Source organism: Novosphingobium oxfordense, assembly GCF_044029435.1.
In the GTDB taxonomy this organism is placed as follows: Bacteria; Pseudomonadota; Alphaproteobacteria; order Sphingomonadales; family Sphingomonadaceae; genus Novosphingobium.
Window position 1 is genome coordinate 1,559,815 of record NZ_CP147008.1, and the last position, 230,686, is coordinate 1,790,500.

The following is a 230,686-nucleotide window of genomic DNA, read 5'->3' on the forward strand; positions in this document are numbered from 1 at the left end:
TGGGAGTGCTGGCGCCCGATACCTGCCGGCCGTTCTCGCGCGACCGGCGCGGCATGGTGCTGGGGGAGGGGGCGGCGGTGCTCGTGCTGGAAAGCGAAACCCACGCCCGCGCCCGCCGCGCGCCGATCCTGGGCGAGCTGGCCGGCTATGGCACCTCCACCGATGCGGCGCATATGACGGCGCCGGATGTCGGCGGGATCAGCCGGGCGATTGGCGCTGCGCTGGCCGATGCGGGCGTTACAGACCACGCGCCGATGCTAATTTCCACGCACGGCACCGGTACGCCCCTCAATGACCCGGCCGAAACCGCCGCCTTGCGCGCCGTCTGCGGCAAGGGGCTGGACCGCCACCGCGCCATCGCCACAAAGTCCGCGCATGGCCACATGATCGGCGCGGCAGGCGCGATGGAGTTCGTGATCGGCATGGCGGCCCTGATCGAGAAGGAAGCGCCGCCGGTGCTGAACTTTCTCGGCGCCGATCCGGATTGCGACCTGCCGCTGGTTCTGGAAAGGGAGAAATTCGCGCCGGAGATCCTTCTCTCCAACAGTTTCGCGTTCGGCGGCCTCAACGCCGTGCTGGTGGGGCGGCGGGCATGACGGTGGCCGTTGCGCACATCAACCGGATCGGCGTGGCCAATCCTCCCTTCGAAGTGCACGACGCGTTCGTGCGCTATGTCGGCGGCGAATTGGCGGATCCGCGTTCGCGCCGGCTGTTCGAACGCATGGTCGCGCGGTCCGGCATTGCCCGGCGCTATTCGTTCCTGCAACCCGCCTTGCTGCCCGATGGCACGATCCGGGACGTGGAGGGATTCTATGACGGTGAAGTCTGGCCCTCCACCGGCCAGCGCATGGCCCGATACGAGCAGGACGCACCGCGACTGGCGCTTGCCGCGATCGAGGCGCTGGGCGTCGCGGCGGCCGAACGGGCAGGGATCACCCACCTGATCGTCGCTTCCTGCACCGGTTTCATGGCGCCGGGGCTGGATCAGGCGATCGTGTCACGAGCCGGGCTCGATCCCGGCGTGGAGCGGACCGTGGTCGGTTTCATGGGCTGCTATGCCGCGGTCAACTCGCTGCGGCTGGCGCATCACATTGTCCGGTCGGAGCCGCGCGCGCGGGTGCTGGTGGTCACGCTGGAACTCTGCACGATCCACTTCCAGCGCAGCCAAGACGTGCCCAGCCTGCTGGCAATGCTGCTGTTCGGCGACGGCGCGGCGGCCGCGCTGGTAACGGCGGAGCCGCAGGGCCTTGGCCTGCGCGATTTCCGTGCGGCGACGATCCCGGACAGCAGCGACGCGATCACCTGGAACATCCGCGATCAGGGGTTCGACATGTATCTGAGCGGCGAAGTGCCGGGCCGCATTGCAGATGCGCTGGCCGCCGATGCCCGGCGGACCGACGGGCGCGGGCTGCTGGGCGACATGACAGCCACGGACTTCGCGCTGTGGGCGGTCCACGCCGGCGGACGCACCGTGCTGGACGCGGTCGAGCACGGACTGGCCTTGCCGGAGGGGGCGTTGGCGCCCTCTCGCGCGGTTCTGCATGACCACGGCAACATGTCTTCGTCGACGTTGATGTTCATCCTTGCCCGCGTGCTTGCGGGCAAGGAGCGGGGCCCGGGTCTGGCGCTGGCGTTCGGCCCGGGCATGGCCGCTGAAAGCTTCCGCTTTACGCTGGATGGCTGATGTGGGCGATACGTTGGTCATAGGGGCGGGGCTCGCGGGAAGCGCGGCCGCCTGCCTGCTGGCACAGGCGGGCCGACTGGTACATCTGATCGACCGGGAGACCGGGCCGCATCACAAGGTCTGCGGGGAGTTCCTTTCGGAAGAAGCGCTGGCGCACCTCTCGCAACTGGGGCTGGAGCCGGAGGCGTTGGGGGGCGAGCCGATCGGCCGGGTCCGGCTGGTTTGCGGCGGCATGGTGGCCGAAACCGCCCTGCCGTTCCGCGCCATCGGCCTCAGCCGCCATGCGCTTGACGAAGCGCTGGTGGCCCGCGCGGCAGCGGCAGGGGCCCGCCTCGAGCGGGGCGTTCGCGTGCTGCGGCTGGATGGCGGCACCGCGCATACCAGTTGCGGTGCGATGACCGGCGATGCGGTCGTCCTGGCCACTGGCAAGCTGCCGGTTCGCGAAAGGGAAGGCGCTGCCGCGCATCGCGTGCATGACGGCTTCGTCGGCTTCAAGATGCACTACCGCCTTGCTCCCCAGGCATCGGCGCGCTTGCGCGGGACCATCCTGCTGGCCCTGCTGGACGGTGGCTATGCCGGTCTGCAGATGGTGGAGGACGGAAGGGCAAACCTCTGCCTGGTGATCCGCCGCTCCCGACTGGCCCGGCTTGGCGGGGGCTGGGAAGACCTGCCGGAATGGCTGGACGGCGCGCGCGAGCTGGCGGCGATGCTCCGCGATGCTGAGCCGCTGTTCGCCCGGCCGGCAACGATTGCCAACCTGGCCTACGGAATGCCGCCGGCGCCGGAGGAGGGGGATCCGCTGTTCCGGTTGGGCGATCGCTGGGCGATGACCGCCTCGCTGACGGGAGACGGTATGGCGATCGCGCTGCGCAGTGCGTTCGTGGCTGCGCGCTGCATAACCGCGGGCGAGGGCAGCAATGCCTATCGGCAGCGGATGGCGGCGCAGGCCGGCACCCAAGTTGCGCGCGCAATGACGGTGCAGAACGCCATGGCATTCCCCGGCGCGGGCATGGTGTTCTGCGGCGTGGCCGCGCTGTTCCCTGCCGGTTTGCGCTTCGCCGCGCAGGCAACGCGCATCCGTCGCTGGCAGTAAGGGTGAAAGCCGGCCGGTCCTGACGGGAACGGCGCGCGGCCACCCCCAGGTGCGCGGTCAGGGTGATTTTTTGGCCCGCGCGCGATTTTTCACGCTTTTTTCACGCCCGATCGAAGCCCGCGATCACGTCACCAGGCCCATGAACAGCCTGTCCGGTCGTTGTGCCGGACTTGCTTGGAGATGGGAAATGAGCTCGCACACACTGAATGCCGCCCGTGCCGCCTTCGTGCTGGTGGCGATCGCAGCAAATGGTATGCCCTCGCACGCATTCGCCGGGGAGGCGGTCCGTACCGAACGCGTCGTCTACACCGATCTCGATCTGAAGACGGAGGCCGGCGTGGCCACTCTCGATCGGCGATTGAGCCTGGCGATCCGCCGGGTTTGCTACAACCCGAATTCCCGTTCCACCTGGGACATGGCGGAAGAATCGCACTGCCGCGACCATGCCCGGGATGAAGTGCGCTCGCAGCGCGAGGTTGCCATCGCCAGCGCCCGAAGCGAATCCCGCTTCGCCAGCGCCGGCACGACTATGGGCAGCGGCGTGCAAGTCGCTGATCGCGCTGTAGAGATCCGTCCCGCCCGCTGAATTGCGCGGTTTCGGTTCCATCGGGGGGTGCTGCGATGCGGCACCCCCTGCTTGCCATGAGGCCCATATGGAGGCACTTTTCCATGACCGCACCGGGTGTCCACAATGCAATGGGGTGCAGCGCGAAGGGGCGCTGCATATCACGGGCCCGGGTGCGCTCCCAAGGAAAGGAGCCTTCGCGTGCCTGTTCCTGTGGAGAATGGCATTGGCGGCGCGCAGCCCGTCTGCGTCAGCCTGCTTGGCGCGTTCGCGATGCGACGCGATGGTTCCAGCTTGCCGCTGCCGGGCCGCAAGGCGCGCGGAATCCTTGCTTATCTGGCGCTTGCACCCGATCGCAGCGCCACGCGAGAGGGGCTGGCCTGCCTGTTGTGGACCGATCGCGGAACCTTGCAGGCGCGGGGCAGCCTGCGCCACGCGCTGAAGGAATTGCGCGCCGTTCCCGGCTTCGCCGATGCGCTGGCGATGACGCGCGACTGCGTCCGGCTGGACGACATGTGCGTCAGCACCGACATCGACCGGATCAGCGCGGCGGCGCGGGCGCAGGACCTGGACGCGCTGGCGGCGCTACTGGCCCATTCGCATGGCGATCTGCTGGAAGACTTCCGCGATATCTCGCCCGGATTCGACGAGTGGCTGGTGGCGGAGCGCTCGCGGCGGCGCGAGCAGGTGCTGGGCGAAGTGCTGGATGCGCTGCGCATTGCGGGCTTGGCTGACATGAAGAACACCCGCGACATCCTGCGCTCGCTCGATCGTCTGGAGCCTGCGAACGAGGCTGCTGCGCGGCTGGGTATGCGGCTGGATTCGGAAATCGGCGACGCCAGTTCGCTGCATCGCCGCTATCGCGAACTGTGCAGCCGGCTGGAGAGCGAATTCGGGGCCCGGCCCACCGCCCGGACGCGCGAGCTGTTCCATTCGCTTGCCGGCGATCTGGCGTCGGGCGATGCGGATCATGTCCTGGCGGAACGGCGCGGCTTCGGCACCAGCGGATCGCTTTGCGTGCGCGACATGGTTCCGCTGGTACTCGTCTCCCCCTTGCGCACGCATGGGCAGGATGGCGAGGTAAGGTCTTTCGGCGAAGCCTGTGCAGACGATATTCGTACGGCGGTGTGCCAGCTTCGGGGCCTTCAGGTGCTGTCGCTGGATGAAGCGGATATCGGCTCGGTAGTCGGCCAGGCCGACAATGCGCTGGCCATCTATTCGCTTTCCGGCAGCATGCGGCGTATCGGCGCGGAGTATCAGGCCAACCTGCAGCTTGCCAACGCGGCCAGCCATGTCGTCGTCTGGGCGCAGACGATCCGCCTTGCCGAACTGGAGATCGCGGCGATCGACGCCCTTGTAGAGAAGGCCAGCGGCGCGGTCGTGCCGGCGATCGACCGCGATCTGGAGCGGCAGCTTCGCCTGCCCGGGGCCGACCTTGCCGAACAGGGGGCCCGGTATACCCGCGCCCGGCTGCTCATCCGCCAGGCCGGCGATCTTGCCTCGGTGCGGGAGGCGGTGGACCTGCTGGAAGGCATCGTCGCGGCCGATCCGGGGCACATCGCCGCGCGGTTGGCGCTGATACGGATGTACAATACCGATTTCTGGCAGCAGGTCTGCGGCCACGACGTTCAGGCCTTTCGCGATGCCTCGGAAAAGCACCTGCAAGTCGCCGTCGGCCTGCAGCCCGGCCACTGCGAGGTGCGGTTGCGGCAGGCCTGGTGCGAACTGCGCAAGGGTGACGTCGCACAGGCGGAAAGGGACTTCCAGGCGGCGCTGGCGACCCTGCCGCACGATCCGGACGTGGTGAACATGTGCGCTTTCGGCCTGTGCCACCTTGGCCTCTACGAGGCGGCCGAGGACCTGATGCAGCGCGCCTTTCGCCTCAATCCCTTCCCGCCGAGCGACTATCACGCAGACTATGCGGTGATGGCCTCGCTGCGCGGCCTGCCCGAAGAGGCCGAGGGGCACTTTGCAGTTTCGGGCGAAGTGGGGATGCAATATGCCGCCGTGCGGATGGCCAATGCCACGGGGCTCGATCAGGGTTTCGGCCGGATGGAAGGCACGGCAAAGCGTTTCCGGTCGTCCTTCGTGCAGGCGTGGCAGGCATCGGTTCCGCCGGAACTGGACGATGTGATGCAGTGGGTGGACTATACTCTGCCGCTCTATCCGTTGGAAAAGCGCGATTTCGTCAAGACGGGCCTGCGGCAGATGCTTGCGCCGCGATGGTGAGCAGCGGTTCGTAATAGCATGTCCGCGCCGGTTCGGCGCAGGCTGGGCGAACGGTCGGGGGCGGCGTCAGCATGGCCTGCACCACGGCCTCCGCATCCTGCCGCTTGATCGAGGGAACGCGTTCGAGCGTCTCGGCCGAGAGCGGAAAATCGCGCCCGGTCCGACTGACGAACAGCGCAAGGCAACGCGGCCAGGTGCGATCGGTGTAATCGGTGGTCCGCACGATGCGTTGCATCGCCCGCCGGTCCCGCGCCGGGATGTCCACGCGTTCCAGCGCCTCTTCTGCATCGACGAGAGCCATGGTCAGCGGGGCGTAGGAGAGTTGCGCGGGGGCATGCAGAAACAGCACCGCGTCATCGCGCAGCAAGCGGTCCTCGCGATAAGCCTGGTAGATCCGGCCCACGCCTTCCATTCCGAAGCAGTCCAGTTCCGCCGCACGCAAAGCGCCCAGGCTGGCGCCGCCGACCACGCGGACGCCCGCCGCCAGCAGGCTGAGGATTTCCTTGTGCCACACCGTCCGGCACGTGCGGAAGACGCCGTCGATCAGGCCCACCGTTTCGGGAGGATCGGCAAGCAGGGCGGAAAGATCGCCGCAGGCGGCGGGCGGGCGCAGATCGATCGCAGGATCGATCGCAAGGCCATGGATGCTCGGCCCGGCAAACAGCACCGCGCGGCGGGGAGCCGGGCGAGCAGCGGATGCGATCCGGATCGGCACGGCAGCAACAGAGCGGGGCGGCTCTGCCCGCGCATTGTCCATCAGGCCGGGGGCCAGGCAATGCCACAGGCTCACCCCCTCGACCGGCAGGCGATGTTCGAACGCGACGACAGGCACTTCGGTCAGCGATTGGACGCTTCGCAGCAGGCATTCCCGTATCGCGGCGGTGCCGGCCAGTTCCTGCGTCGGAATATCGCTCCAGCCCAGGCTGCCCTTCCCGAAGCCCAGCGCGCGCAGCAGGAACACGAACTCCTGCTCCCGCCCATGAGTATAAGCGATGGGGGCAATATCGTCCCGCGCACCGGCGAAATGCGTGGCGTGGGACTGCACAGCTTCCAGAATGGCGCGCAGCAGCGCCACGCGCTTGTCGGGATGGCAACCACTTCCGGCCGAGGGAGTGAGATTGTCGCACTGCCGCCGCGTCTCGATCATCAGGCATAGGAAGGTCGCGATGCCGGTCTCGTCGCCGAGGCTCCATGCTCGCAACTGGAACCCGGCGGCATGAACGCGTCGGATCATCCGGACGAGCAAAGGATCGTCGATCGTCGAAAGCAGCACCTGACGGGTCAATTGTTCTTGCGGCGAAAGCATGTCGAACCGGGCGATCCCGTGGTGTTCCAGCAGTTCGGCGATCCCGGATGCCTGCGCTTCGGTGTCGGTATTGCCGCAGGCCAGCCCGTTGGACGTCGCGCCCGTTCCAAGGCGCGGGCGGGAGAAATCCAGCGAGAGCTGATCGAAAGGGATCATGCGGCGATCGCCGCTGGCCAGGTCCACGCCCGCCAGCCAATGGCGATCCCGCCCTGGGTCCAGCGTCAACGCCAGGGGATGACGGCTCCCGGACCACAGCGCCCGATCGCCGGGTAGCATATCTGCTAGGCGCATCTTGCGCGTCGGCGGCACCAGGGTTTCGGCGGCCCAGAACTCCACCGATTCCAGCAGCGCCCCCACCATGGCTGCAGAGGGGGTCAGGCCTTTGCCTTGCGATACCGTCAGCGACCGCGAAAACGGGCGGACTGCCTGATAGACCGGTATGCCGGGCACTGCGAAATGGGAGACTTCGCCCAGTCGCGTGACGCCCGCAATGTCCCCCGCTTTTCGGGCGAGGCGCAGGGTTTCGCCCGGGGGGCGGGCGCGTGGCTCCAGCGCCACTTAGTTGTTGGATTGCCCGCCGGATTGGCGGGACGCCGATTGCATGGACACCGGTAGCAGGCTTTTTGCCGGGCCGGTGAGGGCGGCGGCTCTCAACGCGTTGTTGTCGATAAGCGAGGCAATGCCGCCATGCGTCGCGTCGGACAGCGCCTCCTTCGCGAACGAATAGACGGGTTCGCAAACGACGTAGTGCGTTTTTCCATCCTTCTGCATCTCGACTATAAAATGATGGTTGATTTGTGAGTCGTCTGTTTCATCCGTCATGACGTCCTCCTTGTTCCCTGGCGGCAATAATAATAAATTTCGGATGAATATTGAAGTGTATTGATTTGGGCTATTATGGATATTTGGTTATTTTCCATTGTATGGGGGTTTTGTTAAAATACAGACGGATAAAGACACTCATAAGGGCGATCATGGATGGCTCCGGCGAACGTCTTTCGGATCGAACGGGCCGGATCAATCGGGCGTCCGGTGCGTCGAACTTGCAGGTCCGCGTTTATGTGGCGAGATCGAAAATTACGCTGAGTCGCTTGCGAATGCCGTGTCCGTTTCAAGGCAGGCGGTGCAAATCATCATCGCGGCGGGTTTCGCGCAATTGAGTTGACCTTGGTTGTGCAGGGTATAGATCGGTGGGATGGGTGGGTGTGCGTCCCTATAATTGGGTCGCGCTAACGAGATGATGGATATGGCCGCAGCACGCGAAGACAAAGGCGAAGTGGAAGTCAAAGGCACGCAGACGCTGATGCGTGCGCTCGACATCATGGACGAAGTGATCGACGGGCCGATCCGCGCCGCCGACCTCGCCCGCAAGCTGGGGATGAGCAAGACGACGGCGCACCGTCTGGCGCAGGCGCTGAAATCGCGCGGTTATCTCTCAGTGACGAGCGACGGTTTCGGCCTTGGCCCCAAGCTGCTGGAACTGGGCGTGATGGCCACGGAGCAGATCGATTTCGTGCGCGTGGCCCGGCCGTTCATGGAAAAGCTGTCTGACGAAACCGGCTTCTGCGTCTTCGTCGGCAAGCGAGAGGGCGACTGGTCGCGCCACCTGGACCGCGTGACCGGCCGCCAGCGCCTGCGCGTGGCGACCGCGCCTGGCGATCGCCGCCCCATCGCCGAGACCGGTCTTGGCAAGGCGCTGCTGCTCGACGAGCCGGAGGAAGTTTGGGAGGAACTCTACCGCCAGGCCAATGGCGGCAAGGTTCCGGTCAAGGCGATGAAGGAATACGTCGCCCTGATGCGCGACCACAAGGCGCGCGGCTATGTCCTGCATGACAGCGAACTGGGTGACGGCGTGCGTTCGTTGGCGGTGCCGATCCGCGATGCCCGCCGCCAGATCTGCATTGCCATCTCGATCGCCAGCGCTGCGCATTACCTGACCGATGACATCGTCGACGATCTGGTCGCGGCGATCGTGAAGACGGCCGGGCTGATCAGCGAAGCCGTGGGGTACCGCGCGCCGCGGGGGTGATGGGGCTGTGCCGTTGCGCTGGCCCACGCCGCTGCGGCTAGGTTTGCCTGCGGCTCACCAAGCCTTGCGGCCCTCCCGCTTGCGGGAGGGCGTAATCGCGCCACGTTGAAACGGGGCTCTGTCCTCCCCTCCCGCAAGCGGGAAGGGAGCGAGGCTTGGCAGCTTGCTGTCTAGCCGCAGCGGGGTGGGCCAGCGCAACGCCGATTTCGCACCCAATCCTGCTCAATTCCCCGCATTGACCGGCGGTCCAAGCTCGCCATTGCGCGCGTCCTGCTCCACCAGCGAATTACGGCCCCAAAGCTGGTCGTAGCGCCAGCCGGACAAGTCCTCGACCACCGTTTGCGCCTCCAGGCTGGTCGGCACGCGCGCGCCGGAGCGCAAATGCTCGATCTCGCGCATCAGCACCTCGTGCGTGCGGGGCGAGAGGCGGAAGCGGAGCGATATCACGATGCCAAACGCCAGCATGCCCACGGTGCCCAGACCCAGCAGCAGGGCGATGGTCAGGATCGCGCCGTGGGATTGCTGCGCTGCGCCGGAGACGAAGCCGCCCGCCTGCATCACGAAGCCCACGCCGGCCACGGCCGCGGCCTGCGTCGCCTTGCGTACGAAGGTCATGACGCCGGCGAAGGCGCCCTCTCGCCGGCGGCCGGTGACGATCTCGTCCACGTCGGCCATGTAGTTGTAGGTCGCCCAAGGGATGTAGTTCAGCGCGCCGCGGCCGAGGCCGGCCAGCACGATGGGCAGCCAGATCGTGTGGCTGGTGGCGGTAATGCCCACGGCCCAGAGGCCGATCAGCGTCAGCGCGCCGGCGCCGAAGCTGGCGGCGGCGATCTGGTAGGCGCGGCTGGGGGAGGCACGCAGGGCCATGTTGATGGCGATGATCACGGCCACGAACTGGACGATGTACATCGTGCCCAGCAGGCCGGAAGCGACCGCCGTGGTCCCCGCCAGCGCGAAGATCACGAAGAAAGTGAAGGCGGCGTTGAACACGTCCTGGCTGATATAGCCTCCCAGATACATGCCCAGATGCAGGCGGAAGGCGCGGATGCGCATTGTGGAGAACAAGTTGCGGTAGAGCGCCTTCAGCGCGTCCAGCGGTCCTGCGGAGTGGCGTTGTTCGCCGGGGAGTGGCACGCTGCCGGGCATGTGCCGCTCCCAACTGAACAGGTAGAGCATGGCTGCCGTCACCATGAACAGCGCGGCGAAGATCAGGCCCATGTAGAAGAAGGTGTCGGCGCTGTCGCGGCCCAGCGCCTCGATCAGCCAGAGCGGCAGGAAGCCCGCCAGGATCGCGGCGGCCTGCCCGAACAGGATGCGCGATCCGGCAAACTTGGCCTTGGTGCGATAGTCGCTCGACATCTCGGCGGCGAGCGTTTCGAACGGAATGATCTCCATGGCGTAGACCAGTTCGAACAGCACGTAGCTGACGAGGTAGTACCAAAAGCTCTGCCCCGGCAGCCACATCAGCGCGAAACTGGGCAGCAGGGGAATGGCGGCGAGGATGAAGAAGCGCCGCCGCCCGAACCGGCGGCCGAGCGCGGTGGTGCCGAAGTGGTCCGAGATATAGCCGATCATGGGTGAGGCGAAGGCGTCCAGCACGCGCGCGACGGCGAAGATCGTTGCGGCCTGACCCGCCGAAAGCCCGCAGAACTGGGTGTAGAAGATCAGCACCCAGCCGGAGATGACCGCCATCGATCCGGCCCCGAGCACGTCGTTGGAGCCATAGGCGAGGTAGTTTCTCAGGCGCACGGGGCGCACGGCCAGTGTCTGGCTTTCGGGCACTACAGGATCCTTCACCGTATTTGTTCTTGTGCGGGCCGCCTTCGGGGGAAGCCTCGTTGGGGCGATTATTATGTCGGAGTAATGGGCTTGTCAGCAGGCAAGAAGCGAATGGCCTCGATCATCACGGCGGGGTCGCCGGATTCGAGGGTGATCTGGTGGGTGCCAGCCGGGAACGCGCCGGAAACGGGCATGGAAATGCGGTTGTCCATCACGGCGAGGGCCCAGGCGTGGTCGCCGGTATGGCGCGGGATTTCCAGCGTCTGCGCCGCGCCATCGATGCGCAGGGTCAGACGCAGGGCATCGCCGTTGTCCGAGGGGTAGCTGGGCAGCATGTCGATCACCGCGCGCCAGTCACCGGCCGGCAGCGTGATCGTCGCACGCGCAGGGCCGGAGCCAGTTGCGCCGAGTACGGAGCCTTGGCGGCCGAGGCCGTCAACCAGCCGCCATCCCTTGAATTGGTCGGGACGGAGCAGGGGCAGCGCCGCAACCCGCACCGGCGCGGACGGAGCCGCAACGGGCCCGGCGGGCATGGAGGCCAGCGTCGGGATCACCGGCAGGCTCTGGCGGAAGCTGCGCCATTGGCCGTCGGCGGGCTCCACGGTCATGATGCCGCGCCATTTGCCGCCCGCGATCTCTCGGTTGAAGCGCCAGGTGAGCGTGCGGATGCGTTCGTCGGCCTCGGCGGCGATCTGGCCGCGCCGCCAGGTTTCGGCGGCGTCCCGGTCGCGCAAGACGTCATGCGCCTCGGCTGCGAAGAAGCGCCGGTTGGCGGCGGCGGATGCGGAGACGGGGTAGTCCACCAGTTCGAAGAAGGCATCGGCCCGGTCGGCAGGAATTTTCGGGCGCAGCGCGGCAAGGCGCGCCTCCATCCCTGCGAATTCGGCCAGGCGGGCATCGGCCTCCGCGATGGAAAGCGGGCTGGCGTGCGGCTTCTCGCCGGGCAGATACCACTGGAGATGTTCGGGGCGCCGCGCGAAGTTCAGGCGGTGAAAGTCCGCCATGACTGCGGCGACGCCTTTGCCGGTCCCCCGGCCCAGCGTCTCGTCCGCCCAGCGGCCCACCCAGGTATCGATCGGCGTGGTCCGCGTGCCCTCCACGTCCCACGCAAGGCTGAGGAAGTAATCGATGTCGATCTCGGCCGGCTTGATGTCGCCAGCATTGACGATCCACATCTGCCGCGCGCCCAGATCCCAGGCCCGCCCCATTTCCGCGCGGATCAGCGCCTGCGGCGTGGTCGAGAGCCAGAGGTAGGACAGCGGCGCGCCGAGGTAGGAGACGTGGTAGTAGACGCCGGCCCCGCCGCTGCGCCGCCGCTCTTCGGCATTGGGGAACTGGCGGATGTAGCCGAAGTTGTCGTCGGTCCACATCAGGGTCACATCGTCCGGCACTTTCAGCCCGGAACGATAGATGTCGAGCACTTCCTTGTAGGGCGTGAAGACTTGCGGCGCTCCCGAAATCCGCGCTTCGCGCAAGAGATCGCGCTGGTCGGCGAAGACCTGCTCGAGCACCGTGCGTCGCTCCGCATCGGTGGTGGGGCCGATCATCGCGCTGTCGTGGATGCCGCGCTGGCCCAGCGTCCAGATCGTCTCGTAACCGCGATTGGTCTGCACCCGCGCGCGCCAATAGTCGCGGATCGCGTCGCGGTTCGTCAGGTAGTTGAACTGCTCCGCCGTGCCCTGCCATTCGCCCACGTTGTTGCGCAGCATCGGCTCCGAATGGCTGGAGCCCATGACAATGCCATAGCGGTCCGCCAGCGCGGCATTGGCCGGGTTGGCGTTGAACGCACGGCTGACCTTGTGCATCGCCGGCCAGAGCATGTTGCTCTTCAGGCGCAGCAGCAGGTCGAAGACTTTGGCATAAGTCTTCGGGCCGGGCGCAGGCTCATCCGGCGCGTAAGTGCCCTGCGCCCAGGGGACGAGGCCCCAGTCCTCGTCATTCACATAGATCCCGCGATACTTGACCGAGGGCGGGCCGAAACGCCGCATTCCCGCAGAAACATAGAGCGCATCATGGTGTTCGGGCGGAACGTCCGCCCACCAGTGCCAGGGCGAGACGCCGATCCCGCGGGAGATCTCGTAGGCGCCATAGGCCGTGCCGCGCCGGTCGCTGCCCACGATCACCAGCGCCTGCTTCACGCCGGGCGCGGGGTTGTAGACCGGCACGATCAGGAAGCTTTCCCAAGCGCCGCGCAGTTTGGCGGCATCGATCCGTCCCGCCGCGACCAGCCGGTCTATCGCCGGATTGCGGCCCAGCGTGCCGATCCACACCTGCATGTCCGACGGTTGGTCCGCGCCCGCCACCGATGCGAGATCCGTCCGCAAGTCCTCGGCAGCGATACGGACCAGTTCGTGGTCCTCCGCCGCCGTGACGACCCGCGCGACGTGGCCGTCCTGCGCCAGCGCGAAGTCACCGCGCGCGGGCTGGAAATGCACCCAGTCTGCCGAAGCGGCCGCCTGCGCCGGATGGGCAAGGGCAAGCCCCGCCGCCATTGCAAGGCCCCCCCCTACTGTAAGGAAAGCCGCCCCGCGCATCGTCAGATGTAGGTCCGCAGGAATTCGGCCAGCGCGCATATGGCAAGGCTCTGCCCGTAAGGCATCGAGGTAAGCGCGATGTCCTTATAGAACTGGAGCGTGTCGCCCATTGCCGTGCCGAAGCTGACCTGCTGAAGTTCGCCCGCATCGTCGATATTGGCGAGCACGCCGCGCACGGCGCGGATGCCGACCTCTTCATATTCGCGCGGCAGATAGCCCTTCCGCACCGCCTTCAGGATGCCATAGGCGAAGCCCGCCGTGGCGGACGCCTCAAGGTAGCTGGTGGGATCGTCGATCAGCGTGTGCCACAGGCCGGTTTCGGCATCCTGCGTCGCCGCCAGCGTGCGGACTTGCGCTGCCAGCGTGTCGATCAGGAAAGTGCGGAAGGCATCGCCGGGCTCGAGGTCGAGCAGGTCGATGATCTCAGGGATAGCGATCGTCACCCAGCAATTGCCGCGTGCCCACAGCGCTTGGGCAAAGTTGTGGCGGCCGTTGAAATCCCAGCCGTGGAACCACAGGCCGGTCTTCTTGTCGGCCAGATACTTGATGTGCACCAGGAACTGGCGCTTGGCTTCCTCGATATACTGCGGGCGGTCCAGCAGCAGGCCGATCTTGGCCAGCGGCAGCACGCTCATCATCAGCGTGTCGTCCCACAGCTCACCCGGATTTTCGTCGTTGTAGACGATGTGCTGGAAGCCGCCTTCCTCGGTCTTGGGCAGGCCATCGGGCGCCATCAGCCATTCGGCCCAGGTGTCGAGATAGGGGATGTAGCTGGGATCGCCCTCCAGTTCGTAGAGGTAGGCCAGCGTAATGAAGGGCGCCATCGTGTTGATGTTCTTGGTGGGCGTGCCTTCGGCGAAGCGGTCCGCGAACCACTGGCGGATGATTTCCAGCGCCTTTTCGTCGCCGGTCTGCTCGAAATAGCGCCACATGCCGAACAGGCCGACGCCGTGGGTCCATTCCCAGCCGGCCCAGCCCTTGGTGTCGATCACGCGTCCGTCTTCCAGGTGCAGCAGGAATTCGCCGGTTTCGTCGGTAATGTTGACGAGGTTGTGCATGAGCAGGTCGATCGCCGCGGTGACCTGCTGGCGGGGGATGTCATGGGTAAGGGCGGCCACTCAAGTTCTCCTGTGGGCGATGCTGTGGCGGGGGGCACGGTGGGTCATTTCAGGACTCCGTAATCGCGCGCCATCCGGCGATAGAGGTGGAGGAAGGCGGGATCGGCATCGTACCGGCCGCCGTGGTTTTCGGGTTGTTTCGGGATGTCGGATGCCAATGTTGGCGTGGCGCCCGGCGCCTCGGCGGAGTTCAGGCCTTGCGAGAGCAAGTCGGGGCGCGGGCCTTCGCCAGCGGTCTTGCCGTCCTTCTGGAAGATCGCTTCCTGATGGCGGGTCGGTTCCCAGATGAAGCTGCCCCAGCCGTTCGGATGGGCACGGATCAGGTCGTTCAGGTAGCGCTTGCGCGACGAATACTCGATCGCGAAGAAGCCCTTGTCCGGGTAGCGGCGGCTGAATTGGGTGAACGTCCGCTCCCAGTCGCCCTGCGCTGCCTGCTGGTAGCAGGAGAAGCCAAGGGCATCGAAATCGACGTCGCGCGCAATCAGGCTGTCGGTCCAGTGCTGGACGATGGGCCAATGGCGGCCGAGGTGGTTGTGCAGCGCGATCGGCGTTCCGGGAAGCTGCGCGCGGGTGGCGGCGATCCCGGCCTTCAGCAACGCGGCGAACTTGTCGTAGCCGCCTGCATCCGAGACATGCATGTGCTCTTTGTCGGTCACCGGGTTGCCGGTGGGAATGGTCAGCGGCACGCGGCCATCGGGCCAGAGCATGCCGAAGGTCGTCTCGTTGCCGAGGATCGCCAGATCGGGCGCGACGCCTGCCGCCTTCATCGCCGCGAAAGTCTGGTCGGTATGGTGATGGACGGCGTCGACCAGCTTGGGAAACGGCAGGTTTGCCCAGGCAGCGGGCTTGTCCTGATGCTGGGGATCGGCCCAGGTGTCCGAATAGTGGAGGGTGAGAGACAGGTGGAAACCCGCCGCCTTGATCCGCTGCGCGAACGCGATGGTGCGGGGCAGGTCGCACCACGGGCCGCCGGGCTTGCCCTTGGAATAGCCGTTTGCCGGATCGACGAAGAGGCGCAGCTTGATCGCGTTGAAGCCGGCATCGCGGAAGATTGCGAGTGCGTCCTTGCGCTGGCCGTCCTCGTAATAGGTGGCGCCTGCGGCTTCGTCCTCCGGCACCCAGGAGATGTCCGCGCCGATCAGATAGGGCCACGGCCGCGCGCCTTTTTTGGGCGCGGCACGCACCGTACCGGGCAGGGCGGCAAGGCAGAGGGCGCCTGCTCCTGCAACGCCCAACTGGCGGCGAGTGAGTGCGCCCCTCACTTCAACTGATCCGGCCGGGTCGGCGCGGCGACCATCTGTACGGGAATGCCGCCGCGAACGTTGTGGAGGGTTACGAGCTTTACAGCCTCCAGCGCATCGCCGGGCGCGCCGTCGCTTGTCACCGCTAAGGCGACGTGGTTCGTGCCGTGGTGGTTGAGGATGCCCTCGGGGATCGGGAACACGCGCTGCGGGCCGATATGGGCGATGAACTGGCCCATGTTCCAGCCGTTGACGAAGATCAGCACACGGTACTTCGCGACCGAGCGCGGGCTTTCGGTGTCACCGAAGGCAAGCCCGATGGTGGCGTCCTGTCCCTTGGGCACGGCAAGGTCGAAGGCGGTACGGAACCATGTGGTGCCGGGCGCGGCGCTGGTTGCGGGGACTTGAGCAGCGGTCCATTGGCGGTCGTCAAAGGCGGGCAGGTGCCAGCCCATACGCTCGCCATAGAGGCCGCCGTTGTTGGCAGGGCCGCGCACGGGGTCGGCAAGGTCCTCGCCGCCGCGCTTGCCCTGGATCTTCCACGCGATCGGCACGGCGAAACTGCGTCCGCCGGGCTGCGAGATCGAGGCGGAGATCAGCCCGCGCGCTTCCTTGTGGAAGTCGTCGGAATCGAGGTCCCAGTTATGGCCGTTGTTGCGGACCATGACCGAGAGGACGTGACTACCGCCCGCCTGCGCCTCGGGCGGAAGGTCCAGCGTGACGGTGCCGGTGGTGATCGGGCGGGGGAGGCCGCTCGGCGTCTCGGCCTGACCGATGAACTTGCCGTCGAGCCAGGCTTGCACGAGGCCCGATCCGCCGGCGCCGTAGAACAGCGAGACGGTCCTGGCGCCCGCTGTCCCTTCGAAACGGCCGCGATACCAGACATCGCCCTCATGGAAGCCATAGGCGTCCATGGAAAGGTTCGGCTGGCCGTCGGGGCGCTGGGTAATGCTGGCGTTGGGGCGGTTGCCACCCATCATCTGCCACGCGCTGTCGTCGAAAGCGGGATCAGCCTCGGGCGAACCCTTGGCCATGCGCCAGTTGGTGAGCGCAGGGAGCGCGACCGGCGCGGGGCCGGGCAGGGGGCCGGTCGACGCAAGGCTGCCGATGGTGGTGGGCTTGGCCGCGATGCGCGCGCCGTTCCATGAGAGCGAGCGGAGGGTACCGGGCGCCCAGATTTCGATGGCGCCAGCCGCGTCGGTGTCGCCGGTCAGCGTGAGTGCGCCGGACCTCAGCGAAGCGTGACGGACCAACTGCGGACCGCGCACCAGAACGGGGCCGCTCGGCGTGTCCGCGCGGGTATATCGCGTGCCTTCGACCTCGTCGGCAAGGATCAGCAAGAGGTCGCCGCGCCCACCGCCGGTCACGCGCAGGATGGTGCGGCCCTTGTGCGTGTAGGTGACTTTAAGGTCACCTTTGGTGCCGACAAAGACGCTCTTCGCCGCGCCTTCCAAAACCTCGACTTTCGGCGCCGAGGCATAGCGCAATACGGTCTCGCCGGGCTCACCTGCGCGGCCGTAGAGTAGCAGCAGATCGGCGTTCCCGGCTTTGGACGTCGATTGCAGTTCGGAGGTCGAATAGACCAGCCGCTGCCCGCCCAGATTGACGCCCGCCACCAGCCACTTGGCATCGAAGCCATTGAGTCGCATCGGGAATGTATAGCGCCCATCCGGCAGCGCGGCGGTCAGGGAGAAGCTGTCGTCGGTCTGCCCGTTCGACGGTTTGTGCGCCACCAACAGGAAGCGCGCATCGGTCTCCAGGCTCTTGTTGTGGTAGACCTGGATATTGGGGGAGGAAATCTCCACCGGGCCAGCCGGGATCATGCCCGCAAGGTCCGGAACCGAGGCGACCAGACCGCCAAGCTGCTTCATCTCCAGCGCCTTTTCGCGCAGATTCCGCGCCTCGGAGATGGCTGCGCCGTAGTCGTAGCTGGTGAACACCACCGGGGCGGGCAGCCAGCCCCAGCTGGTGCCGCCGTAGGTCATGTAGAAGCTCTGGATACCGATACCGTTGGCCAGGTTGGTGCCGTAGAACACCCGTTGGAACCGCTTGCCGCGCTGGACGGCGTTGCACTCGTAGCCGCCGTTGGAGCCCCAGTAATCGAACCAGCCGCCGCCGAATTCGGCCAGGAATCCTGGCGTTTTCGGTGAAGCGGAAGCGCCGCCTTTCGCACCGCCGGGGCCGTAGAAGCCCCAGTCCGGCGCGGCCGCGCTGCGGGTCGGCTTGCCTTCCACGGTGCAGGTGCCGCCGGGATAGCCGTCGAAGGCATACATGTCGTTGGGGCCGTGGACGACTTTGTCGACCGCAGAGCTTTCCGGCACCCAATAGCCGTTGCGGCCCTGGTCGTTGTGGAAGATCGGCACGGTGATGCCGTCGGCGCGGGCCTTGGCGTAGAGGTGGTCCATATACCCGCGCTGGGCCGGGGTCGTCAGCGCCAGTTCGTTCTCGATCTGGTGGAGAATGACGGTGCCCTTGTGGCCCTTGCCGTCGCCGTTGATCTGGTGGCGGGCGATGATGGCGTTGACTTGGCTGAGCCATTCATCGGCGGCGGCCATGTATTCAGGATCGTCGGTGCGGGCGCGGGCCTTCTGGTTGACCAGCCAACCCGGGAAGCCGCCGCGCGTCAGTTCCGCGTTCACGTAGGGCCCGGCGCGGGTCATGACCCAGAGGCCTTCTTCCTCCGCCATGGTAAGCAGCCGATCGATATCGCGGATGCCGCTGAAATCGTAGACGCCCTGCTTGGGCGAATGGTAGCCCCAGTCGAAATAGAGCGCGACGGTGTTGAACCCGCTGGCCTTCATCTTCTGGAGCACGTCGCGCCAGAGATCCGGGCTGGGCAGGCGGAAGGGGTGGAATTCGCCCGACCAGATCACTTGGCGCTTGCCGTCGATCATCAGCGAGCGCGCATCGAACGAGACGCGGCCGAATGTCTGGACCGGGGCGGACAGATCGGCGGTGGGTTTCGCTTCCTGCGCCAGAACAGGCAGCGGAATGACGGAAAGCAGCAGGGCGGTGACGAACGCGCGCTTCATCGCGTCAATCCATGTGGAACAGCAGCGGGAGCGGCCATTCCAGCGGCCGGTTACCGGGCTCCACTTCCATCAGCGGCGCCATGTAGTCCCACCAGCGGCGCATCACCGGATGATCGGGCAGGGTTTCGCGGGTGTTGTCCGGCGTTACGCGCAGCACGGCGAAGAGGGACAGGGTGCCTTCGTCGAGGAAGATCGAATAATCGCGGATACCCGCATCGGTCAGCAGGACGGAGAGTTCCGGCCAGATCGCGTCGTGCCGGCGCCGGTATTCTTCGACCGTGCCGGGCTTCAACTGCATCCTGAAGGCGTGGATCGACCCCGTCCCACTATCCGGCACTCCCAATCTCCCGTATGTTCCATTATATGGATTTTGATACCGATATTTGGTAACCCGTCGATGGGCGGCCGTCAATCGCCATTCTGTCACTGTTTGAGAGAGGCACCTGCGGATAAGTCGGGAGGCAGCCGTTCCGCATGGCGGAACCGGAGAAGTCAGAGGTCCGCCTGTCTGCCATCGATGTCGATCGATCCCTAGGCCCGGAAATGCGGCCAGGGCCGACGCCGGATCGAAACATGTGTGGGCAAAGCTATGCCCGCGCAGTCGCTTACGACGGGTTGGCCCGAGCGGACCTAGACTGCCTTCATTGCTCCGGGGCGCCCGTTAACCGATACCCTGTGCAGTTGAACCTGTGCATCGGCCACCGCAAGATCCGCACTGCGCTGAAGAGCGATATCGAAATCGCTGAGAACGATGCCGGTTATTTCGGTTTGCCCAGGATTCGGCCGGACCTCACCGAAACTGCCAAATCGCCCCGTGATTCGATCGAGCGTCACATTCCGGACGATGGACTTCGGCGGCGTCTCGCCCTTCAGGTCCTTGTACTGGCTCCAGGGGCGGATCGTCAGAACCGTGCCGCCATCGCTGTCCAGCGTGATGTCTCGCAGATGGATGTCCTCGTAGACTTGCGGCGTGTCAGGACGCAGCTTCAGCATGAGGACATTGATCGCGCCGGTCACCCGGCAGTTTTCAATCGCGACGTCCCGCACGATGGTCGCCTCGCTACCACAGGAAAACGCCTGATGTCCGCGCTTGAACTCGCAATTGCGGATGCGGACATGCTCTACGGGCGGACTGTCGCGATCGTCCATTGCCCTGGGGCCTTTCGAACCTTTGGCGGCGATGCAATCGTCGGTAACCGAAAAGAAGCAGCCATCGACCAGCACGTCCCTGCAACTGTCGAGATCGATGCCGTCAGTGCTGGGCGCCCAGGCATAGTCGTCAGGCACAACGAAGCTGGTCCCTTGAATCGTCACATCTGCGCACTTGTACAGATGCAGGTTCCAGAACTGGGAGTCCTTGAAGGAGATACCTTCGATGTGAACGTCGCGAGAGTTTTGGATCAGCATCAGTCTTGCGCGATCGATTGCTATGTTGGGAAAGTTTTCCGGATCGGCCGAACCGTTACGCAACTTCCAGAACAGATCCCAAATCGTCCGGCCCGCGCCGTCCAGTGTGCCCTCTCCGCTGATCCGAAGGCCGTCGCAGCCATCGGCATTGATCAGCGCAGGCGTAAAATGCTCTTCGAAATGGCCTTCAATTCGAGTGCGCTGCCTCGGAAAATTCTCCATCGCGGTCGTACATTTGATGACGCCGCCTCGCTCAAGGTGGAGGTGCACCTTGGGCTTCAGGAACAGGGCGCCGCTCAAGAACGTCCCCCTGGGTATGACCACGGTGCCACCGCCCCTGCGCGCTAGTGAGTCGATTGCAGCCTGAATTGAGACGGTATTGAGCGTGATGCCATCGGGCTTGGCGCCGAATTGGGTGATGAGCGCGATATCGGTGGAGCCATCGGCGGCATGGGAGGCGGTTTCCCATAAGGCCATTGAAGTCAGGCCCGCGATGACATGGCGGCGCGTGGCAGCGCTTGCCGACAGGGGAGGTGGATCAGTGTCCGGCATCGTCATTTTCTCCCCAGCAGCTTCGCTATGTTTCTTTCGGCAATGGATCATAATATGAAGCATGAGTCCACATGGCAGGAGTAACGCTCATGTGGATCCCTCCGCAATCGGGCTGCGATTGTTCCGAGGAGGCTCGGCAGGAACCGCCGGGAGCCGTAGCAACAGAGCACGGCCGCTGCGAGATTGCCCTGCAGTCGCTCCAGAGCAACTTCGGTGCACCGATCATAGACAGTTGGTGAAAGAAGGGAGGCGCCTGTTTCTGCTGCTTTCCGTAGCAAACAGCCATGTCATACTGCCACAACAACGGTCTTTTATTCGTAACTCTAACTGGAGTCCGCGCGTCGAATGTCATACATTATTCGCGCGTTGGCCCTTAGTATGTTCTCCCAGGGGATGCTTGTATTGCGCGTAAGAAGCCTTGACGATGTCTGGACGGCATTCGCCGAAGTGACGATGGCTTGGGCGACGGTGGGGAGCACCGCATGAACAAGCCGCGGCAGGCCCTGATCCTTATCCACGGCATTGGCGAACAGCGGCCGATGGAAACGCTGCGCGGCTTTGTCGACGGGGTGCTCGACCAGCCCCCGTCGACCAGCCAGACCGAGGCTCGATATTACAGCAAGCCCGAGTTCCTGTCGGATAACTTCGAACTGCGGCGGCTGGTGAGCGCGGGCGGCCGGGACGACAGGACCGACTTCTACGAATTCTACTGGGCGCACCTGATGCCGACCGCCGCCTGGAACAAGCTGGCCGGCTGGTACTGGGTCTTGATGTTCCGCCGCCTCAGGGACGTACCGCGGCGCCTCGTTCCGGTATGGGGCATCAGTTGGGCGACAGCGCTGCTCGTCGTCGGGCTCGGCCTATGGTCGTCCGTGCAGTATCTGCTCGGCCACGCGGTCGTGCCCACTCCGGCGGCGAAGGCGCCGTGGTTCCTGCTGGCGGTTCTCGGCTTCCTGTCCGCGCTGGTGCGATCCTATGCCGGCGACGCAGCGGTCTACTTCAGCCCGGCGCCCGCAAACATCGAGGCTCGACAGAAAATCAGGGCAGCCGGGCTCGACCTTCTTGAGAACGTGATGTCGAGCGGGCGTTACGATCGGATCATTGTGGTGGGCCACAGCCTGGGCAGCGTGATCGGTTACGATGTTCTGAACCTTGCGTGGCAGAAGCATTTCGATGCGGTGCGGGACCAGCTCAGCGCGGCCTGGGCGCGAGGCGAACGCCCCAGGGTGGAGGACGCGGCGATCCGTGCGGCGGAGGCGGTGGCGAAGCGGCTACGCGACAACTCGGACACCAGTCCCGCCACGTTGGAGCGGTTGGCGGGCGAATGGCGGGTCGTCTCGCGCGCGGTGGCGGAGGAGCAGGCGCGGAACGGGTTCGCCTGGCCCGTGACCGACTTCGTGACGCTGGGTTCGCCTCTGACGTACGCGGACATGCTGCTCGCGCGGAACACGGTAGACTTTACGCGCCGGACGCAGGAGCGCGAACTGCCGCACTGCCCGCCGGCGCGCGAACTGACCGGACGGTTTTCATTCTCGCACAGAGATGTGGACGACAAGGGCGGCGAGCAACGCGCCACCGTGCTGCACAGCGCGGCGATGTTCGCCGTAACCGGATGGACCAACCTCTACTTCCGAAGCTTCGCCATCCTGTATGGCGACTTCGTCGGTGGGCGCGTTTCGCCGCTGTTCTGGGCGGGCGTGCGCGACGTGCGGGTGAAGACGCGCATATGGGGCGGGTTCCTGGCCCACACGCATTACTGGCAGCGCGACACGCGTGACGGCGATCCGGCTGTCGCGCCGCTGCCGCAACTGCGCAGTGCGCTGGACCTGAAGCGCAGGAAGGCGTGGCCGCCGGGTGCAACGGCGCCCGGCGACGGAGAAGCCGGACCGACAAATCGCGTTGAATGAACTCCGGGGGAGGGACGAGATGCCGGGTAGCCACAAAGTGAGGGGAACGAACGCCGCCGCCGGGTTCGAACTGGTGATTCATCGCGGCGAGGGGGCCGCGCTTATCGCGATGGATTGGAAGGCAGGTCCGCCGCCCGAAGATTTCATCGGCTTCGCGATCGAATACCGCGAGCCCGGCGGGACGAAGTTCTTCCCTCTGAAAAACCGGCTGAATTTCGAGGAAAGCGCCCGCGATATCTCGTCTGCTGCACGTTCGCAGAAGTTTTCAACCCTGGTCGCGCCGATCCAGAAGTTTCGCTGGGTCCATTTTCCGCGCAATGCGCAGCTTGAAGGCGAATACGAATACAAGGTGACGCCGATATTCATGGATGTGGCGGGCAAATTGCGTTCGGAGACCGAGCAGACCGCGTCCTTGGCGCTCGCGGACGAGACTTATCCCGGTGAACTCAACATCGCGTTCACGCGCGGATTCATATCCTCCCAGGCGTTCGTCGACAGGTACAAGGTCGTCGATCGCTATCTGCCGGCCTATTCCAAGGACGGGTTGACGTTCACGCCGCAGGCCAAGAATGCCGCCGAGGCCTATGCGTGGATGGGGTTTGAGGCCCGGCGGCTGGTGCTCAAGCTGCTTGACGATGCGATTGCCGACCAGGCCAATGGCAAGGTCGACGTGGGCGTCGTCGCCTATGACTTCGACTTGCCGGAGATTCTGGACCGGCTGATCAAGCTGAAGGGCAGTGTCCGCGCCATCATCGACAATTCCGAAGGTCACATCGGCCCCAAGCATGCCGAGGATGACGCCGCGATCGAACTGACGAACCACGGAATCCCGGTGATCCGCCAGAGCATGAAGTCGCTCCAGCACAACAAGACCATCTATGTCGATGGTCCGACCGTAAAGCGGGCCGTGGGCGGCTCCACCAATCTCAGCTGGCGCGGGCTCTACGTGCAGTCGAACAATGCGGTGCTGCTGGAGGGGCCGCGCGCCGTGGAGGTGTTCAAGGCGGCGTTCGAGGAATATTGGTCGGATGCGGACGGATTCACCGCGTCGGAGCCGACGGCATGGGCGAGCCTCGACTATCCTTCGGTCGATGCCAGCGTCTCGTTCTCGCCGCACCGGGCCGATTCCGCCCGGCTCGATGCGATCGCGGCGGATGTGAAGGGCGCAGGCTCATCGGTGTTCTACTCGCTCGCGTTTCTGTGGCAGACGCCGGGCAAGATCCGCGACGCCTTGCAGGATCGCGTCGACGCGGGCGGCGTCTACGTTGCCGGCATTTCGGAGAAGGCGACCGCGATCGACGTGTCAGGGTCCAGCACCAATGAGAAGCCTGTCGCCGTCGAACCGCTAGGGAAGAATGCGCCCTATCCGTTCAAGCCCGAACCGACGGGGCTGGTCGACGACAAGGTGGGGACCCGGATGCACCACAAGTTCATCGTGGTGGACTTCAACACGCCGCAGGCGCGGGTCTATACCGGCTCCTACAACATGTCCGTCGCCGCGGACACGAAGAACGGAGAGAACCTCCTGCTCATTCGCGACGGGCGGGTGGCCACCAGCTACATGGTGGAGGCGCTGCGGCTGATCGACCATTACGAATTCCGCGTGGCCCAGAAGAACGCGGATACGCAGCTGAAGGAATTGACGCTGCAGCGGCCGCCCGAGGATGGGGGCGAGCCGTGGTGGCGCAAGGATTGGACGGAGGCGCATCGGATCGCGGATCGAAAGCTGTTCACTGCCTAGAGCGTTTTCTAATCAGGTGGAGTCACCTGATGACTTGGAAACTGCTCTAGACTTGGCCGCCCGCAATCGATTCTGCGTTCTGCCGATTGCGGACGGTGAGGGAAGCTGTAAGAGCCCCGGAAAATCACTTCGGGAATTCGGGAAATGGCAGCGATGTTTCAACCAGCCGCGACGTTCAAAGACAATCTTCAGCAATTGCCGTCAATCGATGCCGTCGAACGTATCGACCTTGTGGACGAACGGGGCGCGGTGGTCGCCAGCATCGAAAACCAGCCGGGCAAGCAGGGTTCGCTAGCCGTCTACCAGTATCTGGAGCAGCGTTTCGGCAAGTTGGACGCGCAGGCGGCGGAGCTTGGCCTTGCCGTGTTTGCAGAGCACACGGCCGATGCGCGCAACCGTCCCGGCGCGCATCCGAATGTCGATCGTCTGCTGGAAATCGCGGCGGGGGCTCCTTCGCTGGGCATCAAGGTTTTCGCCGTCGGTAGCTGATCGGGGCCCGCTCCGCATCGCCGCTCAGTTGGATCGGATCGCGCCAGTTGGTTGCCGATCAACGGACGAGCGCGAAGCCGAACCGCAGGCGCGTGATCGAGCGGTTGTAATCCAGCAGGTTCTCGCCATAGCCGGCGAAGCCTTGCGCGAAGAGGTAGAGGTCGGGCCCGCCGCCCAGCAGGCGGGGCAGGGGATAGGACACTTCGGTGTTGATCGCGCCTTTCCCGGAAGAGAAATTGAAGCGCGTGTTGGTGGAAACGCGAATTCCGTCCGGATCGCCGACTTGCAGGAACAATCCGGCGTGGCCGCGATAGCGGACGATGTCCGGATTGTCCGACTTGTCCCCGATGTAGAAGGAAAGCTTGGGGGCCACCAGCACGCGCCAGTCACCCCGCAGCGGAATGGCGGCCATCGGGGCGACGTAGAGCGAGTTCACACTACGTGAATCGTCGCCGTCCCGGCCGTTGGATTCATGGCGCAGCCCGCCTTGCAGCGCGAGCGAGATGCCACCGTCGAACACCTTTGCCGGGCTGACGTAGATGATTTCGGGCTGGTAATCGATATTGCGGAACGGCATCGACTTGGCCCGCAGGTCCCAGAACATCCGCTGCGTGTAGGCCAGATGAAGGCCATCTCGCCAGGACATGGGCATGTCCGATGCGCTGCGCGATCCGAAGAGATGATATTCGAAACTGATCTGCAGGCGGGCCTCGGTATTCGTGCCGGGGCCATAGACGGCGTAGATCGGCTCATAAGGCGCGAGATTGCCGATAAAGGCATTTCCCACACTGCGATCCGCTGGCGGGCCGGAGCTTGGTGCGCTCGGTTCCGAGTGTGCAGGCGGCGGCGCCTCGGCCAGTTTGATGTCGGCCGGTTTGCTATCGGAAGGCACGTGCAGCGCGATCTCGGCCGTCTTCCACTGTGGGATGGATAGTGTAGCGTCGCCAGCCGCGAATCCCGGCGGCAGGCGATAGCGGACACGGGCAAAGCCTTGCGGGGCGACGATCACCGATCCGGGCACTTGCGCCGATCGATCGAGGTACACGGTTTCCTGCCTGTCCGGCCCGGCCAGCGTTGCGGCTATCCGCTCGGGCAGGGTGACGGTGGCGGGCGATGCGCCGGGATTGAGAAAGCGCAGGTCCACCGTAATCGTGCCATCCGCATCGGGCGCGGACAGGCCGGAGATGAGCGTTTCGATCGCTTCGTCCGCATGTGCCGGGCTCGATATCAGAAAAGCCAGGGCCGAAAGTCCGGGCGCAACCCGTCGAAAGAGGCCATGCGAGGGGCGTATCGCGGTGAGACGGTCGGTCATCGGTCAATCCCCTGTCGCGGCATTCCGGCGGCATTGCCGCCATGCGCAGGATATCTACGCATGGCGGCAATGCCAAATGTATTGAATTCAATCGTGTGGCCAAACGGCCGGTATACGGGGCCGTTCGACTTCTTGTTGCGTTTAGATGTCTCTCACGACGTAAAACCGGTCGAACGCGAAACGGCGTCCCAGGCGGTGAGTTCATCCTTCATCGCCTCCAGCTTCTGATCGACCAGCCCCAGCGCATCGTCGCCCAGGAACAAGCGGACGGGCGGATTCTCCGCCCCGATCAGGGCCAGCAGCGCCTGCGCGGCTTTTGCCGGATCGCCGGGTTGATTGCCGCTCTTGGCTTGGCGGGCAGTACGGAGCGGGTCCATCACCGCATCGTAATCGGCGATGCTGCGTGGCGTGCGATCCATCGAGCGGCCGGCCCAATCGGTGCGGAACTGGCCCGGTGCCAGCGCGGTCACCCGGATGCCGAAGCCCGCCACTTCCTTGCCCAGCGATTCTGAAATGCCTTCCAGTGCGAACTTGCTGCCGCAATAGAAGCTGATCCCCGGCATCGTGATGAAGCCGCCCATCGATGTAACGTTGACGATATGCCCGCGCCGCCGTTCGCGCATGCCGGGCAGGACTGCCTTTATCATGGCGACTGGCCCGAAGACATTGGCCGCGAACTGACGCTGCAGATCGTCCATGGAGGATTCCTCCATCACGCCCTCATGCCCATAGCCGGCATTGTTCACCAGCACGTCGACCGGACCGACGCGCCGCTCGGCATCCGCCACGGAGGCCGCGACGGCATCGTAGTCCGTGACGTCGAGCAGCAACGGGTGCGCGCGATCGGGCGCGAGTGCGGCAAAGGCTGCCGCATCGGCGGGGCGCCGGACGGTGCCGATCACATGATGGCCTGCAGCCAGTGCGCCCTGCGCAAATGCCTTGCCAAGGCCGGAACTGACCCCTGTGATCAGGAAGATTCTGGAAGCGGTGGTCATGTTCAAACTCCTGGGGACAGCGATTCTATATCATGATATAGATGCCGCCATGGCGCACAACAAGACCAAACCCGCTTCCCCCGCAGCACGCGGCGAACCGATCCGCCAGCGTGTCATCGATGCTGCCGAACATTTGCTGCGGCAGGACAAGGCTGATTTCTCGATGCGCGACCTCGCGGCCGAGGCCGGGGTCAGCTTCGCGACGCCGTTCAACCAGTTCGGCAGCAAGGCCGCGATCATGCAGGCGCTGTCCGCGCGGCGGATCGACGAGATGGAGTCGCGCTACCTCTCGATCCAACCATCCGGGGATGCCTGCAACCGCACGCTGGTCGCCGTCGATGTGGCGGTGGAGGTGATGCTGGAGGAAGCGGTGGTGAACCGATCGGTGATGGGCTGGCTTGGCACACCTGTCGCCGTCGCTGGAACCCTGCCGCGTTCGATGGCGCTGTGGGCGCTGGCGCTTGGGGAGGGCGATGGCCTTGCCGCCGATCGGCGGGCAGATGCGCTATCCCGGTTGCCGCGGCAGCTTGCGTTTACCTTCAGGGGCGTGCTGTCGTTCTGGACGGCCGGCGAACTGGCGGATGAAGATTTGTGCGCGGATGCGCGCGGGGCGGCTGCTGCACTGTTGGGCAGCTTCGCGGAATGGCGCGGCCGGTAGGCGAGCGATCTCGAAAGAGTGGGGCAAGCGTTGGCGGCAGCATGCTTGCCCCGCCTCGATCACTCTATCGAAGAGGTGGCCTCCAGCCCGCCTTGCCTGCGCAAGCGGATGATCTGAGCTGTCAGGCCGATGACGAGGACGACCAGGAGAGTGGTTTGCGCCCCCAGCAACAGCGGGGACTTCAGGTCTGTTACCAGCGGATGGCCGTCCGGAACGCGGCGCAGGATTTCGGTGACGGTCGGCAGCATCAGCAGGAACGCGGTAAGGCTGAGGAAGATCGTTTCGATATACCTGCCCACGCGTCCAAGCCTGGGAAGCAGCGCCGAGCCGTATCCGGCGAGTAGGAGGACAAGAGTGGCGGCACCGATGCCATAGCTGACGGTCTAGTTCTTTTGCGGAACCCATTGTCGGTGCGTGAAGCCTCAAGGACGGTGCGCGCAGCGGACTTGGCGTGGGCTTCAGCTGCCATCCGGCTTGTTTTCCTCCAGCGGGATGCTCGGCGCGATCGGCAGGGCGTCGGGCAGCGGCGGATGCGCGGGGTTGAAATCCTTCAGCATGACGTAGGGAGCCAGCTCCGGAATCTTGTCGTGCACCTGCCGCGCGATGGCGGCGGCGAAAAGCCAGGCGCCATAGTTGTTGTTGTGGGTCCGGTCCTTGCCGTTCTCGGCAAAGGCTCGCGGCGAAACGTCCGGCCCCAATGCCTCCATGATCGCAATGCTGTCGCGGTTGAGGTCGATCAGCGGCACGTCCTCTTCCGCTGCCACCTTGCGCACGGCGGCGGCATAGGCGCCCAGCGTATCCTTGATCTTCCCGCCTTCGTCGAAATTGCGCCGCTCTGGCGAGGTGACCAGCACCGGATGAACACCGCGCCGGCGGGCCTCTGCTATATAGCTGCGCAAGTAGGCGGGGTAAGTCAGTTCTGGATCGAGGTAGGTCATCGGCCATTCGGCCTTCTGGTCGTTATGGCCGAACTGAATGAACAGCCAGTCGCCCGCGCGCACTTGCGTCAGCACTTTCGAAAAGCGGAGTTGGGCGATGAAGGACTTCAAGGTCGCGCCGGACTTGGCGTGGTTGGCGACGACCACGTGGTCGCCCAGCATCGCGGGCAGCATCTGGCCCCAGCTGGTGAACGGCTCGGTATACTGGTCCGCGACGGTGGAATCGCCCGCCAGGAACAGGCGCGGGGCATCGGCCTGCTCGATATGGATCGCGGCAACGCGCGGCTGGCCCAGGAATTCCAGGGTCAGCTTGTCGTCCCAGCTGAAGCTCGCAAGGTCGCGCTCGTCCAGCAGCACGCTTTGCCCGAAGCGCGGTGCACCAGCCGGTTGGGCGGGCAGGTGGGCATTGCGCACGTCGACGAGGAAGCTGCGCGTCACCATCTGTCCACGCCGCGTGACAACGTCACGCAGGAACAGGCGGCGGCTTTCGGCTTTCACCGTGGTCTTTCCGGCGCTGCGCCGGTCACCCAGCGTCAGCGTCACGCGATAGATGCCTTCGGGCAGCGCCACCGAATAAAGGAACGCGCCAGAGGGATCGCGGCGCTCAACTCCGTTCCCGCCGGCATGGTAAGCCGGCATTTGCTGGGGAGTCTTGCTCCCGAGATCGATGTCGATCGCGGGAAGGCTGGTAGTGCTGGCGGTAAGTGCCAATGCGAGCGCCGTGCCCAGGGGCATATCGATCCTCTCCTGATCTTCGTTCGCTGCCGATCGGGGGTTAAGTCCCATAATACGGTTTACAATCGCATATATAGGGGGAGGTGAAAGTCAATCCGCATGATCGCCTCGCGCCGCAGGATGGCGCGGTTGGTGATGGAAATTGCAGCCAGTGGATCGTTTTGAAGCGATTTTGACTGGAAATGAGCGAAAACGTCATATATCGTAAAACACAATCCCACATAATGGGACCTATTAGAGAACGAAAATGGGAGTGAGATAATGGGAAGGGCGTCCTCTAAGTCCGCCATGCGCAACCGTGTTTCGGCACCTGCGCTGGCCATCGCCGTGCTGATGTCGGTTTCTGTTCCTGCTTTTGCACAGGATGCCGGCGCGCAGCAGGAATCCACTGGCGCGGGCAACTCCAGCAGTGCGGATAGGGCGCCCAGCACCGAAGACATCATCGTCACCGGCTTCCGCGCCTCGCTGAATGCGGCTCTGGCGGACAAGCGCGATCAGACTGCCGCGATCGACACCATCAAGGCGGAAGACCTGGGCAAGTTCCCTGATTCCAACCTGGCGGAATCGATGCAGCGCATCCCAGGCGTCGCGCTTCAGCGCGGTGACGGTGGTGAGGGCAAGAACATCTCCGTCCGCGGCCTGGGCGCCGATTTCACTCGCGTGCGCATCAACGGCATGGAAGCCGCCGCGCAGACGGGCGGCTCCGACATCTATGGCGCGGGCAACAACGGTCGCAGCTTCGATTTTAACGTCTTCCCGACCGAGATTTTCTCAGCCCTGACCGTGCGCAAGACGCCGTCCGCCGATGTGGAGGAAGGTTCGCTGGGCGCAACGGTAGACCTTACCGCGCCCAAGCCGTTCGATTCCGCAAAGGAATTCGTGTTTTCCGCGACCGGGCGCGGCGTATGGAACGCGCTTTCCAAGCAAGTCGATCCGCGCGCTTCGGCGCTGGTTTCCAAGCAGTTCGGCGATAGCGGCTTCGGTGTGCTGGGCTCGATCGCCTACCAGAAGCGCCATACCCGCGAGGTGGGCTATTCGGCGGTGGACATTCTCTCCGCCAACCAGAACGGCCTTGATCCCGACGGCAGCGGCCCTGCGCCCGTCATGCCGTTCTGCACCCCGATCGGCTATGCAATCCAGAGCCCGCCGACCAGCACGGTTACGGGCGCGGACGCCAACAACTGTTCGGCCGGCAATCCGCGCACCGGGACCAAGGCCGCTTACGACACGATCTTCAATGCCCGCCGTGACGACATGCCGAACACGCCCGGCAGCGGCGCATTTTTCCCCCGCATCCCGCGCTACATCAATTCGGAGCAGACGCAGGAGCGCATCGGCGGCACCTTGACACTGCAGTACAAGCCGGACGCCGATACCGACATCTCGCTCGACCTGCTTTACTCGCGTTTCAATGTCACGCGTGACGACAACTACATAGAAGCCATCTCGTTCGGTCGTTCCGCGTCGAACCAGGGCTATCCGATGATGTCGCTGAAGGACGTGCAGCTTTCCGACCTCGGCTCGGTCGAATATGCGCTGCTCGATGGCGTGGACGTGCGTTCGGAAGGCCTGCACTCCGAATATTCGACCACGTTCAAGCAGGCGAACCTGAACTTCATGCATCGCTTCAACGACCGGCTGACGGTTGACGGCAAAGTGGGTCTGAACAGCTCGGTCTGGAAAGACAAGATCCGCATGCAGTATTTCATGGATGCGCTGGATACGGACAACTTCTCCATCGATTACACCGGTGGGGGGCGCACACCGGTGCTGGGCTTCGGCTTCGACGTTTCCGATCCCGGTAACTTCCTCTATGGCCCGACGCCGGGCGCCGGGATCGTCACCGGCGGTTTCAGCCTTCAGGGCAAGCCGGCCAGCAACACAACCAAGGGTGTGCTGGGCGAGTGGAATGCCCATTACGAAGTATCGGATGCGTTCAAGCTCCACGCCGGCGCGCAATACCGGTCCAGCGACTTCAAGCAGCGCTTCACCACCTATTACACTGCCGATACACTGGTTCAGGCCCTGCCAGCTGGCACGTCGCTGTCGGACCTGACGACCCAGATCACCGGCGTCGACAAGCTTTGGGGTCACGGTGCCCCGTCCAGTTGGGCAAGCCTGGACTGGCAGAAGCTGGCGGACACCTACAACCTGTTCGATGCGCGCACCTGCACCGGCTGCGGGGAAACCAATCCGGGCGTGAAGGAACAGGAATCGAGCGCCTATCTGATGGGCACGTTCGATTTCTCCGATGCGGTGGGCTTCGGCCTGCGCGGCGACGTGGGCGTTCGCTACATCCACACCTGGCAGCGGTCGACCGGCTACATCAACCTGTCCGACGCCACTTCGCCCACCGGGCTGACCGGCCAGTTCCGTTCGGTTTCGCGCAGCTATGATGACTGGCTGCCTTCGGCCAACGTGGTGATCGAGCCGGTGCAGAACCTCCTCCTGCGCCTTTCCGCCGCAAAGGTCATGTCGCGCCCGGCGCTGACGCTGCTGGCGCCCACGGTGACGATCAACGCTACCACCCGCTCGGGCTCGCTGGGCAACCCGCTGCTCGAACCGATCCGGGCCAACACCTTCGACGCTGCTGTGGAATGGTACTTCCGTCCCGGATCGCTGCTGTCGGCCGCGTTCTTCTACAAGGACATCAAGACGTACGTGCAGAACGTGAACGCGCTGGTGCCCTTTAGCTCGCTGGGTCTGCCGAACGAACTGCTGATCGGTAGCAACACCACGCCGGACGAACTGTTCAACATCTCCACGCCCACCAACACGCCGGGTGGCCCGCTGAAGGGGATCGAGCTGAACGCGCAGATTCCGTTCAACTTCACCTCGGGCTTCCTCAGCCACTTCGGCGTGCTGGCGAACTACACGCACGTCATGTCGAAGATCACCTACTGCCTCACCAGTTCCAACGGAGTCTGCACGGTGACGGTGAAGGACGATCTGGTCGGCCTGTCGAAGGACACGGCATCCGGCACGCTCTATTGGGAGAACAACAAGTTCTCGATCCGCGGCACAATCAACTATCGTGGGCCGTTCATCCGCGGCATCCCGGCTTCGCCCGGCAGCGACCTTGTGGGCAACCACGCCACGACTTACGTTGATGCCTCCGCCTCGTACAACCTGACAGACAATGTGAAGCTGATCCTTGAGGGTACCAACCTCACCGATGAGCAGAACAGCCTCTACACCGACAGCCAGCGTCAGGACACGCTGTTCCAGACCCGCGTCGGCCGCACGATCTCGGCAGGTGTGAACGTGAAGTTCTGATTTTGCAGTTTCCGGCGGGGCCCTCCCGCGCCGGCACTGACGGCTCCCGGCTCCTCCAGCCGGGAGCCGTCTTTTCATGTTTCGCCATTCCCGTTTTCGAGGGCTGCCAGCAGCTTGCGGTCTATCCGCACCAGCGAACCTTGGCGCGCACCCTGCGGAGAGGCGGTCGGTGACATCCCGCCAGCTCACCATGTCGCGGGTCGATTTCGCGCCACAGCGTTCGTCGCTATGAGCGTCGTAATAGCAGACCAGCTCCTGGCCGATCCGTGCGGTTCTGCACTGCTAAGTGAGGCTCGCCAGGGCATCGACAACTTGATGATTTCTCAAAATTGGAAATCCGGATTTCCCAAAAGTCGATGGCTCGGATGAGCATTATCCGGCATCTGAACGCCTGAATTGGTTGATTTCGAGCTTGGATGTCTCACAAAACGGGATTTCTCGAACCATCTCAAGGGGACTCGGAATTCCGCACCGTTCGAGGCTGACATGTTTCGGTGAGCAACCGATGTTCGTCGGGTTTTGCAAATGAGGAAATGCGTTCGATGAAGACTTTGGCTGAGACACGCTACGTCTATCGCTTCGGCGGTGGCGCTGATGACGGCGGCAAGGGCGACAAGAACCTTTTGGGCGGCAAGGGCGCCAACCTCGACGGCATGGCAGCGATCGGCCTGCCGGTTCCCCCGGGCTTCACCATCACCACCGAGATGTGCACGCGCTACTATAGCGATGGCGCCACGTATCCCGAAAGCGTGAAGGCCGAAGTGGCCCAAGGCATCGCCCACATCGAGCAGGTGACTGGCAAGGCTTTCGGCGATATCGGGGACCCTCTGCTCGTTTCGGTTCGCTCGGGTGCGCGCATTTCGATGCCGGGCATGATGGACACCGTGCTCAACCTCGGCCTCAACGATGAGACGGTGGAAGGTCTGGCAAACACCTCTGGCGACGAACGTTTCGCTTGGGACAGCTATCGCCGGTTCATCCAGATGTATTCCGACGTCGTCCTCGAACTCGACCATGGAGCATTCGAGGAGGCGCTGGACATCGCCAAGGAAGATCGCGGCTACGACCTCGATACCGAGATGACCGCCGCCGACTGGAAGGTCCTGGTCGCGGAATACAAGGCGATCGTTGAAAAGCTCTGGAACAAGCCGTTCCCGCAGGACGTGAACGACCAGCTTTGGGGGGCAATCAGCGCCGTGTTCGGCAGCTGGCAGTCCGATCGCGCCAAGGTCTATCGCCGTCTGAACGGGATTCCCGGCGAATGGGGCACAGCCGTTAACGTGCAGGCCATGGTCTTCGGCAACATGGGCGAGACTTCGGCAACGGGCGTGGCGTTTACGCGCGATCCCGCGACCGGTGAGAACGCATATTATGGCGAGTACCTCATCAATGCGCAGGGCGAGGATGTCGTCGCCGGTATCCGAACCCCGCAGTACCTGACCAAGGCCGCGCGCGAGCGGGCCGGCGCCAAGGCCGCCTCGATGGAGGAGGCGATGCCGGAAACGTACGCGGAACTCGCCGGCGTGTTCGAGATCCTCGAGAAGCACTACCGCGACATGCAGGATATCGAATTCACGGTGCAGCAGGGGAAGCTCTGGATGCTCCAGACCCGTTCCGGCAAGCGTACTGCGAAGGCCGCATTGAAGATCGCCGTCGACATGGCGTGCGAGGGGCTGATCAGCGAGGAAGAGGCGGTTGCCCGCGTCGATCCGGCTGCCCTTGACCAGTTGCTCCATCCCACGCTCGATCCCGAAGCGCAGCGCGATGTCCTGACCAAGGGACTTCCCGCCTCTCCGGGTGCGGCCTCCGGCACGATCGTCCTTGACGCCGATACTGCCGAGAAGCTTGCCGAGCAGGGCAAGTCGGTGATCCTCGTCCGCGTCGAAACCAGCCCCGAGGATATCCACGGCATGCATGCGGCCCGCGGTATCTTGACCGCGCGTGGCGGCATGACCAGCCACGCTGCCGTCGTGGCGCGCGGTATGGGCCGGCCCTGCGTTTCCGGCGCAGGTAGCCTGCAGATCGACAATGTCGCCCGCACCATGCGCATCGATGGCCGAGTGCTGAAGGAAGGCGACACCGTCACTATCGACGGCGCCACCGGTGAAGTCATGGTCGGCGAAGTGGCCACCGTGCAGCCGGAACTGGCCGGGGACTTCGGCACCCTGATGGAATGGGCCGACAAGGTTCGCCGTCTCAAGGTCCGTGCCAATGCGGAAACGCCGCTGGACTGCCGAACCGCGCGTGAATTTGGCGCAGAGGGCGTGGGCCTCTGTCGTACCGAGCACATGTTCTTCGATGCAGCGCGCATCACCGCAGTTCGCGAGATGATCCTGGCGGAGAGCGAAGCCGAACGGCGTACTGCTCTCGACAAGCTGCTGCCCGAACAGCGTGACGATTTTGCGGAAATCTTCATGGTCATGGCGGGCCTGCCCGTCACGATCCGCCTGCTCGATCCACCCCTTCATGAGTTCCTGCCCCATGCCGAGGCTGAGTTCGAGGAAGTGGCGCGTGCAGCCGGCGTCCATGTCGAAGTGCTCAAGCGCCGCGCCGCCGAACTGCACGAGTTCAACCCGATGCTGGGGCATCGCGGATGCCGTCTCGGCGTGACTTACCCCGAAATCTACGAAATGCAGGCCCGCGCAATCTTCGAGGCGGCCCTGGCCGTCAAGGAGCGGACCGGAGAGGCACCGATTCCGGAAGTCATGATCCCGCTGGTCGCCACGGCTAAGGAACTGGAACTGATGAAAGCCGTGGTAGATCGCGTTGCCGCGGAAGTCTTCAGCGAGCGCGGGGCGACGGTCGATTACCTCGTCGGCACCATGATCGAATTGCCGCGCGCGGCGCTCAAGGCGGGTGAGATTGCCGAAACCGGCGAATTCTTCTCCTTCGGCACCAATGACCTGACCCAGACGACCATCGGCATCAGCCGGGACGATGCTGGCCGGTTCCTGACGCAGTACGTCGACAAGGGCATCTTTGCCCGCGATCCGTTCGTCAGCCTCGATGTCGACGGCGTCGGCGAGCTGATTGAGCTGGCGGTTGAGCGCGGCCGCAAGACCCGTCCGGACATCAAACTCGGCATCTGCGGCGAGCATGGCGGCGATCCTGCCTCGATCGCATTCTGCGAAAAGACCGGTCTGGATTACGTTTCGGCGTCTCCCTATCGCGTGCCTATCGCCCGTCTGGCAGCGGCGCAGGCAGCGCTTGCGAAGAAATGAGCCAAAAATCGCGTCGGTGAGGAGGAGCACCTGACCGCGAATGCGGATCGCCTGCTGCAGCATGCGATCCGCATTTTGCGTTCGAGCTGAGTTTTCAGGCGAGCGGTGTACGGTCCGTCAGGAAGTCTACCAGCAGCCGAGCGGGGCTGCTCAGGCTCGCGGCGTTCGCAGCCAGCAGCATCTGCCGCTCAGCCCATTCTTCCTCCAGTTCGACCAGCTTGAGGCCCATCGGTACGACGAAGTTCTTGGCAGCTTCCCGGGGCAGAACGCCGATGCCGAATCCCGCCTGGATCATCCGGCAGACAGCGTCGTAGCTTTCCACCGTTGCGCGAAGGCGGAACGCCCATCCTTGCTCTTCGGCGACGCGTGCAAGCAGCCGGGTGTTGGCAGTATCGAAGCCCATCTGCACGAATTCATAGTCGGCAAGGTCCTGGAAGCGCGCGGAATGGGTGCCGAACAGGACATGCGGAGGGGCAACGACTGCAAGCTTGTCTCGCCGATATTTCCAGGTATCCAGCCCGACCGATCCGGGCTCCTCGATGATAATGCCTATCTGCGCCTCGCCGGCGCGGATTCGACCGATGATGTCAGAGGAATATGCCTCCCGGATATTGAGGCGGATCTTGCTGTTGTCGTGGCCGAAAGCGGCCAGATCGCCTGGCAGGAACTGCGTGATAGCCGAGGTGCAGGCGAGGATGTCGACACTGCCTTTCAGCCCCTTCGCATAGTCCGACAGGTCCGTGACGGCGAGACTGACATCGCGCATGATGCGGTTGGCGTGGATCAGCAGTGCGTCCCCGGCCGCCGTCGGGATAACGCCCCGGCCATTGCGGACAAGCAACTGGACGCCCAGTTCCTGCTCCAACTGAGTCAGCCGCCGGCTGATCGCGCCGATAGCAAGATTAGCGTCGTCCGCCGCGCGCGAAAGGCTGCCCAATTCGGCAACACGGACAAATAGTCGCAGGGTTGTCAGGTTCAGCATCGAGAGGCGCCTATAGCAGGCATGAGTCCGGATCTGAATTCCGAATATAGGTCGCTCCCGACCCCTTTCGCGAACGCAAGCCCCTGGGTACGAGATATGTCCAGCGAGCCGGCATATGGATCCGACCAGGGTGCCGCCAGTCGCCGATCTTGCTAATTGTCCAGTCGGCGACGAACCCAGGATTGCGACCAATCCCAGGCATACCAACTTCTGATAGTGCGTGTTCGAAATAATTATAATATTAATTTTGTAGAATGACTTGTATAAAGTGCCGCTGATGAGTGGATAAATTTGAAATGGTGTCGCTGAATTGTTTCGGCAGAACCTCGTTTCAATGAGTTTAGCCTGATGAGGCGTGAGATTTTGAGTGCAGAAATGCTTCTACGCGGAAGGATTTCATGGCGCCAGCATGGTTCGGATCGCCGAAGCGGCGAGGATGAGCCCCGGTCACATCGCCGATATTTCGAAGGAAAGGACGCGATCATCATCGTCGTATGCGAACGGCGGTTCTCCGGTTTTGAGCACTTGCTGGCCGAACTCGACAAGGGCTTTCCTACAATCGACGACCGGATATCCCAGTTCTCATGGTGGATTGATCCGATCCCCGCTTTCGCGACATCATGAGGTGCAACCTGCTGTCGCTTGCCGGCCTCCCCTCTTCGGAACGGCTCGCTCCCCAGGGAAGCGAGCCGCACAATTTCTCAAGAGGGCTTGGATCGAAACGCCACAGCGAGTCCGATCATAATAAGGGCCAGTCCGCCCATCGCCCAGCGTGTCATGGGGTGCCCGAGTAGCACCCAGTCCATTGCAGCAGTGATGCCCGGTACGAGGTAGAATAGGCTGGTTACGTTGACGAGATTTCCACGCGCGATCAGCCGATAGAGCAGGAAAGTCGTGGCGACCGATATCACCAGGCCCAGCCAAACTCCGGACAACACGAATTGTGTGTCCCATGAGGCTTGAATGCCGGCAAACGGCGCGACGCCGCATGCGAGGAGCAGGCCTACGCTATATTGCATAGGCAGGACCACCCATGGCGCCTGTGTCTCCCGCTTCTGCGCCATCGATCCGAATGTAATGCCGAGCAAGGCCAGAAAGGCGAAGGCCAGCCCCAATGGTTCGAGGCGCATGGTGATCAGGCCATCTCCGACTACCGTCGCCAAGCCGCAAAGCGCCAGCAAGAGACCGAGCAAACGCAGGGCGCCGGCCTTTCGTTCAGTCATCAGGACGGTCAGGATCGGCTGAATGCCAAGGATGGTCGCAAGCGCCCCGGGCGTCACGCCGTGCTTCATCGCAAAAAGGTAGCAGACGGAATAGACGCCCGCGATCGAGAAGCCGATGAACGCCACTCGTCGCCGGCTGCCTGGTTCGGGCAGGAGCTTGCGGTTGTATATTGCGGCGGCCGTCAGAACTGCCAGGGCGAGACCGTAGCGAAGGATCAGCAGCGCCAATGCCGAGCCGTGGCGGAGGCCGATTTCCGATACGATGGCGCCGCTGCTCCACAGCAGAACGAACGCCGAGGTCGGCATAAGCGCCGACACATGTCGATTGAACATGAAAAATCACCTGAAATGAGGTCTGAGCGCCCGCAAGCGCATGGCCTGCAGGCGAACTTCAGCCTGTCATGACGACAGGCTCAGATGCTCGGAGGCGGCGGTGCCGTCTTGCGCCCGAACATCGTTCCAACAAAGTCAGGAGGTGCGATCGGAGGAGCCACGCTTAATGCGTCCGCGATCAAGCGGGGCATAGTCTTCGTGAAAGGCGTGGCGGTAGCCATGCGAGCTTCCTACCGATTACCTGGAAAAATTCAACTGCGATGAGCCTCTGATGCGACAGCGATCCTGCGTCAGAGTGGCAATTCGAAACCTTCTTTTACGGTTTGACTCGGGACGTCGGTCTTGACGTTTTGCACTCCGCGAATGCGACTGAGGTAGGTCGACTGAAAGCGGCGATAAGCGTCGATATCTGCGGCGACGATCCGCAACAAGGCGTCGCAATCCCCGAGCATGAGGTAACATTCAACCACCTGGGGGTGTTTGCGGACCTCCGCGACGAAATGCTCGATTGTGTCTTCATCCTGCTTTGTGAGCCAAATGCGGGCAAACAGTGTCATGCCCATTCCGAGTTTGGCAGGGTTGAGAACGGCAACGTAGCGATCGATGTATCCGGCTTCCTCCAGGAGGCGAACACGCCGCAGGCAGGGCGACGGCGACAAGCCGACCTCTCTGGCAAGGTCATTATTCTGAATGCGGCCGTCCCTCTGGAGAGCAGCGAGTATCCGGCGGTCGATAGCGTCGATCTTCATCGGCATATTATGCTGCAAAAATGGTAATTCTGCAAAGTGGATGCCAATTTGGCACCAATTTTGATCGCCTTCGCAACCATCTGCTGCACCAGTTCGGATATATCGTGCCGCAGAGGAACTTATGACGACTGCACACACGATCCCCTTAAATTCCGCATCCCAGACCTGGGCTGCCGAGGCGCGGCGAGCGTCCAAAGCTGGCATTCCCGTATTGATGGCGCTGATACCGCTGGCGATGGTTTTGGGTGCTCAGGCGCATCAAAAGGGCCTTAGCCTTGTTGAAGTGACTTTGATGACTGGCCTGAACTATGCTGGCGGCTCGGAGTTCGCGGCGATCGGCCTTTGGAACTCTCCACTGCCGGTCCTGCTCATCGTCGTGATGACCTTTCTGGTGAACAGCCGTCACCTGCTGATGGGGGCGGCGCTCGCTCCCTACATACGCCACCTTCCTCGGAAGGTCGTCTATCCGGCACTGTTCTTCATGGTCGACGAAAGCTGGGCATTCAGTCTTCTTGATGCTCGGTCGCGAGAAGCTCAGGGCGAGACTCCTGCCTTCAGCCTGCCATTTTACGCGACGCTGGGCGCCATGTTCTGGGTGAGTTGGTTCAGCTTTGCGACGCTGGGCGCCATCTTGGGTCCTATCATCGGGGATCTTGGACGGTGGGGGTTCGACATGGCGTTCCCGGCCGTGTTCCTCATGTTGATCCGGGGAATGTGGAACACTGCGCGCGCGGCTCGCCCATGGATGGTCAGTCTCGTGGCCGCTTCAGGCGTTCATCTGTGTGTGCCGGGCGCTTGGTATGTTCCTGCAGGCGCAGTCGCAGGGCTGATCGCAGCATGGTTTTGGGCAGGAGAAGAGCTGTGATCCACGTTACCAGCCTGCTGGCCATCTTGTTAATGGCTGCTGCGACCTATGCGACGCGAACCTTGGGTTACGCTGCATTGAGCAACCGTGAATTGAGCCCCCGAACGCGGGTGGTACTCGATGCCGCGCCGGGATGCGTGCTCATTTCGGTTATCGCGCCGGCATTCGTCTCGTCACGTCCTGCCGATTTGGTTGCACTGGCGATCACATTGGCCGCGGCGATCCGTTTGCCAATGATGGCGACCGTGGCAATTGCGATTGTTAGCGCAGCTTGCCTCCGCTTAGCTTTAGGATAAATCGTCTTCTAGCTGGATGGAGGCCAACGTTTCCGAGCCTTCTCATGAGCGGGGGGAATGTCCCAAGGCTAGTCGGAAGCGTCGGCTGCGTTTCCCTTAAAAATAATATCCGAATATCATCATGAACGCGGCCTTCCATCTGTTGTCGCCGCCCTGTGCGGCGCCCGAAACATACTGACCGGCGCCGACATAGGGGTCGTTGCGGCCCAGCAGAAATTCAGAGTAAATCTTGACGCGGCCTTTGTCCTTCGATGTCCAGACGGCGCCCAGGTCGAAACGTTCACTGTCCTTGAAGCCCGCCGCGTCCTTCATGAAACGGCCGTAATTGGCATAGATGTAGGCGTCGAACGGGAAGCTGCCGGTATTCACAGTGCGGCCGATTTCGCCGAAAGCATAAGTCCCCTTGGCGGCGATGTTGTAGCTGCCATCGAAACCGCTGACGGTGATCATGTCGTTCCGGCCGGGATTGCGCGGATCGATGTCCTGCCGCGCGACGAGTGCCTTGCTGCTCCATGGGCCGTGAGAGCCTGTGAGACTGAAAGCGAACAAATGCTTGCTGCCGTTCTTGCCGGTGTCGAAGTTGTAGATGCTCGAAATCCAGCCTGAGGCGGTGGCCTTCAGGGACGTCTTGCCGTCGTTGACCAGCGCGTATTGAACATTGCCAATCACCATGTTGCGCTCGTCATTCTGCGATCCGTCGGGCACGTAGCTGTCGGCTCTGGCGATATTGGTGGAGTAGCGGGCGCCATCACGGCTGATGCCCTTCACCGCAGGTCCGCTGCTGGGAAAGAGGCCGAGTTCGACGCGCAGGTTCGACGTCTGCCGCTTGTACTTGATGCCCAGGTTGTAGGTTTCCTCCATGCCATAGACGAAGCCCAGATCGTCGAGGATCGATCCGCCCCAGTAGCGGTCGTCGAAGGGAACGGGCTGAATGCCCAGGGTCACGCTATCGCTCTCGCTCAGCTTGGCGCCCGCGTAGGCGTACATCAGGTATTGGACTTCGCCGGGATAGCCCTTGTAGCCGGCATTCTTGCCGTAGATGAAGCTGCCGCCATAGAAGCGGTACTGGGCGGCGCCGAAGAACTTGTCCGAATCGTAATCCGCCGTGAGCGCGAGCGTGTCGAACGACAAGTGGCTGGAGGTGCGCTGTCCGCCGGAACTGTCGACGTCGTTGAAGCGGATGTCCGCTCTTCCGCGAACTGCGGCACCGAGCTTCAGCTTCGATTTGGGTTTTGGCGTGGGCGAGGGTTGTTCCGTGTGTTGGGTCTGCGCTTCATCGACAGACGCCGAAGCCAAGTCGGTCGCGTCTGTTCGATCGGATGCCAGGTGCGTGTCGGTTTCGCCTGATGGGCTGGCCCCCTGCTGAGTTTGGGGCGCAGTCATCGCGGATTGAGCCTGGGGCTGGATCGCAATCAATGCCGCAGGAACGAGAACGGGGAGCATAGAGTTCCTTTGCGGCAATGCGCCGCGTGAAATGACGGATTTTGGGTGCACGGGGTCCCGGGTACTGAGCACGGAGTACCGGGCGCGCGTCGTGCCGGATTCAGCGTGCGGGCTTGACGGCGCGTTCACCCTCGATCGAGAGACCGTAGCCGGCCAGTGCCACCGGCGTTCGGTGCGTGTTCGTCAGCAAGATCATCTTCTCGATCCCGAGATCGGTGAGGATCATCGCGCCCACGCCGTAATCACGCAGTTCGTCCATGTCCGCCGGCGAAAGCGTGCCCGCCTGGGCCTTCAAGGCCATGGTGAAACGGTCGTTACGCGCCCGGTTGATGGCGATCACCACACCGCAGCCTTCTTCGGCGATCGTCTGCATGGCCTGTTCCAGCACGCCCGATCCGCCGGTCTCTCCGGCGAAGATGTCGGTGAGCGTGGAAATGACGTGCATGCGAACGAGGGTCGGCTTGGCCGGGTCGATCCTGCCCTTTACGAGCGCGATCTGTTCCGTGTCCGTGGCGCGGTTGCGGTAAGTGATCGCCTGCCAGTCCCCGCCCCAGCGGCTTTGGAAGCTGGCCTGCGCGGTACGCTCCACCAGAGTGTCATGGCGACGACGGTAGGCGATGAGGTCGCGGATGGTGCCGACCTTGAGGCCATGCAACTGGGAAAAGGCGATGAGGTCGTCGAGCCGCGCCATCGTTCCGTCCTCTTTCATGATCTCGCAGATCACGCCTGAGGGGTTGAGGCCTGCCAATCTGGCCACGTCCACGGCCGCCTCGGTATGGCCTGCACGGACCAGCACGCCACCTTCGCGGGCGATTAGGGGAAAGACGTGGCCCGGCGTGACGATTTCGTCGCTGCCTTTGGTTCCGTCGATGGCGACGGCGATAGTGCGCGCGCGGTCCGCTGCCGAGATGCCGGTGGTAACGCCGACGCGGGCCTCGATAGAGGTGGTGAAGGCAGTGCCGTGCTTCGTGCCGTTGCGGGGGCTCATCAAGCCGATGCCGAGCTGGCTGACGCGGCTTTCGGTCATGGCCAGGCAGATCAGCCCCTTGCCGTAGCGGGCCATGAAGTTGATCTTCTCGGGCGTTGCCATCTGCGCGGGGATCACGAGGTCACCCTCGTTCTCACGATCCTCGTCGTCGACAAGGATGAACATGCGGCCGTTGCGGGCCTCGTCGATGATTTCCTCGGCAGTCGAGAGGAAGGTCTTGTTCTCGCGGTCCGTGGCTATCGTGGCCATGTCGCTCTCCCAGGTGTGCATGTTCATTCGGCTGGGCAGGGGGCGTCGGCGAAGTCCGCCTTCCGTCCCGCGCCAAGCGCCAGATAGACCGCCGTGGTAACGGCAGGTGCGATCAGCCAGCCCACGTCAACGCCGTTGAGGGCCTTGGCGAAGGGACCGGTGTAGATGCTGCTGGCGAGGAACGGCAGCTGGACTGCAATCCCCGCAGCATAGGCGGCGGCCGCACGCAGGTCGATCAGGCCGTAGATGCCGCCATCGGCGCGGAAGAATGAGTCGATGTCGTACCGGCCCTTACGGATGAAGTAGAAGTCGACAATGTTGATCGTGGCCCACGGCGCGAGCACGACCATTAGTCCGATGACGAAGCCGATGAAGCGGGGGACGAAGTTATCGGCGGAAGTAGTCGCGATCGCGAGGCAAACCGCCAGTACCAGCGTCGAGAGTACGACGCGTGCCTTGCGACCCGGCTGCCAGGAAGCGAAGAATGTCTGCGCCATGGTGATGAGCGACAGCACCGCACCATAGATGTTGAGCGCGTTGTGGCTGATGATGTTGAAGACGAAGAGAGCCATCAGCACTGGCGCCAGCGCGCCGGTGGCACCGCTGACAATGGCCATCGGATCGGCGCTCGCGGGGGCTCCGGCAACGGCGACGGCGCCCAGGATGAAGGATGCGCCCGCACCCAGTGCCGCGCCGGCGAAGCTGGCGAGGAAGGGCGCGCGAATGCCGACGCTGGGCGGCAGGTAGCGCGAATAGTCGGAGGTGTAGCAGGCGTAGGAAATGTGCCAGACTGCCGCCAGCGAGAACATCGCCAGCCACCCGATCATTGACCCTTGGCCCTGCGTCCAGAGTTCCGACGGCATGAGCGCGACAAGGTTCGCAAAGGCAAGGATCAACCCCGCGCCCATGAACCACATGCCCACGCGGTTAAGCAGATGGATGACGTTGTAGCCCAGGATGCCGATACCAGCCGCCGCCAGCGCGCAGATGGCCGCGCCTACGGGAAGGCTTACAGCGGGCTGGAGCGCATGGACGGATTTTGCGGCCAGGACGATGTTGGAAATGAAGAAGCCGACATAGAGCAGGGTGGCGAACGTCACCACCAGCAGCGCCCCATAGCGGCCGAACTGCCCACGGCTCTGGATCATCTGTGCCAGGCCCATTTGCGGCCCCTGCGCGGAGCAGGCGCCGAGCACCAGAGCACCGACGAGATGCCCCAGGATGATCGCCGAAATGCCCCAGGTCAGGGGCAGGTGATAGACTTGCACGGCCATGGCGCCGGTAACCACGGGCAAGGGGGCGATGTTGGTCGTGAACCAAAGAGTGAAGAGATCGCGCACTTTGCCGTGCCGCTCTGCCAGCGGCACGAATCCGATGCTGTTTTCCTCGATCACACCGGCCGAGGTATCGCCCGCTTTTGCCATGCTTCAGTTATCCTCTTGCACCGTCGTTATTGTGGTATACCATCGGACGGTATTCTTGCTTCGAGCGAGTCGCAAGAGAAATTTTAAGCCTCGCCCAGAGCGAGGCAGGGAAAAGGATGGACGATGAAGTTCTCGATCTTTCTGCACATGGAGCGGTACGACGCTTCGGTTTCGCACCCTAAGCTCTTCCAGGAATTGCTGGAATTGTGCGACATGGCGGAAGCCGGCGGCATGGACAAAGTCTGGATCGGCGAGCACCACGCGATGGAATACACCATCTCGCCGAACCCGATTCCGCTGCTGGCGGCGGTGGCAGGAAGAACTAGCCGCATCCGCCTTGGTGCCGGCACTTTCATCGCCCCGTTCTGGCATCCGATCCGCATGGCGGGCGAAGCTGCGTTGCTTGACGTGATCAGCAACGGCCGCGCCGAAGTAGGCCTGGCGCGCGGCGCCTACCAATTCGAATTCGACCGCATGCTCAACGGTGTGTCCGCCACCGACGGCGGCCGCTATCTGCGCGAGATGGTGCCGCTGCTTCAGCCGCTGTGGGAAGGCGATGTCGAACATGACGGCGAGATCTGGAAGTTCCCCACGTCCACTAGCGTGCCCAAGCCGGTCCAGGCCCGTCCCCCGCTGTGGATCGCCGCGCGCGACCCGGATTCGCACAAGTTCGCGGTCGCCAACGGCTGCAACGTGATGGTGACGCCGCTTGCCAAGGGCGATGCCGAAGTTGCCGATCTCATGAACAAGTTCGAAAACGCCATTGAGGCGGCGCCGCAGATCACCGAGCGACCGAAGATCATGGTGCTCCAGCATGCCCACGTCCACACGGGCGACGACGACTGGCAGGCTGCGGCCGAAGGCATCTCGTTCTTTTTCCGCTCGTTCGGCGCCTGGTTCGGCAACAAGACGCCGCCGGTCAATGGCTTCCAACAGGCCGTGCCGCCGATCAACCCGGAGAAGTTCCCCGAATACGTGCCCGAGACGCTCCGCAAGAACGTCATGATTGGCAAGCCCGATGAGTTGATCGAGCGCCTGAAGGGCTATGAGGCGCTGGGCGTGGACGAATACAGCATCTGGGTCGATAACAGCCTTTCGTTCGAGGAAAAGCGCGATTCCCTGCGCCTCTTCATCGATGAAGTGCTTCCGGCTTTCGCCTGATCGCACATGGCCAAAGCCTATTGGATCGCCCGGGTCAACGTGACCGATCCGGAAGCCTATGCCGGCTACATGGCGCTTGGACCCGCCGCCCTGATCGCGGGCGGCGGGACTTTGCTGTCGCGTGGCGGTCGTTCGTTGGCGCTTGAAGGGCCGGAGCCTAGTGAGCGCACCGTCGTGATCGAATTTCCGAGCATGGAGGCTGCCCTCGCTTGCCATGCGTCACCCGCATACAGTGCCGCCCGTGAGCAACGGAAGGGCGCCGCCGAGGTGGAAATCCTGATCGTGGAAGGGTTGGAACAAGATGACCGATAAGCCGCAGGACGAACAGTTCGAGCGTGGCCTCGCCACTCGCCGCGAAGTGCTGGGCGATGCCTATGTCGACAAGGCGCTGGATGGCGCGGATGAGTTCAGCTGGGCCATGCAGGAACTGACGACGAAGTACTGCTGGGACGAGATATGGAACCGCCCAGGCCTCGATCGCCGCAGCCGTTCGATCCTTAACCTGGGTATGATCGCGGCGCTTGGTCGGGCCCACGAATTCAAGGCGCATATTCGCGGCGCCTTGAACAACGGCCTGACGCGCGAGGAGATACGCGAGGTATTGCTGCAGATCGCCGTCTACGTCGGAATCCCGGCCGGCGTAGACAGCTTTCGCCTGGCCCGCGAAGTCTTTGCGGAAGTCGATGCAGGCGCGTGAGCCCGAATTGAGATCCTCCTTGTTACCTCGGGGAGGATAGAGCCGGCGTCCCCCCGTCGGCCAAAAAGAAAGCCCCGGCATCGTTTTGCGATGCCGGGGCTTTCGTCATTGCGACCCGGGGGCCCGTGGGAGGTTACAGTCCTCCCATCATCACGTATTTCAATTCAAGGTAGTCGCTGATGCCATGGCGTGAGCCCTCGCGGCCCATGCCGGATGCCTTGATCCCGCCGAACGGGGCAACTTCGGTGGAAATCGCCGCCTCGTTCAGCCCGACCATGCCGTATTCAAGCGCACCGGCGACGCGCATGGCGCGGCCGATGTCGCGGGTATAGGCATAGGCGGCGAGCCCGAATTCGGTATCGTTGGCAAGGCGGATGGCCTCTTCCTCGGTGCTGAAGCGGATTATCGCTGCGAGCGGCCCGAAGGTTTCCTCCGATGCCACCCGAGCATCGCGGGGCACGTCCGCAATCAGGGTCGGCTCGAAGAAAAGCCCCTCTCTGCGCGCGCCGCCAGCCAGGACGCGACCGCCGCGCGTGACAGCATCGTTGATATGTTGCTCGACCTTTTCGACCGCGCGTTCGTTGATGAGTGGTCCGATCGTCACACCGTCATCCGTACCGCGCCCGAGGACAAGGCCTTCGACCCGTTGCCGCAGCCGCTCGACGAAAGCGTCATGAATGCCGTCCTGCACCAGGAAACGGTTCACGCAAACACAGGTCTGCCCGGCATTACGATATTTGCCGAGCATCGCCCCTTCGACTGCGGCGTCAACATCGGCATCGTCGAAGACGAGGAAGGGCGCATTCCCGCCAAGCTCCAGCGACAGACGCTTCAGCGTTGGTGCCGACTGCTCGTACAGCTTGCGCCCGATGCCCGTCGATCCCGTGAAGGAGAGCTTGCGCACGACGGGACTGTTCATGAAAGCCTCACCGATTGCGACTGCCTCGCCCGTGATCACGCTGAGCAGCCCAGCGGGCAGTCCAGCCTCTTCGGCAAGCGCGGCAAGGGCAAGGGCGGTGAGCGGGGTTTCCGGCGCCGGCTTGACGATGATGGCGCAACCTGCCGCAAGCGCGGGAGCCACCTTGCGCGTCACCATTGCGGCCGGGAAATTCCACGGGGTGATGGCGGCAACGACGCCGACCGGCTCGCTCCAGACGAGGATGCGCTGGTTCGTACGGGGCGCGGGAATGACCTCACCCTCGATCCGCCGCGCCTCTTCCGCGAACCAGCGCACGAAACTGGCGGCGTAGAGGATTTCGCCCCTCGCCTCGGCAAGAGGCTTGCCCTGTTCCGCCGTCAGGATTGTGGCGAGCGCATCCTGATGTTCCAGCAGAAGGGCATGCCAGCGCAGCAGAAGGTCCGCACGGTCGCCGGCCGTCTGCTCCCGCCACTCGGCCTGCGCCTTGCGTGCAGCTTCAATTGCGGTGCGGGTTTCTGCGCCGCCAAGGTAGGGTACTTGCGCGATGACCTCGCCAGTTGCCGGATCAGTCACCGGCATCGTTTCGAGAGCTGCAGTCCAGACGCCGCCAACAAAGGCCCGGTCCCGGAAAGGATGGAGATCGCGGATCGTCATGCGGATACGACCTCGACTTCCGGGAGGGCGTGGTTGCTCATGCGGCCACGGTGGTAGAGCAGGACGCCGCTTTCGCAGCGATCGATGCGTAGCACTTCGCCGACGAGGATCGCGTGGTCGCCGCCTTCGTATTCACGCCAGAGGCTGCATTCCAGCACGCAGCTCGCGCCCTTCAGCAGTGGATTGCCGAGATCGCTGAGCGTCCAATCGAGTGCCGCTACCTTGTCCGCCCCCTTCGAGGCGAAGGCCATGGCAAGGTCCTGCTGATCGGCCGCGAGGATGTGGATGGCGAAACGTCCGCCACGCACAAGGTGCGGGTAAGTGGCGGAGCTCAGTGCCGGGCATACAAGGACCAGCGGCGGGTCCAGCGATAGCGAGCTGAAGGCGCTGGCGGTAAAACCCACTAGTCCGCCCTGCTCGTCGAGGGCCGTCACAACAGTGACGCCCGAAGGGAATTCGGCCATGGCCTTGCGGAACTCCGCCTGGAATTCGGCCGGAGCGATCGTGCTTGTGGTCATTTTGTTATCCTCTCACCGCATCACGAAGGGATCGCCCATCGGCTGTTCCGACAGGTTGACCCAGACGGTCTTCAGTTCGGTGTAGTCGAGCACGGCGTGGATACCGCCTTCACGCCCGTAGCCGCTTGCGCCGAAGCCGCCGATCGGCGCCATGGCGGAGACCGCGCGGTAGGTGTTCACCCAGACGATCCCGGCATGGATATCGCGCGCAAAGCGGTGCGCACGGCCGATGTCGCGCGTCCAGATGCCCGCTGCCAGCGCATATTCGGTGCCGTTCGCCAAGGCGAGCGCTTCGGCGTCGTCGTTGAAGCGCATGATTGCTGCGACCGGGCCGAAGACTTCGTTCTGCACCACGTCCAGTTTCTCGGACGTGCAGGCCAGCAAGGTCGGCTCGTAATACCAGCCCTCGTGGCCGGCAGGACGCTGGCCGCCCGCGAGTACGTCGGCACCTTCTTCCCGAGCGCGGCCGACCATGCTTTCGACGATCCCGAGCTGCTGCTCGGTCGCCATCGGGCCCATGTCCGAATTCGGGTCGAGCGGGTCGCCGATGCGGATGCGGGCCATGCGTGCGGTCAGGGCGGCGACGAACCGTTCGTAGATGCCGTCCTGCACCAGCAGGCGCGACCCGGCGACGCAGCTTTGGCCGGAGGCGGCATAAATGCCCGCGACGGCGCCGTTCACCGCGCTTTCAAGATCGGCGTCGTCGAAGACGATGTTAGCCGATTTGCCCCCTAGCTCCAGCGAGAGCTTGGCAAAGTTCTCGGCACTGGCCTTGATGACGTGACGGGCAGTGGATGGCCCGCCGGTGAAGGCGATCCGGCGCACCAACGGGTGCTTCGTCAGCGCCGCGCCCGCGCTCGGGCCAAGTCCGGTCACGACGTTTACAACACCGGCGGGGAAGCCGGCTTCCGCGACAAGCGCGGCGAAGCGGAGGATACTGGCGGAGGCATGCTCGGACGGCTTGATGACCAGCGTGTTCCCCGCCGCGAGGGCCGGCGCAAGCTTGATCGCGGTCAGATAAAGCGGGCTGTTCCACGGGATGATCGCGGCCACAACGCCAAGCGGCTCTGGCACGGTGAAGGCGAACATGTCGGCCTTGTCGATCGGCAGCGTGCTGCCTTCCAGCTTGTCGGCAAGGCCAGCGCTGTAATGGAAGAATTCGGGCAGATAGGCGAGTTGGCCGCGCGTCTCACGGATCAGCTTGCCGTTGTCCTGCGTTTCCAGTTCTGCGAGTTCGCTGGCATGCTCGGCGATCAGGTCGCCCAGGCGGCGCAGCAATTTGCCGCGCGTCGTGGCAGTAAGGCCGCGCCATGCCGGGCCGCGGAACGCGGCGTCGGCAGCGCGCACGGCGTGGTCGGCATCCGCCTCGTCGGCGTCGGGGAGGACCGACCAAACCCGGCCGGTTGCTGGATTGATCGATTCATAGGTCTTCCCCGATGCGGCGTCGATCCACGCGCCGTTCACCAGCATCTGGAATTTTCGTAAGGTCATGAAGCCTCTCCGGCAGTTATGGGCGCCTGGGTTATCGTATCGAGGTAGTTTAACAGCAGGGCATTGGTCTCTTCCGGCATTTCCACCGGCATCATGTGGCGTGCATGCGCAATGACCTGGGCTTGAGCGCCGGGAATGCGGGCGGCCAGTTCGCGGGTCATCTCCGGTGTGGAGCCGACATCGAATTCCCCGGTGGCGACCAGCGTGGGCACGGCGATCTCGCCCAGGCGGTCCGCGCCGAAGTTGTCCTGGCTGGCGAAGAGGCCGTAGGACGTCAGATAGCCGTGATGATCGTTGCCCGCCATATGGGCACGCAGATCGGCGATGTATCCGGGCTGGGCCGCACGGAACTCCGGGGTGAACCAGCGTTCGATCGCGGCGTCGGAATTGGCGGCGGGACCGGCATGACGCACTTCGTCCACGCGGGCAAGGATCGTGGCGCGCACGGCCTCCGAGCGGTTGAAGACGCCGTTGAGCAGGACCATTGCCGACAGGCGCTGGGGAAAACGAAGCGCGAAGGCCCGCGCCACCAGTGCGCCCATCGAGAAGCCGACCAGGATGGCCTTGTCGATGCCCAGATGGTCCATCAATTCGGCCACTTGGTCCGCGTAATCGTCCAGACCCGCATCGGCGGCCGGAGCCACGCTCGCGCCGTGCCCCAGCATGTCCAGCGTGATGACGCGATAGACGTGGCCAAGGGCAGCTTTCTGCGCCCCCCACATCGCCTGCGACAGTCCGACGCCGTGGATAAGGATCACGGGCGGATTGTCTCCGCCCCCATCCCTATATCCCACGTCCTCATACGCGGTGGGGAAAGTGTCCGCGCCCACGGTCAGCCCTGCTGCGCGGCCTTCTCCGCGGCAATGGCTTCCAGGTCGAGGTAGCGATTGCCGATGCGCGGGTGCACGCGGCCGCCATCGGCAGCGCCGAGCACGATGACGATTTCGTCGTCGAGCGGGGCATCGGAAATGGCGAATTCGGCGGTGATGTAGTGCGAGCGCTGGCCTTCGTCGTCCTTGTGCATCATCGGCACCTGGATCGAGGTGTTCTGCCCACCGCGCTTGTTGGTGAAGCTGAGGTAGGACTTGGCGTCCACCGCCTCGCGGAAGTGGTTGCCGAAACGCAGCGTGTGGATCAGCGCCGATGCGTGCTCGATTTCGCCCGCGCCGCCGACGACGGCGGCTTTGCCATAGGCCTCGATCTTGTCGGCGCCGCCGATGGTGGTCGTCAACTTCTCGACGATAAGCGCGCCGAGGTCCGAAGCATAGGCGCGGATTTCCGGCTGAAGATCCTCGACGAAGCCGCGGCCAGCCCAAGGGTTCTTTACCACCGCGGCCACAAGCACGGTCGTCACGGGACGTTCGGCATCCTTGCCCCCTTCGATCCGGACTTCTTCGACATAGGACACAAGCTTGCGAATCTTCAGGGCCATCGGGCAACCTCCTTGGAATGTTGTATGGTGGTATACCAGAAGACTAGACACATGCAACGGTTCTTGTCATGAGGGTGGCACGATTAACGAAACCCTTTGTGGAGGATGATTTGGAACGGATCGAAGCGCGGCCGCAGACCTTGAGGCTTATCGCGCTGGATCGGGTGCGCGACGCCATCATGCAGGGCCAGATCGCGCCCGGCGAACGGCTTGTGGAACGCAGCCTGGGGGAGCGCCTTGGCGTCAGTCGCTCGGTGATCCGCGAAGTCATCCGCAATCTGGAATCCGAAGGCCTGGTCGAGAGCACGCCATCCGGGCCGCGCCTTTCGACTATCTCTCCGGAGCAGGCCCAGCAGATCTATGAGATCCGCATGCAGCTCGAATCCTCGGCGGCGGCGGCTTGCGCAGAGCGCTCCTCGGACGAAACCGTCGCCAGCCTGCGCAGTGCACTGGAGGCGATCGAAGCCGCGCATCACGACAAGAACCCCGTTGCTGCGCTCAATGCCTCGACGCATTTCTATGAAGTGATCTTTACGACCGGCGGGCACGAAATCGCCTGGGAAATCGTGCAGCGGCTGAACAGCCGTATCAGTCAGATGCGTGCCATGACGCTCTCTGTCGTGGGCCGTCAGGCGGCCGGTCTGAAGCGACTTTCCAAGATCGTCGATGCCATTGCCAGCCGCAACGCGGAAGCGGCGGCCAAAGCGTGCCGCGAACATGTGCGCGAGGCGTCGCTAATCGCCATTGAGATGCTGAAGAACAAGTAATCCTTATCGAGCGGGATGGGAAAAGCAGCGACTGCTCCGTCTCGCCCGACCTGTTGCAAAAAAAAAAAGCCCGTCACAAGGACGGGCTGTAATAGGTTTTGGGAGAGGATGCCTGAAAGGCAGGCGCGATATGGGCCCCGAAGCATGGGCATTCAATTGCGCGATTTGCACCTGGGATTGCCTTTTTGCGACGTGGTAAGACGCGCTGGACACAATCGCGTTTGATGATTGGCGCACGCCGACGTCCGCTCTCCACCCACACAATCTAATTTTTCCCATCATTTCTTGACCAAACCATCATTTGTAGGCCGGATGACGGTATACCATCCCATAATAGGACTGCACTATCGGTCCTAAGCGGGATTTGCATGCAGTTGTTCCGGCCTGTCGGGGCGCCTTGGCCCAGCCATTCGCCCTCGCGTTCACGGATGCTTCCCCCCGTGCTGCAAGCCTCCCAAGAATTCCAGGAGCTGGAAAATGAGAGACATGTTCCACCGCATGCACATTGCGGGCAAGCTGATGACTGTCGCCGGATTGGCGATCGCCGTGCTGCTCCTGTTCGGTTTTACCGCTGTCGTTTTCGAAACTCGGTCCGCAGTGGGCGAATTGTCGGATCAGTCCGCGCTCGCCCAGGCCAATGCCGAGGGCAATCAGGTAAAGAGCGATATCGCCACTTTCGAGGCGACCGCACGCACGTTGGCTTCAACGATGAGCAATCTGCACGGAAAGGGCGCCCGCGACCGCAGCATCGCGACGGCCGTGCTCAAGACGGACTTGCTCAAGTCCAAGGTGGCGCTGGGCGCCTGGACCATGATCGCACCCGACCAATGGGATGGGCCGGACGTCGGCAAGGGCGGTCAGCCAGGCACCAGCAAGGATGGCAATTTTCGTCCCTATTGGGTCAAGAACAATGGGACAGTTGCGCAAATTCCGAACAATGCGGCTGAGGGCTACAACAAGCCCTTTTTCCGTAAGTCGTTCGAAAGCGGTGATGGCGCGATCCTCGATCCCTACATGTTCGACGCGGGCGGCCGCACAGTGCTGATGACCTCGATCACACAGCCCGTCCGTTCGGGTAACCGGGTTATTGGGGTGGCGGGCCTCGACATGGAGTTGAGCAGCATCTCCGAGCGCTTGTCGAAGCTCAAGCCGTTTGGCACCGGTCGTGTCACGCTGCTGTCTGCCAATGCAATATGGGTAGCCAATCCGGATGCAGCACGTCTTGGCAAACTCTACGCTGACCCCGGTCTGGATGATGTGAAGGCGGCGATCGCCAGCGGCGAAACGCGGGTCCTGACCGATATCGAAGTCGACGGCGTGCCGACACGCCGCGTCATTCGTCCCGTAGCATTTCAGGGGCTCAACACGACCTGGGCGGTTGTGTTGGACGTCCCGGAAGCCACCATCGCGTCGCCCGCGCACAGGATGGCATGGCAACTGGTGATCGGCGGTCTGGTGATCGTGGGAGCGGTCCTTGTCAGCCTGTTCTACGCCGCTGGCGGGATCATCGGCCGGCCCATGGGCAAGCTCAGCGAAGCGGTCGACCGGCTCGCCAAGGGTGAGGATGTGGCCATCCCTGAACTTGGCCGGCAAGACGAGATCGGCACGATGGCCCGCGCCGCCGATGTGTTCCGTCAGGCCGCCGCCGAGAAAGCCGATGCCGACCGACGCTTGGCCGAAGACCAGGAAATCGTCACCGGCGCGGTGGGAGAGGGGCTCAATGCGCTACGTCAGGGCGATCTCACACGCGAAATCACCGAGGCGTTCCCGTCGGGCTATCTGGCGCTGAAAGACAACTTCAACGCTGCCCTCGCCGAGCTTCGCCATATGATCGGCGCGGTCGCCAACAGCGCTAATGGCATCAAGACCGGTTCAGCGGAAATCGCTCAGGCATCGGAGGATCTTGCTCGCCGAACCGAGGCGAATGCCGCAAGTCTCGAAGAGACGTCCGCCGCGCTCGTTCAGATCGACCAGCGCCTTCGGGCTTCGGCCCACGCGGCATCACAGACAGTGCTGCGGGCCGATGAAGCGCTCTTGACAGTCTCGGGCGGCCGGGATGTCGCCGACGAGGCGGTGCAGGCCATGGGGCGCGTCAGTGACAGCGCCAGGGGCATCGATTCCGTGATCGAGGGGCTCGACAAGATCGCATTTCAGACGCGCGTTCTCGCCATGAACGCCGCTGTCGAGGCTGGGCGTGCGGGCGATGCCGGTCGCGGGTTTGCAGTTGTTGCCGATCTCGTGTCGGCGCTGGCCATGCGCTCCGAAGAAGAAGCCAAGCGGGCGCGCGAACAGTTGACCGCGACGCAAAGCGACATCGGTACGGCGGTAGAGGCGGTGCAGCGTGTTGACGGCGCGTTCGCGAACATTTCGGGCGGCGTTACCGAAGTGCACTCGTTGCTGGGGCAGATGGCGGCCGACAACCAGGCTCAGTCCGTCGCGATCACGCAGATCAGCGCGGCGGTCTCGACGATGGACCATTCAACGCAGCAGAACGCGGCGATGGTGGAGGAAACATCTGCTGCTGCCCGAAACCTCACGACCGAAGCTGCAACTCTCAACAATAACACTGCACGTTTCGATACCGGTGAACTGTAGAAATCTCGGGTTTCCCACCTTCGCTAGCATCGGGTGCGTCCATGGCCTCCAACTGTCTGTTGGGACGTGACTATCGATTTGACCGAACTAACCTGCATCGAGCGGCGGCAAAATGCGGCCGCCCGATGCAAGCTGCGTCGGCGGCCGTCCATTGTCGTGAACAATGATGCTCCAGTAGATATGCAGGCAATATTGTCCGATTTTGCAGCCGAAGGTGCCGTTCCGTGCGGTGCTTCGGAACGGCACCTTTGTCCCACGACCTTTCGGAATTTCCTGACCCATCTCGCGTCATTTAGGCGCTATTGAGCGCTTCCTTTGTGGCCGAAAGAAACAATCGACCGGACAACGCCGCGAGTTGGATCGAACCTTTGGCAGCTAACCCGCCGGATCAACGGCTGCCTCGCGTTCTTACCTCATCCTTACCGAAGCCCAGTTCCACGAAAGCCTCTGGAAATACTGCAAACGCTCGCGGTCAATTTCCATCACGGCTGTACAAGCTCGCTTGTCAGAGCGAGCTCAGTGCTCAATCGAGAGTTTCCGGGCCAACCCTTCGTCCGTTTTCTCGCGGTTAACGGAGAGCCCCAGCAGCGTTTCTACCCGGCGTTGCTGCAAAACGATATTGCGGATAAGTCGCAATAGCAGTAATAAGCTCGAAAATCGAGGGGGTGTCGATGAGAGCTTTTACCTTTGCCGGCCTGTCTGGTTCGATGCTGGCACTGAGTACTGCAGCACAAGCGCAGGAAGGGGAGATTGTTTCGCGCTCGGACATCGTTGTGACGGGCGCGCGTCTCGAGGACGCCGTTGTTGCGGGCAAGGCCGATATCCCGGTGATCGAGACGCCGCAGGCCATTTCCATCGTCTCGGCGCAAGACATCGAAGCACGCGGAGTAACTCGCCTTTCTGAGGCCTTGCGCACGGTGGCTGGGGTCTCTCGCAGCACGACCTATGGCTTCTATGACGCCTATACGATCCGTGGGTTCGATGCGGCCTATGGCAGCGTCTACCTGGATGGTTTGATCAATGAGGCCGGCGTCGGCTTCAACCAGGAATTGTCCGCTGTCGAGCAGGTTGAGGTTCTGAAAGGCCCGGCATCGATGCTGTTTGGCCAGGCGCCTCTCGGCGGCCTCATCAATCTGGTCAGCAAGCGCCCGAAGGACGACGCCTTCGTGAAGGTTACGGCGTCGACCGGGTCCTGGAATCTCATTGAGGGCACTGTAGATGCCAACGCTCCGCTCAACAGCGATCATACCTTGTTGGCGCGACTGAACCTCACCTACCGCGATGCCGACAGCTTCGTGCGGAATGCCGGGATCAACCGCATCTTCATCGCGCCGTCGATCACCTGGAAGCCCGGCCCCGATACCACGCTCACCGTGCTGGGCCGCTATCAGCGCGACCGTGATAACCCGATCTCTCCGGTTCCGGCCTATGGCACGGTCCTGCCGGGACTGGTGGAAATTCCCGAAGACTTTGCGGTCAATAACGCCGGTAGCCAGCGAGTCATCAACAATCGCAACCGGATTCAGATCGGCTACATCTTCGATCACCGCTTCAGCGATGCGATCAGCTTTTCGCAAACCCTGCGCTACACGCACCGTAAGGAATACTGGAACCGCTGGATGTTCGCCGCCGGGTTCATCGATGCCGACGGCAACTCTACGGATACGCCGACCGACACCATCGGCCGCTACTTCTATGGTCCCTATAATGCGACGGACAAGGACTTCGCGGTCGACAGCCGCCTGAAGGGCAAGTTCGCAACCGGCCAGATCGTGCACGAATGGCTAGCCGGGATCGATTACCGCCAGAACCGCGAAACCTACTTCAGCGGTGGCGACTACGATCCCACGCATTTCCCGCTGAACATCGCCAATCCGGACTACAACGCCGTTCTCGATACCTCGTTCGTTCAGGGGGCGCCGGGCGCCAGCAAGGCGCACCAGACCGGGATCTACCTTCAGGACCATCTGAAATTCGGCGATCTCGTCACCTTGACGGTGGGCGGAAGATACGACTGGGCCGACGCTTCGGGGCAGAAGGACGATGCGTTCAGCCCGCGTGTCGGCGCCACGCTGAAGCTTGCCACCGGCGTCAATGCCTATGCCAGCTGGTCCAGGTCGTTCCTGCCGCAGCTCTACAGCCAGCAGGTTGTTGGCTTCGATGTCGATGGGAATCCCATCGGCGGCCCGGTTCCGCCCGAGCGCGGCAAGAACATCGAGGCCGGCGTCAAGTTCGCGCCCGAAACCGTTCCGCTTAGCGGCAGCGTGGCCATATACCAGTTGACCCGCCAGAACGTCACCACGGCGGATCCGATCTACCTCGACTATTACGTCGTGACGGGTGAGCAACGGGCGCGCGGTGTCGAGGCGGAATTGCAGTGGCAGCCGCTGAAAGGACTGAGCATCAACCTGGCCTACACATACGTCGAGGCCAAGGTGACCAAGGACAATTTCTTCACGGTCGGAACGCCGCTGTCCAACGTGCCCAAGCACAACATCGGCGCTTTCGCGCAATACGAAGTGCCCGCCGGCCCACTCGCAGGGCTGGGTGGGACGCTGGGTATTTCCTACAACAGCAGGCGCAATGGCGACATCTATTCGACTCAGCCGGATGGCTCAGTCTTGCTCTGGCTGCCGGCTTATACGCTGGTCGATGCCGGTGTTTCCTATCGGCGAGATGGTTGGGGCGCCCAATTGACCGTCGCCAACCTGTTGGACAAGCGGTACTGGCCCGACACTGGCGGCATCGATCGCGTCACGCCTGGCAATCCACGCAACTGGCGCCTGACGTTGTCGCGCGAGTTCTGACGCCCGATGAGGCGGCCCGATCATAGCCAGCGGATGGACCGATGATGGACCCTACCGAGATTGCCACCGTTGCCGAACTGGAAGCGGTGATTGGCAAGACGCCGCCAGCCATGCATCTGAAAGTGATCGATCATCTGGACGCCGGCGCGCTGGGCTGGATCGCTCGATCGCCCCTCGCGTTTATTGGCTTCGGCAGCGGACATGGCCTGCAAGTCACGCTTGCCGGCGGAGCGGCGGGATTTGCCGGCGGCGACCAGCACGAACTGCGCCTGCCGCTTGCCACGCTGGACGATCCCCGCTTGGCGAAGCCCGGCGCTCCGGTGGGGGCGCTGTTCCTGCTGCCGGGCGTGGGCGAAACCTTGCGCGTGAATGGCCGCGTGACCGGTGTAGATCGCGAACTGGCCCACGTCGCTGTTGAAGAATGCTACGGCCATTGCGCCAAGGCCATGATCCGCTCGCAATTCTGGAGTGCCTCGCCCTGCGCCGCCCCGGATGATGTGGCGGCCTTCGTCGAACGGAGCCGGTTTCTGGCGCTTGCGACAGTCGGTGGGCAGAGTTGGGCGGATCTTAGCCCCAAGGGCGATCCCGCAGGTGGCATGGCAGAGTGGGAGGAGGGGGTGATCTGGTTCGCTGATCGTCCCGGCAATCGTCGTGCCGACAGCTTCCGCAATATCCTGGAACGTCCACATGTCGCGTTGGCCTTGCTGGTGCCGGGCAGCACCAAAGTCGCGATCGTTCGTGGCCGCGCCAGTCTGACAACCGACGTCTCGGTACGTTCGCGCTTCACGGTTCAGGACAAGCGCCCGTTACTGGCGGTTGGCGTCGCGATCGAGGCGTTGAGTTTGCGTGACAGCGGGGCGTTGATCCGCGCTGGACTGTGGCCGGTTACGCCGGAGGAGGGGATAGAGCCGACCAAGCTCTTCATCGAACACATCCGGCTCAACAAGACGCGCGGCCTTAGCGCCGCGCTTGCCCGAGCAAGCGTCTCAATTCCGGGCATGAAAGGCCTGATGAAGAAGGGCCTCGATAAGGATTACGAGGACAATCTTTACTGAGCTCTAGCGTCGCCAATCCCAGCAACCGGCGCATATGGCCGCCATCAATCCACGGAGTATACAATGACTATCAGATACCTGACGCCAATCTTCCTGGCACTCGCCGCGCCGGCTGCCCAGGCCCATGAAGTGTGGATCGAGCGCGATGGCGCGGGCCCCGCGCGCATCTATCTGGGGGAACCCGCCGAAATGCTGCCCCAAGGGGGCGATCCTGAGTTCGATCACCTGAAGGCGCCGAAGTTGCTGCCGGCCAGCAAGGCGCCGCTGGCCCGGAAAGCAGGATATCTTGAAGTCGCGGTCGCTCCCGGTGATGTGCGTGCGCACGACGACACGGTTTTCGAACCTTGGGGCCCGGCCGATAAGAAGGAAGGCGTTGCCTACTTCGCGCGAGCCGGCCGCGCGGAGCCGCGCGCTGCCATGCCGTTCGAGATCGCACCGGTGGCGGCAGGCGGCAATCGCTTTGTCCTGATCCGCGACGGCAAGCCGGTCGGCGATGCCAGCGTTACGGCGATCTCGCCCGAGAAATGGTCCAAATCGCTGAAGACCGATGCGCAAGGCATGTTCGATGTACCTGCGCGCGAAAAGGGCCGCTACATCCTTACAGCTTCGCACAAGGACGAAAATGGTGGCCAGACCAGCCTTGGCAAGGTGGCGGTGCTCCACAGCATCGCAACAACGACCTTCATTGTCGATTAGCGGGATCGCGGCAATTTAGCCAAGGACTATTGGGCGGCTCCGCTTGTGGATGCCGCCCACGGGAATCTTCGAGAACGGTGGTGGGCGCCTCACTGCGGGCGTAAAGCCCGGCGTGGTGTTAGGTGGAAGCACGCCAGTGAAAAGGTCTCGGGCAAAAAGGGGCATCGAGGCGTGAGCACATCGGGGACGACATCGCCAAACGCGACGGTGATGCTGTCTTTGTACCGATGGTAATTGATCGCGATCCAAGTCCATCTGAGGCGCTTGTTAACCGTAATATCAAACGTCGGGATTCGCTCCCATCCGTCACCGCCGGGCTGGGCTGCAAGAGCTACAATAATTTGGTCCTTGTCTGGCTCTACCGCTACCACAACAGTCGTGGTTCCGACGCAAATTCAACTGTATCCCATCGTTTATGATGGTGCGTTTAACCCGAGCACGTCGTTAACTTGTTCGCGCGCGACTTCGTCCCAATCGAACGGAAAAAACTATGCTCCGCCATGCAAAATGGTAGCGCGCTGCGCGTCCGCTTTTCACCCAATCACGGCTATTTGTTTGGTGGGTGACGCTGGAACTCCCGCCATTGCTACCAGCCCTGTTTGCGTGTGCTTCGAATCCTATCTCAAAACGGCAATCGCGAGTGGTTAGCGGACGTTACGTCCGGTACTTTGCCGAGATGCGATTACAACCCCGCTTCTCATTCATCTTGGCGCTGGTGGCATGCTTTCTAACCGCAGGAACAGTCAATGCCCATGCTGAGTGTTACGACGCGAAGGTTCTAGGAAGTATCGTGAGTCAAAGAGAGGGCAGCGTCCGTGAACGCAAGGGATACATGTATCTAACATTTCCCTACGCCCTCGAAGTTGAGGTCAATAAGGTCCTTGAGGGATCGGTAAAATCTTCCCGATTAACTGTTAGGTCTATGCAACACGCGTCGGAGCCGCGTGATGTGCGCACTTGGTGGCTTCGACGTAATTCGGCAGGTTCATATAATCGAGTTGAATACGAACGATTGAGTGAAGCTCGCCGATGTTCGATGAAGGCTCTTCCTGCTAAGCCTCTCCCCTCTGAATACCGTTGACCGCAATGGGGGGGCGAACGGCAGAAAACTTCGCTCTTTCAGCTCATCTTTGCCGATAGGGGTGTGCGATGTCCGGCTTTCGCTGCCGGAGGGTCGGTGAGTTCAAAAGAAAAACGACGCGCAACCCTGCGGTGCGCGCCGTCTTCTGTTGCTGTTGCGGCGGATCCGCTTACCAGGTGAAGCCGATCGTGCCCTGAACGGTGCGGCGGTTGCCGTACCAGCACCAGCCATAGGCGGCGTAGCAGCTGGTCAGATACTTCTTGTCGAAGATGTTCGCGGCATTCAGGCCCAGCGTCACGCGGTCGAGGCTCGGGATCGCCTTGCCCAGATCGTAGCGTACCAGTGCATCGAACACGGTGTAGCCGGGGGTGTAGATTGAATTGCCGGCATAAGTCTCGTCGACGTGACGAACCACGCCGCCGATCTTCAGGCCGTCAAGCGCGCCGGACTGTGCGGTCCAGTTGATGTTCGCGGAGACGCCGCCCTTGCCGACGACGGCCAGGCCCTTGCCCACAAGCGTTTCGTCCGTGTCCTTCACGACCTTCACGCTCTGGCGGCTGAATGCCAGGCGGAAGTCGAAACCGTAAGGCAGCGTGCCGGAAGCTTCTACTTCCACACCCTGCGAACGCACCTTGCCCGTCTGGAGCGAGTAATTTTTCAGCGGCACGGCATCGACCAGATTGCTCTGCTCGATGTGGAAGTAGGCCGCAGTCACCAGAATGTCGGTGCCGGGGATCTGGTACTTGGCACCGGCCTCGATCTGCTTGCCGGTGGTCGGCTTGGCGATGGCGAGGATGGGATTGCCATTGGCGTCGAACCCGGTGGCGACATAGCTGGCCGAAGGCTGGAACGAGGTCGAGTAGGTGACATAGGGCGAAAGGCCCAGGTCGGTCTTGTAGAGGGCAGCAACGCGGTACGTGAACTTCCCGTCGTTACGACCAATGCCATCGACGCGCGCACGCGCCCAGTCGTAACGGCCGCTGAGGAGGACCCGCAGGCCGCCCACCGAAATCTGGTCCTGCGCGTAGAGGCCCTGTTGGCGCTGCTGCGCTTTGGTCAGTGTGGGCGTGATGTAGGTGTTCGGATCGTATCCGGAATAAGTCAGCGGATCGACGTAGCCGGGCACGTGATAGGGATCGCTAGGCGTCGGCATCGTTCCGTAGACGGGGTCGTAGGGATTGATGTCGTTCGCGGTGCCGAATGCATAGAGTTCGCTGGAGTGCGCGACCTGGCGGTCCACGCCGAACAGCAGGCTGTGCTCGATGCCGCCGGTGTTCACCTTGCCGGTCAGCTGGTTGTCGTACGTGAACGTGTTCAGTTCTTCGTTGGTGGCGTAGGACGCGCGGGTATAGTCCGTGTCGCTGTTATAGCCGCCGCTGGTGTAGACGATGCCAAGCTGGCTCTTGACGTACTGATAGCGCGCCGAAGAGCGGAACTTCCAACCCGAACCGAAATCGTGGTTGAAGATGTAGGTCAGGCCAAACTGTTCGCGGCTGAAGAAGTCGTTCGGTTCGCCGCCGTAGAACGAGGTTGAAATCTTGCCCTGCGGATTGTCGTCAAGCGTGCCGTAAGCCGGGAATGCGCCGTAGTTGCCGTTGTACGGATCGTGCGAATAGGCGGCGAGCACCGTGAAATCGGTCGACGTGCCGGAACCCAGCGTGACTGCGCCCGATACCGTCTGCCGTTCGCGCTTGCCGATATCCTGTTGCGTATCGGCGCCGTTGGCGCTGCCGTAGAGGCGCCAGAGGACGCCGCTGCCGATCTTGCCGCCGATGTCGGCATCGATGCGATAAGCGTCATAGTTGCCGTAGGAGCCCGATACCGCGCCGTAGAAGGCGTTGTCGATCGGCAGCTTGCTCTGCATGTTGACAAGGCCGCCCGGGCTCGACGCACCGTAAAGCGCCGATGCCGCGCCCTTGACCACTTCGATACGATCGAGGCGGGACATGTCGACTTGCGGCGATGCATAGCCGGTAGCGCTGGCATATTGGCGCAGTCCGTCGAGATAGGTGTCGACGTCGAATCCGCGCAGCTTGAACTGGTCGTAGACTTCGGCGGACGAACCGCGCGTTTCCGGCGTGACGCCGGCCACGAAGCGCAGCGCCTGGTTCAGGTTCTGGACGCCCAGCTTGGAAATCGTCGCCGAATCGATGACGGTCAGTGACTGCGGGGTTTCGGCGATGGGCAGATCGCTCTTGGTGCCCGAGCTGGCGTCTGTCACGGCGCGCGTGCCGGTCACGACGATATCGTCACGGCCGCCCGTGGAATTGGCATCGGCCGCTTCCGCATGGGCCTGAGCCGGACCGACGAGCAGGGCCGCCAGGATTATGCCGGAAGCTGTGCTCACTAACAGGCGGCGCCGGGCGGTATTCATGGTCATTGGTAGCCTCTGATGCAAAGTGTCGTTCCTTGCCGGGGCCGCTAGCGCTAATGCGAGGCGCTCGCAAGATGGGTGTAGCGCATTCATTTGGGAGCGTGACTTTTCTGCCATGCTTTTGCTCGTCGGAGGGCGGTCCCCTTTCAAGATCGCCGTCCGCGTGTGACTGCTTCCGATACAGAACCGGACGATCATATGGACAGCCTCAAGCGGCAGGGAACCGTCCAGGCGTGTCGCGAGACGAGCCAATCCGGACACGCCGGCATTGCAGCAGTTCCAACAAACCGGCACTCACGGAGACATGGACGGCGAAATACAGAATGTCATTCGCATCGCTGCGGCGCTCATCGATGATGAGAGCGGAAGGTTGATGCTTGTTCGGAAAGCCGGCACGCCCAGCTTTATGCAGGCGGGCGGCAAGATCGAAGCCAACGAAGATCCGCAAGAGGCTCTCCGCCGGGAGCTGCTGGAGGAGATTGGGCTCGATCTATCGGACCACGAATGCCGATATCTGGGCTGCTTTTCTGCGCCAGCTGCGAACGAAACGGACCGTTTTGTCGAAGCTCAGCTATTCCATGTCAGGACAGAGCATGAGCCTTCAATTGCGTCGGAGATCGAAGAGGCGATCTGGGTGCATCCCGCCGAAGCCGTCAAGCTCATCTTGGCTCCGCTGACCCGGGACTGCGTGCTTCCCTTGGCTGCTGGTCTTCGCTAACCCGACCTTGCGGTCGAGAGTTTCCAGAACTTTGACCAGAAACGGCCAATCGTTCAGCGTTGATCGCCGCTGGACAGCTTTCCCCGATGAAGCCTCCGATGCGGCCCATGTCTGAAAATTCTAGGCGCGGGCCTTTCTCGCGTATCGATCAGTCGCCCGGATCAACTGGTCCAGAATGCCCGGTTCGGAATAGGCGTGCCCGGCGCCCTCGATCAGATGGAAGTCTGCCTCGGGCCACGCCTTGTGCAGCGCCCATGCGTAATGCGCGGGGCAGGGCATGTCGTAGCGGCCGTGGACGATCGTGCCCGGGATCGTTCGAAGCTTGTGCGCGTCGCGCAGCAGCTGGCCCGGCTCAAGCCAGCAGTCGTTGACGAAATAGTGGGTTTCCAGGCGAGCGAAGGCCAACGCGAAATGCCCGTCGTCATGCTGTTCCGACATGCCGGGATCCGGCAGCAGGGTAATCACTTCCCCTTCGTACAGGCTCCATGCGCGCGCTGCCGCGATTTGCGCTTCGATCGAACCCGTGGTCAGCCGGCGATGATACGCGTGAAGCATGTCGCCGCGCTCGCTTTCCGGGATCGGCGCGGTGAAGCGTTCGTACTTGTCCGGGAACATCTGCGACACGCCGAACTGGTAGAACCAGTCCAGTTCCGGGCGGGAGCACATGTAGATGCCGCGCAGGATCAGTTCGCTCACGCGCTCAGGATGCTTTTGCGCGTAGGCGAGGGCGAGCGTGGAACCCCAGGAACCGCCGAAAACCAGCCATTGGTCGACACCGGCTAGTTCGCGCAGCCGCTCGATATCCGCGACCAGATGCCAGGTGGTGTTGGCTTCCAGCGAGGCGTGCGGGGTGGATCTGCCGCAGCCGCGCTGGTCGAACAGCAGCACGTCGTACAGGTCGGGATCGAACAGACCGCGATGGGCAGGCGAAATGCCGCCGCCGGGGCCGCCATGCAGGAAAACCGCCGGTTTTGCGCCCGGCGTGCCGCATCGCTCGTAATAGACGCTATGGCCATCGCCCGTATCGAGCATTCCGGTCTCATAGGGTTCGACGATGGAGTAAGGTTGGCGCAGCATAGAACTCTTCTTGCCGATTTTTCCGGCGAAGGGAAGGGAGCGGCCGTCGCGGTGCGGCGGCTCCGTCGGCGAAAGTCAGTGTTCAATCATCGAGTGCTGCATAGCTGGGATCGATCTGCGCCGCGCGCTCAAATTCGGCGCGCGCGCGCCGTTCGTTGCCGCTCGCATGCAGCAAGCGTCCATAGGCGTAGTGGATGCGGGCCGAGTTGGGCGCCAGCCTTGCGGCAGTGGCGACATCGGTGAGAGCTTCGTTGGTGTCGCCTGCATCGGCGTGCGCCAAGGCACGGTTCAGCCATGCCATTGCGGATTTCGGCGAAAGAGCGATTGCCCGGTCGAACGCGGTCATCGCTATCTGCGCATCACCCTGCCATGCCTGCGTCAGTCCATCGGCGAGGTACGCGTCCGACTGACCCTTGGAGCCGGAAGCAGCTGGATTGATCTGGCTGCGGCAAGCCGCAAGGCTTTGGCGCGGATCGTGGATGGTGCAGGCATTCCAGTCTCCCGCCATGGAAAGGTAGCCCGCGCCGCTCTGTGTCCGCCGCCCCGTGACGATGATGGACCTATCTTCGGCTGCACCGGCTGAACCTGCGGCTCTTTCGGCGACGTAGCCGCTGACGGGCGCTCTTCCTCCGATTGCCGGCGCCGGCGCCGGCGCTGGCGGAGGCGGCGGTGGCGGAGGCGAAGGAGCCGGTGCAACGATCGGCGCGAAAGCGGGCGGGGCAGTGGGGGCCATGGCGAGCGGCGGCGATGGCTCCGTGCCGGACGCGCGCGGCGCTGCTGGGGCGGTGGGAGCCGCAGCATTGGGCGTCGCACTCGACGCCGTGCCGGGTGCCGCCGTCGCCTTTGATGCGTCGGTCCGAGCAACCGAAGCGCCACGAACGGGTACGTCGATGGAGGTTATGTAAGGCTTGGTCGCATGAGGAGCCAGCGCGCCGGGCACATTGCCGCTTTCCAGCGCGCGCCATGCCACTGGCACACCTATGAGCAGCACCAGCGATACCGTCATCAGGCCCGCCAGTTGCGGACCGCCGAGCAGCCAGTGCCGCGCCGGGCGCCGATCGGCCGTACCATTGCCCGAACGATTTCCTTTCGGCACCACCGCCTGCTCGTCACCGTCGAAGCGTTGCAAGGCCATGGCGATTGCCGCCTCGCGCCGCGCCGGCGCGGCGGGCGGTGGAGGCGGCAAAGCCTCCGCGATCTCGCGTTCGATGTCGTCGTCGCCTGCCATTCAACCCGTCCTCGCCGCGAGGTTCGCAGTACGTGCGCGCGGCTCGGCGTAGCCTGGACAGGCAATTGCGGGGACCGGTGCCCGGTTGAAGGTCGGTCCCCACATATTCACCGCTCCAGCGTCGCGAGCGCAGGTGCGCTCTTGGCCGTGCGGACCATCTGCACGAATTCAGCGCGATAGCCGAACGGATCGTCCCCACGCGCGCCATTGGCGATGCGGAGCACGTCGTCATAGGTCATGGTACCGCTATAGCGCCCGCCCTTCAGAAGCTCGGCAAAGCCTGCCACGCTGGTGGCGAAGCGGGCGTCGGCCGGCGCCGCATCGAAGCTGCGTGCTTCTGCCCGCTGGTCGATCGGTGCGGAGATCAGACGGCTGACATCCGACTTCGGCAGCTTGTAGCGGATCTTCACGAAGCCATATTCGCCGCTGCCGTTACCGGGGGCGACGATGGCCGCCTTGTGCCCATAACGCAGGTCCGGGATCGCGCGTGGACCGCCTGCCGGAACGATCTCGTAGAGCGCGGTTACCGTTTGCCCGGCACCGACATCGCCCGCATCTACCTTGTCGTTGTCGAAATCGTCACGGTTGAGCATTCGGGTCTCGTAGCCGATCAGGCGATATTCCGCGACCGTGGCGGGATTGAATTCGACCTGAATCTTCACATCCTTGGCAATCGGGAAAAGCGTGCCGCTTGCCTCGTCCACCAGTACCTTGCGCGCCTCTCCCAGGGTATCAATGTAGGACGCGGTTCCGTTGCCGTTCTGCGCCAGCGTCTGCATCAGCGCGTCGTTGTAATTGCCCATGCCGAAGCCCAGCACGGACAGGAAAACACCCTTGCCGCGCTCGCGCTCGATATAGCCCTTCAATTCGTTCTGGCTGGTGACGCCGACGTTGAAATCGCCGTCTGTCGCCAGGATCACGCGGTTCACGCCGGCGCTGTCGAAGCTCTGCTCCGCCAGCGCATAGGCCTGGCGCAGACCTTCGGCACCTGCTGTGCTGCCGCCCGCCTCAAGATTGTCCAGCACGGCACGGATACGCGCCTTGTCGCTGGCGGGGGTAGGGGCGAGCGCGACGCCGGCGTTCCCCGCGTACGTGACGATCGCCAGGCGGTCGCGCGCGTCCAGTTGATCGAGCAGCATGGACAGCGATTGCTTGACCAGTTGCAGCTTGTTGGGCGCCCGCATGGAACCGGACGTGTCGATCAGGAACACCAGGTTTGCCCGTGGGCGCGTCGCGCGGGGCAGGTCGTAGCCGCGAATGCCGATACGCACCAGTTTGCGCCCGGCCGTGAACGGACTGGGAAATACCGAGATCGCGCTGCCGAACGGCTGTTCCCGGTTCGGCGGCGGCGCATAGTCATAGCGGAAGTAATTGATCATCTCCTCGGTCCGCACCGCTGCCGGCTGAGGCAGGACATTGCGCATGAGCGATGAGCGCACGAAAGCGTACGAGGCCGTGTCGACATCGAGCGAGAAGGTCGAGACCGGCTCTTCACGCACGAGTTTGAACGGGTTCTCGGGCGGCGCGTCGAAACGATCGCGGCCCTGGTCCTGATACGGGGGACGCGGGAGAGCTTCGCGCGCAATCATTCCGCCTGCGATGGCTGGCGCAGCGGTCACCGTTGCGGGAAGTGGTGCTCGCGCGAAGCCTATAGACGGCGGGGGCGGCGGGGGCGCCGGAGGGGCGTAGGCGGGCGCCGCGTCGGCGCGAAGCATGATGTCACCGGCTTGTCGCTGCTCCACCCGCTGTCCGGTGACGATGATCGGCATGGCATCGATCGAAGTGTTTTGAGGCGGATGGCTCTTCTGTGCGCAGGATGCCAGAAGCAGTGTCGCCAGCCCGGTTCCGGCAAGGCCTGCGATGGTCAAACGAGTGGTTCGGGGCATGATCGTCTCCCTCAGGTCAGCGGCACCTGATTGTCCGCATGACCTTGAGACGCTCCGTCCCGGCAAATCCTTGGAAGGTATTGTCAGAAAAGTTTCGATGGGGCGGCCGTTCATCGCGCAGTGCCCCCCAAGGCCTTGCGGATCTCGTGCATGCGCCATGACACGGTCGCCTCGCTCACGCCCAGAATGGCGCCTGCCTCGGCGTGAGTCAGTTGTTGGCCGGCGACCAGCGCGGCGGTTTCGCGCAAGGCGGGCTTCATTCGCGCGATCGCACTCCTGAGCCAGATCGCGTCGTGCAGGTCGCGTCCGTCGGGCTGGCGGGAAAGGCCGGCGATCACCGCCAGTCGCTCCACCATCCCACCAAGCCGCCGCCGTTTGCGGATCAGGTCGCGGCTGGCATTGAGCACTACGCCGCAAAGCCAGGTGGTGAACTTGGCCTCTCCGCGGAAGCTTTCCAGGCGGAGGACCAGCGCGCAGCACACATCTTGCGCCACGTCATCGGCATCGCTGCGCGATCCGGTCAGGTGCCAGGCAAGTCCGTGAATGCGGTCATAGTGGCGGCGCAGCAAGGCCTCGAACGCCGTGCGATCACCCGCCTGCGCCGCGGCAACCAGTTCGCTGTCTGGTCGGTCCTCGAACTCGCCCCTGCCCACTGCCTGCGCGCACGCCCCCGTCAACGAGATTCCCAGGTCCCGCAACTCGAGTGCTTAGCAGATTGATGGGTTCTGGACAGGGGACATTCTTTAATCGCCGCATCGCTAATCCGCACTGAATACGCATTATTTGGTCCTTGGCGCGCTAACACAAGCTGAACCAGAGCCGAGCTATTCCCAATCCTCGCAGGGTCGTCTGGCCCAGCCTGTTGGCAGCGTCTTCAGTGCCCGGGGTTGGATAACGAGAGAGCCATACCGAACTTCAGTGATGGTCCTTTATGTGACCTCTTGTCCCAAAATGTGGTTGACGGGCGTAAATTCGGACATCATCACTACTCCGACAATTGAGGGGAGCTGAGATGGCGCATTCATGCGGGAGGCTGGCCAGCGGCCTCGCCTTGGTCCTGATCGCGGTAAGCGTGACGGGGCCGGCTAAGGCCGATGCCGGCATCGACGACACCCCGCTCCACTCGGATGCGACTGTTTCCGCGAGTGCTGACGGCCCAACTATTGATCCCAACATTTACGGCCAGTTCGTCGAACATCTCGGGCGAGGGGTTTACGAGGGTATCTGGGTAGGCCCGGATTCCGCCATCCCGAATGTGAGGGGCATCCGCTCCGACGTGGTTGCCGCGCTGCGCCGTATCAAGGTTCCGGTCATTCTCTGGCCTGGCGGATGCTTCGCAGATGGCTACCATTGGCGTGACGGCATTGGCTCCTCCGAGGGGAGGCCCCGCGGGCTTAATGCTGCCTGGAGCAAGTCTCCCGAAACCAATGCCTTCGGCACGCATGAATTCATGGACTTCCTGGATCAGATCGGTGCCAAGCCGTTTGTTTCGGTGAACGTAGGCAGCGGCAGCGTGCGAGAGGCCGACGACTGGCTTCGTTACATGACCGCGCCTCAAGACAGTGCGCCGGGTGAGGAGAGGGCGGCCAACGGTCGCGTTCAGCCCTGGGAAGTGCCGTTCATCGGTGTCGGCAACGAAAGCTGGGGTTGCGGTGGAAACATGACCGCGGATACTTATGCCGCGGCCTTCCGGCACTATGCGGCTTTCTTGCGGACTTATTCGGGCGAGCGTGCCAGGCTGATCGCGGTGGGCGCCGATACGGACGACTACGCGTGGACGGACCGCGTGATGGCGCTGGCGATGAACTGGCGGCCGCAGCCTACGCCGCTGGCGCTAACCAGCGATCGGCCGTTGATGTGGGGCCTGTCGCTGCACTTCTACACTTTCGCGGGCAACGATTGGCACGCAAAGGGCCGGAACGTCGATTTCGACGAGAATGGATGGACGGCCGCCCTGGCGCGTGCCGATCTGACCGACGAACTCATTCGTCGCCATTCGGAGATCATGGATAGGTACGATCCCGAAAAGCGCGTCGCGCTCGCAGTCGACGAATGGGGCGGCTGGTTCCAGAGCGAGAAGGATGCGCCTTCGCAGCTCTACTTGGAAAGTACTCTGCGCGACGCGCTGATTGCGGCAAAGAGCCTGAATATCTTCAACCGTCATGCCGACCGGGTGCGAATGGCGAACCTGGCGCAGATGGTGAACGTCATCCAGTCGCTGGTGCTGACGCGGGGCGCCGCAATGGTTGTGACGCCCACATACCATGTCTTCGATATGTACAAGCCTCATCAAGGTGCCAAGGCCTTGCCCGTCAGGGTTGAGACGCCGGACTACGTTCGTGGGAATGTTCGCTTGCCGAGCATCGACCTGTCGGCCTCCCGCGATGCGAGTGGCAAGGTGCATGTCACCATCGCCAATCTCGATCCGGCCCGGCCCAACCGGTTAAGCATACATCTGAATGGCGGCCGCTGGCGCCGTGCAACCGCGCAGACGCTCACGGCCGATCGTATCGATACCCGCATCACCTTCGACAAAGCAGACCCCTTCGTGCCGCGTCCATTGCCGGTGCGCCTGGCGGGCAGCGATGTGGAAATCGTCGTGCCTTCCAAGTCCGTGACAGTGCTCGAAGCCGAATGAAATGCCTTAAACTGCCTACCAAGCGGAGAGATAAAATGAAGGCGAAGGGTGTAGGCCTGGTTGTTGCCGGGCTTGCCGCATTCTGTGTTTCGGCCACGCCGGGCATCGCGCTGTCCGGTGAGGCGGGCTTGGAAAAGCAGCTTGAAATCGTGCCGAGCCTTGCGGGCCAGAAGGCGTTGCCGGTTCCAGCCGATCGCGCACTCACGGCCTATCTGCTGGTCTACTTTCGGGACGAGACCCACTCGCTTCATATCGCCGTTTCCCGGGATGGTTACACGTTCAGGGACGTGAATGGCGGCAAGCCGGTCCTGAAGGGGAGGGACATTGCCGAGCAAAAAGGTATCCGCGACCCTCATATCGTGCGTGGTCCCGATGGCGCTTTCTACCTCAGCATGACTGACCTTCACATCTACGCGCAGCGCGAAGGCTTGCGGGATACGGAGTGGGAGCGGCCAAAGGAGGGTTATGGCTGGGGAAACAATCGCTCCCTGATCTTCATGAAGTCGCGCGATCTCATTCACTGGACGCAGGCCATTGTGCATGTCGACCAGCTTTTTCCCGAGACCCGCAATCTGAGCGCAGCCTGGGCGCCGGAGACGATCTACGATCCGAAAGCGCGCAAGATGATGGTGTACTACACGACACGCGATGGCACCGGGACAGAACACATGGTCTATTCCTATGCTGATGATGCTTTCACGACGGTTACCCAGTCGCCGCTTCCGCTGTTCAAGTACCCGAAGGCTAACGTGGGCTCGATCGACGGCGATATCACGCGGATCGGAGACAAATTCCACTTGTTCTACGTTGCCCACGAGCGGCCGGGCCATCTTCGGCAGGCTGTCTCGAACAGGATAAACGGCGAATATGTGTTCAATCCCACGCCCGTAGATCCCGAGACGGTGGGGACCGAAGCACCTAATCTTTGGCGGCGGGCCGGAACGAAGACCTATGTGCTTATGTATGACGTATTCGGCGCCAAGCCCAATAATATGGGCTTTTCAGAGACGACGGATTTCAAGCACTTTCACAATCTGGGCCGATTTAACGACCCAGGATCTCCGATGAAGGCGACGAACTTCTCAGGGGCGAAGCACGGCGCGGTGATGCCGATTACTTCGGGTGAGGCTGATCGATTGGAGCAGTATTTTTCTAAACTTTGAAATGAGTTGCGCTTGGCCGATCGCACGGCAGCCGCCGTTGCCCGAAAAGTCACAAACAATTTCAACATGTTCTGATGCGTAGAATGACCTTTCGCGGAGAGTGCAATATGTCGAGTGATCGCCGCCAATTCCTGGGTTCGCTGAGCGCCCTGGCCGCGGTGCCTTTGCTGTCCGGTCGCGCTTTGGCGCAGGGTGGAGAGAGTGGGGCGTTCGAGCGCTTTCCGATCTGGCCCGGAACGCCGCCGGGGTTGCCGACGCAGGGCGTGAAGGAAGAGCGCGTGCTGCGTTCCAACAAGAACAACCCTGACGATTTTGCCTGGCCGCATGTGGCAACTCCGATGCTGACGGTCTGCCCGGCCGCCAAGCCTACCGGCGCGGCGGTGCTGATGTTCCCCGGCGGCGGCTATGCGCGGGTGGCCATGGGCACCAAGCCGTCGGCAATCTCGCGCTGGTTCGCCGGCCAGGGAGTGACGGCGTTCGAACTGCTCTACCGCCTTCCGCATGACGGCTGGATCGGCGGCCCGGACACGCCTCTGCAGGACGCCCAGCGCGCGTTGCGTGTGATCCGTGCCAATGCCGCGAAGTGGAGCATCGATCCCGCCAGCATTGCGACCATCGGGTTTTCGGCGGGGGGCCACTTGTGCGGCAGCATCGCCACGCGGTTTGCAGCGAAGGTCTACGATCCAGTCGACGCGATCGACGCACAGGACGCGCGACCTATGGTGGCAGGAATGTTCTTCCCAGTGGTCAGCATGGTGCCGCCGCTCGCCCACGCCCAGTCGCGCAGCGAACTGCTGGGGGCGAACCCGAGCGAGGAACTGTCACGGCGCTACTCGGTGAATCTCGACGTTCCCGCAACCACGCCGCCGATCCTGCTCGGCCATGCGGCGGATGATACGGTGGTCGATTGCGGCAACAGCATTGCGATGTTCGAAGGCTGCCGGGCGGCGAAAATTCCCAGCGAGCTCTACGTGATCGAGAAAGGCGGCCACGGCGCCCCGCTGTTCGAACCGGATGGGCGCGCGGGGCTGTGGCTCACCCGCTTCGCACGGTTTGCCGCGCGGCATGGGCTGCGGATTCCGTCCGACGGAGCGTGACCGGCCAAACCTCTGCCCATGCCACTCCGTCGTCCCCGCGCAGGCCCGCCTGCGCGGCGTGACGAGGGGGTAAGGAGATAGTGAGGTTGGGAAGAGCCATTTGCGGCCCCTCAGTGGCCAGTCCCAAGCGGCACGATCCGGAAATTGCGTATGCGCAGATGGCTCTTGGTCGTGCGCAGGGCGAACCAGCCTCGGGCGTAGGGAGTGGCATCGTTCATTGTGAAGAGCCGCTTGCCGTCATAGTCCACGGTGATCCGCCCGCCCTCGGCCGCAACGCGCACGGCAGTCCAGCGGTTGGCCACCAGCAAAGCGGCTGGATCGGACCGATCGTGCTCGGGCAACAGCGGGCGGTTGCCTGGCTCCCCCACATAACGGCGCATTCGGGTGGTGGTGTTGCGGTTGCCGCCGATCCCCACATAGTAGGTCTTCAACGTATCGTACCGTCCGAACGCGCCGCTGCGCGGATTGGAAAGAGGCGATCCGTCGGGCGCGGCGGGGTCAGTGGCCATCCAGAAGGCGTTGACGTCGCTCACCGCGTCGTTCGGCCCGCCTGCGGAAACGGCCATGACCTCGTACTCGATGGCGACCGGGCCGGTCAGTTCGCCGGTCCACCAGACCGAAATGCCTTTCGGCGCGTCGATGTCCATCACGCCGTCCTGCACCGTGACGCGTGAGCGGGCCTCCGCCTCGATCCGCCAATGCGAGAGGCCGTGGCGGAAGTCGTCCGTCGGCGGGTTCGCCGCCGCCGGCAGCAGCAAAAGTAGCAAGGCGGCGGCGAGACGCTTCATTCCAGCACGTCCCCGATCAGCGTCAGGTTCACGGTGGCGGCAATGCCCCACTGCGCGGCGTCGTTGGTGGAGACTTCGGCGATCTCGTCCACTGGCTTGAGCACGGCGGCGCCTGTCACCTTGTGCGCGCCGCGCGTCTGGTCACGGCCTTCCCGGTCGCCCGCGCCGAAGAATTCACCCCAGGCACGCTTGATGAGGTCCGGCTTGCGCAATTGCACCCCGGCATAGGCGGTGTAGCGGGAATGGGCCTGAGTCAGCGCGCGGCCCTTACCCGATGCGCCGGTGCGGGCGCGGAATTCGGCCTCCGGCGCGTTGTAGAGTTCGCAGTAGTCCAGCCAGACCTTGCGGAAAGCCGGTTCGTCGATCAGTTCGAGCAGTTCGGCAGTGATCTCGAACACGCCGAACACGCCGTTGAGGTGGCTCATGTTCACTTCGTCGCCCGGCCCCATGAAGCGCCCGGTGGCCAGATCGAAAGCCGCGCCGCCTGCCAGCCAGCCCTTGGGCAAGGCGGCAATGGAGCGCATTCCCGCGACGATGCGGTCGCGCCAGCGGATGTCGCGCGTACGCTCCCACTCGGTCAGCCAGGCGCCCAGCAGCGATCCCCAGACGGTGCCGAACTGCATGAAGATCTGGCCATCGGGCAGCGGCTGGTCGGCTACGACCGCGCCGGTGCCGGCGGGCGGCTTGCTGGCGTCCGCACGGTGCATGACCTTGCGGCCGATATCGACCGTCTTCAGTGCATGGTCGCTGTCTACCAGCGCGTGCATCAGGTCTCCGCAGCGCTCGTCGGTGGTGAGGTAGTAGTAGAAGCGGCGATAGGCGGCGTTGGAGATGCGCGGCTGCTTCGAACTGTCCGCCCAGTGCTGCACGCCGTGGCGAGTGCCGAGACCCTTGAACCGGCCGGAGTGATAGACATCGACCTCGCCGGTATGCCGCGTCATCGCCTCGGCCAGGCGGAACACGTCGGCGCGGCCGCTGCGCAGGAAGCCGTACCAGAGCCACATGTCGGTGGAGAGTTCGCTGTTGTCCCACGCGAACCCCCCAATGTCGTAGCGCCAGACGTGCCGGTCGTTGTCATAGCTGTGCATGACATCGCCGTAGTTCCAGAACCCGTACCAGCGGCGCTGATCGACCTGCCCGACGTAGAAATCGAGTTCCTGCTTCGCGCGCGCCTCGATCTTGCCGCGCAGCGGACCGCCTGAGGCGATCGGGCTCCACGGCCCGAACAATCCAGCCGAATGAACGCGGGCAACATTGGCGACCATGCGCGGCGGCGTGGCCAGCCCCGCGCCCATCGCGGCCAGTCGCTCGCGCGGGGGCGTGGCGGGCAGGGCCCAGATGCGGAATTCAGTGGTGCGCGCGATCCCGGAAGCATCGCCCCAGCCGGGCTCGTAGTCTTCGTAAGTCACGTCGAGGCCCAGATTCTGCGCCTCGAAACTCTCCATGCCCATGACGTCGTGATAGAAGCGCAGGTCCATCGCCGGGGCATCGGGGGCGTGATACCAGACCGTGAAGCGCGCGGTGTCGCTGGCGGCGTCGGCAACGTCGAGGCCGACCGGGCAGCGCTGCCAGAAGTCGTGCATGCCGAAGGCGACGCCGCCCGAAGGTCCACCGATATAGCCCAGACCCGGCGCGCGGCCTGCGGTATCGACGTCGATCCAGCCGAAGCCCGGCTTGGTGCGCTTGACGATCGAAAAACCGTCGGAATTGGGCTGGCGCAGGCGGAAGTCGCCCCAGGCGGGGATGTAGTCCAGATTCTGGCGCACGGCCGCGGCCATCTGATCGAGCGGCGGCGTCGCCGTACCCGCTACTTGCGCATCTCGGAAAGCCTTGCCGGGATCGCGGCGCAAGCCGGTCAGCGGGCGTACGGCCTCACCCCAGAGGCCCCCATTCCCATTGGCGTTCTCGCCCGCGAAGCGCACGTGGCGGTCGTGCAGTTTGTCGCGCATCGGCACCGCGCCTTCGAGGCCGAGGCCGCGAATGAAGCGCTTGGCCGGATCGCCGTCGAAGATCATCGAGTGGACCAGCCGCACACTGTCCGATCCGGCGTGGAAGTAGAGGCGGATGGAGAAGGGCATCCAGTCGCTCCCTCCTCTGTCCCCACTGCCGCGATGGCGGCCGTCGAGCTTGATGACGGCGCGGATCGGGCCGCTCTGTTCGACGCTGGCGCTTTCGATCGTGCCGGTCCAGCGAGCGAGATTTGGGCTGCCGTCCTCGTCATCGGCCCGGTCCTGTGCGCTGGCAAGGAGGCGCACCGATTGCAGCACTTCGGCATTGCCGACGCGCGCGGAGCGGATCAGCGCCTCGCCCGAGCGTCCGACGGTCCAGACCGTCTGGCCCACGGTGACAGTGATGGCATCGCCCGCCTCGCGGACGGAGAGGGTCTGCGCGGGGCTGGCGCTGCCGGGAACGACGCGCAAGCCGCCGGCGCGGGCGCCATTTGCCACGGTGGCGTGGCCGGTCCACTTGATCGAACCGTCGGGCCACCATGCCATCGGCCATGTCTGCACCGCTTCGCGCACTCCGCCGGCACTTTCGAGTACGTAGCCGCGCTTGTCGTACCGGGTGCCACGCGGCCAGGGTTGGCCCCAGGACTGGCCTTCATGGGCGGAGGGAGCGCCGCCGTCGAGCCAGACCACGTCGTCAGCCGATGCGATGCCGGAGCCGAGCGGTTCCCTTGCGGCGATTGGCGACGCCGCCGCATCCGCGCGTCCGGCCGTCAAAGCCATGGAACCGGCAACGGCGGATGTGGCCAGACTTTGGGCCAACATCTCGCGGCGGCTCCAGACCAGCTTGCTCATGCTCTCTCCCTTCCCGATCGGGTATCTTATGTGGGATGGTATTTCATCATGTGGGTTTAACCGTCAACTAGTCCGACAAGAAAAAGTGTGTCACAGCTTTGCGACAAGAGACGGCTTTCAAGGATTGCCAACCGGGACGCGCGCCGCCATTCCCCCCCGATGCCTCTTTCGCAAATTCAGGAGCCGGCGCCTGTGGCGGCCAGGCGCGGATTGGCCGCCTGGTTTCCCCTTTTCGCCTTGATCGTTCTGGGCTGCAACTTGCGCAGTCCGTTGACGGCGATCCAGCCGGTGCTCCCTGAAATCCGCGCCAGTCTCGGGCTTGGAAATGTGGGAGCAGGGCTGCTGACAAGCATTCCGGTGCTGTGCTTCGGCTTGCTGCCACCGCTGATATCGCCATGGATCGCCCGGATGGGCATAGATCGGACGATCCGCCTGGTACTCATCGGCGTGGCCCTGGCTACGGTGACCCGGCCCTATGCCGGTGCGGTCGGCATGTTCGCGGGCACGCTGGCGATCGGCGTCTGCATCGCGATGGGCAATATCGTTTCGCTGATGCTGATCGCGCGCGATTTCCGGCGCAATGTGAATGGCGTGACGGGGCTGTATACCGTTTCGCTCAATCTGGGCGCTATGCTGACTTTGGGCTTCACCGCGCCGATCGCGGCCTGGGGCGGCTGGCAGATGGCGCTTGCCGGATGGGTCTGGCTGACAGTGCTGGCACTGGCGTCGCGGTGGCTGATCGCGCGGCGCGGGCTGACGGCGGAGGACAGTGCATCGGCCACGTCTAGATCCGAGACCGAACCGGCGAGTGCGATGCCGGCGAGGGTGGTCTGGCTGATGACAGCGGCTTTCGCGATCCATATCTTCGCCTACTATGGCCTTACGGCCTGGTTGCCGACATTCCTGACTAAAGCGGGTGGGATGACCAGCACGCAGGCGGGCATCGTGGCGTCCTCGTTCCAGATACTGTCGCTTACCGGTTCACTGGGGATTCCGGTGCTGGCACGGCGCATTTCGCTGGGCCGGCTGCTGGTCCTGATGGGCATTGTCTGGACGGTTACGCCATTGTGGATCGTGGCGGCGCCGGGGCAGTGGATGCTGTGGTCTCCCATCGGCAGCATCGCGCATGGCGGCACTTTCGTGCTGATTTTCATGATGATCATGAAATTCGCCCGCACGGTGGATGAGAACCGGCGGATTTCGACGAAAGTGCAGAGCGCGGGCTATTGCTTTGCCGCTCTGGGGCCGGTGCTGATCGGATGGTTGCAGGGCCGGGCGGAGGGCTGGTGGTTGGCCTTTGGCCTGCTAGCGGCGCTGACATTGGTGCTGATTCCGATTGGGCTTGCGATCAGCGGCTACGAGCGGCGTGGGGCAGGAACCGGCGGTTAAGGCTGGTTCCCTCGCAACAGAACTTGACGTCATCCCCGAAAGGCGGGGATCCCGCTTGCTCGTCTGCATTCGCGCCTTCACGTGAGCGTAAAGAAAAAGCGGGGCCCCCGCCTTCGCGGGGGCGACGAGGTTTTTATTGGGAGGTTGCGAGTAGGTGCTTGAAGCGCCAGGCACCTGGCGCTTCAAGCACTCGCCTTACTGGCCCTTCGGTCGCGGCGCGCCGAGGTAGAATCCGGTATGCGGCGGCTGGTTGTAGGCGGTGTTTTGCCACGCTACTCCAGCGCGATAGACCGGGTCCTGCATCAGCGTGACGAAGCGGTGCGTGGTCGAATACGGCGTGGTGTAGATGCGCATTTCGCGGTTGTCGGCGCTGCGCCAGATAACTTCCTCGCGCCAGTCGCCGATCAGGTCCGCCTGGAGCGCGGGTGTCGCCTTGGTGCCGTTGTTCGAGGCGAGGCCCTCCGGCGGCGCCAGCAGCGGTGTGGCGACGCCGCGCTGCCAATCCCATTTCGAAATCGTGGTGCCATCCAACAGCTCGCGCAGCAGGTCTCCGTCCCACCAGATCGCGAAGTTCGTTTGCCGCGGACGCGGGCCGATGGGCTGGCCCTTGGTATCGAACAGACGGTCGGAATTGACCGCCCAGAACTCCTCGCCATAGTGACGCGGGTCGATATCGGCGGACAGGCCGCGCCCGGTGTCCTCCTCGGCGGGTTTCGACCACAGGACTTCGCCAGTGCGCGCATCGAGCAGGGCTGAGCCCAGGCCGCCGTTCTGGCGAATATCCTCGAACACGCCGAATTTTTCGAGGCCGGGCCGCGCTGGGTCCAGGTCGCCTACATGCATGGTGTCGCCGTGGAACAGCGGCCGGGTCCAAAGCCCCTTGCCGTTGTCGTCCACCGCCATCGATCCGTAGATAACCTCGTCCCGACCGTCTCCATCGACATCGGCAATGGAAAGCTGGTGGTTGCCGCGCCCGGCATAGTCGCCATTGTTGGCGGGCGACGTGTCGAACAGCCAGCGTTCGGTCAGTTTACCGTCGCGCCAGTCCCAAGCGGCAATCGCGGTGCGGGCATAATAGCCGCGTCCGAACACCATGCTGGGCAAATGCCCGTCGAGATAGGCAACACCGGCCAGGAAGCGGTCGGATCGGTTCGCGTAGCCATCGCCCCAGGCGGCGGCGAGTTGTTCCGGCGTCGGGTTTCCGCCGGGATAGCGCGGCGGATCGTAAGGCGCGGTGGCGAGCGCCCGGCCGGTCGCGCCTTCGAAAACGGTAACGTATTCGGGCCCTTTGACGATGCGTCCCTGCATCGGCGCCACTTTGGTTCCGTTGGGCAAGACCTTGGCGCCCGTGCGGTCCTTCTGCGGCACTTCGCCGCCGGTGCTGCGCCAGTCGGCTTTGTCGTCGCCGAGAACCTTGCCAGTGCCGTCGACGGTACCGTCGCCGGTCTTCATCGCCACTTCGGCGCGGCCGTCCCCGTCGAAATCGAAGACCAGGAATTGCGTGTAGTGCGCTCCGGCGCGGATGTTGCCGCCCAGATCGATGCGCCAGAGGCGCGTGCCGTCCAGTCGATAGGCGTCGAGGAAGACGTTGCCGGTATAGCCGGTGTGGGCATTGTCGTGGCTGTTGGTGGGATCCCACTTGAGCACGATCTCGAACTGCCCGTCGCCGTCGAGATCGCCCGCACTGGCGTCGTTGGCGGTGTAGGAATAGGCGTCTCCGGCGGGAGTCACGGCATCCGCAGGTGGGGTCAGCGGGATCGAGAGATAGCCCTTGTCCCACATCATGGCACGTTGCGGGCCGGCGCGATCGCCGATGCGTTCCACCGTGTAAGCGCTGGACGGCGTGCCTCGTGCGTCCACGAAAGTGGTGGCTTCGCCCGCTTTGGTAACGTGGACTTGCCGGCCGTCACGCAGCACACGGAAGCGCGCATTCGCCGGATCGCTAGCTAAAAGCCGCCAATTCACCAGGATTCCACCCTCCTTGGCGGGCACGACGACGGCCCCGCGGTCCAGCCGTTCGGGAGCGCTGCGCACGGGCGCGGCGGCTGCCAGCAATGGATTGGTGGAAAGCAGGCCCAGCATCACGGCCAGAGCGCGGAATTGTGCCGCCATTTGGAACATCCTCCTGATTTTGAACCATGTTGGTCCAAATTATAGCATTGCATCCCACATATCGGTTCAATAAGTGTCCGTCTAGAAACTGATTCGATCCGTCACCGGAAAACCGGAAATGCGAGGTCGTCAGGGGAATGAGGGGAAAGGCTATGCAGGCCCATAACGCTGAAGTTGCGTCAGATTTTCACACAAACCGCTGCGAATCGCGTATGCTTCGCAGTGCGTCGATACTGGCATTTGCCGCCGCTTTGACGGTTTCCATGCCCGCTATTGCTCAGACAAATTCGAGTGATAATGCGGCCGATCCCCAGCCTTCCGCTTCCGCCGCCGATCAGGCGCCCGACCAGAAGACCGTCGAACGGGCGATCGCCACCGCCAATGACATCGTCGTCGTCGGCACCCGCGCCTCGCTGCAATCCGCGATCAGCCGCAAGCGCGATGCCAAGACGGTGGTCGATTCCATCGTCGCGGACGACATTGCCAGCTTTCCCGACAAGAACATCGGCGATTCCCTTGCCCGCATCACCGGCGTCCAGCTCAGCCGCGACTTTGGCGAGGGCGTGAAGGTCTCGATCCGCGGCGTCGAGCCGGACCTCAACCGCGTGGAGATCAACGGCGTCAGCCAGGTCAGCGCGCTGGGTGACCGCTCGGGCGATTTCCGCGAATTGGCAACCGAACTCGTCAAGTCGATCGACGTCTACAAGGGTTATGCGGTCGACCTGACCGAAGGCGGGATCGGCGGTACCGTGCGCGTGGAAACGCGCAAGCCGCTGGACCTTCTGAAGCCGATCCTGTCCGCCACCGTTTCGGGCCAGCACCTGGATACCACCGAAACCTGGCGGCCGCGCGTGTCGTTCTTCGCCGGCACGCCGCACTTTCTGATCGACGGGCTGGGCGTGCTCTTTAACGGCACCTACAGTGACGTGAACACGCGGCAGGACTATGTCAGCAACACCAATTGGGCCCGTCTGGCGGACTTCGATCATTCGACCGAGAAGACCGTTGCCGATCCGCTCTATGCCGATTACGACACCTATGAAAGCTGCGCCGGCGTAGGCGGTGCGACCACCGCGAAGGCGACTGCCAATCGGCTGGCCTGCGAAACCCAGTTCTTCGACTGGGCGCCTAAGGCGCCGCGCTATCGCAACCTTGTGCGTAACGACAAGCGCATCTCCGGCGACCTTACCTTGCAATATCAGGTTGCGCCGAATTTCCGCGCCTATGCCAACGTGCAGATCAACAAGCGCAACCAGACGCTGCAGGACATCAACTACTCGGTCGACCTCGGCACGATCCAGCGCTTCAATCTTGACCCGCAGCTTGCTGCCGGCGCGGGCGGCGGCACGTCGCGTCCGCAAGTGGCGCTGGGCACCTCGACGGTGAACGCGAACCACGTCGTCACCAGCCTGACCACCGCGCTCAATGCCGTGAACCTGGGCACGGCGGCCGTTCCCAACTGGGGCGGCGCTGCCAACATAATCGGCGTGCAGCGGCGCGACTTCAGCTACGATCAGGATTCCAAATATTTCTCCGGCGGATTCCGCTGGGATCTCAATCGCCTGCATATCGACGTCATGGGATCGCACGCCAAGGCGCACACCGATTCCCAGACCAACCTGATCTCGCTGGGCACCAGCGTTGCCGGCATCACCATCGACCGCAACAATGCGCAGGGCGTTCCGGTTTTCCAGTTCCCGTCGGACTTCGACCCCGCCGATCCCAACGTCTATGCCGATGCCACGCGCACCGGCGCCAATGGGCAGGTTCTGCCGATCTACGGCCCGTCCATCCAGTATCGCCCGGCCGAATACAACAATACCGAAGACCAGCTGAAGTTCGATGCGGATTGGGAGATCGACCACCCGATCGTCCGCAAGATCGAGTTCGGCGCGCAGGCGCGCAAGCAGAAGTTCCTGAACTATCTGGGCGGCGGTTCGATGCTGATCGATCCGGCGACGCTGACCTACCAGTCCAGCGCCAACGTGTCCTACACCACGCAGATCCAGAACAATCCGGCGGTCGCCCGGAACGGCAACACCTATTACATCACGCCCGCGCAATATGCCTCGCTGATCTCGTCACTGGGCGGGGTGACGGGCGGCGCGCCGCTCTATTCCGGGTTGAAGAACGCGCCTTCCGGCATCCCGAGCCGACTGGCCTATCCCAACTTCAATTCCGAAATCCTGTCGCAGATCTACGACCTGTCCGGCTTCGACCACGACCTCGTCCGCTTTGCCGATGGCTATCCGCAGATTCCCAGCGCAAAGATCGACGAGACCGTGCTGGCCGGCTACGCGATGCTGGACATCGACACCCAGATCTTCGGCATGAACCTGACCGGTAACGCCGGCCTTCGCTGGACGCATACCAAGGATACCGGCCTCGGCACCAATACCAGCCGGGTCACCCGCTTCAATTCCACGGGCGGCACCGAAACGGTGGTGCTGGCGGCACAGCAAGCACAGATTTCCAACAGCTACACAGACTTCCTGCCGGCCTTCAACGCCAACCTGGAATTGCAGCGCAATCTCTATCTGCGCGCGAACTATGCCAAGAACCTGGCCCGTCCGAAGCCGACCGACCTGGTGCCGAACATCAACTGCGTGGACGATCAGACGATCTCCAGCGCCGATGATGTCTGCACCGCCGGTAATCCGGACCTGAAGCCCTATCGCGCGGACCAGTGGGAAGTGAACCTGGCCTGGTATCCCAATCCGGACACGATGCTGAGCCTGGGCTACTATAAGAAGTACGAATCCAGCTTCGTCATCGGCAACGTGGTGCGCAGCGGCGTGGACCTGTTCCACGACGGCATCACCTACACCGTCCGCCAGCCAGTGAACGGTCAGGGCGCATTGCTGGACGGCGTGGAAGCCAGCGCCCAGACCGCCTTCACGTTCCTGCCCAAGCCGCTGGACGGCTTCGGTGCCTCGGCCAACTTCACCTACGCCCGCGCTATCCGCACTAACCTGACCAATGGTGCGACGAACCAGGAGTTGAAGGAATATCCCGGTCTTTCAAGCTACACCTACAACGCCAGCGTCTTCTACGACAAAGGCTTCCTGAACGCGCGCCTCAGCTACAACTATCGGTCGAAGTGGCTGGACGTCGTCAGCGATGCCGCCAACGGCAACAACCCGATCTATCGCAAGGGTGAAGGCTACCTCGACGGCAAGATCACCCTGCGTTTCCCGCAGTATCACTTCGACGTCTTCTTCGAGATGCTGAACATCAACAAGGAATATTCGAAGACCTACATCAACAAGGACATGCCGCTGGAGCTGTACTACCCCGGCCAGCGCATCTTCGTGGGCATTCAGGCGAAGCTTTGAGCCAATGAAAAGGGCGCTCGCAGGTATCTGCGAGCGCCCTTTTCGTGCTTGTCGGGGGGATGGATCGAAAGCTCTATGCTTTCACGCCCGCGCTGTCTGGTACCGTCCACGGACGAACACTTTCCCAATATCAAATATTTTTGACCATCCTGACAGGGCGTTGTGTGTCCTGCTGTGTTCCGCCGCATGGACCAGAACCATTTGGGGGGATGACCACCCGAAGGTCTTCGTGATGGTCCGCCGCCCAGCAGCGCGATCTCGGCAGGTGTGAAGGTGAAGTTCTGATTTTGCAGTTTCCGGCAGGGCCCTCCCGCGCCGGCACTGACGGCGCCCGGCTCCTCCAGCCGGGAGCCGTCTTTTCATATTTCGCCATCCCCGTTTTCGAGGGCGGCCAGCAGCTTGCGGTCGATCCGCACCAGCGAACCGTGGCGCGCACCCTGCGGTATCGAGAGGCGGTCGCTGGCATCCTGCCAGGTCACCATGTCGCGGGTCGATTTCGCGCCCCAGCGCCCGTCGCGATAGACGTCGTAATAGCAGATCAGTTCCTGGCCGATCCGTGCGGTCATCGGACCTTCCACCCACGAGGGCGTAAAGGGATCGCCCAGCGGCGCGAACGGCCCCAGCGGAGAGCCTGCGGAAGCCGCGCGCAGCCACTTGCGCGGCGGGTTGACGGTCTCGTCCTTCACCACCAGCCAGAGGCCTCCGCCGGGCGCATGGGCGAAGGTGCCGTCGATCACGCTGAAGCCGGGATCGTAAAGCACTTGCGGCGGCGTGAAGTTCTCGAAATCGGCGGTGGTCGTATACCAGAGGCGGTGATTGTAGCCGCTCTCGGAAGTGCCTGCCGTCTCGGGGAAGCGCCCCTCCACGGTGCTGGACCAGAAGATCATCGTGCGGCGCGTAGCGGGATCGAAGATCGCCTCCGGTGCCCAGCAGTTGCGGGTGTGGGGGACAGAGGCCATGACCGGGATCGCGCGCTGCGGCGTCCAGTTCACGAAGTCGTACGTGGTGGCGTGGCCGATGGTCACGCCTTCCCACGCCGTGGTCCAGACGCAGTGCCACGGCGCGTCCGGGCCGTCGCCGCGCCACAGGAAAGGATCGCGCAGCAGCTTCTTCTCGCCCACTTGAGGCACGAGGAAAGGCTTGCCGGCGCCCAGCGTGCGGAAGGTGAAACCATCCTCGCTGACGGCCAGTTTCAGCCCGTCGGCCTCGCCCTTGCCGGTGCTGAAGTAGGCGAACAGCAGCGGGCCTTCGGGTTCGGCGGTGCCGAAGCGCGCGGTCGCGCAGCTGGCCAGCGCCGTTGCGCCGAGGCAAAGCGAGCGTCGATCGAGAGTGAAGCTCACCGCCGGGTCTCCTTCGGCGGCAGCAATTGTACATGAGCGGCGCTGTCGCGGTCCACGGCGATCACGCCGTCCTTCTCTGTTAACTCCGCGATCTGGAGCACGCTGCGGCGGTTCCAGTCGGGGTTGGACTTTGCCTCGTCCTCGCCGCCCTGATGCACGAAATAGACGATATAGGCCCGTTTCCCGGAGACGATCACGTCGGGATGCTGCCCCTTGGCGCGGTCGGTCGGCGCCTGTCCGGGCGTGGCGAGGATGTGGCCGGGCTGGGTGGTCCAATGCTCTCCATCATCGGAGCGCATGACGAGCAGGCCCTTCCATGCGTCTGAAACCAGCCACCAGCGGCCTTTCCAGCGGAAGGCCTTGGGGCCCTCGCCGGGCGTGGTGGTCAGGCGGTCTTTGACGGTCCAATGGAGGAGATCGGTGCTGTCCGCCGTGCGGATCGCCTTGCCCATGCGCTCGTCGTTGAAGAACAGGCGGTAGCCACCCTTGGGCAGCGCGACGACGCTGGCGTCGATCACCCGGTCGGAGCCGAGATCGAGCCGTTCGCCGCAAGTCCATTGCTTCAGGTCGCGGCTGGTGAGGTGGACGATGAAACGCGGCGCATTCCAGTCGCGAAACACGCCGGGCACCACCGTCAGCCACATGTGCCACTCGCCATTGAAGCGCTCGATATCGGGCGCCCAGAGCGTCGCGCCGGTGCAGTTATCCGGGATCGTCGCGGTACCATCATAGCGCCAGTGTACGCCGTCCTTCGAACGCGCCGTGCCGATTGCGGTGCCGTGGACCCAGCGGACGTCCTTCTCGTCCTCCATCGGCAGGTCGGCCCGGCGGTTCGTATAGAACATCACCCATTCGCGCGCGGAGGGATCGTAGACCGTGCTGGGATCGGCGGCGCCGTCATGCACCGGGTCGCGGAACAGCGGCTTGGGTGCCACATCGCCTGCGGAAGCCGCGGCGGCGGCGAGCAGAAGCAGCGAGGCGGCAATCATGCCAAGCCCTCACGATGCGGCGAAGTGCGAATGATTTCCAACATGTGCCGATGCATGGAATGACCTTTTCGGAGAGGTTGATCTGGGGAGATCGTCGAAGATGCTGTGTTCGCGCGCTTGGCCGACGGCGCCACGGAACCTGCGCTGGCGGACGTGGCGAGGCCTTGGGCCAATATCTCGCCAGGGCTCCAGCCCGGCTTGCACATGCACACTCCCTTCCCGTTGGACCTATATCTTATGTGGGATGACATTTCATTATATGGATTTTCCCGTCAACCGGGAAGGTGAGAAAATTCGGTCCACTCAAGGCCGCGTGTCGCGGGCCGAGGCGAGACGATTGTTGCGATAAATTCCGGCGTCCATCGCCCGCATGCCGCGCCCGATCCATTTCACCCGCGTGACGTCGAGTTCGGGATGCGGAAGCCCTATGGTCAGAGCATTGGTTCAGGGAGGGAAGAGGTCGGACCACGTACCCTGCTGTCGGACGGGGCGTTGCTCGGGGGGCGGCGCGACAGCAAGTCCGTGAGGTCTTGCACTAAAGCGTGCGTATCGGCGCCGCCAGATCTTGGTCCGACCTGGGACTTGCAGTGGGGGTGCTTATGGGCATGGAATTGACGTGGGAAGTGTTCCGGCCCTCTTCGACCGGATCGGTGGTCATTTCCACAAAGCGTCGCTGAAGAGCGTCCTCACGGCCTAGCGGACCGGCGGCTTGAATAGGGAAGGAAGGTCCAATGCCATGAACGGGGCGGCGGGGCAGATGCGTGCCGGACCTGCCATCGGACCTGCCATGTGCTCGGGCCGCCACCTGTGGCGGCCCGAGCGCCGGTTTCATTACTTGGCGGGGGCGTCGACGGGCGGCGTGCCGGCGCTCTCGGGGGTGGGGTCTGCAGCCGGCGCGCCCTCGGGTGCGAAACGGAGCTTCAGCTTGCCCTTCGGCTTGGCACCATCGCTTTGCGGCTTCGATTTGCGCGGGGTCGCCGCGGCAGCCTTACCCGTGGAAGGTGCGCCGTCAGTCTTCGCCGGAGCTTTGACTGTCGTTGCGGTGGCGGCTTTATTGCCCGACGTAGTGGAACCGGCCTTCTTCTTCGGCGAAGGTGCAGCAGATGCAGCCTTTTTGGCTTCGGTGGAGCCAGCGGTCTTGGCGGCCGCGGCCTTCTTCGCGCCCGGCTTGGGGGCTGCCGTCACCTTTGCTTTGGCCGTCTCGGCAGCCGGCGTTGCGGCAGGCATGCGGGCCATCCGGCGGGCCGGGGCTTTCGCTGCCGTCTTGGTGGGAGCGGGAGTGGGGGCGGCTGGGGGTGCCAGGGGAGCTTCCTTCGCTACCGGCGCTTCGCCAGCGGACTTTGCGACAGGCGCGGCTGATGCCTTGCCTGCGGCCTTGCGAGCGGGCTTGCTCTTGGCTGCAGCGGCCTTGGCCGGCGTCTTCGCCTTTCCGGCGGCAGGCTTTGCAGCTGGCGTGCGCCCCGTTCGGCGGCTTGCGGGTTTTGCTGCAACGGCCTTGGCTGGTGCGGTGGCGGGCGTGCTCGACGCTTCACTCGTCACAGCCGGCTCGGTTACGGCCTTCGTCGCCGGCGCGGTGCTTGCCTTCTTGGCTGCAGGCTTGGCTTTGGCCGCAACCGGCTTTGCCGGCCGCGCTGCGGGCGCCGGGGCTGCAACGCTCGTCTCCGGCTTCGAGGCGCGGCTGCCGCCAAGGCCGGAAGCCTTGGCGAAGGCGCGGCGCTGCTCCGAATAGCCCGGGGAAACCATCGGATAGTCCGCCGGCAGATTGTAGCGGGCGCGATATTCCTCAGGCGTCAGTCCATTGTTCGCCAGATGCCGCTTGAGCGCGCGATAGGGCTTGCCGTCGATCAGGCTGACGATGTGGTCGTGCGACGCGAGGCTTTCCTCGACCGATACGGCGGGGGTGTACGTCGCCTCGGCGCTCTCCGCTTCGGCTTTGCCGGCGAGGGCGGAGCGGGTCGCTTCGATAAGACTGGGAAGCGCGTCACTGGGGACCGTGTTGTTTGCGACATAGGCGCTCAGCAGTTCGACGGTCAGGCGTGCCAACTCTGGCTGTTCGGCTTCGGACATGGCGTTCCCTCTTCTGGGTACTTCTGGAAAGCCCTATTTTCGAACCAGATGCCTCTCAAGTAAAGCCCAATATTCATCGTGGCTCTACGTGATGAATGCTTTTCCAATTTTTTGCTCTTCCGGGTGCCGCGCGATGCAGGCCGTGGCGCCAATTCCGGCGACGCCCTACCCCGGTGGTGGAGACCCGCCGAAGAGGTTGCACGGTCCTTGAAATGTCGCGGGGGAACGCCACTTCCCTCGGGCAAAAGGAGGTATGAATGGCAGTTAGTCGGGATGATCATCTTCCCACGGAAGCGGAATTGGCCCGCCTTGTGCCGGCTTTCTATGCGCGGGTGCGAAGCGATCCGATGCTTGCTCCGGTTTTCAACGCAGCGGTCGATGACTGGGATCAACACCTTGAGCGCCTTGTCAGTTTCTGGTCTTCGGTGCTTCTGTCCTCGGGAAAGTACAAGGGTAACCCGGTGGCGATCCATGGCGCGCTGGAACCGAAGATCACGCCGGAAATGTTCGATCGCTGGCTGGAACTGTGGGACGAGACGACGGACGCCTTGCTGCCCAGACTGCACGCATGCGCTCTGCAGCGGAAAGCCCGGTTGATTGCCGAGAGCCTGAAGCTCTCGCTCTATTTCCGACTTCCCTAAGGGTAATCCCGTAGGTTCCCGTCCGCTGCGGTGCGGGTTTTCACGATCTGCTGTACCGATCGCATGCGGAGACGGGAATGAATGCTGCCTCGCCTTGACCGGTGTAGACTTCCTTTTTCAACCAGTCGCGTTCCGTGTCGTGTTCCGCATTGGGGATTTCCTTGGACCAGAACCGGAGGTTCGAATCCCATCGATATCCCTTCGCCTTGAGCAGATTCTTGGCCGCGAAAGGGGCGTCGACCGCGTTGACGCGGTACGTCTGCTGGCCGGAAGCGGAGGCCAGCTTGGCCAGGACTGTCTCGCCGTCCGACAGGTCATGGGCGAGCAGGTAGATCAGCGCGAGGATGTCGTTTTCGGCACGGTGTCCCTCGTAGAACCAGCCGCACTGCGAGACGAGATGGGCAAGCGCCTTTCCGTCGAAACCCAATTCGAGCCAGTCGAGTTCGGCCATCGAACAGGCCCAGGGTTTGCCGGCGATCGCGGGCAGCCGCCTGTCGACAAATGGCCGATCGAAACGGGCATTGTGCGCAATGATGAGATCGGCGGAGGACAGGATTTCGGTGGCGAGAGCATCGTCTATCGCCTGATCGGCAAGGCCCTCGTCGGTATGGCCAGTGAGTTTCGTGATCCTGGGATCGAGCGGCATGCCCGGATCCTCACGCCATACCCTGGGCAGGCCGACCTGGACGATGCGGCCGGCGTCGTCGAACCGGAAGCGCTGGAGGGCGATTTCGATGATCTTGTCCGTCTCGTGGTCAAGCCCTGTCGTCTCGACATCGACGGCGACGCCGATCCGGCTGGAGCCATTCGGTTCCGGTGCATGAAATCGCGTTACCGGCTGGAGGCGGCGCAGGATCCGATAGTCGGGGCTTTGCCGTAGGAATTCGGCAGCGCGGTTCAGGTCGGCGGAGGAGGGGGGCATGGAAATGGCTTAGCCGCCGGGCCCGGGCCGGGAAAGGCAGGGAGAGACCTTATCGTCGGCGCAAGTGGGCGGGGGCGATCCAGCCGCTTTTATAGCTCGCCGATTTCATGCAGGATTGCCTCATGGCCACGATGAAGATTCCCGGCCCGGCTTCCGCGGTCCGCAGCCTCCTTGTCCGGCAGGTCCGGGGAGTGTTCAACGATCGCGAGAAGGGAGAGGCACCGGTCGTCCCCTCAGACCAGGCCCTTTTCGAAATCGACAGTCCCATCCGCATGGTTCATGCCGACGTCGTCGCTATGATGGTTGGCGGCATTCGGGCGCTGTTGTTGCAGATGCTCCATCCGGTGGCCTTGCAGGGTGTGCTCGATCATTCGGATTTCCGGGAGGACGTGCAGGGGCGTTTGCGCAGAACGGCGCGTTTCATCGCGCAGACGACCTACGGCCATCGGGACGAGGCGGCCAAAGCCATCGGGCATGTCAACGCCATCCACGCCCGGATCACCGGCACCATGCCGGATGGGCGACCCTATTCGGCAACCGAGCCTCGGGTGCTCGCCTGGGTGCATCTTGCCGAAGCGACGAGCTTTCTTGAGGCTTATCTCGCCTATGGCGATCCCGGCATGTCGCTCGCCGCGCAGGACCGCTATTTCGATCAGAGCGCGGTGGTGGCGGAGATGCTGGGAGCATCGCCTGTTCCGCGCAACCGCGCCGATGCCGCCGCGCTCATGACCGAAATGCGCGGAGAACTCGAAGGCGGCGCCGCCGCGCGCGAGGTCGCCTCGTTCCTGTTGAACGGGGAGGAGGAACACAGGCCCGGCGCGGTGGCCAGGACGCTTGCCCTTGCGGCAGTGGATCTCCTGCCTCCTTTCGCGCGGGTCGCGCTGGGGCTGAAGCGCCCGGGTGCCTCGGCATTGCCGGTCATGGTCGGAACGCGGGCCATGGCAGGTGCCGTGCGCTGGGCTTTCGCGGGAACGCGGTGAACCGGCCAAGGGTGTGACAGGAGAATGCGTCGGCGAACGATGTCCTTTCCTCGACAGCCGGGATCTCTGATGCAGCCGCCCGGACCGATCCGCCCGAATCACGGGTCGCGTTGCCATGGTCAACGCTGTGTCCGGGGCGCAATAAGCGCTGGGCGAGGCCGCTGGTCCTGTGAAGTGCGCGCGTGGCATTCCTCCATCGGCGCGAAATTGTTTTTGGAACCAGCGCCGTTCGGAAGCCTTGGGCCGGGGTTTGGGGGCGGTCCCCGTTACTTCGTTCAATCTGCAGACGCGATACCCGCCTGGCATTGCATTTCGTGCATGGGTCGCATTGAGGTAGCATTCTTGCTGCTACAGTGCTGTCGGAAGATGGAAAATTATCCAGACTCGAAAATGGCGGATTTAGCGCGAAATTCGGCGCGCACGGCCGGCTTCGTCGCCGGCTTGGCCGTCACGGTGAAAGCAACCTATTAGGTATGGATATCATACCTAAATAGTATGGCGCATGCTTCATTTTGTGATTTCATCAACAGTAATAACGCGATAGGGCGCGCGCCATCGACGCACGGACAGGCCGTGACTGTGTGTCACGGTAGCGGGGGCGTATCGGAAATGTCGTTTTCAGAAACCAAGTGTCCATGGGAAACTGCAGCGAATGATCTGCAGGAGTGTGTCACTCTGCTGGACTACATGGACAACTATGAAGTGCCGTTCGCCACGGCGAGCGAAGAGGCGCTTTTCCTGCGCACCTTGCAGCTTTCGGTGGAACTTCTGGAATCGGCACGTTCCGATCAATTGGCCGAGGCCGGCATCGATCTGTCGCGGATATGCTGCAAACAGTTCGCCGAGATATTGGAGGATTGGGATACGGAGCATACCGACACGGCGTCTTCCTTCGAACGCGGCGTCCGTCCTCTGCGCGCGCAGCGCAGGAACAGTGCTGAAGGTCGCCCGGCAAGGCTTTCAAGCGACATCCATGTAAGCTGTTCGCTAAGGTATGTTTTTTCCTATAGATGATGGGAAAAGAAGAGGACGAAACCCCTGTTCGCCGTGCCATCCGGCTTGCTGCGGGTTCTATGCACAATGTCTACTATCAAAAGGCGCGCGAGCTTGTCGCGAAGCATGGTGCTGGCGTGAATCAACTTCTTGAACAACGGTTTCAGGAAATCAAGGAGCGGCACGAGTACGACAAGGTGCAGGAGTGGTTCTTTATATGCAATTACGTGGGCATGGTCCTGCGCGATGGCAACGCGACCATTCAATAGCTACGCCAGCTCCGTCGTTTTCATTGAACGGATGGCACCGCTACGCAGTGGGTCGCTCGGCGGCATCATGTTGCGCGCCCCTGCCTGATACGATGCCCAGATCGCGGCCGTCCGATTTCTCCCCTCCTCGACCGATGGCAGATAGAGCCGCGGGCGCCAGACCGGTTGCCGATCCGATTGCATCGGACCAACTGGTCTGAGCATCTGGTTTAACCCGCTTTCAGAGTCATCAGGCGAGGTAGAGCGCGTCTTTGCGTTTCTCCAGTCTCAGGCCGAACAGCGCGCCGATCAGTTCGAGTGACTGGCGCGGATTGTCGAGCCGGAAGCGGCCGCTGAAAGTGAGGCTGGCGAGTTTGGGATCGGCGATCCGCACCGGCGCAGCGCTGTAGCGGGCGAGGCGCTGGACAGCAAAGCCCAGCGGCATGGCGTCAGCATCCAACCAGTCGCTCTGCCAGTCGGGATGAGTGGTAGGATCGAACGAGCCGGTCGAAACGGTGGCTCCATGCACCAGCGCCCAGCGGTCGGCCGGTACCACTCTGGTTTCTTGATCGGCTACGTCGAGGCGTACGCGGCCGGAGAAGACGCGAAGCTCGCTTGCTTCGGCCAGATGATCGACGCTGAAGCTCGTGCCAAGCGCGACCATGCCGGCATGCGGCGTGCGTACCTTGAAAGGCCGGGCGGGATCATGGCGAACGTCGAAGCGTGCCGCACCCTGTTCCAGCAGGACATGGCGGCGACCTTCCGAGAAATCGACCGCCACGCGCGATGCGGCGTCGAGCAACAGGCCGGACCCATCGGGAAGCGTGAACCGCCGCCGCTCGCCCACACGGCTGGCGAAGCGCAAAGGCGGGGGGGAACCGGCCGTCTGCCCGCCTGCAAGCCAATAACCGGCGAACGGCAGCGCGAGGGCACCGGCAAGCCCCGCCGCGATCGCCTGACGGCGCCCCAGCATCGGCTTGCGCCGATCCGCGCGCGCAGGCCGGCTGCTGCCCGCGCGGAGTTCCGGCAGCGGCGCAAGCGGCTGCACCGGCGCGTCACCCTTATCGAACGCATCGATCAGCGCGGTGTCGCTCATCAGTCGGCGCATGCGGGCGAAAGCCGCGGCATTCTCCGGCGATTCCTCAAGCCAAAGCGCCAGCTGGCGACGCTCGTCGGTGGTCAGTTCCGCGAAACGGTCAGCCCAGTCCGCGGCCAGTTCGAGAGTGGAGGTCAGCGTGTCATCCATTGTTTTCTTGTCCCTCTCCGGCCGTGCCCAGATCGCTCTCCAGCGCTTGCGCCAGGTCGGCCATGGCGCGCACGAGGTGCTTCTTCACGGCCTCCAGGCTCAGCCCGAGTTCGGAGGCGATTTCCTGCCGGGATTTTCCATCGACATGGCGCAGTCGGAAGACCGTGCGCCGCATTGGCGTCAGCCGCGCGAGCGCGGCTTCGAAGCGGGCGAAGCGCTCCCGATAGTCCAGTACTTCGTCCGCCAGCGGCATGTCGCAGACGAGTTCGAGCGGATCGAGTTCGCCGGCCAGGCGGCGCGCTTGCCCGCCCTTGCGCACATCGGCCAGTATCACCGAATCCGCCACGCGGAAGGCATAGGCCAGCGGATGCTCGATTGCCTGCCGCTGCTCCTGTTCCATCACTCGGGCGAGGGTTTCCTGCACTACGTCCTCCACACCGTCAGGATCGCGCATGCGCTTGCGCACATAGCTTTTCAGCCGGCCCATTCCGGCCAGCAGCGGGCTGGTGGCATTGCTCATGAACATGCGCGGCATCCCGATCGAACGAAGCGCAACCTAAGCAAGCTGGCGCGCCTGAACGGTAGAGGCACCGGAGCGCCGAACGGGGACAGCGGCGGTCCGTTCATCATCAGAACGTGCAGCGCATGCCGAAGGAGAAGACCCGGCCGGACCGGGTGCGGGCCAGCAGGCGCTTCGCGACCCGGTCGGTGTACTGAGTGATCGGCGCATCGGTAAGGTTGCGTGCCTCAAACATGGCCTGAAGGGTTCTGGACAGCTTGGCATGGGCCGCGAAGTCGAGCGTCATGCCGCCCTTGATCCATTCGCCGATGTTGCCATTGTTGCCTATGTCGATGCGGTAAGTGCCGCGCCACGCCGCCGCCACCCGCGCGTCCCAGCCGCGACCGGTGTAGTAGAGTGTCGCATTGCCGGACCAGCGCGAGAGGTCGATCAGCGGAAGTTGGATCGCCGTACTGTCATAGATCACGTCGCTGTGGCCGGAGGCGAAAGTCACATTGGCCTGAACACCCAGCCGGTCGAGCGGGGCGGGCAGGAATCGCAAATCGCGCTGGACGGCGGCTTCGGCGCCGAGGATCGATGCGCCCTTGCCGTTCAGCGGCCGCACCACGTTGTAGAGCGCCGAGCCGTCCAGCCCGTCATAGAGGAAGGCCAAGGGCAGCCCGGTATCGCCATAGGCCATGACCGTGGTTTCGGACGTGATGAACGATTCCATCCGCTTGTAGAACAGGCCGAGCGAGGCATAGCCGTCATGCCCCATGTACCGTTCCAGCGAGAGGTCCAGCGCCGTCGCCGCGAAAGGCTTGAGCGCGGGATTGCCGGTCTCCACGGTGCCGCCGAAGGGCGTGGAATTGACCGATGCGGCGGCGCGCAGGTCGGCGACGTCCGGCTGGTTGAGATTGCGGCTGGCGGCCAGTCGCAGCCGCAGGTCGCGGGCGAGATCCATCCGGGCCTGGAACGAGGGGAGCCAGGCGGAATGGCGGCTGCGCTGGACGACGGCGACCAGGGTGGTGTCGTCGCTGGCCTCGCCCGATGAACTGGTGTCCATCCGCAAGTATTGCAGGCCGAGTTCGGCCTCGACCGGGACGGAACCCAATGCGAAGTCGAACTGGGCGAGGGCGAAGGCGGCATAGCCATTTTCCCGCACGCGGTAGGCGGTGCCGGGAAGGTCGGAAGTGGAGGTCAGGTCGCGCGATTGGCCGAGTGCCGCGAACGTGGCGTCAAGATCGGCGACGACGTAGCGGGCCAGCGAGCGCGGTTCGATCAGCGCGGTGACAGCCTGGCCGGCATCGCCTCGATAGTCGGTGGTGACGCGCCTTTCGTAGCCGTCGTTGCCGAAGAAGCGATAGCTGCCGCCCACGCGCAGTTCGATGTGCGGTCCGAAGCGTCGCACCAGTTCGATCCGCGCGCTGGCATTCTCGTTGACGATGGCATCCTCTCGCACGTCGGCGCGCATGAGGTTCCAGTTTGCGGCGTCGGCAATGTCGAAGCCATAAGTGTTTCGCGGATGTGCGCCGGTGGCCACATAGGCGAAGTCCTGCCCGGTGGATTCCAGGAACACCTTGTCGAACACCGGCTCCTCGAAGTCCGACCGGGCATAGCCGGCGCGCGCTTCGATCCGGGTGGAATCGCCGAGCGGGCGCTGCACCGAAAGCACCGCCTGATCGAAATCGGTGTGATCCTCGGTTACCTTGCGCTCGGTGCGCATGTCGATGCCGCTGAAGTCCGCCGCGACCATCGTGTCGCCGACGATCTTTACGGAATTCAGCACTTGCGTGCCGTCGATGGTGCCGGTGGTGAGGCCATTGGTGCCGGCGGCTGCCAGCGAATATTCGCCGCGGTGATTGGAAAGCCGCGCATGGATAACGTCGAGCGTCACGTGCAGTCCGTCGTCGCCCTCATGCTCCAGCGATCCGACGATGTTCAGGCGGTCGAACCGATTGGTCCAGGTGGAATAGGTCTGCCCGCGCGACATGTAGACGGGATCGCCATTACCCGTCAGCCGTGCGCGGTCTTCTGTGCTGATGCCGGGGCCGATATTGGCTTCTCCGAACGTCACCGGCACCCAGTCCCAGTTGCGATAGCCGTATTCGGTCACTTCGTTGCGGCTGTAGGAGACTGCGAAAAGCGCGCCCCAACTGTCGTTGCGGCGCGAGACTTCGGCTGTCACTTGCGGCGTGATCGCGCTGCCGTTGCCCGATGTGCGGCCCTGCACCGACAGCAGCGTCACATCGTTCGGCCGGTCGAACGGGCGCAGGGTGTGGAGCGCGACGGTGCCGCCGATGCCGCCGGCGTCGAGGTCGGCCGACCAGGTCTTGCGCACTTCCACCCCGGAAAACAGCCCGGCGTCGAACACCGAATAGTCGAAGCGGCGCTGGCGGCTGGCGGAGCCGCGATTGTCCATCCCCGATGCGGTCGTCGCCAGCGCCTCTATCCCGTTCAGCGTGGTGCGGGTGAACAGCGGGCCAAGCCCGCGAAGCGAAATCTGCCGCCCTTCGCCATTGTCACGGCTGATGGCGATGCCGGGCAGGCGTTGGAGGGCGTCGGCAGCGTTGTGGTCGGGGAAGGCGGCGATGTCCTCCGCCCGCGTCACTTCGAGGATGGAGCGGGAAGCGCGCTTCACGGTGACGGCCTGTCGCAGGCTCTCGCGATAGCCGGTGACGACGATGGGGTCGTCGTGGGCTTCCGGTGCCGCGGGCAGGCCTGCGCCCGGTAGCGGAAGGGTGGCCGCGACGCGCGGCTGGGCCGGCGTCACCAGATAGCCGCCGGGCACCTGCCGGATGGTGACGGGCAGGCCCTCGGTCACTTGCCGGATCGCCTCGTCCAAGCCGAAGCGGCCGCGCACGGGGCGTGTGGTCCGCAAATCGGCCGGAACCGAAGTGACGATCTGCATGCCCGACCGGCGCGAGATCTCCGCCAGCGCGTCGGCCAGCCGAAGCACCGGAATGTGGAGCGAGACCTGCGCCTCGCGCGCCTCCGCAGCCGCCGGAATGATGGCGAGCGCGGGGCATGCGGCGAGCACGAGGCCAGCGGCTGCAAGGCGGCGCGACCGGCCACCGGGGAGGAGCGAAGACACGGGGGAGCGCCCTTTCGAGGGCGCGCCTAGCCGGGCTGGATGACAGTCATGTGAAATGCATGTGACTGAAAGTTCGGAAAGAGATGTCCTACGAAAACCGGCCCGAACGTGGTGACGTTCGGGCCGGGAGCGGCAGGCAGGTCCGGGGGATGGGCCTGCCTGCGGCGTGGGTTCGCATGGAGGCAGATGCGATCAGAATTCGAAGCGCACGCCGCCCATGATCGTCGTGCCCGAACGGGTGTTGACGTAGAGACGCTTGGTGCTGTCCGAGTACTGCTTCTCGTGCTGGTTGGTCAGGTTGATGGCGTCGAGCGTCAGTTGCACGCCTTCCATCACCTTGTAATGGGCTGAGGCATCGACATAGATCGTCGCGGCATAGCCGGAGAGATCCTGGTCCAGACCCAGCGTGCTGGTGATCGGCGCCGCGCTGTAGACGTAGCTGCTGCGGTAGTTGGCCGATCCGCGAATGTCGAACTTCGCATCCTGATAGTAGAGCGTGATATTGCCGTTGTACTTGCTCAGCCCTTCCAGCGTGGTGTTGGCGCCGCCGGTGTACATCGTCGAGTAATCGTACTTCGAATTGACGTAGGTGAAGTTCACCGCTGTACCGAAGTGGTCGAACGGTGCGGGCAGGAAGGTAAAGTCCGTCTGCGCGGCCAGTTCCAGGCCCCAGAGATCGGTCTTGCCCAGGTTCACCGGGCGCGAGAACGAAGTGACGATGGTGCTGCCGGTCACGCCGGAAACGAGGTCGGTCGAAAGCCCGGTCTCGCTGTACGGTATGTCATTGACGGTCTGGGTGGTGATGAAGCCGTCCAGGGTCTTGTAGAACAGCGCGGCGCTGACCGAACCGACCTTGCCGAAGTAGTACTCGAGCGAAAGGTCAAGGTCGGTCGACTTGTAGGGCTTGAGCGCCGGATTGCCGACCGAAACGGAGAGTTCATTGTTGTCGCCCACGGATACGGTGCCGTTCACCGCCAGCGAGCCGAGCGAAGGCCGGTTGATGTTGCGCGCGGCGGAGGCGCGGACGACGAGGTTCTTCGATGCGTCGAAGATCAGGTTCATGGCCGGCAGGAAGCCCTGATAGCTCGATGAGACGGCGATCGGCGTATCGGCGCCGCCCACCGTGCCGATACCGGCCGAGAGGATGTCGGTGTGGTAGTAGCGGCCGCCGATATTGCCCCGGAACGGCAGGTTGCCCAGCATGTGGTTCCAGTCGTACTGGACATAGCCGGCGGCGGTGCGTTCCTCCACCGCGAAGACGCTGTTCTTGGTGGTCAGGTAATCGCTGCGGTCGATGCCCAGCACGTCCAGCGCCTTGTCGTAGTCGACGATTACCCAGTCCTGGCCCTTGTAGCCGGTGTAAACCTTGGAATAATCGCTGATATCGGCGCTGACGGTGCCGTTCTTGAACGCGGTCAGCAGCGCGTCGTTATAGGTGCGCTTGTAGCCCGAGTTCTTGAAGCGGCGCCATTCGCCGCCGACCGAGATCTTGTCGTCCGGCGTGATCTCATAGGCCAGCGCGCCCTTCACGTTGTCGAAGGCAGTGTCTTGGAAGCTCTGGTTCATGTCGATTTCGTGCGCGTGGTAGTTCGCCGCGTCGCTCGTGTCCCAACCATAGGTGTTGACGAGTGAGTAGCTGCCGCCGCGATAGTCCGAGATCACGTCGCCATAAGCTTCGGTATAGAAGTGGTCGTCCACCGGCATGTCGTAGCTGGAGCGTTCGATACCGCCGAGGAAGGTGGCTTTCAGGCCGGGGACGATTTCCGCATCGCCGCTCAGCACCAACTGCTTGAAGGTGTTGGTGGTCTTCTGGATACGCGTTTCGGTGGCGGTCTGCGCATTGGAAACGTCGAGGTAGGTCACCTCGTTCTGGTCGTTCCACTCGATCGCGTTGATCGTGGAGTTGGGGTACGTCACGCCCGCGAAGGTCTGGCCGCCGCCCAGCCAGGTGGAGCCGCCGCCGCCGCGCGAGGCGAGGTGGGTTTCGAAGCGATCGGCCTTGTACTTGCCGTAAAGACCGTCAAGCGTCAGGTGAACGGTATCGGCCGGGTTCCATTGCGCCGACGCGGTTACGCCAAGGCGGTCCTGCGTGCTGTCCCAGACCGACAGACGGTTGCCGCGGGCGAAGCGCAACTCGCCGGAGTTGATCTTGTCCTGCTCTTCCTGCGTCAGGTCGGAAATGTCGGAACCGTTGGCCTTGTTCAAGCGCCAGCGATAGGTGTCCACGCCGGTTTCGCGGGTCTGGCGGTGGCTGTAGGCGGCGGAAACGAGGATGCCGAAATTGCCCCAGTTCTTGGAAACGAGGCCGGTCAGGCGCGGCTGGAAGTCCTTGGTCAGCGTGTTGGTACCGCCCGAGGCCGAGAAGGCGACCTTGGTGCCCGAATAGTCGAACGGACGCGCGGTGTAGAGACCGACGGTACCGGCAAGGCCGCCTTCGGTCTGTTCGGCCGAGAACGACTTGCGCACGTCCACGCGGTTGAACAGTTCGGCGGCGAAGATGTTGAAGTCGAACGCGCGGTCGCGCGTGCCTTGGCCACGGCTGTCCTGCGGTGAATCGACGTTGCCCAGCACTTCCATGCCGTTGAGCTGGACGCGCGTGAAGTCCGGGCCCAGGCCGCGCAGACTGACGCGGCGGCCTTCGCCGGCCTCGCGATTGATGGCGACGCCGGGCAGGCGCTGCAGCGCTTCGGCAAGGTTGAGGTCGGGGAAGGCGGCAATGTCTTCGGCGACGATCGAGTCCTGAATGATCGTCGCCTGGCGCTTCACGTCGCGGGCGCCTTGAAGGCTGGCGCGAAAACCGGTGACGACGATGCTGTCATCGTCTTCGCCCGCAGCAGTCGCTCCCGCTTTGTCCTGCGCCAGCGCGGGCTGCGCCGCGAACGCTAGAGCCGTCGATACCAGCCAGAGGCTGCGCCTGTTCCACATTGTCGTATCCCTCATCTTCCGTTGATCGATGAAACGGCCCGGATCGGGTCCGTGATCGAGGGTGAAGAGAGGGATACGGCTCTGGCGGGGACAAAAGAATTTTATGAAAGTTCAGGGACTAAGTGTGACATTTTTATGAAATCGATATCGAATTCGATTTATGTGAGCGTAAATTGAGAGGGGCTTTGTTTTTTATTTCGTCGTATTCGAAGAACTATTTGCGCAGTGCGATTTATTTCGTCTCGATGTTGGTGCGATCTGCGGCATCCAATTCGAAATCGGGCTTCAGTTCTTGCGGACAGCGAGCCGGATTGCAGCGCGTCACCACGTCGCCCGGCAGAGCCACGCGATAGCCGGGCAGGCGCGGATCTTCCCAGAGATAGTCGGTGGAGATGTATTGCGCGCCGCTGGCCAATGCCGCGCGCAAGCGGGCGAGAGTGCCTGCACGGGCCTCGCGCGTGTCGGCATCGGCGCGGGTGCGCACCATGAATCCGGCCTTCACGTCGCGCGCGATGCGATCGCCTTCGGCGATGGGATCGTTGATGGTGAGATAGGCGGCGGCGGGGGAATTCTCATCCGTGTTCACGAAGAATACGCGTCCTTCCAGCGACTTGCGCTTGCCGCGATAGATCGAAATCGTCGGCTCATGTTCGTCCAGCGCAAAGAAGATCTTGCCCCGCGCCGCGTCCAGCTTGGGCCAGTTGCCCGCCAACACGGCGTCGCGCAGCGTCGGATAGCGGCCTTGCACGTCATCGGGCAGGATCAACTGCTTGCGCGGGATCACCGAGAGGATTTCGCGGTCCAGCGCGTCGAACGCCTTCTCGTCGAAGCGAAGCGCGGGCTTGCCGTGTTCAGGATCGGCGGTTTCCTTGGCGTTGAACATCAGCATGATCGGCGCGTGATCGGGATGCGCGGCCGACCAGTCGCGGATGATTGCAAGGCAGGTGGCCAGCCGCTCGCAACTGCTGCCCGCGTCGCTGAAAGCGATGTGCAGCACCTTGAAGCCCGGCTTCACCAGTTCGGCGTCGGACTTGTCCTTGGCATAGTAGCCGCCATCGGGATCGTAGTTCACGTCGATTTCCAACTGACGCGCGCCGTGGTCCAGTTGCTCGGCGAGCGGTCGGTGGCTGTAGTCCAGCGCTTCGGCGGCGGCCTCACTCTTCGCGGCGATCGCGCGGCGGACATCCTCGCTCATGGCCTGCTTGTAGCTGTTGTGCGTGCCCACGGCCTGTACGTCGTTCATGTGCAGGGCAGGCGCGGGGGCAAGGGATGAGGCGGCGGCAAGCGCCAGAGAAAGGAGGGGCATGGACGCTCCGGACAGGGGGAAGAAGTCGGGCGTCCTTAACCACAAGCATGACAGCAGTTTGGCGGTCCGTGCCACGCCATCGATGTCGCGCGAAATTCGGCCGGGTCGTTCCTGCCGCCGCCCTATTCCAGATCGATCGGGATCCGGCGGCTGTAGACCCGCACGACCAGACTATCGAGCAGCTTGACCACGTTGCCGATCGGATAGCCCTCCTCCTGGCGCAGCCACCAGGTCAGAATGTCGAAGATCGCATTCGTGACAAGTTCGGTAACGAGGTCCGGCGGAAGGTCGGGGTTCGTTCGCGGGCGTTCGTTCGATATCTCGTTTGCGATGCGCGAAAATTCGCCCCGCATTTCACCTTGCGCGCCGGCAGTCAGCAGCGTGGCCCAGAGCTTGCGATGTTCGGCAACGTAGTCGCAGAGGTCACGGAGAGAATTGGCGCCGCCGCGAGCGAAGGCCGGCTGGGATCGGTTGAGCAGGTTTCTCACCTGCTCGGTCGCCACATCCGCCAGCAGGTCTTCCTTCGTCGCGAATTGGCGGAAGAATACCGGATAGCTGACGCCGGCCAGTCGGGTGATTTCCCGTATGGTGATCTGATCGAGCGGCTTGGTGACGATCAGTTCGAGGAGCGCGCCGCGCAAGGCTTCTCGCGAGCGGGTGACCCTTATGTCGTGGGGCCTGCTAATGCGTTCCTTGGCTCGCTCTGGGATAGGCATCCGGGAAATCCTCTGGGCTGCACGGGTAAGGTCGGGCCACTGTCTTGGCAAGCCCGTGCCAAGGCTTCGCTACGCGTCATTTAACGCCCCGGCGCTGTCTGCCTCTATCAACATTGCGGCCTGCCCATTCGGATTATACGTTACACAGTGAAACGTAAATCGGGACGACGCCATTTGTCGGCGTGACAATCCTGCGTCAAATGGGAGCCATGGCATGAACATGATCGAGCGTGACTATTATACCGACCGCAGCGTCCTGCTCGATCCCTACGACTGGTTCGAGGAAATGCGGGCGAAGGGCCCCGTTTGCCGGATGGCCAATCGCGATCTGGTCCTGGTCACCGGCTTTGCGGAGGCGGTTGAGCTGCTCAACAACGCCAGCGACTGGTCCAATGCGATCAGCGTCAGTGGCCCGCTGCTGCCGCTACCGTTCGAGCCGGCGGGAAGTGACATCACTGACCTTATCGAGGCGCACCGTCCGGAAATTCCCCTGTCCGACCTGCTTGTAGCCAAGGATGGCACGCCGCATGTTCACTCACGCGCGCTGATCTCCGCCCTTTTCACGCCGTCGCGGCTGAAGGCCAATCAGGAATACGTCACGCAGCTGGCCGATCGCATGGTGCGCTGCGTGGTGGACAATCGCGGATGCGAACTGATTTCAGAGATCGCCAGCCCGTTCGTGACGTTCGTCGTCTCCGACATTCTGGGCGTGCCGGAAGTCGACCGCGACGAATTCCGCCGGATCATCGACCTCGCCCCGCCACCCGGAAACATGGAGGCCGCGCCGCCGCCCGGCAAGGAGGCCGAATGGGCGGCCAATCCGCCCACGATAGAGGGGACCAGTCCGCTCGAATTCATGGCGTCCTACTTCTATCGCTATATCAGCGAACGTCGTGCCAGCCCCCTGCAGGACGATGTCCTGTCGGAGTTCGCCCACGCCAGCTATCCCGATGGAAACCAGCCCGACATCGCCGAACTGATCCGGCTCTCCACCTTCCTGTTCGGTGCCGGTCAGGACACCAGCGCGAAGCTGATCGGCAACGCCATGCGCTATCTCGTCGACGTGCCGGGTCTCCAGGACCAGCTGAGGGCCGACAGGAGCCTCATCCCCGCCTTCATCGAGGAAGTCTTGCGGCTGGAGGGATCGACCAAGGTGGTCAAGCGCCTTGCCAAGCGTGCGCTGCGGGTCGGTGACATGGAGATTGCGCCGGGCACCAAGGTGGTCATCGCCATATCCGCTGCCAACCGCGATCCACGGCGCTGGGAGGATCCGGCGGAATTCAGGCTCAATCGGCCGGGCATCAAGCAGCACCTGGCCTTCGGGCGGGGTGCGCATACTTGCGCGGGCGCTCCACTGGCGCGCTACGAAGTGCGGATCGTCTTCGAGAAATTCCTCGAACACACGCGATCAATCGCGCTGTGCGAAGACCGCCACGGCACTGCCGGCAATCGCATCTTGGACTTCGAGCCGACTTACAGCATGCGCGGGCTGGCCAACCTATTCGTGAAATTCGAACCAGCTTGATCGCATAGAGATCGTTTTCGCCGCCCGAATGGCGATCAACACGCGGCGACGACCAGCCGTGGGACGCTTGAGGCCGTTTTCGACGGGCGAATGACGAAATGTTCAGGCTATTGAAAATGCAATAAATCCACGCGATGGCAGTTCATTGCCAGGTGGGGATTGCCGTTATTATGCAAGAATTGGGGGCGCTGCCAACGAAGGCGGGGGAGATGGATATCGTTACTGTCCGGAACGTGACCAAGACGTTTGGCGAAAAGATCGCCCTGGACGACGTCTCGTTCACGATTCCGGGCGGCCAGATCTGCGGATTGCTGGGGCCTAACGGCGCCGGCAAGACCACGCTGTTCCGCTTGCTGATGGGAATCCTCAAGGCCAGTTCGGGCATCCTGGAAGTGGCCGGGCTCGATGCCTTCGAAGAACGTGTCGCCGTAAAGCGCCTGATCGGATTCCTGCCGGACGAGCCGGTCTTCTATTCCTACATTTCAGGACGCGAACTGCTGGAACTGAGCGCCGGCATGCATGGCCTCGACCCGAACGAGGCGATGGACTGGATCGAGCCGATTGCCCGGCGCCTGCGGCTTCTCGACGATCTCGACGCCTATGCCGAAGACTATTCTCGTGGCATGAAAAAGAAGCTGGGCCTGCTGCTGGCCTTGCTGCACCAGCCGCGTCTGCTGGTGCTGGATGAGCCGACCAACGGGCTGGATGTCGAATCCACTCATCTGTTCTACGATCTTATCGAGGAATGCGCGGCAGCGGGAACGACCGTCCTGTTTTCGACCCACCTGATGGACCATGTTTCGCGGCTTTGCTCGCACGCGGTCATCGTCAATGAAGGCCGGTTGATTGCACAAGGGGCGCTTGAGGAACTGAAGCAGACCTATGAGGAGGAGAGCCTGGAGGCTCTGTTCCTGAAGCTGACGACCCGGGATCAACTGGCATGACGAGCCAGAGTGCTGCCATCGGTTTCTGGAAAACGGTGGTGTTGCTGTTGAAAGCGTCCAGGACGCGGGCGAACGGGCGTCAACGGCGCCAGCAGCAATTGTTGAACAACCGCGGCGCGAGCAACTGGTCGCCACTGGCGATGGTCTTTGCCGTGATAGTCATGGGGGTGCTGAACGGGGTCGCGGCATTTGCCGTGATCGGCGGTGTGGAGGCAGGGCAGCGGCTTGATATCGAGCGGCAAGGCAAGATCGTCGTGAGCAACGCGTTCCTTCGGCGCGTGCAGGTCGTCGAGAATATCACCACGCTGGGGCCCAATTACACCAGCATCGCGCTAGAGGACTACTTCGCCGAAGAGGCGAAACATATTGCCGAAAAGGACGGCGGACGCGAAGCCGATGTCGAAAACCGGCTTCGGGCCGCAGTGGCCGCATCGGGAAGCCGTGATCTGATTGCGTGGCGCGAGGCAGAGGCCGGGATCTCCGGGGGTGTGCCCGTGCGCTCGGCCGCAATGCTTGGCTCGCTGGGCCTGGTCTGGTGGTTTGCGATGCTGATCTGCCAGGGGGAGGGGATCGAGCTTGACCTCCAGCGCCGGCGGCATCCAATGTGGGAATGGCTCTTCAGCCATCCGGTGGGGGCCGGCGCGGTTTTCTTCGCCGAAATGCTCTCTCCGCTCGCCGCCAATCCGGTCTACTGGACCGTGCCGGTATTCGTCGCCGTACTTTACGGCTTTGCCCAGGGCCCACTCGTCGGGCTGTGGGCGGCCGCAGTTCTTGGTATCCCGCTTGCCATCGCGGCGGCCTGCGTTGGCAAGGCGCTGGAAATCGGAGCGATCCTGCGTTTGCCTGCCCGCAGCCGTGGAGCCGTGATCGGCATTCTCAGCTGGTTCGGCTTCGCCTCGATGATCGCGATGTTTTTCGCTTCCCGCTTCATAACGCCGATTGCACTGTTCTTTGGCGATTGGGTGGAGGCGGCGGCCAGATTGCCCTGGCCGCTCCTCAGACTATTCTTGGGGATGGCGCCGGATGGCACCTTCTCTTTCGCGCGCGGCATGGCTTTCTGCTGGAGCGTCAGCGCGCTGTTGATCGCGGTTTCGGTCGTCTTCTGCGCCCGATCGATCCGCAATGGGCTGAGCGGGGCTTTCGCATCCGACAACTTGGCGGTCCGTCACGGAACGACAGGCAAGTTCGGCAGCGATCCTCTCTTCCGCAAGGAATATCTGTGGTTCCTGCGCGATCGCAGTGCGATCGTCCAGACGATCCTCATTCCGGTGACGGTTGCCGGCTTCCAGCTCTTCAACTTCCGCGGCTTTTTCGAACACGCGGGCGATGCATGGAACTATCTGTGCGGCGTCGCGATCTTCTTCGGGACATATTTCCTTTGGGTTCTCGGTCCCAAGTCGCTGGCTTCGGAAGGAGCCGCACTCTGGATCGCGCTGACCTGGCCGCGCGGGCTTGAAAGCATGCTAAAGGCCAAGGCCCGGCTCTGGTCGCTGATCGCGACAGGACTGGTGATGATCATCCTGCTTTGGGCGTGCTGGTCGTTTCCGCAGCAGAGTTGGAAGATCCTGCTCGTTGCCGCAGGCTGGTACGCCTTTTCCCGCAGCATGGCAGAGAAGGCGGTGACTCTGGTCACGGTGACATCGGAATCGGGCGAAGCGCAGAAAGTGTCGTCAGGGCGGCGGTGGGCCGCGCAATTGGGCATGCTCACGTTCGCCATCGGCATCTGCACGGAGCAATGGCATCTGGCGATTGTCGGCGTCGTCTATTCCTGGATCACCGCGGCAGCCATGTGGGAAAATCTGCGCGCACGGCTGCCGTACCTCTACGATCCATGGTCGGAAGTGCTGCCCGCGCCACCGACGCTGATGCACGCGATGGTCGGGATCAGTGTGCTGGTGGAATGTGCTTCGGTAATGACCGCCCTGTTCTTGCAGTTCTTCGGCGCGGCCAGTCTGGCGATCGCCCAGAGCCTGGGTTACGCGATCTGCGCGGTGGGGGTATCGATCGGTGTTGCCCATTTCCTGCTGGGGCGCGGCGTTTCGCCTGCACAGGTCTGGAATTGGCGCGAGGAAGAGGGCGACCGTGAAGAGACCGGGGATTTCGTCCGCCAATATATCGCGGCCGATCGCGACGAGGCACGCTGGTTGCTGTTTGGCCTGGGTGGAGGCGCGTTGCTGGGTCTTTTCGCCCATCTCTACATGATGGCGATCCGGCTCATTCCCTCCATCGGGGGGATGATGGAGGCTTCGGAAAGAGATATGCACGGCATCCCCGGGATAGTTACGGCCTATGCCGTGATGGCCATCCTGTTCGCGCCGTTTGCTGAGGAATACCTGTTTCGCGGCCTGCTTTTCCGGGCGCTTGATCGGCATTGGGGAGGATGGAAGGCGGTGCTGGGCGCAGCCGCCTTCTTTGCGATCTATCACACGCCGCTGGCGTGGCTCCCCGTGGGGCTGCTCGGCGTCGCGAACTGCCTGCTCTTCAAAAAGTCCGGTCGCTTGGCCCCGGCCATCCTCTTGCACATGGCCTACAACACGGTCGTCACTTTATGGATATGACGCCGGCTGTGAGCGTGCGGTCACCGCTCGGTGCCTGCGCGCTCACGCCTTGTCGATGCGGGGCAGGAACGCTGTCAGCAGGCCGATCACCGGCAGGAAGGCGCAGACCTGATAGACCGTTTCGATGCTTGTGTGGTCGGCCAACCAGCCCAGTGCGGCGGCGCCAAGGCCGCCCATGCCGAATGAGAAGCCGAAGAACAGGCCGGAAATCATTCCGACCTTGCCGGGCACCAGTTCCTGCGCGAAGACGACGATGGCGGGAAATGCCGAAGCCAGGATCAGGCCGATCACCACCGTCAGCGGGCCGGTCCAGAACAGGTTGGCGTGCGGCAACAGCAAGGTGAAGGGCAGGGCGCCCAGGATCGAGAACCAGATCACGTACTTGCGCCCGAAGCGATCGCCCAGCGGGCCGCCCATGACCGTGCCGACCGCGACGGCTGCAAGGAAGGCGAACAGGTGCAACTGCGCGTTCTGCACCGAAAGCCCGAAACGGTGGATCAGGTAGAAGGTGAAGTAGCTCGTCAGGCTGGCGAGATAGACGTACTTCGAGAAGATCAGCGACAGCAGGATGGCGATGCCGCGCATCGCATGACCCTTCGGCAATGCGATCGACGCGGTCGCCTTGCGGCCGGCGGCAAGGCGCGCGAGGCCGTGGTTGCGATACCATGCGGCAACGTTCCACAGCACCGCGCCCGACAGAAGCGCGAGCAGGGCGAAGAAGGCCAGGCTGGACTGGCCCCACCGAACGACGACGAGCGCTGCGGCGAGCGGCCCCAGCGCCTGGCCGGCATTACCGCCGACCTGGAACAGCGATTGGGCAAGGCCGTGCCGGCTACCGGCCGCCATCCGCGCCACGCGTGAGGATTCGGGGTGGAAGACCGAGGAACCCACGCCCAGAAGCGAGGCACCGACCAAGACCAGCCAATAAGTGTGCGCGGCCGAAAGCACCGTCAGCCCGGCGAGCGAGAACAGTGTACCGCCCGGCAGCGCCAGCGGAGTCGGGCGCTTGTCCGCATAGAGGCCGACCAGGGGTTGCAGGATGGAAGCAGTGATCTGGTAGGCCAGCGTTACCAGCCCGATCTGGCCGAAGCTCAAGTGCAGATCGGCCTTCAGCGCCGGGTAGATCGCCGGAAGCAGAGACTGCATCATGTCATTGAGAAGGTGGCAGAAACTGATGGCGACGATCACGCCGAATACCGTTCCTGTTACTGCTTCGTTCCCCGGAGCGCTGGCTTTGGTCGCAGCCATCCTTGTCTCGTCCTTTTTTCCTGCTTCGTTGCTCTATCTTGTCTGGTTTGTGCCCTATCCCCTTTCAGAGCGTCCCGCTTCGGCGTATGGGTCAAACAATTATGCAAGTGGGACAGTCCATCCAGCGCCGTTCGGCTGACTTCGAAGACGTGCCGCGCCCCGTGGTCGGCATCGGCAACGATTATCCGCCGTCCTTCGAACTGGCCGAACACAGTCATCGGCGCGGCCAGTTCCTTTATGCGGCAAGCGGCGCGGTGGCGGTCAGCACGCCGGAAGGCGCGTGGGTGGCGCCGCCGGAGCGAGCGGTGTGGATTCCGGCGGGAACACCGCATGCCGTGAGGATGGTCGGCGCGGTCCAGACACGCAGCGTGCTGATCGACCAGACGGCGAGTGCCATGCTGGCAACGACCTGCCGCGTCGTCACGGTATCGCCGCTGCTGCGGCAACTGTTGGTCGCCGCATCGGAGGTGACCGCCGAATATGATCTTGAAGGGCGCGATGGACTGGTGATGGGCCTGCTGGTTGCCGAAATCGGCCGCGCGCCGGTGATCCCGATTGCCGTGCCCTTTCCGCGCCACGAAGCGCTGGCGCAGCGCTGCCACCGTTTCCTCGAACGACCGCAGGCCAACGAGACCATCGACCAGTGGTCGGATGCGTTGGCGATGAATCGCCGCCGCTTCACGCGCCTATTCCGGCGCGAGACTGGCATGAGTTTCGCCGAATGGCGCCAGCAGGCCTGCCTTTCGGCCGCGTTGCCCCGGCTGGCGGCCGGCGATGCTGTCACTGCGATCGCACTCGACCTGGGCTATGACGGACCGGGCAATTTCGCGACGATGTTCAAGCGCGTGCTGGGTGCGCCGCCGAGCCGCTATCGTCCGTGATCGCGCGTCCGGTTTGCCGGCATGCGATCAGGGATGATCCGCGCAGGGAAACTCGGCCAGCGTCTTCACGACCTGGCCTTTCGAGTTGACCAGGCCGATTCCAATTCCTTCCACTTTGCCGGTCGCCTGCGGCAGGTCCTTGCCCATGCTCGCTACGAATGTTGCCAGTGCCGGATTGGTTTCTTCGGCAAGCAGCGTCAGATGCGGCTCGAACTGCATGAAGACATTGGGGGAGCCATAGCGTTCGAAGGCGGGAAGCTTGGCTGGGTAGGCACTCATCCAACCGGGGGGCGAGACATCATGGTCGCGAAATGGCTCGGCCGCCAGGGTGACGAGATCCGCCAGCCTCTGCAGCGCGGCAGTGCGCTTGACCTGCAGGAACAGCCAGTTGGAAGGGGTGCGCTCGGTGCCCTCGACGAACAGGGGGAACGACTTGCAGTCCTTCGCGACATTGGCGACCGCGGCCTTCAGATGCGGCTCTGCATCCGCCGGATATCGCGTGAGGTAGAGCGTGACGTGGACGGCATGCCCCTGTGCGTGGAAGCTCGTCATCCCCAATTTCGCAAGATCGTCGCTGGCTTTCGCAACGGCATCCACCACCGGCTGCGACGGAATGGCGTAGATGTCGATGCTGACCGAATCTTCAGCCCGCGCGGGAGGCGCGACGCTCATGGTCGCGATGAGGGCGGGGACGAAAGCCCGGACGCATTGGCGGAGCATGATGATGGCCTTTCGGGCTGGCAAAGCGGAACGAGATGCAATCGGAAATTGCCGAGGGTGCGCATGCGGGCCTGCATAGCCTGAACATTGGCAACGGCAAACCCGGCCCCTGCCGGAGCGATCAGGCGGCGATGGCGTGCTGCGTCAGTACGCGGCGCAAAGTGAGCAGTGCCAGCAGGCCCTCGCGGGCATGGGCGGGGTCTGCGTGGAGGAGGGCCCGAACGGCGGCATCGATCGTCTCCGCCAACGCCGGGTCTGCGGTGCCATTCCGGCGCAGGCGCTGTCGATAGTGGCCGCAGACTGCTTGCGCCACGCCATTGAACGTGGACGGGATCGCGCCCGGCGCACCCTGGCTTGCATGGCGCAGGCGCAGGAGGGCTCCGCCGACGCGCAGGTCGTCGAGCGAGGCTAGCAGGGTCTTTCCATCGTCCCGTCCGCCGGCGGCAAGGCGCGGCGCCAGCAGGCCGATGCGATCGAGCCCAAGGCCCAGCCATGCTGCGAGCGAAGGCGCTGCCGGTCCGTGAAACCGCGCGATGTCCCGCCAGTTCGAACGGACCAGGCGCCGCGCCGCCTGTGCCGCGCCAACGGTCGAAAACAGGCGCAGCATGACCACGGCAAGCCCCGCGCCGAGCAGTTGCGCCAGCGCGCCATTGGCGAAGCTGCGGAAGTCCCCCACATAATGCTCGTTCAGGCCGACGAGATTGAGCAGGCCTAGCAACAGTCCCGTTGCCGGAAGTGCCATCTGCGGCCGGGCCAGCAGCGATCCGCACAGCAGCAGATAAGGCGCGAGAACGGCGATGAGCACCGCGAATTCGGACACGCGCGGAAGGACCGCGAAGGCGTAGAACGTCGCTACCAAGGTCGCCAGCGCCCAGCCGACCAGGAACCTGTTGAGGAGCGTCGCAGGCCGGTCGAATCCCGCGAAAAGAGAGCAGCAGATCGCCGCGATCATCACCGCGCCGTCGCCGCTGGGCCAGGAGGTGAAGCGCCAGACGGCGATGGCAAGGCAGACCGTGGCCATGGCGTTCAGCCCGGAGCGGAGGGCCAGCACGCGGTCGGCGTGAAGCGGCTGCGCGCTGGCGCGTTGCAGTAATCCGGGCACAGTATCCCCGACAGGGGCGCGGGAGGGCGAGCCAAGCTGGCGTCGAAGTGCGCGGCAATTCTCGTGCGCTTCGACGAGTTCGGCAAGTCGGGCGGCAAGGCCCAGTCGCTGCAGGGCCGGTTCGTCCATCCCGGGGCAGATGGCCGGTTCCAGCGCGGCGGCGCGGGCGCGCAAGGCGGCGGCCCTGCCTTGGGAATGGCGGTTTTCCGAGTCTTCAAGCCAGTCACGGGTCTCGCGGACCAGCCTTTCCATATCCGGATCTGCCCAACCACCCTCGCGCAAAGCCAGCAGGCGTTCTTCGACGGCGGCGGCAAGCGGAGCCAGCAGGGCAAGCTGCTGCTGGAGCGCGCGGACCACCGAAACGCGCAGGCGCCGCCGGCCCGTATCGAACGGGAGGTGGACCGAAAGCTGGTGCAGTTCGCCAATGTCGAAGGCCAGCTTGCGCCGATCGCGGTCAAGGCGTTCGCGGTCCGCTTCGTCCAGCGTGTCGATCGACCAGCACTCGGCATCGTGCACGATGGCATCCACGCGCGACAGCAGCCGGTCGGAAACGGCACCTGGCCAGACCAGCGAATGGACGAAACCGGCGCAGACGAAGCCCAATCCGATTTCCTGCACGCGTGCCACGGCGGTCATGAAAACCGCTGCCGGTTTGTCGATGATCGGAATGCCGACAAGGATCGCAGTGAAGCCGGCTAGCAAGAACATGTAGGCGCGCGGCGTGCGATCCAGCACCGCAAGGTAGATGCACAGCCCCAGCCATGCGGCCAGCGCGAATGTCAGCGCTTCGGGCGATGACCGCAGGTTCGGTAGCAGGATGACGGCGACCGCGCCGCCGATGGCCGTCCCGCAAAGCCGGAACACCGCCTTAGAATGGACTGCGCCGGAAAGCGGATTGGCGACGATATAGGCCGTCATCACCGCCCAGAATGGCTTCGGGAACTGGAAGATCAGCGCCAGATAATACGCCAATGCTGCCGCCAGCAGGCATTTGATGGAGAACAGCGCGGCCTTGAGATCGGTAGATGCCAGCCAAGTGCGGCGCGCCGCAGCGGCTATTGTCGCCATAGCCGCAACGCGGGGCCGGCCGACGACACCGGCAAATGGAAGCGGAAACGGGCGGGTTCGACAAGATACATCCCCGACGCGTTAGGGGGCGGGGCTGGGGCGTACTAGCTTGCGCTGGAGAGACAATCTGTTGCCGAGGCGGCGACAATGGCGGACGCGGGGATGGCTTGGCTATTACGCCTGTTCAACCGACAGGGCGAGACACGTGATCCTGAAATGCGCTCCCCGGGCCGACGGAAGAAGTTCCAGTTCGCCATTGTAGGCCTGCAGCAGCGAACGGGCGATCGGCAAGCCCAGCCCGGTGCCGCCATGTTGCCGTTTGCTGGTGAAGAATGGCGCGAATATGCGGGATCTGTCGGCTTCGGTGATGCCTGGGCCATCGTCCGCCAAATCGACGTGGAGGAGGTCCTTGTCGGCGCTCAGCCGGATATCCAGCCGTTCGGCCCCCGCCTGGCGGGCATTCTCCACCACCGTCGTCAATGCCGCTTCCAGGGCATTGCCGTCGATAGAGGCCGTGGGGCGCGTGTCAGGCAAGCGCACGTCGATCGTGAAGTGGTCGTCTGACAGGGCATCGGCCACGGCGCGGATGATCGCGTGCGGCTGCGTCGCGGCGTCGGGTTGGCCCACCAGAACGTCGGCTCGGGCCAGGTCCATCAGTCGGCCGACCAGCCGGGCAAGGCGTCTGGCGTCGGCGGCCATGTTCCCAAGGAAGCGCTCGCGCTCCGCCGATGCCATGTCCGCGCCGTGGTCCTGCAGCAGTTCGATGGCGCCGGAAATCCCGGCCAGCGGCGTCTTGAACTCGTGGCTGACCGAAGAGGCGAAGTCGCGCAGATAGCGGGAGCGTTTCTCGATCGCGTCGGCCATCTGCTCGAAATCTTCGTAGAGTGCGCGGATTTCCACCACTTGTAGCGTCGGCTGCCGAGCGGCGACACGTCGGCCCGACGTTAGTTCCCGCGTCGCACGGCTCAGCCCCTCGATCGGCCGGACGATCGCCCGCGAGAGAACCGCCGAGAGCACCAGCAACATCGCAAAGATCGCGATCACGCCCAGCGCGATCTTGCCCCTGTCCTCATAGACGCCAAGGAACAGCGCGCGCGGCGAACGCGACACCAGCAGCACGCCCACCACTTTCCCATCGATCACGATCGGGCGGGCGTAGTGCAGTCGGATGTCGACGGCGCGGCTCAACCAGTCGAGCGCGTGTTGGGGGGCATGGCCGTCGTTAGCACGCAGAACGGTCATCGGCGTGCCAGCCAGCGCGGCGTGAATTTCGGGAAGCGCTGCAAGACTTCCACCCGCCTCCCGCCCATTGAGCAGGATTCCCTGGCGATCCAGCATCAGGATCGAGGCAAGCGTCGTCACCTTGGTTTCCTGGAATGCCGGCATCATCCGCCAAGCCAGCGCCAGCGCAGCCGGATCGGGCCGAAGCCCGGTGGCAGCTGCCTGGGGGCGCGGCGGCAGGATGGGAGAGGAGCGCAAGTCCACCTCGGTCATCCGGTCGTGATAACGGTCCGGAACGGGCGGCGGGGTGGCGGGCAGCGGAATGCCCTTTCCGATCACCGCCGCCGCTGCGGCCAGCGCGGCGCCTTGCGCGACCAATTCGGCCTCGGTCCGCCGGACCAGCGCATTTTCGTAGACGCGCAGGAAGATCGCCCCGAACCCCGGCAGCGCCGCCACGAAGAGCAGGGTTGCCAGCAGGATCGTGCGCAAGTGCAGGACCGGCCAGCACCGGGCGATCACTGTCTTCAGCGCGCGGATCATTCGCGGGGCGCGGCTCCGGCGCAGTGCCCCAGTCGATAGCCGATCCCAGCGCGCGTTTCGACCACGTCACTGCCGCCGGCCTCGGCGAACTTCCGGCGCAGGTTGCGGACGTGGCTATCGATGGTCCGGTCGGTCAGCGCGAAGCCGGGGCCGCGCAAGCGGTCGATGATCTGGTCGCGTGAGAAGATACGCGTCGGGCTAGCAAGCAGGGTGCGCAGGATGGTGAATTCGGTCACCGTCAGGCCTACATCATGGCCGTGCCACTGCACTGTCCAGCTTTCGGGATCGAGGCTGAGGAGCCCATGGCGAAGCACGGCGATCGTCTCCACCTCCCCAATGGCGGATGCCTGCCGGGCACCGGTGCGCCGCAGGATCGCCATCGAACGAGCGACGACCTCTCGTGGGGAGAATGGCTTCACAACATAATCGTCGCCGCCCAGTTCGATGCCCAGGACACGATCGATCTCATCATCGCGCGAGGACAGGAAGAAGATTGGCACTTCGCTTTTCGCACGCAGCCGGCGGCAGACTTCCAGCCCGTCCATGCGCGGCATGTTGATGTCGAGAATTACCAGATCGGGGGTATGCCGCTCGACCTGCGCCAGCGCCTCCTCACCATCGGCGGCCTCGATCGTGTCGAGGCCGGCCTTGCCGAAAGCGAAGACAAGCAACTGGCGGATATGCGGATCGTCGTCGACGAGAAGGATGGTGCCGGGCATGGGCGACATGTTCATTTCCTCGACGCCGGTGTCAACGCGCGGGAACTGACAGGGATGGGGAGATGTGCTCGATCACCTCCCCTTTCGTCATGCCGCCAAGGAATAATCCATGGCCCGTAGGTCATTGAGCAGGTCCGGTCCGATCGGCTGCCAGCCGAGCAATTCGCGCGTGCGCACGCTAGACGCTGGCATGTCGAGGCTGGCGAACATCGCGAACCAACCAAAGTGCGCGGCGGCTTCCTCCCGCTTCAGCGAAATGAGGGGCAGGCTCAGCCCCGCTGCAACCGTTTCCGCTATGGCACGCGCGGAGATGCCTTCCTCCGCCACGGCGTGGTAGCGGGCCCCGGGGTCTCCCCGTTCCATGGCCGAGACGTAAAGCTTTGCCGTGTCCAGCACATGTGCCGCTGGCCAGCGGTTCGCGCCCTCTCCCACATAGGCGACGACGCCCTTTTGGCGGGCAATGCCGATGTAAGGGGAGATCAACCCCTGTCGCACAGTGTCATGGACCTGCGGCAGCCGCAGGACAGAGACGTTCACGCCGGTGTCGAGCAGGTCTTGCCCTGCCCGTTCCGATATCGTGCGGGGATTGGGATGTTCCAGATTGAGCACGTCCTCGCGTGCCAGGCCGCCCTCTGGCGGCGTGCCCATGCCGGTGCCGGACGTGATGACCAGCGGGCGGTTCGAGCCTTTGAGCACGGCGCCGAGCGCAGCGATCACGCGGCGATCCTTCTCGCAATTGGCCAGGAAATTGGAGAAATCGTGATCGAACGCGGTGTGGATCACCGCATCGGCATTGGCGGCGCCGGCGGCAAGCCGTTCCGGATCCTCCAGCGAGCCACGATGGACTTCGGCGCCGGCGGCCAGCAGGGCGGCGGCGCCTGTGTCGGACCGGGTAAGGCCGACAACTTCATGCCCGGCAGCCAGGAGTTCGGGCAGGATGCGAGAGCCGATGAAGCCCGTGGCACCAGTGAGGAATACGCGCATGAATGGAAACTCCAATTGGGGGAGTCGCTCTTTCGTACCGGGGATCTTCCTGTTAAAGTAGTGACCTTATCATGGTATAATCGCCAATAGGATCGCTCTTGCCGCAAAACTCCGCCCTCGACGACCAGAACGCGCTTGGTACTTTCCTTCGCGACCGCCGGATGCGGCTCGATCCGTCGACTTTTGGCTTTTCTGCCGAACGCCGCCGGACGCCGGGGCTGCGGCGAGAGGAAGTGGCGCAGCGTTCCAACATCAGCGCCACCTGGTACACTTGGCTGGAGCAAGGACGCGGCGGTGCGCCTTCTGCTGATGTGCTGGACCGTCTTGCTGCCGGTATGATGTTGACTGAGCCAGAGCGCGAACACCTCTATATCCTTGCCTTTGGCCACCCTCCCGAAGCGCGCTATCGCCAGGCGGAGGGGATTACGCCCCGCCTCCAACGCGTGCTCGACGCTTTCCCGTTCAGCCCGGCAATCATCCGGACTGCGACCTGGGACGTGCTGGCGTGGAACGTGGCGGCAGCAGCCGTGCTGACGGACTATTCCACACTCCCGCGCGAAGGGCGCAATATCCTGCGGTTGATGTTCTCCAACGAACGCATTCAGGCCGCGCAGGAAGACTGGCAGACGGTAGCGCGCTATGTCGTTGGTGCGTTCCGGGCCGACGCGGCGCGGGCAGGGGCTGGCGCAGAGATCGCGCAACTGGTGGAGGAGCTTTCGCGCCAGAGCCCCGAATTCGCTGCGCTCTGGCGGGATAATGAGGTTGTTGGGCACGGCGACGGCGTGAAGCGCCTCACCCATCCCGGGATCGGTCCGATTGAGCTGGAATTTTCGACTTTCGCAGTGGAGGGACGGCCCGATCTCACCATGATGGTCTACAATCCGGCGACGATCGCGGTTTCGGAACGGTTGAAGGGACTTATCGGGCAATTTGCTGAGCCTGCAGCAAGGCTCAACGTTTAAAAAGTCGAAGCTCCCTGCGTAAAGCAGGTTAGGATCAGTTGTCGCCTTGCGATCCTGCTGCCTGAATGTCGGGGCCGGCCAGATATGTCGGCGAGACCGGAATGGCAGTCATTGCATCAGCCCGCATTCGGCTTCCGGGTTCCAATCCCCTGCTGTCGGCCGTCATTTCCCGGTGATGATGCGCTCCGCCGCGCGCCAGGCCATGGCCATCGCCGGGCCATTCGTGTTGCCTCCCATCAGGGAGGGCATGATCGAAGTATCGACCACGCGCAGACCGCCGATCCCGCGTACGCGCGACTTTGGATCGACCACTGCATTCTCGTCGCTGCCCATCCGGCAAGTGCCCGAGACGTGAAAGCCTGTGGTTCCGTGGCGGAAGGTGGCTTCCAGCAGGTCCTCGTCCGATTGCACGTCCGGCCCCGGCACGATTTCTTCGACGATATGCGCGGCGAGTGGCGGCTGCGCGGCCAATCGCCGGATATAGCGCAGGATCGCGACCGCATTCTCCCGGTCGTATTCGGTCGCCATGTAGTTGGCATCGATGCGGGGCGGGACGGCGCCATCGGCCGAGACGATCCGCAGTTCGCCCCGGCTCTCCGGTCGCAGTGTATAGCCATAGAGGGTGATGGCGGGATAGTGGCTCGGGCCGGCGGGCCCGGAGGTAAAGGGGCCAAGCCCGATCTGGGCATCGGGAAGCGCCAGCGCGGGATCGGTCTTGATGAAGCCGCCGGCCACGAACGTGGATCGGGCCAGTGCACCTTTGCCCAGCAGCGCATACATGGCCAGCGATCGCGCGAGGCCGATCCCGCGCAGGCCAGCATTGCTGCCGCCTTTCCGGACCCGGTATTGAACCGGCAAGGTGCGGTGATCCATGAGGTTGCGGCCGACTTCGGGCATATCAAGCACGGGCGCGATGCCAAGCGTCTGAAGGTGATCCGCCGGGCCGATCCCGGACCGTTGGAGAAGTGCGGGCGAATTGATGCCCCCGGCGCTCAGGATCGTGTCGCGATGGGCGGAAATGACGCATTCTTGCCCGTTTCGCCGCAGCCTTACGCCTCTGGCCAGCCTGCCGGACAGTTCGATCGAAAGCACTTCGGCATCGGTCACCACGTCAAGATTGGGCCGATTGCGCGCGGGCCGCAGAAAGGCGCGAGAGGCGCTGAACCGGCGGCCCCGCTTGATGTTGCGGGGCTGGCGGCCGAACCCGCCCCCGGTTACCGCGTCGATCCCGTTGATATCGTCAACCAGCGGAACGCCCATGGCCTGCGCAGCGGCGATTGTGGCGCGGAACAGCATGTCGTCGGCGGGGGAGAGGCCGACGTGGAGCGGGCCGCCTCCGCCCCGCCAAGGTGCCGCGCCCAGTTCATGGCGCTCGATCTCGGCAAAGCAGCGGCCGATCTCGTCCCAGCCCCAACCGGGGCATCCCAGTTCCACCCAGCGGTCGTAGTCCTGCGGAGCACCCCGCGTGTAGACCATGCCATTGACCGAGCTGGAGCCGCCCAGCGTGCGCCCCTTCATCCACCATTCGTCCGGGCGGTTCTGCCCGGGGCAGACCTGATAGCGTGAGACGTATGGGCTGCCCGGGCCGAACAGCTTGCCTATGCCCATCGGCATCGTAATCAGCGCGGTCTTGTCAGTGGGGCCGGCCTCCACCAGCAGGACGGACCTGTTTGGATCCTCCGACAGTCGGTTCGCCAGCACGCAGCCGGCCGAACCGGCGCCGACGATCACATAATCGTAGGCGCCGCGCATCAGGCGATATCCAGCGCCGCGCGTATTGCCTTGCCGACCAGGCTGGCGCCGTCCGCCGTGCTCATGCGGTTATGGCAATAGGCGACGGAAAGCCCGGTGCGGGGATCCGCCCAGCCCAGCGATCCGCCGGCGCCGGGGCAGCCGATCGCGGTTTCCGATCCGAAGGCCAGCGTGAGCGGCGATTTCCCATCGTACATCCAATAGCCACCCTCGCTCAGCGGCATCGGCATTCCGAAGAAGACGGGATCGGGCAGGGCTTGCCCGCCGCGCATTTGCGAGATTGCCGAGATCCGTTCGCGGGAGATCAGACGCTTGCCATCCAGTTCGCCGCCATTGGCAATGATCGCCCAAAAGCGCGCAAGGCTGCGCGCGGTGAAGATCCCGCCCACCCCGGCGATTGGCGCGCGGCGCACGACCGGCAGTTCGAACACGTCAGGCGCGAGGCGCACTTCGAACGGCATTGCCTTCTGCAGAACCGAGCCTTCCGGCGGCGGCGGCATCTTCAGGTCATCCTGAAGCTTCGCGATGCGCGGCTCCTGCGCTTCGGGAATGCCGATCCAGAGGTCGTCGATGCCGAACGGCGCGCAGATCTCCTCCATCACGAACGTGCGGAAGTCGCGGCCGAGGGGGTCGGTACGGCGGACGATCTCCCCGATCACCCAACCGAACGACAAGGCCTGATAGGCAGGTTCGCCCACCGGAAAGATCGCTTCCAGCCCAGCGATGCCAGCCGCCATGCGGTCCCAGTCGGCCATCAACTCGGGCGTGGCGTGCTCGGGCATCTGCGGTGCGCCGGTGCGGTGCGACAGGGCATTGGCCACGGTGACCGCCGCCTTCCCGCCCGTGCCATACTCCGGCCAGTAGCGGCTGACCGGGGCGTCGTAGTCGACCAGCCCGCGCTCCGCCTGCACGTGCAGGGCCGTGGCGGCGATCCCCTTGGTGACGGAGAACACGTTGAACAGCGTCTGCCCGTCCACGGGCTTTTGAGTGTCGCCATCAGCCACTCCGGCCCAGGCATCGACGATCCGGGCGCCGTGAAGATAGGCCGCGACCTGGACACCGATCTCCACGCCGCTTTCGATCAACTGGTCGAGCACCGCCTGGACCGCTTGGTTCGCATTTTCGTTGATCGTCATTGCGCAGTTCCGATCCGTCTGGACGGGAATGGCGTCTCGCGCGTGCACACGATCAAGCGTGTCTTGCCGGACATACCCGGTTCTCTCCCATCGTTTTCGACGCCGAAGCGATTGTCGCGAAATCGGCGGTGGTATCGGGATAATACGCGTGTTAACGGTGAGTCAAACGTGCCGTACGGGGCATTACTTCGGAAAATCGGCTCAAATACTGCATTATTAGAGGTGTCATCGTGACAGCGAATTCGCAACCGCCAGAACCGGACCGATCAACCACCCGAAAGGCGGGGGCAGGCAGGAAAGGCTCGCGAGAGGGGAAGGACGGGCTTGTTCAGTCCACCGCTACCGCGCTCCGGGACATCATCCTCAGGCATGAGCCGGGCGCTTGGATCGGCGCGCTGCCGGACCTTGCGCAGGCGCTGCAAGTGGGTGTCGTCACCATCCAGCAGGCAGCGCGGGTGCTAGAATACGAAGGTTTTCTGAAGGTCCGGCGTGGAAACGGGGGCGGCTATTACGGCGCTCGGCCGGATGCACAGGCGATCAGCCGCGCGATGTCGACGCTGCTGATCATGCACCGCACGAACGAGGCGGAGCCGGTAGAGATTACCACGCTGCTCGATTGCGAACTGATGGCCGGCGCCGCGCGCTGCGTGGATGAGGGGCTGCGGCAGAAGCTGCGCGCGCTTGCCGGCACCATCGACGATTGCGATTGCTCCGAAAAGCGCGCGCATTTCGAGGAGGAGATGCAGGACATCCTCTACGCGATGGTCGATCGGCCGATCATGGAACTCTTCGCCCGCGCAACGATGCAGCACCAGACCCGTTCGACCCAACCGCCGATCTATGCGGGGGTGGAGGGGATGGAGGAATGGCAGCAGCAGCGACGGGACCTGATCAACGCGATCCTGCGCAAGGACCCCGAACTCGCTGAGTTCGAAGCAAGACGTCGCCGCGCCTACATGCTTAAAAGGTTGCGGCAGGTTCAGTGAAGAACAGAGTGGAGAAGGGGAGAGTAAATGGCCGAGAAGGAAACGAGCTACCGCATTGCGCATGAATTTCTGACGGCGGTGATGGCGGGCGACCTGCCCGATGTCATGCTCACGCCCGACATGACTGCCTGGATCACCACCGGTGGCTCCGTGTCGAAGCGGAGCTACCAACGCATGAACCGGATGATGAAGGTGATGTGCGCAACGGCGCTGGTCTTTACCGTGCAGGCCATGACCGCGGACGAGGATCGCGTGGTCATCGAGGCCACATCGGCGGCAACGCTCGTAAGTGGTGAAGACTATCGCCAGACGTATGTCTTCGTGCTGCGCCTGCGCGACGGGAAGATTGCGGCCGTGGCGGAGCACTACAATGCGCTGGTTGCCCAGGAAAAGCTGCTGCCATTGATGGCCGCCGCCAAGGCAACGGTCGAGGCTGGCTGAAGGTCCGATCGATCATTTTTGCAAATGACTTGCAAGAGCGGCTCCAAGAATCCATGAGAAGCGCCCCCGCGCCTCAAGCTTGGAATTCTGTTCGTGTTGAAAGTTCTGGATACCCTCCATCGTTGGACCGGAGGATTGATCGGTCTTGTCCTTGCGATGCTGGGGGGCACGGGCCTGCTGCTGATCCACGAGGATCTCTGGAACCGCCTGCCGCACGCGGGTGACGCGCAGGTTCAGGAAACCCGCCTGCTTGCCGAGACGACGCAGCGCATCATGGCGGATCCTGTGCGGCGTCCCCAATCGATTCTCTTCGCCAGTGCCGATTTCGGCTTGAATCGATTGACCTACGGCGGCGGCGCGGGGGCTTATGTCACGCAATCCGGAGAGCCTGTCATTGCATGGAGCGATCGCTGGCAGCGACCGGAAATCTGGCTTTTCGATCTGCACAAGAAGTTGCTGGCGGACGATCTTGGCGAGACCGTGATCGGGATCGCCGGGCTTTGCGGGGTGTTCTTCGTCGTTAGCGGTGTGGTGCTTTGGTGGCGCACGCGAAAGACGTTCGAATGGCGCCTTTGGCCGGCGCGGATGACCAGGCCGGCGATCGTGCGCCATCATCGCGACCTTGGGATCGTGGTTGCGCCGTTGCTGCTGCTATCATTCGTTACGGGTTCGGTACTCGTATTCCGGCCGCTTTCGGTGGTGCTATTCGGGCCGGGTGCGCCGCGAGAGATTTCCAAGGCTCTGGTGTCTCCGCCTGCACCGGACGTGCATTTGGGCGAGAATCTCGATTGGGGTGCTATGGTGCGGCAGGCGCGGGCGCGGTTTCCCGGTGCGGAATTGCGCATGTTATCGCTGCCGCGCAAGAACAGCGGCGTCATCACCCTGCGCCTGCGCGGCCCTCAGGAGTGGCTGCCGAACGGGCGCACCACGGTGTGGTTCGCCGCCGATACCGGGCGGATGATCGGCGCGCGTGACGCTGGCGAACTTCCGCGCGCGGCGCGTGGATACAACGTGCTCTATCCTCTTCACGCGGCGAAAGTCGGTGGTTTACCGTTCCGGCTGGTGATGTCGATTTCCGGACTGGCGCTGACCCTGCTCGGCACGTTTGCGGGCTGGGCGTTCTGGTTCAAGCGGCCAAAACCGAAACGCCGCTAAAGGGCGGGACCGTTCGGCATGCCGTTCCGCACGTCCCTTGGCGAAGGTTAATAATTCCCGCCAAAACAATGTGGCAACCCAGAACCTCGGATCTCTGGGAATATAAAGGCGCTGCTTTCAGCAACTATGCTCGGTTCGATTTGCGCGTTCTTATCGCGACCTTAGGGCCGACCATTCCTTCGTTGAACCGATAGAGTCTGTTCTCAGCAAAACTGCCGTTTGCCACGACCGCCTGGGATGAAGCAAAGCGCCCAACTCGGCGGATATGGCGTAAAATAACGGTCCGGCACACCGTCTGAGTGTGCCGGACATTTGCGCCGTGCTAGCGCCGGGCAATTACGGCACGATAACGAAGTCCGGGTTGGCGATTGCGAAGGCGGCTTCGCGATCGGCGGCGGGTGGGTAAATCCATACCCTGTTGATTTCCTGCTTGAGCTTCTTGCCCTCGGCCCGGGTCAGCTTGACCTGGCGGTCCCATCCTTCAGAATACATCGCGCCCCACGCGCCGAGGTCCAGGCAGGTGACGTACTTTGGCTGGCTATAGGGATGCAGGGGCCGTCCCACCAGTTCGGCGGCGGCGTTGTAGCCGGCGACACGGCCGAGACTGAGCGCGTGCTGGCAAGTCATCAGATTGAAATTGCCCGCGTCGTCAGTGGCAGCCTTGACGGTGTCGCCGGTGACGAAAATCCCCGGAGCGGTAGGAGCGCGCAGATAGCGATCAGAAACCACGCGCCCTGCACCGTCATGCTCGCCGGGAACTTCGGCGGCAAGCGGATGGGCGCGCACGCCAGCGGCCCAGACTACAGTGGCAGCCTCGATCCGGCTGCCATCGGACAATTGTACCCCATCCGCTTCGACCGCGCTGAGCAACACGCCGGGTCTTTGCTCGATGCCGATCTCAGTCAGCGCATCGCGCACCGTCTTGCCTGCTTCGGCCCCGAACTCGGCTCCGATTTCCTGTGCCGGATCGACGATCACGACGCGCAGCGCCTGTGAGACGAACATCGCGCTCAGGCGCTCGTGCAGTTCGGTGGCGGCTTCCAGCCCGGTAAAGCCGCCGCCGGCGACCACGACCGTGTGACGTGCCGGGGTTTCGGGCAGATTGGGGAGTGCATCTATATGCGCATCGAGACGATAGGCCTGATCAAGTTGGTCGACCGTAAAGGCGTGTTCGGCCAGCCCGGGAATCGGCGGCATGGCCACGCGGCTGCCGGTGGCGAGCACGAAGCGGTCCCAGCCGATGGTCTCGCGCGTGCCATCGTTACGCAGGATTGTCGCTTCGCGCGCCTCTGCGCCGATCGTTTCGACGATCCCGTCGACGAAGTGTGCGCCGACGACCGCAAGCAGTTCGGAAACGTCGGGTTGCATGTTCTCGAGAACCGCTTCGTAAAATCGCGGACGGATCGCCAGCTTGGGCTGCGGTGCAACCATGATCACGTCGATATGGTCTTCCTGGCCGGCCAGAGCGATGGCTCGCGCCGCCGCGAGCACCGCCCATACACCGGCGAAACCGGAGCCGGCGACGAGGATTGTCTGCTTGGTCATGGGTCTTGTCCTTGAGTTTGCCGGGCACAGATCGTCGCGCCGCGAAGCGCGGCAGTCGCGCGTAAGGCGGCTTTCCCGGCCGCGCCCGGTGGGCGACGGGAGAGAGGGGGAGGTCAAGGAAAGCACGGCGTCACGCTGGCGCGACGCCATGGTTTGGTGTTTAGCTGGGGCCTTCGCGCCGGGGGCGGCCTGTGCGCGCCGTGCGCCGGTCATGCCGATCGCCGAACCAGTCGCGCAGATCGGCCATATAGGTTTCTGGAGCCTTGCGGCCGAAACGTTCGGATACCGCGCCCAGCGTCTGCGTCGCCAGCACCTCGCGCATGGCTTTTTCGGCCTGGATCATAACGGCATGGATTGCACAGGTGCCGCTCGTCGCCCAAGGCGGAGGATTACCGCCGAATAGGGCGCAGCGGCCGCGTACTTCCTGGCAATCGAACAGCGGCTTGTCGCCTTCGACTGCGTCTATGACATCCAGGAAGGTGATCCCATCCGCCGCACGCGCGAGGCGATAGCCGCCGCGCACGCCTTCGCTGGCAGAAACGATTCCCGCTTTTTCCAGCCGAGGGAAGATCTTGGCAAGGAAGCTGGGCGAAATGCCCTGGATTTCGGCGATCTCCCGCGTGCTCAGCGGGTCATCGCTGTCGACCAGCCAAAGCAGGCTGTGCAGCGCATATTCGACGGAGGTGGTCAGATGGGCCATGAACTCGGATATACTGAGTCCGCGTTTTTGGGTCAAGATAATAACGAAGACTAATATAGTCCGCGTTAAAATGGTGTGCCAAGTCATTGCCGACGGCTTAAAATGCGAGCTGGGCAAGGTGCGGAAATTCCATCTGCATTCGGTTGCGAGATGAATCTGTGGCGGCTTGCGGCCGAGGGCATGGCCGATGGAAAACCCGGAAACTCGTAAGACCCCGTCCGTATTCGCTATGTCTTCAACATCCGCAGACGACCGAGTTCGGACGTCGTGAAAGAGCCAGCCTACTCCAGATTCCGCCATTCGCCGGTTGCGCAACTGCCGCAGGGTTTCGTGCGGTCAGGAGTTTTGTTTCGAAACAACGTTGACTGCGGATGCGGCGACGAGCAGGCGGGCCCCGCGCCCAACAATCGGGTGCAATCAACACTGCGGGTAGCTGAGTTGGCGCACCGCCAACCGCAGCGAATGCGGTCTAGTCGATTTCCGCCGATGAGAAGCGGGTACGAAGTTCGAGCAAGGTGGTCATGGGACAGGACGCATTGATGAGTGATAAGAAAGACCTGGGTGCAGCGGCAATGGGAAATGCCCAAGTTGGCACCAAGAAGCATTTCGTTATGCTTGATGGCCTTCGCGGTGTGGCATCACTACTGGTGGTTGCATTCCATTTGTTCGAGGCATTTGCCCAGGGCGATCCGCATCGCCAGATCATCAACCACGGTTATCTCGCCGTGGACTTCTTCTTTCTGCTATCCGGCTTCGTAATAGCCTATGCCTACGATGATCGCTGGGGCCGAATGAGCCAGTGGCAATTCTATCGTCGGCGTCTGATCCGTCTTCAACCGATGATAATAGCCGGCACTCTTTTCGGTGCGGCGCTCTTCGGATTTCAGAACTTTTCGATCTTTCCCAAGGTCGCGGATGCAACTCCGCTTCAGATCGCGATCGTCGCGGTGCTGGGTTGCCTGATGATTCCGCTTCCCAAGGCATTCGACATTCGCGGGTGGGACGAAACCTATCCGCTTAACGGTCCAGCCTGGTCCCTTTTCTACGAATACGTCGCCAATATATTCTATGCGACGGTTCTTCGTCGGCTTTCGAATTGGGGATTGGCAGTGCTACTGGCACTGGCTGCAGTGGCCCTTGTAGACCTTGCGGTGTTCGGCGGTCGTGGCGATCTGATCGGGGGCTGGGCGCTCGACGCAGACGGGTTGCGGATCGGCTTTACCCGTGTCGCCTATCCGTTTCTCGCGGGAATCCTGCTGATGCGATTGGGAAAGCGGGTACCTGTGAAGGGAGCGTTCGGCGTGTGCAGTGTGCTGCTCGTCGTTGCCCTTTCGGTCCCTCGCTTCGGCGGCACCGCCGCGCCTTGGCTTAATGGGCTTTACGAAGCCGTTTGCATAATGATGTTGTTCCCGCTGATCGTGGCGATCGGTGCGGGGCACCAGGATCCCCGCGGCCCGTCGTTGCGGATTGCCCGATTTTTCGGAGACCTGTCTTATCCGCTGTACATCACTCACTATCCGTTGATTTATATCTTCACCGGGTGGGTGGCGGACCGGAAGGTGCCCCCGGGGTTAGGCGCGATTGTCGGACTGGGCGTTTTTTTCCTGGCCATCGCAGCGGCCATCGCCTGGCTGAAACTGTTTGATGAGCCACTTCGTCGCTGGCTGACGGAGCGTGCACGGCGTGCGGACAAAGCAACCGGAGAATTGTACCGAGTTAGCCGTCAGCCGGGCCATTCCCTTTAGACGTAGGGGAGTGCGTGCGAGCAGGCTGCCGTAAGGCTGCGGCAGCCTGCTCATCTGCCGGCATTCGATGCGTGGCTGCCATTATACCCGGCTGTGATGTGATACCCGCAGAGCAATATCAACGAGAGGTTACTTGGTCGGGCTTAGGCAGACAGCTTGCGGTACTCTGGTCGCCATGGTCTTCGAGCAAAGGAGGATCGGGTCGGTGTCTATAAGCCGTAGCGATCGCACCATATTTGCTGTCAAAGCCTTGTACTTGAGGAAATGCGGCGATCGAACGTGGCTCTCGTAAGCGCTTTTGTTGGCATAGACTTCGAGCAGCCTGATCTTGGTTGGATCATCGGCGATAGAGACGGAATGGAGCATCAGTACGCCTGGCTCCAGGCGGACCGAGGTTGCCTGCTCCGCAGCCAGGATCGCCTTGTAGGCATCGAGCTGTGCCGGTTCGATTTCGAGTTCCGCCATGCGCACCATCGCCGGGCCTAGATCCAGGTTCCCCTGTTCCCGGGCCGTCGCGGAGGCAATGCAGATGGCGAGGGACAGTGCGGTGAGCGGTGCCAGTAGGAGCTTCATTGTTGCCTTCCAGTATGCGGTCGTCGTCTTCAGTCGCCGATTGGGTTCAGTTCCCGGATCAGGTCGATCAACAGCCGCAGCGGGACCGGCAATTGCCTGCGGCTGGGATAGTAGATGTGCAGCCCCGCATCGAGCGACGCCCAGTCGGCCAGAACCAGCTGCAGTTCCCCGCGTGCCACTTCTTCTGCTACGCTTTCTTCGGTGGCATAGATCAGCGCGGCGCCCTGCCGGGCGAGCGCCACAGCCGTCTCGCTGTCGTTCATGGAGATGCGGCCGGGCACTGCGATCGAAAGCGATTCCTCGCCCCGGTCGAATTCCCAGTTGTAGATCCGCTCGTCACCCAGCTTGATTTGCACGCAGCGATGGGTGAGCAGGTCGCTTGGATGCAGCGGAACCCCGAACCGTTTCAGATAGGCCGGCGATCCGGCCACCACCCACCGCAAGTCGCGGGTCAGGCGCTGGGCGATCATGTCCGCAGGCACGGTTCCGCCGAAACGGATCCCGGCGTCGAATCCCTCGTTTACGATGTCGACGATGCTGTTGTTGACGCAGAGGTCTATTTCGATTTCGGGATAGCGATCGAGGAAGGCCGGCATCACCGGCGCCAGCAGGTGGATAGCGGCTTGGTCAGGCACGTTCAGCCGGATGCGCCCGACTGGGGAGCCGCGAAAACGATTAAGCGTGTCCATTGCCCCATCGATACGCTCGAACGGTTCGGCGATCTCGGCCAGCAGCGCCTCACCGGCGGCTGTCAATGTGACGCTGCGGTTCGTTCGGTTGAGCAGTCGCACGTCGAGCCGCTCTTCAAGACCGCGTAGCGAGTGGCTGAGTGCCGAAGCGCTGACGCCGAGTTCGAGGGCAGCGCGTCGGAAGTTCCTGTGCCGGGCAATGGCCAGGAAGTAGCTGAGGTTGGCTATGTCTGATCGGCTGAAGCTCATCGCGGGATAGGATGCTCCTGTGGCTTTTCTGCTCATAGAAGTGCTTTCGCGCGATCCAAAGCGGGTTTGTACCATGGCTGCCGACAGGCGGCCTATCGCCGGTACTGGGTGGCGGTGACCGGTTCGAGCCACTCTACGTTCGTGCCATCGACCGTTTCCTGGATCGCGATATGGGTGACGCCCTGGTCGGGGGATGCCCCATGCCAGTGCTTTACCCCGGGCGGGCACCAGATCACGTCGCCGGGCCGCATTTCGACAACTGAGCCGCCTTCCACCTGCGTCCAGCCCCGACCAGCGGTGACGATGAGGTGCTGGCCCATCGGATGGCGATGCCAGTTCGATCGCGCGCCCGGCTGAAACGTCACTTCGCCAGCCGATACCGTGCTGGGCGGCGCGGCGGGAAACAGGGGACGCGCCGAAACGGAACCGGTGAAGTTTTTGGACGGTCCGGGCGTTGCGCTACGCTCTCCATCGCGGCTGATCCGAGTGTCTGCGGTTTGGGCTGCGACCGGAGTCGCTATGCAAACCGCAGCAATCGTCACTGCACCGGCAAGGCGTAAGGCCATGCCTCCTCTCATTTCGCGGCGCGCTGGGCGAAGACGTCCTTGGCCACCGCCAAGGCGGACATGGCGTTGGGCCAACCGACATAGAAGGCGAGGTGGGTGATCACCTCTGCCGCCTGTTCCTGCGTGAGACCAGCGTCCATCGCACGGCCAAGATGGTAGCCGACCTGCTCCGTCTGTCCGCCGGCGATCAGAGCCGCCACCGTCACCAGGCTGCGGTCACGCGGGGCGAGATCGGGGCGGAGCCAAAGGTCGCGAAACAGATAGTCGGTGGTGTAACCGACCAGACCGGGCGCAACGCTGCCGTACAACTCGCCCACCCTTTGCTTGCGCACGGCTTCGGCTGCCTCGTCTAGAGGGAGCGGCGGTGGCGTTTCGGCGGGAAGCTGATCGCTGCCGATCTCGCGCCGGGCAAAGACTTCGCCGACGGGGCCAACCGCCGCCATCGCACTGCCCCAACCCGAATAGTAAGCGAGGTGGGTGATCGTCTCGGAAATTTCGCGCGGTTTCACGCCGTTCTCGATCGCTTGATCGGTGTAGTAGGTCAGCGCGGATACCTGTCCGCGTGCGATCAGCGCGGCCACGGTGATGAGGCTGCGTTCCCGCCGGTTGAGGCCGGTTCGGTTCCACACTTCGCCATAGAGACGCTTTTGCGTGTACTTTTCGAGCGCGGGGGCCACGTTGCGGACCTGTTCGGGTGAAAGGCGGCGGGTTTCAACATTGGGCTGCTGAGCCTGTGCTGCGTTTGTCATGAGTATCAGTCCTGTCATGGCTGGAAGAAGGAGGCGCATGGGGATGGCGCCGATCATTGCGCGACGAAGCCGCCGTCGACAGGCAGCGCGACGCCAAGGACGAAGCTGGAACCGGGGCTGCACAGCCAGAGCACGGCCTGGGCCACTTCGTCCGCATGACCGAGGCGGCCAATCGGTTGCATCTTCAGGATTTCGGTCATGGCATCCGATTGACCGTCGAGCATTTCGGCGACCATCGGCGTGTCGATGGTGCCGGGGCAAACGGCGTTGATCCGGATGCCACGCGGCGCATATTCAACCGCTGCGCTTTTGGTGAGGCCGATCACGCCGTGCTTGGACGCGTGGTAGGCCGCGCGACTGGGCAGGCCGACAAGTCCGCCGAGCGAGGAGCAATTGACGATCGCGCCGGAACCCTGCGCCCGCATATGTCGAAGCTCATGCTTCATGGAGGCCCAGACCCCGCGCAAGTTGACGGCATTGACCCGATCGAAGTTTTCCGCAGGCTCGTCGGCGGCATCGCTGGGCGGCACCTGGATGCCGGCGTTGTTGAACGCCATGTCTAGGCGGCCGTACTCCGCCACCGCGCGGTCTACCGCGGCGGCTACTTGCGCCTCGTCGGCCACGTTGCACGCGACACCGATGGAGCGGTGTCCCGCGTGGCGAAGCTTGGCAGCCTCGGTTTCGGCAAGATCGCCGTCGATATCCGCTAGCAGGACGGCGGCGCCCGCACGGGCGAAGGCCTGCGCGGCGGCGAGGCCCATGCCTTTGCCCGCACCGGTGACGAAGGCGACTTGGCCGGAGAAGTCGTAATGCACCGCCATGTCAGCGCCCCACCATCGCGGCTTGTGCAGCCGAGTAACGGTCGCCGGCGATGCGAACTTGGCTGGATGCAGTCTCGAGCGCTTCCACATCGTCACCCGAAAGAGCGAGGGAGGCGGCTCCCAGGTTCTCGACGAGCCGCTCCAGCTTCGTGGTGCCGGGGATCGGCACAATGGAGGGATGCTTGGCCAGCAGCCAGGCCAGTGCCACTTGCGCGGGGGTTGCACCTCGCTCGGCGGCGAAGCGGCGGACGATGTCCACCAGCGCTTGGTTGGCCTTGATGTTCTCCGCCTGAAAGCGTGGGACTGTGCTGCGGAAATCATCGCTGCCGAATGCCGTGTCCGCGCCGAGCGTGCCCGTCAGGAAGCCCTTGCCCAGCGGGCTGAATGGCACGAGCGAGATGCCCAGTTCCAGCAGCGCGGGAATGACTTCATCCTCCGGTTCGCGCCACCACAGCGAATATTCGCTCTGCAATGCGGCCACCGGCTGCACGGCATGCGCGCGGCGTATGGTGCCGACGCCGGCTTCGGACAGGCCGAAATGCTTGACTTTGCCTTCCTCGATCAGCGTCCTCACCGCACCTGCGACATCCTCGATCGGCACATCGGGATCGACGCGGTGCTGATAATAAAGGTCGATCGCCTCGACCCGCAGGCGGGCGAGCGATTCCTCCACCACTTTGCGGATGTGCTCGGGCCGACTGTTTAACTTGCTCCAGCGATCCGTGTCGCCGGGCGCCGCTTCGAACCCGAACTTGGTGGCGATGAAGACTTGCCCCTTGAAGGGTTCGAGGGCCTCACCGACCAAATCCTCGTTGACGCGCGGCCCATAGACTTCGGCGGTGTCGAAGAAGGTCACGCCCCGTTCCACGGCCTCGCGGATGAGGGCGATCATCTCCCGTCGATCCTTGGGCGGGCCGTAGGACCAGCTCATGCCCATGCAGCCCAGGCCTATGGCCGATACTCTGGGACCGTTTTTGCCCAGTTCACGCTGTTGCATGTTGAAATTCCTCTGCTTGCGGGTCAGGCGCTGGGCGGGCCGGCGAGGTATTCCTCGTCGGTCACCTTCTCCATCCAGACGACGTTCTTGCCATCCAGCGCCTCCTGGATCGCGATGTGGGTCATCGCGGTTGTCGGGCTGGCCCCATGCCAGTGCTTGTGTCCCGGCGGGCACCAGATCACGTCGCCTGCGCGGATTTCGACGATCGGCTCGCCCTCACACTGCGTCCATCCGCAGCCGGCAGTGACGACCAGCGTCTGGCCCAGCGGGTGGGTGTGCCATGCGCTGCGTGCGCCGGGTTCGAAGGTGACCGCCGCGCAGCTATGCCGGGCCGGTTCCGGCGGCGCGTTCAGCGGATCGATCCGCACGGTGCCGGTGAAGAATTCTGCGGGGCCGACCTGAGAGGGCTGGCTGCCAGCGCGCTTGAGATACATTGCGGTTCCTTTCACGACCGGGCGGAAGCGGTGCTTCCTTGTCGGTAATAAGAACACGATCGGACCCATTGCGTGTCATGAGATCGCCGCCATGGAGCGATGAGATAATCTCATGATGCGTTCTGGCATAGGCGGTATTATTCTTGTGATCGTGTGGCGGGTAGAACCGCCCAGCAAGACGTTCGAATTACGGCGATTGCCGGTAAGATCGAAGGAATCAGCCATGATTTTCGAAGAGACATTCACCCTTTCGAACGGCGTGGAGATCCCCAAGCTGGGCCTCGGCACTTGGCGGATCGCGGATGAAGCCGTTGTCCCGATCGTGCGCGATGCGCTCGGCGTCGGCTATCGTCACATCGATACGGCGCAGGCTTATGCCAACGAACGCGGCGTGGGCGAAGGACTGCGCGCCAGCGGCATTGTGCGGGACGACGTGTTCCTAACCACCAAGTTGGCCGCCGAATCCAAGAGCTATGATGACGCCAGGCAGCGCATTGATGGATCACTCAAGGCATTGGGTGTCGACCATATTGACCTGATGTTGATCCACAGCCCGCAACCTTGGGCCGAATTTCGCGAGGACACCCGGTTCGACGAAGGCAATCTTGAGGCGTGGCGTGCGCTTGAGGAAGCCTATGCTGCCGGCAAACTTCGCGCGATCGGTGTGTCCAACTTCGAGCAAGCAGACCTCGACAACCTGATCGAGAACGGCACCGTTTCACCGATGGTCAACCAGGTTCTGGCCCACGTCGGCAACACGCCTTTCGACCTGATCGATTATAGCCGCAGCAAGGGCATGTTGGTCGAAGCCTACTCGCCCGTTGCTCATGGCGCAGTGCTGCATGACCCCCAACTTACGGCGCTAGCGGCGAAATACGATGTCGGCATTGCGCAATTGTGCATCCGCTATTGCCTGCAACTTGGGCTGCTGCCTCTGCCCAAGACGACCAGCGTCGATCACATGCGAAATAACGCCGCAGTGGATTTCGAGATTTCCGATGCGGACATGGAAACCCTGATGGGCGCTGCTGGCGACACCGATTATGGTAAGGCCAGCGCCTTTCCTGTGTTCGGCAAGAAAAGGCAGGTGGTTGGCGCAACCAACGTCAACTAAGGCGGCGAATTCACTTGTAATTGCTGCTGTGGGGTATCGGTCATGGCTTTTGGCGCAATGCTCATAGTCACTATGAATGCCGCTAGCCCCACAATTATCGCGGGGATTGATGCCTCGGGGCCGAACGCACCGCCTGTGATCAGACCCCAGGAATCCCGGCTTGGCAGGCTGACAAGAAAGCTGCCCTCTCCCATCATGCCCGATACGCGCGCGCCGAAGATGCCGCCGAGCGCCAGATTCCAGCCTGCGTGGATCCCCGCGGACATCCAAACACGCCCGGTCAGGAAGTAGAAGCTGGCAAAGAGAAGCCCGGCTTCGATCGCGATCGCAATTGCGGCGAGAGGGGAGGCATTCTGGTTCGCCAGATGTGCGGCGCCGAATGCGGCAGCGGAAACCAGAAAACCGGCGGGTAATCCAAAAGCGCGGGCGAGCAGGCGGAAGAGGATCAGGCGCGCCAGCAGTTCTTCTAGAAGACCGGTACCAATCGTCTCACGCAGGTCATGGGGCCAGTCCGACCAGTCGCCCCTGGAAACGTCGTACTGCCCCGCCAACCAGAGTGAGCCGACCACTATTGTTATGATTCCGCAACCGGCGAGAAAACCAGTCAGATATTCGCGCAGAAGCGGAGCAATAGCCAGCTCGGAAGGCCAGCGACCCTCGCCGAGGCGTACCATCGCAAAATAGGCTGCGTAGGCAAGCAGGGTACAAACGAAGGCCATGCCCAGCGTTATCGCATCGCCGGGAAACAGCGATTTCACGGCCGACTGAAGCGACAGGATGGCGACGCCACGACCAACATGGCTACCATCCACGCCAGACTTCGTGCCCAAGCGAGCCTGCCATCCCGGAGAATGCCTTTGTCTCCGAGGACAATTCTGCCCTGCCTGCCCCATGCGGTGCCACCAACGTCCGCCGTCATGATCCTGGAGTTCTCCATCAATTGTATCTGCTTCGCTGGCTTATACTTCTGCTCGACTGGCAGGGTGTGCGGGCTTCAGGAGATCAGGAGCACCACACCGGTCTTGCCTGGCCTTTCGACATGTGCGGCTGCATCGCGGGCGTCGACGAGGTCGTAACACGCCGCTACCGGAAATAGCTCGGGGTGGCGTAGGGCAAGGTCGATCGCGATCCGCAGGTCTTCCGCGCGCTGGGCTGCCGGCAATTGTGCCCAGGTGCCTACGGTCACGCCGAAGATGCGGACATTGCGCGTCGAGAAGGCCAGTGCGGGCACCGAGATCGGCTCGCCCGAAAGATCGCCATAGGAGATCAGCGAACCGCCGTTCGACAAGAGGTTTGCCAGTTCACTGGCCAACTGCCCGCCGACCGGATCGAGGACTGCCTTGATCGGACGTGTTCCAATGGCACTTTGAAGCTCGTCTCTCCATTGTGGATGCTCGGTTGCAATCACCTGCAGCCAGGGCAGTTGGTCACGCAGTAGTTCCGCGCCTTCCTCGCTGCGGACGAGGCCGACAACCGCAATCCCGGCAGCGGCAAGGGTTGTGATCGTCAAGCGCGCGACGGCCGATCCGGCGGCGGTGAGCACGACGACGTCCTGGCCCGCCACTACACCGGCTTGATCCACCGCACGCCGCAGCAGTGCGGTGGTGAGCGGATTTACGTGAAGCTGCGCACCGATATCGTCTGAAATGTCGTTAGGGATCGCCGTAACGTACTCAGCCGCGACAGTGGCGTATTCGCTCCAGGCGCCGCGACCGGGAAAGAATGCGACGCGGGTTCCTACATCGAACTCGACCCCATCCCCGACGGCTTCGATTTCACCCAGCCCTTCGAACCCGACCGGATTGCCCTCCGCAGGCACTGATCGGTCGGCGCCGCTGCGGTAGCGGCCGGCGATGCCAAGCAAGTCGCCATAGTGAACGGGCCGTACGTGCACGCGAACGACGACATGTCCGGGCGGGGGAGGCGGCGGCGCCGCGACCTCAACGGTTTCGAGCACTTCGGATGGGACGCCATGACGGCGATAAAGGACGGAACGCATGGGGCTTCTTTCGGCGAGAGGTTTGGCGTCGAGAGGTTTGGCGCCCGATCGCGGATCGGGGGGAGGAGCGATCGGGCGCCGGGCGGTTTGGTTCAGGATCAGACCTGCGCCTGTCCGCCATCAGCAAAGAGTTCGGCGCCGTTGACGAAGCTGGCATCGTCGCTCGCCAGGAAGAGGACGGCCTTGCCGATCTCTTCCGCCTCACCAACCCGTCCCAGGGGAATGCGCGAGGCGAGATAGTCGAGCAGCCCTTGCTGCGCCTGCTCATCCTCGCCCGCCAGTTCGACCAGGCCGGGCGTGCGGGTGGCGCCGGGACTGACGACGTTCACGCGAATACCGCTGTCCTTGAGATCGAGAGCCCAACTGCGCGCCAGGTTGCGCACGGCGGCTTTGGATGCGGAATAGACGCTGAACGCGGCGGTGCCCTCGGTCCCGGCGGTCGATCCTGTGAGAATGATCGATCCGCCCTTGCCCATCAGCGGCAGGGCCTTTTGCACGGTGAAGATCACGCCCTTGACGTTGCGGTCGAAGGTGTCGTCGACCTGTTCCTCAGTGATCTGGCCGAGGGGCAGCATGCTGCCGCCGCCGGCAGCGGTGTAGAGGACGTCAATCCGGCCCGCTTCGGCCTTCACTTGCGCGAAGAGAGTGTCCAGATCGGCCATGCTGGCAGAATCTGCACGGATTCCGGTCACATCACCGCCGATTTCGGCGACCGCCTTGTCGAGAACGTCCTGCCGGCGTCCGGTGATGTACACTTTGGCACCGGCGGCGACGAAGACCTTGGCGGTGGCGAGGCCGATGCCGCTGGTGGCGCCGGTGATGACGGCGATTTTTCCGCCGAGACGTTGGGACATGGGAAAGCCTTCTGGTTGGGGATGGTAGAGTGCTGGTGCGGTGTCGAAGATGGCTCAGGCGCGGCGCATCGTGCGGAAGGCCCGGCGCATCTCCTCGGAAAATAACTGCGGCTGCTCGAAGGCGGCGAAATGTCCTCCGCGGTCGACTTCGTTCCAATAGAACATGTTGGGCCATCGGGCCTGGGCCCAGGCTTTGGGCGCGCGGTAGATCTCCTTCGGAAAGATCGTCGCGGCCATCGGCAGTTCGATCGTGCCTGCATCGAAGCCGCCACCGTTGCGGGTGTTTTCCCAGTAGATCCTGGCGGACGATGCGGCGCTGTTGGTGAACCAGTAGAGCGAGATATCGTCGAGCATCTGGTCGATGCTCAGCGCATCCTCGGGATTGCCGTGATTGTCGGTCCAGGCCTGGAACTTCTCGTAGATCCAGGTCGCCTGACCGATCGGCGAATCCGCGAGTGAATAACCGATCGTCTGGGGCCGTGTGCCCTGTTCCTTGAAGTAGCCGAACTGGTCGTTCAGGAACGCGCCGATCGCGGTCAGGCAGGCCTGTTCCTCGCTCGTCAGCGTGGTGGGGGGCTGCGCGGGAATGACGAGCGGCCAGTTCACATGGGCCGCGACTAGGCCATCAGGGCGCACATGGCCCAACGCATGGGTAACGCCCGCGCCCCAGTCCCCGCCCTGTGCCACCCAGCGGGTGTAGCCGAGCCGCTTCATCAGCATGCCCCAGGCCTTGGCCGTGCGGACTACGTCCCAACCGGTAGCCGAAGGCTTGTCGGAGAACCCGAAACCGGGCTGCGAGGGGATCACGACGTCGAAGGCATCCTCGGCCTTGCCGCCATGGGCGGTCGGGTCGGTAAGCGGTCCGATGACATCGAGGAACTCCACAATGGAGCCGGGCCAGCCATGTGTGAGGATGATCGGGAGAGCCCCGGGGTGGCGCGAGCGGACATGAATGAAGTGAATGCCGAGCCCGTCGATCTCGGTGCGGAACTGCGGGTAGGCGTTGATGCGGCGCTCGAACCTGCGCCAGTCGTAGCGGTCGCGCCAGTAGGCGATCAGGGCCTGGGCTTTCGCCAGCGGTACGCCCTGCGACCAGTCGCTTGTCGTTTCGCGTTCGGGCAGGCGGGTCAGCCGCAGGCGCAGCTTGAGGTCGTCGATCGCGACCTGGGGCACTTCAACCCGAAAAGGCGTGATCGCGGAAGAAACCGGCGGAAGGCGGAGCCCCTGCGCCTCCGCCATTGCCGGGGCGACTGCCGCCGCAACGGCTGCGATTGCGGCGCCCTTGCCGAGTTCGGCGAAGGCCTGGCGGCGGGAATGCCCGGATGTCATGCTTTGCGTCCTTGTTCAGGGGGGGAGTGATCGTTGCTTCAGCTAGGCCATCGACGATGCCGCTGCGATCAGACGCAAAGGTTCCCGGTCGAACTCTTGGTTTCATGAACTCATACGCAGGTATGATCGGGTCGCTCGCAGGCACAATTGGGGTTGGAGCGGGGTATCCCTAGTTTGGATCATCACCCGTCCTTGGGGCGGCAATCCTCAGCAGTTTCGAAAGGAGGCCACGATGGCCGACCACGACAAGACGCTTTCCACCGAAGTCACTGTCAGCGCTTATTACCGGGTTCATCCCGAAGACCGGCAGGCTTTCATCGATGCGGTCGTCCCCGAGATGACGGCCGCGCAGAAAATGCCGGGCTGCGTATATTATGCCTTTGCGCAGGACCTGACGGACCCCAACACTTTCCACCTGCTCGAAGGCTGGGCCGACCAGGCTGCCTACGAGAACCACGAGGAAGCAGAGAGCTTCCTGGCGGCCTTGTCGACGGTCGTGAAGACGGTGCGGATACTTCACCGCGAAGGGGTGCGCTACGACGTTGCCCGCATGCATATCGACGATCCGCGCGGGAAGGTTTCGTGAGGAGGCGGGGGGCGAGGAGTGAGGGGCGAGGAGTGAGGGGCGAGGGGTGAGGGGCGGTCGGCCGCCCCTCGCCGACCTCTAAGCGTCACTTGCCCGGGGGGAAGACCAGTTCGATCTGCGAGCCCCACGGGCTGAGGAAATAGAACCAGCGTGACCCGTCGGACAGTGTCACGGGATCGTTCAGAACAGGCAGACCAATGGCTCTGACCGCCGCCAGCGCGCGGGCGGGATCGTGGGCCTTGAGCGCGATGTGGGTCGCACTCGCATCGTCCTCATGCGGCTGCTTGTGCGAGGCGATGGGCGATGCATATTCGAACAGCTCGATCTTCGAGCCATCCCTGGCCTCGATCATCATCAGGCGGTTCAGCCGCGCCCCGGCATGCCAGCGAAAGCGGCGCTTCCATTGCTTTTTGACCGGAGCGGGCCTCCAGTCGGACACCACGCGGGTGCCGATCAGGTCATGGAAGAATTGTGCGGACTTTCCGGCATCCGGCACGTTGATGCCGATATGATCGATGCCGCCGACGTCGAGCACTGCGTCCGAACCGTCAACAGGATGCGCGCCCTGCTGGGCGAATGCGGCAGTGGCACCGGCCACTGCCGCCAGCAAGAGCGCGCCGACGGCGATGCCGCCCTTCACCATAATGCGGGCGCGGCGCGGCGCAGTTCTTCCGTGAAGATCGCGGGCTGCTCGAACGCCGCGAAGTGTCCCCCGCGAGCCGCTTCGGACCAGTAGGTCAGCTTCGAATACATCCGTTCGCCCCAGACTTTCAGCGGGCGGAATATCTCGCCGGGAAACACACTGACCGCGACGGGAAGGTCGAGCTTCTGGGGGGTGAAGTCGGTAGCGAAGCTTTCTGCATAGAGCCTTGCCGAGGAGGCCGCGCTGTCCGTCAACCAGTAGAGCATGATGTTGTCCAACATGCGGTCCCGGCCGATTTCCTGTTCCGGATGATGAGCGGAATCGCTCCAGGCCGCCAGCTTTTCGTAGATCCACGCGGCCTGACCGGCCGGCGAGTCCGCGAGAGCGTAGCCGACTGTCTGTGGCCGCGTACCCTGCAGGATCGCATAACCGGACTCGCTCGTACCGTAAGCAACCAGCTGCGCGATCGAGGCCTGCTCTTCCGCAGTGGGTTGGCCCACAAGCGGCGGCGGAAACAGGATCGGCAGGTTGAGGTGCACACCGGCAAGGCCGGGGACATGCTGCTTTGCCATCCAGGTCGTGACACCCGCGCCCCAGTCCCCACCCTGGGCCAGATAACGGTCGTAGCCGAGGCGGTTCATCAGCGTGCCCCAGGCGCGGGCGATGCGTGGAAGCCCCCAACTCCGTTCCGTCGGCTTGTCCGAAAAGCCGAAGCCGGGGAGCGAGGGGATGACTACGTGGAATGCGTCTTCGGCCTTGCCGCCGTGGGCGGTGGGATCGGTCAATGGGCCAATCACGTCTAGGAATTCGACGACCGATCCGGGCCAGCCATGGGTCAGGACGATCGGACGTGCCTGAGGGTGGCGTGAGCGCACATGGATGAAGTGGATGCCCAGACCGTCGATCCGGGTGCGGAATTGGGGCAAGGCGTTGAGGCGCCTGGCCAGCCGCACTGGATCGTAGCCGGTTCGCCAGTAGTCCACCAGCGCACGGGTATCGTTCAAGGGGGCGCCTTGCGACCAGTCTCCAACGGTCTCCTTTTCCGGCCAGCGCGTCAGCGAAAGGCGCTGGCGCAACTGGACGAGCGCTGCTTCGTCGGTTTCGACGCGAAATGGCGCGATCGTTTCATCCGAAGCAGGGAGCAAGGGCTGAGAGCGGCCGCCCGCAGGGCGCGCTTGGGCCGCGCCTGCGAGAACCGTGGCGACGCCTGCAGTTGCAGCCGCGACGCCCATGAAATGACGGCGATCAACACCGGCTTGGCCGATGCCGGCTTCGCAGATGCCGGCTTCGCAGATGGAAGTGATAGGCATGACGGGATCCTTGCTGGGATGTCGGCTCAGAGTTGCAGTGCCGCTTCGAGATTTCCGAACACACCAAGCTGCGCGAGGAGGACGGTGGCCGCCGTGTAGCAGTGGAATGAGGCCACCTTGCCGTCGCGAAGTTGGAACACGTCGCAGCAGGGTGCGTGAATTTCGTTGCCGGTGGCCCTGATCGTTCCGGCGGGAAGCTTCAGGTCGCCGCGGTGCGTGCCGTTGAGGCTCAGTTCGACGATGACTACATCGCCGTCCACGTAGAACTTATCCAGCGCGCGATGCATGTCCGGAAAGGCTTCGGCATAGATGTCGACCGTGTCACCGATCTCTTCGCCGTAATACTTCTGGCCGGCGGCGACGTCCCAGAAATAGCCGTCCTCGGTGAACAGCGAAACGAACTGCGCGGTGTTCCTGCCTTCACCTTCGGCGCAGGCATAAAGCGAACGGATCACGTCTTCGTTGGTCGGCATCTCGATTGTCCTTTCCATGGGCTGGCCCGGTCGGCTTCGTCATCCGAAGATGCGGTGCGAGGCGGGACACTGCCGATGATAGGAAAGGAAGCAGGAGGATGCGTTCAGGCGCGCGTATCGGCGCCTGATACGCGCGCGCTAGAGCATAATACGCGGGTATGAGAGAGGGCGTCGGCGGGCACTGGGCACCACGTGCGCCGTGTCAGGCCAGGTCCTTGACGGCCTCTGCCATCTTCACGAAATCGGCAAGGTTTCGGGCGCCCATCTTCCGCATGGCATTGCCGCGATGGATCTTGATGGTGATTTCGCTGAGTTCGAGATCCCAGGCGATCTGCTTGTTCATCCGGCCTTGTGCGACGAAACCCATGACCTCCCGCTCCCGCGGAGACAGCAAGGCATAGCGCTCGCGCAGTTCTTGCGAACCTTGCCGCTCGGCGCGCTGCCTGGCATCGCGGCCAAGTGCCGTGGTCACGGCGTCCAGCATGTCCTGCTCTCGGAAGGGCTTGGGCAGGAAGTCCACTGCACCGGCTTTCATCCCGCGCACGCTCATGGGAATATCGCCGTGCCCCGTCATCAGGATGACCGGCATCCGCACCCCGGCCTCGGCGAGCTGCACTTGAAAATCCAGCCCGCTGACACCGGGCAGACGTACATCGAGGATCACGCAACCGGCCGCCGTGGCGCGTCCCGAAGCCATGAACTCGGACGCGCTGGCAAAGGTACGCACTGCATAGCCGACCGACCGAAATAGCCCGTCGAGCGCGACCCGGATCGAGGGATCGTCATCGACGACGTGAATCGTCTGGGCATCTTCTGTATGGCTCATGATGGGAAGCGTCTTGTCATGCTTGCGCCGTCCGCGTCCAGCGCAGCTTGATGCAGGGCCATGCCTGCGACGGTCCGGAGGCTGGCACCGTCATTCTCCTGCTTTGTCCAGAAAGACGATCAAGGTCGCGATCCGGCCATTTTTGGTGATCGCCACGTCCCACCCCGTGTATCGGGCAGGCTCGCCGGACGGCCCGGATCCCCAGGCAAGCCGGCCCGCATCGGGCTGCACCTGAGCCTCGTCGATCGGGGTATAGACGAAATCGGGATGCGCGGCGCGAAGCTGGCCTGCGAAGGCTGCGATCTCCTCTCGGCCCCGTATGACGCCCGGCGGCACATGAAGCGCGCAATCCTCGGTCCAGAGTTCGTTCAGTGCCGCGAGGCGCCGGTCCGGGTCGTTCTCGCCGAACACTTCGCGAAGGTTTCTCACGAGCAGCTCCCTGATGCGTTCCGACGAAGTCGGTGATGGGGCAGGGTGATCGACAGGCAGGTCCACGATTCCGATCCTCTTGGGGGCATAATGCCCATGGCACGTGGCAATGTGGCTCATCCTGCCGCTTGGCGAACCCCATACGCGCGTATGAGCGGACCGATACGCGATGGCCGGATCGCGCGCATCCCCCCGATCGGGGGGGGGAAGCCGCCCCCGAGGCGGAGCGATTGTTGCGATTGCAAGCGAGCAATATCCTGCCCCTGTTACCGCTCCCCGGCTATGCATCTGCAAGGTTTCGACGGCGGCGGCATCAAAGTTCGATGCGAGGCTTGCCGGAATGTCAGACACGCGATTAGGGGTTGGTATCGGCGACTACGGTGTTTCGACAGCCGATGCCGTTCCCGCGCTGATCTCGTTTTTCGATGCGGAGCATGTCTGCCGCTTTGCCAACGATCATCACATCCATTGGTACGGGCGGACGCCGGAGCAGCTCGTTGGCAAGCATATGCTCGATTTTTTGGGGGGAGCGCTCTATGCCGAGCGGCGCCCTTATCTGGAGAGGGTGGCTGCCGGTGAGACAGTCTCGTTCGAGGCTGAAGTCCCGCATTGCCGCGGCGGATTGCGCGAAGCGGCGATCCGTTATGTACCCAAATACGTGGAGGGCCGCTTCGAGGGCTTTCACATTCTCGTCTTCGATCTTTCGCGAGAACAACACCGGTTCCGCAGTGTCTTCGAGGGAACCGTCGTCGGCTTTGTCGAGATCGATCTTCGCGGAGCCCGGTGCGTCATGGCGGAACTGGAGAGAGAGGTAGGCGATATCGCCACTCACATCGCCGCTGACATAACGGTCGTCCGGCACGTGCTCGATAATACGCCGATCGTCGGCCTCAACGAAAAGGCATGCCAGATGCTCGGCGTGGTTCCGACCGAGGCCGTGGGCAGGCCGCTGGGCCTCTGGTGTCCGGACGAGACGATGGCGGTGTGGAACCGTGTCTTTCTGGATTACATCTCACTCAAGGTCAGCCACGAGGCGGAAACGGTAATCCGCTGCAAAGACGGATCCGACCTGGATGTCATCCTGAGCGCCGCCTATCCGAAACGGCCGGATGAGCAGGTCTTCGTCGTGGTCGGCCTCGTCGATATCAGCGAACGGATCGCCCGGGAAAAGGCGCTTGCCCGCGCGCAGCTCGATCTTGCCCATGCCGGACGCGTCTCGATCCTCGGAGAACTGGCTGCATCGATCACCCACGAAATCAATCAGCCGCTCAGCGCGATCATGGCCAACGGCAATGCCGCATTGCGCTGGCTGAACAGGCCGGTGGCCGACCTTGACGAAGCGCGCGCGGCGATCGGGCACATGATCCTTGAGGGAGAGCGCGCATCCAGGATTATCGCGCGTACCCGCGCCATGGCCATGAAAGGCAGCGGCGAGCACAGCGTCTTCGAACTGAAGCCGACGCTGGAGGAAGCGATCGAGATCACGCGGCGTCAGATCGGTCTCTTGGGCGCATCCTGCACGATGCATGGCTGCGATACCTCGGTCCGGATTCTTGGCGATCGGGTGCAACTGCAACAGGTCATCATCAACTTGATCGTCAACGCTGCGCAGGCCATGACCAGCGCCACCTGCGGGGACGGGAGGGTGGAAGTTCATTTCCGGGCCGAAGGCAGGCGCGCAATCGTTCGCGTGATCGATAGCGGGCCGGGGCTGGATGCCGCCAGCGCCGCCAGATTGTTCGAGGCGTTCTTCACCACCAAGACGGATGGCATGGGAATGGGCCTGTCCGTTTCCAAAGGGATCGTCGAGGCGCACGGCGGCACGATCGCCGCCTGCAATAATGCCGGTCCGGGATGCACGTTTACGGTAGATATCCCGATCGTTCTTGCAGATGAGCAAGACGTCGATGGAGGATCACCGGCGCTGCGGTTTGCATGATGCCACCAGGGCCCCTGTCAGGGCGAGCGTACTGCCGATCATCCAGGCTCTCCCCACTCCCGCGTGGTCGACGATCAACCCGCCGATGAGGGCGCCGAGCGCCACGGAAGACTGGAACACCGTGTTTGTGAGTGCCGAGCTTGCCTCAAAGCTTTGCGGTGCGGCGCGAAGTGTCCAGAGCTGGAGGCATAGTGGCAGCGCGCCAAAGGCGGCGCCCCAGGCCAGGATGGCGGCGCCCGACAAGACCGGATGCAGTCTGGCCAACAAGGCGATGGCGATGGCAAGGCCGATGACCAGAATGACTCCCGAAAGCGCCCAGCGCGGGCTTGCACTGCTCGCCCATGTTCCCAGCCAGACGCCGACCAGTCCGGCCAGGCCATAGCCTGCCAGCAGCCACGCCATGGCCGGTCCCGAAATCCCTCGTGCTGTCAGGAACGGCCCCAGATAGGCATAGGCGCTGAAGTGACCGGCAACGACGAATGCCGTAGCGAGAAAGCCGGTGCGGATGGCGGGGACGTGCAGCACCGCTGCCATGGCCTTCACATCCAGACGCTCACTGGCCTCCAGCGGCGGAATGATCGCGGCCTGTGCCGCAAATGCTATCAGGGCAAGAAGGCCCACGCAGTCGAAAGCGGCGCGCCAGCCCACGAGGTTGCCGGCTAGCGTGCCAAGCGGCACGCCGAGCACGGTGCCGATGGATATGCCGGCCACGATGATGGCGGCAGCGCGGTCGCCGTCGTGTTGCCGCACCAGTCTGCGGCCGATCGCCGCGGCGAAAGTCCACACGCCGCCCAAGGCCAAGCCCAGCAGCACGCGTCCGGCCAGAGCCATCCACAAGTAAGGGGAATGGGCGACCGCAAGATCTGAGAGCGCAATGCTCAAGGTCAGGCCCGACAGCACCATTCGCCGGTCCAGACGGCTGGCACAGATGGCAAAGGCAGGCGCGCTGATCGCCGCGACAAGGCCGGGGACTGATAACAGCAGCCCCGTCCGACCTTCCGAAGCGCCGAGGTCGCGCGCTATCGATCCGAGCAGGCCGACCGGCAGGAACTCGCTCGTCACCATCACGAAAGTGCCAAGAGCAATGGTGCATACAGCGGTCCAGCGGCTGGCTGGGGCTTCGGCAAGCGCAATGACAGAATTGGGCATGATCTTCCCGTTCCCGGGAACTCGGCTCCCTGGAATTCCAAGCGCGCCGGTGATCGGTGCGCATGGACCCGTAAAAGCGGATGATTCGTGGCCTGTCGATTATGCCCGGGTATGACCGACTAACCGCAAGCGATGCTCCTGCGATCCTGCAGGTCTCTTATTCCGAACCGTGATTAATCCGCGCGCGGCAAGGTGAAGTGGAAGCTGGCACCTCCTCCCGCCGCAAGATCCGCCCGGATGGAGCCGCCATGTCCCTCGACGATCGTGCGCGTTACCGAGAGCCCCATGCCCATCCCGTCGGGCTTGGTCGTGTAGAAGGCGTTGAAGATCTGCTGGCCCACGGTTTCCGGAATGCCGGGGCCGTTATCGTCGACCTGAACCCTGACGAATGCACCTTCCAGATGGGCGGAAATGCCGATGCGGCGCGGCGCGGCGATACCGACCATTGCCTGGGCGGCATTGACCAGCAGGTTGATGAGCACCTGCTGGATCTGCACCTTGTCGACCAAAATAGTGCCTACATCCGGGGCTACGGCCAGATCGACTTCCGCGCCGAGGCTTGCCAGCTGCCAGCGTGTTATCGCCAGGGCTTCGTCGACGATCGTCGCGAAGTCGTGAGGCGCGCGGTCGCCGTCTCCCTTCGTCGCCATGCGGCGGGTGCGGGCGAGTACTTCGCTGGCGCGGGTCCCGTCCTCGACGATGCGCGAGATGGCATCGATCGCTTCCTGCAGGTCCGGTGTCGGCCGCCTGAGCCAGCGCAGTGCCGCATTCCCATTGGCGACGAGCGCGGTCAGCGGCTGGTTGACTTCGTGGGCGATGGAAGCCGCCAGTTCGCCCAAAGTGGCGACGCGGGCTGCGCGGATCAGGTCGGTGTTGAGGCGGGCCAGTGCTTCCTCGCGCTCGATACGATCGCTGATGTCCATGATGGCGAACGTGCCGGCCGGCGGAGATACCGGTTCCTGGGGAAACGCCGTGCTGACATGGACGGGGAACAGCGAGCCGTCGGCACGGGCCATCAGCGCCTCGCCCTCGTAGCCCGGTTCGCCGCTGAGATAGGCCACCAGATTGTCGAGGAGCATCGCTTCCGCCTGCGGCGGGCACCAATGTCCGAATGGCGTCGCCAGCGCGGTGTCACGGTCGACGCCGAACAGCACCTGCGCCCGGGTGTTGAGATCGAGTACGCGGCAGCTGTCGATCGATTGGCGGATGAACGCGGGATTGGCCCGAACGTAATCGGCCGGCTTCAGTCCGCTCTCCCGGCATCTCTCGGCCAGCATGGCCTGCATGTCCGCCAGATCGATTTCCCAGAACGCGACGACCGTGGCTTCGAAGATACGGTGATAGCGGTGAGCCTGGGTACCGGGATCGGATTCTTGAACCTCGGGTACCGAATTCATTCTTCCGCCCTGGGTAGCGATGTAGAGACGGGTAGCGATGTCGAAACTTCCGGTACGTCCGGATCATCGGCACGCGCATATACTTCGGCGTCCGAGATTGCGCCATCGCTTTGCGGCGGTTCCGGTGCGCTGCGGGCAGTTCCAACCGTCATGCTGCGCAGCACGCCGTCCTTGCGGATCAGGCCGTGAAACAGCGCAGCGCAGAGATGGGCGAGGATCAGGGCGAAGAACATCACCGCGATCACCGTGTGGGCCTGCCGCAGCACTGCATAGAGCCGCAGATTGTGGGGCACGATGGGTGGAAGCGTCAGGCCGGAAATCACTTCCACCGGATAGCCACCGGCGGAGAGCATGGCCCATCCGATCAGCGGCATGGCCGCCATGCTCGCATAGAGCAACACGTGCGATCCCTTCGCCGCCAGCACTTGTGCGGGCGGCAGGTCCCGGGGCAGCGGCGGCGATCTCGTGGCAAGGCGCAGGGGGAGACGCAAAAGGACCAAAACCAGGATGGCGATGCCGACCGGCCGGTGAAGTTCCAGCAGGGTAAGATAGGCCGGCCCGGTGGTGGAGACCATGCCGACACCGATGAACAGCATGGTGAGGACCATGGCCGCCATAAGCCAGTGAACCCCGCGCAGCAGCGGGTGGAAGTCATGGGGAGGGCGGTTCATCGCGCAGGCTCCTTGCCAGCTAGATCGCTGCCGATCGCGCTTGGATGCGGTCCTTCCCCGGCGCGGCGCTGGAAGGAAGAGGAATAGACCTTCGATCGCGCCGCCAGCAGCGGGTCGTCGGACAGGCCGATGCCGGAGGGCAGGATCGTTGGATCAAAGTTGAGATCGCGGCAGGCGCCGACTTCCTCGGGCATGACCTTGTCCACCGTGAGAACGCCGGCGTCGATGCTGCGATGCGGGCCGGTCCAGGCGACGGTGGCGTTGTCGGTCTCATCGCCGGGGTTCGCGATCGTCAGGATCAGGTGCCAGCGTGAAGGCCCCTTGGCCGTCCGCGCGATCATCTCTTGGAACAGGGCATCACGCGGTAATTGGTCGAGATGAGCTTTGTCGAGCCCGGTGAGCGCTGCTTCCGGCTCGAACTGCCAGCGCACGAAGCGGGTCCGGCCCGCGCTGTCGGTCATGGTGAAAGCGTTGATCGAATAGTAGGTGGCATTGGCCAGGCTGCTGGGCAGCACCGCCTTGGCCAGATAGTCTTGAAAGGCCTTTACCGAAGGATATTCGGCGATCAGGGCCTTCATTTTGGCCGGATCGGGCTTGCCTGTCGCCGGGTCGGGCCGCGTGGCGTGTTGCAGGGCAATGAAACCTGCCGCGCTCGGAACGGGGAAGATGGGGGTGTGGTCCATCGCCATGCGCCATTGCTGCCCGTCGGGCGTCTTCAGGAGCAGCGCCATCGAATGGAACACGTTGCGGCCGTCCGTGGCGAGGGGATTGCCGCCCGCAACCGAGAAGCGGCCGATGACGGGATAGGTCCCGGGCTCGAAAGCCTTCGCGGTCGAAATCTCACTTCCCGCCCCGTTCGCGGCGAAATTGCCCGAAAGACAAATACCTTTGGCATGTGCGCGCCGAAATCCGGGCTGCTTCTTCCCTGTATTGTATTCGAGTGCGCGAGTCACGTCGCCGCCGTTGATGCGCTTGGGGCCAATCCATCCGGCCGCCCAGAGGAAGGCAAGCACGAGCAGCGCGGCGACTCCGCCGATGAAAAGGACTGGGCCGGGAGGAACCGGTTTCTTGGGGGACATGAAATCTCCGTGCCGCCGTTGGCGTTGGGCGTGGGATCGGACGGGCTTATGTCATCGCTTCGTGAAAAGCTTTTATACGCAGGGATGATCGAAAGCACCCTTGTGTGTGATCATCTTGGCGACGGTTCATTCCCCGTTACAAGCGCGAGGAAGTTCCAGCTCGATATCCATGCCCGCGTCAGTGCGGTCGCCGTTTACCCGGATGGAACCGCCATGAAACTGCGCGATAGCGCGGCAGAGCCCCATGCCGCCTGCCGAGAAGTGGGCAGGCTGCGGATCCGCCAATCCGGGCGCGGCACGATCGCAGCTGCCGCTGCCCGTGATGTTGAGCCGCACATAGGAGCCATCGGCAGACGTGGTGATGTTGATCGTCGTTTGGTCATCAAGTCCGGGAGAGGCACTCAGCGCGCCGCCGATCAGGCTGGCCACGAGCCGTTCCAGCAAATGGATTTCGCCTAACACGTAGCCGCCCTCAGCGGCCGTCTTTACGCCAAGCGAGGCGATCGGCTGCCGTGACTGGATCGCCTCGATCACCTGGCGGACAAGGGGATCGAAAGATACGAGCGACCGCTCCAGACGCCCCTGTTCCACCACGTCATGGACCTGCGCGATGACCTGAGCGGCCTCCTCGCCGGCGTGTTCGGCCTGCGCGATTACCTTGCGTGCCTCGGCCACATCCGGCGGGCGTCTGTCGAGCCATCGGCGCGCCGCGGCAAGATACGCGTTGATCGACGACAGGGGCTGGCTCACTTCGTGCGAGATCGACGTGGACAGGCCGCCGATGATCGCGCGGTGCAGTGCCTCGTCGCGCTCAAGCCGGGCGGCGTCGAGATTCTTTTCCATGCGCTTGCGTTCGGTGAGATCGAGTACGCTGCCACAGACGCGATCATACCCCCTTCCATCGGTCGGCAGACGCATCGCGATGAAGATGGGTATGAGGTCGCCCTGGGCAGTGCGGACCTGGCATTCGGTTTCGAATATTGCGCTACCCCGATTGAGGGCAAGCAGGCCTTCCACGAAACTGGAGTCCTCCTCGGGCAGGAAGTCGGACAGGCGCCGAAAGAATCTCGTCCCGTTGGTCATGCCCATAAGGCGCATGGCCGCGTCGTTGGCATGGGTGATCTTCACGAGACTGCACAAGTGGGCGACATAGAGCGGGTTGGCCCGGAGATGGGCTTCCAGGTCTTTCACGCCACTTGTCCTGAGGGCGGTCAATTCGGCCGCGACCTGCGTGAAATCATGTTCCCAGATGGCCAGAGCCAGTGAGTTGAAGATTGTTTCGTACCGGGCGTCGCTGGCCCGAACCTGCTCGCGCAAATGCCCGTTTCGAGTAAGGAGCAGGGCGGCGATGGTGACTGCGGCAAGGCTTGCCACAAGACGCAGCACCTCATCGGTGTCAGCCCGATCGCCGTGATTGATCAGAAAACTGATGACGGCGAGGGCGGCGCAGGGAAAGGCCCAGCGGGCAGGGCGGGAGCGTGACGTCCCATCGTCAGCGACGAGCAGTACCAGCGCATAGAGCACGGCGACCGCGCTCTGAAGGCGGGTGAACGTATCGATGACGAAAACGGCGGCTGCCGTCAGGGCTGCCAGTGAAACTCTCGTTCTGTCCGCGAAGGGCGTGACCATGGTTCGGTATTCCCGATTAAGCGCCCGCCGCGCTAGGCGGATGGGTTCCTGTCCCGGTATTCCAGCAGCCCTTCGATCATGGCTATGACGGCATCGGCATCGAGTGGCTTGGTGAGGAAGCGGTATGCGCCCCTTTCCTGGGCGCGCTGGCGCCATTCGGCATCGGGGAAGGCCGTCATCAGGGCTACCGGAACATCCGGAGTTGCGGCGTGGAGGCGGTCGAGCAGCTCAATTCCGGAGAGCCCCGGCATTTGAACATCGCTCAGAACAAGCACGAACCGGCCTACATCGCATTCGAGCAAGCTGGCGCCGTCTTCGAATAGCTGCGAACTTACGTCGATCGACCGTAGCAGTCCGGCGAGGGCGGTGCGGATGCATTCCTCGTCGTCGACGATCGCCACGCATGGCGGCTGTAGGGGTGGTGTACCGTTCATTGAAAGCCTTCCGATCGTGCTTCACTTAGAGAGAACGTTCGGGTGCCGGCAATTATACGCGGGTGTGAATAAGCCCGCGTCCGAGAGCAGCGGCGAATGGCTTCCGGTCTATAGGGGCGCACGGGTGCGCAAGGCGCGGCGCGATGCTAACGGAGATTGCGCCGTGCTGGATCGCTGTGCGGGGTAAGGAGAACCGGCAGGTGTTGAAGACGGTGCAAGGGCCGGAGGGAGCGGGTTCGCTCCGGTCCAGCGTGCGGGGACTTCTGCCTCGGCTTGTCCTTCTTTGCGTGCCCTGCCTTCTGTGCGGCACAAGCGGCATTTCAGCGGCTGGAACCGAGCCGACATCCACGCTTGAGATTCAAGGCTGGCAGCGCAATTTTTCGGGGCCAAGGCAGGGTGCTCCTTCCGGGGTTCGGGCCCTCGCGCAGACCCCCGACGGGATCGTGTGGATCGGAGCCAGCGATGGCCTCTATAGGTACGACGGCCGCAGTTTCACCCGCGTCGCACCTTCGAGCGCAAAACCTATCCAGGCCGATACGATCGCTGCTTTGCTGGCGACCAGGGATGGGGACCTTTGGGTGGGGCACGACTACGGCGGCCTGTCCCTTGTGCGCGCGGGACGGCACAGGCCGCTGACTGGGCTTAAGATGAGCACGGTCTGGGCCTTTCCGACAAATCGGGCAGGGGCGGAATGGGCCGTAGGTAGCGACAGCCGTCAGGTCTCCGTGGCACGTCTTATCGGTCGCAAATGGGTGCCGTGGACTGAATTCAAGTCGTATTTGTTCTACGGCAGCGCGGTCGATGGCGAGGGCACGCTGTGGCTGATCGTTGGGGACCAACTCATCGCGGTCTCAGCACAGAACCGGAATTGGCGCGTCGTCGCGAGCGGCATCGGATCGTCCAGTCTCACTGGCAGTCCGGACGGCCGTGTCTGGCTGGTTGGAAAGAACCGCCTGAGCGAGTTGTCGTCTCCCGGCGGGGCAGGCGCCGCGAAACCAGCGATCACCGGTTTCACTCGCAAGGGCGATGCCCCAGTCATCTTCGAGGATGCCACCCATTTCTGGATCGTTCAGGGCGACAACGTGCTGGAGCGTTATGCGATCCACGAGGCCGGGCACGCGGTTCGGATCGCCGCATGGCCCAGTGGCTATGCTCTGACTGCATCGGTATTGCCGCTGAGTGCGTTGCCCTCGATGGTCGATCGCGAGGGAGCGCTCTGGATCGGGACGAGCCAAGGGCTCGAACGCTTCAATCGTGGTTCTTTCGCCCCGGTCCTAGCGGGTGCCAACAATACGGTTGAGAACCGGTCTCCCGCATTCGCGACCGCCGATGGGCGCGGCCAGGTCTGGGCTTGGCGCCAGGATCGACTGTTTCGGGCAGAGGGGGGCACTGGCCTCACGTCCTGGCCCGGAAGGCGCCCGGATGGCGCGGCGCCGTGCGCTGCCCGATCGGGTGGCGTATGGATTTTCGACGGGGCAGACAGTTTTACCCGCCTTGGCGGAACTCAGCCAGCGTCGATGCGCCTGGGTCGGAAAGGCCAAAGCTTGGCGAAAGAGCTCGGCATCAACGGGTGCATCGAAGACGAGCGAGGGCGTCTGTGGGCGGCGGCGGATCGCGGATTGGCGCTCCTGGGGCCGGACGTGAAGGCTCCCGTGCCGCTTGGCGAGGATTCGGGCTATTCGATCGGAACCTATGCCACCTGGCGCGATGGTTGGGTCTTGGCCTATGTCGGCAACGGGAACTTGTGGCTTACTGATGGCGTCCAGTCCCGGATCGTGTGGCGCCAGGCCGATAACACGCTCGGTTTCATCGAAGCGCAGTACCGCAGCGGAAATGCGATCCTGCTGGGCGGTGACCGGGGCCTCGGCCGGTTCGATGGACAGTCGGTCAAGGTCATATCGAGCGTGCGGTTTCCCTGGCTCAACTTCGTAGCCGGTATCGTGCAGACCCCGCGCGGCGAGACATGGCTGCAGACGAGCAGCGGGATCGTGCGGTTGCGCACGGCCGATCTCGACCGTGCATTCATCGATGCGGATTTCCAGCCTGATGTGCGCATTTTCCGGGCTGCCGACGGCGTGCCTGGCCCGCCCACTTACGCGAACATGTCGGGTCTGTCGGCCGATCGCGGCGGACGGATATGGGCATCGACGAGCAACGGGATTGCGGTGTTCGATCCTGCGACCGCTCCAACCGATGGACCGCCGCCTCCGGTTCTCGTGACCGGCATTGAAGCCGATGAGCGTGAATTGCCGGTGGCGTCAAGGGTCCGGTTGCCACCCGGCGTTGCACGGCTGCGCATCCAGCTTGCGGTTATCGACTTCGACAACCCGATGGCCACCCGGCTGCGCTATCGGCTGAAAGGCATGGATACCGACTGGGTCGATGCCAGTGAGCAGCGCACTGCGATATTCACGTATCTGCCGCCGGGGCATTACCGGCTTGAGGTGATCGGGGCCAACTCGCACGGCGTCTGGAACCGCAAGGGCAACGCGATCGAAATCGATGTGGCACCGCAGTTTTGGCAGACTTGGTGGTTCAAGGCTGCGGCGGTGCTGGCCTTGTCGTTCGGCATCTGGATGACCTTGCGCTGGCGTGTCGCGCAAATCGCGCGGCGACTGCGCAGTCAGGCGGCCGAACGTGCGAACGAGCGCGAACGCATTGCGCGCGACATCCACGACACCCTGTTGCAGGGAATGCAGGGACTGGTGCTGCGCATTCAGTCGATCACGTCCCGGATGCAGAGTCCGGATCCCAACCGGCAGGCATTGGAAGAAAGCCTGGACAGGGCCGACGCACTCATAGCGGAAGGCAAGCTTCGTGTCCGCAACATGCATGTGGAAGACAGGCCGGAGGATCTGCGGAGCATGTTGCAACAGGTCCTGATGGAGATGCCGTTTGCATTCGATGTGCAACGCTCCGTCTCAGTCAATGGAAGTCCGCTTCCGGTCGAGGCCATGGTTGCGCGCGAGGTTCGGGAAATCGTGGCGGAGGCGCTGTTCAATGCGGCCCGCCACGCCAAGGCCCAGTGCGTGCTAGTTACGATCGAGTTCGGCGCCCGCGCGCTCGAGCTTGTTGTTGCCGACGACGGCTCGGGCTTCGAAAACGGCGACGATGGCGCATCCGGCTATGGGCTTATCGGAATGCGCAAGCGCGCCGAAAGCATTGGCGCAAAGCTGACGATCGAGCCCCGAGTTGGGAAGGGGACTCGGGTGCGAGTGCGGGTGCCGGGGCGTAGAGCCTATCTGGATCGCCCCGGTTTTCTGATCCGGCTTGCGGGATGGCTGCCTGGCCACTCAGATCGTCAGGATACCGCGTCGTAAGGCCTCCATGACCGCGTGTGTGCGATCCGAGACGTTCAGCTTCACAAAGGCATTCTTGAAGTAGTCCTTCACTGTTTCCTCGGAAATGCCGAGAATACGCGCAATCTCGCGATTGCTGTTGCCTCTGGCCGCTTCCGCGAGAACCTGGGTTTCGCGCGATGTCAGCGGCCGTTCGCCGATGTGGCTGGCGATTTCCGTGGCAACCTCAGCATCGATGTAGCGCTTGCCCGCGTGAACATCGCGGATCGCCTGGGCAATGACCTTGCGGACGTTGCTCTTCAGCATGTAGCCGGCGGCGCCAATCTTGAGTGCGCGCGTCGCCGATGCGTCGCCCGCATAAGTCGATAGCACGATGATCCTGGCCGAGGGCTCGTCCGCCAGAATCGTCGCGATCGCCTCGGCGCCACTCGCTCTGGGCATTTGCATGTCCATCAGCGTTACATCGGGGCGAAGCAAGGCGAACTGATGGATGGCTTCGACACCGTCGCCGGCTGTGCCGGCGATCGTGAGGTCCTCCTCGTTCTCGATGATAGCGCTCAGGCCTTCGCAAACGACGGGGTGATCGTCGACCACCAGTACTCGGATCATCGCTGCGTCTCTCGGGAGTTCAGGGTTGGCCAATGGCCCGACCTTAGACGTGCAAGGCCCAAAGGAACAGCGGCGAGTATCTGCTATTACCCCCGGCAAGCCGTTCGGCTCACCGGGGGTAAGGGTTCAGGCCTGCACGAAGGCGAGCAGGTCGGGATTGATGGTGTCTGCGTTCACGGTCAGCATGCCGTGGGAGAAGCCTTCGTAGATCTTCAGCGTGGCGTTCGGCAGGATTTCGGCCTGGAGCACGCCGGCGTTCTTGTAAGGGACGACTTGATCGTCATCGCCGTGGAGGACGAGGGTGGGGACGGTGATCGCCTTCAGATCGTCGGTCTGGTCGGTTTCCGAGAAGGCTTTGATGCCTTCGTAATGGGCCTTGGCGCTACCGGTCATGCCCTGGCGCCACCAGTTGTCGATCACGGCGGGCAGCACATTGGCGCCTTCGCGGTTGAAGCCGTAGAACGGTCCAGCGGCGACATCGCGGAAGAACTGCGAACGGTTGGCGGCAAGGCCGGCGCGCAGACCGTCGAACACTTCGATCGGCAGGCCGCCGGGATAGCGATCGGTCTTCAGCATGATCGGCGGCACGGCGCTGACCAGCACGGCCTTGGCAACGCGGCCCTGCGGGATGCCGTAGCGGGCGACATAGGCTGCCACTTCACCGCCGCCGGTCGAGTGGCCGATGTGGACGGCGTTCTTGAGGTCGAGGTGTTCCATCACCGCAGCGGCATCGGCGGCGTAGTGATCCATGTCATGACCCTCGCTCACTTGTTCGGAGCGACCGTGGCCACGGCGGTCATGGGCGACGACCCGGTAGCCCTTGGAGAGGAAGAACAGCATCTGCGCATCCCAGTCGTCCGACGAGAGCGGCCAGCCATGATGGAAGACGATCGGCTGGGCATCCTTCGAGCCCCAGTCCTTGTAGAAGATTTGGGTGCCGTCCTTGGTGGTTACGTAGGCCATGGGAAGTTCCTTCAGATTTCGGGGTAAGGCAATTGGGGCGGGGGGAAGTTTGTCGTCGCCTGCTGGGATGACTTCTGGTGAAAATCAGTCTTTCGGGAAAGCTGGATAAAATCGCATCATTATTTCGAAAAAATCGAATGAAATGATGGTCAATTGCCCGCCTCGGGCTTGCCGTTCGCTGGATTTCGCCGAAGTCCGCACGATCGGAAATCATCCCTGCGTATGCTTTGGGTAACATCTGAGGAGGATGGGGCGAGGTCCTGCGTCTCGTGCGGCCATAGCAGAGCCGCTTCGGACGCGACGCTCGCGCCTGCATTCAAGCCTCGTCGAGGCCATATCCGATCACTCGACGGCGTTCGCGCCTGTCCGCATGGGGTGCGAGGGGGAAGGCTAAAGGCACATCATACGCAGGAATGAGCGGGGTAGCCGCACGGACGAGGCTGCCGACCTTGCGTCTGGCATCGGCGATGATTGCACGGCGCTATTCCGGTCCCCTCAGGTGCCTTGGCACTTAAGCGGGGAACAACTTGAAATGATCCGGAACTTTGCATGGAGGATAGCCCTCATGGCTCTCTCGGCGTGCCCTCTGATGGTCGCTGACGAGACTCTGGCACGAACTGCCGACAAAGGCGTAGTGCTGGCGACATCTGATGAGGCGCTACTCGCGCGTCTGCCGGGATTTCGTCAGGGCTTCATCGACGTCGAGGGTGTGCGCCTCCACTACATTGAGGGCGGTAGGTCCGACAGCGAAAAGCCGCCGCTGATCCTCCTGCCGGGGTGGCCGCAGACCTGGTGGTCCTACCACAAGATCATGCCGCAACTTGCACGCAATCGGCGGGTGATCGCAGTCGATCTGCGGGGAATGGGCGCTTCGGGGAAGCCCATTGGAGGCTACGACAAAAAGACCATGGCAGCCGACATTGCTGGTCTGGTTCGCCAGCTTGGGCTGGGCCGGGTCGACATTGTCGGGCACGATATCGGTTCGATGGTCGCCTATAGTTTTGCGGCCAATCATCCTGATCTGACCGACAAGCTGGTGTTGCTCGACGTGGCCCCGCCAGACGCGGGCCTTGCAACATGGCCCATGCTGCCGGCGCCAGGAACTTTCGGCGACAAGGTGGGTGATGGCTCTCACGCCTATGTTTGGTGGTTTGCCTATCATCAGGTTCCGGAGTTGCACGAGAAGATGGCGGCCGATGGCCGCATCCGGATGGAACAGGACTGGTTTTTCCACTATTTGACCAGGGACGAGGCTTCGATCGACGCACTCGATCGCGATGTCTATGCCGCAGCGTACAGTTCACGCGATGCTATCCGAGCGGGCGATGGATGGTATCAGGCGTTTCCGCAGGACATCATCGACGACGACAGCAATGCGCCGCTCACCATGCCGGTGCTAGCGCTTGGCGGTCCCGGCTATGCTTGGTTGAAAGGCGTCCTTGCAACCAAAGCGCCTGGAGCCGTTGTAGTGAAAGTCGAGAGCGGTCACTTCATTCCTGACGAAATTCCAGAAACGCTGATCGAGCAGATCGAACACTTCACGGGCTAACCGTGTCACCGGGGGGCGAGGGCCATGCTGGCGCACTTGGAACGAAAGCTATGTCGCCGATTTCTGAGCTGTGGCAAGGCACTATCGGGATGGGGTGACCAAAATTCACCGCTGACCTTTGTGCAGATGCGGAAAACCCTTGCTTCTGCGGCTCGATCGACGGGGTGTTATTAATATTGCCGGATTTCCATAATAATGTTAGCCGAATTTCATGCGCAATTTACGCATAAATTTTCTTGGGCTCCGCTCAAATGCGTCCAGTATTAGGAATTTTACATAATATCGGTGCGATATTTATCATTGATTAACAAGTAATGGAGTGAAAGTACAAGTTCTATAGTAATTGGCGAGTGAGCGGTCAAAGATTGATTATTCCCAATGTTTAAATCACCTTGAGATCATGTTCCCCCGGCTAAGGCCGCTCGATCCGGCTGCTATTGCAAATGAACCGCAGTAGCGTATCTGGGCCGCGCGACTACACAGGGGGTTACATTGCAGAAGTTCAGGGCACCGCACGCAAGTTCCGTCATTGCCGCAGCGTCGCTTCTGGCACTTGCGGCGGGAGTGGTACCCACTTCCGCATTCGCCGAAAGCGCCAACGATCCCGCCAAGGCTGCGGCCGAGGATATCGTGGTCACGGCGGACCGGCGCGATTCCTTCAGTGCCGACTATGTGCAGGCAGGCACGTTCCGTGACGCGCGGCTGCGCGATACGCCGCTGACGATCGCGGTGATGACCAAGGACTTGCTGGAAGCACAGCAGGCGCGTTCGGTCATCGATGCCGTTCGCAACACGCCGGGCGTGACGCAGGCGCAGATCAACAGCGCGATCTACAGCAATCTGGCGATCCGGGGCATTACGCTCAACAACTTCACCAACGTGCGCTGGAACGGCGTGCTGCCGATCGTCAACCTGATCGAGCAGCCGATCGAGAGCAAGGATCGTGTGGAAGTGCTGAAGGGTGCGGCCGGCCTTTACTACGGCTTCGCCACCCCGTCCGGCATCATCAACCTCGTGACCGAGCGCCCCACCGAAAGCCCGATCAGCCGCGTCGATTTCCAGGGTGACAGCAACGGATCGATAGGCGCCAGCTTCGATGTCGGCCGCAGTTTCGGCAATGCCGGGCTGCGCGTGAACGCGGGCGCTTCCACCGTCGAAACCGGTATCGATCGGACGTATGGCGCGCGGCGCTTCATTTCCGGCGCATTCGACTGGCGGCCGCTCGATGGGCTGGAAGTGCTGCTGGACGCCGAATACAACGCCAAGAACGTAACCGAACCGACCGAGTTCAGCCTGCCTGCAGCGGTGAACGGCGTGATCGCACTGCCGCCGTTGCAGCCTTCGTCGAAGAACCTGGGCGCGGCGTGGATGCAGGGGCGTGGCCGCTCGACCAACCTGCTGGCGCGTGTGAACTACGATTTTGCCGCCAACTGGCGCCTCGCTCTCGCAGTGGGCCAATCCTATCTGACGCGCAGCCGGGACTATTCCTCGTTCAGTGGCTACGACCTTGTCACGGGTGACGGCAAGCTCACCGTCGCCATGACCGCTGGCAACGATTACAAGAACAACATCTATCGCGGCGATCTGTCGGGCTCTTTCATGACCGGCCCGGTCCAGCACAACCTGATGCTGGGCGTCTCGTACTATACGCGCGACAGCAATGTGCCGACCGCGGTGCGCTATACCTTCGCGCAAAACCTCTACGATCCGGTGCTCATTCCGCAGCAGCCCGTGCCGCCGCGCATCATCCCGAACCCGTCGCGAGTGGAGGATCTGGGCGTCTACATCTTCGATCGGGCGTCGCTGGGCGAGTGGCTTCAGGCGACGGTCGGCTACCGCAAGACCGATTACAAGGATGTCAGCCTGACGTCTTCGTACAAGATCAAGCCGGGCACATGGTCTTATGGAGTGATGGTGAAGCCGGTCGTTTGGGCGAACCTCTACGCCAATTACATCGAAGGGCTTGAGCCGGGCCCCATCGCACAGCAGATCGCCAATAACGCTGGGGAAATCCTGCCCGCCGCCGTCAGCAAGCAGAAAGAGGCGGGCGTGAAGATCGAGCCGCTGCGCGGCGTGCTGATCACGGCGGCCTATTTCCATATCAAGCGGCCTTCCGCCTACCTCAACAGCGCGAACTACTACGTGCAGGATGCGGAGGCGGTGTATCAGGGCGCGGAATTCAGCGTGGTTGGCGAAGTCCTTCCGCGCCTGTCCCTCTCGGCCAGCGCGATGACTCTGGATGCCAAACAGCAATCCGGTAATGCCACCGTGGTGGGCAAGCTGATCGAGAACGTGTCCAAGTTTTCCGGCTCGATCTTCGCCGAATATCGGGTGGCGGCGATCGAGGGACTGCGCGTTTCGGCCGGCATGTTCCACGTCGGACGGCGCGCGGTGAATGCGCTGAACCAGGCCTTCGTCCCCGGTTACGAGACGTTCGACCTAGGCGCCAGCTACGCTTTCGATCTGGCCGGTGCGAAAACCACGGTGCGCGTCTATGGCGAGAACGTCACCGGCAAGCGGTACTGGGCATCGACCGGATCGAGCCTGCTGGCACAGGGCCTGCCGGCCACGGTGAAGCTCAGCCTTTCGACCAGCTTCTGATCCCATGGAATGGACATGGTCGGCGGCATTCCACCGGCCATGTCTGCGTTGGGCTTTTTAATTCCCCCGACGATGGGGGCTACTGCGACGCGGTCATTTTTTCGCGCGGCAACTCTTGTGCCCCGCGCGGGCCCAGGCGATCGCGGCGTCGAACAGCTTGCGACCGGTATCGGTCATGCGGGTAAAGCTGTTGTTCTCCATGCCGATGAAGACGCGCCGGGCCGGGGCGAGATGGTCGTGGTCCATCGTCGCGCCGGCTTCGTAGCCGAACAGCGTGGCCTTGTCGGGCTCGCCGGGCCAGGTCATGATGATGTCGGCGCCAAGCCCCGGTTTGCCCCAGCCGGCAGGCGTCCGCGCTTCAGTCCAGGTGCCGAGACCGGCGGGCACCCCCGCCGCCATGGGATGCGGCGCGCGTACCAGCCAGATGTAGTGCCCGGTTTCCAACTCGCCGAAGTCGCTGTCGCGGCGCAGGCCGGTCATCCATAAATCGTCCAGCAGGTCGTTTTCCCAAGTGACGAGCGGCACGCCCATGTCGCGCAGCCGCGCAATGCTCGTCCGCTCGGCAGTGAACTGGTTGGACCGCACCGTGGATGACATGACCACCAGATCGAACCCGCACGGATCGGGCAGGGCGGTCAGCCCGTCACTGACTGTTACACCATATCCCAGTTGTTCAAGCCGCGCCTTTACTTGCGGATCGGCGGAGCCGCCCGGCGGGTCGGCCCGCATCAGGAAAAGGACGCGGCCGGTTTCCGCCGCCGGGGCGCTGGCGGGCATTGCTGCGCCCGCCAGCGCCAGCGCGGCCAGGATTGTCGCGCGCATGATCAGAAGTTCCCGCTCAGGCCGACAAGGAAGCTGCGCCCTTCCGCAGGCGTGATCTGAGAGCGCGATACCGTGGATTCGATATAGTACTCGTTGGTGATGTTCTTGACGTTGAGCGAGAGGCGCACCTTGTCCGCGATCTTGTACCACACGGTGCTGTCCAGACGCGTGTATCCGCCCACGGTGAAGCTGTTCTCCAGATCGCCCTGCCGATTGCTGGCGGCAAAGACACCGCCGCCAAGGCCGAAATTGCGCAGCGCGCCATCGGTGGGCTCCCAAGTAACCCACAGGCTGCCGCTCCATTTGGGCACGCCGATCAGATAGTTGCCCTTGGCGTAGTCGGTGGAGTCGCGGACCGTTGCATCGGTATAGGCGCCGCTGGCGATGATCTTGATCGCTGGGCTGATCGATCCGGAAACGTCCAGTTCCACGCCGCGCGACCGCTGCACACCAGCGTTGATGTTGTAGCCTACGTTGTTGGGGTCCTGCTGCGTCACGTTCGAACGGGTGAGCTGGTAGATGGCTGCCGTCGCCCCAAGACGCCCGCCGAACAGCTCTGCCTTCACGCCGGCTTCATACTGCTTGCCCTTTTCGGGATCGATCGGCTTGCCGTCGATAGTGGGTTCGGGTTTCGATTGGAACGAGCGGGTGTAGTCGGCGAATAGCGATACGTTCTGCGCCGGCTTGTAGACCACCCCGACGCGCGGCGACCAAGCCTTGTCGTCCGAAGCGTACTGGGTGGAACCGAAGTCGGATTGCTGCGCATGGTCGAACCGCACGCCGGCCAGAAGGTTGACGCTTTCGCCGATGTCGATCTGATCCTGCAGATAGGCTGACCAGGACTTGGCACGCACTTCACGGTCGGCGGCGGGAACCCAGGTCCCCGGCGTGGCGCCGTAGACCGGGTTGTCGATGTCGATGGCCTTCAGGCTGGCCCGTGCGAACGTGCGGAAGCGGTAGGACTTCACGTATTCGCCGCCGAAGACCAAGGTGTGGTCGATGCCGCCGGTGCCGAACCGGGCAACCATGTCGGCCTGGAAGTCCCAGTTGTGGTTGTTCTCGTCCTGCATGGTCGCCGTGCGCGTGATCGTGCGTGCGCCGGTCGTGGCATTGGTGATGACACTGGTACCGTTGTTGATGCCCAGAATATCCAGTTTGCCTTCATCGTAATGGCCGATCTGGCGCACGGTCAGCCAGTCGGTCAGGTCGCGCTCGATGCGATAGTTGAATTCGTAGCGTTCGGATTCCAGCGTCGCCCAGCGTTCGCCCAGGAAGCGGTCGCGAGGAAGGTTGACCACAAGCTTGCCGTCCGCATCCGGCGTCGCCACGATGCCGCGGTCGGACTGGCTTTGCTGGTGGGCGTAGGTGAGGCTGGCGATCACCCGCGTCCTGTCGTCCGGCTCCCAAAGCACGGAACCGGAAAGGAACTGGCGGCGGAACGGTTGGAAGATGTCACGGAAAGTGTCGCCGGTCTGGGCCGCTGCGATGAAACGCACCGCCAGAGTCTTGGCGGCGTCGACCGGACCGGTAACGTCGATCTGGCCGCGTGCGAAGTTGTTGCTGCCAGCCTGGACGGAGAAGTTCATGCCGCGCTCGAAACGCGGCTGCTTTGTGACGATGTTAATCAGCCCGCCCGGATCGCCGCGCCCATAGAGCACCGACGCGGGGCCTTTCAGCACTTCGATGCGTTCGATATTGGCCATGTCCCGATAGCCGTCGTTGGTCTCGATCGCGGGGCTCAGCATGATGCTGTCCACCGCGTAGTAGGATGAACGGAAACCGCGGATCGTGAAGCTTTCGGAACGATTGCCCGCATTTGTGGCGGCCTGAATGCCGCTGACATTACGCAGCGCGCTGGTGAGATCGAGGATCTGCTGATCGTCGATCACATCGCGCGGAACGAACTGGATCGACTGCGGCACGCTCATGATATCGGTTCCGGTGCGCGTGGCGGTGGTCAATTGCTCCACCTTGTAGTCCTCGCTGCGCTGTCCCAGCACGGTGATTTCGGAGGATTTAACCTCCTCCGGCGCGCCATCGGCGGTTTCGGCCTGTGCAGTGTGTGGAAATGCGACGCCAAGCGCCAGAAGACAGGCAAGCGTGATCGAAGGGGCGCGACGACCCCCGGAAAAGTCTGACATGTGAATCCCTGTTACAACCCTCGAGGCGGCGCATTAATGAAGTTGCGACGCATTTGCAATTCAAACGATTGCAGATTGTCCGCGCGACGATGGGGTGTTGGGAGGGTTCTTGTCCCTGTGCTCCTGTCGCTCGGGATCGGAAGCGATAGGGGCGAAACCCGCTTCCAAAGCATCAGGGTGTAAAGGCCAAGCCTTGCGGTTTATCCCGCGGAGTCCTTCTCCGGAAAACGGAAGTGTATCCGCAAGCCAGGATTGTTGTCCTCCAGCATGAGTTCCGCCGCATGCAAAGTCGCGATCGCATGCACCAGCGAAAGGCCGAGGCCGGAGCCGGGCGTGCTGCGGCTGGCATCGAGGCGGTAGAAACGGACCAGCACCTTTTCTCGCTCGTCTTTGGGAATGCCCGGCCCGTCGTCCGCCACCTCGGCAATAATCGCGCCGGACGATCGGAACACAGCCATTGTCAGGGTCGTTCCCCGGGGCGTGTGGATCAGGGCATTTTCCACCAGGTTGGTGAACATTTGCGCCAGCAGCTCGCCATCGCCGAGCACGTGCAGGCCGGGTTCGATCAGCACGCGCAGGCGCTTGCCGGCGTCTTCGACCACGGGTTCGTAGGCGGCGCTGACACGCTCGACGATCTCGCTGAGATCGACCGCAGTCAGACGGCCACGCCCCGCGCCGCTTTCGAGCGATCCGATGCGCAGCAGTGCCCTGAAGATCGCCAGGATTTCGTCGGTCTGTTCCAGCGCGGCGTCTATGCCCGCGTCGTAGGCATCGACGGTCTTTTGGCCGCGCAGCACCTCCAGTCGCTGGCGCAGGCGGGTGAGGGGCGTCCGAAGGTCATGGGCAATGTCTGTCGACACTTGTCGCAATCCTTCCATGAGGCCCTGCATACGATCCAACATGTGATTGAGATTGTGAGAGAGTTCGTTGAACTCCGGCCCCATGCCGATGGCCGGAAGCCGCTCGTCCAGCGCGCCGGACATGATGCGATTTACCGATGTGTTCACGCTGTGAAGCCGGCGTACAAACAGACTGCCAACGAAATAGCCGCCCACCAGCGCGAACAGCGTGATGCCCAGCCCGCAGGCCAGCGTGAAGGTGCGCAGCCGTTCCATCAGCGCGCGCACGTCGAAGGTATCGGTGCCGATGACGAGGTGGAGGTCTTGCGGCAGGGGCGTGCCCAGTGTCCTGAAAGTCTCCATCGCTTCGCCGCGCACGGCGACATCCACTTCGCGCACTTGCAGGGTGCCGAGACCGTCGAGCCTGACCGTCGGGGGCAGATCGCCCGCTATCAATCGGCCGGAGCCGTCGACTAATCGATAGCGGAATTGCGGGTCTTTGCCGGTATGGGAATGGCGGGCGATCGCATCGACAAGGCCGGTGATGCCCAGAGCATCGTATTCTGCGGCGAGAATCCTCGCTTCGTTTCGCAGACTGCCTTCGGTTGCGGCGGTCGCATAGCTCTCGATCTGCTGCTGCACGGTGATCAGCACCAACAATGAACCGACGGCAAAAATGGCGGCGAACAGCAGCGCGAAGCGGAACGTGCCGCTTTTCAGGACGCTGCGGCGCAGCGGTTCAGCCGCCATCGATGCGATATCCCGATCCCCGGACGGTCTGGATCAACTCGCGATCGAACCCGCGATCGACCTTGGTGCGAAGGCGGCTCATGTGGCTTTCGATGATGTTGCTGCGCGGATCGAAATGGAAAGACCAGACGTTTTCCAGCAGCATGGTGCGCGTCACCAGTTCGCCGGCATGGCGCACCAGGTATTCCAGCAACTTGAATTCCTGCGCCTGCAAGTCGATCCGCTGACCCGCACGCATGACCGTGCGGCGGATGAGGTCGATCTCCAGATCGGCGACTTTCAGCACCGGCGCCGCGTCCGGTATCGGCGGACGGCGCATCAATGCGTTGAGCCGGGCGAGCAGTTCGGTAACGGCGAAAGGCTTCACCAGATAGTCGTCTGCGCCCGCTTCCAGTCCTTCGACGCGATCTTCCACCCCGTCCATCGCCGTCAGCAGCAGGACCGGCGTGCGATTACCAGCAACGCGCAGCGCCTTCATCACGCTGAGCCCATCGACGCCGGGGACCATGCGATCCAGCACCAGCACGTCGTAGGGATTGCTCATCGCCAGGAACAGCGCGTCGGCACCGGTAGAGCAGCTGTCGATCACGTGGCCGGCCGCTTCCAGCGCCTTTTGGACATGCCGCCCAAGTTCTTCGTCATCCTCAAGGAAGAGGATCTTCATCAAATGCCATGTCCCTTGATAACGCGTTCTTCGCGCGTCTTATGACACATACTCCCTACCGCCTGACAAGTTGGGATTTCCTAATGTTGAGATCACCAAGGGCAAATCTTCCTTGCGATAAGGCCGTATCCATGAAGCGCCGAAACGGAACTGCCATGGCTGTACTGCGATCGAGAATATCGGCGAGGCTGCCGCGCTTTGGCGCGTCCTGCGCCGCGATCGCGGCGCTTGCCGGATGCGCGCACTATGCGACGCTGCCGTTGCGGCAATCGGCGGCGTTGGCTGGCAGTCCGCGCGAACTGACGGACGCCCCCGTATCGGCAAGCCCGCTCGGCGTGGAGGACGTTGTCGCTCTGGCGTTGGCCAACAATCCTGATCTCAAGGCGGCAAGGCTGGGCCGCGATGTCGCCGCCGGGCAGAGCAGGCAGGCAGGGATCCTACCGAACCCGTCGCTGACGGCCGCCTTCCTCCCCCTGATCTCCGGCGCCGGCACTGTGCCAGGCTGGAACTTTGGTCTGGCGCAGGATGTGAAGGCTCTGATCACCTACAAGTCCCGGCGCCGTTCCGCGCGCGACGCAGAGGGGCAGGTCGCCGCCGATGTCGTGTGGCAGGAATGGCAAGTCGCCGGAAAGGCGCGTCAACTGGCAGTAGACCTCATCATGAGTGCTCGCGCCCGTCCGTTGTATGTTACCTCCTTCGAACTGCTGCGGGACAGAAATGCGCGGCTTGAGAAGGCGCTTTTGGCGCGCACCGTCACTCTGTCGGACGTCGCGCCGGATCGCGTGGCGCTGCAGTCGGCGCGCAGCGCGCTCGATACGCAGGACCAGAACCAGCTTGCCTTGCGTCATCAGCTTAATGCGCTGCTCGGCCTCCAGCCCGATGCCATATTGCCGCTGGCTGACCGGGTGGAACTGCCAGCGTTTGATCCGGCCGGGATCAGGGCTGGGTTGGGTGACCTGCCACAGCGTCGGCCCGACCTGCTGGCGCTGCGTTTGGGCTACGCGGCTGCGGACGAAAATGTGCGGCAGGCGATTCTTGCCCAGTTCCCGGATCTGGTGCTGGGCGGCAGCGTCGCCAGCGACAATTCGAAAGTGATCAGCGGCGGGCCGGACGTCACGTTGGGGCTGCCGATTTTCGACCGCAATCAGGGCAATGTCGCCATCGCCAATGCCACCCGTGCGCAGCTCCACGCGGAATATACCGCGCGTCTCGCCGCGACCACTGGCGAAGTCGGTGCGATGCTTTCCGAGGCCGAACAGCTTTCGGCGCAACTGGAGATCGCACGGCGCGATCTGCCCGCCGTCCGCGCCGCGGCCGACAATGCCCGCTCGGCCTTCGCCGCATCCCATCTCGACGAGCGGGCCTATCTCGATCTCGTCTCGAACCGCTTTACCCGGGAACAGGAAGTCATGACGCTGGAGACAGCCTTGCTCGATCGCCAGATCGCCATTCAGACGCTGGTGGGCGCCGGTCTGCCCGTCGCGGGCTTGCCGGCCGAACCGGGAGCAAGCCATTGAGAAACGCGGCACTCCTCCTCGCGACGGCAACACTGATACTGGGCGCATGCGGCAGCGGTTCGTCCGATCCCGCGCCGACGCCCAGCGTTATGGTCACCGTGGCGAAACCGGTGCGCGGCGCGCTTCCCGCTACGATCACCGCCTATGGAACGGCCTCACCGTCGGAGGCGGGAACCGAGACCGTCAGTATGGCACAGCCGGGGCAATTGACCTCGCTTTCCGTTACGCAAGGCAGTGCGGTGCGGGCGGGGCAAGTCTTGGGAACCTTCACCGTCGCCCCTTCCGCGCGCAGTGCCTTTCTGCAGGCCGTCGCGGCGGTGACTGCGGCGGAAAAGCAGCGCCGCTCCACGGCCGACTTGCTTTCGCAGCACCTCGCCACCAGTGACCAGTTGGCGCAGGCGGACAAAGGTGTTTCCGATGCGCACACCGCCTTGGCGGCGCTGAAGGCGGAAGGCGCGGGCAATGCAGTGCAGAGCTTGGTGGCCCCGTTCGCAGGGGTGGTAACGGCGGTCAGCGCCGCACCGGGCGACCGCACGCAGCCGGGCGGCGCGATCATGACCTTGGCGCGCTCGGGCGGCATTCTGGTGACCGCGGGCATCGACCCGGCCGATCGGGACAAGGTAGTTCCCGGTCAGAAGGCCAGTATGAAGCGCCTTTCCGGCGGTGACAGCCTTGCCGGACAGGTCGTTCGTGTTGACCACATGCTTAATCCGAAGACGCGCATGGTCGATGTCGACCTCAGCTTTCCGGCCGGCGCGCTGCTGCCCGGTGAAGGCATGGAAGTGGCGATCCGTACCGGCGAAGTGGCCGGCTGGGTCGTCCCGCACGCCTCGGTGGTGACTGCCGGCGGTCCGGCGCGGGTGTTCCAGGACGTAGCTGGCAAGGCCAAGGCGGTGCCGGTGCAGATTCGCCTGTCCACGCCTGAGGGGGACGTAGTTGACGGCGCGGTCGATGCCAATCGGCCGATCATCGTAGAGGGCGCCTATCAGGTGAACGACGGTGATGCCGTGCGGCGGGGGCAATAATGATCGAACGCCTGCTGCGCTCGCAGTCGCGGGCCTTCATCCTTGTCGCACTGGCGATGGCGCTGGCCGGCCTGATCGCGGCTTATTCGCTGCCGATCGGGCTGTTTCCGCAAGTCTCGTTCCCGCGCGTTGTGGTGGATCTCGATGCTGGTAGCCGCCCGGCGGATCAGACCGCACTTACAGTGACGCGCCCGGTAGAGGAAGCCATCCGCGCGGTGCCCGGCGTGCAGGATGTCCGCTCCGAAACCAGTCGCGGTTCGGCGCAGATTTCCATCGATTTCGGCTGGGGTCGGGACATGGTTTCCAGCACGCTGATGGTCGATTCCGCCATCGCGCGCATCCTGCCGACACTGCCTACCGGCACGCAGTATGACGTGCGACGCATGGACCCGACAGTCTTTCCGATCATCTCCTACGCGCTGGTGTCGGATGGTTCCGATCCGGTCGCCCTACAGGACCTTGCGCGCTATCAGATCACGCCGCTGCTATCCTCGATATCCGGCCTTGCGCGCGTGGGCGTGCAGGGGGGCGAGACCGCTGAAGTGCAAGTTCTGGCGGATCCGCAGCGACTGGCCGATCACAACCTTGCCATGGCAGACCTTGCCGCCGCCATCCGGGGTGGCAACGTGCTGAGCGCAGTGGGGCAAGTGCAGGATCGCGGGCGGCTTTCGCTGGTGATAGCCGATCGCAGCGTGCCGAGCGCGGATCAGGTCGGCAATATCGTCGTCCAGTCCGATCCTGCCGGCGTGGTGCGCGTGCGCGATGTGGCGACGGTGCAGAACGGCACTGTCCCGCAATGGCAGCGCATCGTCGAAGATGGAAAACCGGCGGTGCTGTTCAACATCTATGAGCAGCCGGACGGCAATGCCGTGCAGATTTCGCAGCAGGTGCAGGAAAAGCTCAAGACCTTGAAGCTGCCGGCCGGCGTGCGGCTAGTGAACTGGTACGACCAGAGTGAATTGGTCACCCATTCGGTCGCCAGCGTGCGCGACGCCGTCCTGATCGGGCTGGTGCTGGCGGGACTGGTGCTGTTGTGGTTCCTGCGCAGCTGGCGCGTGACCTTGGTGGCGGCAATCGTGGTGCCGGCAACGCTGGCCGCGACGGTGCTGGTGCTGAGCGCGCTTGGCATGTCGTTCAATATCATGACTTTGGGCGGCATCGCGGCGGCCGTGGGTCTGCTGATCGACGACGTGATCGTCATGGTCGAGCATATCGCCCGCCGCGCGGGGGCTGTCGGGCAGGATGGAGCGGTTGTGGGCGAGGCGGCCGTGTTTCCCGCCGCGCGTGAATTCATGGCGCCGCTCACCGGATCGAGCCTTGCCACGCTGATCGTCTTCCTGCCGCTCTCGTTTCTGACCGGGGTGACCGGGGCGTTTTCCAAGGCGCTGTCGGTGACGATGGCTGCGGCGCTGGCCATATCCTGGGCGATGACGGCGTTCGTGGTGCCGGTGCTGGTGCGCTGGCTGGTCGATTTCGACAAGTGGCGCGATCCCGGAGCGGCGGGCGAGGGGCGGCTGGGCCGCACGCATGACCGAGCGCTCGATGCCTTGGGTAGCAAGCCGTGGCTGCTGGGCGCTATCCTCGTGCCGCTGCTGGTGGTCGGCTATATCGGCTATACCAACGTACCCACCGGCTTCATGCCCAAGGTCGACGAAGGCGGCTTCGTCATGGACTATTATACCGCGCCCGGCACTTCGCTGGATGAGAGCACGCGCCAGATCGCGCAAGTGGACCGCATCCTGCGTGACAACCCGGAAGTGCTGACGTTCTCCCGTCGTCTGGGCACCGGCCTTGGCGGCGATCTGGGCCAGAGCTACCACGGCGATTACTTCGTGCGTCTGAAGCCCGACCATGCCACGCCGACCGAAGACCTTGCTGCCGCCGTTGCCGACGAAGTGGCGGTGAAGGTTCCCGGCGTCGAGGTTGAAGTAGCGCAGCTTATGGAGGACCTGATCGGCGATCTTACCGCCGTTCCCCAGCCCATCGAGGTGAAGCTGTTCTCCTCCGATCCTTCCGTTCTGGAAGGGCAGGCGCAGAAGGTCGCCAAGGTCATCTCCGGGATCCCGGGCGTGGTCGAGGTGAAGGACGGCGTGCAACTGGCGGGTGACGCCATCGACGTGGCGGTCGATCCGGTGCGCGCTGGGCTGGAGGGCGTGGCGCCCGCCGATGTGGAGACGCAGCTTTCCGACGCACTCAGCGGCACTATCGCCACAACCCTGCCGCAAGCGAGCAAGAGCGTGGACGTCCGCGTGCGGCTGCCCAACGCCACGACCATGAGCGAGACCGAACTGGCGCGTCTGCCGATCCGGGCTAGCGACGGGCACTTGTTCCCCCTCTCGCGCGTCGCCACGCTGACGCCGGTTGCCGGCCAGCCGCAGATCGCGCGCGAGAACCTGGAGCCGATGGTGGCCGTCACCGGCCGTATCCAGGGGCGCGGGATCGGTGCGGCGGTTGCCGACGTGACCGCCGCGCTGGACAAGCCTGGTGCGTTGGCCCCCGGTGTGCGCTACGAAATGGGCGGGCTCTACCAGCAACAACAGATCGCCTTCGCCGGCCTGATGCGTGTGTTCGGCGCGGCGCTGATCGCGGAGTTCATCCTGCTGCTCGTGCTCTATCGCCGGATGTGGCTGCCGGTGATCATCATCGGCTGTTCGCTGCTTTCGACCACGGCGGTGTTTACCGCGCTGTGGCTGGCAGGCGTGGACTTGAATATCACCGCGCTGATGGGAATGACGATGATCATCGGCATCGGTACCGAGATGGCGATCTTCTATGTCTCCGAGTTCGAGGAAATGTCCCGCCACATGCCGCCCGCTCAGGCAACGCGCGAGGCGAGCCGCAACCGCGTGCGCCCGATCACGATGACGACGATGGCGGCGATCCTGACGTTGCTGCCGCTGGCGCTGGCGATCGGGCAGGGTTCGGGCATCCAGCAACCCTTGGCCATCGCCATCATCGCCGGGCTGCTGCTGCAATATCCGCTGGTGCTGCTCGCGATGCCCGTGCTCGTTCGCCTGACTTTGCCAAAGGAGCCGGTTGAGGTTTGAGGCGTGCCGCGCGCCAAGATTGGGAAGCTTTACAGTCGCTTCCGGCCGCGCCGACTGAAACGGCGGAGAAAGGCGTGGCGCACCTGATGACGTGGCGGGGCCGGGGCTATCCTCAGCCCGGATACTGTTCGCGTGCAGCGCGGATGTGATGCGCGGGGGAAGGTGGCGCGAAGGGCGCAAAGAGACCGTGGTGATCGGTAGCGAGGATCGAACCTGATCGCACAAGGGCCGCCCACAGCAAGCGAAGATTGATCACCTGAATAACCTCCAGCGCCTCGCCAGCTAATATCGGCGTAGCCGGGAAGACGCCGTCTCCTACAGAGCCCAGATGGCGGTCATTTGCTAAGCCGGCGGGGATAACAATAAACGCCGTGGCTCACGCGTTCCACGTAACCCAACTTACGCAGTGCGGACAGGTACTGGTAGGTTATCCCTGCGGCGAGGAAGTCGGCGGTCGTTGCTTCGCGGGCTGTACGCACGATTTGCAGCGCGCGATCTACCAGCGTTCCAGGAGCAGGTTCGCTGGAGCCATCCCACATGCGCCTGCGCCAGGAGTATGTTTTTCGGCCATTTCCCGATCCGGAACCTTCGTCTGCCGTCACGATCCGCAGGGAAGGGCTCGCAGACGCTTCGGGTTCAAGCAGCGCAGGTCGTGGCGGAAGCCTGCGGCCGTTTTCCGCCAAAAGATCTGCGCAGCGGCTCAACGCGCGCTGAAGATCGTTCGCGAGGATCCAGCGGCCGGATTGCGACGGTCTCTGCAAGGCCGAGAGGCGGTGGAGCAGGGTGTTCTCATCCTTGCTCAGAAAGGGCGATCGAGGAAGAAGTACCATGAGCTCATGTTTGACGGCTTCTCGCGCGACATCTGCGTAAGATTTCCGTAGCTCATCGGGCATGTTCGCGAAGATGTGTTCCTCGCCGACGCGGGGATTACTTTCAGGATGCGCTTCGATGCGTAGCAAGAGCAGCGCTCGGCGCTCGCTGAACGCCAGGGTATTGACCGGGATTACCGATGTCTGCGCAGCGCCCTGTCTGTTGCGCGCGCCTGTGTGCAACCGCCTCATCGAAACGTCTTTCCCAGCGCCGCCAGCGCACGTTCGCGGCAGGGCGGAAGGGATCGGTCTTGAGTATACGTCATCTGCCGATAGCTATCCGCTATTGACCTACCCAAGCTGAATTCGGTCGTTCAGATTGAGTTTATAATTCAGCAGATCGTGCGGCGGATTTCCGCTTTTCTTGAACGTTTTCCGTAAGATGTAACCCGGATGGTCGCAGCGCGCGCCTCGCTCGCCGGTAAGGTTGAGGGCACTTTGGATGCCTTCATTCGTCAACGTCTTGCGGTTTCGATGCCACCAGCTTGGTAACGGTTGAGGCGCGCTCCCGTTGGACTAAGCCGGCACAGCACGCTATCAGCCACTTGTTCGAAACGATCGGCAGATATGGCCGGTCGACGGCTGCTTGACTTATCGCGGATCGTGAACGGCCTGCCTTGACGGTATGGCGAACTTGGAGATTGCAATGCGAGTGCTGGTTGTGGAGGACGACGCTGGATTGGGAGAGGTCGTCGTCGAAACGCTGCGCAAGGAAAATTTTGCGGTCGACCTTGCCAAAAATGGAGAAGACGGCAGGCATCTTGGCTCGACGGAACAATACGATGCCGTCGTTCTCGATCTGGGTTTGCCCAAAGTCGATGGCGTGACTGTTCTCCAATCCTGGCGTGATGAGGAAAGGACTTTCCCCGTCCTAATTCTGACTGCACGTGATGCCTGGGCAGACAAGGTGGCGGGCTTCAAGGCTGGCGCGGATGATTATTTGACCAAGCCGTTCAGAGTGCAGGAGCTTGTAATGCGTCTTCGGGCGTTGATCCGGCGATCGAGTGGACAGGTCGCGGCCCGGATCGTTTGTGGGCCTCTTTCCTTCGATGCGCAGCTGGGGCAATTCGAACTCGATGGGCTTCCACTGCGTCTTACCGCTTTCGAGTGGCGCGTGCTGTCTGCATTGATGCTACGCAAAAACACCGTGGTCGAGCGTAGGGATCTCATCAACAGGGTCTATGAGTACGACGCCGACGCCGATTCCAATTCGCTGGAAGTTATAATCGGGCGTTTGCGGCGCAAGATCGGGTCGGACATGATCCAGACCGTGCGCGGCCGTGGCTATCAACTGGGGCGGGTGCCCGGCTAAATTCCCCACCTGGGCAAGTGAAGCGTCGCGCGCAGGCCGCCGCGCGCCGAGCGCGCAAGTTCCAGGGAACCGCCGTGAAGTTCTGCGAGTTCTCGGGCGATTGGCAAGCCGAAGCCGTGGCCTTCCACATTCTCATCGAGCCGGCCGCCGGGGAGCAGGGCCTGCGCAATGGCCGCCACGTCTAGTCCGGTTCCGTCATCTTCGATATCGATGCGCACTTGCCTGCCTTCGTCAGATACGGAAACGGCAATGTGCGACGCGGCCCACTTAGCGGCGTTGTCCAGCAGATTGCCCAGCATTTCCTGCAGATCCTGCGGATCGCAGCGGACCGTCAGCTCAGGCGGGGCGTCGATGCTGAACTCGACGCTGCGATCGATGTAGATCCGGCGTAGTCCGACGATCAGGTCCGCCAGCGTGTCCGCCACGTTGACCGGTTGACCTCCAGGTGCCCCTGGAGACGCCGATCGCGCGCGTCCGAGATGGTGTCTGATGGCGCGGTCGATCTGGGTTACGAGTTCCGCAAGATCGCCATTCGGATCGCGAGAATCGTCGGCCAGCTTCACGGAAAGGGTCGCCAGCGGCGTCTTCAGGCTGTGCGCGAGATTGGCAACGTGCCCGCGCGCGCGACTGAGCGCAACTTCGTTTGTATCAAGAAGATCGTTCATCTCTTCGACGAGAGGCCGCAGTTCCTGAGGTTGATCGGTTGGAACGCGCTGGATTTTGCCGGAGCGTATGTCTGCAAGGGTTTTCTTGATGCGGTCCAGCGGCTGCAGTCCGATGCGAAGCTGCAATATCGAGGCCAGCAGGAGTGCGGCGCTTAGGCCCACAGGTGTCGCTAGAACCGGCGTGATGGCACTATCGCGCAGCTTTCGATAGACCATGTGGGGGGCGGTTGCCGTGATCCGGACAATGCCCGAAGGCGTCTCTTTCTCAAGGATGCGCACGTACAGATCGCCCGCCCGGCCCGTCATCAGCGTCTCAGGAGGTCCCTTGAAGTGGCCTTCGCGGCCGCGATCGCCTTCCTCTTGGAAATCGAGAGCGCGTAGTTCCTTGCTGGACGTGTAGGTGTGCGTCGGCGTTTCGATCTTCCAGGCCCAGCCCCGGCGGTACTGCGTGTAGGGGCCAATTTCCTGAAGCATATTCACATCGACCTCACCGTCGCTTTTCACCGCGCGGATCAGGAGACTTATCTGGCCGTCGAGGCTTTGATTCAGGTTTCGCCGAACGAAACTGTCCATGATCGCATCAATGGCAAAGGTCGCTGCGATAAGCGCAGCCGCCGTTAGCACGATTCCGGTGAGCAGAAGGCGCCCTCGTATGGATTGTGGCAGCAGCTTCATGTGCGGACAGAGAGTTTCCTGAAGAGGGATTTGGCGGGTGCCTGATTTCGCCTGATCGGGTCCAGATTGCGAGTTGTCAAATCCGCATCGTCGCGGGAGGAACCTGCGATTTCCCCGTGTTCAGGTAGTTAAACGGAACCTGAATGAGATGATTCACCTTGTGTGTGGGTGCGACGCATTAGCATTTGCGTCATGTTCCATCCTCGTTTTTTGTCTGGCTTCCGGGAGCAGTCGACCCCGACCGTCGACGCACTTGAGTGCGTTTGCCTGCATTCGCGCAGAAAAATCAGCCGGCGTCGGAGACTCGGCAATTCCTAGCGCGAGCATCAGGCGAAAGCGTCCAGGTGCCCTCTATGGAAATGATTTGAAATTAATAAGTTACAAATAGATGTGGCGCACGGAATGTTGTTTGCACGAAATTCAGCGGTGTAGAGACAAGTTAAGAATTAAAAATCACGAGATTATTGTAAAAAGTCTGCGTCAGGCCTTCTGGGTTCTGGCGCTAATTTGGTTTGATCGCGCGTGATTCGTCGCCTTCGTGATTTTTATTGCAAATCATTCTAGTTTGCACTTGATAATATCGAGAATCATTCTCATTAGCTGCACGTAATCGCAATCGTGCGGCAACATGAGGGGTTCCAGTGACTATTTCCCGGTTTCGCAAGCAAGCTGCTGCGGCAGCTCCCGCCTATCTCGCTCTCTCTTGCGTAGGTTTCGCAGCGGCACCTGCCGCCGCGCAGGAAGCTAACGCAGAAGCGAAGGCGCCAAGCCTGGGCGGCATGACAGTTACCGACACCGCAATCGACGACGATGGCTACAAGGTAGAGACGCTCTCCAGCCCCAAGGCGACGGCGCCTCTGGTGGACACCCCCCGTTCCATCACCGTGATCTCCGGCAAGATGCTGGAGGACTCGCACTCAACCACTTTGGCTGAGGCGCTTCGCACCGTTCCCGGTATCACGATGGGCGCTGGCGAGGGCGGCAATCCGGTTGGCGACCGCCCGTTTATCCGTGGTACCGACTCGCAGGCTTCGACCTACCTTGACGGTGTGCGCGACATCGCTGCCCAGTCCCGCGAAACCTTTGCCGTGGAATCGATCGAAGTCGTAAAGGGCTCCGACAGCGTCATGAACGGGTCGGGCAACGGTGGTGGTTCGATCAACCTTGTCACCAAGCAGCCGCAGGCCGACCGCTTTGCGGCAGCGTCCGCTGGCTTTGGAAACGCATCCTACAAGCGGTTCACTGTCGATATCAACCAGCCGCTTTCCGATTTCATCGGCGTGCGCCTGAACGCGATGTACCATGATCAGGACATCGCCGGCCGTGATGCGGTTTGGCAAAAGCGCTGGGGTGTGGCGCCGTCGATCAAGTTCGGCCTGGCGGGACCGACCAGCCTGACGCTGGACTGGTATCACATGCATTCGAACGAGCTGCCCGACCAAGGCATCCCGTACATGTACATCATCGGTAACCAGCCCGCCATAAATTACCAGACGGCCCCGGCCGGCACCGATGTGCGTCCCCGCGACGCGTTCTACGGTCTGGTGGATCGCGATTTCCGCAAGACGACCACCGATGCCATGACCGCGCGGTTCGAGCACACCACCGATGGCGGCATCAAGCTTCGCAATACCATGCGGTACAACAATACGTCCCAGAACTACCTGTGGACGCAGCCCGACGATTCGAAGGGCAATGTCGCGGCCTATGGAACGGTGGGCCGCCGCGCCAATTCGCGTTACGCCTCGCAAACCGGCCTGGTCGATCAGGCAGACGTATCGGGCCAGTTCAGCACCGGCGTCCTGAAGCACAGCTTCGCTGCTTCGGCCGAGTACAGCTGGCAGAAGTCGGCCTATGGCAGCTATTTTGCCGGGTACAATCCAGCCACCGGCGCATACACTGCACTGCCGGGGTCAATCAGTTGTCCTACCGCCACTTCGGGCACGAACTACAACTGCACCAGTCTGGCAAATCCCAATCCGAACGATCCCTACGTTGGCACGATCATACGCGGGCCGGCCAATTCCAGGACGCTGGCAAACAGCACGACCTGGTCGGCTAGCCTGTTCGATACGATCAGCCTTGGCGAAGCCTGGAAGCTGAATCTCGGTGGGCGCTATGACCACTACCTCACGAACGCCAGTGCCGCCGTTGCTGCACCTTACACGGCAGCCCGTACCTGGCAGCGACGCACCGATAATATCTTCACTTATCAGGCCGGCCTGATTTTCAAGCCCGCCAAGAATGGGTCGCTCTACGTATCGACGTCGACCTCGGCGGTTCCTCCAGGCTCGTTCCTCGCGCAGGGAAGCGAGGACAACGCAGTCGCGTCTGCCACGATCGATCCCAACACGCTGAAGGTTCAGAAGACGACCTCGTATGAGGCGGGTACCAAGTGGAACCTCTTCAACGATGCCTTGTCGTTGACTGCCGACGTATTCCAGACCCGGACCACCAATGCACGCTACACCGATGCGAACGGCAATGTCGCCTTCATCGGCACGAAGCGCATTCGCGGTTTCGAACTGGGCTTCAACGGCAATGTAACGGCGGACTGGAGCATCTTCGGTGGTTACACCTACATGGACTCCAAGGTCCTCAACGCGGGATACACTGTGACCACGACCGTGGTCGGCACTGGTGCCAACGCTGTGACCTATGTCGGATCGGCTCCGGCTGCCGCAACGGGCCATCAGTTCCCGAATACCCCCAAGAACAGCTTCACGCTGTTCACCAACTACAAGGTTACGCCCAAGCTCTCGCTGGGCGGCGGGGCGATCTACATGGACAAGGTCTACGGCGGCTTTTCGGACTCCCGCACGGCGGGCCCGAACGGCGTCGTCACGATCGCGAAGACCCGCGCAACCTATGTGCCGAGCTACTGGCGCTTTGATGCCTCGGCAAGCTATGACATCACCGATCAGATTTCTGTGAAGGTGAATGCCTTGAACCTTTCGAACAAGCTGTACTACGATCAGGCCTATGCAACGCACTACGCGCATCAGGCGGCTGGGCGCACCGTGATCGGTACGCTGAGCGTAAAGTACTAAATCGAAAAAGAGCGGGGTGCGCCCCGCTCTTTTTTACCGTCCGGGGATATGAAGCGGAATTATTCTCAGGCGCGTCAGAGTTATCAAGATTTCGGGCGCGGGCGCGATTTCGCCGCAAAGAAGGTCACTGGGGAAAAACATTGGCTATTCCGTCAAGCGTTGAGTGCCTTTCCGACTACGAAATCGAATCGCGCGCTCTGTTGGGCGAAGAAATCTGGGGCCATATTCAGGAAGGAGCCGGCGCCGAACTCACGTTGCGCCAGAACACCAGGGCATTCGAACGACTGGGCTTTCTTCCGCGGGCCTTCCAGGACCTTCGCACAGGCAACACGGAGGCGACGCTTTTTGGTCATCGCCACCGGGCGCCGTTCCTGCTCGCGCCGATCGCCTATCAACGGTTAGCTCATGCCGAAGGTGAACTCGCAAGCGTTCGGGCTGCCGCGGCATTGGGCGCCGGATTTATTGCCAGCACACTTTCCAGCGTAACCATAGAAGAGATCGCCGTTGCCGCGCGGGATGCAAGTCAGGAGACTGGGCAGTCTTCAATGCCTCTGTGGTTCCAATTATATCTGCAGCCCGATCCCGAAGACAGCCTGACTCTGGTCAAGCGCGCGGAAGATGCCGGATATCAGGCCATCGTTCTCACGATCGATGCTGCGGTCAAACTGTCCGGAATCGCACTGCCTTCGGGTGTGGATGCGGTCAATCTCAAGGATATGGTTCGCCTGCGCCAGACGAGCGTTGCGAACGGGGCCATCCTGTTCAACACGCCGCTGGCGGATGCATCGCCGCGCTGGAGCGATCTCGCTGCGCTGCGCCGGGCAACGCGTCTGCCAATTCTCATAAAAGGTATGGTGCTAGGAGAGGACGCCCGGCGTGCCGTTGATGAAGGGACGGATGGGCTTATCCTTTCCAATCACGGCGGCCGCGTGCTGGACGGCCTTCCAAGCCCGCTCGATCTGCTCGCCGAAGTGATCGCAGCCGCCGGTAGTGAGTGCCCCGTGCTGATCGACGGAGGCATCAGGCGCGGTTCGGACGTCGTGAAAGCAGTGGCGATGGGCGCTGCGGCGGTACTGTTGGGCAGGCCCTATATTCATGGTCTTGCCGTCGCAGGCATGGTGGGTGTCGCCCATGTCATTCACATGCTGCGGTCGGAAATGGAAATCGCCATGGCGCAACTGGGTTGCCCAACGCTCGCGGACCTCACGCCCCAGCGGCTACGACCCCTGCCGTGACGGCTCTTCATCATCTCCATTTTGTGCCACAGATTCAGTCCAAATTCTCAACCAGACAAGCCTGGGTAAATGCCGCCAGAAGCGCGTCGTCCCTGTGGTGGCGCTGAGTTGCCGCGATTTTTCCGTGTGCTCGCGGTTCTTTCCAGTTCGTCGAAATTGCGCGCATATGCCGGTACAGAAATTCATTCGTCAGCTTGAGATTGGCGGGTGAGCCGAACAAATTGTGCACCCCCCATGTATGTCCATGGCGATGCGCGAGATCGGGCACGATCGCCCATTTGGGCGGGCACACTTCGTCCAATTCGGGATCTTGCAGAACAAAGTCTCGATGGCAGCGATCTTGCCAGGTTATGGGCGCGTGCGTTGCAGCGGATATCCATCGACCCGCAAATTTAATGAACCCGTCGCGCGTCGCTTCAGCCGCCTCGAAGACCGAGCGGGTTCCTGTGCCGATCACCATCTCGTCAATGTCGACATTAAGAACCGAACGCGCTGTCGTCAGGAAACGGAAGCGGGCATGCTGCAGCGAACCGACCTGACAGTAGTCGGAATCCCAGGGCAGCATCCGGCCGCTTTCGTCTATGCCGCCGCCCGGTCCGTATGGGAAATTCCAGGCGACGACGGCGATGGGGATATCTGGAAAGGCCGACTGCAACGTCCGACGTAATTCGTCCGTCGTATAGGCGGAGGACGCATTGTCATAGAACAGCACACCCTCCGCCCCATGGACTGCCACGTAGTAGCGAATCCAGTCGGCAATCCAGCGCAGGTCATTGTCTTTCGACAGAGTTGTGATGACGCGCCGGCCTGCGAACAGGGAGGAGAGATTGGGCTGCACGGCGATTTGATGCTGCCCCAGCGGTCCGTCCAGGACGATTACATCCTCTGTGGAACGCAGCCAGATTTCACCACGCTTATCGCGGGAAACGTGCCGGGCCTTGGCGAATGGCCAGCGGAATTTGCCGCGAAACGGCTTCTCCTGCTGAAGCAGCGGCAGCAGGTTGAATAGGGGAGGGCCTTGGAACACGATGTCCGGTCCGACCCGATAGACATCGTAGAACAGCGTGTGCCAGTCGAACCCTTCGTCATATCCGGGCTGCCGCTCTGCAATTGGACGCGGACTTTCACGGCTTGGACCGTCTGCGCGTGAAAGCGTCACGGTTGAAAGGGCGGCCACGTCGATCATCGCGAAGGCATTTCCGAAGAGGTGAAGAAGGATAGCTGCCTGACGATCGGCAGTGATCGCGCGACGCCGCTGATTTCCTCGAAAGTTGGATGGCGCACCACGCGTATCGCGATCAGCCAGGCAACACCGCCCAGCACGGTCCCCAGCAGCAGCGTCGGGAAGGTCAGCCGGTCGGCCCCAAGCCAAAGGCCTATCATGGCCGTGAGCGGCGCAACTGCCGCAAGCGTCACCGCGAAGCTCTTTGCGTAGACGCCAAACAGAGCCTTCATGGAAAATTCGACCGTCTGCCGCATGAAACCGACATGAATCAGGAACCACAGCACCGCATAGACGACGCGAGAAGCTGCCGCGCCCTCCACGCCCCAGTACAGGCTGCCCAACGCCAGCAGGATGATGGAAAGGGCGGTATCGCACAGGTTGTAGGCGATCAGCCTGTTCATCCGTCCCACCAGGATCGGCAACTCACTCACAAGCGGAAGCGCGTTCATGATGACCGAGGCGAGCGATACGTATGCCATCAAGGGCGCGACGCCCATCCATGCCTCCCCATAGAGCATGCGCACAATCGCTTCCGACGCGACAGCGAGAGCGATCATGCCGGGCCAGACTGTTACGCAATAGCCCGCCGTGACGCGCAGATAAGCTGGGCCGAGCGGTTCGCCTCGGTCGCGGATGCGGGCAAAGGCGGGGAAGAAGACGCTACCGACCGCTCCAGAGAGCAGTTGGCGGAACTGTTCGGACAGGCTGGTCGCGCGACTGTACAGGCCGACGGCGAACAGCGTCGTAAATTTCCCGACGATCAGGTCGGGCGTGCGCGAGCCCAGCGCACCGCTTAGATAGAGCACACTCGCCTTGCTGCCGAAGGAGAGGATCTTCCTCGCGCCGGCGATACGGGGAGGGAAAGGCAGGGCGGGGTTCAGCAGTTGCGCAATCAGTCCGCGTGCAAACCCGCCCGCCAGCGTGCCCCATGCGAGTGAAAAGGCAGAGTATCCCGCCGCCGCCAGCCCGAGCGATACGCCGCATGAGGCGATGGCGGCACCCACATTCACGGCGAAATGATGGCTGAATTGCATTCGCCGGCCCATCAGCGCCATCGGCACGATGGAGAAGGGCAGGAAGAGATAGCTCGCGCCGATGATCACCAGCAGTGGAACTATGCCCGCTTGCCCGTAGAACTGCGCCAGCGGCCAGGCGATCGCCATGATGATGCCGGCGACCGCGAAGGAAAAGATCGAGGCGATGGTGCTGCATCGCTGTGCTTCTTCCTTCGTTACGGCCGGCAGCGCGGCGATATAGCGGGACAGGCCGAAATCCTGGAAGGTTGCCACGAACAGCGCGGCGGCCATGGCAATCGAGAAGAGGCCTACTTCCGCCGGGCTCAGGAAGAAGCGCGAGATCAGGACGGAAGTGACGAACTGGATGATGAATCCGGTATATTGCCCTGCCATCGCCCATATGGCGGCACCGCGCACGCTCATCACCGCGGGTTCGCGGCCGGAACCATCGTCTTTGGTTTCATTCGCTCCAGAGGGAGCAGGCGAGGAGGCGGTGCTCATTTCAGCGTACCCTACCGGGCCCCCAGCAGCGATAGCGCAAGCCGGGATCCGCGGATCGGTGCGCGCCACTTGATCAGGCGCAGAACCGTCTGCCATCCCCCGGGCAGTGGGCCGCCGTTCTCTCGGAGATAGTCGGTCAGAAGCGAAAACTCTTTGCCCGTCATCACGTCGTGCGAATAGAGCAGGGCCGGGGCGACCTTTGCCCGCACGGCAGCGGCAATACCGGGACGACCGAAAAGCTCGTCGAGTTGGGCCACCCTCGGCAATCCCTCCAAATGTTCGGTCGGATCGGGCCGCCCGGCGAGCCGTTCCTCGTACGCTGTGTAGGCGATGGCGGCCCCGATAATCTGCTCGCCACTATGACGATTGCTGACTTGCGTGGCCGATCGTCGATACTTGAGCAAACGCTCGGGCAGGTTGGCGATCTGTGTCACGCTGGCAAGGCGCAGCCATAGGTCGTAATCCTCACAATGGCGGAATGCCTTGTGATAGCCCCCAACCGCCAGCACGACGTCGCGGCGCATCATCACCGCAGGATGGCATAGAAAGGGAAGCTTGCGTTCGACATTGCGAATGATCTCGGAATGATCGAGCGGATATCCCTCACAAAGCTGGGTCAGGGGATGACCTTCCGGGTCGATCAAATCTATGCGCGAGCCGATAATGCCGTGCTCGAGATGGGCGTCGAGGAAGGAGATCTGGCGTGCGAACCGTTCAGGCAGGCAGACATCGTCGGCGTCCATTCGGGCGATCAGCGGTGCGCGGGCCTCGTCGACCAGTTGATTGAGGCTGACGACCAGTCCGCGATTTTGGCGGATGATCGGGCGGATGCGGGCATCCTTGGCCGCGTAGGTTTCGATAATGGTCCTGCTGCCATCGCGCGAACCATCATCGAGGATCAGAAATTCGAAGTCCGTAAATGACTGGGCGAGAACGCTTTCGATCGCCTCTGCAAGGAAGCGCTCGCCATTGTAAACGCTCATGGCGACGGAAATGCGGGGGCCGGTCATAACGGGTCGATCTCGAATGGGCTGCCTGGAACCTGTGGCCGATCATGGCTACCGGGATGAAGTAAAGAAAGCTTTAGGCCAGCTGCGTGGACCATGCGGGCGGAGGCGATTTTAGGGTGATTTTCGGATGTGGCAGGATCAGCTGCCGACTTCGAGCAGCGGGCCGGTTCCGTTGAATTTGCCGGCCTGATAGTCGCGAATGGCTTGGTTGATCTCTTCGTGCGTATTCATCACGAACGGGCCATGGGCCACAACGGGTTCGCCGATCCGCTCGGCGTGTCCGAACAGCAGAACAGCGTCACTGTCGGCCCTGACCGATACGACGTCGCCATCGTCTGCGACTTCGACAAGGTGCCAGGCGTCGACGGGCGTTCCGCAGATCTCGACATTTCCACTGACCACGTAGAGAAACACGCTGCGGCCCGTGGGCGCTGGCAGAGCAACCTCGCTGGCGGCGGATAGGCGAACAGTGGACATGAATACGCCGGTGAGGGACGGGATCGGGCCGGTAACGCCGTTGAACTCGCCCGAAATGAGGTTGAGGGTGCCCTGTCCTTCGGCGATCGAAATCGCAGGTATGTCGCCCGCCTGTACACCCGTATAGCGAGGTGCGGTCATCTTCAGGCTCGACGGGAGGTTGACCCACAGCTGGAGGATTTCCAGCGGGCCGCCCGTCGCCTTGAAGCTCGGCGGTGAAACTTCGGCGTGGATCAGGCCCGATCCCGCCGTCATCCATTGCACGCCGCCCGCTTCGATGACGCTCTCATGTCCCCCGGTATCGTAATGCGCGAGGTTGCCCGCCAGAATGAAAGTCACCGTCTCGAATCCGCGATGCGGGTGCGGGCCGAACGGCAATCCGTTGTTACCCGGCCGATAGACCTGAGGGCCGTGGTGATTGAGGAACAGGAAGGGATCGACCTGATCGATGCCCGGGCCGGGCACCGGGCGCCGCGTGACCAGATCGGCGATGTCGTCTCGGTGGGCCGGGTACGTGGCGGCAACGGAGCGGCTGTTCATGGGATCACCTCTTGGGGAGCGTTGTTCGCCAGGGCCCTAACGCACAGAGGCAATCCTTGTCGAACAGGCATTGCTTCTCGCGGCGTTTGAGTAGCGGCCAGTTCCCTGCGGACAAGGTCGATCTCCCTGAAAAACGCCAGGCGCGCTTCTGCGGAAAATGGGTTTCTGCTCTCGATGGCGGACGAGACGCCGGCCGCATCATGACGGACCATCGAAACAGCCTCCCAAAGCAAGTCGAAGCTGCGGGTCGTAATGCGTCGCGGTTCTTCCAGCCGCAGCAGGATCTTCGCGATCAGGTGGGTGATGCCCTGGGTGACGGCAGCCTCCCGGTCATGCTCCTCGGGTGATGCGACGATGATCCGAAGGCCGAATTCCTTGCGGAGAAAGGCGGCGACTCGTCCCGCACGGTTCGTGCGCAGCGGGCACAGGACAAGCTTCAGGCCGCGCGTACCGGCACGTATGCTCTGGGGGCCAAACATGGGATGGCTGGCAAGCAGGTCGACATAGGGAGGCAGTGTCCCGGCCATGATCCGCGCGGGTTCGACTTTGACCGACCCTACGTCCATGACCAACGTTCCAGGCCGCAAAAGGGGGGCGATGTCGCTGCATAAGGCCTCAAGCTCGGAAACCGGCACTGCCAGGATTACGATATCGCAGGTACAAGCGCCTTCCAGATCGGTTACGGTGATCCCGTCCGCGGCCATGAGAGCCGGCGAAGTGTCGGCCACATGGATAGCGAACTGCGGACGCAGGTGGTTTGCGGTCAGTTGGCCGAAGGCACCGAAGCCAATGATCCCAAGCGTTGGCTTGGCTGGCGCAGGGCAAGAGGTCACGGATCAGCACTTTCTTGGAGAGCTGCTGGACCTGCATCGCTTTTTGAAAGTGGCAACCGCTGGTCAAGCAGCGGTTGAAGGACGACAAGAGACCCACCGCTGTTTAGCGGCGGTAATAGTTCCCGGCGGGGCGGAGGGTCGTTGTCATGCAGCCAGCGATAGGGCGTTGACAGGGGAAATGTCAACGGCGGCGGCTGTTCCATTATCGCGGATGGCCGCAGCCGGCATAGATATCGCGTCCTCCCAAACAGACGAACTTGTTGTGCCGCCGTTTTCGACCAGGTCTCCCATCACGGGGCATGACGCTCCGCCATATAGCGTGCGGGCGGAGTGCCCAGCGCTTTGCGGAACATGGTCACGAAGCTCGGCACGCTTTCATAACCGAGGTCTGCGGCTACCTGCTGGATCGAGAGCCCACCCGCCAACCACTTTACCGCCAGGACCACGCCCAGCTGCCGGCGCCATTGTCCGAAGCTCATTCCCGTTTCGCGATGAACCAACCGGAGCATCGTACGCTCGCTCAAACCCGCCCGCTTGGCCCAGGTCGCTAGCGACCCTCGATCGGATGGGGCCGCGATCATCGCGTCCATGATCCGACGAAGACGGGGATCGGCCGGCATCGGCAGGTGAAGGTCTTCCACGCGGGCGGAGGCAAGTTCGTCGAGAATGACCGATACGAGCCGGGAGTTTGCGCCACCCTCGTCATAGAAATAAGGGAGATGGGCGGCGCGCGCGAGCAATTCGCGCAGCAGCGGCGTCACTGCCACCGCGCAGCAATTCCGTGGCAGCGCCGTGCTGAATGCCGGATCGACGAAGGCGCAATAACCCGCCAACGCGCCGGTGATACGGAACGAATGAAGGGCTCCGCCGGGGATCCAGATCGCACTGCGAGGAGGCACGATCCACAGGCCGCCGTCGACCTCGCAACTGATCGCACCGCGCTCGACCAGCAGCATCTGCCCTTTCCTGTGCCGGTGGGGATCGAGTTCGAGCCCGGATTCATCCGTCATCGCGGCACCAAACGCAACGATCGGGCGCGGCACTTCGTCCGGCTCGACCCATTCTGCCGAGTCCGCTGCGGTCAGGACCGGCATCGGACCGCGTCCGGTATGGCAGGGGTATTGGCGGGATTGAATAACATTATGGCAACCCTTCGGAATGACGCCACCGGCTCGTCCCATTATCCCAAGCGCCACGCACCGTCGAGCCGCCTTCGATCCGGTGCATTTCGGAAGGAAAAGTCTTGAGCACTCTGGACACACCCCACGTTACTTCGTTGCTGAACAGGCTTCATGAAGCGGCCGAGGCATCGGATCGTGAGCATGTCGAAAAGCTGATGGCGACGCTCAATGCGCCCGGAGCGTCGATCGAAACGGTGGTCGCGGGGATCATCGCGGCCGAAAACCAGGATTACACGGCGATCTATCGGGATTACGCCGATAACTTCCTGGCGGTGTCTCCAGACTTCGGTCGCTTTCTCTATGCGATTGTCCGGGCGACCAAGGCGCGTCGGATCGTGGAATTCGGCACGTCGATGGGTATCTCGACCATATACCTTGCGGCAGCGCTGCGGGACAATGGCGGCGGGCTCGTCATCGGGACCGAGCTTGAGCCCACCAAAGTTGCAAAGGCTCGCGCCAATCTGGCCGAAGCAGGGTTGGACGACCTCGTGGAAATCCGGGCAGGCGATGCTCTGGAAACACTGGCGGGGATTGACGGCGAGATCGATTTCGCCCTGATCGATGGCGCAATCTCGTTATATCTGCCGGTGCTCAGGCTGATCGAACCGAGCCTGCGGCCGGGCGCAGCGATCGTCGGCGAGAACGCCTTCGATCCGGCCTATCAGGCTTATGTTCGTGATCCCGTGAACGGCTACATCTCGCAATCGCTCCCAATTTGCGAAGGGCGTGGCAATGAATTTACGGTGAGGATCGGGTGATGGCGCAGTCCGACAGTATCGCTGTAGCGGCGGATCAAAAGCCGGGACGCATCGGAAAAGCGCTGATCCGGCTTTTCATGAAACGGGCGGCCGTCACTGGCTGCGAGGCATTGGGCGACCGTTTGCGCCTCATAACGCTGGAAGGTCCCGCGTTGCAGGGTGTCGAATGGTTGCCCGGCCACAAGATTCAGATCGCCATGGGTTCCGCTTTCCTGGCCCGAACCTATACGCCGATCGAATGGGATGCGCTGATCGGGCGTACCCGCATTCTAGCCTTCGCCCACGGCACTGGGCCAGGTAGCGATTGGGTTCGGAGAGCCAATATCGGCGACGAATGCGACCTGTTCGGTCCGCGCGCCTCGCTGGATCTGCGGCAGTTGGAGGGGCCGATCGCTGTCTTTGGCGACGAAACCTCTCTCGGCCTTGCCCATGCAATGGCCCGGCATGATCCCTGCCGCGTGGTGTCGGGATATTTCGAGGTCTGCGGGGCAGCGGTAGGCGCCGCGATGGGCGATCGGCTGGGCCGGTTGGACGGAAGTTTCTTCGAAACAGCGGCGGACCAGTCCCATGTCGCCGCGATGGAAGCGAGGTTGCCTTCGCTGATCGCCGGAGGGAGCGCTTTCGTGCTGACGGGGAAGGCCGGAACGGTGCAGCGGCTGCGGCAGGCGTTGAAACTGCGAGGCGTACCGGCCGCGCGGATTAAGGCCAAGGCTTACTGGGCTCCCGGTAAAGTCGGAATGGATTAAGGTTCGGCCGGCAGGTTTTAGTCCGGCTGCGGCGAGAGCCTCTGTCACCTATCTCTGGGATTTCTTCCGCCCCGGATATCGGCATCGGTGCGCCAGTCCAGAAGTCGCATGTCATCCCAATGATTTCATGGAGCTTTTAGTGGCGGGGGTTCCGGCCCGACCGCCTTTGCCTCGTTTCCGGCCAACTTCGTCTGCCATCGTAAAACTGTCATGCACCTTGGCTAACGGCGTCGCTTTCTAGGCGCAGGGGGCAACCGGTGCTTGTTTCGATCAAGGAGCCGTCCGGCGCGAATGCGCATGCGGACGACGAGCGCGACTGGGATGCAATCCACGCGGCGATCCTGCGTTTCGTGCGCGGACGTGGTGCCCGGCCTGACATTGCCGAGGATATTGCGCAGGAAACGCTGGCCCGGCTCATCGATATCCTGCGGGCCGAACAGGTGGGCAGCATCTTCGCGCTGGGGTTCCGGATTGCCGACAATCTGTTGGTGGACGTCTACCGTCGTGACAGCCGGCTGTCCGAAGAAGTGGATGATGACTGGCAGAGCGAGGAACCCTCGCTCGATCGCGTGCTCGATTCCCGCCGGGCTGTCGACGTGTTCAACCGTTGTCTAGGGCGAATGCCGCCGCTGCGCCGCGAGGTGCTGATCCGGCGCCGACTGAACCAGGAAAGTTGCAGGGCCATCGGCGACGATCTCTCGATGAGCGCCAAGGCCGTTGAAAAGCATATTACCCGTGGAATGATCGACTTGCGCAAGGCCCTTGAGAAAGCCGGCATCGACCTCGGGGGAGAGGCATGATGGCGGGCGAACTGGATGTGATCGAGTATGAGGCGGCCCGCTGGGTCGACCGGATGAACAGCCCGGTGCTGGACAGCGCCGATGCCGCCGATTTCGACCGATGGATCCTTGCCGATCCGCGCCATTGCGACAGCTATGCCCGGCTGAGCGCGATATGGCAGTCCGGCGGCCTGTCCCAGGGCCTGTCCCGCCGACTGGCGGAGGGGGGCGAGGATGGCCATGCCCGGTTCGAAGTGGATGAAGCGCCTTCGGATGTAACTTGGGACTTGCCCAGCTATCCCAGGATGGCCGGGCTGCTGGCGGTTGCGGCTTGCGTGCTGCTGTTTTGCACTTTCATGCCGCCGCTGATCGTGCAGGAGGCCAGCTTTTCCTCGCCGCGCGGCGTCACGCGGGAAGTGGCGCTGGCGGACGGGTCGCGCGTGCGGTTGGATGGCGACACACGGATCGATGTGCGGATCACGCCATGGTCGCGCCGTGTGGATCTTGCGCGGGGGGAGGCGTTTTTCGACGTGGCGCATGAGCAATGGCGCAGCTTCACGGTGGAGATGGGTGCCGCGCGGGTTTCGGTGCTGGGCACCGCGTTCGATGTGGACCGCGTGGATGCGTCTACGCAGGTCATTCAGGTCTATCGCGGGCTGGTAAGCGTGGAGGCCGGCAAGGGGCGCGAGTGGCGTCTGCCTGCCGGCACGGGGCTGGAACTTGCCGGGCAGCGCGTGCGCAGCCTGCGCGATGTGGAGGGCAATCGCCCCGCCTGGACCGACGGCTGGTACGAAGCGAACGACACGCCGATCTTCCAACTTGTCCAGCACGTGAACCGCAATGCGTCACGCCCGATCGTGCTGGCCGATCCCGGCCTGGGCGAATTGCGGGTAACCGGACGTTTCCGAACCGCGCAACCCGAAGATGTGCTGGAGGCGATCAGCGCGTTGCATGACCTTCACTGGCAGAAGATGGCGGACCGCTATGTCGTGAGCCGTTAAAAGTCTGTTTGCAATCCGGTGGTGGCCGGATTTTGCGGTGCTGTTCCGAAATGCCCGCCGGGCATTCCGAAAAAGAACGTCCGCCACTGTCATTGATATTTCATCGCAAAGCCATGAAAATGTAAGAAAATTATTTTGTCGGGTTCTGTCTTCCTGATCCGTCTGCCGACTGAACAGGTTGCACTGACAGGGGTTTTTCTTCGATGATACGTTTCACTGGGCGCGCCGCCGGGGTGTCGGCGCTTGCCATGGCCATGGCTGGTCTATCCGGCGGGCTGGCCACGACGCCGCAAGCGCATGCCGCCGATTCTCATCGCTATGCTTTCGCCATACCGTCGCAGGATCTGGCGCGGGCCTTGCAGGAATTCTCACGCGTGACCGGAACGCCGGTGGCGGCTTCTCCGGACGCGCTGCGCGGGCGCCGCAGCCAGGCGGTTTCGGGCACGATGTCCGCCGAAGCGGCGCTGGCCCGCATGATCGACGGGGCCCATGTCGGCACTCAGCGCCGGGGCAGCACGATCATCGTCAAGCCGCTGCCGGTTACCGTCACGCCCGTTGCCATCGCATCGCCCGCGCCGCGCACGGTCGCGGCCCGGCCGGCCGAAACCCATCTCACGCCCGAGGAGACGGTCAGCCAGGACATCGTGGTCACCGGCTATATCGAGGCGGTTGAGCGGTCGCTGGAAACCAAGCGCAATAACAAGACGGTTTCCGACACGATCTCTGCGGACGACATGGGCAAGTTGCCCGCCAACAACGTGTCCGAGGCGCTTGCGCGCATGCCCGGCGTCAACGCCGTGCGCGATGCGACCACGGGTGAGGGCGACCGCATCACCGTGCGCGGCCTTTCCACCGAACTGAACAACTATTCCATCAACGGGGTGCGCCTTGGCGGCGCCGGTTCGCGCGACAACAACTTCTATCGCGGTGTCCGCCTCTCGGTCCTGCCGCCCGACGGCATCAAGCAGATCACCGTCTACAAGACGCTGACACCGGACCGCGACGGCGATGCGCTGGGCGGATCGGTGGACATTTCCACCCCGACGGCCTTCGATCAGGATCCGAAATACGTCCGCCTTTCGGCCGAAGGCGGCATGCTCGACAAGTATGACCACCGCAAGTACGGGCAGGTTTCCGGCGCCGTGGCGCGCCAGTTCAGCGACAATTTCGGCGTCTACCTCTCCGGCAGCTGGAGCCATCGCAAGTCGCAGTTCGAACAGAACGGCGTCGATGGCGATAACCAGCCCGATACCTGGTATTCGGACAGCGAGACGCTGGGCTGGGATCCCAACCGCTTCGTGATGCGCGGCATGGATCTGGGTTTCGGTGAGACCGACGTTCAGCGTTGGGGCGTCAATACCAGCATCGATTACCGGTCGGACCACCACGACTTTCACTTTCGCGGGCAGTACAACAAGTATCAGAAGAAGGAATTCCTGAACCGGTTGAATTTCCGCAACGACACCAGCAAGAACTCCACCCGGCTGGTGCAGGTGGACCCCAGCAACTCCAGCCTTGCCCAGCCCGACGACAACGTGGTCGGATATGACGACGATCTGGGCCGGATCTACGGTTATACCACCGCGCAGATCGTCGATCAGGATGGCGACGGCCTGATTACCGATGCCGATCGCAAGACCAAGTCGTTCTACAGCCTCTACGGCGGTTCGGGCACGTGGGATCCGCAGGGCTTCCGCCTGCGCCGGTTCTGGGAAGCGACCAATGAGAGCGGCAACCTTGCCACCGCCAACGTTGGCGGCGTCTCCCGCTTCGGCACGGTGACGATGGACTACGACGTTTCCTACTCGCAGTCGCAGGACAATCTGGACGACGGCTACACGCTGGAATTCCGTAGCGACAAGTACGGCTGGCTGGGCAATACCGGCGTGCTGTTCAGCAGTTCGGACGATGCCCGCTTTCCCAAGTGGCTGCTGAACGCGGCCGGGATGGAAGCGGTACAGGACCCGTCGCAGTACGCGTTCAGCAGTCTGGAAGGCGAAGTGGGCGGCAGCCGGGAAAAGCTGTGGCAGGCCCAGTTCAACCTGGAGTGGAAGCCGGATATTGCCTGGCTGGAATCGATCAAGGCGGGCGGCAAGTTCTACGATTCCCGCCGCCACACGTTCTCGGGCTCGTTCCTTGAACTGGAAGCGGACGGCACGCTGGCGGACTTCTCCGACTTTTACGGCAAGAACGTCACCAGCCTGTTCGGCGGGGCCTACAGCGGCCTCTATCGTCTGGGGACGACGATCGATAACTCCAAGATGCTTGCCGAACTCCAGCGCGCGGAAAAGGGTGAGAGCACGATCTTCGAAGGCTTTGCGGTCGATCCCGCCAACGCGCAGATTTCGGACGAGGACAGCTTCCGCTTCAACGAGCGTGTGATCGCCGGCTACGCCATGGCCACCGCGCGTTTCGGCCGTGCGCAAGTGATCGCCGGTCTGCGCGTCGAAGCCACGCGCAACAAGATCGAGGCCTACAACCTCGATCAGGTGCAGGGCGAGCGCTACACCACCGACAGTTCAAGCTTTTCTAACGTGCTGCCTTCGATCCATGTCAACTACGATCTGGACCGGCGCACCAAGCTGCGCGGTGCAGTCTGGACCAGCTTCGCGCGACCCGATATCGCCCGCATGAGTTCTGCGCGTGAATATGGCTACGACACCGATCCCGATGGCGACGGTGATGAGAACCCGATCTCCGAATGGATCCTGACCTCCATCTCGCAGGGCAATCCCAACCTGAAGCCGATGCGTTCGCTGAACCTCGACATGTCGCTGGAGCACTATGCCGGCAATACTGGCGCCTACTCGGTGGCGCTCTACTACAAGCACATCACCAACTTCCTGTTTCGCTCCTCCTCCAGCAACATCCGGGACGGAACGCTGGGCGAGAACGTGAATCCCGAAGGCGTGGCGATCTCCATGCCCAACAACGGCAAGTGGGCCGAAGTCTACGGCGTGGAATTCAGCGCGCAGCAGTTGCTGCACTGGCTGCCGGGCGTGCTCGGTTCGCTGGGCGTGGGCGGCAACCTGACGCTGCAACGGTCCAAAGCCGTGACCGGCCTTTCGTGGCATCCGGAAGGCTATACCCTGCCGCTGATGGAAACACCGAACACCATCGCCAACCTCCAGCTTTTCTGGGAACGCAAGGGCTGGGAAATCTACGGCGCGTGGAACTACCAGTCCAAGTTCATGGGCGGCATCCAGGACTTCGGCAACAATCCATACGAGCAGGCTTACAGCTTCGTGGACCTGACCTTCCGCAAGACTTTCCTGAAGAAGTCCTCGGTCCAGCTTCAGGTGCAGAACCTCTTCGACGCGCATACCTATTGGGAAACCGTCTCCTCCGGGACCGGGGCGAGCCGCGCCTACATCAAGAACGGGCGCACGATCTCGCTTGGCTTCAACCTGATCTTCTGAGGATTTCGTAATGACTATCCGCATTCTTGTCGGCGCCCTGGTCCTGAGCGCCGCCCTCCCGGCTATCGTGCAGGCGCAGGACGCGCCGGTGGCGCTCGCCCCCGCGACCGTTGCACCGGAGCGTATCGTGCTCAATCTCACTTCCGATCCAGCGACGGAGATGGCCGTCACCTGGCGCTCTGCACCGGGTACGGCGGGCCAAGTGCAATATGCCCGCGCTACCAACAGCCCGGACTATGTGAAATCGCCGATGACGCAGGCCGCGACGACCGACGATGCCACGCTGCCGGTGCGAGAGGATCCCGCCTTCCGCGCCGCCTATCACTCGGCGGTGCTGAAGGGCCTCGATCCCGATACCGTCTATGCCTATCGCGTGGGCGACGGCACGCGCTGGTCCGAATGGTTCCAGTTCCGCACCGCGAAGCAGGAAGCGGCGCCGTTCCGCTTCATCTACATGGGCGACATGCAGAACAACATCCTGTCGGAAGCTTCGCGCACCTTGCGCATGGCGTTCCGTCAGGCGGGAGACGCGGCTTTCGTGATCCATGCCGGGGATCTGGTGAACCGGCATGACAGCGATGCCGAATGGGGTGAATGGTTCGCCTCCGGCGGGTTCCTCTATGCCCAGACGCCGCAGATGCCGACGCCGGGCAACCACGAATACGTGAAGGATGAAAGCGCGCGCGCCGGCTCCTCGATCACCGGGCAATGGCGGCGCCAGTTCACGCTTCCCGACGATGGCCCGACCGATGTACCGGCTGGGCGAGAGACCAACTGGTACACGGACTATCAGGGCCTGCGCCTGATCTCGATCGATTCCATGCAGGTCGATCGCGATGAGAAGGCGCGCAAGGCGATCGTGAAGTGGCTGGACGGCCTGCTGGCCAACAACCCCAACCGCTGGACGGTGATGTTCCTGCACTTCCCGCTGTTCTCCAGCGAGCCGGGGCGTGACAATCCCAAGGTGCGGGCGGCACTGAAGCCGCTGATCGACAAGTATCATGTCGATCTGGTGCTGCAGGGACACGACCACGGCTATGCGCGCGGCGCCATCGGGCCTGACGGTCCCACCACCGACGATCAGGGGGCGACTTATGCCGTCTCGGTCGCCGGGCCGAAGATGTACGAGGTTGGCCCGCTATCCTGGGCGCGCAAGTCGGCTTCGCGCACGCAGGCATTTCAGGTGATCGACGTAACGCCTGATGAACTGACCTATCACGCCTATACGGCGACCGGCGAAAACCTGGATGCGGTGACCCTGCGCAAGCGCTGATCGCGGGGAGGGGCGGGCAGTGCTTGCGGTTCGAGAGGGCCGGACAGTATTGCTCGCCCGCAGGTTCCCTTCCACGGATCATGGCGATGGATACGGGCGAGACCGCCGCTAGCCGTTGGCGAATTCGCAGAGATACTCGCCTTTCAAGAAGGCAAATTAGCCGCCTTCGGGCTTGGGCGCAGTCAATTGTTGGCGCAGTGCTGGTGCAGAACATGTGCAGGAGGTAGGGCCTTCTTAGAAAAGCCGCTATTTCCAGATACCGCGCATGGTTCAATTGAAATGCAGGCGCCTGATCCACCATTCTGATGCTATTGTGCTGTGGCAATTGGCCTCGCTATTCCGTCTCCATAATGTAGTGGAGGACGCTCATGCGATTTGGCGCAGTCATGTACTTGCCCTTGATTTCGGGACTGATGCTGTCGGCTTGTGGGGGAGCCAAGCCCGCGGGCGATGCTGAATACGATAACGTCGCGGCTAACGCCGATAGTGGTGAGCGGTACGACGGGAAGGAGGTTAGCCCGATCCACCGAGTTGCGAGCGAGCCTGTCTCGACTTTCGCGGTAGATGTGGACACAGGGTCATACGCCAATGTGCGGCGCATGTTGATGGGCGGTCAGCCCGTGCCGGCGGATGCCGTGCGAACCGAGGAAATGATTAATTACTTTCGGTATGACTATGCGGCTCCGACGGATCGAAGCACGCCCTTCAGCGTCACCACCGATGTCTACGCCACGCCTTGGAATCCCCAGACCCGCCTCCTGCGCATTGGTCTGCGCGGATATGATGTCGCCCGGTCCGAGCGACCGGCGGCGAACCTTGTGTTCATGGTCGACGTGTCGGGCTCCATGGATGAGCCGGACAAGCTGCCGCTGGTCAAGCAGGCGCTGTCGGTCCTCGCAGATGGGCTGAGGGCGGACGATAGTATTTCCATCATCACCTACTCGGGGTCGGTGGAAACCTTGTTGGAGGGTAGCCACGACCCGGCCGAGATCAAGGCGGCGCTTTCCGGGCTCCAGGCCGGAGGTGGCACGGCGGGCGGTCCGGCCCTTTCGATGGCCTACGACCTGGCGCGCGCTCATCGCATTTCCGGCGGGATCAACCGGATCGTCATGGCGACGGATGGTGACTTCAACGTCGGCCTGTCGGATCAGAAAGGGCTTGAGGACATGGTCCGCCAGAACCGCGACGACGGCATCACGCTGACGACGCTGGGCTTCGGGCAGGGCAATTCCAACGATGCGATGATGGAAGCGGTGGCCGACCTGGGCAACGGCAACCACGCCTATATCGACAGCGCCATGGAGGCCCGCAAGGTACTGGATGACGAACTGTCCTCCACGCTGTTCACCATCGCCAAGGATGTGAAGGTGCAGGTCGAGTTCAACCCTGCGGTGGTGAGCGAATACCGCCTGATCGGCTACGAAAATCGCGCGCTGCGCGAGGAGGATTTCGCCGATGACAAGGTGGATGCCGGAGAGATCGGGGCCGGGCACCAGGTCACCGCGATCTACGAGATCGTGCCGGTCGGCCAGCAAGGATGGTTACCCGCGAGAAAGTACGCTGCCAACGCCGTTCCTGCTTCGCATGCTGTCGGCGAGGCCGCCGAAGCGGCAACGGTACGGTTACGCTACAAGCTTCCGGAAGGCACGGAAAGCCGGCTTATCGAAACGCCGGTCGCTGCCGGCCGCCTCGCTATGGCGCGGGCGCCTGTCGGCGACGCTGCCTTTGCCATCGCGGTCGCGGCGTTTGGGCAGAAGCTGCGATCCGATACCCGGCTGGGCAGTTTCGACTATGCCGATATCGCCCGCCTTGCCGGACCCCAACCCCAGGCCGACTACTGGCGGCAGGAATTCATCGCGTTGACCAATCTGGCTGCGCGCAATTCGACCGGATCGCTTGCTTCCGGAGTGCCCGAGTGAAGGGGGCGCGGGACTGGCAGTTTCGGAGTGCGGGAACGTCGGTCGATATATCAATCGATCATCGTCAATAGCCAATTGATCCCGCAGGCGTCAGCGCGCAAAAGGCTTGTGCATTCCTGGTTTGATCTGGAGGCGGACATGCGCAACGAAGAAGAAGCGAACGGCGCGGACGAGACGGTTTCGGGCGTTGCCTCCTACGACGGTCCTGCCGGCGGCTGGGGTGCGCTCAAAGCGGTGGCCGAGGCGATACGCGATCAGATGGGCAGTTCGTCCGACACCCGCGCGCTTCTGAAGATGAACCAGCCCACGGGGTTTGACTGCCCGGGCTGCGCCTGGCCTGATCCGAAAAAGACATCGTCCTTCGAGTTCTGCGAAAACGGTGCCAAGGCGGTAACCTGGGAAGCGACGACCAAGCGCGTCGATCTCGACTTCTTTGCCAATCACAGCGCGACGGAGCTTTGGGGGTGGAGCGATCATGCGCTGGAGGATGCGGGCCGGCTGACGCATCCGCTGCGATACGATGCGGAAACCGATCATTTCGTGCCGCTATCCTGGGACGAGGCATTCGCCCGGATCGGGGCAGGGCTACAGGCGCTGGACGATCCGAACCAGGCGGAATTCTACACATCCGGCAGGGCGTCGAATGAGGCCGCGTTTCTGTATCAGTTGTTGGCGCGGGCCTTCGGGACGAACAATTTCCCGGACTGTTCGAACATGTGCCATGAGGCAACCAGCGTCGGCCTGCCGCAGTCGATCGGGGTCGGCAAGGGCACCGTCACGCTTGAGGACTTCGAATTTGCAGATGCGATCTTCTGCATCGGCCACAATCCGGGCACCAATCACCCGCGCATGCTTTCCACACTGAGCACGGCGTCGCGCCGGGGCGTGCCGATAGTCGTCGCCAATCCGATGAAGGAGCGGGGGCTGGAGCGTTTCAAGTCGCCCCAGCATCCCACGGAAATGCTTTCCCCGCACGCGACACCGCTTGCATCGGCCTACCATCAGGTCCGGGTCGGCGGCGACGGCGCGATGCTGAAGGGCATGATGAAGGCGCTGTTCGAAGCCGACGCAGCGGACCTCTCGGAGGGAGGTTCGGGGTTGCTCGACCGTGCTTTCATCGCCGAGCACACGACCGGTATCGAAGACTTGCGTCATGATATCGAGGGAACGTCCTGGGCAGAGATTGTTCGCGGCTCCGGCCTTGCCAGAGAGGCGATCGAAAGCATGGCGCAAACCTATTGGGAGGCCGATCGCGTCATCCTGTGCTATGGCATGGGCATCACCCAACACGGAGACGGCACGGCCAACGTGCAGCAGCTTGCCAACCTGCTGCTGCTGCGCGGCAATATCGGCAAGCCGGGGGCCGGCATCTGCCCGCTTCGCGGCCATTCCAACGTGCAGGGGGACCGCACGGTAGGCATTACGGAAATTCCGGGTGAAGCGATGCTGTCGCGCCTCGATGCGCGTTTCGGGATCAGCAGTCCGCGCGCGCACGGCCATGCCGCGGTCGAGGCGCTTCAGGCGATGCGCGAAGGGCGCTCGCGCGCCTGCATCGCGCTAGGCGGCAACCTTGCCGTCGCCATGCCCGACCCCGAGGCTTGCTTTGAAGCGTTTCGCCAACTGGACCTTTCGGTCAGCATCCTCACCAAGTTCAACCGAACCTGCCTGCTGCTGGCGAAGGAGACGCTTGTCCTTCCGTGCCTCGGCCGCACGGAGCTGGACGAGCAGGCGGAAGGTCCGCAATGGATCACTGTCGAAGATTCAATGTCGATGGTCCATGCCTCGCGCGGCTTCCTGAAGCCTGCCGCGTCCGACCTCCGATCGGAGCCCGCCATTGTCGCGGGCATTGCGCAGGCGGCGCTGCCGGATGTCGATATCGACTGGAAATGGCTGATTGCCGATTACGACCGTATTCGGGATGCCATCGAAGCGGTGTTCCCGGACTTTCGCGACTTCAATGTCCGCGTTCGCCAGAAGGGCGGCTTTCGACTGACTGTCGGAGCATCGGATCGCAAGTGGAACACGCCGTCCGGCAAGGCGCAGTTCCTGGTTCGCCCCCTTCGCGGGCTGCCCGGTGACGAAGAGGGCAAGCTTCTGCTCACCACGGTCCGCAGCCATGATCAGTACAACACCACGATCTACGGCATGAACGACCGCTATCGCGGTGTAACCGGCCGACGCGACGTGATTTTCGCGAATGCGGACGACCTTGCCGAGCGGGGCCTGAACCATGGCGACCTTGTCGACGTGCTGGCCGGGTCCGGACGTGTCCTGCCCGGCTATACGGTGATTGCCCACGCCATCGCGCGCGGCTCGCTTGCGGCCTACTACCCGGAAGCGAACTGTCTTGTTCCGTTGCACGATCACGACAAGGAAAGTGGCACTCCATCCTACAAGTCGATCCCCGTAACCCTGCAGAAAAGCGTGGAGCCTTCGGGGGATCGGGTGAAGGCAGCCTGACTTGAATGAGGTCCTGCGCGACCGGAAATTGCAGATGAACGCAATGTAACTGGCTGCATCGGAACCGTTTGAATTACGCGCGATGTTTCCGAATTGTCGGCCATGGAACGACGATGAACGCCTTTCCTCGCTTCTGCATCTTCGTTGCCACGGCCATGCTTGCGGCATTGTCGCAACCGGCTCTTGCCGCCGGCGCCAAATGCAAGGTTGAGCTTGTTGCCAAGTTTCCCGTGGTCATGGAAGGGCAGCGCGCCAGCGTACCGGTAAGCTTCAATGGCAAGGACAGCCGTGTCTGGCTCGACAGCGGTGCTTTCTTCAACTTCATGTCCAAGGCCAAGGCAGTCGAACTGGGCCTCACGACCGAAGCCCTGCCCAGCGGATATCGGGTGAACGGGATCGGCGGCGGCTTCACGCCGGAGCTTGCGCGGGTGCGGGACTTCGGCATCCTCGGTATAAACCTGCACAATCTGGAATTCATCGTTGGCGGCAGCGACAGCGGCAACGGCTTCCTGGGGGCCAACCTGCTGGGAGTATGGGATACCGAATTCGATCTCGCCAAAGGTGCGGTCAACATTTTCAAGGAAAATGGCTGCAGCCAGATGAGCATGGCTTACTGGGGTACGGGTATGGCCGTGGGTGAGGCTCGGCTGTTCGATGGCTCTTATCCCGGCGATCATGCCATTTACGTCGAAGTCTTCGTCAACGGGCATTCCGTGCGGGCCGTGTTGGATACCGGGGCGCCGGCGTCCATCATCGGCCGCCATGCGGCGGAGAGCGCGGGAATAGACCTCGACGCGCCGCAAGTGGTGGCATCGCGCCGGATGAGCGGCGTCGGATCGCATGAGCGGCAAAGCTGGATTGCCCGCACCACGTCAATCTCGATCGGCGGGGAGAACATCGCCAATAGCCCGATCCGCGTCATCGACGATGCCGGTGACAGCCGGAACTATGACATGTTGCTCGGCATGGATTTCCTGATGGCGCATCACGTCATCATATCGCGCCCGCAGCACAGGATGTACCTGACCTATAACGGCGGCCCGATCTTCTCCGCCAGCACCGATGGCGAAACCGGGCACCGAAGCACGACGCGGGGCGAGAACCTGGGGGCCACCGAAAATGCCGCCGATCCCAAGACTGCCGATGAATTTGCCGGACGCGCGTCGGCGCGGCTGACCAAGGGCGACGCGGCCGGCGCCGTTGCCGATTTTACCAGCGCGATCGGGCTGGCGCCGGAACGCGCGGACCTTCTGGCCCATCGTGCGCAGGCCTACGGGCGTAGTGGGAAGTTCGAACTGGCGGCGAAGGACGTTGATGCAGCGTTGGCGATTGCACCTCATGATCACCGTCTGCTTATCCGCCGTGCCCTCATAAAGCTGGGCAAGGGCGATCGCGCGGGCGCGCTGGCCGATACCGAGGCGGCGGCAGCCGATACGCCGAAGGGATCGCTGGACGTGATCGCGGTTGTGACCATGTACGAGCGACTGGGCATGGCCGATCGGGGGCTGGCCTTGATCGATCCCGTCATCGACCTGCATCGCAGCGATGTCAGCTATCCGCATCTCCTCAATGCGCGAAGCTGGAACCGCGGCCTTGCCAATGCCGATCTCGATCGCGCCCTGAAGGACATCAATGTCGCCATCCGCAAGTCCGGCGCCGGGCCCGCCATGCTGGACACCCGCGCATTGATCCAGTTTCGCTTGAAGGACTATGCGTCAGCCATTGCTGACGAAAGCGCGGCGTTGGAAAAGAGCCCGAAGATGGCGGCCGCCCTGTTCGTACGCGGTCTTGCACGGATCGCCAGCGGGGATGCGGCTGGCGGCGATACCGATGTGGTCGCCGCCCGAAAGATCCGGCCGTCGATCGATCGCGACTATGCGGCATACGGACTGCATGCCGCCGGTGCAACGAACTCACCTGTCCTCGACAAGCGGTCTTTCGAGCCCGACGAAGCCGACGATCAAGGAAGCTAGCGGAAGATTCCAGCGCGTGTGTGCCCGGGCGAGCGGTGGCTGACAGGATCAGCCCGTGGCGGCCGCAAGATCGGCCTGTTCTTTATCGGCGCGTGAAATGGCGATCGGGATTCCCGAATAGAGCACCATTCCCGTCATTGCGTCGACCGATTGCACACTGGTGAGCAGGTTGACGTTGGCGCTTTCATGGCCGTGAGGGATTGAGGCAACGCCCGGTCTGATTGCGTCGCTGACATTGGCCATGAGTACGATCTCGCCATTGGGCGTGGCCACGCGAACGCGGTCGCCGTCGGCAATGCCATGCGCATCCGCGTCTCCGGGATTAAGGATGATGTCGGCCGGGCTGCCCAGGAACGACAGGGAGGCGTTCAGCTTGCGCCGTTGCCGGCGCGGGATGAAGCTGAGAGGAGGCGGTCCGCCGCTCTTCTCGTCAGCGGCACGGGTTTGCGCCCACAAGTCTAGCAGCGGCGGGGGAGCGACAACCCAGCCTCCGATGCGTTCGATGTGGCGGTCTACCCAGGCGCCGGGAAATTCCAACGGCTGCGAGACGGTGCCGGCCGTCCGCAACGCGTCGAAGCTGCATCGGGCGCCAGCCATCTGGCGTGCCAGCATGGCGTCGTCGGCGCCGGCGATACGATCGCTTTCCGGCAGTCCTTCGGGTACGGGCAGGCCCATGCGCGCCATCAACTGGGCAATGATCCACCAGGCCGAACGGCGATCGCCCATCGGCGTGACCATCGCGGGCGAGTAGAGCATCGAAACGCTTCCGCAGAGCGTGTCCCAGAACGAAATGTCCGGGCGTTCGGTCTGGTCCTTGGTCGGCAGGACATGGGTGGAAAGCGCCGTGGTTTCATTGCCCACCACTTCGAAACTTACGAAAGTATCCAGCTTTCGCAGCGCGGGCACCAGCACATTGGCGTCCGGGAACGAGCGGACCAGACCGCCGCCCAGATTGACCAGCGCCCGGATGTTGCCGGCCTCGATCTCGCCCGGCAGGGCGGCGCAGGGCCAGTCGCCGATGATACCGTTGACGCCAGGCATTGTCGGCGCGCCGGGGGTGAAGGGATTGTCCATGCGCGGCAGTTCGAAGCTGTCGAATTGCGTGATGAAACCGGGGTGGAACCAGACGCCGCCCTTTCGGTTCATCCGCCCGGTCAGGATGTTGAGCAGCCAGGCGAACCATTGCGTCACATTAGCGCCTTCGGACATGGTGACGCCCGTGCCGGTTTCCACCGTGACGCCGCCGAAGCGGACTACGGCGTCCAGCAGCGCGGCCAGTTCTTCCTCTCCCACGCCGGCGACACGGGCGGCCGTGGCGCGATCGTAGCCTTCCAGCGCGGAGCGAAGCGCGGTCAGGCCTTGCACGGGCTGGGCCGATGCAAACGATGGGTTATCGATCACCTCACGAACCAGCCAGGCGAGGATCGCATAGTCCTTGCCTGGAAGCGGCGCGATGTGGTGGGTGGAGTAGGCCGCCGTTTCGGTGCGCAGCGGGTCGATCGTCCATACCGCCCCGCGCTGGGCGATGGCGCGTATCCAGGTTGGCGGGCTGAACATACCGGTATTGTGGCCGTGGCTAACCATCGGATTGACGCCGACATAGAGGAGCAGGTCGACGTTCTCGTTATCGGTCTTGCCTGAAAGACCCGGAAATCCGCCGACGAGGCTGCTGACCAGTACTTTGGCGGTGCCGTCGATGGTCAATGGTGAGAACTTGGGGGGATGCCCCAGCGCGTTGTGGAACGCCTCGCCCATCCTGTAGCCCGCCGCGTCCATCCCTAGGCCGCTGCCGAAATAGAAGCCGATTGCATTGGGGCCATGCTCGTCGATTACCGCGCGCAGACGAGCCGCCAGATCGTTGAGTACCGTCTCCCAATCCACATCGGTCGGCCGTCCGGACTGCATCATCGAAGGGCGCAAAATAGCCTGATCATGATGGTGGAGACGCCCCACGGCGCGGCCTTTCGGGCAGGTGTAGCCCTGGCTCAGCGGGTGATCGAAGTCGCCTTTGACGCGAACGATCTGGTCGTTCTCGACGGTGACGGCAATGCCGCATTGGTTGGTGCAGATCCGGCAATGGCTGCGAATGACCTGCGGCATGCCTCTCTCCCGCTCACGCCTCTTGCTGAACGTATGCATAGCATAAGTGAGCGGTTGCTCAATAGTAGAGAGCGACTGCTCACTTGCCGATGCGATTGAGGGCTGGCAGGGTTAGGCATGACCACCGCAGAGCTTATGCCGCAGATCCGGCGTCGGGACCCGGTCCGAACCAAGGCCAGGATACTGGCGGCCGCGGTCGAGGTCTTTTCCGAACGCGGTTATGGAGAGGCGGGTTTGCGCGATATCTCGGCGCGATCGGGTGTCGCTTCATCGCTGCCGGTGCGCTATTTCGGCACTAAGGCCGCGCTTTTCGAAGCGGCACTTGTCGAGATCGTCCGCGCCAATTCGGTGTTTACCTGGAAGAAGCACGGGTTCGGTCGGACGATGATGCGCCTGATCCGAGAGCGCAGCAATGTGACGATCACGGCCACTCTGATGTCGGCTTTGGCCGATCCTGAGGCGCGCGAGATTGCGGTGAGAGTGTGGCGGGAACACATGATCGCGCCGCTGGCCGAATGGCTTGGCCCGCCGGATGCGTGCGGGCGTGCGGACATGCTTTTCGCCCTTTTGTCCGGACTTGCCTTTCAGATTCATGGGCTTGCTTCGGGCGAGATCACGCCGGAGGCTGAGGCGTGGGCCGCCCAGACGCTTCAGGCGCTTGTGGACCGATCTGAGACCACCGCGTGATATCGATTTAGGCTTACGTTATCGCAGGTTTTCGACCAGAAAGTCGACGAACACGCGTACCCGCGCCGGCACGTTCGCTCCTCCGACAAAGACCGCGTGGATCAATTCGACGTCGCCGGGGTTGAACTCCTCAAGCAGCGGAACGAGCGCACCGCTGGCGAGTTCGGCCGCGACGCTGAATGCGCCGACACGCGTGACGCCTACGCCGTTGGCGGCCAGTTGTCCCAGCGTTTCGCCATTGTTTGCCTCGATATTGCCCTTCACGCACAGCGAATAGTCCTGACCTTCGCGCCGAAATGGCCAGGTCGGTTCGGCGCGGCGGAAATTGAAGTTCAGGCAATTGTGCCCATGCAGATCCTCCGGGCTTTGCGGTGTGCCGTGACGGGCGAGATAGTCGGGCGAGGCGACGATCACCCGGCCGGTCTCGCCGATCTTCCGCGCGGTCAGGGTGCTGTCCGCAAGGGGGCCGAAGCGGATCGAGACATCGGCCTGGCCGCCGGCGACGTCGACCAGCGTGTCTGTCAATGCGATATCGATGAGGATGTGGGGATAGCGCCGCGCAAATTCGCCCAGCAATGGCACGACGCACAGTCGGCCATGGGCCAGGGCTGCGCTCACGCGCAGCCGGCCACGCGGCGCGCCTTGATCGGCGATTTGCTGTTCGGCGTCGTCGAGGTCGGAGAGAATGCGGCGCGCGGCCTGGAGATAGGCCTGACCCTCCGCCGTCAGCGTCAGCGTGCGGGTCGATCGCAGTAACAACCGGACGCCCAGCCGCGCCTCGATCCGGTCGATCGTTCGGCTGACGCCCGATGGCGTCAGGTCGAGAAGGCGGCCAGCTGCCGAAAAACTGCCGGTATCCGCCACCGTGGCGAAGATCTCCAGCGATCGCGCTCGATCTGCTCCTGGAATTACCTTTGCTGCCATGTCAAAAATCTTTCGCCGTCAAGGCTGCTACCGCTGTCAAAATTCGTACGTCATTTATGCCTACGAATATAAATCGCGAAAGGGCAGTGCAAATGGAATATCGGCAGCTTGGCGCATCCGGCCTGCGCGTTCCCGTCTTGAGTTTCGGTACCGGCACGTTCGGCGGCCGGGGGCCGCTGTTCAGCGCCTGGGGCCAAAGCGACGCGCGTGATGCGCGGCGGCTGATCGACATCTGCCTGGATGCGGGCGTCACGCTGTTCGACACCGCCGACGTCTATTCCAACGGTGCGTCGGAAGAGATTCTGGGCGATGCCATCAAGGGCAGGCGCGACGCTGTCCTGATATCGACCAAGACCGGGCTGCCGATGGGCGATGGTCCGTCGGACTGGGGGGCTTCGCGGGCGCGGCTGATCCGCGCGGTCGAAGACGCGCTGCGGCGCCTGGTCACGGACCATATAGACATCCTCCAACTTCATGCCTTCGATGCGTCCACGCCGGTCGACGAATTGATGGAGACGCTTGCAGGGCTGATCGCTGCTGGCAAGGTGCGCTATGCCGGCGTGTCCAACTATCCCGGCTGGCAGTTGATGAAGGCGCAGGCTTCCGCCAGCCAGCACGGATTGCCGCGCTTCGTCGCCCATCAGGTCTATTACTCGCTGATCGGCCGCGCCTATGAGGACGACCTGATGCCGCTCGGTGCGGACCAGGGCATCGGCGCGCTGGTCTGGAGTCCGCTCGGCTGGGGGCGCTTGACCGGCAAGATCGGTCGCGATCGCCCGATCCCCGAAGGCAGCCGCCTGCACGAGACCGAGCAGTTCGCACCGCCGGTCGCCCAGGAGCACCTGTACCGGGTGATCGATGCGATCGAGACCATTGCCGCCGAGACGAGCAAGACCGTGCCCCAGGTAGCGATCAACTGGCTGTTGCAGCGCCCAACCGTTTCCTCCGTGATTATCGGGGCTCGCAATGAGGAACAGTTGCGCGATAATCTGGGTGCGACCGGCTGGTCGCTCACGCCTGCGCAAATCGCTGCGCTGGATGCGGCAAGCGATGTGCTGCCGCCCTATCCCCACACACCCTATCGCCAGCAGGAGGGATTTGCCCGCCTGAACCCGGCGCTGGTCTGAACGGAACACATGCCATGAAGCTCAACCCCGGCTTGCTCGCCCTTTCCATCGGCGCGTTCGGCATCGGCGTTACCGAATTCGCGCCAATGGGGCTCTTGCCCGTCATTGCCGACGGCCTCAGCGTCTCGATCCCCGTCGCCGGGCTGCTGATCAGCGCCTATGCCCTCGGCGTGATGATCGGTGCGCCGCTGATGACGCTGACGACCGGCCGCGTGCCGCGCCGCACCCTGCTGGTCGGGCTGACCGCTATCTTCACCCTTGGCAACCTGCTGGCGGCGATCTCTACCAGTTATTCGATGCTGCTGCTGGCGAGGATCGTCACGTCGCTGAACCATGGCGCGTTCTTCGGCGTCGGTTCGATCGTGGCGGCCGGCCTCGTGCCGCCGCAGAAGCGAGCCGGCGCGGTAGCCGCAATGTTCATGGGCCTGACGATTGCCAATGTCGTCGGCGTGCCGCTGGCGACCTGGGCCGGCGAGCATCTGGGCTGGCGCGCCGCTTTCTGGGGAACCGCCGGGCTTGGCGTCGTCACGATGATCGCGCTGCGGCTGACGCTTCCGACAATTCATGCGCCAAGCGATGGAGACGCCGTTGCCGAGTTGCGCGTGCTGGCGCGTGGTCCCGTGCTGGGCGCCCTTGGCCTGACGGTAATCGGGTCGAGCGCGATGTTCACCGTCTTCACCTACATCACGCCGATCCTGCGCGAGGTTACGCATGCTTCGCTGGGCTTCATCACCGCGATGCTGGTGACGTACGGGGTGGGCCTGACCGTGGGCAACTGGCTGGGCGGGCGCTTCGCCGACCGGTCCGTCGATCGCACGCTGATCGTCGCGTTGGGCTCGCTGGCCGCGATCCTGCTCGCCTTCGGGCTTTTGATGCCCCACGCCGTGCCGACAGCGATCCTGATCTTCCTGTGGGGCGTGGCGAGTTTCGCGCTGGTGCCACCACTTCAGGTGAGGGTGATGACGGCAGCGGCCGATGCTCCTCACCTTGCCTCGTCAGTGAACATCGGTGCGTTCAATCTCGGGAATGCGATCGGGGCGGCGCTGGGCGGCGGAGTGATCGCTGCCGGGCTGGGCTATCCCGCCGTGGCCTTGGCCGGGGCTGTGACATCGACCCTCGGCTTGACGGCGGTTCTGTTCATGGCCCGGGCGAAAGGCAGGGCAGGCGAACCGCGCTTGTGCAATGCCGAGGTGGGGCATTGAGCGATAGCCGGGCGCGCGAGACGATCGCGCGCCATTCGCAGGTTTAGCCGGTAGGTATGGTCACCAGTGGGGCGTTGGTGTTGCTGCTGGTGGAATCGTTGAGCGACAGCAGGATCTGGGTGATCAGGAACATTCGTTTCGAATCCGCGTCCTTGCCGTCGATCCAGAACCAGTTGCCGCGATAGCGGACAGCAACATGGGGATCTTCGGGCCGACTTGGGCCGCTGTGGATGTGGACCAGCAGGGGCATGCCGCTGGCATCGGGATGCGTCTCACCAGCACGGCCATCGCGATCCTTTTCGGGCAGTTCCACGCCCTGCGCCATTTCCGTGAATATCTCGAACATGGAGCGGGAGCCGATCGCCAGCTGTTCCGGCCCGGTCTGAGCCCCGCCGAAGCGGATTGCCAGTTCCTTCGCGCCGCCGGGCAATTTCAGGGCGGTTCTGATGAACGCCAGGTCGGCGCGATCCTTGTCGGACAGCGCTCCTGAAAAAATCGCTTTTGCAGTGAAGTGTTGGTGTTCGTCACGCTCGACATGGAGCGTGATCGCACCGATGCGTTGCAGCCGGCCCAGCGCCTCGACGATCGGGATGAACTGGGGATCCGCGGCATCCGCGAACAACGGATCGTGGCCACCGGCGCGCACCCCGTTGATCGAACGGGCGGACAGGCGAAGCAGATATTCCGCTGACCAGCCCGCCTCCATCATCGCCAGTAGCGAGGCCGGCGGCAGGGGCGACAGCATGCTGCGGGAGAAACGGTCACCCGAAAGCGGGGCGTAGGTGATGGTGGGCGTCTCGCGCAGCAGCACGTCGGCGCCTGCCGATCCCGCATCGTTGTCGGACGCAGGATTGATCGCAAGATTTGCGCGGAGGGAACCTTCGCGTGTGTATTGGCTGATGACCGAGCTGACTTCGAGGAACGCAGGCGCATCACCGTATCGGATCGCGACGATGTTGAGCAGCAACTGCTCCTTGTTGTTCTGGAGCATGCGCATCGAATAGTCGGAACGGTCTATGCCCATGCGCTGCGCACCGATCGAGGTGCAACCGGTCACCAGCAGGGCAAGTGCCGGAAGCAGCAGGCGCAGGTGACCTGACATTGCCGCCATCGGTTGCTCCCGCCACTGCATCAGTCGGGGATTTTCAGTCTGGGCCCAGGCTCAGGCTCAGGCTCAGGCTCAGGGGCTTGCTGTTCACTTTCGGCAGCCGCCTGGAACCAGACACCCTCAGGCCGCGGAGCGCGCCGGGAACTGGGCCATCAGCTTGCCCACTTCCTTGTCGATCTTCTCGGGATTGATCTTCGAGCCGACATCGTCGACGGCGCGTCCATGCCAGAGCGGACGCTTCGTCTTGGCATCGAACGCATCCACGGACAGCTGACCCTCGGTATATTGGTGCACGTCGACCTGGCGCCCGAACGCGCCCCAGGTGTCGATGTCGGTCTTGTCCTTGGCGCCGACAGTGATGATCAGAGCAAGGTCACCCGAGTCCGCCTTGGTATAGCCCTTGCTGGTCAGGCCCTGTTCTACCGCCATCCGGATGCGTTCATATGCAACCGGGTCCATTCCGGCCGGGGGGCCCGGGTTGACGAAATAGAAGGTCTTGTAATCGGCGAAGTTGACGCCGGGCGTCGCGTCTGAAGAAACTTTCGCAAAAGTTACGGAAGGCGTCGCCATCGCGATTGCCAGTGCGGCCGCCAGTGCAATCCTTGCCATCTTCAAACTCCGTTGCAGCCAGTAGGATACATCGGAGCGAGATTAGTGTTGTCCGCGCTCCATGTTATCGAGGTTTTTCCGGAGATGCCCGGGAAAGAACCCCTGATTTCCCGCATGGACCGATGGCTCTCGTGGCAGGTCTCCATTCTACAGGAACGCCCCGGCAGAAAATGACACGGCGGCCTGGCGCTTCGGCAGTTCGCGCTTGCGCAACATTCTCAGCCCCGCTAGCTGACCCGGCCGGCCCCGAAAAAGGGTCCGGCAAGATCGCGCCGGTGCCTTGAAAGAGGCTTAATAGGGAACGCGGTGAAAGGGTTCGCCCTTGAATCCGAGGCTGTCCCTGCAACTGTAAGCGGTGAGCGCGATGCATATCGCGGCGGGGCAAGGACGCCCGCCGCAGCCACTGGGCCGGACGCTAAATCATGCGGGGCCTGGGAAGGCCGTGCATCAAGCGATGACCCGTGAGCCAGGAGACCTGCCGGCGTCTGGTCGCTCACGCTTTGGCCCAGGGGATGGCCGGGGCCCGGTGTTTTTCCGTCTGAGCGACGAACGAGCGGTGAAGGCCGCATCGGTTCGCGTAACGGTCGCCTCGGGCGTCCGGCCGTCTGCGCGCGCCGACCGTCGCTGGCGGCACGCCTTCACCCCCAGTCGCAGGCGCCGGGGGAAATTTGATGACTATCTACATTGCAGCGCTGCGCTTCGGCGTGGCTCTCGGCGCCGTCGCCACTTTCGGTATCGCGCCCGCTTATGCCGACGATGCGCCCGCGGCGGCAGCGGCCGCCAGCAATGGCGCGGCCGAGGGCTCCAACGAAATCCTCGTCTTCGGGCGCGGCGAAGCCAAGATCGGCACGGCTCATGCGGCCAGCGAGGGATCTGTGGGCGGTTCCGACCTGCTGGTCCGCCCGCTCCTGCGCGTGGCGGAACTGCTGGAGGCCGTGCCGGGCATGGTCGCCGCCCAGCATTCGGGCAGCGGCAAAGCCAATCAGTACTTCTTGCGCGGGTTCAACCTGAACCACGGCACCGACTTCACCACCTACATCGATGGTGTGCAGATGAACCTGCGCACGCACGGCCACGGGCAGGGTTATCTTGACCTCAATGGCCTGATCCCGGAGATCGTCGCGCGCGAAGACTTCCGCAAGGGCCCTTACCGCGCCGACGGCGGCGACTTTGCACTGGCAGGCGCGGCCTACATGAGCACGATCGATGCATTCGACCGCCCGTGGCTTTCGGTCGAAGGCGGCTCCTACAACTCCGGCCGCCTTGCCGCCGGTGGCACGATCAAGGGCCTTGGGGGCGGCGATCTCACGCTTGTTGCCCAGACCAAGCGCTATGACGGGCCGTGGGAAGAAGCCGAGCATCTGCGCCACTATTCAGGCTTCGCGAAGTACGAAGTGCCAATGGGCGAAGGCACGCTTCAGGCCTCGCTCCATGCCTATCACGCGACCTGGCGGCCCACCGAGCAGATCCCCGAACGCATCATCGGTTCGGACATCTGCGCGGACGTGTTCTGCTCGCCCGATCCTTCCGCGCGCGGCCGCACGACGCGTTTTGTCGGCAATATCGGCGTGACGCAGGCGACATGGAGCGCCAATGTCTATGCCCAGTACTACGACTGGGACATGTTCTCGAACCCGACGTACGCCGACCCGGACGGGACCAGCGCGCAGATCGAACAGTTCGACAAGCGCTGGGTGACCGGTCTTACCGCACGCAAGCAGTGGCAATTGGCGGACAGCCTTGAACTCTCGGTCGGCACCGAAAATCGCTACGATCATATCGGCGGTGTCGGCGTCAATCGCACGGCGGATCGCGAACTGCTCTATTCGCTCGGCCGCTATCATGTAGAGGAGCTGTCCGGCGCGCTCTATGGCGAGGCGACGTGGAAGCCGCTTGCGGGCCTGCGTCTGACGGGCGGGTTGCGCGGCGATTACTATCACTATTCGGTTCGCGCACGCGACGAGGCGGCGGCCGAACTGGGGCAGGGCAGTGGGCACGATTCCATCGTTTCGCCCAAGTTCTCTGCCGCTTACGAGGTCACCCCGCAGTTCGAGGTCTATGCCAACTGGGGCCGTGGCTTCCACTCCAACGATGTGCGCGGCGCCGTGAATATCGAGACGCCGGTGCCCGTGCTGGTGCGCGGCACCGGCAAGGAACTCGGCGGACGGTTCCAGGCGGGCACGTTCTCGCTGACGGGAACCTACTGGTGGCTCAACGTCGGCAGCGAACTGCGCTTCGTGGGCGATTCCAACGCGGTTGAGCCGACCGGCGCCAGCAAGCGACATGGCTACGAAGTGGTCGCCTTCTGGCGTCCTCTGCCCTGGCTGGCGCTGGATGGCAACTATACGTACAACCACTCGCGCTACGCCAATGGCGATCGCATCCCCAACGCTTTCGAGAATGCCGCCTCCGCAGGTGCCGCCATCGTACTGGAGCCGTGGGAGGCCAGCATCCGCGTGCGCCACCTCGGCCCCTATCCGCTGGTTGAGGACAACAGCGTGCGCGACAAGGGCAGCACGGTCTTCAACGCCCGCGCGGCGTGGAAGGGTGCGAAGATCGAAATCTACGGCGAAGGGCTGAACATCTTCAACAGCCGGGACAAGGATATCGCCTATTACTACGAGTCCTATATCCCCTCGTTCGATGCCGATGGTCCGGTGGAAGGCCGGCTCAGCCGTGTGATCGAGCCCCGTACGTTCAAAATCGGGGCGCGCTATACCTTTTGAATGCACGGCGTGCCGCGGGGAGCATTGTCCCTCGCGGCATGCCGTTCGTCACGATTTGACTAACCAGTGGGACGCGGCTGCTTCGAGGCCGTTTAGGTCTGTCTCATTGTCGCTTGCCCAGGCGACGAAGCCGTCCGGGCGGATGAGCAGCGCGGCCAAGCCAAGCCGATCGTTCACCTCGCCAGCGATATAGTCGATCCGCCCTTGCCAGCGTTCGGCCCGCGTCCGTAGCGGTGCATGGGGCGCGAAATCCAGCAGCAGTCCTTTCCCACCGCGCAGCAGTTCGCCAAGCCTGCGCCCGTCGACAAACGTGAAGTCGGGTGCGCTGTGACCTACCAGTGGATGATCGCCGCCAAGGTCGTAGCGCAGGGACAGGCCCCAGACCTTCCCGGCGAAATAGGTGGCGCCATCGCGGGTGGCGATAAGATCGCGAATGATCCCACCGAGCGCTCGAGTGGCGGGAGAGGGGCGCATGAGGGCAACTTGCGCGCGCGACCAGTCGAGAATTCGGGCTCCTTCCGGATGGCGTTCGATAAAGTAGCTGTCGAGCAGGCCGTCCGGCGCCTGTCCACGGATCGTCGCCGCCAGCTTCCAGCCCAGATTTATGGCGTCGCCGATGCCGAGGTTCAGGCCCTGCCCGCCTAGCGGGGAATGAACATGCGCAGCGTCCCCCGCAAGCAGGACGCGGTTGTGGCGATAGGCCGTCGCCTGTCGGGCTCGGTCGGTCCAGGTGGCGGCGAGCCGTAGCGCGGTGAGAGTGACATCCGTCCCCGAAATCCGTCGGAGGACGGTCTCGACGTGGTCGCGGGTGATCGGTTGGGTCCGGTGGAAAGCGCCGCCGTCGAAATCGACCATCGCGATCGTGCCGGGCTTGGCATAAGTGTACATGCCCGTCGGCGTGAGGGTGCGGCCGACTTGCAGCACATCGGGGTCGGCAAGTTCGGCATCGATGGAATAGCCGGTGAATTCGGGATCGGTGCCTGCGAAGTCGAAGCCGCCGATCTTGCGCACTGTACTGCGGCCCCCGTCGCAGCCGACCAGCCACTTTCCGTGATATGTCGATCCGCCGGCACGAACGGTCACCGCGTCGTCCGTCTGGGTGAAATTCTCAAGGCCGGAACCACGCCGGATCTCCGCGCCCATGGCCATCGCGCGCTCGGCCAGGACCGTCTCCAGCGATTGCATGTCCACGGGCAACTGTGTCCCCGCCGGGCCCGGCAGCCGGTATGGCCAGCGCGAGAGATCGACATCCTCGCTGGCGAACGGGATTCCGGCGAAATGCCCCCCGGGCCGGCGCTGTCGCTGCTGCATCCAGTGTGCGGAGGCTTTGGTAGCGCCGGAGGATTCGTTGGCACCGCAGGCTTGCGTGACCGCATCCAGCAGGCCTCGGCGATCGAAGGCTTCAAGCGTCGGCGCAGACAGTCCGCGCATTCCGAACGGCAATGTCTTGAGTGGGGAGCACGGATCGGCCTCCTGCTCAAGAACGAGCACCGAAACGCCCGCGAGCCGCAGTTCGCAGGCAAGGAACAGCCCGACCGGACCTGCGCCGGCAATGATGACGTCATGGGTGAGGGGCGGTGAATTGGACATGGATACTCCTGCGTCGATCAAGTTCGACCGGAGCGTTCCTCGAACCGGGGATCACGCGGACGAACCATCCAACGCGCGTGGCGCCAGATTTTCGTCGCGGGGATCCCGGGCGCGAAGCCAAAGACCAGAGCTTTCGTTACCGAAAGGACTTGGGCTGACCAGACCAAGCCTGCCTTTTCCGACGCCCGCTCTATAGCAGGCTGTCACTGCGCTTCAATGGGCAATGACGGCGGTCTTCGTCACGCGCGAAGACCGCCGTTCGGAGATGCCTATGCTGAGAAGCTGCGACGGCCATGGTCCACATGCATGCGATGGGTGTCGGCCAGTGCCGCCGTGCGGTCCTTGATCGTCTGCATGAACAGCCACTCACCTGTCACCCGCTGCGGGGTGATCTCGATCATCATGTAGCCCCGCCGGCTGGTGTCGGCCCAAGCCAGTTCGGGATTGGTTTCGATAAATCCCTGTGCGACCATGCGCGGATCGGCTGCAAAGCTGCCTTCCAGTCCGCCGGAGGTGACGCTGTGTCCGGCGAATTCCACGCCAGCGGGGCGGCCATCCTCGACCAAAGAGAAGGCCCAGGCATTGTGACTGTCGCCCGAGAGCATGACCAGATCGGCATCCGCCTGCTGCGCGGCGTGGAGCAGGCGCGAACGTGCGGCGGGATAGCCGTCCCACCGGTCCATCCACATCGGCAGGCCATGGCGGGCGGCACGCACGTTATCGCGAAATTCGGCGATCACGCGCGCGCTGGCGTCGGGCTTCAGCCAGTTGGGCGCATCCTTGGGCATCAGGGTTCGACCGATGATCGTGCCCATTCCCACCAGTTGCCATGCGGTGGAGCGGGCGTTGGCTTTCAGGCAGTGGGCCAGCCAGCTTTCCTGCGTGGATCCCAGCATCGTTGCGGAAGGATCCTGCCAAGCGCCATCGCGGAAGGCGGTCAGCGCTGCATCGGGATCGGCGGCCTTGAGCGCGGCGCCGATGTCCGCCTGCCGGGTGCGGGCGAGCAGGCGGGATTCGGTGCGGTAGAGCGTTGCCAGGCTGCCGATCGGATAGGCCTTCCACGGCTCGTCGCTGACCGGCATCCATTCGCGATAGACCTGCATTGCGGCGGCGCGGCGCGGGTTCCAGTCTCCTTCGGTGGCTGGCTGGTGGTTCTGGGCGCCGCCCTCCCAGCTGTCGTTCGCGGATTCGTGGTCGTCCCAGAATGCCACCATCGGGGCGTTCTGGTGCAGGCGTTGCAGGTCCGGGTCGGCGCGGTAGCAGGCATAACGCTGGCGATAGTCGACTATGGCAAGGATCTCGCGATCGGGTTCCAGCGTGCGCCCGGCGATCACCGGGCCGTGGTACGAAGCCGGGCCGTACTCGTAGATGTAATCGCCGACGTGCATCCACAGGTCGAGGTCGGACCGCTCCGCCGCATGGCCGTAGGCGTTGAACCAGCCCATCGGCAGGTTGGAGCAGGAGAACACCGCCAGCCCGAAGCGCGCGGCATTGCCTTCGGGCAGGGTCTTGGTGCGGCCCACCGGCGATCGGCTGCCGTCGGGCGCGATGAAGCGATACCAGTAGACGGTACCCGGCTTCAGCCCGTCCAGCGTGATCTTCGCGGTCCAGTCCCGCCAGGCGCCGGTGCGGACGGCGCCGGCCGAAACCACTTTCGCGAATTCCGGATCGAGCGCGATTTCGGCGTCGAGCCGAATTTCGTCCCCCGCTGAGGCGACATAGCGCGTCCACAGCAGCATGGAGTCCGGCCCAGGCTCCCCACTTGCGACGGCGTGGGTGAAACCCGCCGCCGCCTGCTGCGCGAAAACCGCACCGGGCGCGAGCATCAGCGCGCCAAGGCCAAGGCTGCCGCCCAGCACCAGGCGGCGGCGATCTAAAGTAAGGTACATGGTTGTTCCCGATTGTCGGAGGGGCAGGGTCAGAACTTCACCTTGATCGCGGCATTCCACATCGATCCGTAGACGCTGTAGAGCTGTACGCGGCTGCGGATGTTGGAATAGACGATGTCGGGCGCATTGGTGATGTTGCGGCCGGCCACTTGCAGTGAAATCTGGTCGGTCACCTTGTAGGTCGCGCTGATGTTCCACAACGTGCGATCGGCATGGTAGAGGATGCCGTTTGCCGCTGTTGCGGGCGTGTTGCTGAGCGCGCTGGTCCGATAGTGAGACTGGAAATTGCCGGTCAGCTGGAAGTCGATCGGCCCCAGACCGTAGCGCACGCCCCAGTTCGCCGAATAGTTGGGCAGGTTCACGCGCACTCCGTCCGGATCGACCCAGGTGAACGAGCCGCGAAGCCCCAGCCCTTTCAGCACGCCGGGCAGAAATGTCAGCTGCTGGTCGTATTCCACGGTGACGCCGTTGGTGCTGCTGGTGCCCGGCTGATTGACGGTGCTGACGAAAGTATAGCCGCTGTAGTCGCTGGACGAAAATCCGGCATCCTCGGGGTCGATAGTGACGCCGGTGACCTGCATGTCCTTGACGTCGAGGTGATAGAATGAGACCGCCGCGATCCCTGCGGGCTCAAGGTAATATTGCAGGCTGGCGTAGTACTTCGTCGAATGCTCCGGCTTCAGCAGCGGGTTGGGCACCGTCACCATCTGAGTGGTGTCGTTCACGGAGATTGCGCCGCCGACATTGCCGTAATCCGGCCGCAGGATCGCCTGGCTGAAGGCGACTTGCGCCACCAGATGGCGATTGAAATCGTACTTCAGGCCGCCGCTCAAGAACCAGTCGTCATAATGGCCTTTCCGCCAAACCTGCTCGCCGTTGTAGTATTGGTAGTTCACGTAATCGACGGTGTTTGCGGTATAGCCGGCGGCGACGACTTCCTTCGCGGAGCGTGTCTGAGTGACGAGGGCGCCTTGCCGCGTCGCCTCGTAGCGCAAGCCAAGGTCGAACCTCAGCTTGTGGAACTCGCCCTGGATTTCGCCATAGCCGGAGGTGATCGTTTCGCGGACGCGCTTGTTGTTCAGGTAGTCGCGCTGCAGGTTCCCCACCGTATCGGCCACAAAGTACTCTGGATGCTGCTGGAACAGCGCCCAAGTGGCGTAGTTGCTGTCCGCCCGCCAGTTCTGGGCATTGAGGTTGCCTGCGTCGAAGCCGACGATGCCGAACTGGTAGTTCTGCGTTGCCGGTAGGATCGAGCCGGTGGTCGGGTTGACGTAGTTATAGAGGTTGTAGGATCCTTCGTTGGTATGCCACTCATTGGTGCGGATGCCCCCGCCTGCCAGCACCGTCGTGCGCACCGGGCCGGCGTCGAACTTGCGCTTGATGTCCAGATTGCCGCCGTACTGGTGATCCACCGCGTCGGTTCGGATGAGCGCACGGTATTGCTGACGGTTTTCCAGTTGTCCGGATCGCCCCACGAAGGGCCTGCCGTCTGCGTCAGCGTATAGGCGGGGGATTCCGTGGAATCACGGTCCAGCGTAAAGCCGATGCCCGAATCCTTGGTATCGTCGCGGACGAAGAAGCCACGGCTGCCGTCGCGGAAATTGTATTCTGAGCTGGAATAGGCCGCGCGCAATACCACTTCCCACTTGTCGTCCTTGTACTCCAGCTTGGGCGTGAAGATCATTGCCGGCGTGGCGGCGTAGCGGTGCGAATACTGGGTGTTGACGCTGGTGTTCGTGCCGCTGGGATTGACGACGATATGCGTGCCTGTCGAATCCGCGGTGGCATAGCTCTTGGTCGATGTGCCGAATTGCAGATAGGTATACTGGTTGAAGTATTCTACGTCATAGAATGAATACGTGCCGCGCAGCGAAAGCGCCAGCTTGTCCGAGAACTTGTAGTCGATTGCCGCGTTCACCGCCTCGCGATGGGTGAACTTGGGGCCGGGGCGCCACATCACCTGATAGGGCAGTACGCGCCCGTCGGCGAGATAGGACCAGTCTGTCTGCACACGGTCCTGTTCCACGAAGTTCGCGTTGTAGCTGCCGCTGATCGCCACGCCCAGACGTCCGTCGAGGAACACGTCGGCATAACTGGCCTGCGCCGAAGGGAAGATCGTTGCGTGCTTCTTGTCGTCGGGCATGTAGATCTGCGCCAGATGCGAATCCGACGTGCCGATGGCGCCGATCTGGATCTGCAACAGCCGCTTGCGACGCTCGAACGCATATTTGCTGACGAGGTTGATCGTTCCGCCCGGTGCGTCGGCGTCCAGGCCTGCGGTCAGCGTATTGTTCAATTCGATCCGCGAGATGCCGGTGATCGACATCTGCTCGAACGAGTTCTGGCGGCCGGCGTTGTTGTTGGATGTCGCCGTGGCCATGCGGGCCCCGTCGGTCGTGAAGGTAGAATACTTGGGATCGAGACCGCCGATGCGCACGGCATTGGCGTCGACCTCTACATAGTCGAGCGAGATGCCCGGCATGTTCTTCAGGAACTCGCCGACGTCACCCATGGTCAGCGCGCCGAAATTGTCTGCGTCGATCACGGTCATCGCGTTCATTGCGGTGCGGCGCTTCATCAGCGCGGCGGCCTGGCCCGAACGCGTACCGACGACGGTGATCGCCTGGCTGTCCTCTCCATTGGCGCTGAACGTCAATGGCTGCATGTCCACCTTCAGCGAAGCCGGCGATCCCGCTTCGACATGGACGGTCTGCGAAAAGTCCCTCAACCCGGTGTAGCGCACCACTACGTTTACATCGCCTGCGGGTGCATCGCCGATGCGAAAGCTGCCGTCCTCGTCCGAGTGGGCGACGATCTCGGTCCCCTCGATGCGGATTTCGGCATTGTGCAGGTAACGGCCGGTGGCGGTGTTGGACACGCGACCGGTTACCGCGCCCTTTTCCCGTCCACCCTTGCGTGTGCCGACCGGGTTTGATCGCAGCGTTACAGTCTGGCCGTCGTCGCCCACGATCTGGAGGCGCGAACCGGCTATCAGCCGCCGCAGAGCATCGCGCGAATCCATGGATCCCTTGATTGCCGGCGTGCGTACGCCCGAAAGGTCGCGTGCGGACGCGACAATCTGGACGTGGGCTTGACGGGCGAATTCCGGAATGGCGGTGACGGCAGCCTGGGGCGGAATATCGAATTGGCGTATTTCCGCATGTGCCGGTGCGGCGACTGCCAACGCAGCGATCACCGCCGGCCCCGCAAGCATCGAATGGCGAACTGACATGTACTTTACCCTCGATTATTGACGGCCGAGACCGTGTTCGAGGGCTAAGAGCCAGTTCAGGCGAAGCTTCCGCCATCCGACGATAAAATTTTTTTCATCAATCGGATAGCGGACATGCGGCAGAGATTCATTTCATCGGGCAGGCATCCGGTGCAGAACTTGCGCCCCATACGAAATAACGGACAGTTCAGCCCAGCGCGGCAGCCACTTGTGGAAGGTCCGCGGTGGTCAGGATGCCCGGCGGGGCGGCGCAGATATAGGGGATGGCGTTGACCGGCCGATGCGCGGTGAGGTTGGGCAGCGTGGCCTGACGTTCCGAAACCGGAATGGGAAAGCCGATGCTGATGTCCAGCGGCGTATCGCCTTCCACGGTCACGCGCCAACCATCCGGACGCAAATCCCACGCGGGTTCGAGATCGGGCGTGACGAACCAGTTGCATCGGAATTGCATGACCGGCTGGCCATTGCGCAGGCCGGTGGTCACCATGCGTTGGGCCGCTACGGATCCGGCCGGGATGGTCGTCCGGTGTAGCCTGGTCGGCTGCCGGGCAACCGCGACTTCGCTGCTGACCTCAAACCTGTCGATCGTCACGCCCAGGGCGTCGGCCAGGGCGCGCAGCGAATGGTTGAAGACTTCGTCCCGTTCATGGAATTGGCGATCCGCAAAGGCCTCCGGACTTTCACCGAAGCCCATGATGCCCAGCAGCATTTCCTCCGAGCAGCCGTCGATGCAATTGGCGAACTCGTCGATCCGCAGCAGGTCCAGGCGCCTTGCCAGCGAAAGCAGGACGACCGGCAGCGCTTCGGTGATGAAACCCGGGCTGCTGCCAGAAGAGTGAAGCGAACTTCCGCCCTTGTGGCAGGCGGCCTCGATCCGCTCCCTGATGTCCGCCGGCATACTGGCGGGGTGAAAGAATTCGGCCCGGGTAGTGGCGATATTGATGCCGTTTTCCAACAAGCCGCAGACATCGTCATAGTCCGTCTGTTCCGGCATGTAGAGCACGCAGTCCGGCTTCAGGGCGAGGATGGAGGCAATGTCCCGCACGGCTTTCACACCGGTCTCGGCCATGCCGCACAGTTCGCCCGCGTCCATGCCTTCCTTTGCGGGGGAATAGACCTTCACGCCCACGAGTTCCAGGTCCGGGTGGCCGATCACCGCGCGCATGGCTGCGGACCCGACGGTTCCGGTGGCCCATTGGACGATGCGAAGCGAATTGGCAGTTGCAGTCTTTCCCATCGGGCCAGCTTTCCTTTTTTGTCTTTCCTGGAAATGGCCGGCAGGTGCGGGCACTTGCCGGCCGGAGCATCACCCGATGAACATGCCGCCGTTCACGCCCAGCACTTGCCCGGTGACATAGCTGGCGCCGTCCGAAGCGAGATATTCGCAAGCGGCAGCGATATCTGCCGGCGTACCGGGGCGGGGGATGGGGATATGCTGCGAAATAACCTCCAGCGGTGGGAATGTACCGGCGGCAATCCCCCGCTCAGCCATCGGCGTGGCCACCACTGAGGGCGGGATCGTGTTGACCGTGATGCCATTGGCCGCGAATTCGCGGGCGAGCGCTCTGGTAAGGCCGATGACGCCGCCTTTCGCTGCGGCGTAATGCGCGCGATCGGCAGCGCCCGATTGGGCGGCCTGCGAGGAAATGGTGATGACCCGGCCCCATCCGGCTTCGGTCATATCCGCCAGCGCGGCCTGTACGGTGTTGAAAACGCCGGTCAGGTTGATGTCGATCATCCGCTGCCAGGTCGCGGCCGAAACGTCGAGAAACCGGATGCTCTCGCTGATGCCTGCGTTCGCGACGACGATCGCAATGGGCCCCAGCTCGCGGCGGATGTCGGCATAGGCTGCGTCGATCTGATCGCGGTCGGTCACGTCCACCCTGCGGGCAAGGACGGTTGCGCCTTCCTGCCGCAGTGCCGCCGATTCCCGTTCCAGCGCCTCATCCTGCACGTCCAGCATGGCAACCGGATGCCCCTTGCGCGCGAACATCTGGCTGACGCCCAGACCGATTCCGGATGCGCCGCCGGTAACCACGACAACTCTATTGGCAGTCATTGCTTTTCCCTCTCCTGACGATTCTTGTCGGACGCCTTGCGCGAGCAATGGCTACGTTCTCGAAGCCATCGCCCGGCAGGCGCTTACGTAATTTATGCGATATGGTGGCGCACAACTTGCGCGAAGTCCAGCCCGTAGTTAGGCAAGGGCCGCGAATCGATTTTCTCGAAACGAAGGCGCGGCACGCCCCACAGGATCACTGGACACGGTCAACGCCGTGTCCGGTGCGGACGAAAAGGCGGATGCCAAAAAGGGGAGTTGAGACTATGCCTGTTCCGGATGTTTCCGATCGTTCCATTGCCGATCTCGTGTCACTTGCAGGCAGAAGCGCCGTCGTGACCGGGGCTGCCTGGGGACTTGGCAAGGCCACGGCGCGGCGGCTCGCCGAAGCGGGGGCAGCCGTGCTGATCGCCGATATCGACGAGGAGGCTGCCGCGCAGACGGCCAGCGAGCTGGCGGAACGCTATTCCGCGAATGTAAAATCCGTCTGCATGGATGCGGCGGATTCGGGTTCGATCACGGCGGTGGCCGATCTTGCTGAAAGGCTGTTTGGCGGATTGGATATCTGGGTGAACAACGCCGGGATTCCGTCTTTCACGCCGTTGCTCGACCTGGATGACGAGGAGTTCGACAACGTGCTGGCGATCAATCTCAGGGGCGCCTTCGTCGGTGCGCGAGAGGCGGCGCGCCGGATGATGGCAAGGCAGAGCGGCGGGGTGATCGTCAATGTCGCGTCGCTTGCGGGCGTCATGGGCATTTCCGAAGGACAGGCGGCCTATTGCGCCTCCAAGCATGGCGTGGTCGGCCTGACCCGGCAGATGTCCATTGAATTGGCCGGGCACGGTATTCGCGTGCTGGGCGTGGCCCCCGGCTTTTCGCTGACGGAAAAGACCATGTTCATCGCCGAATGGGATGAGGAAACAATCAAGAGTTGCCCTATTCCGGGCATCGGCGGCAGCCGTCTGGGCCGGGTAGGCGTGGCGGACGATATCGCGCGCGCCATCCTGTTCTGCGCCTCCGACCTGGCGATGTTCATGACCGGAAGCACGCTGCTGCTGGACGGTGGCGTCGCCGCCTAGTTCTGCCGCGCTGCGGCAGATTGCACGCCCGTCGCATTTGGTTGCGACGGGCGTGTTTGCGCGTCGGTCAATCGGCGGCGAGTGTCGACTTCGACAACAGCTTGTGAAGGTAGCCGGCGATATCGGAGATCGTGAAGCTCTCGCGCGGCTGATCCAACCACCACGATAACGTCTCCACGATGATTGCGACGGAACAGATCGTTCCAAGGTCCTTGGGAAGCCAGGAGCCCAACGGCTCGCGCTCCGCCGCGACCGCTTTCGCCTTTTTCAGCCATTCCTCCCGCATCGCCGGGCCGGCGCCGCCGTTGAGAAGCACGGTCCAGAGCGCGCGATGCTCGTCGATGTACTGGCAGATCGCCCGGAATGCCGTCTCGTCGCCGATGCCCACGTCGATCCGCATCGAAAGGTCGACGACGGTGGCGATCTGGTCGGCCGCGACATGTTCCAGCAAGGCTTCCTTGCTCGGATGATGGCGGAAAAACGTCGCGTAATGGATCGATGCCGTCGCGCAGATGTCGCGCACGGTGATTTGATCAAAGGGCTTCTGCTCCAGCAGGTGGAGCAGCGCATCGCGCAGCGCCTTGCTGGACCGGACGGCACGCGCGTCCTTCGGGCTTGACGCCCGTGAGGGGGTAGATGTATGCGACACTGTGTCGCGTAAGTCGGAATTCGGCATCGTGACAATCCCTCGTGACGGCACCGGCACAAGCAGGTGGGCCGGCGAGGATGCAAGTCAAAAAAACATCGGAACCTGGACAGGAGAGGGCACAGGCTGTGGCATCAATCGTTGTTGTGGGAGCGTCCGGAGAGGAGAAGCGCCTCGAGGCGCGGATCGGCCAGACCGTTATGGAAGTGATCCGGGATGCGGGGTTCGACGAACTGCTCGCACTGTGCGGCGGCTGTTGTTCTTGCGCGACCTGTCATGTCCACATCGAGCCCGGGTTTGTCGGCACGCTGGCGGGTATGAGCGAGGACGAGAACGACCTGCTGGATTCCTCCAGCCACCGCAATGCGCAGTCGCGCCTGTCCTGCCAGTTGCAGATTACCGACGCGTTGGACGGTCTGCGCGTCACTATCGCCCCTGAGGATTGAAATTTCGGAATTCCCTGCGTGCGGATGCACCGGGAGAGGAGCAAGCAGACATGACGGAACTGGCAGATCGCGACTACTTCACCGATCACGAAATCCTGGTCGATCCCTATGCCTATTTCGAGGCGGTTCGCGGCAAGGGGGCGATCTATCAGCCGCCCGGCAAGGATTACCTGATGGTCATGGGTTTCGAGGAAACCCTTGAGATCATGCGGAACACGGACGATTATTCGGCGATCATCGGACTGCAAGGTGCCTCCGCGCCGCTGCCATTCACCCCGCAGGGGCCTGACATAACCGATGCGATCGAGGGGCATCGACTGGATTTCCATGGCGGAGACCTGCTGGTCAATCTGGATGGTCACGCCCATGTTCAATTGCGCGCGCTAGTGAACCGGTTGTTCACGCCATCGCGACTGAAAGCGAATGAAGAGTTCATCCAGGCCTATTCGGACGAACTCGTGCGCGATGCCGTCGCCAATGGCAGGGTGGAACTGGTCCGCAAGATTGCAACACCTTTTGTGACGCTGGTGATCGCCGACTTGCTGGGCATTCCGGCCGAAGACCGCCAGCGGTTCATGGAAATCATCGAAAACGCTCCGCCGCCGGGCAACCTTGACGGCGAACTGGACCTGGACGCGGCAGACCACCCTTTCGTGATCATGGGCGGTTACTTCGCGCAATACGTGGCCGACCGCCGTGCGAACCCACAGGACGATATTCTTTCGGAACTTTCCAACGCGCTCTATCCGGACGGCACCTTGCCGGACCAGATGGACATCGTGAAGCTGGGCATGTTCATGTTCGGCGCAGGGCAGGACACCAGCGCCAAGCTGCTGGGCAATGCGATGCGCTACATTGTCGACCAGCCCGGCCTGCAGGACAGGCTGCGCGCCGATCCGTCGCTTGTGCCGGCGCTGATCGAGGAAGTCCTGCGATTGGAAGGGTCCACCAAGCAGACCGCACGTTTGGCCCGGAAGGATACCCGTATCGGCGATCGGGAAATCCGCGCGGGCACCAAGATCATGCTCTCGCTGGCAGGCGCCAATCGCGATCCTCGGCGCTGGGACGATCCGCAAGCGTTCCAGCTCGATCGCCCGAAGATCAAGGAGCACGTCGCTTTCGGCCGAGGCGCACACACCTGCGCGGGGGCGCCGCTTGCGCGCGTGGAGGTTCGGATCATTCTGGAAAAGCTGCTGAAGTTCACGTCGAACATCGATCTGGACGAGGCACGGCACGGCCCGCGAGGCGCGCGCAAGCTGGACTTTGAGCCAAGCTTCATCATTCGTGGATTGTCCGAACTCCACCTGAAGTTGACACCGGCCGATGGCGTGGACCTTGCCGTCAAGGCGCCGTCCATCATCCAGAAGTCCGCAACTGCACCCGTCGCGCTGGAGCATGCGACATCCGCGACTCAAGGTGCCGGCTATTCCACTGCGGATACCAAACTGGCCGTCCTCCTTAAGGACCCGGCCGCGAGAGAGGTTCTCGATCGCCATTTCCCGGGCATCACCTCGGATAAGCGAATTGGCATGGCCAAATCGATGACGCTTCGGTCGATCCAGAAGTTTGCTCCGGGGCAATTCACTAACGAAGCCCTTGATGCCACTGACGCGGATCTTGCTGCACTCTAGGAATACGCGCGCTGGACGCCGGGCGATTTCGCCCGGCGTCCAGAGGCGTGCTTGCGCTTGAAGGCCAGGCACAATCGCACTGGCGAATGGTAAGTCCAATAATCTAAAAATAGTTGACCAATGCGACACTGTATCGCATTAAATCCTCCGAAAGATAACGGGGAGGATTTGCATGCGGAAGGATATGGCTTTCGTACTGGCGGGAGTAAGCCTGCTCGCCATGGCGGCACCGGCATTTGGGCAGGACGCGCCGCCGGCAGTTGCGCCGGAATCGGCGACAAGTGCCGAAGCCGCGTTTGCCAACGAGATTATCGTGCAGGCCCGAAGAAGGGACGAAAGCCTGCAGGACGTGCCGTTGGTGGTGAACGCCGTCACGTCGGAGACGATAGACAAGCTGAACATTCGCGATTTCACTCAGATCGGATCGGTTGTGCCGGGGCTTCAGCTCACTCCGAATGCCAATGGTATCGGCACATCGTCGTCCATTCGCGGCGTCAATCATGACGTGAATGTCAGCGCCGAGAACGGCACGATCCAGTACTATCGCAACGATGCGCCGGTTCCGTCGAACTTCGTCTTCCAGACGATGTACGATGTCGGCCAGATCGAGGTGCTTCGCGGGCCGCAGGGGACGCTGCGTGGCCGATCGACGCCTTCCGGCTCCATCACGGTGACGACGCGGCAGCCCGATCTCGTCGAGCCGGGCGGTTATGTGTCGGGCACGTTCGGATCGGGATCGACGGCGAACGTCAACGCCGCGATCAACGTTCCGATCATCGGCGACGTGCTGGGAATCCGGGTTGCCGGCCTGCACAAGTTTGATCGTCTCAACCGCGTCACCAGCCTGAACAGTGATGTGAAGCCGCGCGCCGAGACGGATGCAATCCGCGCCGCAGTGCGGTTCGAACCGACCCAATGGCTGCGTTTCGGCTTCCTCTACGAAGGGATGCAGACCAATTCCTTGCGGTATGATCAAGTGCGCTCGGTCAGCCAATACAATCCGGATTACGTGCCGTCCGCCAATGCGCCGGACTATGGGGAGATCTCCCTCGGCGACTATCTGTCGGTCCAGTCGCGCCCCAGCAGCGTCTCGCAAAAGTTCCAGTTCTTCAACTGGAACGCGGAGGCTGACATCCTTGGCCAACGGCTCGTCTACGTCGGTTCCAGCACGCGGCAGCGTTACCTGAGCAATGGCGTGCGCGATCTGGCGAACTTCTTTCCCGATCTGGAAATCGCCCAGAACGCAAAGACCTGGGGCACCACCTCCAGCCATGAGATCAGGCTTCAGAACCTTGATAGGGTGGCCGGCCTGTTCGACTATGTGGTCGGCTATTTCCGTTATTCCGTGCCCTCGACCACGATCCTGAGCGACAAGAGCATCACCCAGCTTCGGCTTGCCGGTCTGGGTGTTCCGATCGCGGCGCCCAGTGTGACGGACACGCCGATCTATCTGCCCAAGGGAACGCCAACGGAAGAATCGGTCTTCGGCAATCTGACCGTGCATCTTGGCGATGCCACCGAACTGTCGGGCGGGCTGCGCCGCATCCATTTCACCGATTTCCGCGACGGCCTGTTCATCGGATGCACGCCTGAGCTTTACCAGGCGGGCTCCTGCACGCGGCAGAATGGTACCCAGTCGGACGTGCGCGAGAATACCACGATCTACAGCGCCAGCATCAAGCACCGCTTCACGCCGGGATTGATGGTCTACGCCTCCACCGGCAGTTCATGGCGCCCGCCGGTGGTCGCGGTGGGCAATTTCACCCATGCCGACTATACCCCGAACGAAGTCGCCCACGTATCGCTGCCTTCGGAAAGCTCGAAGTCTTACGAGATCGGTCTCAAGTCCGATTGGCTGGACCACAGGCTGACGTTCAACGTCACTGCCTATCACCAGAAGTTCAAGAACTACCCCTACCGGGCGGGCGGCGCAGGCATCACTTATATCAACATCAATTCCGCCGGCGCACCTACCATCGGCAACTTCAACTTCGTCAGCGCCGTGCCAGTGAAGGTGAACGGCATCGAGGCGGAACTCGATTTCAACCCGACTCCGCGGTGGAGCTTCGGCGCCACCCTCAATTATGCGAAGAGCAAGATCGGCAATGCGCTGCTGGCCTGCACCGATGCGTTGAACAACCAGACCGGCGCCGTCGGGTCGGACGGGGTGCCGGATACGGTTACGCCCACGCTTGCCCAGATGGAGCAGGCCTATGGCGACGAACGCCTGGCGGTATGTCCCGGCGGTGGGCAGAGCGCAACCTTCCAGCCGAACTGGACCGGCGTGGTGCGGGCCGAATACAACCACCCGCTTGCCAACGATATGGATGCCTATTTGCGCGGGCTGCTCAGCTGGCGCGGCAAGTCCAAGACGGACCCCAACAACGCCTTCGACGATGTGGGGGCATATGGGTTGTTCAATCTCTTCGCGGGCCTGCGATCGGCAAACGGGGGCTGGGAAATCACGGTCTATGCCAAGAACGTGTTTGAGACGACCAAGCTGATCTCGCAGGACGATCTGGCCCAGTTCACTGCGGTGACCGATGTCTATCTGGCGCCGCCGACCTTCAGCGTCGCTGGTATCGGCTCCACCGTCTACAACAGCCGCTATGCAGGCGTAACCGCCACCGCGCAGCGCGAATTCGGCGTCACCTTCCGGGTCGCATTCGGTTCGCGCTGAAAATCTCCCGACTGGGGCGGCGGCGTTGGACGGCTCCGCCCATTTTTTGGCCAGTCGGATGCCACGGCGGCCGGGATGAATGTTGGCATCGTTGTGGCCGGGAATGAAGCCCGGCCGGTTCCAGAGAGGAAGAAAGGACAGACCATGGTTCGTCAGATATTCGCGGCGGGCGCCGCCCTTGCTGTATTGTCTGCAATGCAGCCGGCGCTAGCAGCGGCGCCTTCCGCATCATCGGCGCCGGCTGCGGCACCGGCCTATACTACGGCCACCAGCTCGATCGGCGACCTGCTGGACAATCCAGCGACCAAAGCCATCCTCGTGAAGCACCTGCCCGATCTCGTGAACAATCCGCAGCTCGACATGGCTCGGGGGATGACGCTCAAACAAATTCAGTCCTACTCTGCGGACAGCGTCACTGACGAGGTTCTGGCCAGGATCGACGCCGATCTGGCGAAGCTCCCGGCCAAATAGAACGGCATTGGCGGGGTCGATCTCAAGGGGGGGAACGTGCTGCGCCGTTCCCCCCGGGATTGTCATGCCTTGTGCGGTTCGCCGAATGCGGGATCGCGGGCGGAGAGGACCGTGGCGCCGAGGACGATCGCGCCGGCCAGAACCAGCGGGACGGCAAGGCCAACATGAAGCAGCAGCGCTGCGCCGACCGCTGCGCCGAGGAAGATCGACAGCACCGCGCCGAAGCGGCGGGCGAAATTGGGTGAGGTGGCCTTGCCCGTCATGTCGGCGGCGATGCCGGTGATGGTGAGGGTGAGGACGGTGGTCGTCAGGTCCGGCACTTTGAGCGACCGCACGGTGGCGTTGCGCAGGCCCATGGCGAAGCCGGTCAGCACGATGACCGAGAGCACCGCGATCTCCGGGGCCTGTGCGGCGATGTCGATCCGGGTGGAGATGGCAGCAGCGATCCACAGCAATCCCGCTTCGATCACAGCGGCCCAGAGCAGCCAGCGCCGCAGTGGCAGTTCGACATGCGCGCGGGCAAGGCGCCCTGCACCCCATGCGCCGATGATGAAGGCGAACAGCGCAAACAGGGCCGGGATAACCTTGAAGCCTGGCGTTCCCGCTGCGGCAAAGCCAAGGAACACGACATTGCCGGTCATGTTGGCGGTGAACACTTTGCCGAGCCCGAGCACGGAAGCCGCATCGACAAGGCCGGTCGTCGCGGAGAGCAGCAACAGCAGGCGCGGCAGGGTGGATTTCGTGGCGGCGGATGCTGGGGCGGGGGTCATGTCAATCCTTCGGGTTTGGGGGGATGCCGATGGTCTAGGTGGCTGCGTCTTTCTCAGGTATCCGAATAAAATCGACCGATTTGTTCGATGAAATCGAAATTCCTCAAAACCGGAAATTGCTTTCGAGGCCGAGCATGCGGATGGTCTTGGCCGATCCGGTCTCTCGGATGAAGGCGCCCGGCGCGAAGGCGGAGAGCGAGGCGGAGAGTTCCAGTTCCGCAGTCGCCTGCCATGCCAGTGTCGCCTCCACTTCCTTGCCGACGAATTTCGCGCGGCTGTCTCCCGCGTCGCGGATCAGGTTGCCGGGAATGTCGTAGATACCGTCCTCCCGCGAATACCGCCAATAGGCCATCGCGGCGAGGCTGGCCGAGACATCCGGCGCCAGCTGCATGCCGAGCGAGGAATAGGCATTGACGATGTTGTAGGGGCCGACCGGCGAGAGTTCGCCGAAATACTTGCCCTTGGGGAATAGCGCGTTGAAGGTGCCCAGGCGGTTGTCATCGCGCTTGCCGTCACCGCTGACGACGTTGACGCGCACGGTGAGATCGGGCGCCAGCGGGGCGTCCGGGAAGGCGCGGCCGAGTTCGGTTCCCAGCGTCCAGGCCGAGATCGGACCATCTGCGAAGCGGCCGAACTGGTAGACGCCCTCGACATTCCAATGCCAGGCGTCCCGCGTGCCATGCCAACGCGCGCCAAGGCTGTGGCGCGTTTCGGTGCCTTGCCGGGTTCCCCACTGCGCGGCGTCGTTGCGGTAGCCGAGGTAGTAGAGATCGAGGCTGGGCAGCGTGGCGTAGGCACCCCAGAGTGACTTGTCCGGCGAGGTGCGGTCGTTGAAATCGCCCTTGCGGGCCTGCACGGGCTTCACCGCCAGCAGGCTGATCTTCGCTGTGCCCAGCTTCACATCCGCCCGCACGCCATCGAAGGCGAGCGGCACATTGGGGCCGTAGCGTGTGCCGATCAGCCGCTCGGTCCCGAGCGAAAGCATCTGCCGCCCGCCGCGCAGCGTCACCGGGCCAAGATCGGCCTCGGCGAAGCCCTGCAGCAGGTCGAGGCCCGTACCGTCCACCGGGCCAGGTGACGGCGCGACGCTGGCCGATGCCGAGGCGATCGGCTGCACGAATGCACGCAGCTTGCCGACGTGAAGATCGGCATAGGGTAGCGCGCGGAACCAGACGTAACTGTCGTTTGGAGCCTCGGCACTGCCCCAGAGGTTGTTTTCCAGGTTCTCGTTGCGCACGCGCAGTTCGATGCCGGTGGAGAGCCAGATGTCATCGCTGAGAGGCACGTACTTGAATTGGCCGGTCCAGTGATGGTCGCGCTTTTCGGCGTCGGCAAGGTCGGACCAGTCTTCGTCGTAGCGGGTGATCGAAAGGGTGGGGGCTTGCCAGGCCTCGGTGGGTTCTGCGTGGGCAGGCGTTGGCGCAATGCCCGGCAGAACTGTGGCCGCGAGCACTGCAAGCGGAAGAAACCTAGGCACGGCGCTTGGTCCGGTAAGCCAGGATCGCGACAAGGATGAACCCGCCGACAAGGCCCATGTGCTCGAAGAACGCATTGGTCGCGCCGAAGCGTTCCGGCCCGGCGGGCATCGCCCAGAAGGCATTGGCGACGAGCGCGGCGAAGAAGGTGAACACGCCGAGCATGCCGGCGCCGAGCCACACAAAGCGGTTGGTCAAGATCAACAGCGGCCCGATCAGTTCCACCGCGATGGTGAGAGCGGCCCAGAGCGCGGGCGGGGTCAGACCGAAGTGGGCCTGCTCCGCCACGGCGCCCGGCCAGTCGCTCAGCTTGGTAAGTCCGCCGACGAGGTATGCGCCCACCAAGAGGAGGCGGGCGAGGAACCCCGTCGGCGCGAAGTCCAGCACCGATGCGATGAATTTGGGCGTACCGGTGCCGGACATGGCTCAGCCTGCCTTTTCGGAGTGGATTTCGGCGATGTAGCCGCCCGGGAACCGCACGATGGCGCTTTGACGTTTGCCGCTATCATAGGGCGCAACCAGCGTTTCCGCGCCTGCAGCCGAAGCCTTGGTGAGCGTCGCAGAAAGGTCGCTGACGCCATAGCCGGTCATGTCGCGGCCATAGGGCCACGGCAGTTGCCCATCGGAGACATAGACCACCATCTTGCCGTAGCCGCTGGTGATCGAGACGCGGCGGATGGTCTTGCCCGGCTCGCCGATCTCGGCGCCATTGGCGGCCTTATCGTCGGCGGTGATCTTGCCATGGGCGAAACCGGTCCAGCCCTTGATGAAGCTGTCGGCGGCATCGACGGTCAGGTAGACGCGGTTTTCCGGCACGGTTTCGAGCGGCGTGTAGTTCGGCTTCGCGGTGTGCCAGTAGAGCTGCATGTTCACGCCGCCCGGCCACTGGATCACCGAATCCCGGCCGATCGGATCGGGGAAGGTTTCCAGGCGGCGCACGGCGCCGTGGCTCTGGGCCGATTTCACGGCCGCATCGATGTCGGTGACCAGATAGCCGGTGCGCTCATCACCGAAGGGATAGGGGATCGGCGTCTTGAAGCCGAAGACCGAGATCGTGCCTGCAGGCGTCAGCACCAGCTGCGACTTGGTGAGGCTCTTGGTCGGCGTTACCTGGAATTCGCCCTGCTTGCTGGTGGTGCCGCCGAAGGTGGCGACGAAGCTGGCGACGAACGTGTCGAACTGGTCCTGCGGGACGTAGACGTGGGTGGTGTCGTACTGGGCACCGACCGAATAGTCGGCCGAGGCCTTTTCAGCGGCGAAAGCAGGCGTGAGGGTAGGGCTCGCGACCAGCAGGGCAGTCGCGATGATCATGGTGAAGCGTTGCATGTCTGTGGCTCCGATGGGGGGAGGGGCTGGGCCGCTCGTTCGATGGTGCAAGACCCGCTTAGGGGGTGCCTGGAAATCTATCGATCCGAATAATATCGACTAATATGTTCGAAATTATGGAATAAAAGCGGTGCGGCCCCTCCTCGCCCGAAGGGGCCGCAGTGGATCAGACGGCCCAGCAACCGCAGCCGAGCGATCCCCAGAAAGTCTGGACATCGGCGGCCGGAACGTTGGCGCCGAGCGCTGCGGCATGGTCGTGGCCGTGGACGCCGCAGGAACTGGCGCAGCCGCAGGCAGAGGCCAGCTTCTGCTTGGCTTCCGGCGTCTGGTAATAACCGCCAAACGTCGCGACCGGCGACCAGTCCGGCATCGGGCGGGGCAGTTCGGGGGCGAGCGGGCGATAGTCGCCTTCGCCATGGACGACCTTGCCGCCGAGCACGGTCAGGACCGAGCGGATGTGAACGATGTCATGCTCCGGCACCGAGAAGAAGTCGTCCGAGAGCAGCGCGAGGTCGGCAAGCTGGCCGGCCTTGATCTGGCCCTTCTTGCCCACTTCGTTCGAGAACCAGGTGTTCTCGTGCGTCCACATCGCCAGCGCCTTTTCGCGGCTGACGCGGTTGGCATTCGGATAGAGGCGCAGGCCGCCGACGGTGCGGCCCGAGACCAGCCACGAAAGCGAGACCCAGGGGTTGTAGCTGGCGACGCGGGTGGCGTCGGTGCCGGCGCCCACGGGAATGCCGGCGGAGATCATCTTGGCGATCGGCGGCGTGCGCTCGGCCGCCTTGGCGCCGTAGCGTTCGACGAAATCCTCACCCTGATAGGCCATGCGATGCTGGACCGCGATGCCACCGCCGAGCGCAGCGATGCGGTCGATATTGCGGTCGCTGATCGTCTCGGCATGGTCGAAGAACCAGTTGATACCCTCCAGTGGAATGTCGCGGTTGACCTTCTCATAGACGTCGAGCGCGCGGCCGATGGTCTCGTCATACGTGGCGTGAAGGCGCCATGGCCAACGATGCTCGGCGAGCAGGCGGATGACGGGTTCCAGATCGCCTTCCATGCCGGGCGCCATGTCGGGGCGGGGCTGGCGGAAATCCTCGAAGTCGGCGGCGGAATAGACCAGCATCTCGCCCGCGCCGTTGTGGCGATACGTATCGTCGCCCTGTCCCGGTGTTACCTGCTTCACCCAGCCGGAAAAGTCCGCCAGTTCCTCTTTCGGCTTCTGCGTGAAGAGGTTGTAGCTGATGCGCACGGTGAGCTGGTCTTCGGCGTGGAGCTTCTCGATGATCTCGTAATCGTCGGGATAGTTCTGGAAGCCGCCGCCGGCGTCGATCACGCCGGTCACGCCCAGCGCGTTCACTTCGCGCATGAAGTGGCGGGTGGAATTGACCTGATATTCCTGCGGCAGCTTGGGGCCCTTGGCGAGCGTCGAATAGAGGATCGTCGCGTTCGGCTGCGCGAGCAGCAGCCCGGTGGGGTTGCCAGCGGCATCGCGCACGATCTCGCCGCCCGGCGGGTTTGGCGTGTCCTTGGTATAGCCCACCACCCGCAGCGCGGCGGCATTGAGCAGCGCACGGTCGTAGAGGTGAAGGATGAAAACCGGGGTATCGGGCGCGACGGCGTTCAGTTCCGCGATCGTCGGCAGGCGCTTTTCGGCGAACTGGTGCTCGGTAAAGCCGCCCACCACGCGCACCCACTGCGGGGCGGGGGTGTTGTCGACCTGCTTCTTCAGCATGGCCATGGCGTCAGCCAGGGTCGGCACGCCGTCCCAGCGCAGTTCCATGTTGAAGTTCAGACCGCCGCGAATGATGTGCATGTGGCTGTCGATCAGGCCGGGGATCAGGCGGCGGCCCTTGGCGTCGATCACTTCGGCGCCGGGCGCGGCAGCCTCGCGCGCTTCCTGCTCGCTGCCGACGGTCAGGAACTTGCCGTCACGGATGACCACGGCTTCAGCTTGTGGGTTCTCGCGATCGAGGGTGGTGACCTTGGCGTTGACGATGATCGTGTCGGTCATGAGGGGATCCTTGGAGCGTGCAGTTGGGGAGGGGGGAGAGAGAATTACGCGTCGTTCTTTTCGGCCGTCTCCGAACAATCGCCGGGCAAGCGGCCGAGGATGTGCTCGCGACAATCGGTCTGGACGAAGTGGACGACTTCATCGCCTGCTATCACCTTTTTGGCGAGCGGAACTATCTGTTCACCAAGGAGAATCCCCAGAAGACCGATCAGGGCGATCATCGGCGGAGCCGGCGAACGAACGCCGAGGAGACTGTAGACTACGCCCACCAGCAACCCGGCGGCAATCGAGAGAAGGTAGGGTTTCATCGTCGGTCTCCTCGATGATCGGAAGATCCGGGAATGCCTTTGCATTCCCGGTTTCTGGTTCAGGCCTGCACGAAGGCGAGCAGGTCGGGATTGATGGTGTCTGCGTTCACGGTCAGCATGCCGTGGGAGAAGCCTTCGTAGATCTTCAGCGTGGCGTTCGGCAGGATCTCTGCCTGGAGCACGCCGGCGTTCTTGTAAGGGACGACTTGATCGTCATCGCCGTGGAGGACGAGGGTGGGGACGGTGATCGCCTTCAGATCGTCGGTCTGGTCGGTTTCCGAGAAGGCTTTGATGCCTTCGTAATGGGCCTTGGCGCTACCGGTCATGCCCTGGCGCCACCAGTTGTCGATCACGGCGGGCAGCACATTGGCGCCTTCGCGGTTGAAGCCGTAGAACGGTCCAGCGGCGACATCGCGGAAGAACTGCGAACGGTTGGCGGCAAGGCCGGCGCGCAGACCGTCGAACACTTCGATCGGCAGGCCGCCGGGATAGCGATCGGTCTTCAGCATGATCGGCGGCACGGCGCTGACCAGCACGGCCTTGGCAACGCGGCCCTGCGGGATGCCGTAGCGGGCGACATAGGCTGCCACTTCACCGCCGCCGGTCGAGTGGCCGATGTGGACGGCGTTCTTGAGGTCGAGGTGTTCCATCACCGCAGCGGCATCGGCGGCGTAGTGATCCATGTCATGACCCTCGCTCACTTGTTCGGAGCGACCGTGGCCACGGCGGTCATGGGCGACGACCCGGTAGCCCTTGGAGAGGAAGAACAGCATCTGCGCATCCCAGTCGTCCGACGAGAGCGGCCAGCCATGATGGAAGACGATCGGCTGGGCATCCTTCGAGCCCCAGTCCTTGTAGAAGATTTGGGCGCCGTCCTTGGTGGTTACGTAGGCCATGATGCTGATTCCTGGATGTGTTGGGAGAGAAAGAGAGGGTGGGGACCGGCTGCCTTCGGTGAGGGCCGGATGGGGGGATCGGCGGCCGGTCCCGAGCTTTAAATCAGTGAGCGCCTTCGGAAGCGCCGAACATGGTCTTGGCGTAGTTGATGCCGATGCCGTAAGCGCCGCCCCACTTGCGGGCGATGCCGGTGGTGCTGTCGTAGGTTTCGGTGCGGGCCCAGTCGCGCTGCAGTTCGAGCAGGTATTGGAGCGAGGTCATCGGCACGGCACCAAGCTGGATCATGCGCTCCACAGCGCGCTCATGCGCTTCGGGCGAGATGTCGCCGCAGGCATCGGTGATGACGTAGGCTTCGAAACCCTGGTCGATGGCGGAGGCGACCGGGCCGACGATGCAGACCGAGGTCCAGAGGCCGGCGAAGACGATGCGGGGCTTGCCGATGCGGTTGATCTCTTCGATCACGGCTTCGTCTTCCCAGGTGTTCATGCTGGTGCGGTCCAGCATGGGCTGGCCTTCGAAAGCCTCCGTGATCTCTTCGAACATCGGGCCAGAAAAGCTCTTTTCGGCAACCGTGGTGAGAATGGTGGAGACGTTGAAGGACTTGGCACCGCGCGAGATCAGGGCGGCATTGTTGCGGAGCAGTTCAGGAGCGATCGACTTGGTGGCGAAGGCCATCTGCGACTGGAAATCGATCAGGACAAGTGCGTGATTGTCGGGCGAGATCAGCGACTTGCCGGGCTTTGCGGTTGCGGTGATGGTCATTGGTAGGCTCCTGTTGCGTGGTGTGGTGAACTTGTGAGAACAGGGTTAGGCGATTGATCGGCTTCGGAAAATCTTGATAAAATGAACTAGATTGTTCGAGAAAATCGAAGTTAATTCCGGTTATCGGCAGATGGCAGCATTCAGCGCAGCAGCATTGAGGCACGGCCACGCAGAAGGGCGTAGCGGGGCCGCGTGGCGGCCATGCGTCGATGTTGCGCGCTTGACCGTAAGTACGGCGCGATGGTGAGACGTGGAGTGTTGGTCCCGATCAGCATCAGTTCCCCCGGAGCGGCGCCTTCGGCGCTCAGCGCGTCAACGATAAGCGCACGGGAAGCCTGCTTGCAAACGTGCATCGGGATGGTCGCACAAGCGCGCGAAGCCATTGATGAATGCGTTGTATTGACGTCGCGCAGCTTTTGGCGGCGGCCCTGTGGGGCTCACGCTGGTCAGCGGGAGCCCCAGCGGCGCCGTCACAA

Annotated in this window: 180 protein-coding genes, 2 pseudogenes and 1 riboswitch (1 of these 183 cut by a window edge); of the genes and pseudogenes, 73 read left to right on the forward strand and 109 right to left on the reverse strand. The window is 63.2% G+C overall.

Annotated elements, in window-relative coordinates:
• From WBP07_RS29655 to WBP07_RS29675, 5 genes are all read left to right on the forward strand, one after another.
• On the forward strand, window positions 1-596 hold the end of the coding sequence (locus WBP07_RS29655; protein ID WP_395396820.1) for a beta-ketoacyl-[acyl-carrier-protein] synthase family protein. 628 nt of this gene lie to the left of the window's left edge; the window shows 596 of its 1,224 coding nt (coding positions 629-1,224); its start codon lies beyond the left edge, outside the window; the stop codon is at window positions 594-596.
• On the forward strand, window positions 593-1,684 hold the full coding sequence (locus tag WBP07_RS29660) for a type III polyketide synthase (protein ID WP_395396821.1): 1,092 nt from the start codon (window positions 593-595) through the stop codon (window positions 1,682-1,684). Before WBP07_RS29655 ends, WBP07_RS29660 begins: the two co-directional genes overlap by 4 nt.
• The gene (locus WBP07_RS29665; protein ID WP_395396822.1) at window positions 1,677-2,777 is read left to right on the forward strand and encodes an NAD(P)/FAD-dependent oxidoreductase; all 1,101 of its coding nucleotides are present in this window, start codon (window positions 1,677-1,679) and stop codon (window positions 2,775-2,777) included. Before WBP07_RS29660 ends, WBP07_RS29665 begins: the two co-directional genes overlap by 8 nt.
• A 187-nt stretch (window positions 2,778-2,964) precedes the next feature.
• Entirely contained in the window at window positions 2,965-3,363 is a 399-nt protein-coding gene (locus tag WBP07_RS29670; RefSeq protein ID WP_395396823.1) for a UrcA family protein, read from the forward strand.
• A 180-nt stretch (window positions 3,364-3,543) separates the two neighbouring features.
• Window positions 3,544-5,571 (forward strand): tetratricopeptide repeat protein, encoded by a 2,028-nt coding sequence (locus WBP07_RS29675; RefSeq protein ID WP_395396824.1) that lies wholly within the window; start codon window positions 3,544-3,546, stop codon window positions 5,569-5,571.
• Here WBP07_RS29675 and WBP07_RS29680 read toward each other — a convergent pair.
• Both WBP07_RS29680 and WBP07_RS29685 read right to left on the reverse strand, forming a co-directional pair.
• Entirely contained in the window at window positions 5,531-7,435 is a 1,905-nt protein-coding gene (locus WBP07_RS29680) for a YcaO-like family protein (protein WP_395396825.1), read from the reverse strand. The two genes, WBP07_RS29675 and WBP07_RS29680, sit on opposite strands and share 41 nt — an antisense overlap.
• Window positions 7,436-7,699, reverse strand: a complete 264-nt coding sequence (locus WBP07_RS29685) for a hypothetical protein (RefSeq protein ID WP_395396826.1) — start codon at window positions 7,697-7,699, stop codon at window positions 7,436-7,438.
• A 415-nt stretch (window positions 7,700-8,114) separates the two neighbouring features.
• Between WBP07_RS29685 and WBP07_RS29690 the strand changes: the two genes are divergently transcribed.
• Complete coding sequence (locus WBP07_RS29690) at window positions 8,115-8,906, forward strand: IclR family transcriptional regulator (protein ID WP_395396827.1); 792 nt, start codon at window positions 8,115-8,117, stop codon at window positions 8,904-8,906.
• Between the two features lie 222 nt (window positions 8,907-9,128).
• On the opposite strand, the gene WBP07_RS29695 is transcribed toward WBP07_RS29690, so the two are convergent.
• From WBP07_RS29695 to WBP07_RS29725, 7 genes are all read right to left on the reverse strand, one after another.
• A complete protein-coding gene (locus tag WBP07_RS29695) occupies window positions 9,129-10,703 on the reverse strand; it encodes an MFS transporter (protein ID WP_395396828.1) in 1,575 nt (524 codons plus the stop codon).
• A 53-nt stretch (window positions 10,704-10,756) separates the two neighbouring features.
• A complete protein-coding gene (locus tag WBP07_RS29700) occupies window positions 10,757-13,177 on the reverse strand; it encodes a glycosyl hydrolase 115 family protein (RefSeq protein WP_395396829.1) in 2,421 nt (806 codons plus the stop codon).
• Between the two features lie 44 nt (window positions 13,178-13,221).
• Window positions 13,222-14,337, reverse strand: coding sequence for a glycoside hydrolase family 105 protein (locus tag WBP07_RS29705; RefSeq protein WP_395396830.1), 1,116 nt, complete (start codon window positions 14,335-14,337; stop codon window positions 13,222-13,224).
• Window positions 14,338-14,381: 44 nt separating this feature from the next.
• A complete protein-coding gene (locus WBP07_RS29710; protein WP_395396831.1) occupies window positions 14,382-15,599 on the reverse strand; it encodes a glycosyl hydrolase 53 family protein in 1,218 nt (405 codons plus the stop codon).
• The gene (locus WBP07_RS29715) at window positions 15,596-18,610 is read right to left on the reverse strand and encodes a beta-galactosidase (RefSeq protein ID WP_395396832.1); all 3,015 of its coding nucleotides are present in this window, start codon (window positions 18,608-18,610) and stop codon (window positions 15,596-15,598) included. The genes WBP07_RS29710 and WBP07_RS29715 overlap by 4 nt, the downstream gene beginning before the upstream one ends.
• 4 nt (window positions 18,611-18,614) lie before the next feature.
• Window positions 18,615-18,908: an L-rhamnose mutarotase gene (locus WBP07_RS29720; protein WP_395398276.1), complete on the reverse strand. Its 294-nt coding sequence runs from the start codon at window positions 18,906-18,908 to the stop codon at window positions 18,615-18,617.
• A 332-nt stretch (window positions 18,909-19,240) separates the two neighbouring features.
• Window positions 19,241-20,569 carry a glycoside hydrolase family 28 protein gene (locus WBP07_RS29725; RefSeq protein ID WP_395396833.1) on the reverse strand — a complete coding sequence of 443 codons (1,329 nt, stop codon included), beginning with the start codon at window positions 20,567-20,569 and terminating at the stop codon, window positions 19,241-19,243.
• A 482-nt stretch (window positions 20,570-21,051) separates the two neighbouring features.
• Here WBP07_RS29725 and WBP07_RS29730 point away from each other — a divergent pair, with 482 nt between their 5' ends.
• The 3 genes from WBP07_RS29730 to WBP07_RS29740 all read left to right on the forward strand — a co-directional run bounded on the left by WBP07_RS29730 (window position 21,052) and on the right by WBP07_RS29740 (window position 24,706).
• On the forward strand, window positions 21,052-22,476 hold the full coding sequence (locus WBP07_RS29730; protein ID WP_395396834.1) for a hypothetical protein: 1,425 nt from the start codon (window positions 21,052-21,054) through the stop codon (window positions 22,474-22,476).
• Between the two features lie 37 nt (window positions 22,477-22,513).
• A complete protein-coding gene (locus WBP07_RS29735) occupies window positions 22,514-24,217 on the forward strand; it encodes a phospholipase D-like domain-containing protein (RefSeq protein ID WP_395396835.1) in 1,704 nt (567 codons plus the stop codon).
• A 153-nt stretch (window positions 24,218-24,370) separates the two neighbouring features.
• Window positions 24,371-24,706 (forward strand): DUF2322 family protein, encoded by a 336-nt coding sequence (locus WBP07_RS29740; RefSeq protein WP_395398277.1) that lies wholly within the window; start codon window positions 24,371-24,373, stop codon window positions 24,704-24,706.
• Between the two features lie 58 nt (window positions 24,707-24,764).
• On the opposite strand, the gene WBP07_RS29745 is transcribed toward WBP07_RS29740, so the two are convergent.
• Together WBP07_RS29745 and WBP07_RS29750 are read right to left on the reverse strand one after the other, a co-directional pair.
• Window positions 24,765-26,018: a phospholipase A gene (locus WBP07_RS29745; protein WP_395396836.1), complete on the reverse strand. Its 1,254-nt coding sequence runs from the start codon at window positions 26,016-26,018 to the stop codon at window positions 24,765-24,767.
• Window positions 26,019-26,170: 152 nt separating this feature from the next.
• The gene (locus WBP07_RS29750) at window positions 26,171-27,013 is read right to left on the reverse strand and encodes an oxidoreductase (RefSeq protein ID WP_395396837.1); all 843 of its coding nucleotides are present in this window, start codon (window positions 27,011-27,013) and stop codon (window positions 26,171-26,173) included.
• Between the two features lie 49 nt (window positions 27,014-27,062).
• Here WBP07_RS29750 and WBP07_RS29755 point away from each other — a divergent pair, with 49 nt between their 5' ends.
• Window positions 27,063-27,671, forward strand: a complete 609-nt coding sequence (locus tag WBP07_RS29755) for a TetR/AcrR family transcriptional regulator (protein ID WP_395396838.1) — start codon at window positions 27,063-27,065, stop codon at window positions 27,669-27,671.
• A 59-nt stretch (window positions 27,672-27,730) separates the two neighbouring features.
• Here the strand turns inward: WBP07_RS29755 and WBP07_RS29760 are convergent, their stop codons facing one another.
• Together WBP07_RS29760 and WBP07_RS29765 are read right to left on the reverse strand one after the other, a co-directional pair.
• A complete protein-coding gene (locus tag WBP07_RS29760) occupies window positions 27,731-27,970 on the reverse strand; it encodes a hypothetical protein (protein WP_395396839.1) in 240 nt (79 codons plus the stop codon).
• A 159-nt stretch (window positions 27,971-28,129) separates the two neighbouring features.
• The gene (locus WBP07_RS29765; protein WP_395396840.1) at window positions 28,130-29,344 is read right to left on the reverse strand and encodes a rhamnogalacturonan acetylesterase; all 1,215 of its coding nucleotides are present in this window, start codon (window positions 29,342-29,344) and stop codon (window positions 28,130-28,132) included.
• 261 nt (window positions 29,345-29,605) lie between these two features.
• On the opposite strand from WBP07_RS29765, the gene WBP07_RS29770 reads away from it, so the two are divergent.
• Window positions 29,606-32,620, forward strand: a complete 3,015-nt coding sequence (locus WBP07_RS29770) for a TonB-dependent receptor (RefSeq protein WP_395396841.1) — start codon at window positions 29,606-29,608, stop codon at window positions 32,618-32,620.
• 542 nt (window positions 32,621-33,162) lie between these two features.
• A complete protein-coding gene (ppdK, locus tag WBP07_RS29775; protein ID WP_395396842.1) occupies window positions 33,163-35,841 on the forward strand; it encodes a pyruvate, phosphate dikinase in 2,679 nt (892 codons plus the stop codon).
• Between the two features lie 94 nt (window positions 35,842-35,935).
• Here ppdK and WBP07_RS29780 read toward each other — a convergent pair whose 3' ends face one another.
• Window positions 35,936-36,823 (reverse strand): LysR family transcriptional regulator, encoded by an 888-nt coding sequence (locus tag WBP07_RS29780; protein WP_395396843.1) that lies wholly within the window; start codon window positions 36,821-36,823, stop codon window positions 35,936-35,938.
• Window positions 36,824-37,171: 348 nt separating this feature from the next.
• Between WBP07_RS29780 and WBP07_RS29785 the strand changes: the two genes are divergently transcribed.
• Complete coding sequence (locus tag WBP07_RS29785) at window positions 37,172-37,447, forward strand: hypothetical protein (protein WP_395396844.1); 276 nt, start codon at window positions 37,172-37,174, stop codon at window positions 37,445-37,447.
• Between the two features lie 77 nt (window positions 37,448-37,524).
• Here the strand turns inward: WBP07_RS29785 and WBP07_RS29790 are convergent, their stop codons facing one another.
• Both WBP07_RS29790 and WBP07_RS29795 read right to left on the reverse strand, forming a co-directional pair.
• On the reverse strand, window positions 37,525-38,379 hold the full coding sequence (locus WBP07_RS29790) for a DMT family transporter (RefSeq protein WP_395396845.1): 855 nt from the start codon (window positions 38,377-38,379) through the stop codon (window positions 37,525-37,527).
• 290 nt (window positions 38,380-38,669) lie between these two features.
• Complete coding sequence (locus tag WBP07_RS29795; RefSeq protein ID WP_395396846.1) at window positions 38,670-39,128, reverse strand: Lrp/AsnC family transcriptional regulator; 459 nt, start codon at window positions 39,126-39,128, stop codon at window positions 38,670-38,672.
• Window positions 39,129-39,249: 121 nt separating this feature from the next.
• On the opposite strand from WBP07_RS29795, the gene WBP07_RS29800 reads away from it, so the two are divergent.
• A complete protein-coding gene (locus WBP07_RS29800; protein ID WP_395396847.1) occupies window positions 39,250-39,993 on the forward strand; it encodes an AzlC family ABC transporter permease in 744 nt (247 codons plus the stop codon).
• Window positions 39,990-40,289: an AzlD family protein gene (locus WBP07_RS29805; protein ID WP_395396848.1), complete on the forward strand. Its 300-nt coding sequence runs from the start codon at window positions 39,990-39,992 to the stop codon at window positions 40,287-40,289. Before WBP07_RS29800 ends, WBP07_RS29805 begins: the two co-directional genes overlap by 4 nt.
• 96 nt (window positions 40,290-40,385) lie before the next feature.
• On the opposite strand, the gene WBP07_RS29810 is transcribed toward WBP07_RS29805, so the two are convergent.
• From WBP07_RS29810 to WBP07_RS29820, 3 genes are read right to left on the reverse strand one after another with little or no spacing between them, the layout of a single operon-like run.
• Window positions 40,386-41,861: a hypothetical protein gene (locus WBP07_RS29810; protein ID WP_395396849.1), complete on the reverse strand. Its 1,476-nt coding sequence runs from the start codon at window positions 41,859-41,861 to the stop codon at window positions 40,386-40,388.
• On the reverse strand, window positions 41,833-42,990 hold the full coding sequence (ribB, locus tag WBP07_RS29815) for a 3,4-dihydroxy-2-butanone-4-phosphate synthase (RefSeq protein WP_395398278.1): 1,158 nt from the start codon (window positions 42,988-42,990) through the stop codon (window positions 41,833-41,835). The genes WBP07_RS29810 and ribB overlap by 29 nt, the downstream gene beginning before the upstream one ends.
• 2 nt (window positions 42,991-42,992) lie before the next feature.
• On the reverse strand, window positions 42,993-44,393 hold the full coding sequence (locus WBP07_RS29820) for a purine-cytosine permease family protein (RefSeq protein WP_395396850.1): 1,401 nt from the start codon (window positions 44,391-44,393) through the stop codon (window positions 42,993-42,995).
• Window positions 44,394-44,516: 123 nt separating this feature from the next.
• Here WBP07_RS29820 and WBP07_RS29825 point away from each other — a divergent pair, with 123 nt between their 5' ends.
• The 3 genes from WBP07_RS29825 to WBP07_RS29835 are packed head-to-tail and all read left to right on the forward strand — an operon-like array spanning window position 44,517 to window position 46,251.
• Complete coding sequence (locus WBP07_RS29825) at window positions 44,517-45,554, forward strand: LLM class flavin-dependent oxidoreductase (RefSeq protein WP_395396851.1); 1,038 nt, start codon at window positions 44,517-44,519, stop codon at window positions 45,552-45,554.
• A gap of 6 nt (window positions 45,555-45,560) precedes the next feature.
• Entirely contained in the window at window positions 45,561-45,866 is a 306-nt protein-coding gene (locus WBP07_RS29830) for a DUF1330 domain-containing protein (RefSeq protein WP_395396852.1), read from the forward strand.
• Window positions 45,856-46,251: a carboxymuconolactone decarboxylase family protein gene (locus WBP07_RS29835; protein WP_395396853.1), complete on the forward strand. Its 396-nt coding sequence runs from the start codon at window positions 45,856-45,858 to the stop codon at window positions 46,249-46,251. Before WBP07_RS29830 ends, WBP07_RS29835 begins: the two co-directional genes overlap by 11 nt.
• Window positions 46,252-46,384: 133 nt before the next feature.
• On the opposite strand, the gene WBP07_RS29840 is transcribed toward WBP07_RS29835, so the two are convergent.
• From WBP07_RS29840 to WBP07_RS29860, 5 genes are all read right to left on the reverse strand, one after another.
• Entirely contained in the window at window positions 46,385-47,824 is a 1,440-nt protein-coding gene (locus tag WBP07_RS29840; RefSeq protein ID WP_395396854.1) for an NAD-dependent succinate-semialdehyde dehydrogenase, read from the reverse strand.
• Window positions 47,821-48,342: a flavin reductase family protein gene (locus tag WBP07_RS29845; RefSeq protein WP_395396855.1), complete on the reverse strand. Its 522-nt coding sequence runs from the start codon at window positions 48,340-48,342 to the stop codon at window positions 47,821-47,823. The genes WBP07_RS29840 and WBP07_RS29845 overlap by 4 nt, the downstream gene beginning before the upstream one ends.
• Window positions 48,343-48,354: 12 nt before the next feature.
• Entirely contained in the window at window positions 48,355-49,833 is a 1,479-nt protein-coding gene (locus WBP07_RS29850; RefSeq protein ID WP_395396856.1) for an aldehyde dehydrogenase, read from the reverse strand.
• Window positions 49,830-50,591, reverse strand: a complete 762-nt coding sequence (locus WBP07_RS29855; protein ID WP_395396857.1) for an alpha/beta fold hydrolase — start codon at window positions 50,589-50,591, stop codon at window positions 49,830-49,832. Before WBP07_RS29855 ends, WBP07_RS29850 begins: the two co-directional genes overlap by 4 nt.
• A 74-nt stretch (window positions 50,592-50,665) precedes the next feature.
• The gene (locus tag WBP07_RS29860; RefSeq protein WP_395396858.1) at window positions 50,666-51,265 is read right to left on the reverse strand and encodes an amino acid synthesis family protein; all 600 of its coding nucleotides are present in this window, start codon (window positions 51,263-51,265) and stop codon (window positions 50,666-50,668) included.
• 110 nt (window positions 51,266-51,375) lie between these two features.
• Between WBP07_RS29860 and WBP07_RS29865 the strand changes: the two genes are divergently transcribed.
• Window positions 51,376-52,032 carry a GntR family transcriptional regulator gene (locus tag WBP07_RS29865; protein ID WP_395396859.1) on the forward strand — a complete coding sequence of 219 codons (657 nt, stop codon included), beginning with the start codon at window positions 51,376-51,378 and terminating at the stop codon, window positions 52,030-52,032.
• Window positions 52,033-52,551: 519 nt separating this feature from the next.
• Window positions 52,552-54,627 (forward strand): methyl-accepting chemotaxis protein, encoded by a 2,076-nt coding sequence (locus WBP07_RS29870; protein ID WP_395396860.1) that lies wholly within the window; start codon window positions 52,552-52,554, stop codon window positions 54,625-54,627.
• 87 nt (window positions 54,628-54,714) lie between these two features.
• Here the strand turns inward: WBP07_RS29870 and WBP07_RS29875 are convergent, their stop codons facing one another.
• Complete coding sequence (locus tag WBP07_RS29875; RefSeq protein WP_395396861.1) at window positions 54,715-54,909, reverse strand: hypothetical protein; 195 nt, start codon at window positions 54,907-54,909, stop codon at window positions 54,715-54,717.
• Window positions 54,910-55,298: 389 nt separating this feature from the next.
• On the opposite strand from WBP07_RS29875, the gene WBP07_RS29880 reads away from it, so the two are divergent.
• From WBP07_RS29880 to WBP07_RS29890, 3 genes are all read left to right on the forward strand, one after another.
• A complete protein-coding gene (locus WBP07_RS29880) occupies window positions 55,299-57,434 on the forward strand; it encodes a TonB-dependent siderophore receptor (protein WP_395396862.1) in 2,136 nt (711 codons plus the stop codon).
• Window positions 57,435-57,475: 41 nt separating this feature from the next.
• Window positions 57,476-58,489 carry a pyridoxamine 5'-phosphate oxidase family protein gene (locus WBP07_RS29885; protein ID WP_395396863.1) on the forward strand — a complete coding sequence of 338 codons (1,014 nt, stop codon included), beginning with the start codon at window positions 57,476-57,478 and terminating at the stop codon, window positions 58,487-58,489.
• A gap of 63 nt (window positions 58,490-58,552) precedes the next feature.
• Entirely contained in the window at window positions 58,553-59,185 is a 633-nt protein-coding gene (locus WBP07_RS29890; protein WP_395396864.1) for a DUF4198 domain-containing protein, read from the forward strand.
• A gap of 89 nt (window positions 59,186-59,274) precedes the next feature.
• Here the strand turns inward: WBP07_RS29890 and WBP07_RS29895 are convergent, their stop codons facing one another.
• On the reverse strand, window positions 59,275-59,580 hold the full coding sequence (locus WBP07_RS29895) for a DUF6334 family protein (protein WP_395398279.1): 306 nt from the start codon (window positions 59,578-59,580) through the stop codon (window positions 59,275-59,277).
• An 855-nt stretch (window positions 59,581-60,435) separates the two neighbouring features.
• Window positions 60,436-62,646, reverse strand: coding sequence for a TonB-dependent siderophore receptor (locus WBP07_RS29900; RefSeq protein WP_395396865.1), 2,211 nt, complete (start codon window positions 62,644-62,646; stop codon window positions 60,436-60,438).
• A gap of 298 nt (window positions 62,647-62,944) precedes the next feature.
• Here WBP07_RS29900 and WBP07_RS29905 point away from each other — a divergent pair, with 298 nt between their 5' ends.
• On the forward strand, window positions 62,945-63,358 hold the full coding sequence (locus WBP07_RS29905; protein ID WP_395396866.1) for an NUDIX domain-containing protein: 414 nt from the start codon (window positions 62,945-62,947) through the stop codon (window positions 63,356-63,358).
• 120 nt (window positions 63,359-63,478) lie between these two features.
• Here WBP07_RS29905 and pip read toward each other — a convergent pair whose 3' ends face one another.
• The 4 genes from pip to WBP07_RS29925 form a co-directional block, all read right to left on the reverse strand.
• Window positions 63,479-64,435, reverse strand: a complete 957-nt coding sequence (gene pip, locus WBP07_RS29910) for a prolyl aminopeptidase (protein WP_395396867.1) — start codon at window positions 64,433-64,435, stop codon at window positions 63,479-63,481.
• 82 nt (window positions 64,436-64,517) lie between these two features.
• Complete coding sequence (locus tag WBP07_RS29915) at window positions 64,518-65,663, reverse strand: tetratricopeptide repeat protein (RefSeq protein WP_395396868.1); 1,146 nt, start codon at window positions 65,661-65,663, stop codon at window positions 64,518-64,520.
• A 107-nt stretch (window positions 65,664-65,770) separates the two neighbouring features.
• Window positions 65,771-67,549, reverse strand: coding sequence for a von Willebrand factor type A domain-containing protein (locus tag WBP07_RS29920; RefSeq protein ID WP_395396869.1), 1,779 nt, complete (start codon window positions 67,547-67,549; stop codon window positions 65,771-65,773).
• 110 nt (window positions 67,550-67,659) lie between these two features.
• Entirely contained in the window at window positions 67,660-68,226 is a 567-nt protein-coding gene (locus WBP07_RS29925; RefSeq protein ID WP_395396870.1) for an RNA polymerase sigma factor, read from the reverse strand.
• 335 nt (window positions 68,227-68,561) lie between these two features.
• On the opposite strand from WBP07_RS29925, the gene WBP07_RS29930 reads away from it, so the two are divergent.
• The 3 genes from WBP07_RS29930 (at window position 68,562) to WBP07_RS29940 (ending at window position 72,447) form a co-directional block, all read left to right on the forward strand.
• Window positions 68,562-70,187 carry an alpha-N-arabinofuranosidase gene (locus WBP07_RS29930; protein ID WP_395396871.1) on the forward strand — a complete coding sequence of 542 codons (1,626 nt, stop codon included), beginning with the start codon at window positions 68,562-68,564 and terminating at the stop codon, window positions 70,185-70,187.
• Window positions 70,188-70,222: 35 nt separating this feature from the next.
• Window positions 70,223-71,350 carry a glycoside hydrolase family 43 protein gene (locus WBP07_RS29935; RefSeq protein WP_395396872.1) on the forward strand — a complete coding sequence of 376 codons (1,128 nt, stop codon included), beginning with the start codon at window positions 70,223-70,225 and terminating at the stop codon, window positions 71,348-71,350.
• A gap of 107 nt (window positions 71,351-71,457) precedes the next feature.
• Complete coding sequence (locus WBP07_RS29940; protein ID WP_395396873.1) at window positions 71,458-72,447, forward strand: alpha/beta hydrolase; 990 nt, start codon at window positions 71,458-71,460, stop codon at window positions 72,445-72,447.
• Between the two features lie 110 nt (window positions 72,448-72,557).
• Here WBP07_RS29940 and WBP07_RS29945 read toward each other — a convergent pair whose 3' ends face one another.
• Complete coding sequence (locus WBP07_RS29945; RefSeq protein ID WP_395396874.1) at window positions 72,558-73,235, reverse strand: DUF6250 domain-containing protein; 678 nt, start codon at window positions 73,233-73,235, stop codon at window positions 72,558-72,560.
• On the reverse strand, window positions 73,232-76,036 hold the full coding sequence (locus tag WBP07_RS29950; RefSeq protein WP_395396875.1) for a Tat pathway signal sequence domain protein: 2,805 nt from the start codon (window positions 76,034-76,036) through the stop codon (window positions 73,232-73,234). Before WBP07_RS29950 ends, WBP07_RS29945 begins: the two co-directional genes overlap by 4 nt.
• A 192-nt stretch (window positions 76,037-76,228) precedes the next feature.
• On the opposite strand from WBP07_RS29950, the gene WBP07_RS29955 reads away from it, so the two are divergent.
• Window positions 76,229-77,425, forward strand: a complete 1,197-nt coding sequence (locus tag WBP07_RS29955; RefSeq protein WP_395396876.1) for a CynX/NimT family MFS transporter — start codon at window positions 76,229-76,231, stop codon at window positions 77,423-77,425.
• Between the two features lie 195 nt (window positions 77,426-77,620).
• Here the strand turns inward: WBP07_RS29955 and WBP07_RS29960 are convergent, their stop codons facing one another.
• A complete protein-coding gene (locus WBP07_RS29960) occupies window positions 77,621-79,537 on the reverse strand; it encodes a rhamnogalacturonan lyase (protein ID WP_395396877.1) in 1,917 nt (638 codons plus the stop codon).
• Between the two features lie 263 nt (window positions 79,538-79,800).
• Here WBP07_RS29960 and WBP07_RS29965 point away from each other — a divergent pair, with 263 nt between their 5' ends.
• Window positions 79,801-82,872 (forward strand): TonB-dependent receptor, encoded by a 3,072-nt coding sequence (locus WBP07_RS29965; RefSeq protein WP_395396878.1) that lies wholly within the window; start codon window positions 79,801-79,803, stop codon window positions 82,870-82,872.
• 359 nt (window positions 82,873-83,231) lie between these two features.
• Here WBP07_RS29965 and WBP07_RS29970 read toward each other — a convergent pair whose 3' ends face one another.
• The 3 genes from WBP07_RS29970 to WBP07_RS29980 all read right to left on the reverse strand — a co-directional run bounded on the left by WBP07_RS29970 (window position 83,232) and on the right by WBP07_RS29980 (window position 87,268).
• Window positions 83,232-84,212 (reverse strand): glycoside hydrolase family 43 protein, encoded by a 981-nt coding sequence (locus WBP07_RS29970; protein ID WP_395396879.1) that lies wholly within the window; start codon window positions 84,210-84,212, stop codon window positions 83,232-83,234.
• Window positions 84,209-85,201: a family 43 glycosylhydrolase gene (locus WBP07_RS29975; protein WP_395396880.1), complete on the reverse strand. Its 993-nt coding sequence runs from the start codon at window positions 85,199-85,201 to the stop codon at window positions 84,209-84,211. Before WBP07_RS29975 ends, WBP07_RS29970 begins: the two co-directional genes overlap by 4 nt.
• A gap of 831 nt (window positions 85,202-86,032) precedes the next feature.
• On the reverse strand, window positions 86,033-87,268 hold the full coding sequence (locus tag WBP07_RS29980; protein WP_395396881.1) for a MucR family transcriptional regulator: 1,236 nt from the start codon (window positions 87,266-87,268) through the stop codon (window positions 86,033-86,035).
• A 257-nt stretch (window positions 87,269-87,525) separates the two neighbouring features.
• Between WBP07_RS29980 and WBP07_RS29985 the strand changes: the two genes are divergently transcribed.
• Window positions 87,526-87,909 carry a group III truncated hemoglobin gene (locus WBP07_RS29985; protein WP_395396882.1) on the forward strand — a complete coding sequence of 128 codons (384 nt, stop codon included), beginning with the start codon at window positions 87,526-87,528 and terminating at the stop codon, window positions 87,907-87,909.
• 40 nt (window positions 87,910-87,949) lie between these two features.
• Here the strand turns inward: WBP07_RS29985 and WBP07_RS29990 are convergent, their stop codons facing one another.
• The gene (locus WBP07_RS29990; RefSeq protein ID WP_395396883.1) at window positions 87,950-88,831 is read right to left on the reverse strand and encodes a 3'-5' exonuclease; all 882 of its coding nucleotides are present in this window, start codon (window positions 88,829-88,831) and stop codon (window positions 87,950-87,952) included.
• A 122-nt stretch (window positions 88,832-88,953) separates the two neighbouring features.
• Here WBP07_RS29990 and WBP07_RS29995 point away from each other — a divergent pair, with 122 nt between their 5' ends.
• From WBP07_RS29995 to WBP07_RS30005, 3 genes are all read left to right on the forward strand, one after another.
• The gene (locus WBP07_RS29995; protein WP_395396884.1) at window positions 88,954-89,811 is read left to right on the forward strand and encodes an oxygenase MpaB family protein; all 858 of its coding nucleotides are present in this window, start codon (window positions 88,954-88,956) and stop codon (window positions 89,809-89,811) included.
• A 609-nt stretch (window positions 89,812-90,420) separates the two neighbouring features.
• Complete coding sequence (locus WBP07_RS30000; RefSeq protein ID WP_395396885.1) at window positions 90,421-90,825, forward strand: hypothetical protein; 405 nt, start codon at window positions 90,421-90,423, stop codon at window positions 90,823-90,825.
• Window positions 90,822-91,073 (forward strand): hypothetical protein, encoded by a 252-nt coding sequence (locus WBP07_RS30005; RefSeq protein ID WP_395396886.1) that lies wholly within the window; start codon window positions 90,822-90,824, stop codon window positions 91,071-91,073. Before WBP07_RS30000 ends, WBP07_RS30005 begins: the two co-directional genes overlap by 4 nt.
• Before the next feature lie 229 nt (window positions 91,074-91,302).
• On the opposite strand, the gene WBP07_RS30010 is transcribed toward WBP07_RS30005, so the two are convergent.
• From WBP07_RS30010 to WBP07_RS30035, 6 genes are all read right to left on the reverse strand, one after another.
• Complete coding sequence (locus WBP07_RS30010; protein WP_395396887.1) at window positions 91,303-92,298, reverse strand: FecR family protein; 996 nt, start codon at window positions 92,296-92,298, stop codon at window positions 91,303-91,305.
• Window positions 92,291-92,818 carry an RNA polymerase sigma factor gene (locus WBP07_RS30015; RefSeq protein ID WP_395396888.1) on the reverse strand — a complete coding sequence of 176 codons (528 nt, stop codon included), beginning with the start codon at window positions 92,816-92,818 and terminating at the stop codon, window positions 92,291-92,293. The genes WBP07_RS30010 and WBP07_RS30015 overlap by 8 nt, the downstream gene beginning before the upstream one ends.
• Window positions 92,819-92,927: 109 nt before the next feature.
• Window positions 92,928-95,891, reverse strand: a complete 2,964-nt coding sequence (locus tag WBP07_RS30020; protein ID WP_395396889.1) for a TonB-dependent receptor — start codon at window positions 95,889-95,891, stop codon at window positions 92,928-92,930.
• A gap of 192 nt (window positions 95,892-96,083) precedes the next feature.
• A complete protein-coding gene (locus tag WBP07_RS30025) occupies window positions 96,084-98,816 on the reverse strand; it encodes a TonB-dependent receptor (protein ID WP_395396890.1) in 2,733 nt (910 codons plus the stop codon).
• Window positions 98,817-99,048: 232 nt separating this feature from the next.
• A complete protein-coding gene (locus WBP07_RS30030; RefSeq protein WP_395396891.1) occupies window positions 99,049-100,122 on the reverse strand; it encodes a Ca2+-dependent phosphoinositide-specific phospholipase C in 1,074 nt (357 codons plus the stop codon).
• A 122-nt stretch (window positions 100,123-100,244) separates the two neighbouring features.
• On the reverse strand, window positions 100,245-100,763 hold the full coding sequence (locus WBP07_RS30035) for a TetR/AcrR family transcriptional regulator (RefSeq protein ID WP_395396892.1): 519 nt from the start codon (window positions 100,761-100,763) through the stop codon (window positions 100,245-100,247).
• A gap of 289 nt (window positions 100,764-101,052) precedes the next feature.
• Here WBP07_RS30035 and WBP07_RS30040 point away from each other — a divergent pair, with 289 nt between their 5' ends.
• The 3 genes from WBP07_RS30040 to WBP07_RS30050 all read left to right on the forward strand — a co-directional run bounded on the left by WBP07_RS30040 (window position 101,053) and on the right by WBP07_RS30050 (window position 105,865).
• A complete protein-coding gene (locus WBP07_RS30040; RefSeq protein WP_395396893.1) occupies window positions 101,053-102,363 on the forward strand; it encodes a cytochrome P450 in 1,311 nt (436 codons plus the stop codon).
• A gap of 209 nt (window positions 102,364-102,572) precedes the next feature.
• On the forward strand, window positions 102,573-103,307 hold the full coding sequence (locus WBP07_RS30045) for an ABC transporter ATP-binding protein (protein ID WP_395396895.1): 735 nt from the start codon (window positions 102,573-102,575) through the stop codon (window positions 103,305-103,307).
• Window positions 103,304-105,865: a lysostaphin resistance A-like protein gene (locus WBP07_RS30050; protein WP_395396896.1), complete on the forward strand. Its 2,562-nt coding sequence runs from the start codon at window positions 103,304-103,306 to the stop codon at window positions 105,863-105,865. The genes WBP07_RS30045 and WBP07_RS30050 overlap by 4 nt, the downstream gene beginning before the upstream one ends.
• A gap of 42 nt (window positions 105,866-105,907) precedes the next feature.
• Here the strand turns inward: WBP07_RS30050 and WBP07_RS30055 are convergent, their stop codons facing one another.
• A complete protein-coding gene (locus WBP07_RS30055) occupies window positions 105,908-107,113 on the reverse strand; it encodes an MFS transporter (protein ID WP_395396897.1) in 1,206 nt (401 codons plus the stop codon).
• A gap of 101 nt (window positions 107,114-107,214) precedes the next feature.
• Between WBP07_RS30055 and WBP07_RS30060 the strand changes: the two genes are divergently transcribed.
• On the forward strand, window positions 107,215-107,994 hold the full coding sequence (locus WBP07_RS30060; RefSeq protein ID WP_395396898.1) for an AraC family transcriptional regulator: 780 nt from the start codon (window positions 107,215-107,217) through the stop codon (window positions 107,992-107,994).
• A gap of 27 nt (window positions 107,995-108,021) precedes the next feature.
• On the opposite strand, the gene WBP07_RS30065 is transcribed toward WBP07_RS30060, so the two are convergent.
• The 5 genes from WBP07_RS30065 to WBP07_RS30085 all read right to left on the reverse strand — a co-directional run bounded on the left by WBP07_RS30065 (window position 108,022) and on the right by WBP07_RS30085 (window position 114,348).
• The gene (locus WBP07_RS30065) at window positions 108,022-108,666 is read right to left on the reverse strand and encodes a 2'-5' RNA ligase family protein (RefSeq protein WP_395396899.1); all 645 of its coding nucleotides are present in this window, start codon (window positions 108,664-108,666) and stop codon (window positions 108,022-108,024) included.
• Window positions 108,667-108,835: 169 nt separating this feature from the next.
• Entirely contained in the window at window positions 108,836-110,884 is a 2,049-nt protein-coding gene (locus tag WBP07_RS30070; protein WP_395396900.1) for an FUSC family protein, read from the reverse strand.
• Between the two features lie 174 nt (window positions 110,885-111,058).
• The gene (locus WBP07_RS30075; RefSeq protein ID WP_395396901.1) at window positions 111,059-112,645 is read right to left on the reverse strand and encodes an ATP-binding protein; all 1,587 of its coding nucleotides are present in this window, start codon (window positions 112,643-112,645) and stop codon (window positions 111,059-111,061) included.
• On the reverse strand, window positions 112,642-113,373 hold the full coding sequence (locus tag WBP07_RS30080) for a response regulator transcription factor (protein WP_395396902.1): 732 nt from the start codon (window positions 113,371-113,373) through the stop codon (window positions 112,642-112,644). Before WBP07_RS30080 ends, WBP07_RS30075 begins: the two co-directional genes overlap by 4 nt.
• Window positions 113,374-113,451: 78 nt before the next feature.
• Window positions 113,452-114,348, reverse strand: a complete 897-nt coding sequence (locus WBP07_RS30085) for an SDR family oxidoreductase (RefSeq protein WP_395396903.1) — start codon at window positions 114,346-114,348, stop codon at window positions 113,452-113,454.
• Window positions 114,349-114,446: 98 nt separating this feature from the next.
• Between WBP07_RS30085 and WBP07_RS30090 the strand changes: the two genes are divergently transcribed.
• Window positions 114,447-115,310 (forward strand): helix-turn-helix transcriptional regulator, encoded by an 864-nt coding sequence (locus tag WBP07_RS30090; RefSeq protein ID WP_395396904.1) that lies wholly within the window; start codon window positions 114,447-114,449, stop codon window positions 115,308-115,310.
• Window positions 115,311-115,472: 162 nt separating this feature from the next.
• Here the strand turns inward: WBP07_RS30090 and WBP07_RS30095 are convergent, their stop codons facing one another.
• Together WBP07_RS30095 and WBP07_RS30100 are read right to left on the reverse strand one after the other, a co-directional pair.
• Complete coding sequence (locus WBP07_RS30095) at window positions 115,473-117,062, reverse strand: GMC family oxidoreductase (protein ID WP_395396905.1); 1,590 nt, start codon at window positions 117,060-117,062, stop codon at window positions 115,473-115,475.
• On the reverse strand, window positions 117,062-118,198 hold the full coding sequence (locus tag WBP07_RS30100) for a serine hydrolase domain-containing protein (protein WP_395396906.1): 1,137 nt from the start codon (window positions 118,196-118,198) through the stop codon (window positions 117,062-117,064). Before WBP07_RS30100 ends, WBP07_RS30095 begins: the two co-directional genes overlap by 1 nt.
• 230 nt (window positions 118,199-118,428) lie before the next feature.
• On the opposite strand from WBP07_RS30100, the gene WBP07_RS30105 reads away from it, so the two are divergent.
• The 3 genes from WBP07_RS30105 (at window position 118,429) to WBP07_RS30115 (ending at window position 120,780) form a co-directional block, all read left to right on the forward strand.
• Window positions 118,429-119,184: an FCD domain-containing protein gene (locus tag WBP07_RS30105; protein ID WP_395396907.1), complete on the forward strand. Its 756-nt coding sequence runs from the start codon at window positions 118,429-118,431 to the stop codon at window positions 119,182-119,184.
• A gap of 27 nt (window positions 119,185-119,211) precedes the next feature.
• On the forward strand, window positions 119,212-119,625 hold the full coding sequence (locus WBP07_RS30110) for a nuclear transport factor 2 family protein (RefSeq protein ID WP_395396908.1): 414 nt from the start codon (window positions 119,212-119,214) through the stop codon (window positions 119,623-119,625).
• A gap of 96 nt (window positions 119,626-119,721) precedes the next feature.
• Window positions 119,722-120,780 (forward strand): PepSY-associated TM helix domain-containing protein, encoded by a 1,059-nt coding sequence (locus WBP07_RS30115; RefSeq protein ID WP_395398280.1) that lies wholly within the window; start codon window positions 119,722-119,724, stop codon window positions 120,778-120,780.
• Between the two features lie 336 nt (window positions 120,781-121,116).
• On the opposite strand, the gene WBP07_RS30120 is transcribed toward WBP07_RS30115, so the two are convergent.
• Together WBP07_RS30120 and WBP07_RS30125 are read right to left on the reverse strand one after the other, a co-directional pair.
• On the reverse strand, window positions 121,117-122,325 hold the full coding sequence (locus WBP07_RS30120) for an NAD(P)/FAD-dependent oxidoreductase (protein WP_395396909.1): 1,209 nt from the start codon (window positions 122,323-122,325) through the stop codon (window positions 121,117-121,119).
• A 160-nt stretch (window positions 122,326-122,485) separates the two neighbouring features.
• Window positions 122,486-123,112 carry an RrF2 family transcriptional regulator gene (locus WBP07_RS30125; RefSeq protein ID WP_395396910.1) on the reverse strand — a complete coding sequence of 209 codons (627 nt, stop codon included), beginning with the start codon at window positions 123,110-123,112 and terminating at the stop codon, window positions 122,486-122,488.
• A 452-nt stretch (window positions 123,113-123,564) separates the two neighbouring features.
• On the opposite strand from WBP07_RS30125, the gene WBP07_RS30130 reads away from it, so the two are divergent.
• A complete protein-coding gene (locus WBP07_RS30130; RefSeq protein ID WP_395396911.1) occupies window positions 123,565-124,770 on the forward strand; it encodes an acyltransferase family protein in 1,206 nt (401 codons plus the stop codon).
• A 129-nt stretch (window positions 124,771-124,899) separates the two neighbouring features.
• Here the strand turns inward: WBP07_RS30130 and WBP07_RS30135 are convergent, their stop codons facing one another.
• From WBP07_RS30135 to WBP07_RS30165, 7 genes are read right to left on the reverse strand one after another with little or no spacing between them, the layout of a single operon-like run.
• Complete coding sequence (locus WBP07_RS30135; protein WP_395396912.1) at window positions 124,900-125,343, reverse strand: putative quinol monooxygenase; 444 nt, start codon at window positions 125,341-125,343, stop codon at window positions 124,900-124,902.
• A gap of 29 nt (window positions 125,344-125,372) precedes the next feature.
• Window positions 125,373-126,317, reverse strand: a complete 945-nt coding sequence (locus tag WBP07_RS30140) for a LysR family transcriptional regulator (RefSeq protein WP_395396913.1) — start codon at window positions 126,315-126,317, stop codon at window positions 125,373-125,375.
• Window positions 126,318-126,373: 56 nt separating this feature from the next.
• Window positions 126,374-126,847, reverse strand: a complete 474-nt coding sequence (locus tag WBP07_RS30145; RefSeq protein WP_395396914.1) for a cupin domain-containing protein — start codon at window positions 126,845-126,847, stop codon at window positions 126,374-126,376.
• Between the two features lie 8 nt (window positions 126,848-126,855).
• Window positions 126,856-127,596 (reverse strand): carboxymuconolactone decarboxylase family protein, encoded by a 741-nt coding sequence (locus WBP07_RS30150; RefSeq protein WP_395396915.1) that lies wholly within the window; start codon window positions 127,594-127,596, stop codon window positions 126,856-126,858.
• A gap of 53 nt (window positions 127,597-127,649) precedes the next feature.
• Window positions 127,650-128,417, reverse strand: coding sequence for a glucose 1-dehydrogenase (locus WBP07_RS30155; protein ID WP_395396916.1), 768 nt, complete (start codon window positions 128,415-128,417; stop codon window positions 127,650-127,652).
• A 1-nt stretch (window position 128,418) separates the two neighbouring features.
• Window positions 128,419-129,414, reverse strand: coding sequence for an aldo/keto reductase (locus WBP07_RS30160; protein ID WP_395396917.1), 996 nt, complete (start codon window positions 129,412-129,414; stop codon window positions 128,419-128,421).
• Between the two features lie 23 nt (window positions 129,415-129,437).
• Window positions 129,438-129,848, reverse strand: coding sequence for a cupin domain-containing protein (locus WBP07_RS30165; protein ID WP_395396918.1), 411 nt, complete (start codon window positions 129,846-129,848; stop codon window positions 129,438-129,440).
• A gap of 112 nt (window positions 129,849-129,960) precedes the next feature.
• Here WBP07_RS30165 and WBP07_RS30170 point away from each other — a divergent pair, with 112 nt between their 5' ends.
• Window positions 129,961-130,962 carry an aldo/keto reductase gene (locus tag WBP07_RS30170; protein WP_395396919.1) on the forward strand — a complete coding sequence of 334 codons (1,002 nt, stop codon included), beginning with the start codon at window positions 129,961-129,963 and terminating at the stop codon, window positions 130,960-130,962.
• Here WBP07_RS30170 and WBP07_RS30175 read toward each other — a convergent pair.
• The 4 genes from WBP07_RS30175 to WBP07_RS30190 form a co-directional block, all read right to left on the reverse strand.
• Window positions 130,959-131,792 (reverse strand): type II CAAX prenyl endopeptidase Rce1 family protein, encoded by an 834-nt coding sequence (locus WBP07_RS30175; protein ID WP_395396920.1) that lies wholly within the window; start codon window positions 131,790-131,792, stop codon window positions 130,959-130,961. The genes WBP07_RS30170 and WBP07_RS30175 overlap by 4 nt on opposite strands.
• A 164-nt stretch (window positions 131,793-131,956) precedes the next feature.
• Entirely contained in the window at window positions 131,957-132,961 is a 1,005-nt protein-coding gene (locus tag WBP07_RS30180; protein WP_395396921.1) for a zinc-binding dehydrogenase, read from the reverse strand.
• A 98-nt stretch (window positions 132,962-133,059) separates the two neighbouring features.
• Window positions 133,060-133,815: an SDR family NAD(P)-dependent oxidoreductase gene (locus WBP07_RS30185; RefSeq protein WP_395396922.1), complete on the reverse strand. Its 756-nt coding sequence runs from the start codon at window positions 133,813-133,815 to the stop codon at window positions 133,060-133,062.
• Window positions 133,816-133,869: 54 nt separating this feature from the next.
• On the reverse strand, window positions 133,870-135,144 hold the full coding sequence (locus tag WBP07_RS30190) for an epoxide hydrolase family protein (RefSeq protein ID WP_395396923.1): 1,275 nt from the start codon (window positions 135,142-135,144) through the stop codon (window positions 133,870-133,872).
• 232 nt (window positions 135,145-135,376) lie between these two features.
• On the opposite strand from WBP07_RS30190, the gene WBP07_RS30195 reads away from it, so the two are divergent.
• Complete coding sequence (locus tag WBP07_RS30195; RefSeq protein ID WP_395396924.1) at window positions 135,377-135,730, forward strand: putative quinol monooxygenase; 354 nt, start codon at window positions 135,377-135,379, stop codon at window positions 135,728-135,730.
• A gap of 85 nt (window positions 135,731-135,815) precedes the next feature.
• Here WBP07_RS30195 and WBP07_RS30200 read toward each other — a convergent pair whose 3' ends face one another.
• From WBP07_RS30200 to WBP07_RS30220, 5 genes are all read right to left on the reverse strand, one after another.
• A complete protein-coding gene (locus WBP07_RS30200; protein ID WP_395396925.1) occupies window positions 135,816-136,373 on the reverse strand; it encodes a VOC family protein in 558 nt (185 codons plus the stop codon).
• Window positions 136,367-137,683, reverse strand: a complete 1,317-nt coding sequence (locus tag WBP07_RS30205; RefSeq protein WP_395396926.1) for an epoxide hydrolase family protein — start codon at window positions 137,681-137,683, stop codon at window positions 136,367-136,369. The genes WBP07_RS30200 and WBP07_RS30205 overlap by 7 nt, the downstream gene beginning before the upstream one ends.
• Before the next feature lie 26 nt (window positions 137,684-137,709).
• Window positions 137,710-138,156 carry a nuclear transport factor 2 family protein gene (locus WBP07_RS30210; protein ID WP_395396927.1) on the reverse strand — a complete coding sequence of 149 codons (447 nt, stop codon included), beginning with the start codon at window positions 138,154-138,156 and terminating at the stop codon, window positions 137,710-137,712.
• A gap of 202 nt (window positions 138,157-138,358) precedes the next feature.
• Window positions 138,359-138,982 carry a response regulator transcription factor gene (locus WBP07_RS30215; RefSeq protein WP_395396928.1) on the reverse strand — a complete coding sequence of 208 codons (624 nt, stop codon included), beginning with the start codon at window positions 138,980-138,982 and terminating at the stop codon, window positions 138,359-138,361.
• A 90-nt stretch (window positions 138,983-139,072) separates the two neighbouring features.
• Window positions 139,073-139,477, reverse strand: a complete 405-nt coding sequence (locus WBP07_RS30220) for a nuclear transport factor 2 family protein (protein WP_395396929.1) — start codon at window positions 139,475-139,477, stop codon at window positions 139,073-139,075.
• Between the two features lie 274 nt (window positions 139,478-139,751).
• Between WBP07_RS30220 and WBP07_RS30225 the strand changes: the two are divergent.
• Window positions 139,752-140,060: pseudogene (locus WBP07_RS30225) on the forward strand (PAS domain-containing protein); the annotation flags it as partial.
• A gap of 213 nt (window positions 140,061-140,273) precedes the next feature.
• Window positions 140,274-141,350 carry an ATP-binding protein gene (locus tag WBP07_RS30230; RefSeq protein WP_395398281.1) on the forward strand — a complete coding sequence of 359 codons (1,077 nt, stop codon included), beginning with the start codon at window positions 140,274-140,276 and terminating at the stop codon, window positions 141,348-141,350.
• Here the strand turns inward: WBP07_RS30230 and WBP07_RS30235 are convergent.
• The 6 genes from WBP07_RS30235 to WBP07_RS30260 all read right to left on the reverse strand — a co-directional run bounded on the left by WBP07_RS30235 (window position 141,327) and on the right by WBP07_RS30260 (window position 147,676).
• Window positions 141,327-142,499, reverse strand: coding sequence for an MFS transporter (locus WBP07_RS30235; protein WP_395396930.1), 1,173 nt, complete (start codon window positions 142,497-142,499; stop codon window positions 141,327-141,329). The two genes, WBP07_RS30230 and WBP07_RS30235, sit on opposite strands and share 24 nt — an antisense overlap.
• Before the next feature lie 173 nt (window positions 142,500-142,672).
• Entirely contained in the window at window positions 142,673-143,896 is a 1,224-nt protein-coding gene (locus WBP07_RS30240) for an ATP-binding protein (RefSeq protein ID WP_395396931.1), read from the reverse strand.
• On the reverse strand, window positions 143,893-144,567 hold the full coding sequence (locus WBP07_RS30245) for a cytochrome b (RefSeq protein ID WP_395396932.1): 675 nt from the start codon (window positions 144,565-144,567) through the stop codon (window positions 143,893-143,895). Before WBP07_RS30245 ends, WBP07_RS30240 begins: the two co-directional genes overlap by 4 nt.
• Window positions 144,564-145,646: a catalase family peroxidase gene (locus WBP07_RS30250; RefSeq protein WP_395396933.1), complete on the reverse strand. Its 1,083-nt coding sequence runs from the start codon at window positions 145,644-145,646 to the stop codon at window positions 144,564-144,566. Before WBP07_RS30250 ends, WBP07_RS30245 begins: the two co-directional genes overlap by 4 nt.
• A gap of 126 nt (window positions 145,647-145,772) precedes the next feature.
• A complete protein-coding gene (locus WBP07_RS30255; protein WP_395396934.1) occupies window positions 145,773-147,275 on the reverse strand; it encodes a PAS domain S-box protein in 1,503 nt (500 codons plus the stop codon).
• A 32-nt stretch (window positions 147,276-147,307) separates the two neighbouring features.
• Complete coding sequence (locus tag WBP07_RS30260; RefSeq protein ID WP_395396935.1) at window positions 147,308-147,676, reverse strand: response regulator; 369 nt, start codon at window positions 147,674-147,676, stop codon at window positions 147,308-147,310.
• Window positions 147,677-148,902: 1,226 nt separating this feature from the next.
• Here WBP07_RS30260 and WBP07_RS30265 point away from each other — a divergent pair.
• Complete coding sequence (locus WBP07_RS30265; RefSeq protein WP_395396936.1) at window positions 148,903-151,029, forward strand: triple tyrosine motif-containing protein; 2,127 nt, start codon at window positions 148,903-148,905, stop codon at window positions 151,027-151,029.
• Here the strand turns inward: WBP07_RS30265 and WBP07_RS30270 are convergent.
• Together WBP07_RS30270 and WBP07_RS30275 are read right to left on the reverse strand one after the other, a co-directional pair.
• The gene (locus WBP07_RS30270) at window positions 151,003-151,617 is read right to left on the reverse strand and encodes a response regulator (protein WP_395396937.1); all 615 of its coding nucleotides are present in this window, start codon (window positions 151,615-151,617) and stop codon (window positions 151,003-151,005) included. The two genes, WBP07_RS30265 and WBP07_RS30270, sit on opposite strands and share 27 nt — an antisense overlap.
• Before the next feature lie 126 nt (window positions 151,618-151,743).
• On the reverse strand, window positions 151,744-152,580 hold the full coding sequence (locus WBP07_RS30275) for an alpha/beta fold hydrolase (RefSeq protein ID WP_395396938.1): 837 nt from the start codon (window positions 152,578-152,580) through the stop codon (window positions 151,744-151,746).
• Window positions 152,581-153,169: 589 nt separating this feature from the next.
• Here WBP07_RS30275 and WBP07_RS30280 point away from each other — a divergent pair.
• On the forward strand, window positions 153,170-154,129 hold the full coding sequence (locus WBP07_RS30280) for an alpha/beta hydrolase (protein ID WP_395396939.1): 960 nt from the start codon (window positions 153,170-153,172) through the stop codon (window positions 154,127-154,129).
• 564 nt (window positions 154,130-154,693) lie between these two features.
• The gene (locus WBP07_RS30285; RefSeq protein ID WP_395396940.1) at window positions 154,694-156,730 is read left to right on the forward strand and encodes a TonB-dependent siderophore receptor; all 2,037 of its coding nucleotides are present in this window, start codon (window positions 154,694-154,696) and stop codon (window positions 156,728-156,730) included.
• Between the two features lie 93 nt (window positions 156,731-156,823).
• Here WBP07_RS30285 and WBP07_RS30290 read toward each other — a convergent pair whose 3' ends face one another.
• The 4 genes from WBP07_RS30290 to WBP07_RS30305 form a co-directional block, all read right to left on the reverse strand.
• Entirely contained in the window at window positions 156,824-157,552 is a 729-nt protein-coding gene (locus WBP07_RS30290) for a hypothetical protein (protein WP_395396941.1), read from the reverse strand.
• Window positions 157,553-157,554: 2 nt separating this feature from the next.
• Window positions 157,555-159,693, reverse strand: coding sequence for a TonB-dependent siderophore receptor (locus WBP07_RS30295; protein WP_395396942.1), 2,139 nt, complete (start codon window positions 159,691-159,693; stop codon window positions 157,555-157,557).
• Window positions 159,694-159,893: 200 nt separating this feature from the next.
• Window positions 159,894-161,282 (reverse strand): ATP-binding protein, encoded by a 1,389-nt coding sequence (locus WBP07_RS30300; protein ID WP_395396943.1) that lies wholly within the window; start codon window positions 161,280-161,282, stop codon window positions 159,894-159,896.
• On the reverse strand, window positions 161,272-161,946 hold the full coding sequence (locus WBP07_RS30305; protein WP_395396944.1) for a winged helix-turn-helix domain-containing protein: 675 nt from the start codon (window positions 161,944-161,946) through the stop codon (window positions 161,272-161,274). Before WBP07_RS30305 ends, WBP07_RS30300 begins: the two co-directional genes overlap by 11 nt.
• A gap of 155 nt (window positions 161,947-162,101) precedes the next feature.
• Here WBP07_RS30305 and WBP07_RS30310 point away from each other — a divergent pair, with 155 nt between their 5' ends.
• From WBP07_RS30310 to WBP07_RS30320, 3 genes are read left to right on the forward strand one after another with little or no spacing between them, the layout of a single operon-like run.
• Window positions 162,102-163,463, forward strand: coding sequence for a TolC family protein (locus WBP07_RS30310; RefSeq protein ID WP_395396945.1), 1,362 nt, complete (start codon window positions 162,102-162,104; stop codon window positions 163,461-163,463).
• Window positions 163,460-164,488, forward strand: a complete 1,029-nt coding sequence (locus WBP07_RS30315) for an efflux RND transporter periplasmic adaptor subunit (protein WP_395396946.1) — start codon at window positions 163,460-163,462, stop codon at window positions 164,486-164,488. Before WBP07_RS30310 ends, WBP07_RS30315 begins: the two co-directional genes overlap by 4 nt.
• Window positions 164,488-167,535 carry an efflux RND transporter permease subunit gene (locus WBP07_RS30320; RefSeq protein ID WP_395396947.1) on the forward strand — a complete coding sequence of 1,016 codons (3,048 nt, stop codon included), beginning with the start codon at window positions 164,488-164,490 and terminating at the stop codon, window positions 167,533-167,535. Before WBP07_RS30315 ends, WBP07_RS30320 begins: the two co-directional genes overlap by 1 nt.
• A 335-nt stretch (window positions 167,536-167,870) precedes the next feature.
• Here WBP07_RS30320 and WBP07_RS30325 read toward each other — a convergent pair whose 3' ends face one another.
• On the reverse strand, window positions 167,871-168,596 hold the full coding sequence (locus tag WBP07_RS30325; protein ID WP_395396948.1) for a type IV toxin-antitoxin system AbiEi family antitoxin domain-containing protein: 726 nt from the start codon (window positions 168,594-168,596) through the stop codon (window positions 167,871-167,873).
• 454 nt (window positions 168,597-169,050) lie between these two features.
• On the opposite strand from WBP07_RS30325, the gene WBP07_RS30330 reads away from it, so the two are divergent.
• On the forward strand, window positions 169,051-169,716 hold the full coding sequence (locus tag WBP07_RS30330; protein ID WP_395396949.1) for a response regulator: 666 nt from the start codon (window positions 169,051-169,053) through the stop codon (window positions 169,714-169,716).
• On the opposite strand, the gene WBP07_RS30335 is transcribed toward WBP07_RS30330, so the two are convergent.
• A complete protein-coding gene (locus tag WBP07_RS30335; RefSeq protein ID WP_395396950.1) occupies window positions 169,713-171,056 on the reverse strand; it encodes a sensor histidine kinase in 1,344 nt (447 codons plus the stop codon). The genes WBP07_RS30330 and WBP07_RS30335 overlap by 4 nt on opposite strands.
• A 779-nt stretch (window positions 171,057-171,835) precedes the next feature.
• Between WBP07_RS30335 and WBP07_RS30340 the strand changes: the two genes are divergently transcribed.
• Together WBP07_RS30340 and WBP07_RS30345 are read left to right on the forward strand one after the other, a co-directional pair.
• Window positions 171,836-174,106 (forward strand): TonB-dependent receptor, encoded by a 2,271-nt coding sequence (locus tag WBP07_RS30340; RefSeq protein ID WP_395396951.1) that lies wholly within the window; start codon window positions 171,836-171,838, stop codon window positions 174,104-174,106.
• 140 nt (window positions 174,107-174,246) lie between these two features.
• Entirely contained in the window at window positions 174,247-175,341 is a 1,095-nt protein-coding gene (locus WBP07_RS30345; RefSeq protein ID WP_395396952.1) for an alpha-hydroxy acid oxidase, read from the forward strand.
• A 34-nt stretch (window positions 175,342-175,375) separates the two neighbouring features.
• Here the strand turns inward: WBP07_RS30345 and WBP07_RS30350 are convergent, their stop codons facing one another.
• The 6 genes from WBP07_RS30350 to WBP07_RS30375 all read right to left on the reverse strand — a co-directional run bounded on the left by WBP07_RS30350 (window position 175,376) and on the right by WBP07_RS30375 (window position 182,037).
• Complete coding sequence (locus WBP07_RS30350) at window positions 175,376-176,527, reverse strand: hypothetical protein (RefSeq protein WP_395396953.1); 1,152 nt, start codon at window positions 176,525-176,527, stop codon at window positions 175,376-175,378.
• Window positions 176,524-178,083 (reverse strand): oligosaccharide flippase family protein, encoded by a 1,560-nt coding sequence (locus WBP07_RS30355; protein WP_395396954.1) that lies wholly within the window; start codon window positions 178,081-178,083, stop codon window positions 176,524-176,526. Before WBP07_RS30355 ends, WBP07_RS30350 begins: the two co-directional genes overlap by 4 nt.
• Before the next feature lie 11 nt (window positions 178,084-178,094).
• Entirely contained in the window at window positions 178,095-179,093 is a 999-nt protein-coding gene (locus tag WBP07_RS30360) for a glycosyltransferase (protein ID WP_395396955.1), read from the reverse strand.
• Window positions 179,094-179,231: 138 nt separating this feature from the next.
• Entirely contained in the window at window positions 179,232-180,110 is an 879-nt protein-coding gene (locus tag WBP07_RS30365; RefSeq protein ID WP_395396956.1) for a pirin family protein, read from the reverse strand.
• A complete protein-coding gene (locus tag WBP07_RS30370; RefSeq protein ID WP_395396957.1) occupies window positions 180,107-180,943 on the reverse strand; it encodes a prephenate dehydrogenase/arogenate dehydrogenase family protein in 837 nt (278 codons plus the stop codon). The genes WBP07_RS30365 and WBP07_RS30370 overlap by 4 nt, the downstream gene beginning before the upstream one ends.
• A 290-nt stretch (window positions 180,944-181,233) precedes the next feature.
• Window positions 181,234-182,037: an AraC family transcriptional regulator gene (locus tag WBP07_RS30375; RefSeq protein WP_395396958.1), complete on the reverse strand. Its 804-nt coding sequence runs from the start codon at window positions 182,035-182,037 to the stop codon at window positions 181,234-181,236.
• 149 nt (window positions 182,038-182,186) lie between these two features.
• On the opposite strand from WBP07_RS30375, the gene WBP07_RS30380 reads away from it, so the two are divergent.
• From WBP07_RS30380 to WBP07_RS30420, 9 genes are all read left to right on the forward strand, one after another.
• Window positions 182,187-182,882 (forward strand): O-methyltransferase, encoded by a 696-nt coding sequence (locus tag WBP07_RS30380; RefSeq protein WP_395396959.1) that lies wholly within the window; start codon window positions 182,187-182,189, stop codon window positions 182,880-182,882.
• 77 nt (window positions 182,883-182,959) lie between these two features.
• Window positions 182,960-183,628 (forward strand): siderophore-interacting protein, encoded by a 669-nt coding sequence (locus WBP07_RS30385; protein ID WP_395396960.1) that lies wholly within the window; start codon window positions 182,960-182,962, stop codon window positions 183,626-183,628.
• Window positions 183,629-183,885: 257 nt separating this feature from the next.
• A complete protein-coding gene (locus WBP07_RS30390) occupies window positions 183,886-184,428 on the forward strand; it encodes an RNA polymerase sigma factor (protein WP_395396961.1) in 543 nt (180 codons plus the stop codon).
• Window positions 184,425-185,408 (forward strand): FecR family protein, encoded by a 984-nt coding sequence (locus WBP07_RS30395; protein WP_395396962.1) that lies wholly within the window; start codon window positions 184,425-184,427, stop codon window positions 185,406-185,408. The genes WBP07_RS30390 and WBP07_RS30395 overlap by 4 nt, the downstream gene beginning before the upstream one ends.
• Before the next feature lie 203 nt (window positions 185,409-185,611).
• Window positions 185,612-188,827, forward strand: coding sequence for a TonB-dependent receptor (locus WBP07_RS30400; protein WP_395396963.1), 3,216 nt, complete (start codon window positions 185,612-185,614; stop codon window positions 188,825-188,827).
• A 10-nt stretch (window positions 188,828-188,837) separates the two neighbouring features.
• Complete coding sequence (locus WBP07_RS30405) at window positions 188,838-190,100, forward strand: fibronectin type III domain-containing protein (RefSeq protein ID WP_395396964.1); 1,263 nt, start codon at window positions 188,838-188,840, stop codon at window positions 190,098-190,100.
• A 368-nt stretch (window positions 190,101-190,468) separates the two neighbouring features.
• Window positions 190,469-192,019: a von Willebrand factor type A domain-containing protein gene (locus WBP07_RS30410; RefSeq protein ID WP_395396965.1), complete on the forward strand. Its 1,551-nt coding sequence runs from the start codon at window positions 190,469-190,471 to the stop codon at window positions 192,017-192,019.
• A 138-nt stretch (window positions 192,020-192,157) separates the two neighbouring features.
• Window positions 192,158-194,479: an FdhF/YdeP family oxidoreductase gene (locus WBP07_RS30415; protein ID WP_395396966.1), complete on the forward strand. Its 2,322-nt coding sequence runs from the start codon at window positions 192,158-192,160 to the stop codon at window positions 194,477-194,479.
• A 113-nt stretch (window positions 194,480-194,592) separates the two neighbouring features.
• Window positions 194,593-196,452, forward strand: coding sequence for an aspartyl protease family protein (locus WBP07_RS30420; RefSeq protein WP_395396967.1), 1,860 nt, complete (start codon window positions 194,593-194,595; stop codon window positions 196,450-196,452).
• 48 nt (window positions 196,453-196,500) lie between these two features.
• On the opposite strand, the gene WBP07_RS30425 is transcribed toward WBP07_RS30420, so the two are convergent.
• On the reverse strand, window positions 196,501-198,552 hold the full coding sequence (locus tag WBP07_RS30425) for a molybdopterin-dependent oxidoreductase (RefSeq protein WP_395396968.1): 2,052 nt from the start codon (window positions 198,550-198,552) through the stop codon (window positions 196,501-196,503).
• Between the two features lie 117 nt (window positions 198,553-198,669).
• Here WBP07_RS30425 and WBP07_RS30430 point away from each other — a divergent pair, with 117 nt between their 5' ends.
• Window positions 198,670-199,239, forward strand: a complete 570-nt coding sequence (locus WBP07_RS30430) for a TetR family transcriptional regulator (protein ID WP_395396969.1) — start codon at window positions 198,670-198,672, stop codon at window positions 199,237-199,239.
• 18 nt (window positions 199,240-199,257) lie between these two features.
• Here WBP07_RS30430 and WBP07_RS30435 read toward each other — a convergent pair whose 3' ends face one another.
• The gene (locus tag WBP07_RS30435) at window positions 199,258-200,163 is read right to left on the reverse strand and encodes a LysR family transcriptional regulator (RefSeq protein WP_395396970.1); all 906 of its coding nucleotides are present in this window, start codon (window positions 200,161-200,163) and stop codon (window positions 199,258-199,260) included.
• 92 nt (window positions 200,164-200,255) lie between these two features.
• Between WBP07_RS30435 and WBP07_RS30440 the strand changes: the two genes are divergently transcribed.
• A complete protein-coding gene (locus tag WBP07_RS30440; protein ID WP_395396971.1) occupies window positions 200,256-201,290 on the forward strand; it encodes an aldo/keto reductase in 1,035 nt (344 codons plus the stop codon).
• Window positions 201,291-201,304: 14 nt separating this feature from the next.
• Window positions 201,305-202,492 (forward strand): MFS transporter, encoded by a 1,188-nt coding sequence (locus tag WBP07_RS30445; RefSeq protein WP_395396972.1) that lies wholly within the window; start codon window positions 201,305-201,307, stop codon window positions 202,490-202,492.
• A gap of 43 nt (window positions 202,493-202,535) precedes the next feature.
• Here WBP07_RS30445 and WBP07_RS30450 read toward each other — a convergent pair whose 3' ends face one another.
• Window positions 202,536-203,603 (reverse strand): hypothetical protein, encoded by a 1,068-nt coding sequence (locus WBP07_RS30450; RefSeq protein ID WP_395396973.1) that lies wholly within the window; start codon window positions 203,601-203,603, stop codon window positions 202,536-202,538.
• Between the two features lie 117 nt (window positions 203,604-203,720).
• On the reverse strand, window positions 203,721-204,209 hold the full coding sequence (locus WBP07_RS30455; RefSeq protein ID WP_395396974.1) for a DUF4136 domain-containing protein: 489 nt from the start codon (window positions 204,207-204,209) through the stop codon (window positions 203,721-203,723).
• A 256-nt stretch (window positions 204,210-204,465) separates the two neighbouring features.
• A riboswitch (cobalamin riboswitch) is annotated at window positions 204,466-204,707 on the forward strand.
• A 173-nt stretch (window positions 204,708-204,880) separates the two neighbouring features.
• On the opposite strand from WBP07_RS30455, the gene WBP07_RS30460 reads away from it, so the two are divergent.
• A complete protein-coding gene (locus tag WBP07_RS30460; RefSeq protein ID WP_395396975.1) occupies window positions 204,881-206,935 on the forward strand; it encodes a TonB-dependent receptor in 2,055 nt (684 codons plus the stop codon).
• A 48-nt stretch (window positions 206,936-206,983) separates the two neighbouring features.
• Here the strand turns inward: WBP07_RS30460 and WBP07_RS30465 are convergent, their stop codons facing one another.
• The 6 genes and pseudogenes from WBP07_RS30465 to WBP07_RS30490 all read right to left on the reverse strand — a co-directional run bounded on the left by WBP07_RS30465 (window position 206,984) and on the right by WBP07_RS30490 (window position 215,705).
• A complete protein-coding gene (locus WBP07_RS30465; protein WP_395396976.1) occupies window positions 206,984-208,525 on the reverse strand; it encodes an FAD-dependent monooxygenase in 1,542 nt (513 codons plus the stop codon).
• Between the two features lie 269 nt (window positions 208,526-208,794).
• Window positions 208,795-210,414 carry an alkaline phosphatase D family protein gene (locus WBP07_RS30470; protein WP_395396977.1) on the reverse strand — a complete coding sequence of 540 codons (1,620 nt, stop codon included), beginning with the start codon at window positions 210,412-210,414 and terminating at the stop codon, window positions 208,795-208,797.
• A gap of 29 nt (window positions 210,415-210,443) precedes the next feature.
• Entirely contained in the window at window positions 210,444-211,889 is a 1,446-nt protein-coding gene (locus tag WBP07_RS30475; RefSeq protein ID WP_395396978.1) for a TonB-dependent receptor domain-containing protein, read from the reverse strand.
• 830 nt (window positions 211,890-212,719) lie between these two features.
• A pseudogene (locus WBP07_RS30480) lies at window positions 212,720-213,646 on the reverse strand (carboxypeptidase regulatory-like domain-containing protein); the annotation flags it as partial.
• Between the two features lie 187 nt (window positions 213,647-213,833).
• A complete protein-coding gene (locus WBP07_RS30485) occupies window positions 213,834-214,883 on the reverse strand; it encodes a dihydrodipicolinate reductase (protein ID WP_395396979.1) in 1,050 nt (349 codons plus the stop codon).
• A 69-nt stretch (window positions 214,884-214,952) separates the two neighbouring features.
• Window positions 214,953-215,705, reverse strand: coding sequence for an SDR family NAD(P)-dependent oxidoreductase (locus tag WBP07_RS30490; protein WP_395396980.1), 753 nt, complete (start codon window positions 215,703-215,705; stop codon window positions 214,953-214,955).
• A gap of 335 nt (window positions 215,706-216,040) precedes the next feature.
• On the opposite strand from WBP07_RS30490, the gene WBP07_RS30495 reads away from it, so the two are divergent.
• On the forward strand, window positions 216,041-216,784 hold the full coding sequence (locus tag WBP07_RS30495) for an SDR family NAD(P)-dependent oxidoreductase (protein WP_395396981.1): 744 nt from the start codon (window positions 216,041-216,043) through the stop codon (window positions 216,782-216,784).
• 67 nt (window positions 216,785-216,851) lie between these two features.
• Here the strand turns inward: WBP07_RS30495 and WBP07_RS30500 are convergent, their stop codons facing one another.
• Entirely contained in the window at window positions 216,852-217,433 is a 582-nt protein-coding gene (locus WBP07_RS30500; protein WP_395396982.1) for a TetR/AcrR family transcriptional regulator, read from the reverse strand.
• A gap of 125 nt (window positions 217,434-217,558) precedes the next feature.
• Between WBP07_RS30500 and WBP07_RS30505 the strand changes: the two genes are divergently transcribed.
• The 4 genes from WBP07_RS30505 (at window position 217,559) to WBP07_RS30520 (ending at window position 222,658) form a co-directional block, all read left to right on the forward strand.
• Entirely contained in the window at window positions 217,559-217,876 is a 318-nt protein-coding gene (locus WBP07_RS30505) for a 2Fe-2S iron-sulfur cluster-binding protein (protein ID WP_395396983.1), read from the forward strand.
• Between the two features lie 50 nt (window positions 217,877-217,926).
• Entirely contained in the window at window positions 217,927-219,507 is a 1,581-nt protein-coding gene (locus WBP07_RS30510; protein ID WP_395396984.1) for a cytochrome P450, read from the forward strand.
• A 172-nt stretch (window positions 219,508-219,679) separates the two neighbouring features.
• Window positions 219,680-222,187: a TonB-dependent receptor gene (locus WBP07_RS30515; RefSeq protein WP_395396985.1), complete on the forward strand. Its 2,508-nt coding sequence runs from the start codon at window positions 219,680-219,682 to the stop codon at window positions 222,185-222,187.
• Between the two features lie 75 nt (window positions 222,188-222,262).
• Window positions 222,263-222,658 (forward strand): hypothetical protein, encoded by a 396-nt coding sequence (locus WBP07_RS30520; RefSeq protein ID WP_395396986.1) that lies wholly within the window; start codon window positions 222,263-222,265, stop codon window positions 222,656-222,658.
• Between the two features lie 62 nt (window positions 222,659-222,720).
• On the opposite strand, the gene WBP07_RS30525 is transcribed toward WBP07_RS30520, so the two are convergent.
• From WBP07_RS30525 to WBP07_RS30560, 8 genes are all read right to left on the reverse strand, one after another.
• A complete protein-coding gene (locus WBP07_RS30525; protein ID WP_395396987.1) occupies window positions 222,721-223,428 on the reverse strand; it encodes a YoaK family protein in 708 nt (235 codons plus the stop codon).
• 103 nt (window positions 223,429-223,531) lie between these two features.
• Window positions 223,532-224,881, reverse strand: coding sequence for an alginate export family protein (locus WBP07_RS30530; RefSeq protein ID WP_395396988.1), 1,350 nt, complete (start codon window positions 224,879-224,881; stop codon window positions 223,532-223,534).
• Between the two features lie 16 nt (window positions 224,882-224,897).
• Window positions 224,898-225,326, reverse strand: a complete 429-nt coding sequence (locus WBP07_RS30535; RefSeq protein WP_395396989.1) for a DoxX family protein — start codon at window positions 225,324-225,326, stop codon at window positions 224,898-224,900.
• A gap of 3 nt (window positions 225,327-225,329) precedes the next feature.
• Window positions 225,330-226,229, reverse strand: a complete 900-nt coding sequence (locus WBP07_RS30540) for a glyoxalase (protein WP_395396990.1) — start codon at window positions 226,227-226,229, stop codon at window positions 225,330-225,332.
• Between the two features lie 166 nt (window positions 226,230-226,395).
• Window positions 226,396-228,243, reverse strand: a complete 1,848-nt coding sequence (locus WBP07_RS30545) for an amidohydrolase (RefSeq protein WP_395396991.1) — start codon at window positions 228,241-228,243, stop codon at window positions 226,396-226,398.
• Between the two features lie 44 nt (window positions 228,244-228,287).
• Complete coding sequence (locus WBP07_RS30550; protein ID WP_395396992.1) at window positions 228,288-228,551, reverse strand: DUF1427 family protein; 264 nt, start codon at window positions 228,549-228,551, stop codon at window positions 228,288-228,290.
• A 59-nt stretch (window positions 228,552-228,610) separates the two neighbouring features.
• Window positions 228,611-229,447, reverse strand: a complete 837-nt coding sequence (locus WBP07_RS30555; RefSeq protein WP_395396993.1) for an alpha/beta fold hydrolase — start codon at window positions 229,445-229,447, stop codon at window positions 228,611-228,613.
• 103 nt (window positions 229,448-229,550) lie between these two features.
• A complete protein-coding gene (locus WBP07_RS30560) occupies window positions 229,551-230,210 on the reverse strand; it encodes a hydrolase (RefSeq protein WP_395396994.1) in 660 nt (219 codons plus the stop codon).
• Window positions 230,211-230,686 lie beyond the last annotated feature (476 nt).

Bases quoted from the DNA above. Each gene is read 5' to 3' on its own strand.
- WBP07_RS29660 (WP_395396821.1), top strand. From the start codon at position 593: ATGACGGTGGCCGTTGCGCACATCAACCGGATCGGCGTGGCCAATCCT.
- WBP07_RS29665 (WP_395396822.1), top strand. From the start codon at position 1,677: ATGGCTGATGTGGGCGATACGTTGGTCATAGGGGCGGGGCTCGCGGGA.
- WBP07_RS29670 (WP_395396823.1), top strand. From the start codon at position 2,965: ATGAGCTCGCACACACTGAATGCCGCCCGTGCCGCCTTCGTGCTGGTG.
- WBP07_RS29685 (WP_395396826.1), bottom strand. From the start codon at position 7,699: ATGACGGATGAAACAGACGACTCACAAATCAACCATCATTTTATAGTC.
- WBP07_RS29690 (WP_395396827.1), top strand. From the start codon at position 8,115: ATGATGGATATGGCCGCAGCACGCGAAGACAAAGGCGAAGTGGAAGTC.
- WBP07_RS29700 (WP_395396829.1), bottom strand. From the start codon at position 13,177: ATGGCGGCGGGGCTTGCCCTTGCCCATCCGGCGCAGGCGGCCGCTTCG.
- WBP07_RS29715 (WP_395396832.1), bottom strand. From the start codon at position 18,610: ATGAAGCGCGCGTTCGTCACCGCCCTGCTGCTTTCCGTCATTCCGCTG.
- WBP07_RS29720 (WP_395398276.1), bottom strand. From the start codon at position 18,908: ATGCAGTTGAAGCCCGGCACGGTCGAAGAATACCGGCGCCGGCACGAC.
- WBP07_RS29725 (WP_395396833.1), bottom strand. From the start codon at position 20,569: ATGCCGGACACTGATCCACCTCCCCTGTCGGCAAGCGCTGCCACGCGC.
- WBP07_RS29730 (WP_395396834.1), top strand. From the start codon at position 21,052: ATGAACAAGCCGCGGCAGGCCCTGATCCTTATCCACGGCATTGGCGAA.
- WBP07_RS29740 (WP_395398277.1), top strand. From the start codon at position 24,371: ATGTTTCAACCAGCCGCGACGTTCAAAGACAATCTTCAGCAATTGCCG.
- WBP07_RS29745 (WP_395396836.1), bottom strand. From the start codon at position 26,018: ATGACCGACCGTCTCACCGCGATACGCCCCTCGCATGGCCTCTTTCGA.
- WBP07_RS29750 (WP_395396837.1), bottom strand. From the start codon at position 27,013: ATGACCACCGCTTCCAGAATCTTCCTGATCACAGGGGTCAGTTCCGGC.
- WBP07_RS29755 (WP_395396838.1), top strand. From the start codon at position 27,063: ATGGCGCACAACAAGACCAAACCCGCTTCCCCCGCAGCACGCGGCGAA.
- WBP07_RS29765 (WP_395396840.1), bottom strand. From the start codon at position 29,344: ATGCCCCTGGGCACGGCGCTCGCATTGGCACTTACCGCCAGCACTACC.
- WBP07_RS29770 (WP_395396841.1), top strand. From the start codon at position 29,606: ATGGGAAGGGCGTCCTCTAAGTCCGCCATGCGCAACCGTGTTTCGGCA.
- ppdK (WP_395396842.1), top strand. From the start codon at position 33,163: ATGAAGACTTTGGCTGAGACACGCTACGTCTATCGCTTCGGCGGTGGC.
- WBP07_RS29780 (WP_395396843.1), bottom strand. From the start codon at position 36,823: ATGCTGAACCTGACAACCCTGCGACTATTTGTCCGTGTTGCCGAATTG.
- WBP07_RS29785 (WP_395396844.1), top strand. From the start codon at position 37,172: ATGAGGCGTGAGATTTTGAGTGCAGAAATGCTTCTACGCGGAAGGATT.
- WBP07_RS29790 (WP_395396845.1), bottom strand. From the start codon at position 38,379: ATGTTCAATCGACATGTGTCGGCGCTTATGCCGACCTCGGCGTTCGTT.
- WBP07_RS29795 (WP_395396846.1), bottom strand. From the start codon at position 39,128: ATGAAGATCGACGCTATCGACCGCCGGATACTCGCTGCTCTCCAGAGG.
- WBP07_RS29800 (WP_395396847.1), top strand. From the start codon at position 39,250: ATGACGACTGCACACACGATCCCCTTAAATTCCGCATCCCAGACCTGG.
- ribB (WP_395398278.1), bottom strand. From the start codon at position 42,990: ATGCACACCTGGGAGAGCGACATGGCCACGATAGCCACGGACCGCGAG.
- WBP07_RS29820 (WP_395396850.1), bottom strand. From the start codon at position 44,393: ATGGCAAAAGCGGGCGATACCTCGGCCGGTGTGATCGAGGAAAACAGC.
- WBP07_RS29825 (WP_395396851.1), top strand. From the start codon at position 44,517: ATGAAGTTCTCGATCTTTCTGCACATGGAGCGGTACGACGCTTCGGTT.
- WBP07_RS29830 (WP_395396852.1), top strand. From the start codon at position 45,561: ATGGCCAAAGCCTATTGGATCGCCCGGGTCAACGTGACCGATCCGGAA.
- WBP07_RS29835 (WP_395396853.1), top strand. From the start codon at position 45,856: ATGACCGATAAGCCGCAGGACGAACAGTTCGAGCGTGGCCTCGCCACT.
- WBP07_RS29840 (WP_395396854.1), bottom strand. From the start codon at position 47,824: ATGACGATCCGCGATCTCCATCCTTTCCGGGACCGGGCCTTTGTTGGC.
- WBP07_RS29845 (WP_395396855.1), bottom strand. From the start codon at position 48,342: ATGACCACAAGCACGATCGCTCCGGCCGAATTCCAGGCGGAGTTCCGC.
- WBP07_RS29850 (WP_395396856.1), bottom strand. From the start codon at position 49,833: ATGACCTTACGAAAATTCCAGATGCTGGTGAACGGCGCGTGGATCGAC.
- WBP07_RS29860 (WP_395396858.1), bottom strand. From the start codon at position 51,265: ATGGCCCTGAAGATTCGCAAGCTTGTGTCCTATGTCGAAGAAGTCCGG.
- WBP07_RS29870 (WP_395396860.1), top strand. From the start codon at position 52,552: ATGACTGTCGCCGGATTGGCGATCGCCGTGCTGCTCCTGTTCGGTTTT.
- WBP07_RS29875 (WP_395396861.1), bottom strand. From the start codon at position 54,909: ATGGGTCAGGAAATTCCGAAAGGTCGTGGGACAAAGGTGCCGTTCCGA.
- WBP07_RS29880 (WP_395396862.1), top strand. From the start codon at position 55,299: ATGAGAGCTTTTACCTTTGCCGGCCTGTCTGGTTCGATGCTGGCACTG.
- WBP07_RS29885 (WP_395396863.1), top strand. From the start codon at position 57,476: ATGATGGACCCTACCGAGATTGCCACCGTTGCCGAACTGGAAGCGGTG.
- WBP07_RS29890 (WP_395396864.1), top strand. From the start codon at position 58,553: ATGACTATCAGATACCTGACGCCAATCTTCCTGGCACTCGCCGCGCCG.
- WBP07_RS29900 (WP_395396865.1), bottom strand. From the start codon at position 62,646: ATGACCATGAATACCGCCCGGCGCCGCCTGTTAGTGAGCACAGCTTCC.
- WBP07_RS29905 (WP_395396866.1), top strand. From the start codon at position 62,945: ATGGACGGCGAAATACAGAATGTCATTCGCATCGCTGCGGCGCTCATC.
- pip (WP_395396867.1), bottom strand. From the start codon at position 64,435: ATGCTGCGCCAACCTTACTCCATCGTCGAACCCTATGAGACCGGAATG.
- WBP07_RS29915 (WP_395396868.1), bottom strand. From the start codon at position 65,663: ATGGCAGGCGACGACGACATCGAACGCGAGATCGCGGAGGCTTTGCCG.
- WBP07_RS29920 (WP_395396869.1), bottom strand. From the start codon at position 67,549: ATGCCCCGAACCACTCGTTTGACCATCGCAGGCCTTGCCGGAACCGGG.
- WBP07_RS29930 (WP_395396871.1), top strand. From the start codon at position 68,562: ATGGCGCATTCATGCGGGAGGCTGGCCAGCGGCCTCGCCTTGGTCCTG.
- WBP07_RS29935 (WP_395396872.1), top strand. From the start codon at position 70,223: ATGAAGGCGAAGGGTGTAGGCCTGGTTGTTGCCGGGCTTGCCGCATTC.
- WBP07_RS29940 (WP_395396873.1), top strand. From the start codon at position 71,458: ATGTCGAGTGATCGCCGCCAATTCCTGGGTTCGCTGAGCGCCCTGGCC.
- WBP07_RS29945 (WP_395396874.1), bottom strand. From the start codon at position 73,235: ATGAAGCGTCTCGCCGCCGCCTTGCTACTTTTGCTGCTGCCGGCGGCG.
- WBP07_RS29950 (WP_395396875.1), bottom strand. From the start codon at position 76,036: ATGAGCAAGCTGGTCTGGAGCCGCCGCGAGATGTTGGCCCAAAGTCTG.
- WBP07_RS29960 (WP_395396877.1), bottom strand. From the start codon at position 79,537: ATGGCGGCACAATTCCGCGCTCTGGCCGTGATGCTGGGCCTGCTTTCC.
- WBP07_RS29965 (WP_395396878.1), top strand. From the start codon at position 79,801: ATGCCCGCTATTGCTCAGACAAATTCGAGTGATAATGCGGCCGATCCC.
- WBP07_RS29975 (WP_395396880.1), bottom strand. From the start codon at position 85,201: ATGATTGCCGCCTCGCTGCTTCTGCTCGCCGCCGCCGCGGCTTCCGCA.
- WBP07_RS29980 (WP_395396881.1), bottom strand. From the start codon at position 87,268: ATGTCCGAAGCCGAACAGCCAGAGTTGGCACGCCTGACCGTCGAACTG.
- WBP07_RS29985 (WP_395396882.1), top strand. From the start codon at position 87,526: ATGGCAGTTAGTCGGGATGATCATCTTCCCACGGAAGCGGAATTGGCC.
- WBP07_RS29990 (WP_395396883.1), bottom strand. From the start codon at position 88,831: ATGCCCCCCTCCTCCGCCGACCTGAACCGCGCTGCCGAATTCCTACGG.
- WBP07_RS29995 (WP_395396884.1), top strand. From the start codon at position 88,954: ATGGCCACGATGAAGATTCCCGGCCCGGCTTCCGCGGTCCGCAGCCTC.
- WBP07_RS30000 (WP_395396885.1), top strand. From the start codon at position 90,421: ATGTCGTTTTCAGAAACCAAGTGTCCATGGGAAACTGCAGCGAATGAT.
- WBP07_RS30005 (WP_395396886.1), top strand. From the start codon at position 90,822: ATGATGGGAAAAGAAGAGGACGAAACCCCTGTTCGCCGTGCCATCCGG.
- WBP07_RS30010 (WP_395396887.1), bottom strand. From the start codon at position 92,298: ATGGATGACACGCTGACCTCCACTCTCGAACTGGCCGCGGACTGGGCT.
- WBP07_RS30015 (WP_395396888.1), bottom strand. From the start codon at position 92,818: ATGAGCAATGCCACCAGCCCGCTGCTGGCCGGAATGGGCCGGCTGAAA.
- WBP07_RS30025 (WP_395396890.1), bottom strand. From the start codon at position 98,816: ATGTGGAACAGGCGCAGCCTCTGGCTGGTATCGACGGCTCTAGCGTTC.
- WBP07_RS30030 (WP_395396891.1), bottom strand. From the start codon at position 100,122: ATGCCCCTCCTTTCTCTGGCGCTTGCCGCCGCCTCATCCCTTGCCCCC.
- WBP07_RS30040 (WP_395396893.1), top strand. From the start codon at position 101,053: ATGAACATGATCGAGCGTGACTATTATACCGACCGCAGCGTCCTGCTC.
- WBP07_RS30045 (WP_395396895.1), top strand. From the start codon at position 102,573: ATGGATATCGTTACTGTCCGGAACGTGACCAAGACGTTTGGCGAAAAG.
- WBP07_RS30050 (WP_395396896.1), top strand. From the start codon at position 103,304: ATGACGAGCCAGAGTGCTGCCATCGGTTTCTGGAAAACGGTGGTGTTG.
- WBP07_RS30055 (WP_395396897.1), bottom strand. From the start codon at position 107,113: ATGGCTGCGACCAAAGCCAGCGCTCCGGGGAACGAAGCAGTAACAGGA.
- WBP07_RS30060 (WP_395396898.1), top strand. From the start codon at position 107,215: ATGCAAGTGGGACAGTCCATCCAGCGCCGTTCGGCTGACTTCGAAGAC.
- WBP07_RS30065 (WP_395396899.1), bottom strand. From the start codon at position 108,666: ATGAGCGTCGCGCCTCCCGCGCGGGCTGAAGATTCGGTCAGCATCGAC.
- WBP07_RS30070 (WP_395396900.1), bottom strand. From the start codon at position 110,884: ATGGCGACAATAGCCGCTGCGGCGCGCCGCACTTGGCTGGCATCTACC.
- WBP07_RS30075 (WP_395396901.1), bottom strand. From the start codon at position 112,645: ATGATCCGCGCGCTGAAGACAGTGATCGCCCGGTGCTGGCCGGTCCTG.
- WBP07_RS30080 (WP_395396902.1), bottom strand. From the start codon at position 113,373: ATGTCGCCCATGCCCGGCACCATCCTTCTCGTCGACGACGATCCGCAT.
- WBP07_RS30085 (WP_395396903.1), bottom strand. From the start codon at position 114,348: ATGCGCGTATTCCTCACTGGTGCCACGGGCTTCATCGGCTCTCGCATC.
- WBP07_RS30095 (WP_395396905.1), bottom strand. From the start codon at position 117,062: ATGCGCGGCGCCTACGATTATGTGATCGTCGGCGCCGGTTCGGCCGGC.
- WBP07_RS30100 (WP_395396906.1), bottom strand. From the start codon at position 118,198: ATGACGATCAACGAAAATGCGAACCAAGCGGTCCAGGCGGTGCTCGAC.
- WBP07_RS30110 (WP_395396908.1), top strand. From the start codon at position 119,212: ATGGCCGAGAAGGAAACGAGCTACCGCATTGCGCATGAATTTCTGACG.
- WBP07_RS30120 (WP_395396909.1), bottom strand. From the start codon at position 122,325: ATGACCAAGCAGACAATCCTCGTCGCCGGCTCCGGTTTCGCCGGTGTA.
- WBP07_RS30125 (WP_395396910.1), bottom strand. From the start codon at position 123,112: ATGACTTGGCACACCATTTTAACGCGGACTATATTAGTCTTCGTTATT.
- WBP07_RS30130 (WP_395396911.1), top strand. From the start codon at position 123,565: ATGAGTGATAAGAAAGACCTGGGTGCAGCGGCAATGGGAAATGCCCAA.
- WBP07_RS30135 (WP_395396912.1), bottom strand. From the start codon at position 125,343: ATGAAGCTCCTACTGGCACCGCTCACCGCACTGTCCCTCGCCATCTGC.
- WBP07_RS30140 (WP_395396913.1), bottom strand. From the start codon at position 126,317: ATGAGCAGAAAAGCCACAGGAGCATCCTATCCCGCGATGAGCTTCAGC.
- WBP07_RS30145 (WP_395396914.1), bottom strand. From the start codon at position 126,847: ATGGCCTTACGCCTTGCCGGTGCAGTGACGATTGCTGCGGTTTGCATA.
- WBP07_RS30150 (WP_395396915.1), bottom strand. From the start codon at position 127,596: ATGACAAACGCAGCACAGGCTCAGCAGCCCAATGTTGAAACCCGCCGC.
- WBP07_RS30155 (WP_395396916.1), bottom strand. From the start codon at position 128,417: ATGGCGGTGCATTACGACTTCTCCGGCCAAGTCGCCTTCGTCACCGGT.
- WBP07_RS30160 (WP_395396917.1), bottom strand. From the start codon at position 129,414: ATGCAACAGCGTGAACTGGGCAAAAACGGTCCCAGAGTATCGGCCATA.
- WBP07_RS30165 (WP_395396918.1), bottom strand. From the start codon at position 129,848: ATGTATCTCAAGCGCGCTGGCAGCCAGCCCTCTCAGGTCGGCCCCGCA.
- WBP07_RS30170 (WP_395396919.1), top strand. From the start codon at position 129,961: ATGATGCGTTCTGGCATAGGCGGTATTATTCTTGTGATCGTGTGGCGG.
- WBP07_RS30180 (WP_395396921.1), bottom strand. From the start codon at position 132,961: ATGCGTTCCGTCCTTTATCGCCGTCATGGCGTCCCATCCGAAGTGCTC.
- WBP07_RS30185 (WP_395396922.1), bottom strand. From the start codon at position 133,815: ATGTCCCAACGTCTCGGCGGAAAAATCGCCGTCATCACCGGCGCCACC.
- WBP07_RS30190 (WP_395396923.1), bottom strand. From the start codon at position 135,144: ATGACATCCGGGCATTCCCGCCGCCAGGCCTTCGCCGAACTCGGCAAG.
- WBP07_RS30195 (WP_395396924.1), top strand. From the start codon at position 135,377: ATGGCCGACCACGACAAGACGCTTTCCACCGAAGTCACTGTCAGCGCT.
- WBP07_RS30200 (WP_395396925.1), bottom strand. From the start codon at position 136,373: ATGGTGAAGGGCGGCATCGCCGTCGGCGCGCTCTTGCTGGCGGCAGTG.
- WBP07_RS30205 (WP_395396926.1), bottom strand. From the start codon at position 137,683: ATGCCTATCACTTCCATCTGCGAAGCCGGCATCTGCGAAGCCGGCATC.
- WBP07_RS30210 (WP_395396927.1), bottom strand. From the start codon at position 138,156: ATGCCGACCAACGAAGACGTGATCCGTTCGCTTTATGCCTGCGCCGAA.
- WBP07_RS30215 (WP_395396928.1), bottom strand. From the start codon at position 138,982: ATGAGCCATACAGAAGATGCCCAGACGATTCACGTCGTCGATGACGAT.
- WBP07_RS30235 (WP_395396930.1), bottom strand. From the start codon at position 142,499: ATGCCCAATTCTGTCATTGCGCTTGCCGAAGCCCCAGCCAGCCGCTGG.
- WBP07_RS30240 (WP_395396931.1), bottom strand. From the start codon at position 143,896: ATGAATTCGGTACCCGAGGTTCAAGAATCCGATCCCGGTACCCAGGCT.
- WBP07_RS30245 (WP_395396932.1), bottom strand. From the start codon at position 144,567: ATGAACCGCCCTCCCCATGACTTCCACCCGCTGCTGCGCGGGGTTCAC.
- WBP07_RS30250 (WP_395396933.1), bottom strand. From the start codon at position 145,646: ATGTCCCCCAAGAAACCGGTTCCTCCCGGCCCAGTCCTTTTCATCGGC.
- WBP07_RS30255 (WP_395396934.1), bottom strand. From the start codon at position 147,275: ATGGTCACGCCCTTCGCGGACAGAACGAGAGTTTCACTGGCAGCCCTG.
- WBP07_RS30265 (WP_395396936.1), top strand. From the start codon at position 148,903: ATGGTCGATCGCGAGGGAGCGCTCTGGATCGGGACGAGCCAAGGGCTC.
- WBP07_RS30270 (WP_395396937.1), bottom strand. From the start codon at position 151,617: ATGATCCGAGTACTGGTGGTCGACGATCACCCCGTCGTTTGCGAAGGC.
- WBP07_RS30275 (WP_395396938.1), bottom strand. From the start codon at position 152,580: ATGGCCTACGTAACCACCAAGGACGGCACCCAAATCTTCTACAAGGAC.
- WBP07_RS30280 (WP_395396939.1), top strand. From the start codon at position 153,170: ATGGTCGCTGACGAGACTCTGGCACGAACTGCCGACAAAGGCGTAGTG.
- WBP07_RS30290 (WP_395396941.1), bottom strand. From the start codon at position 157,552: ATGCGCGCGACAATCCTGGCCGCGCTGGCGCTGGCGGGCGCAGCAATG.
- WBP07_RS30295 (WP_395396942.1), bottom strand. From the start codon at position 159,693: ATGTCAGACTTTTCCGGGGGTCGTCGCGCCCCTTCGATCACGCTTGCC.
- WBP07_RS30300 (WP_395396943.1), bottom strand. From the start codon at position 161,282: ATGGCGGCTGAACCGCTGCGCCGCAGCGTCCTGAAAAGCGGCACGTTC.
- WBP07_RS30305 (WP_395396944.1), bottom strand. From the start codon at position 161,946: ATGAAGATCCTCTTCCTTGAGGATGACGAAGAACTTGGGCGGCATGTC.
- WBP07_RS30310 (WP_395396945.1), top strand. From the start codon at position 162,102: ATGGCTGTACTGCGATCGAGAATATCGGCGAGGCTGCCGCGCTTTGGC.
- WBP07_RS30320 (WP_395396947.1), top strand. From the start codon at position 164,488: ATGATCGAACGCCTGCTGCGCTCGCAGTCGCGGGCCTTCATCCTTGTC.
- WBP07_RS30325 (WP_395396948.1), bottom strand. From the start codon at position 168,596: ATGAGGCGGTTGCACACAGGCGCGCGCAACAGACAGGGCGCTGCGCAG.
- WBP07_RS30330 (WP_395396949.1), top strand. From the start codon at position 169,051: ATGCGAGTGCTGGTTGTGGAGGACGACGCTGGATTGGGAGAGGTCGTC.
- WBP07_RS30335 (WP_395396950.1), bottom strand. From the start codon at position 171,056: ATGAAGCTGCTGCCACAATCCATACGAGGGCGCCTTCTGCTCACCGGA.
- WBP07_RS30340 (WP_395396951.1), top strand. From the start codon at position 171,836: ATGACAGTTACCGACACCGCAATCGACGACGATGGCTACAAGGTAGAG.
- WBP07_RS30350 (WP_395396953.1), bottom strand. From the start codon at position 176,527: ATGATCGACGTGGCCGCCCTTTCAACCGTGACGCTTTCACGCGCAGAC.
- WBP07_RS30355 (WP_395396954.1), bottom strand. From the start codon at position 178,083: ATGAGCACCGCCTCCTCGCCTGCTCCCTCTGGAGCGAATGAAACCAAA.
- WBP07_RS30360 (WP_395396955.1), bottom strand. From the start codon at position 179,093: ATGACCGGCCCCCGCATTTCCGTCGCCATGAGCGTTTACAATGGCGAG.
- WBP07_RS30365 (WP_395396956.1), bottom strand. From the start codon at position 180,110: ATGAACAGCCGCTCCGTTGCCGCCACGTACCCGGCCCACCGAGACGAC.
- WBP07_RS30375 (WP_395396958.1), bottom strand. From the start codon at position 182,037: ATGCCGGTCCTGACCGCAGCGGACTCGGCAGAATGGGTCGAGCCGGAC.
- WBP07_RS30385 (WP_395396960.1), top strand. From the start codon at position 182,960: ATGAAACGGGCGGCCGTCACTGGCTGCGAGGCATTGGGCGACCGTTTG.
- WBP07_RS30395 (WP_395396962.1), top strand. From the start codon at position 184,425: ATGATGGCGGGCGAACTGGATGTGATCGAGTATGAGGCGGCCCGCTGG.
- WBP07_RS30400 (WP_395396963.1), top strand. From the start codon at position 185,612: ATGATACGTTTCACTGGGCGCGCCGCCGGGGTGTCGGCGCTTGCCATG.
- WBP07_RS30405 (WP_395396964.1), top strand. From the start codon at position 188,838: ATGACTATCCGCATTCTTGTCGGCGCCCTGGTCCTGAGCGCCGCCCTC.
- WBP07_RS30410 (WP_395396965.1), top strand. From the start codon at position 190,469: ATGCGATTTGGCGCAGTCATGTACTTGCCCTTGATTTCGGGACTGATG.
- WBP07_RS30415 (WP_395396966.1), top strand. From the start codon at position 192,158: ATGCGCAACGAAGAAGAAGCGAACGGCGCGGACGAGACGGTTTCGGGC.
- WBP07_RS30420 (WP_395396967.1), top strand. From the start codon at position 194,593: ATGAACGCCTTTCCTCGCTTCTGCATCTTCGTTGCCACGGCCATGCTT.
- WBP07_RS30425 (WP_395396968.1), bottom strand. From the start codon at position 198,552: ATGCCGCAGGTCATTCGCAGCCATTGCCGGATCTGCACCAACCAATGC.
- WBP07_RS30430 (WP_395396969.1), top strand. From the start codon at position 198,670: ATGACCACCGCAGAGCTTATGCCGCAGATCCGGCGTCGGGACCCGGTC.
- WBP07_RS30435 (WP_395396970.1), bottom strand. From the start codon at position 200,163: ATGGCAGCAAAGGTAATTCCAGGAGCAGATCGAGCGCGATCGCTGGAG.
- WBP07_RS30440 (WP_395396971.1), top strand. From the start codon at position 200,256: ATGGAATATCGGCAGCTTGGCGCATCCGGCCTGCGCGTTCCCGTCTTG.
- WBP07_RS30445 (WP_395396972.1), top strand. From the start codon at position 201,305: ATGAAGCTCAACCCCGGCTTGCTCGCCCTTTCCATCGGCGCGTTCGGC.
- WBP07_RS30450 (WP_395396973.1), bottom strand. From the start codon at position 203,603: ATGGCGGCAATGTCAGGTCACCTGCGCCTGCTGCTTCCGGCACTTGCC.
- WBP07_RS30455 (WP_395396974.1), bottom strand. From the start codon at position 204,209: ATGGCAAGGATTGCACTGGCGGCCGCACTGGCAATCGCGATGGCGACG.
- WBP07_RS30460 (WP_395396975.1), top strand. From the start codon at position 204,881: ATGACTATCTACATTGCAGCGCTGCGCTTCGGCGTGGCTCTCGGCGCC.
- WBP07_RS30465 (WP_395396976.1), bottom strand. From the start codon at position 208,525: ATGTCCAATTCACCGCCCCTCACCCATGACGTCATCATTGCCGGCGCA.
- WBP07_RS30470 (WP_395396977.1), bottom strand. From the start codon at position 210,414: ATGTACCTTACTTTAGATCGCCGCCGCCTGGTGCTGGGCGGCAGCCTT.
- WBP07_RS30485 (WP_395396979.1), bottom strand. From the start codon at position 214,883: ATGGGAAAGACTGCAACTGCCAATTCGCTTCGCATCGTCCAATGGGCC.
- WBP07_RS30490 (WP_395396980.1), bottom strand. From the start codon at position 215,705: ATGACTGCCAATAGAGTTGTCGTGGTTACCGGCGGCGCATCCGGAATC.
- WBP07_RS30510 (WP_395396984.1), top strand. From the start codon at position 217,927: ATGACGGAACTGGCAGATCGCGACTACTTCACCGATCACGAAATCCTG.
- WBP07_RS30515 (WP_395396985.1), top strand. From the start codon at position 219,680: ATGCGGAAGGATATGGCTTTCGTACTGGCGGGAGTAAGCCTGCTCGCC.
- WBP07_RS30520 (WP_395396986.1), top strand. From the start codon at position 222,263: ATGAATGTTGGCATCGTTGTGGCCGGGAATGAAGCCCGGCCGGTTCCA.
- WBP07_RS30525 (WP_395396987.1), bottom strand. From the start codon at position 223,428: ATGACCCCCGCCCCAGCATCCGCCGCCACGAAATCCACCCTGCCGCGC.
- WBP07_RS30535 (WP_395396989.1), bottom strand. From the start codon at position 225,326: ATGTCCGGCACCGGTACGCCCAAATTCATCGCATCGGTGCTGGACTTC.
- WBP07_RS30540 (WP_395396990.1), bottom strand. From the start codon at position 226,229: ATGCAACGCTTCACCATGATCATCGCGACTGCCCTGCTGGTCGCGAGC.
- WBP07_RS30545 (WP_395396991.1), bottom strand. From the start codon at position 228,243: ATGACCGACACGATCATCGTCAACGCCAAGGTCACCACCCTCGATCGC.
- WBP07_RS30550 (WP_395396992.1), bottom strand. From the start codon at position 228,551: ATGAAACCCTACCTTCTCTCGATTGCCGCCGGGTTGCTGGTGGGCGTA.
- WBP07_RS30555 (WP_395396993.1), bottom strand. From the start codon at position 229,447: ATGGCCTACGTAACCACCAAGGACGGCGCCCAAATCTTCTACAAGGAC.
- WBP07_RS30560 (WP_395396994.1), bottom strand. From the start codon at position 230,210: ATGACCATCACCGCAACCGCAAAGCCCGGCAAGTCGCTGATCTCGCCC.